Origin of the sequence: Nocardia mangyaensis (genome assembly GCF_001886715.1) — a bacterium.
GTDB lineage: Bacteria > Actinomycetota > Actinomycetes > Mycobacteriales > Mycobacteriaceae > Nocardia > Nocardia mangyaensis.
Genome location: NZ_CP018082.1, coordinates 2128390 through 2355810, shown reverse-complemented (window position 1 = coordinate 2355810; position 227421 = coordinate 2128390). Strand labels below are relative to the sequence as shown.

The 227421-nt window shown below is 68.6% G+C and carries 214 protein-coding genes, 1 tRNA gene, 3 rRNA genes and 3 pseudogenes (2 of these 221 cut by a window edge); 79 read left to right on the top strand and 142 right to left on the bottom strand.

Features of this window, described 5'->3' with window-relative positions:
• Nucleotides 1-763 carry the final stretch of a heavy metal translocating P-type ATPase gene (locus tag BOX37_RS10655; RefSeq protein ID WP_071927502.1) on the top strand. 1217 nt of this gene lie to the left of the window's left edge, so 763 of the gene's 1980 nt are visible here — the last part of the coding sequence; its start codon lies off the left edge, out of view; it ends in the stop codon at nucleotides 761-763.
• Here BOX37_RS10655 and BOX37_RS10650 read toward each other — a convergent pair.
• Together BOX37_RS10650 and BOX37_RS10645 are read right to left on the bottom strand one after the other, a co-directional pair.
• Nucleotides 753-1223: an RDD family protein gene (locus BOX37_RS10650; protein ID WP_071927501.1), complete on the bottom strand. Its 471-nt coding sequence runs from the start codon at nucleotides 1221-1223 to the stop codon at nucleotides 753-755. The genes BOX37_RS10655 and BOX37_RS10650 overlap by 11 nt on opposite strands.
• Before the next feature lie 80 nt (nucleotides 1224-1303).
• Nucleotides 1304-2461 carry a TerD family protein gene (locus BOX37_RS10645; protein ID WP_071927500.1) on the bottom strand — a complete coding sequence of 386 codons (1158 nt, stop codon included), beginning with the start codon at nucleotides 2459-2461 and terminating at the stop codon, nucleotides 1304-1306.
• Between the two features lie 160 nt (nucleotides 2462-2621).
• Here BOX37_RS10645 and BOX37_RS10640 point away from each other — a divergent pair, with 160 nt between their 5' ends.
• Nucleotides 2622-4175: an acyl-CoA carboxylase subunit beta gene (locus tag BOX37_RS10640; protein WP_071927499.1), complete on the top strand. Its 1554-nt coding sequence runs from the start codon at nucleotides 2622-2624 to the stop codon at nucleotides 4173-4175.
• Between the two features lie 101 nt (nucleotides 4176-4276).
• Here BOX37_RS10640 and BOX37_RS10635 read toward each other — a convergent pair whose 3' ends face one another.
• Nucleotides 4277-9745: an ATP-binding protein gene (locus BOX37_RS10635; protein WP_071927498.1), complete on the bottom strand. Its 5469-nt coding sequence runs from the start codon at nucleotides 9743-9745 to the stop codon at nucleotides 4277-4279.
• 252 nt (nucleotides 9746-9997) lie between these two features.
• Here BOX37_RS10635 and BOX37_RS10630 point away from each other — a divergent pair, with 252 nt between their 5' ends.
• Complete coding sequence (locus tag BOX37_RS10630) at nucleotides 9998-11224, top strand: cation:proton antiporter (protein ID WP_071927497.1); 1227 nt, start codon at nucleotides 9998-10000, stop codon at nucleotides 11222-11224.
• Here the strand turns inward: BOX37_RS10630 and BOX37_RS10625 are convergent.
• The 7 genes and pseudogenes from BOX37_RS10625 to BOX37_RS10595 form a co-directional block, all read right to left on the bottom strand.
• Nucleotides 11221-12315 carry a winged helix DNA-binding domain-containing protein gene (locus BOX37_RS10625; protein ID WP_084759535.1) on the bottom strand — a complete coding sequence of 365 codons (1095 nt, stop codon included), beginning with the start codon at nucleotides 12313-12315 and terminating at the stop codon, nucleotides 11221-11223. The genes BOX37_RS10630 and BOX37_RS10625 overlap by 4 nt on opposite strands.
• A complete protein-coding gene (locus BOX37_RS10620) occupies nucleotides 12315-13286 on the bottom strand; it encodes a glycine betaine ABC transporter substrate-binding protein (RefSeq protein ID WP_071927496.1) in 972 nt (323 codons plus the stop codon). The genes BOX37_RS10625 and BOX37_RS10620 overlap by 1 nt, the downstream gene beginning before the upstream one ends.
• Complete coding sequence (locus BOX37_RS10615) at nucleotides 13283-14020, bottom strand: ABC transporter permease (protein ID WP_071927495.1); 738 nt, start codon at nucleotides 14018-14020, stop codon at nucleotides 13283-13285. The genes BOX37_RS10620 and BOX37_RS10615 overlap by 4 nt, the downstream gene beginning before the upstream one ends.
• The gene (locus tag BOX37_RS10610; RefSeq protein WP_071927494.1) at nucleotides 14017-15321 is read right to left on the bottom strand and encodes an ABC transporter ATP-binding protein; all 1305 of its coding nucleotides are present in this window, start codon (nucleotides 15319-15321) and stop codon (nucleotides 14017-14019) included. The genes BOX37_RS10615 and BOX37_RS10610 overlap by 4 nt, the downstream gene beginning before the upstream one ends.
• Nucleotides 15318-15961: pseudogene (locus BOX37_RS10605) on the bottom strand (ABC transporter permease). The gene BOX37_RS10610 and the pseudogene BOX37_RS10605 overlap by 4 nt, the downstream one beginning before the upstream one ends.
• Nucleotides 15962-16110: 149 nt before the next feature.
• Nucleotides 16111-17793, bottom strand: coding sequence for an alpha/beta hydrolase (locus BOX37_RS10600; protein WP_240505298.1), 1683 nt, complete (start codon nucleotides 17791-17793; stop codon nucleotides 16111-16113).
• Nucleotides 17794-18139: 346 nt separating this feature from the next.
• A complete protein-coding gene (locus BOX37_RS10595; RefSeq protein WP_071927492.1) occupies nucleotides 18140-18565 on the bottom strand; it encodes a DUF779 domain-containing protein in 426 nt (141 codons plus the stop codon).
• Between the two features lie 167 nt (nucleotides 18566-18732).
• Between BOX37_RS10595 and BOX37_RS10590 the strand changes: the two genes are divergently transcribed.
• The 3 genes from BOX37_RS10590 to BOX37_RS10580 all read left to right on the top strand — a co-directional run bounded on the left by BOX37_RS10590 (nucleotide 18733) and on the right by BOX37_RS10580 (nucleotide 23195).
• Nucleotides 18733-19785, top strand: a complete 1053-nt coding sequence (locus BOX37_RS10590) for an MsnO8 family LLM class oxidoreductase (RefSeq protein ID WP_071927491.1) — start codon at nucleotides 18733-18735, stop codon at nucleotides 19783-19785.
• A gap of 309 nt (nucleotides 19786-20094) precedes the next feature.
• A complete protein-coding gene (locus BOX37_RS10585; protein ID WP_302872690.1) occupies nucleotides 20095-21135 on the top strand; it encodes an ATP-grasp domain-containing protein in 1041 nt (346 codons plus the stop codon).
• 38 nt (nucleotides 21136-21173) lie between these two features.
• Nucleotides 21174-23195, top strand: a complete 2022-nt coding sequence (locus BOX37_RS10580; protein WP_071927490.1) for a hypothetical protein — start codon at nucleotides 21174-21176, stop codon at nucleotides 23193-23195.
• Here the strand turns inward: BOX37_RS10580 and BOX37_RS10575 are convergent.
• Both BOX37_RS10575 and BOX37_RS10570 read right to left on the bottom strand, forming a co-directional pair.
• Entirely contained in the window at nucleotides 23177-23446 is a 270-nt protein-coding gene (locus BOX37_RS10575) for an AAA family ATPase (protein WP_206045799.1), read from the bottom strand. The genes BOX37_RS10580 and BOX37_RS10575 overlap by 19 nt on opposite strands.
• 173 nt (nucleotides 23447-23619) lie before the next feature.
• Nucleotides 23620-25827: an MMPL family transporter gene (locus tag BOX37_RS10570; protein ID WP_156910360.1), complete on the bottom strand. Its 2208-nt coding sequence runs from the start codon at nucleotides 25825-25827 to the stop codon at nucleotides 23620-23622.
• A 273-nt stretch (nucleotides 25828-26100) separates the two neighbouring features.
• Here BOX37_RS10570 and BOX37_RS10565 point away from each other — a divergent pair, with 273 nt between their 5' ends.
• Both BOX37_RS10565 and BOX37_RS10560 read left to right on the top strand, forming a co-directional pair.
• Nucleotides 26101-26904, top strand: a complete 804-nt coding sequence (locus BOX37_RS10565) for a metalloregulator ArsR/SmtB family transcription factor (RefSeq protein ID WP_071927489.1) — start codon at nucleotides 26101-26103, stop codon at nucleotides 26902-26904.
• Between the two features lie 11 nt (nucleotides 26905-26915).
• Nucleotides 26916-27515, top strand: coding sequence for a dihydrofolate reductase family protein (locus tag BOX37_RS10560; protein WP_071927488.1), 600 nt, complete (start codon nucleotides 26916-26918; stop codon nucleotides 27513-27515).
• Here BOX37_RS10560 and BOX37_RS10555 read toward each other — a convergent pair.
• A complete protein-coding gene (locus tag BOX37_RS10555; RefSeq protein WP_084759533.1) occupies nucleotides 27497-28492 on the bottom strand; it encodes an alpha/beta fold hydrolase in 996 nt (331 codons plus the stop codon). The genes BOX37_RS10560 and BOX37_RS10555 overlap by 19 nt on opposite strands.
• Nucleotides 28493-28547: 55 nt before the next feature.
• Between BOX37_RS10555 and BOX37_RS10550 the strand changes: the two genes are divergently transcribed.
• Nucleotides 28548-29396, top strand: coding sequence for an SDR family NAD(P)-dependent oxidoreductase (locus BOX37_RS10550; protein ID WP_071927486.1), 849 nt, complete (start codon nucleotides 28548-28550; stop codon nucleotides 29394-29396).
• A 129-nt stretch (nucleotides 29397-29525) separates the two neighbouring features.
• On the opposite strand, the gene BOX37_RS10545 is transcribed toward BOX37_RS10550, so the two are convergent.
• Genes BOX37_RS10545 through BOX37_RS10535 form a run of 3 tightly spaced genes read right to left on the bottom strand, consistent with a single transcriptional unit; the run spans nucleotide 29526 to nucleotide 32493 of the window.
• Nucleotides 29526-30269, bottom strand: a complete 744-nt coding sequence (locus BOX37_RS10545) for an SDR family NAD(P)-dependent oxidoreductase (RefSeq protein WP_071927485.1) — start codon at nucleotides 30267-30269, stop codon at nucleotides 29526-29528.
• Nucleotides 30266-31288 (bottom strand): phosphotransferase family protein, encoded by a 1023-nt coding sequence (locus BOX37_RS10540; protein ID WP_071927484.1) that lies wholly within the window; start codon nucleotides 31286-31288, stop codon nucleotides 30266-30268. Before BOX37_RS10540 ends, BOX37_RS10545 begins: the two co-directional genes overlap by 4 nt.
• Nucleotides 31285-32493, bottom strand: coding sequence for an acyl-CoA dehydrogenase family protein (locus BOX37_RS10535; protein WP_071931371.1), 1209 nt, complete (start codon nucleotides 32491-32493; stop codon nucleotides 31285-31287). The genes BOX37_RS10540 and BOX37_RS10535 overlap by 4 nt, the downstream gene beginning before the upstream one ends.
• 131 nt (nucleotides 32494-32624) lie before the next feature.
• Here BOX37_RS10535 and BOX37_RS10530 point away from each other — a divergent pair, with 131 nt between their 5' ends.
• Nucleotides 32625-33581: a TetR-type transcription factor C-terminal domain-containing protein gene (locus BOX37_RS10530; RefSeq protein ID WP_071927483.1), complete on the top strand. Its 957-nt coding sequence runs from the start codon at nucleotides 32625-32627 to the stop codon at nucleotides 33579-33581.
• A 56-nt stretch (nucleotides 33582-33637) separates the two neighbouring features.
• Here the strand turns inward: BOX37_RS10530 and BOX37_RS10525 are convergent, their stop codons facing one another.
• Nucleotides 33638-34780, bottom strand: a complete 1143-nt coding sequence (locus tag BOX37_RS10525; protein ID WP_071927482.1) for a N(5)-(carboxyethyl)ornithine synthase — start codon at nucleotides 34778-34780, stop codon at nucleotides 33638-33640.
• A 38-nt stretch (nucleotides 34781-34818) separates the two neighbouring features.
• A complete protein-coding gene (locus tag BOX37_RS10520) occupies nucleotides 34819-35547 on the bottom strand; it encodes a PaaX domain-containing protein, C- domain protein (RefSeq protein WP_240505297.1) in 729 nt (242 codons plus the stop codon).
• A 100-nt stretch (nucleotides 35548-35647) separates the two neighbouring features.
• Between BOX37_RS10520 and BOX37_RS10515 the strand changes: the two genes are divergently transcribed.
• A complete protein-coding gene (locus tag BOX37_RS10515; protein WP_071927480.1) occupies nucleotides 35648-36487 on the top strand; it encodes an SDR family oxidoreductase in 840 nt (279 codons plus the stop codon).
• A gap of 13 nt (nucleotides 36488-36500) precedes the next feature.
• On the opposite strand, the gene BOX37_RS10510 is transcribed toward BOX37_RS10515, so the two are convergent.
• Together BOX37_RS10510 and BOX37_RS10505 are read right to left on the bottom strand one after the other, a co-directional pair.
• Nucleotides 36501-37934 carry a sugar porter family MFS transporter gene (locus tag BOX37_RS10510; protein WP_084759531.1) on the bottom strand — a complete coding sequence of 478 codons (1434 nt, stop codon included), beginning with the start codon at nucleotides 37932-37934 and terminating at the stop codon, nucleotides 36501-36503.
• 173 nt (nucleotides 37935-38107) lie between these two features.
• Nucleotides 38108-38398 carry a hypothetical protein gene (locus tag BOX37_RS10505; protein WP_156910359.1) on the bottom strand — a complete coding sequence of 97 codons (291 nt, stop codon included), beginning with the start codon at nucleotides 38396-38398 and terminating at the stop codon, nucleotides 38108-38110.
• A 735-nt stretch (nucleotides 38399-39133) separates the two neighbouring features.
• Here BOX37_RS10505 and BOX37_RS10500 point away from each other — a divergent pair.
• Nucleotides 39134-39850: a GNAT family N-acetyltransferase gene (locus tag BOX37_RS10500; RefSeq protein WP_071927478.1), complete on the top strand. Its 717-nt coding sequence runs from the start codon at nucleotides 39134-39136 to the stop codon at nucleotides 39848-39850.
• 7 nt (nucleotides 39851-39857) lie between these two features.
• On the opposite strand, the gene BOX37_RS10495 is transcribed toward BOX37_RS10500, so the two are convergent.
• Nucleotides 39858-40706, bottom strand: a complete 849-nt coding sequence (locus BOX37_RS10495) for an alpha/beta fold hydrolase (protein WP_071927477.1) — start codon at nucleotides 40704-40706, stop codon at nucleotides 39858-39860.
• 73 nt (nucleotides 40707-40779) lie between these two features.
• On the bottom strand, nucleotides 40780-42036 hold the full coding sequence (locus tag BOX37_RS10490; protein WP_071927476.1) for an aspartate kinase: 1257 nt from the start codon (nucleotides 42034-42036) through the stop codon (nucleotides 40780-40782).
• A 209-nt stretch (nucleotides 42037-42245) separates the two neighbouring features.
• Between BOX37_RS10490 and BOX37_RS10485 the strand changes: the two genes are divergently transcribed.
• Nucleotides 42246-43382 carry an ACT domain-containing protein gene (locus tag BOX37_RS10485; protein ID WP_071927475.1) on the top strand — a complete coding sequence of 379 codons (1137 nt, stop codon included), beginning with the start codon at nucleotides 42246-42248 and terminating at the stop codon, nucleotides 43380-43382.
• Between the two features lie 5 nt (nucleotides 43383-43387).
• Here the strand turns inward: BOX37_RS10485 and BOX37_RS10480 are convergent, their stop codons facing one another.
• Nucleotides 43388-43663 carry a YggT family protein gene (locus BOX37_RS10480; protein WP_071927474.1) on the bottom strand — a complete coding sequence of 92 codons (276 nt, stop codon included), beginning with the start codon at nucleotides 43661-43663 and terminating at the stop codon, nucleotides 43388-43390.
• A 261-nt stretch (nucleotides 43664-43924) separates the two neighbouring features.
• On the opposite strand from BOX37_RS10480, the gene BOX37_RS35220 reads away from it, so the two are divergent.
• Nucleotides 43925-44359, top strand: coding sequence for a cupin domain-containing protein (locus BOX37_RS35220; protein ID WP_240505401.1), 435 nt, complete (start codon nucleotides 43925-43927; stop codon nucleotides 44357-44359).
• Here the strand turns inward: BOX37_RS35220 and BOX37_RS10470 are convergent.
• Entirely contained in the window at nucleotides 44356-45243 is an 888-nt protein-coding gene (locus tag BOX37_RS10470) for an alpha/beta fold hydrolase (RefSeq protein WP_071927472.1), read from the bottom strand. The genes BOX37_RS35220 and BOX37_RS10470 overlap by 4 nt on opposite strands.
• Nucleotides 45244-45302: 59 nt before the next feature.
• Here BOX37_RS10470 and BOX37_RS10465 point away from each other — a divergent pair, with 59 nt between their 5' ends.
• Nucleotides 45303-45941, top strand: a complete 639-nt coding sequence (locus BOX37_RS10465; protein WP_240505296.1) for a TetR/AcrR family transcriptional regulator — start codon at nucleotides 45303-45305, stop codon at nucleotides 45939-45941.
• A gap of 52 nt (nucleotides 45942-45993) precedes the next feature.
• Here BOX37_RS10465 and der read toward each other — a convergent pair whose 3' ends face one another.
• From der to steA, 11 genes are all read right to left on the bottom strand, one after another.
• Nucleotides 45994-47409 carry a ribosome biogenesis GTPase Der gene (gene der, locus BOX37_RS10460; RefSeq protein ID WP_071927471.1) on the bottom strand — a complete coding sequence of 472 codons (1416 nt, stop codon included), beginning with the start codon at nucleotides 47407-47409 and terminating at the stop codon, nucleotides 45994-45996.
• Complete coding sequence (gene cmk / locus BOX37_RS10455; protein WP_084760767.1) at nucleotides 47406-48080, bottom strand: (d)CMP kinase; 675 nt, start codon at nucleotides 48078-48080, stop codon at nucleotides 47406-47408. The genes der and cmk overlap by 4 nt, the downstream gene beginning before the upstream one ends.
• A gap of 68 nt (nucleotides 48081-48148) precedes the next feature.
• Entirely contained in the window at nucleotides 48149-49513 is a 1365-nt protein-coding gene (locus tag BOX37_RS33255; protein ID WP_084759530.1) for a pseudouridine synthase, read from the bottom strand.
• Between the two features lie 8 nt (nucleotides 49514-49521).
• Nucleotides 49522-50178, bottom strand: a complete 657-nt coding sequence (gene scpB / locus BOX37_RS10445) for an SMC-Scp complex subunit ScpB (protein WP_071927470.1) — start codon at nucleotides 50176-50178, stop codon at nucleotides 49522-49524.
• The gene (locus tag BOX37_RS10440) at nucleotides 50175-50984 is read right to left on the bottom strand and encodes a segregation and condensation protein A (protein WP_240505400.1); all 810 of its coding nucleotides are present in this window, start codon (nucleotides 50982-50984) and stop codon (nucleotides 50175-50177) included. Before BOX37_RS10440 ends, scpB begins: the two co-directional genes overlap by 4 nt.
• Nucleotides 50985-51172: 188 nt before the next feature.
• Nucleotides 51173-52006, bottom strand: coding sequence for a ParA family protein (locus BOX37_RS10435; protein ID WP_156910723.1), 834 nt, complete (start codon nucleotides 52004-52006; stop codon nucleotides 51173-51175).
• Nucleotides 52007-52256: 250 nt separating this feature from the next.
• Complete coding sequence (xerD, locus tag BOX37_RS10430; RefSeq protein WP_071927467.1) at nucleotides 52257-53201, bottom strand: site-specific tyrosine recombinase XerD; 945 nt, start codon at nucleotides 53199-53201, stop codon at nucleotides 52257-52259.
• 12 nt (nucleotides 53202-53213) lie between these two features.
• Nucleotides 53214-53900, bottom strand: a complete 687-nt coding sequence (locus BOX37_RS10425; RefSeq protein WP_071927466.1) for an NUDIX domain-containing protein — start codon at nucleotides 53898-53900, stop codon at nucleotides 53214-53216.
• A gap of 15 nt (nucleotides 53901-53915) precedes the next feature.
• Complete coding sequence (locus tag BOX37_RS10420; protein WP_071927465.1) at nucleotides 53916-55637, bottom strand: CTP synthase; 1722 nt, start codon at nucleotides 55635-55637, stop codon at nucleotides 53916-53918.
• A 194-nt stretch (nucleotides 55638-55831) separates the two neighbouring features.
• Complete coding sequence (locus BOX37_RS10415; protein ID WP_156910358.1) at nucleotides 55832-56773, bottom strand: copper transporter; 942 nt, start codon at nucleotides 56771-56773, stop codon at nucleotides 55832-55834.
• A complete protein-coding gene (steA, locus tag BOX37_RS10410; RefSeq protein WP_071927463.1) occupies nucleotides 56770-57969 on the bottom strand; it encodes a putative cytokinetic ring protein SteA in 1200 nt (399 codons plus the stop codon). Before steA ends, BOX37_RS10415 begins: the two co-directional genes overlap by 4 nt.
• Nucleotides 57970-58146: 177 nt before the next feature.
• On the opposite strand from steA, the gene BOX37_RS10405 reads away from it, so the two are divergent.
• On the top strand, nucleotides 58147-58959 hold the full coding sequence (locus BOX37_RS10405) for a CPBP family intramembrane glutamic endopeptidase (RefSeq protein WP_071927462.1): 813 nt from the start codon (nucleotides 58147-58149) through the stop codon (nucleotides 58957-58959).
• A gap of 48 nt (nucleotides 58960-59007) precedes the next feature.
• A complete protein-coding gene (locus tag BOX37_RS10400) occupies nucleotides 59008-59427 on the top strand; it encodes an SRPBCC family protein (protein WP_071927461.1) in 420 nt (139 codons plus the stop codon).
• A gap of 214 nt (nucleotides 59428-59641) precedes the next feature.
• Here BOX37_RS10400 and recN read toward each other — a convergent pair whose 3' ends face one another.
• Genes recN through BOX37_RS10375 form a run of 5 tightly spaced genes read right to left on the bottom strand, consistent with a single transcriptional unit; the run spans nucleotide 59642 to nucleotide 64389 of the window.
• Nucleotides 59642-61411: a DNA repair protein RecN gene (gene recN / locus BOX37_RS10395; protein ID WP_071927460.1), complete on the bottom strand. Its 1770-nt coding sequence runs from the start codon at nucleotides 61409-61411 to the stop codon at nucleotides 59642-59644.
• Nucleotides 61412-61442: 31 nt separating this feature from the next.
• Nucleotides 61443-62408 carry an NAD kinase gene (locus tag BOX37_RS10390; protein WP_071931366.1) on the bottom strand — a complete coding sequence of 322 codons (966 nt, stop codon included), beginning with the start codon at nucleotides 62406-62408 and terminating at the stop codon, nucleotides 61443-61445.
• Nucleotides 62372-63193: a TlyA family RNA methyltransferase gene (locus BOX37_RS10385; RefSeq protein WP_071927459.1), complete on the bottom strand. Its 822-nt coding sequence runs from the start codon at nucleotides 63191-63193 to the stop codon at nucleotides 62372-62374. The genes BOX37_RS10390 and BOX37_RS10385 overlap by 37 nt, the downstream gene beginning before the upstream one ends.
• Nucleotide 63194: 1 nt before the next feature.
• Nucleotides 63195-63482 carry a hypothetical protein gene (locus tag BOX37_RS10380; RefSeq protein ID WP_240505295.1) on the bottom strand — a complete coding sequence of 96 codons (288 nt, stop codon included), beginning with the start codon at nucleotides 63480-63482 and terminating at the stop codon, nucleotides 63195-63197.
• A gap of 13 nt (nucleotides 63483-63495) precedes the next feature.
• On the bottom strand, nucleotides 63496-64389 hold the full coding sequence (locus BOX37_RS10375) for an HAD-IIA family hydrolase (protein WP_071927457.1): 894 nt from the start codon (nucleotides 64387-64389) through the stop codon (nucleotides 63496-63498).
• 304 nt (nucleotides 64390-64693) lie between these two features.
• Here BOX37_RS10375 and BOX37_RS10370 point away from each other — a divergent pair, with 304 nt between their 5' ends.
• The gene (locus BOX37_RS10370) at nucleotides 64694-65110 is read left to right on the top strand and encodes a DoxX family protein (protein ID WP_071927456.1); all 417 of its coding nucleotides are present in this window, start codon (nucleotides 64694-64696) and stop codon (nucleotides 65108-65110) included.
• A gap of 82 nt (nucleotides 65111-65192) precedes the next feature.
• Here the strand turns inward: BOX37_RS10370 and BOX37_RS10365 are convergent, their stop codons facing one another.
• From BOX37_RS10365 to BOX37_RS10330, 9 genes are all read right to left on the bottom strand, one after another.
• On the bottom strand, nucleotides 65193-66338 hold the full coding sequence (locus tag BOX37_RS10365) for a hypothetical protein (protein ID WP_420811620.1): 1146 nt from the start codon (nucleotides 66336-66338) through the stop codon (nucleotides 65193-65195).
• Between the two features lie 50 nt (nucleotides 66339-66388).
• Nucleotides 66389-68023, bottom strand: coding sequence for a hypothetical protein (locus BOX37_RS33870; RefSeq protein WP_156910357.1), 1635 nt, complete (start codon nucleotides 68021-68023; stop codon nucleotides 66389-66391).
• A gap of 101 nt (nucleotides 68024-68124) precedes the next feature.
• Nucleotides 68125-68241: ribosomal RNA gene (rrf, locus tag BOX37_RS10360) — 5S ribosomal RNA — on the bottom strand.
• Nucleotides 68242-68361: 120 nt separating this feature from the next.
• Nucleotides 68362-71496, bottom strand: a 23S ribosomal RNA gene (locus BOX37_RS10355).
• Nucleotides 71497-71830: 334 nt separating this feature from the next.
• A 16S ribosomal RNA gene (locus BOX37_RS10350) occupies nucleotides 71831-73347 on the bottom strand.
• Together the 16S, 23S and 5S rRNA genes form the textbook arrangement of a ribosomal RNA operon.
• A 547-nt stretch (nucleotides 73348-73894) precedes the next feature.
• Entirely contained in the window at nucleotides 73895-75181 is a 1287-nt protein-coding gene (gene tyrS, locus BOX37_RS10345; protein ID WP_071931364.1) for a tyrosine--tRNA ligase, read from the bottom strand.
• A gap of 138 nt (nucleotides 75182-75319) precedes the next feature.
• Nucleotides 75320-75952, bottom strand: a complete 633-nt coding sequence (locus BOX37_RS10340; protein WP_071927455.1) for a DNA-3-methyladenine glycosylase — start codon at nucleotides 75950-75952, stop codon at nucleotides 75320-75322.
• A 108-nt stretch (nucleotides 75953-76060) separates the two neighbouring features.
• A complete protein-coding gene (locus tag BOX37_RS10335) occupies nucleotides 76061-76432 on the bottom strand; it encodes a TetR/AcrR family transcriptional regulator (RefSeq protein ID WP_206045798.1) in 372 nt (123 codons plus the stop codon).
• Between the two features lie 216 nt (nucleotides 76433-76648).
• Complete coding sequence (locus BOX37_RS10330) at nucleotides 76649-77851, bottom strand: MFS transporter (RefSeq protein WP_071927453.1); 1203 nt, start codon at nucleotides 77849-77851, stop codon at nucleotides 76649-76651.
• A gap of 396 nt (nucleotides 77852-78247) precedes the next feature.
• On the opposite strand from BOX37_RS10330, the pseudogene BOX37_RS35215 reads away from it, so the two are divergent.
• From BOX37_RS35215 to BOX37_RS10310, 4 genes and pseudogenes are all read left to right on the top strand, one after another.
• Nucleotides 78248-78442 (top strand): annotated as a pseudogene (locus BOX37_RS35215) (multicopper oxidase domain-containing protein); the annotation flags it as partial.
• 73 nt (nucleotides 78443-78515) lie between these two features.
• Nucleotides 78516-79250, top strand: a complete 735-nt coding sequence (locus BOX37_RS10320) for an ABC transporter ATP-binding protein (RefSeq protein ID WP_071927452.1) — start codon at nucleotides 78516-78518, stop codon at nucleotides 79248-79250.
• The gene (locus BOX37_RS10315) at nucleotides 79247-80011 is read left to right on the top strand and encodes an ABC transporter permease (protein ID WP_071927451.1); all 765 of its coding nucleotides are present in this window, start codon (nucleotides 79247-79249) and stop codon (nucleotides 80009-80011) included. The genes BOX37_RS10320 and BOX37_RS10315 overlap by 4 nt, the downstream gene beginning before the upstream one ends.
• Nucleotides 80012-80053: 42 nt before the next feature.
• Entirely contained in the window at nucleotides 80054-80686 is a 633-nt protein-coding gene (locus BOX37_RS10310; RefSeq protein WP_071927450.1) for a TetR/AcrR family transcriptional regulator, read from the top strand.
• On the opposite strand, the gene BOX37_RS10305 is transcribed toward BOX37_RS10310, so the two are convergent.
• From BOX37_RS10305 to BOX37_RS33865, 3 genes are read right to left on the bottom strand one after another with little or no spacing between them, the layout of a single operon-like run.
• Nucleotides 80687-80911, bottom strand: a complete 225-nt coding sequence (locus BOX37_RS10305) for a Trm112 family protein (RefSeq protein WP_071931363.1) — start codon at nucleotides 80909-80911, stop codon at nucleotides 80687-80689.
• A gap of 10 nt (nucleotides 80912-80921) precedes the next feature.
• The gene (locus BOX37_RS10300; protein WP_071927449.1) at nucleotides 80922-81392 is read right to left on the bottom strand and encodes a GtrA family protein; all 471 of its coding nucleotides are present in this window, start codon (nucleotides 81390-81392) and stop codon (nucleotides 80922-80924) included.
• Nucleotides 81389-81610: a hypothetical protein gene (locus tag BOX37_RS33865; protein WP_156910356.1), complete on the bottom strand. Its 222-nt coding sequence runs from the start codon at nucleotides 81608-81610 to the stop codon at nucleotides 81389-81391. Before BOX37_RS33865 ends, BOX37_RS10300 begins: the two co-directional genes overlap by 4 nt.
• A gap of 218 nt (nucleotides 81611-81828) precedes the next feature.
• On the opposite strand from BOX37_RS33865, the gene BOX37_RS10295 reads away from it, so the two are divergent.
• Together BOX37_RS10295 and rffA are read left to right on the top strand one after the other, a co-directional pair.
• On the top strand, nucleotides 81829-82854 hold the full coding sequence (locus BOX37_RS10295; RefSeq protein WP_084760765.1) for a glycosyltransferase: 1026 nt from the start codon (nucleotides 81829-81831) through the stop codon (nucleotides 82852-82854).
• Nucleotides 82851-83987, top strand: coding sequence for a dTDP-4-amino-4,6-dideoxygalactose transaminase (gene rffA / locus BOX37_RS10290; RefSeq protein WP_071927448.1), 1137 nt, complete (start codon nucleotides 82851-82853; stop codon nucleotides 83985-83987). The genes BOX37_RS10295 and rffA overlap by 4 nt, the downstream gene beginning before the upstream one ends.
• Before the next feature lie 67 nt (nucleotides 83988-84054).
• Here rffA and BOX37_RS10285 read toward each other — a convergent pair whose 3' ends face one another.
• Nucleotides 84055-87072, bottom strand: a complete 3018-nt coding sequence (locus BOX37_RS10285) for an AMP-binding protein (RefSeq protein ID WP_071927447.1) — start codon at nucleotides 87070-87072, stop codon at nucleotides 84055-84057.
• A 118-nt stretch (nucleotides 87073-87190) separates the two neighbouring features.
• Between BOX37_RS10285 and idi the strand changes: the two genes are divergently transcribed.
• The gene (gene idi, locus BOX37_RS10280; protein WP_071927446.1) at nucleotides 87191-87751 is read left to right on the top strand and encodes an isopentenyl-diphosphate Delta-isomerase; all 561 of its coding nucleotides are present in this window, start codon (nucleotides 87191-87193) and stop codon (nucleotides 87749-87751) included.
• 197 nt (nucleotides 87752-87948) lie between these two features.
• Complete coding sequence (locus BOX37_RS10275) at nucleotides 87949-88302, top strand: hypothetical protein (protein WP_071927445.1); 354 nt, start codon at nucleotides 87949-87951, stop codon at nucleotides 88300-88302.
• A gap of 4 nt (nucleotides 88303-88306) precedes the next feature.
• Here BOX37_RS10275 and BOX37_RS10270 read toward each other — a convergent pair whose 3' ends face one another.
• The 3 genes from BOX37_RS10270 to BOX37_RS10260 all read right to left on the bottom strand — a co-directional run bounded on the left by BOX37_RS10270 (nucleotide 88307) and on the right by BOX37_RS10260 (nucleotide 91332).
• Nucleotides 88307-89035 (bottom strand): aspartate/glutamate racemase family protein, encoded by a 729-nt coding sequence (locus BOX37_RS10270; protein WP_071927444.1) that lies wholly within the window; start codon nucleotides 89033-89035, stop codon nucleotides 88307-88309.
• A complete protein-coding gene (locus tag BOX37_RS10265) occupies nucleotides 89035-90525 on the bottom strand; it encodes an NCS1 family nucleobase:cation symporter-1 (RefSeq protein ID WP_071927443.1) in 1491 nt (496 codons plus the stop codon). Before BOX37_RS10265 ends, BOX37_RS10270 begins: the two co-directional genes overlap by 1 nt.
• 84 nt (nucleotides 90526-90609) lie before the next feature.
• Nucleotides 90610-91332, bottom strand: coding sequence for a GntR family transcriptional regulator (locus BOX37_RS10260; protein WP_071931362.1), 723 nt, complete (start codon nucleotides 91330-91332; stop codon nucleotides 90610-90612).
• Between the two features lie 106 nt (nucleotides 91333-91438).
• On the opposite strand from BOX37_RS10260, the gene BOX37_RS10255 reads away from it, so the two are divergent.
• Nucleotides 91439-92608, top strand: coding sequence for a serine hydrolase domain-containing protein (locus BOX37_RS10255; RefSeq protein WP_084759526.1), 1170 nt, complete (start codon nucleotides 91439-91441; stop codon nucleotides 92606-92608).
• Nucleotides 92609-92753: 145 nt separating this feature from the next.
• On the top strand, nucleotides 92754-93983 hold the full coding sequence (gene ilvA / locus BOX37_RS10250) for a threonine ammonia-lyase (protein ID WP_071927441.1): 1230 nt from the start codon (nucleotides 92754-92756) through the stop codon (nucleotides 93981-93983).
• A 26-nt stretch (nucleotides 93984-94009) separates the two neighbouring features.
• On the opposite strand, the gene BOX37_RS10245 is transcribed toward ilvA, so the two are convergent.
• The 3 genes from BOX37_RS10245 to BOX37_RS10235 all read right to left on the bottom strand — a co-directional run bounded on the left by BOX37_RS10245 (nucleotide 94010) and on the right by BOX37_RS10235 (nucleotide 97451).
• Nucleotides 94010-94333 carry a DMT family transporter gene (locus BOX37_RS10245; RefSeq protein WP_071927440.1) on the bottom strand — a complete coding sequence of 108 codons (324 nt, stop codon included), beginning with the start codon at nucleotides 94331-94333 and terminating at the stop codon, nucleotides 94010-94012.
• 234 nt (nucleotides 94334-94567) lie between these two features.
• On the bottom strand, nucleotides 94568-95986 hold the full coding sequence (gene argH / locus BOX37_RS10240) for an argininosuccinate lyase (RefSeq protein ID WP_071927439.1): 1419 nt from the start codon (nucleotides 95984-95986) through the stop codon (nucleotides 94568-94570).
• Nucleotides 95987-96254: 268 nt separating this feature from the next.
• On the bottom strand, nucleotides 96255-97451 hold the full coding sequence (locus tag BOX37_RS10235; protein ID WP_071927438.1) for an argininosuccinate synthase: 1197 nt from the start codon (nucleotides 97449-97451) through the stop codon (nucleotides 96255-96257).
• Nucleotides 97452-97781: 330 nt separating this feature from the next.
• On the opposite strand from BOX37_RS10235, the gene BOX37_RS34630 reads away from it, so the two are divergent.
• The 3 genes from BOX37_RS34630 (at nucleotide 97782) to BOX37_RS33860 (ending at nucleotide 98332) form a co-directional block, all read left to right on the top strand.
• A complete protein-coding gene (locus tag BOX37_RS34630) occupies nucleotides 97782-97922 on the top strand; it encodes a hypothetical protein (protein ID WP_167659921.1) in 141 nt (46 codons plus the stop codon).
• A gap of 36 nt (nucleotides 97923-97958) precedes the next feature.
• Complete coding sequence (locus tag BOX37_RS35765; RefSeq protein ID WP_276207247.1) at nucleotides 97959-98093, top strand: hypothetical protein; 135 nt, start codon at nucleotides 97959-97961, stop codon at nucleotides 98091-98093.
• Between the two features lie 83 nt (nucleotides 98094-98176).
• Nucleotides 98177-98332 (top strand): hypothetical protein, encoded by a 156-nt coding sequence (locus BOX37_RS33860; RefSeq protein WP_156910355.1) that lies wholly within the window; start codon nucleotides 98177-98179, stop codon nucleotides 98330-98332.
• A gap of 19 nt (nucleotides 98333-98351) precedes the next feature.
• Here the strand turns inward: BOX37_RS33860 and BOX37_RS10230 are convergent, their stop codons facing one another.
• A complete protein-coding gene (locus BOX37_RS10230) occupies nucleotides 98352-99026 on the bottom strand; it encodes a TetR/AcrR family transcriptional regulator (protein ID WP_167659920.1) in 675 nt (224 codons plus the stop codon).
• A 211-nt stretch (nucleotides 99027-99237) separates the two neighbouring features.
• Between BOX37_RS10230 and BOX37_RS10225 the strand changes: the two genes are divergently transcribed.
• The 11 genes from BOX37_RS10225 (at nucleotide 99238) to BOX37_RS10175 (ending at nucleotide 109789) form a co-directional block, all read left to right on the top strand.
• Nucleotides 99238-100044, top strand: coding sequence for an MlaE family ABC transporter permease (locus BOX37_RS10225; protein WP_071931360.1), 807 nt, complete (start codon nucleotides 99238-99240; stop codon nucleotides 100042-100044).
• Nucleotide 100045: 1 nt separating this feature from the next.
• On the top strand, nucleotides 100046-100906 hold the full coding sequence (locus BOX37_RS10220) for an ABC transporter permease (RefSeq protein WP_071927437.1): 861 nt from the start codon (nucleotides 100046-100048) through the stop codon (nucleotides 100904-100906).
• Nucleotides 100907-100915: 9 nt separating this feature from the next.
• Nucleotides 100916-102346, top strand: a complete 1431-nt coding sequence (locus BOX37_RS10215; protein ID WP_071931359.1) for an MCE family protein — start codon at nucleotides 100916-100918, stop codon at nucleotides 102344-102346.
• A gap of 1 nt (nucleotide 102347) precedes the next feature.
• On the top strand, nucleotides 102348-103370 hold the full coding sequence (locus tag BOX37_RS10210) for an MCE family protein (RefSeq protein WP_071927436.1): 1023 nt from the start codon (nucleotides 102348-102350) through the stop codon (nucleotides 103368-103370).
• Nucleotides 103367-104398, top strand: coding sequence for an MCE family protein (locus BOX37_RS10205; protein ID WP_071931358.1), 1032 nt, complete (start codon nucleotides 103367-103369; stop codon nucleotides 104396-104398). The genes BOX37_RS10210 and BOX37_RS10205 overlap by 4 nt, the downstream gene beginning before the upstream one ends.
• Entirely contained in the window at nucleotides 104395-105471 is a 1077-nt protein-coding gene (locus BOX37_RS10200; protein WP_071931357.1) for an MCE family protein, read from the top strand. Before BOX37_RS10205 ends, BOX37_RS10200 begins: the two co-directional genes overlap by 4 nt.
• On the top strand, nucleotides 105468-106547 hold the full coding sequence (locus BOX37_RS10195; protein WP_071927435.1) for an MCE family protein: 1080 nt from the start codon (nucleotides 105468-105470) through the stop codon (nucleotides 106545-106547). Before BOX37_RS10200 ends, BOX37_RS10195 begins: the two co-directional genes overlap by 4 nt.
• The gene (locus BOX37_RS10190) at nucleotides 106544-107740 is read left to right on the top strand and encodes an MCE family protein (RefSeq protein WP_084759523.1); all 1197 of its coding nucleotides are present in this window, start codon (nucleotides 106544-106546) and stop codon (nucleotides 107738-107740) included. Before BOX37_RS10195 ends, BOX37_RS10190 begins: the two co-directional genes overlap by 4 nt.
• Before the next feature lie 19 nt (nucleotides 107741-107759).
• The gene (locus BOX37_RS10185) at nucleotides 107760-108308 is read left to right on the top strand and encodes a hypothetical protein (protein WP_071927434.1); all 549 of its coding nucleotides are present in this window, start codon (nucleotides 107760-107762) and stop codon (nucleotides 108306-108308) included.
• A gap of 15 nt (nucleotides 108309-108323) precedes the next feature.
• The gene (locus tag BOX37_RS10180; RefSeq protein ID WP_071927433.1) at nucleotides 108324-108671 is read left to right on the top strand and encodes a hypothetical protein; all 348 of its coding nucleotides are present in this window, start codon (nucleotides 108324-108326) and stop codon (nucleotides 108669-108671) included.
• Between the two features lie 101 nt (nucleotides 108672-108772).
• Entirely contained in the window at nucleotides 108773-109789 is a 1017-nt protein-coding gene (locus BOX37_RS10175; protein ID WP_084759522.1) for a DUF6670 family protein, read from the top strand.
• Between the two features lie 6 nt (nucleotides 109790-109795).
• Here the strand turns inward: BOX37_RS10175 and BOX37_RS10170 are convergent, their stop codons facing one another.
• From BOX37_RS10170 to BOX37_RS10130, 9 genes are all read right to left on the bottom strand, one after another.
• The gene (locus tag BOX37_RS10170) at nucleotides 109796-110407 is read right to left on the bottom strand and encodes a TetR/AcrR family transcriptional regulator (RefSeq protein WP_071927432.1); all 612 of its coding nucleotides are present in this window, start codon (nucleotides 110405-110407) and stop codon (nucleotides 109796-109798) included.
• 148 nt (nucleotides 110408-110555) lie between these two features.
• Entirely contained in the window at nucleotides 110556-111059 is a 504-nt protein-coding gene (locus BOX37_RS10165; RefSeq protein ID WP_071927431.1) for an arginine repressor, read from the bottom strand.
• Between the two features lie 114 nt (nucleotides 111060-111173).
• On the bottom strand, nucleotides 111174-112106 hold the full coding sequence (argF, locus tag BOX37_RS10160; RefSeq protein ID WP_071927430.1) for an ornithine carbamoyltransferase: 933 nt from the start codon (nucleotides 112104-112106) through the stop codon (nucleotides 111174-111176).
• A complete protein-coding gene (locus tag BOX37_RS10155; RefSeq protein ID WP_071927429.1) occupies nucleotides 112103-113305 on the bottom strand; it encodes an acetylornithine transaminase in 1203 nt (400 codons plus the stop codon). The genes argF and BOX37_RS10155 overlap by 4 nt, the downstream gene beginning before the upstream one ends.
• Complete coding sequence (gene argB / locus BOX37_RS10150) at nucleotides 113302-114216, bottom strand: acetylglutamate kinase (protein WP_071927428.1); 915 nt, start codon at nucleotides 114214-114216, stop codon at nucleotides 113302-113304. The genes BOX37_RS10155 and argB overlap by 4 nt, the downstream gene beginning before the upstream one ends.
• A complete protein-coding gene (gene argJ, locus BOX37_RS10145; protein ID WP_071927427.1) occupies nucleotides 114213-115439 on the bottom strand; it encodes a bifunctional glutamate N-acetyltransferase/amino-acid acetyltransferase ArgJ in 1227 nt (408 codons plus the stop codon). The genes argB and argJ overlap by 4 nt, the downstream gene beginning before the upstream one ends.
• Nucleotides 115436-116503 (bottom strand): N-acetyl-gamma-glutamyl-phosphate reductase, encoded by a 1068-nt coding sequence (argC, locus tag BOX37_RS10140; protein ID WP_071927426.1) that lies wholly within the window; start codon nucleotides 116501-116503, stop codon nucleotides 115436-115438. The genes argJ and argC overlap by 4 nt, the downstream gene beginning before the upstream one ends.
• 103 nt (nucleotides 116504-116606) lie before the next feature.
• Nucleotides 116607-116801 (bottom strand): hypothetical protein, encoded by a 195-nt coding sequence (locus BOX37_RS10135; protein ID WP_167659875.1) that lies wholly within the window; start codon nucleotides 116799-116801, stop codon nucleotides 116607-116609.
• Between the two features lie 25 nt (nucleotides 116802-116826).
• Nucleotides 116827-117216 carry a hypothetical protein gene (locus tag BOX37_RS10130; RefSeq protein WP_156910353.1) on the bottom strand — a complete coding sequence of 130 codons (390 nt, stop codon included), beginning with the start codon at nucleotides 117214-117216 and terminating at the stop codon, nucleotides 116827-116829.
• Between the two features lie 203 nt (nucleotides 117217-117419).
• Between BOX37_RS10130 and BOX37_RS10125 the strand changes: the two genes are divergently transcribed.
• Nucleotides 117420-118031 (top strand): hypothetical protein, encoded by a 612-nt coding sequence (locus BOX37_RS10125; protein ID WP_071927423.1) that lies wholly within the window; start codon nucleotides 117420-117422, stop codon nucleotides 118029-118031.
• Between the two features lie 272 nt (nucleotides 118032-118303).
• Here the strand turns inward: BOX37_RS10125 and BOX37_RS10120 are convergent, their stop codons facing one another.
• Entirely contained in the window at nucleotides 118304-119557 is a 1254-nt protein-coding gene (locus BOX37_RS10120; protein ID WP_071927421.1) for a cation:proton antiporter, read from the bottom strand.
• 118 nt (nucleotides 119558-119675) lie between these two features.
• Nucleotides 119676-120167, bottom strand: a complete 492-nt coding sequence (locus tag BOX37_RS10115; RefSeq protein WP_071927419.1) for a pyridoxamine 5'-phosphate oxidase family protein — start codon at nucleotides 120165-120167, stop codon at nucleotides 119676-119678.
• 62 nt (nucleotides 120168-120229) lie between these two features.
• Between BOX37_RS10115 and BOX37_RS10110 the strand changes: the two genes are divergently transcribed.
• A complete protein-coding gene (locus BOX37_RS10110) occupies nucleotides 120230-121198 on the top strand; it encodes a helix-turn-helix transcriptional regulator (protein WP_071931354.1) in 969 nt (322 codons plus the stop codon).
• Nucleotides 121199-121268: 70 nt separating this feature from the next.
• Here BOX37_RS10110 and BOX37_RS10105 read toward each other — a convergent pair whose 3' ends face one another.
• A complete protein-coding gene (locus BOX37_RS10105) occupies nucleotides 121269-122366 on the bottom strand; it encodes an FAD-dependent monooxygenase (RefSeq protein ID WP_071927418.1) in 1098 nt (365 codons plus the stop codon).
• 157 nt (nucleotides 122367-122523) lie between these two features.
• Here BOX37_RS10105 and BOX37_RS10100 point away from each other — a divergent pair, with 157 nt between their 5' ends.
• Nucleotides 122524-123087 carry a TetR/AcrR family transcriptional regulator gene (locus tag BOX37_RS10100; protein ID WP_071927417.1) on the top strand — a complete coding sequence of 188 codons (564 nt, stop codon included), beginning with the start codon at nucleotides 122524-122526 and terminating at the stop codon, nucleotides 123085-123087.
• A gap of 69 nt (nucleotides 123088-123156) precedes the next feature.
• Here the strand turns inward: BOX37_RS10100 and BOX37_RS10095 are convergent, their stop codons facing one another.
• From BOX37_RS10095 to BOX37_RS10080, 4 genes are read right to left on the bottom strand one after another with little or no spacing between them, the layout of a single operon-like run.
• Complete coding sequence (locus BOX37_RS10095; protein ID WP_071927416.1) at nucleotides 123157-124605, bottom strand: GntP family permease; 1449 nt, start codon at nucleotides 124603-124605, stop codon at nucleotides 123157-123159.
• A gap of 11 nt (nucleotides 124606-124616) precedes the next feature.
• Nucleotides 124617-125258, bottom strand: a complete 642-nt coding sequence (locus tag BOX37_RS10090) for a bifunctional 4-hydroxy-2-oxoglutarate aldolase/2-dehydro-3-deoxy-phosphogluconate aldolase (RefSeq protein WP_071927415.1) — start codon at nucleotides 125256-125258, stop codon at nucleotides 124617-124619.
• Nucleotides 125255-126868 (bottom strand): N-acyl-D-amino-acid deacylase family protein, encoded by a 1614-nt coding sequence (locus tag BOX37_RS10085; RefSeq protein ID WP_071931353.1) that lies wholly within the window; start codon nucleotides 126866-126868, stop codon nucleotides 125255-125257. Before BOX37_RS10085 ends, BOX37_RS10090 begins: the two co-directional genes overlap by 4 nt.
• A 9-nt stretch (nucleotides 126869-126877) precedes the next feature.
• The gene (locus BOX37_RS10080; protein WP_476703562.1) at nucleotides 126878-128146 is read right to left on the bottom strand and encodes a type III PLP-dependent enzyme domain-containing protein; all 1269 of its coding nucleotides are present in this window, start codon (nucleotides 128144-128146) and stop codon (nucleotides 126878-126880) included.
• Nucleotides 128147-128303: 157 nt separating this feature from the next.
• Here BOX37_RS10080 and BOX37_RS10075 point away from each other — a divergent pair, with 157 nt between their 5' ends.
• The 4 genes from BOX37_RS10075 (at nucleotide 128304) to BOX37_RS34625 (ending at nucleotide 130791) form a co-directional block, all read left to right on the top strand.
• Nucleotides 128304-129347, top strand: a complete 1044-nt coding sequence (locus BOX37_RS10075; protein ID WP_240505293.1) for a sugar kinase — start codon at nucleotides 128304-128306, stop codon at nucleotides 129345-129347.
• Nucleotides 129344-130114: an IclR family transcriptional regulator gene (locus BOX37_RS10070; protein WP_071927413.1), complete on the top strand. Its 771-nt coding sequence runs from the start codon at nucleotides 129344-129346 to the stop codon at nucleotides 130112-130114. The genes BOX37_RS10075 and BOX37_RS10070 overlap by 4 nt, the downstream gene beginning before the upstream one ends.
• Nucleotides 130115-130117: 3 nt before the next feature.
• Complete coding sequence (locus BOX37_RS10065) at nucleotides 130118-130525, top strand: RidA family protein (protein ID WP_071927412.1); 408 nt, start codon at nucleotides 130118-130120, stop codon at nucleotides 130523-130525.
• Between the two features lie 98 nt (nucleotides 130526-130623).
• Nucleotides 130624-130791, top strand: a complete 168-nt coding sequence (locus tag BOX37_RS34625) for a hypothetical protein (protein ID WP_167659919.1) — start codon at nucleotides 130624-130626, stop codon at nucleotides 130789-130791.
• A gap of 4 nt (nucleotides 130792-130795) precedes the next feature.
• Here BOX37_RS34625 and ppc read toward each other — a convergent pair whose 3' ends face one another.
• Both ppc and BOX37_RS10055 read right to left on the bottom strand, forming a co-directional pair.
• Nucleotides 130796-133567 (bottom strand): phosphoenolpyruvate carboxylase, encoded by a 2772-nt coding sequence (gene ppc, locus BOX37_RS10060; protein WP_071927411.1) that lies wholly within the window; start codon nucleotides 133565-133567, stop codon nucleotides 130796-130798.
• Between the two features lie 100 nt (nucleotides 133568-133667).
• Complete coding sequence (locus tag BOX37_RS10055; protein ID WP_071927410.1) at nucleotides 133668-134225, bottom strand: sugar O-acetyltransferase; 558 nt, start codon at nucleotides 134223-134225, stop codon at nucleotides 133668-133670.
• Nucleotides 134226-134294: 69 nt separating this feature from the next.
• Between BOX37_RS10055 and BOX37_RS10050 the strand changes: the two genes are divergently transcribed.
• Both BOX37_RS10050 and BOX37_RS10045 read left to right on the top strand, forming a co-directional pair.
• Nucleotides 134295-134933 carry a TetR/AcrR family transcriptional regulator gene (locus BOX37_RS10050; protein WP_071927409.1) on the top strand — a complete coding sequence of 213 codons (639 nt, stop codon included), beginning with the start codon at nucleotides 134295-134297 and terminating at the stop codon, nucleotides 134931-134933.
• 79 nt (nucleotides 134934-135012) lie between these two features.
• A complete protein-coding gene (locus tag BOX37_RS10045) occupies nucleotides 135013-136398 on the top strand; it encodes a lipase family protein (RefSeq protein ID WP_071927408.1) in 1386 nt (461 codons plus the stop codon).
• Between the two features lie 80 nt (nucleotides 136399-136478).
• On the opposite strand, the gene BOX37_RS10040 is transcribed toward BOX37_RS10045, so the two are convergent.
• The 12 genes from BOX37_RS10040 to BOX37_RS09985 all read right to left on the bottom strand — a co-directional run bounded on the left by BOX37_RS10040 (nucleotide 136479) and on the right by BOX37_RS09985 (nucleotide 151385).
• Complete coding sequence (locus BOX37_RS10040) at nucleotides 136479-137045, bottom strand: GTP-binding protein (RefSeq protein WP_071931351.1); 567 nt, start codon at nucleotides 137043-137045, stop codon at nucleotides 136479-136481.
• Between the two features lie 16 nt (nucleotides 137046-137061).
• Nucleotides 137062-137496 carry a DUF742 domain-containing protein gene (locus tag BOX37_RS10035; protein ID WP_071927407.1) on the bottom strand — a complete coding sequence of 145 codons (435 nt, stop codon included), beginning with the start codon at nucleotides 137494-137496 and terminating at the stop codon, nucleotides 137062-137064.
• Nucleotides 137493-137921, bottom strand: coding sequence for a roadblock/LC7 domain-containing protein (locus tag BOX37_RS10030; RefSeq protein WP_071927406.1), 429 nt, complete (start codon nucleotides 137919-137921; stop codon nucleotides 137493-137495). Before BOX37_RS10030 ends, BOX37_RS10035 begins: the two co-directional genes overlap by 4 nt.
• A 29-nt stretch (nucleotides 137922-137950) precedes the next feature.
• Nucleotides 137951-140527, bottom strand: coding sequence for a sensor histidine kinase (locus BOX37_RS10025; protein ID WP_240505292.1), 2577 nt, complete (start codon nucleotides 140525-140527; stop codon nucleotides 137951-137953).
• Between the two features lie 355 nt (nucleotides 140528-140882).
• On the bottom strand, nucleotides 140883-141905 hold the full coding sequence (locus tag BOX37_RS10020; RefSeq protein WP_071927404.1) for a hypothetical protein: 1023 nt from the start codon (nucleotides 141903-141905) through the stop codon (nucleotides 140883-140885).
• Nucleotides 141906-141951: 46 nt separating this feature from the next.
• Nucleotides 141952-142458, bottom strand: coding sequence for a hypothetical protein (locus BOX37_RS10015; RefSeq protein WP_071927403.1), 507 nt, complete (start codon nucleotides 142456-142458; stop codon nucleotides 141952-141954).
• 55 nt (nucleotides 142459-142513) lie between these two features.
• Nucleotides 142514-143281 (bottom strand): alpha/beta hydrolase, encoded by a 768-nt coding sequence (locus BOX37_RS10010; protein WP_240505291.1) that lies wholly within the window; start codon nucleotides 143279-143281, stop codon nucleotides 142514-142516.
• A complete protein-coding gene (locus BOX37_RS10005; RefSeq protein WP_240505399.1) occupies nucleotides 143278-144702 on the bottom strand; it encodes a TerD family protein in 1425 nt (474 codons plus the stop codon). The genes BOX37_RS10010 and BOX37_RS10005 overlap by 4 nt, the downstream gene beginning before the upstream one ends.
• A gap of 133 nt (nucleotides 144703-144835) precedes the next feature.
• Nucleotides 144836-147337 carry a phenylalanine--tRNA ligase subunit beta gene (pheT, locus tag BOX37_RS10000; protein ID WP_071927402.1) on the bottom strand — a complete coding sequence of 834 codons (2502 nt, stop codon included), beginning with the start codon at nucleotides 147335-147337 and terminating at the stop codon, nucleotides 144836-144838.
• 37 nt (nucleotides 147338-147374) lie between these two features.
• Nucleotides 147375-148436: a phenylalanine--tRNA ligase subunit alpha gene (pheS, locus tag BOX37_RS09995; RefSeq protein ID WP_071931348.1), complete on the bottom strand. Its 1062-nt coding sequence runs from the start codon at nucleotides 148434-148436 to the stop codon at nucleotides 147375-147377.
• A gap of 510 nt (nucleotides 148437-148946) precedes the next feature.
• Nucleotides 148947-149522, bottom strand: coding sequence for a Uma2 family endonuclease (locus tag BOX37_RS09990; protein WP_071927401.1), 576 nt, complete (start codon nucleotides 149520-149522; stop codon nucleotides 148947-148949).
• A 429-nt stretch (nucleotides 149523-149951) separates the two neighbouring features.
• Nucleotides 149952-151385, bottom strand: coding sequence for an MFS transporter (locus BOX37_RS09985; RefSeq protein ID WP_071927400.1), 1434 nt, complete (start codon nucleotides 151383-151385; stop codon nucleotides 149952-149954).
• A 121-nt stretch (nucleotides 151386-151506) separates the two neighbouring features.
• Here BOX37_RS09985 and BOX37_RS09980 point away from each other — a divergent pair, with 121 nt between their 5' ends.
• Nucleotides 151507-152085, top strand: coding sequence for a TetR/AcrR family transcriptional regulator (locus tag BOX37_RS09980; RefSeq protein ID WP_071927399.1), 579 nt, complete (start codon nucleotides 151507-151509; stop codon nucleotides 152083-152085).
• Between the two features lie 10 nt (nucleotides 152086-152095).
• Here the strand turns inward: BOX37_RS09980 and BOX37_RS09975 are convergent, their stop codons facing one another.
• The 4 genes from BOX37_RS09975 to infC form a co-directional block, all read right to left on the bottom strand.
• On the bottom strand, nucleotides 152096-152893 hold the full coding sequence (locus BOX37_RS09975) for a TrmH family RNA methyltransferase (protein ID WP_071931347.1): 798 nt from the start codon (nucleotides 152891-152893) through the stop codon (nucleotides 152096-152098).
• A gap of 32 nt (nucleotides 152894-152925) precedes the next feature.
• On the bottom strand, nucleotides 152926-153312 hold the full coding sequence (rplT, locus tag BOX37_RS09970; RefSeq protein WP_067498536.1) for a 50S ribosomal protein L20: 387 nt from the start codon (nucleotides 153310-153312) through the stop codon (nucleotides 152926-152928).
• 111 nt (nucleotides 153313-153423) lie between these two features.
• Nucleotides 153424-153621, bottom strand: coding sequence for a 50S ribosomal protein L35 (rpmI, locus tag BOX37_RS09965; protein ID WP_071927398.1), 198 nt, complete (start codon nucleotides 153619-153621; stop codon nucleotides 153424-153426).
• Nucleotides 153622-153652: 31 nt separating this feature from the next.
• Nucleotides 153653-154351: a translation initiation factor IF-3 gene (infC, locus tag BOX37_RS09960; RefSeq protein WP_071931346.1), complete on the bottom strand. Its 699-nt coding sequence runs from the start codon at nucleotides 154349-154351 to the stop codon at nucleotides 153653-153655.
• 358 nt (nucleotides 154352-154709) lie between these two features.
• Here infC and BOX37_RS09955 point away from each other — a divergent pair, with 358 nt between their 5' ends.
• Complete coding sequence (locus BOX37_RS09955) at nucleotides 154710-155051, top strand: DUF1844 domain-containing protein (RefSeq protein ID WP_071927397.1); 342 nt, start codon at nucleotides 154710-154712, stop codon at nucleotides 155049-155051.
• Between the two features lie 495 nt (nucleotides 155052-155546).
• On the opposite strand, the gene uvrA is transcribed toward BOX37_RS09955, so the two are convergent.
• A complete protein-coding gene (uvrA, locus tag BOX37_RS09950) occupies nucleotides 155547-158549 on the bottom strand; it encodes an excinuclease ABC subunit UvrA (protein WP_071927396.1) in 3003 nt (1000 codons plus the stop codon).
• A gap of 481 nt (nucleotides 158550-159030) precedes the next feature.
• Here uvrA and BOX37_RS09945 point away from each other — a divergent pair, with 481 nt between their 5' ends.
• Nucleotides 159031-159669: a response regulator transcription factor gene (locus BOX37_RS09945; protein ID WP_071927395.1), complete on the top strand. Its 639-nt coding sequence runs from the start codon at nucleotides 159031-159033 to the stop codon at nucleotides 159667-159669.
• 84 nt (nucleotides 159670-159753) lie between these two features.
• On the opposite strand, the gene BOX37_RS09940 is transcribed toward BOX37_RS09945, so the two are convergent.
• Nucleotides 159754-160533, bottom strand: a complete 780-nt coding sequence (locus tag BOX37_RS09940) for a sigma 54 modulation/S30EA ribosomal C-terminal domain-containing protein (protein WP_071927394.1) — start codon at nucleotides 160531-160533, stop codon at nucleotides 159754-159756.
• A 143-nt stretch (nucleotides 160534-160676) separates the two neighbouring features.
• Here BOX37_RS09940 and BOX37_RS09935 point away from each other — a divergent pair, with 143 nt between their 5' ends.
• Nucleotides 160677-162503 (top strand): sensor histidine kinase, encoded by a 1827-nt coding sequence (locus tag BOX37_RS09935; protein WP_071927393.1) that lies wholly within the window; start codon nucleotides 160677-160679, stop codon nucleotides 162501-162503.
• Between the two features lie 3 nt (nucleotides 162504-162506).
• On the opposite strand, the gene BOX37_RS09930 is transcribed toward BOX37_RS09935, so the two are convergent.
• Nucleotides 162507-163652, bottom strand: coding sequence for a beta-ketoacyl synthase N-terminal-like domain-containing protein (locus tag BOX37_RS09930; RefSeq protein ID WP_071927392.1), 1146 nt, complete (start codon nucleotides 163650-163652; stop codon nucleotides 162507-162509).
• Nucleotides 163653-163784: 132 nt separating this feature from the next.
• On the opposite strand from BOX37_RS09930, the gene BOX37_RS09925 reads away from it, so the two are divergent.
• From BOX37_RS09925 to BOX37_RS09915, 3 genes are read left to right on the top strand one after another with little or no spacing between them, the layout of a single operon-like run.
• Complete coding sequence (locus BOX37_RS09925) at nucleotides 163785-165122, top strand: diguanylate cyclase domain-containing protein (protein ID WP_071927391.1); 1338 nt, start codon at nucleotides 163785-163787, stop codon at nucleotides 165120-165122.
• Nucleotides 165123-165135: 13 nt separating this feature from the next.
• Nucleotides 165136-165483 (top strand): antibiotic biosynthesis monooxygenase family protein, encoded by a 348-nt coding sequence (locus BOX37_RS09920; RefSeq protein ID WP_071927390.1) that lies wholly within the window; start codon nucleotides 165136-165138, stop codon nucleotides 165481-165483.
• Nucleotides 165484-165527: 44 nt separating this feature from the next.
• A complete protein-coding gene (locus BOX37_RS09915) occupies nucleotides 165528-167831 on the top strand; it encodes a HelD family protein (RefSeq protein WP_071927389.1) in 2304 nt (767 codons plus the stop codon).
• A gap of 63 nt (nucleotides 167832-167894) precedes the next feature.
• Here the strand turns inward: BOX37_RS09915 and BOX37_RS09910 are convergent, their stop codons facing one another.
• Nucleotides 167895-168347, bottom strand: coding sequence for a universal stress protein (locus BOX37_RS09910; RefSeq protein WP_071927388.1), 453 nt, complete (start codon nucleotides 168345-168347; stop codon nucleotides 167895-167897).
• A gap of 287 nt (nucleotides 168348-168634) precedes the next feature.
• On the bottom strand, nucleotides 168635-169459 hold the full coding sequence (locus BOX37_RS09905; RefSeq protein WP_071927387.1) for an AraC family transcriptional regulator: 825 nt from the start codon (nucleotides 169457-169459) through the stop codon (nucleotides 168635-168637).
• Between the two features lie 70 nt (nucleotides 169460-169529).
• On the opposite strand from BOX37_RS09905, the gene BOX37_RS09900 reads away from it, so the two are divergent.
• Nucleotides 169530-169994 carry a VOC family protein gene (locus tag BOX37_RS09900; protein WP_071927386.1) on the top strand — a complete coding sequence of 155 codons (465 nt, stop codon included), beginning with the start codon at nucleotides 169530-169532 and terminating at the stop codon, nucleotides 169992-169994.
• A gap of 144 nt (nucleotides 169995-170138) precedes the next feature.
• On the opposite strand, the gene uvrB is transcribed toward BOX37_RS09900, so the two are convergent.
• Nucleotides 170139-172322, bottom strand: a complete 2184-nt coding sequence (gene uvrB / locus BOX37_RS09895) for an excinuclease ABC subunit UvrB (RefSeq protein ID WP_071927385.1) — start codon at nucleotides 172320-172322, stop codon at nucleotides 170139-170141.
• Between the two features lie 87 nt (nucleotides 172323-172409).
• Here uvrB and BOX37_RS09890 point away from each other — a divergent pair, with 87 nt between their 5' ends.
• A complete protein-coding gene (locus BOX37_RS09890) occupies nucleotides 172410-172934 on the top strand; it encodes a ribonuclease FAU-1 family protein (RefSeq protein ID WP_071927384.1) in 525 nt (174 codons plus the stop codon).
• Between the two features lie 65 nt (nucleotides 172935-172999).
• Here the strand turns inward: BOX37_RS09890 and BOX37_RS09885 are convergent, their stop codons facing one another.
• Nucleotides 173000-173431: a hypothetical protein gene (locus BOX37_RS09885; protein ID WP_071927383.1), complete on the bottom strand. Its 432-nt coding sequence runs from the start codon at nucleotides 173429-173431 to the stop codon at nucleotides 173000-173002.
• 120 nt (nucleotides 173432-173551) lie between these two features.
• Nucleotides 173552-174757, bottom strand: a complete 1206-nt coding sequence (coaE, locus tag BOX37_RS09880) for a dephospho-CoA kinase (protein ID WP_071927382.1) — start codon at nucleotides 174755-174757, stop codon at nucleotides 173552-173554.
• Between the two features lie 149 nt (nucleotides 174758-174906).
• Here coaE and BOX37_RS09875 point away from each other — a divergent pair, with 149 nt between their 5' ends.
• Entirely contained in the window at nucleotides 174907-175119 is a 213-nt protein-coding gene (locus BOX37_RS09875) for a hypothetical protein (protein WP_071931345.1), read from the top strand.
• Between the two features lie 154 nt (nucleotides 175120-175273).
• On the opposite strand, the gene rpsA is transcribed toward BOX37_RS09875, so the two are convergent.
• Nucleotides 175274-176746: a 30S ribosomal protein S1 gene (rpsA, locus tag BOX37_RS09870; protein WP_071927381.1), complete on the bottom strand. Its 1473-nt coding sequence runs from the start codon at nucleotides 176744-176746 to the stop codon at nucleotides 175274-175276.
• Nucleotides 176747-177031: 285 nt separating this feature from the next.
• On the opposite strand from rpsA, the gene BOX37_RS09865 reads away from it, so the two are divergent.
• On the top strand, nucleotides 177032-177886 hold the full coding sequence (locus BOX37_RS09865) for a class I SAM-dependent methyltransferase (RefSeq protein WP_071927380.1): 855 nt from the start codon (nucleotides 177032-177034) through the stop codon (nucleotides 177884-177886).
• Here BOX37_RS09865 and BOX37_RS09860 read toward each other — a convergent pair.
• Both BOX37_RS09860 and BOX37_RS34620 read right to left on the bottom strand, forming a co-directional pair.
• Nucleotides 177883-178464 carry a hypothetical protein gene (locus tag BOX37_RS09860; protein ID WP_240505290.1) on the bottom strand — a complete coding sequence of 194 codons (582 nt, stop codon included), beginning with the start codon at nucleotides 178462-178464 and terminating at the stop codon, nucleotides 177883-177885. The two genes, BOX37_RS09865 and BOX37_RS09860, sit on opposite strands and share 4 nt — an antisense overlap.
• Before the next feature lie 61 nt (nucleotides 178465-178525).
• Nucleotides 178526-178804: a hypothetical protein gene (locus BOX37_RS34620; protein ID WP_167659918.1), complete on the bottom strand. Its 279-nt coding sequence runs from the start codon at nucleotides 178802-178804 to the stop codon at nucleotides 178526-178528.
• Between BOX37_RS34620 and BOX37_RS09855 the strand changes: the two genes are divergently transcribed.
• Nucleotides 178787-179722: a helix-turn-helix transcriptional regulator gene (locus tag BOX37_RS09855; RefSeq protein WP_167659917.1), complete on the top strand. Its 936-nt coding sequence runs from the start codon at nucleotides 178787-178789 to the stop codon at nucleotides 179720-179722. The genes BOX37_RS34620 and BOX37_RS09855 overlap by 18 nt on opposite strands.
• 19 nt (nucleotides 179723-179741) lie before the next feature.
• Here the strand turns inward: BOX37_RS09855 and BOX37_RS33850 are convergent, their stop codons facing one another.
• The 3 genes from BOX37_RS33850 to BOX37_RS09845 all read right to left on the bottom strand — a co-directional run bounded on the left by BOX37_RS33850 (nucleotide 179742) and on the right by BOX37_RS09845 (nucleotide 182264).
• A complete protein-coding gene (locus tag BOX37_RS33850; RefSeq protein ID WP_156910351.1) occupies nucleotides 179742-179912 on the bottom strand; it encodes a type II toxin-antitoxin system antitoxin in 171 nt (56 codons plus the stop codon).
• A 10-nt stretch (nucleotides 179913-179922) separates the two neighbouring features.
• Nucleotides 179923-180810 carry an SPFH domain-containing protein gene (locus tag BOX37_RS09850; RefSeq protein ID WP_071927378.1) on the bottom strand — a complete coding sequence of 296 codons (888 nt, stop codon included), beginning with the start codon at nucleotides 180808-180810 and terminating at the stop codon, nucleotides 179923-179925.
• 92 nt (nucleotides 180811-180902) lie between these two features.
• Complete coding sequence (locus tag BOX37_RS09845; RefSeq protein WP_071927377.1) at nucleotides 180903-182264, bottom strand: FAD-binding oxidoreductase; 1362 nt, start codon at nucleotides 182262-182264, stop codon at nucleotides 180903-180905.
• Between the two features lie 71 nt (nucleotides 182265-182335).
• Between BOX37_RS09845 and BOX37_RS09840 the strand changes: the two genes are divergently transcribed.
• Nucleotides 182336-183250, top strand: coding sequence for a LysR family transcriptional regulator (locus BOX37_RS09840; protein WP_071927376.1), 915 nt, complete (start codon nucleotides 182336-182338; stop codon nucleotides 183248-183250).
• Nucleotides 183251-183308: 58 nt separating this feature from the next.
• On the opposite strand, the gene BOX37_RS09835 is transcribed toward BOX37_RS09840, so the two are convergent.
• Together BOX37_RS09835 and BOX37_RS09830 are read right to left on the bottom strand one after the other, a co-directional pair.
• Complete coding sequence (locus tag BOX37_RS09835; RefSeq protein WP_071927375.1) at nucleotides 183309-183770, bottom strand: ABA4-like family protein; 462 nt, start codon at nucleotides 183768-183770, stop codon at nucleotides 183309-183311.
• Nucleotides 183767-184717, bottom strand: coding sequence for a hypothetical protein (locus BOX37_RS09830; RefSeq protein ID WP_071927374.1), 951 nt, complete (start codon nucleotides 184715-184717; stop codon nucleotides 183767-183769). The genes BOX37_RS09835 and BOX37_RS09830 overlap by 4 nt, the downstream gene beginning before the upstream one ends.
• 68 nt (nucleotides 184718-184785) lie before the next feature.
• On the opposite strand from BOX37_RS09830, the gene BOX37_RS09825 reads away from it, so the two are divergent.
• Complete coding sequence (locus BOX37_RS09825) at nucleotides 184786-185481, top strand: MerR family transcriptional regulator (RefSeq protein ID WP_206045796.1); 696 nt, start codon at nucleotides 184786-184788, stop codon at nucleotides 185479-185481.
• A gap of 23 nt (nucleotides 185482-185504) precedes the next feature.
• On the opposite strand, the gene BOX37_RS09820 is transcribed toward BOX37_RS09825, so the two are convergent.
• From BOX37_RS09820 to BOX37_RS09805, 4 genes are all read right to left on the bottom strand, one after another.
• On the bottom strand, nucleotides 185505-186284 hold the full coding sequence (locus BOX37_RS09820; RefSeq protein ID WP_071927373.1) for an amino acid ABC transporter ATP-binding protein: 780 nt from the start codon (nucleotides 186282-186284) through the stop codon (nucleotides 185505-185507).
• Nucleotides 186281-187219, bottom strand: coding sequence for an amino acid ABC transporter permease (locus tag BOX37_RS09815; protein ID WP_071927372.1), 939 nt, complete (start codon nucleotides 187217-187219; stop codon nucleotides 186281-186283). The genes BOX37_RS09820 and BOX37_RS09815 overlap by 4 nt, the downstream gene beginning before the upstream one ends.
• A gap of 1 nt (nucleotide 187220) precedes the next feature.
• A complete protein-coding gene (locus BOX37_RS09810) occupies nucleotides 187221-188126 on the bottom strand; it encodes an ABC transporter substrate-binding protein (protein ID WP_071927371.1) in 906 nt (301 codons plus the stop codon).
• A 126-nt stretch (nucleotides 188127-188252) separates the two neighbouring features.
• Nucleotides 188253-189332 carry an isocitrate/isopropylmalate dehydrogenase family protein gene (locus BOX37_RS09805; protein WP_276207245.1) on the bottom strand — a complete coding sequence of 360 codons (1080 nt, stop codon included), beginning with the start codon at nucleotides 189330-189332 and terminating at the stop codon, nucleotides 188253-188255.
• A gap of 217 nt (nucleotides 189333-189549) precedes the next feature.
• Between BOX37_RS09805 and trxA the strand changes: the two genes are divergently transcribed.
• Nucleotides 189550-189924, top strand: coding sequence for a thioredoxin (trxA, locus tag BOX37_RS09800; RefSeq protein ID WP_071927369.1), 375 nt, complete (start codon nucleotides 189550-189552; stop codon nucleotides 189922-189924).
• A gap of 67 nt (nucleotides 189925-189991) precedes the next feature.
• Here the strand turns inward: trxA and BOX37_RS09795 are convergent, their stop codons facing one another.
• The 13 genes and pseudogenes from BOX37_RS09795 to BOX37_RS09745 form a co-directional block, all read right to left on the bottom strand.
• Nucleotides 189992-190414 (bottom strand): 2-keto-3-deoxygluconate kinase, encoded by a 423-nt coding sequence (locus BOX37_RS09795; RefSeq protein ID WP_071927368.1) that lies wholly within the window; start codon nucleotides 190412-190414, stop codon nucleotides 189992-189994.
• Nucleotides 190415-190505: 91 nt separating this feature from the next.
• The gene (locus BOX37_RS35760) at nucleotides 190506-190637 is read right to left on the bottom strand and encodes a hypothetical protein (RefSeq protein ID WP_276207244.1); all 132 of its coding nucleotides are present in this window, start codon (nucleotides 190635-190637) and stop codon (nucleotides 190506-190508) included.
• 176 nt (nucleotides 190638-190813) lie between these two features.
• A complete protein-coding gene (locus BOX37_RS09790) occupies nucleotides 190814-191584 on the bottom strand; it encodes an acyl-[acyl-carrier-protein] thioesterase (RefSeq protein WP_071927367.1) in 771 nt (256 codons plus the stop codon).
• 84 nt (nucleotides 191585-191668) lie between these two features.
• Nucleotides 191669-193003, bottom strand: coding sequence for a glycosyltransferase (locus BOX37_RS09785; RefSeq protein ID WP_071927366.1), 1335 nt, complete (start codon nucleotides 193001-193003; stop codon nucleotides 191669-191671).
• Nucleotides 193004-193149: 146 nt separating this feature from the next.
• Nucleotides 193150-195912: a DNA polymerase I gene (gene polA, locus BOX37_RS09780; RefSeq protein ID WP_071927365.1), complete on the bottom strand. Its 2763-nt coding sequence runs from the start codon at nucleotides 195910-195912 to the stop codon at nucleotides 193150-193152.
• 179 nt (nucleotides 195913-196091) lie between these two features.
• The gene (locus BOX37_RS09775; protein ID WP_071927364.1) at nucleotides 196092-196358 is read right to left on the bottom strand and encodes an acyl-CoA-binding protein; all 267 of its coding nucleotides are present in this window, start codon (nucleotides 196356-196358) and stop codon (nucleotides 196092-196094) included.
• Nucleotides 196359-196458: 100 nt separating this feature from the next.
• Nucleotides 196459-197154, bottom strand: coding sequence for an ABC transporter ATP-binding protein (locus BOX37_RS35210; RefSeq protein ID WP_240505398.1), 696 nt, complete (start codon nucleotides 197152-197154; stop codon nucleotides 196459-196461).
• Between the two features lie 144 nt (nucleotides 197155-197298).
• Nucleotides 197299-198252 (bottom strand): annotated as a pseudogene (locus BOX37_RS35205) (ABC transporter ATP-binding protein); the annotation flags it as partial.
• Nucleotides 198249-199667: a branched-chain amino acid ABC transporter permease gene (locus tag BOX37_RS09765; RefSeq protein ID WP_071927363.1), complete on the bottom strand. Its 1419-nt coding sequence runs from the start codon at nucleotides 199665-199667 to the stop codon at nucleotides 198249-198251. The pseudogene BOX37_RS35205 and the gene BOX37_RS09765, both read right to left, overlap by 4 nt.
• Nucleotides 199664-200701: a branched-chain amino acid ABC transporter permease gene (locus BOX37_RS09760; protein WP_071927362.1), complete on the bottom strand. Its 1038-nt coding sequence runs from the start codon at nucleotides 200699-200701 to the stop codon at nucleotides 199664-199666. The genes BOX37_RS09765 and BOX37_RS09760 overlap by 4 nt, the downstream gene beginning before the upstream one ends.
• A 65-nt stretch (nucleotides 200702-200766) precedes the next feature.
• The gene (locus BOX37_RS09755) at nucleotides 200767-201924 is read right to left on the bottom strand and encodes a branched-chain amino acid ABC transporter substrate-binding protein (protein WP_084759517.1); all 1158 of its coding nucleotides are present in this window, start codon (nucleotides 201922-201924) and stop codon (nucleotides 200767-200769) included.
• A 272-nt stretch (nucleotides 201925-202196) separates the two neighbouring features.
• Nucleotides 202197-202814, bottom strand: a complete 618-nt coding sequence (locus BOX37_RS09750; RefSeq protein ID WP_071927361.1) for an ANTAR domain-containing response regulator — start codon at nucleotides 202812-202814, stop codon at nucleotides 202197-202199.
• A gap of 205 nt (nucleotides 202815-203019) precedes the next feature.
• A tRNA-Leu gene (locus BOX37_RS09745) sits at nucleotides 203020-203106 on the bottom strand.
• Between the two features lie 110 nt (nucleotides 203107-203216).
• On the opposite strand from BOX37_RS09745, the gene BOX37_RS09740 reads away from it, so the two are divergent.
• From BOX37_RS09740 to BOX37_RS09730, 3 genes are all read left to right on the top strand, one after another.
• Nucleotides 203217-203726: a monooxygenase family protein gene (locus tag BOX37_RS09740; protein ID WP_071927360.1), complete on the top strand. Its 510-nt coding sequence runs from the start codon at nucleotides 203217-203219 to the stop codon at nucleotides 203724-203726.
• A gap of 185 nt (nucleotides 203727-203911) precedes the next feature.
• Entirely contained in the window at nucleotides 203912-204529 is a 618-nt protein-coding gene (locus tag BOX37_RS09735) for an arsenate reductase/protein-tyrosine-phosphatase family protein (RefSeq protein WP_071931340.1), read from the top strand.
• A gap of 131 nt (nucleotides 204530-204660) precedes the next feature.
• The gene (locus tag BOX37_RS09730; protein ID WP_084759516.1) at nucleotides 204661-205041 is read left to right on the top strand and encodes a hypothetical protein; all 381 of its coding nucleotides are present in this window, start codon (nucleotides 204661-204663) and stop codon (nucleotides 205039-205041) included.
• Nucleotides 205042-205050: 9 nt separating this feature from the next.
• Here the strand turns inward: BOX37_RS09730 and BOX37_RS09725 are convergent, their stop codons facing one another.
• The 10 genes from BOX37_RS09725 to BOX37_RS09680 form a co-directional block, all read right to left on the bottom strand.
• Nucleotides 205051-205920, bottom strand: a complete 870-nt coding sequence (locus BOX37_RS09725) for an acyl-CoA thioesterase (protein ID WP_084760761.1) — start codon at nucleotides 205918-205920, stop codon at nucleotides 205051-205053.
• Nucleotides 205921-205961: 41 nt separating this feature from the next.
• A complete protein-coding gene (gene pyk / locus BOX37_RS09720) occupies nucleotides 205962-207380 on the bottom strand; it encodes a pyruvate kinase (protein WP_156910349.1) in 1419 nt (472 codons plus the stop codon).
• A gap of 74 nt (nucleotides 207381-207454) precedes the next feature.
• The gene (locus tag BOX37_RS09715) at nucleotides 207455-207652 is read right to left on the bottom strand and encodes an ABC transporter permease (RefSeq protein ID WP_240505289.1); all 198 of its coding nucleotides are present in this window, start codon (nucleotides 207650-207652) and stop codon (nucleotides 207455-207457) included.
• Between the two features lie 63 nt (nucleotides 207653-207715).
• Nucleotides 207716-208252, bottom strand: coding sequence for a TM2 domain-containing protein (locus tag BOX37_RS09710; protein ID WP_071927356.1), 537 nt, complete (start codon nucleotides 208250-208252; stop codon nucleotides 207716-207718).
• A 224-nt stretch (nucleotides 208253-208476) separates the two neighbouring features.
• Nucleotides 208477-209565: a prolipoprotein diacylglyceryl transferase gene (gene lgt, locus BOX37_RS09705; protein ID WP_071931339.1), complete on the bottom strand. Its 1089-nt coding sequence runs from the start codon at nucleotides 209563-209565 to the stop codon at nucleotides 208477-208479.
• Nucleotides 209566-209676: 111 nt separating this feature from the next.
• Nucleotides 209677-210477, bottom strand: coding sequence for a tryptophan synthase subunit alpha (trpA, locus tag BOX37_RS09700; protein WP_071927355.1), 801 nt, complete (start codon nucleotides 210475-210477; stop codon nucleotides 209677-209679).
• A 64-nt stretch (nucleotides 210478-210541) separates the two neighbouring features.
• A complete protein-coding gene (trpB, locus tag BOX37_RS09695; protein ID WP_206045795.1) occupies nucleotides 210542-211801 on the bottom strand; it encodes a tryptophan synthase subunit beta in 1260 nt (419 codons plus the stop codon).
• On the bottom strand, nucleotides 211798-212619 hold the full coding sequence (gene trpC, locus BOX37_RS09690) for an indole-3-glycerol phosphate synthase TrpC (RefSeq protein WP_071927353.1): 822 nt from the start codon (nucleotides 212617-212619) through the stop codon (nucleotides 211798-211800). Before trpC ends, trpB begins: the two co-directional genes overlap by 4 nt.
• Before the next feature lie 124 nt (nucleotides 212620-212743).
• A complete protein-coding gene (locus tag BOX37_RS09685; protein WP_071927352.1) occupies nucleotides 212744-213433 on the bottom strand; it encodes a TIGR02234 family membrane protein in 690 nt (229 codons plus the stop codon).
• Entirely contained in the window at nucleotides 213430-214968 is a 1539-nt protein-coding gene (locus BOX37_RS09680) for an anthranilate synthase component I (RefSeq protein WP_071927351.1), read from the bottom strand. Before BOX37_RS09680 ends, BOX37_RS09685 begins: the two co-directional genes overlap by 4 nt.
• 137 nt (nucleotides 214969-215105) lie before the next feature.
• Between BOX37_RS09680 and BOX37_RS09675 the strand changes: the two genes are divergently transcribed.
• From BOX37_RS09675 to BOX37_RS09660, 4 genes are all read left to right on the top strand, one after another.
• Nucleotides 215106-215378 carry a hypothetical protein gene (locus tag BOX37_RS09675; RefSeq protein ID WP_071927350.1) on the top strand — a complete coding sequence of 91 codons (273 nt, stop codon included), beginning with the start codon at nucleotides 215106-215108 and terminating at the stop codon, nucleotides 215376-215378.
• Nucleotides 215379-215493: 115 nt separating this feature from the next.
• The gene (locus tag BOX37_RS09670) at nucleotides 215494-215964 is read left to right on the top strand and encodes a peroxiredoxin (RefSeq protein WP_071927349.1); all 471 of its coding nucleotides are present in this window, start codon (nucleotides 215494-215496) and stop codon (nucleotides 215962-215964) included.
• Nucleotides 215965-216033: 69 nt separating this feature from the next.
• Nucleotides 216034-216621 (top strand): permease, encoded by a 588-nt coding sequence (locus tag BOX37_RS09665; protein WP_071927348.1) that lies wholly within the window; start codon nucleotides 216034-216036, stop codon nucleotides 216619-216621.
• Between the two features lie 143 nt (nucleotides 216622-216764).
• Nucleotides 216765-217232 carry a MarR family winged helix-turn-helix transcriptional regulator gene (locus BOX37_RS09660; RefSeq protein WP_071927347.1) on the top strand — a complete coding sequence of 156 codons (468 nt, stop codon included), beginning with the start codon at nucleotides 216765-216767 and terminating at the stop codon, nucleotides 217230-217232.
• Here the strand turns inward: BOX37_RS09660 and hisI are convergent.
• Together hisI and BOX37_RS09650 are read right to left on the bottom strand one after the other, a co-directional pair.
• A complete protein-coding gene (hisI, locus tag BOX37_RS09655) occupies nucleotides 217229-217573 on the bottom strand; it encodes a phosphoribosyl-AMP cyclohydrolase (RefSeq protein ID WP_071927346.1) in 345 nt (114 codons plus the stop codon). The genes BOX37_RS09660 and hisI overlap by 4 nt on opposite strands.
• Nucleotides 217570-218859: a PucR family transcriptional regulator gene (locus BOX37_RS09650; RefSeq protein ID WP_071927345.1), complete on the bottom strand. Its 1290-nt coding sequence runs from the start codon at nucleotides 218857-218859 to the stop codon at nucleotides 217570-217572. The genes hisI and BOX37_RS09650 overlap by 4 nt, the downstream gene beginning before the upstream one ends.
• Nucleotides 218860-218992: 133 nt before the next feature.
• Between BOX37_RS09650 and BOX37_RS09645 the strand changes: the two genes are divergently transcribed.
• The 5 genes from BOX37_RS09645 to BOX37_RS09625 are packed head-to-tail and all read left to right on the top strand — an operon-like array spanning nucleotide 218993 to nucleotide 223643.
• Nucleotides 218993-219751 (top strand): ABC transporter ATP-binding protein, encoded by a 759-nt coding sequence (locus BOX37_RS09645; RefSeq protein WP_071927344.1) that lies wholly within the window; start codon nucleotides 218993-218995, stop codon nucleotides 219749-219751.
• On the top strand, nucleotides 219748-220473 hold the full coding sequence (locus BOX37_RS09640; protein WP_071927343.1) for an ABC transporter ATP-binding protein: 726 nt from the start codon (nucleotides 219748-219750) through the stop codon (nucleotides 220471-220473). Before BOX37_RS09645 ends, BOX37_RS09640 begins: the two co-directional genes overlap by 4 nt.
• On the top strand, nucleotides 220470-221348 hold the full coding sequence (locus tag BOX37_RS09635) for a branched-chain amino acid ABC transporter permease (RefSeq protein ID WP_071927342.1): 879 nt from the start codon (nucleotides 220470-220472) through the stop codon (nucleotides 221346-221348). The genes BOX37_RS09640 and BOX37_RS09635 overlap by 4 nt, the downstream gene beginning before the upstream one ends.
• On the top strand, nucleotides 221345-222391 hold the full coding sequence (locus tag BOX37_RS09630; protein ID WP_084759515.1) for a branched-chain amino acid ABC transporter permease: 1047 nt from the start codon (nucleotides 221345-221347) through the stop codon (nucleotides 222389-222391). Before BOX37_RS09635 ends, BOX37_RS09630 begins: the two co-directional genes overlap by 4 nt.
• The gene (locus BOX37_RS09625; RefSeq protein ID WP_071927341.1) at nucleotides 222381-223643 is read left to right on the top strand and encodes an ABC transporter substrate-binding protein; all 1263 of its coding nucleotides are present in this window, start codon (nucleotides 222381-222383) and stop codon (nucleotides 223641-223643) included. The genes BOX37_RS09630 and BOX37_RS09625 overlap by 11 nt, the downstream gene beginning before the upstream one ends.
• A 68-nt stretch (nucleotides 223644-223711) precedes the next feature.
• On the opposite strand, the gene hisF is transcribed toward BOX37_RS09625, so the two are convergent.
• Genes hisF through priA form a run of 3 tightly spaced genes read right to left on the bottom strand, consistent with a single transcriptional unit; the run spans nucleotide 223712 to nucleotide 226087 of the window.
• A complete protein-coding gene (gene hisF, locus BOX37_RS09620; RefSeq protein WP_071927340.1) occupies nucleotides 223712-224521 on the bottom strand; it encodes an imidazole glycerol phosphate synthase subunit HisF in 810 nt (269 codons plus the stop codon).
• A complete protein-coding gene (locus tag BOX37_RS09615; RefSeq protein ID WP_071927339.1) occupies nucleotides 224518-225348 on the bottom strand; it encodes an inositol monophosphatase family protein in 831 nt (276 codons plus the stop codon). Before BOX37_RS09615 ends, hisF begins: the two co-directional genes overlap by 4 nt.
• Nucleotides 225349-225355: 7 nt before the next feature.
• A complete protein-coding gene (gene priA, locus BOX37_RS09610; protein WP_071927338.1) occupies nucleotides 225356-226087 on the bottom strand; it encodes a bifunctional 1-(5-phosphoribosyl)-5-((5-phosphoribosylamino)methylideneamino)imidazole-4-carboxamide isomerase/phosphoribosylanthranilate isomerase PriA in 732 nt (243 codons plus the stop codon).
• Nucleotides 226088-226461: 374 nt separating this feature from the next.
• On the opposite strand from priA, the gene BOX37_RS09605 reads away from it, so the two are divergent.
• Nucleotides 226462-227421: the 5' portion of a DUF2786 domain-containing protein gene (locus BOX37_RS09605; protein ID WP_084759514.1), read on the top strand. The gene runs 294 nt beyond the window's last position; only the first 960 of its 1254 coding nucleotides appear in the window; its start codon is at nucleotides 226462-226464; the stop codon falls past the right edge of the window.

Here is a 227421-nt window from a genome sequence, read left to right as displayed (position 1 = left end):
CGGTCGGGGTGTGTCCGCGCTGGTCGACGGGCGGCACATCCGGGTCGGCTCCCCCGCCGCTGTCCTGCCCGCCGCCGACGAGAACGCGACCGCGATCGTCGAAACGCTGCGCGCCAGGGGGGCGACGGCGGTGGTCGTGCTCGGTGACGGAATCCCGATCGCGGTACTGGGGATCACCGACCAGGTCCGCCCGGAAGCGGCTACCGCCGTCACCGCGCTCACCGCCTCGTCCGGCGCACCGCCGGTCCTGCTCACCGGCGACGACCACACCACCGCGGTCCAGCTCGCCGCGCAGGTCGGGATCACCGAGGTCCGCGCGAATCTGCTGCCCGAGGCGAAGGTGTCGGCGATCCGGGACCTGGAAGCGGGCGGCGCGCGGGTGACCATGGTCGGCGACGGCATCAACGACGCACCCGCGCTCGCCACCGCGCACGTCGGAATCGCCATGGGCGGAGCGGGATCCGACCTCGCGCTGCAGACCGCCGACGCGATCGTGATCCGCGACGACCTGACTACCATCCCGGCGGTCATCGCCCTGTCTCGCCGGGCACGGCGGGTCGTGCTGGCGAATCTGGCCATCGCTGGCGCATTCATCGCCGTCCTGGTCACCTGGGACCTCGTCGGACACCTCCCGCTGCCGCTGGGGGTGGCCGGGCACGAAGGGTCCACCATCATCGTGGGACTGAACGGACTGCGCCTGCTGCGCTCGGCCGCATGGCGGCGAGCACAGCAGGCGCACGCTGAACCGAAAGTCAGTCCCTGACGACCTGGGTGCCGTCGGCGAACCGGTCGTGCCAACCCTGCTTGGTGGGGCTGGAGCTGATCGTCGCCGCGATCGAGATGGCGGCGATGAACCACAGCAGGCCACCGACCCAGGGGATCAGGTTGAGCAGCATGTAGGCGTTGCGCATGGCGGAGTCCTTGACGCTCGGCTTCGCCGCGCCCCCCGCACCGTTGACGTGCAGGCCGAGCAATTTCTTACCGGGCGTCGACCCGCTGGCGACCTCGAAGCCGAGGAAGTACAGGAACCCGAATCCGGCACCCGGCAGGATCGACACCCACTCCGGGAGGCTGGTCGACTTGTTCAGCAACCAGAACACGATCATGCCGATGAATCCGGCGATGATCCAGTCGATGAATCGAGCTCCGGCACGCCTGCCGAGCCCACCCGGCGACAGTCCGGGCGCGATACCGAGCTGAGGGTCGTAGCCACCTGTGGTCATCTGTTCCTCCTCGCATGGGACTGCTGACAATTGTGCCTGCTCATCGTGCCCCACAGGCTGATTGAGTTCGACTCGAGTCCTTACTCGGTGAGGTCGAGGAAACGTCGGACCTGTTCGGCCGCCTCGACGGGGTGACCGGCCTGGATCGGCGCGCCGATCGATTCGAGTTTCCAATCGCTGCCGTCGCGATACAACTTGGCCACGACCATGCCCGTGTTCGGGCCGCCGACCTGAAGGTTCGATCGAACCAGCTCGGTGTTGTTGGCGCCGTTGACCATTCGCCAGAATGCGTTGCGGACCAGCTCGAAGGTGTGTCCGGCGTAGGAGGTGACGACGAAGACGACGGTGGTGACCTGCGCCGGGAGCCTGGTCAGGTCGACGGTGATGACCTCGTCGTCGCCCTCACCGTCGCCGGTCAGGTTGTCGCCGAGATGCCGGACCGAGCCGTCCTTGGACGCCAGGCCGCCGAAGAACGCGGCGTCCACCAGGGTTTCGCCGGCGAACAGCAACGCCGAGGCGTCGAGATCGATGTCGACCTCGCGCAGTCCGTACTGACTCTGCACGCGCACCGGATCCCAGCCGAGGCCCATCTTCACGAAGGCCAGCGTGTCGTCGCCGTTGCGCAAGCTGATCTTCGGCGCGGCGGAGTTCGGGCGAGGTTCCCTTGGCTTGACCGGCTGGTCCGGCAACGGAATCGGGACCGCACGCGGTGCGGGAGCCGACGCGGGCGCGGGGCGCTCCATGGTCCCGCCGTGCGCGGCGACCAGCGCGTCGAACCCGCCCCGATAGCCCGCACCGACCGCACGCACCTGCCAGCCGCGCTCGACCAGATCCAGATCGACCGCGATGGCCGTCGACTCCGGACCGGCGCGATCGATCGTGTAGTCGTACAGCGGGTTTCCGTTGGCGTCGTCGACGCTCACCTCCCCCGGCGGGTGGTCCTCGAGGTGCGCGGACCGGTCGGCCAGGGCGACCACGATCCGGATGTGCGAGATCCCGGTGGGTACGTCCGGGAGTGCGACCACCAGCGAATCCGCCCGTCCACCCAGTCCCGGCGCGAGCCGCACCCCGGGGCCGACGGGATGGCCGCGGAAGACCACGCCGCTGCTGTCGAGCACCGAACCCTGTGCGGTCAGCAGCAGCGCGGACAGCTCGATCGCCGCGGAATGCCGCACCGAGACCACAATCTCCTCGACCGCGATGACGCCGGTCTGCCTGTGCGCAAGCGATACACCCATCTGTCCACTCTAGGCAGACAGCGGCCATCGGCAACAAGGCAACACAACACCATTCCCGCCTCGACTGTGACCTGTCCCTGGTCCCCCGCGCAATGGCCTGCCTGGCGTCGATACCGCTTAACGTCGTCGGCGGCACAATGGTTGGTCGGAAGGTTGCGGCGTGGTTACTACCCAGGCGAAGCTCGAGAAACTGGTCAAGACGCTGGCGGCCGCCGCGGAACCGGCAGGCGAGGCGGGGGTCGCGAAGCGGGCGAAGAAGGGAATTCCCAGCGTTCGGCAGCGAATGGACATGCTGCTCGACCCTGGAACCTTCATCGAGATCGGCGCACTGGCCCGCCAGCCCGAGCAGCCCGACGCGCTCTACGGCGACGGGCTGGTCACCGGGCGCGGACTGATCGGCGGCAGGCCCGTGGTGGTGATCGCGCACGATCAGACCGTCTACGGCGGCTCGGTGGGCGTCACCTCGGCCCGAAAGTTCATGCGGGCCTTGCAACTAGCGTTCGACAACGCCTGCCCGGTGGTGACGATCAACGATTCCGGTGGTGCGCGCATCCAGGACGCGGTGGGTTCGATCGCCTCCTTCGGTGACATCTCGCGGGTGCTGGAGAAGCTGTCGGGGTATGTGCCGCAGGTGTCGATCATCCTCGGCAAATGCGCCGCGGGGTCGGTGTACGGGCCGATCAACACCGATGTGCTGATCGGTACCAAGGATTCCTACATGTTCGTCACCGGGCCGGAGGTGATCAAAGCCGTCAACGGCGAGGACATCAGCGCCGAGGATCTCGGGGGCGCGCAGGTGCAGGCCGAGCGCGGCACCCTGCATCACGTGGCCGAGACCGAGCAGGACGCCTATGTGTGGGCTCGCGACTACCTCAGCTTCATGCCGACGAGCTGTGTGGAACAGCCACCGATCGTCAATCCCGGGCTCGAGCCGGAGATCACTGCCTCCGACCGCGAACTCGACTCGATCATTCCCGATTCCGACCGCGCCGGATACGACATGCACGAGATCCTGCTGCGGATCTTCGACGACGGGGAGTTCCACGAGATCCGTGCCGCGTTCGCCCCCAACCTGATCACCGGATTCGCCAGGGTCGACGGCTATCCGGTCGGTGTGATCGCCAATCAGCCACTGGTGCTGGGGGGGTCGATCGACGCGGCCTGCTCGGACAAGTCGACCTACTTCATCCGGCTCTGCGACGCGTTCAACATCCCGCTGGTCTTCGTCGCCGACACCCCCGGTGTGCTGCCCGGCCTCGAGCAGGAGGCCAACGGCGTGATCATTCGTGGCGGCCGGGTGCCACGCGCCATCATCGAGGCGACCGTGCCGATCATCAATCTGGTGGTGCGCAAGTCCTATGGCGGCGCCTACGGCATGATGGCGGCCCGCCAGGTCGGCGCGGACGTCAGTTTCGCCTGGCCGACGGCCCGGATCGCGGTGATCGGCGCGGAGAGCGCGGTCGACCTGATCGGCAAGCGGCAGTTGGCCGCGGTGGCGCAAGAACATCGGGCGGCGGCGCGGGAGTTCATGATCAACCAGTACAACGAGACCGTCGCCACCCCGTGGATCGCAGCCGAACGCGGCTACATCGACGCCGTCATCGAACCGTCGCGCACCCGCCTGGAGATCCGGCACGCGCTGCGCCTGCTGCGCGACAAGGCGCCGGTCACCACGGAGTTCAATCCGCGCAAGCATGCGATCTATCCGATGTGATCGGCGTGGCGACCGGTGACGGCGCCACGCCACGCTGAGACGGCGGCGGGCCGGGTCCGAGGTCCGATGACCCCGAGCCCGGCCCGCTTGTCCGATCCCGGCTAGGCGGACTGACCGCCGAGGCGGGATTCGATCGCCTCGATGATGCGCGGACGCAGGTCGGCGACACTGACGATGGCGTCGACCGAGCCCACCTCCACCGCACGCTGGATATTGTGCACCCGGTCGAACTCGGCGGCGACGTCGCCGAGCTTCTCCGCCCGGACCGAGGAACGCAGTTCCTCCAGCTCGGCGGCCAGGGTGGCGCGGTCGGTGCCGACGGCGCTCGCGGCGCGGGACTCCAGCTCACGCACCCGCGGGTCGGCCGCGGTACGGGAGTTGACCTCGCCGGCGAACACGACCGCGGCGGCGGGCGCGCCACCGAGGACCGAGGCGAACGAACCCTCCAGGGCGAGGACCGTCATGTTCGGGTTCAGTGCCTTGGAGAACACCACGAACGCGCCGCCGTGGTAGCGCGAGATCACGCAGAACACGATCGGGCCGTCGAAATTGACGATGGCCCGGCCGATCTCGGCGCCGTACTCGAGCTGCAGCTTGCGCATCGACTCCGGGGAACCGTCGAAGCCCGACAGATTCGCCAGCACGACCAGCGGCCGGTTGCCGCTGGCCGCGTTGATCGCCCGCGCGGCCTTCTTCGACGAACGCGGGAACAGGGTGCCCGCGGTGTAGGTGTCGGGCCCGTCGGTGCCGAGGAAGCCGCGACGCGCCACATTGCGCGACTCGATACCCAGCAGGCACACCGGGATTCCGCCCAGATGCGCGTCCTGCACCACAGCGGTCTCCGCGTCGGCCATCCCGGCCCAGCGTTCCAGGACGGGGTGGTCCTGGTCGGCCAGCGCCCGCATGACCGTGCGGATGTCGAAGGGCTTCTTGCGATCCGGATTCGCCGCGGCGGAGAAGATCTCACCGACGGTGGCGAAGGTGCTGTCGGCCAGCACATGCGGGAAGTCGGAGATGTCGCGGTCGACGGGGTCGGCGGATTCGGCCCGGCGCGGCCCCTGCTCGCCGGGAGCGACGTAGGTGTGCTCGTAGTGGGCCATCAGCACGTCGCGCGCGGCGCTCAGGTTCGGCGCCCAGTACTGCGCCTGACCGTTGGGCCCCATCACCCGGTCGTAGCCGCCGATGCCGAAGTTGTCCTCGGCCGACACGCCGCCGGAGAAGTCCAGCGACTGCTTGCCGGTGAGCACCATCGCCGAGTCCGGGGTCATCACCAGCACGCCCTTGGTGTGCATGAGCATGGTGGCTTCGGCGTTCCAGTACGGCTGCGCGCCGACGTTGATACCGGCGACCACGATGTTGATCTCACCGCCGTCCTGGGTGAACTCGACGATGCGCTTGAGCGCGGCCGCGACCCAGTCCATGTTCTCGGTCCCCGACGACATCGAGATCCTGGCGCCCGACGACAGCGCGTACCACTCGAGCGGAACCTCGAGCCGGTCCGCCAGATCCAGGGCGGCGATGACGCGACGGCATTCCGGTTCCGAGAGCGCGCCGAGGGACTTGGTCGGATCACCGAGCAGCAGCACCCGGGTGACGCCCTCGGGATGCAGCGGGGTCACCGTGGTGACCACACCCGCGACGATCGCCGCCTTGTTGCGGCCCTTCGGCCGGTCGACGGGGACCAACGTGTGCTCGTCGTCGAGGTCGTATTCGACGAAATCACCCAACAGCGAGGTCAATTCGTAGGGGTAGACGGTGTTGCGGGCCGCGGCGCGCAACACTTTCTGCCGGTACTCGTCGAGTGGCTCGACCGCCTCGTCGGTCCGTTCACCGACCGTCACCTCGGTTTCGCCGTTGGGCCGGAACGAGATGCGTACCCCGACCTTGTTCAATTCGCCGGTCTCGGGGTCGCGCTGGCGAGCGATGAGCAGGATCTCCTCCAGCCCCGCGCCCGCTGCGGCCGGCAGCACGTGTCCGCCGATGGTCTCGAGCTCGGCGCGGGTGACGTCCATCGGCGGCCAGATGTACATCACGATGCGGTTGGTGTTGAGTCGCTTGGCCGACGGCAGCCGCGACTGGGCACGGCGGATCGAGTCGACGCAGGTCGCGATGGCGCTCTCGGCGGTGGGCAGGGCGACCAGCCGACCATCGTGATCACGCAACGCCGCCAGGTCGCGCACCTGGGCGAAGGCGATGAGGCGATCGTCGGAGGGGTTCTCCTTGGCCACCGCGCGGAACAGGTAGACCTCCTCGTCCGACGACGACAGCCGGGTGAGGTCGAATTTGCGCAGCCGCTCCATCTGCATCCGCTGCGCGATGTAGGGATGCAGGCCGCGGATCAGCCGTTCCTCGGCCATCCCGGTCACCGACGGACGGAACGTGAAGTGATGGTGCATGACCGAGCCGCCGCTGCCCGCGACGGTGGCGGTGAGGCGGTGCACCTGGTTGGGCAGTGGGTGTGCGCCGAGCACATCCTGCAGGGCCGCCGCCATGGCGTCGAAGTCCTCGGGCTGATCCTCCCAGCTGAGGTAGATGTCGGCGCCGATGGACACCGCGCCACCGGCCAGTTCGGCCAGCCCGTCCAGGGCGGTGCCGAGCGCGTCGAAGCCCACCGCGGTCGAGACCAAGGTCGAACCATTGCGTTCGGCGACGACGAACGGGGCGCCACCGATCTGCTCGGTGCGTACGCCGGTGAGCCCCTTGTTGCCGTAGTAGCGCCGGGTCAACACCTCGAGCATGGCGGTGTGGTCGGGCTTGTCACGCTCGAGCCGCTGACCGAGCAACCGGACCAGCGGTTCGGTGCTGCGCACCATCTCGGCGATACGCTCGCCGCGATCGGCGGCCTGCGGGTTGGCGTCCAAGTAGCTCAGGTGCTTGCGCACGGTGGTGTACACGCGGGCCCGGTTGCGACGCAGCAGCGGCTGGCCGTACCAGGCGTAGACCAGACCACGCGACAGATCGGCGATCACCGGGTACCGCACCTGGGTGGCCGCCACCAACCGCTCCAGGGCCAGGCCGACGGGTTCGCGCAACACCTGATCCGGCATCGGCTCGGCGAGCCATTCGCGCAGCAGCGTGGTGACGACCGCGACGGTGTCGGCGGGACGCTGCTGGGCGAGGAAGATCCGGAAGACCGCGGCTTCGAGGTCGGGCGTGCGATCCAGTTCGGTGATCCCGTAGTGCCCCAGCGCCGCGGCGAGCTTGGCCTGGTAGGACTCGGGCAACCCGGCCCGCTCGACATCGAGGCTCTGCAGATAGGTGTGGAAGTACTCGCGCGCGCTGTGCACGTGACCCTGCCCGCCGTCGTCCTCGGCGGGCCGATTGTGGCTCAGTTCGGCGAGATCGGCGAAGACCTGCACCAATTCCAGTTCCTCGCCCAACGGCCGCACGTTGTCGGCGACGGACTCCTTGCGCGCGGCCATGTAGGTGTCGAGCACACGACGGTTGTCGTGCGGGTCGACATCGAAGCCGAGCAGCAGACTCCGCAGGTCCTGCAGGCTGCGCGCCATCCGTTCCTCGGCGCGGCGCGGGGCGGGCTCGGTGGGCAGATCGAGTTCGACGGTGCCGGTGCTCGCGGTCTCGACGGCGTCGTCGTCGGCGAGCGGCTCCAACCGCAGCAGCGGCGCGCCCGTCTCCACCTGGGTGCCGACCGACACGCCGCATTCCTTCAGCCGGGCCCGGAACGGCGCCCGCAGCACCGTCTCCATCTTCATGCTCTCCAGCACGAGCACCGGTGCGCCCGCCTCGACCTCGGCGCCGACCTCGAGTGGAGTGCCGACGACCAGCGCGGGGGCGGGGGAACGGACGACACCGCCCTCGTCGCGGCTGATCCGGTGGGTCACGCCGTCGACGTCGACAATGTGGGTGGGGCCGTGAGTGTCAGTGATCAGGCGGTAGCGGGCGCCGTTGACGACGATCTGGCCGGTGTGGCGATCGAACCGTTCCAGATCGACATCGGCGGTGCGCAGATCGCCACCGGCCTCGATGCCGACGCGGAACCGATGCGCGCCGATCCTGGCCACCCGCACCCGGTAGCTCGCTCCGCGCAGCTTCAGATCCAGCGGGCGGCCGCTCTGGTGCTGCACCTGCGGACGGCCACCGGAGGCGGTGGACAGCAGCCGGTGCTGTTCGGCGCGTTCGTCTTCCTGGTAGGCGTCGATCGCAGCGGCGGCCAGCGCGATGGTGGAGTGCCGGTGGGTCACCAGACGGCCCTCGCCGCGAACCCGGTCGATCCAGCCGGTGTCGGCGCTGGCGTCGATGATCTCGGGCTGATCGAGCAGATCGAGCACGAAGCTCTTGTTGGTGGCGCCGCCCGCGATGACGACCCGGGTCTGGGCCATGGCGCGGCGCAGTCGGCCCAGCGCCTCGTCACGGTCGCGGCCGTAGGCGATGATCTTGGCGATCATCGAGTCGAAGTCGGCGGGGATGGTGTCGCCTTCGCTGACACCGGTGTCGACCCGGATGCCGGGGCCGGCGGGCAGGTCGAGGCGCACGATGCGGCCGGGCGAGGGCGCGAAATCGCGATCGGGGTCCTCGGCGTTGAGGCGGGCTTCGATGGCGTGGCCGCGCTCGGCGGGCGGCTGTCCCTCGAGCTTGCCCCCGGAGGCCACGTGCAGCTGGGCGTGGACGAGGTCGAAACCGGTGGTGCACTCGGTGATCGGGTGCTCGACCTGCAGGCGGGTGTTGACCTCGAGGAAGGCGAACAGCTGATCGCCGGGGTGGTAGAGGAACTCGACGGTCGCCGCGCCGCGGTAGCCGACCGCGATCGCCAGGCGCTCGGCCGAGGCCTTGAGGTCGGCGGTCTGCTCGGCGCTGAGCACCGGCGAGGCGGATTCCTCGATGACCTTCTGGTTGCGGCGCTGCACCGAGCAGTCGCGCACGCCCAGCGCCCACGCGGTGCCCTGACCGTCGGCGATCACCTGGACCTCGACGTGGCGGGCACCGGTGACCAGGCGCTCCAGGAAGACGACACCGCTGCCGAAGGCACGGGCGGCTTCCTGCCGGGTGCGCTCGTAGGCGTCGACGAGTTCGGCTTCGTTGGTGATCACGCGGATACCGCGGCCACCGCCGCCGGCGGTCGCCTTCAGCATCAGCGGGTAGCCGATCCGGGTGGCGGCCTCGATGGCGTCCTCGACGGTGTCGACCGGGCCGCGGCTCCACGGGGCGACCGGGACGCCGACTTCCTCGGCGATCAGCTTGGCGCCGATCTTGTCGCCCAGCTTGCGCATGGCGTCGGGGCTCGGGCCGATGAAGGTGACGCCGATGTGGTCGCACAGTTCCGCGAACGCGGGATCCTCCGCGACGAATCCCCAACCGACCCAGGCGGCGTCGGCTTTGGTCGCCACCAGCGCCTGCTCGAGCGCCTTGAGGTCGAGGTACGGGCGGGCCGAGGCCGGACCGAGGTCGTAGGCGATGTCGGCTTCGCGCACGAAGGTGGCGGTGCGGTCGACGTCGGTGTGCAAGGCGACGGTCTCGATCCGTAGCCCGGTCGCCGCCGCCAGATCACGGACGGCATGGATGAGGCGCATGGCGGCCTCTCCCCGATTCACGATGGCGATGCGGCTGAACACTTCGCCGACTCCTTCCTCTGCAAATGGACCTGGCCCGGCCGGGCAAGGGCGCGACTGCGCTTCACTGCGAGTCTGCACCCCTCTGCCCCGTATGTGTACAGCGTGCGGGGGTTACCCGCACGTATCGCGAGAAACGTTATCGCTGACGTCGCGATCGTGATGCGATCGCACCGGCGCGCGAGGTGAGCGGCCGATGACGGCGACGTCGTGTGTCGCCGGGGCGCAGAGGTCTCGTTCTGGCAGTCTGACCAGGTGATCGAACCGATTCTCGCGGTATCGACGGCACTGGTGGTCTGGGCGATGCTCGCCGGGTGGTTCGAGCGGCATCGGATCACGGCGCCGATGGTGGTGGTCGCCGCCGGGATCGTGATCGGGGCGTTGGGGCCCGACACGGTCGGGGAGGCGCTCAACGCCTCGACTGCCCTGCACGCCGCCGAGATCATTCTGGCGATCCTGCTGTTCATCGATTCCTCGGAGGTCCGGGGCAGGTTGCTCGGCAGCCATCCCGGCGCCGCGCTGCGGGTGCTGCTGGTCGCGACGCCGTTGAGCATCGCCGCGGCCATGCTGCTCGGCGCGTGGGTGTTCCCCAAGGCAGGCTGGGCGCTGCTGCTGGTGCTCGCGTGCGTGGTCGTGCCCACCGACTTCTCCCCCGCCGCCGCGACCCTGCGCGATGATCGGGTGCCGGCCAAGGTGCGCGACGTCCTCAATATCGAGGCCGGTTACAAGGACGGCCTCTTGGCGCCGGTGCTGTTCTTCGGCATCGCTCTCGCCGCCGGAACCGCGCCCTCGGGCAGCGCGCTCGGCGCGCTGGGTGCCGTGAGCTGGGCGGTCGGCGTGGCGATCGTCGTCGGGGCGACCATCGGGTGGCTGCTCGGCCGGGGTGTCAACGCGGCCGAACGCCGCGGGCTGATGACCACGCAATCGGGGCGGGTGATCGTCGTCGTGGCCCCGGTGCTGGCCTTCGCCGCCTCCTACGGGCTGGGCGGCAACGAATTCGTCGCGCCGTTCCTGTGCGGTGTGGTGTTCCATCACCTGCGCCGGCGGTCCGCGCATTTCGTCGACGGTCACCGGTTGATCGACGATGTCGGTTTCCTGCTGACCGCCCAGATGTGGTTCGTCTTCGGCGCCGCCGCCTTCCTCGCGCTCACCGGCGATGTGAGCTGGCAGCTGATCGTGTTCTGTCTGGCCGTGCTCACGGTGGTGCGGATGGCCCCGATCGCGCTCTCACTGCTCGGATCCGAGTTCACCAAGACCGAAGTACTGCTCATCGGCTGGCTGGGTCCGCGCGGCACCCCATCGATCGTGTTCGGTTTGCTGGCCTTCAACCTGCTGCCCACCGACGATGGCGACGACGTCCTGAGCGTGATGGTCCTGACGGTGCTCGGCAGCATTGTCTTGCACGGCGCCGGATCGCCCCTGGCCGCCCACCTGCTCGACCGGCGGCGCGCCCGACGGCAGGTGAAGGGCGCCGGGCCCTAGTCCGACTCGGCGACGCCAGTCGTTCGGGGTGCGTTGCTCGACTGGCTCGGTGACGCTTTCGGGGGCGAGCGGCGTTCGGGATCGCCGTCACGGCGACACGTCGACGACCCGCACGCGCGCACTGTCGCCGTCGGATCGGAGAGGAACAGCGCCAGTCGCTGGCCCTCCTCGGCGACCTCGACACGCTCGACGCGGGCGAGCGGACGCCGCGGGGTCACCACGACGGTGCCGTCCTCGACAACCCAGGTGGCGGCGACCCGGCCGTCGACGAGCACGAAACGCGCGCCCGCCACCGACAGCCCGCGGTCGGCGTCGTCGATGATCCGTCCTCGATGGTGGTAGCCGAGGACCGCGTTGTCGAAGGCGGGCAGGAACCGCACGGGCGCAGGGGTTTCGGGGTCCGGCAGCGGGGCGCCGGGGAGGTCGAGCAGTTCGCGGCCGCGTTCGTCGCGGAAGGCGACCAGCTCCGGGTTCATCGCGGCCACCGCGGCGGGCAGTCCGGCGACACCGCTCCACGCGCGGACATCGGCCGTGGCGGCCGGGCCGTAGGCGGCGAGATAGCGACGAATCATCGCCTGCCCCACCGGGTCGGCGGCATCCTCGGGCAACGGATCGATCTCGCGACCGAGCAGCACCGACACCGCCACATTGCGCACTCCGCCCTTGGCTCGCCACACCCCTCGGGGCGGCAGCTGCGCCACCGGGATGAGCGAGGTCAGCATTTCGCCCAGGGCGCGCGGATCGGTCTCGGGCCACCGATCGACGAGCGCTCGGGCCAGTTCGGTCAACGACCGGGGTTCGCCGTCGGCAACCACCGCCCGGCCCGCCGCGGCCAGCTCGTCGAGATCGATGCCGTCGAGTTGACGGCGATAGGCCCCGACTATGCGCTGGCGCAGCATCGCGTCGTGCCGGGCCCGCCAGGCCAGCACGTCCTCGGCGGTGAGCAGATGCACGGTGCGGCGCACGAGATGGGTCCGCAGCACCCGCCCCTCGACCAGCGGGTCCGACAGCTGCGCGGGCGCGAACTCGCGCAGCCGGGTCCAGAGCCCGGCGAAGGGTTCCTGCGGCTCCTGCGCTTGCAGACCGCCCATTATTCGATCAGGTTCTCGCTCTCCAACCAGTCGTAGGCGACATCGGCGGGGTCCTCACCGTCGATGTCGACGCGACCGTTGAGTTCCTGCATCAGTTCGTCGGTCAGGCGTTCGGAGATGGTGCCGAGCAGCTCGCGCAGTTCGGGATGGGCCTCGATGATCTCGCCGCGGACGACGGCGGTGCCGCTGTAGGGCAGGAAGTACTTCCGGTCGTCGTCGAGGACGGCGAGATTCAGGTTCTTGACCCGGCCGTCGGTGGTGTAGACCATGCCGAAGTTGCACGGTTCGCTCCTGGCCGTCGCGGTGTAGACGACACCGGCGTCCATCCGGGTGACATTGTCCGAAGGCACGCCGTTGGGGGTGTTGTACCCGATGCCGTACTTCTCCAGCATCGGCAGGAACCCGTCGGAGCGGCTGAAGAATTCGTCGTCGACGCAGAAGGTGCGCTCGGACACCGGCAGCGCCGCCGCGTCCGACAGCGAGCCCACGCCCAGTCGTTCGGCGGTGGGCCTCGACGCGGCGAAGGCGTAGGTGTCGTTGAAGTTGGCCGGTGCGAGCCATTCGAGGTCGTGGTCGCGCTTCTCGATGTCGTGCACGCGCTGCCACAGTTCCTGCGGGTCGGCGATCGTCTCGGTCTGGTTGTGGTAGTTGACCCAGCCGGTGCCGGTGTACTCCCACAGCACGTCGGCGTCGCCGTTGAGCTGGGCCTGGCGCGAGGAGGCCGAGCCCGGCGCACCGGTCAGATCGGTGACCTCCGCGCCCGCCGCGGCCAGGTAGGTCGCCGTGATCTTGCCCAGCAGAACACCTTCGGTGAAGCTCTTCGAGGTGACCACCAGCGTGGCGCCGTCGAGCGGTCGTTCACCGCCGGGCAGGTTCGCGTCGTGGAAGGTCCCCGAGGAGCTCACCAATCCGCAGCCGGCGACCAGCCCGATCGTCGCGAAGGCCAGTGCGATCAGCCGTGCTCGTCTCATGAGACACCTCGGGGGGTCGCGGCCAGTTCGACGAGTCGGCCGAGCCAATCGATGATCAACGCCAGCAGCCCCACGAGGATGGCACCGGAGATGAGCAGCTTGGGCAGGAACAGGGTCACACCGGTGGTGATCAGGGTGCCGAGGCTGGTCGCGCCGATGAAGGTGCTCAACGTCGCGGTGCCGACCAGGATGACCAGCGCGGTGCGCACGCCGTTGAGGATCACCGGCACCGCGAGCGGCAACTCGACCTGCACCAGCGTCCGGGCTCCCGAGAATCCGATGCCGCGCGCGGCCTCGATCGTGCGCTGGTCCACCTGACGCAACCCGACGATCGTGTTCTGCAGGATCGGCAGGATCGCATACACGACCAGACCGACGATCGCCGTGCGGAACCCGGTGCCCAGCCAGAAGGTGAACAGCACGAGCAGCCCGACCGCGGGCGCGGCCTGCCCGATGTTGGCCACATTCACCGCGATCGGCTCGAACCGCGTCAACGCGGGCCGGGTCAGCGCGATCCCGAGTGGGATCGCCACCGCCACCACGATCAGCGTGGCGACCACGGTCAGCCGGATGTGTTCGCCGATGGTGGTCTGCAGGTTGGCCCAGCCGAGCGAGGCCTGTTCGGTGGGAGTGAACGTCGTCGACCGGTACCAGAGCAGGTAGCCGACGCCGATCACCACGATGACGAGCGGCTCGAACCACACGTCGATCGGGACCCGACGCAGCCGGCTCATGACGGTTCGGCCGTTCCGGACTCCGCCGCGCCTGGCTCGACCTTCGCGGGGAGGTCGTCGGCGGCGACAACCGGAGTCGGCGTCGGATCAGAGCCGTCGACGTAGGTCGCGTAGGACGACTCGACGGCCTGCGCCTCGGCCAGCTTGGTCTGGATCACGTCGGTGACCGACCCGATGCTCAACGAGCCGAGGACCGCGCCGCGCCCGTCGGTGACGAGGGTGGCGCCCTGGCTGGCGGCGAGCATGGCGTCGAGGGCGTCGTTGAGCGTGGAGGACTGGGCCACGACGGGCAGGCGCCGATCGAGGTAGTCCGAGACCTCCGGCTTGCTGGCCACCTCCGACAGCGACGGCCACGACCGCGGCCTGCCCGCGGCGTCGACGACCACGACCCAGGTGTGCCCGGCCGCCCTCGCTCGCGCGATGACCTTCTGCGCGGGCTCGCCGATCCGGGCGGTGGTCACCGGGTCGTGCTCGACATCGCGCACGCGCGAGACCGTCAGATACGCCAGCTTGGCGCCGGAGCCGACGAACTCCTCGACGAACGGCGTCGCCGGATCGGTGAGGATCTCCTCCGGGCGCGCGTACTGCTCGACGTGGCCGCCCTCGGACAGAATGAGCACCTTGTCGCCGAGTTTGGTGGCCTCCTCGAAGTCGTGGGTGACGATGACGATGGTCTTGCCGAGTTCGTGCTGAATCGCGATCAGGCTGTCCTGCAAGCGAACCCGGGTGATCGGGTCGACCGCGCCGAACGGCTCGTCCATCAGCAGCACCGGCGGGTCGGCGGCGAGCGCGCGGGCCACGCCCACGCGCTGCTGCTGGCCGCCGGACATGTCCTTGGGCAGCCGGTCGGCGAAGACGGCCGGGTCGAGACCGACCAGATCGAGCAGGTATTCGGTGCGCTCGGCGATTCTCTTCTTGTCCCAGCCCAGCACCCGGGGGATGGCGCCGATGTTCTTGGCGACCGACCAGTGCGGGAACAGCCCGCCGGACTGGATCACATAGCCGATCGACTGCCGCAGCTTGTCGGGGTCTTCGCGGGTGACGTCGCGGCCACCGATCAAGATCCGCCCCTCGGTCGGTTCGATCAGCCGGTTGATCATCTTCAGCGTGGTGGTCTTACCGCAGCCGGACGGGCCGACGAACGCGACGATGTGGCCCGCGTCGATCTCGAGGTCGAGCCGTTCCACGGCGGGCTCGTCCTGGCCCTTGTACCGCTTGACGACCCCGTCGAGTGTGATGGTCGCACCGGTCACGTTGCGCTCCGGGGAGACCGGGGCGGGCTGGTTGGTCACATCGGTCATTGCAGTCCTTTGGCGATCGTGAGACGTCCCAGCGCGACGAGGAGCGCGTCGAACACCAACGCGATCGCGACGATGAGCAGGGTGCCGGTCAGCGCCATCTCGAGTGCGTTGGCGCCGCCGAGGCGAGACAGGCCGTTGAAGATGAGCGAACCGAGGCCGGGGCCGAGCACGTAGGCGACGATGGCGGCGACGCCGACGATCATCTGGGTGGAGACCCTGATCCCGGTGAGGTCACCGGCCAGGCGATCGGGAATTCGACGGTCAGCAGGATTCGCCAGCGCGACAGGCCGATGCCGCGGGCGGATTCGATCACCGAGGCGGGCACCGACCGCAGCCCGACGATGGCGTTACCGATCACCGGGAGGGCGGCGAAGAACGCCAGCATGATGAACGACGGGGTGACACCGAGGCCGAAGGGCACCAGCAACAGCGCCAGCAGGGCCAGCGAGGGAATGGTCAGCGCGACCCGGCTCGCGGTGAGCGTGAGCGCCGATCCCAGCGGCAGTCGATAGACCGCGATCGCGACGAGGATGGCGACGAGGGTGCCGACCAGGACCGTCTGGAACGCCAGCGAGGCGTGCTGATAGGTGAGGAAGGTCAACACCTCGCCCCGCCCCCGGACATAGCTCCACAGATTCACGAGATTCCCGTCGTCAGGTCTGGCAAGGGGAGAAACGCGTCGTCGAAGGGTAATCGATACACCGTGTCCGGCCTGGGACCTCGGGAGCAGCAGGTGTGGCGGTGGCGGTCAATTCCCAGGCCGCGTGGCGGTGGGTGTCCCTTCCTCGATCACTGCTCGCCGCGCAGGATGGCGCGCAGCCGTTCGGTGTCGGCGGGGGTCCAGTCGGGTGGGGCCAGAATCGCCGCCCAGGCGTCGGCGATGGCGGCGCGGAAGGTGTGGCCGTGCCCGTCGGGGACGTCGATCGAGACGGCCATGTCCGCGGAGACCTGGAGGAAGGTGACGACGGGAATCCAGCGGGTGCTGGGCAAGACGTCCGGGCCGCGTTCCTCGCGCAGCCAGTCCGGTTTCTGGAACAGCAGCTGCGGTGTCCACCAGGTGATCGGGTCGGAGGCGTGCTGGAGATAGACCACCCGTGCCGGTGGCCACGGGGCGTCGGGACGGGTCAGGTCGGGTGCGCCGGCGACGAAGCGCGCGGTGTACCCGTCCCGGTAGATCGGCAGCCACTCCGGGGAGCCGGGGTCGCGGCGCCGAGTGGCATCGCGCCACACCGGGTTCGTGGCGGTGGGGCCGACGAACAGCGCGCCATCGGTGCGCGCGGCCATGTCCTGCACGCTCGCGAAGGCGGCCTCGCCACCGAAGGAGCCGAGGCTCTCCCCGAACACCACCAGCTTCGGCCGCTGCTCCGGTGGCAGGGCGTCCCACACGGCGTGTACCGCCTCGAACAGCGCCTGACCGGCCTGGCGGGCGCGTTCCTGGTCGACGACGAACGACAGCCAGCTCGGCAGGAACGAGTACTGCATGCTGACCAGGGCACTGTCCCCGTTGGCCAGGTATTCCACGGCGGTGGCGGTGGATTCGTTGATCCATCCGGTGCCGGTGGTGGTCGCCACACCGAGCACGGCCCGGTCGAATCCACCCGCGCGCCGCAGTTCGGCGACCGCGAGATCGGCTTCGGCCCTGATGTTCTCGGCGGATTCGAGCCCGGTGTAGACGCGGATCGGCGTGCGCGCCGGGCGTCCGCTGAACGCGCTCAGCTCTTGCGCGGAAGGACCGTTGGAGACGAAGATCCGCCCCTGCCGACCGAGCGAGTCCCACGTCACCAGCGAGCCGGGACCACCCGAGCGTTCCGGTATCGCGGGTTCGGGAGTGTCCGCCGAGGTTTCCTGGTTGACAGTCTTGAACGTCGCGTTGAGCACCGACATCGCCGCACCCGCAACCACCCCGTTGAGCAGGGCGATCACCACGACCATCACGACGACACCGCCCAGCAGCGTGCTGACCCGAGCGGGCAGGACCCGACCGAGCAGCGCGCCGACCCACCGCGACACCGCCCGGCACACGCGGGCGATCACGAGCAGCACCAGGAAAACGAGCACGCCGATCGTCGCCATGATCGGGTAGGCCGACCACGACAGCCCGGCCACACCCATCAGGGTGCGCAGCTCGCTCTGCCACCCGGCGTACCAGATCAGCACGGCGACCGTGCCGAGCACGGCGACGGCCGCCAGGCCCCAGCGCAGCCAGCGGTTCACCGGCGCGAAGTCGCGTTGCCATGCCCAGCGGATCAGCGCGGCGACCGCGACCCCGAGTCCGTAGCCGACCAGTGCGGTCGCACCGGAGACGACACCTTGGAACAGCGGGCCGCGCGGCAGCAGCGACGGTGTCAGCGACAACCACACCAGAACCAGTGCGCCGAGCAGACCGGTGAAACTGAATCCGCGATCCCGGCTCGACGACGACATCGCCACGCGCGCCGATCCCGTCTTCCCTGGTCCGGATTCTCCAGGCATGGAAATCATCTGCGTCCCTTGGTGTTCCGACCGACGACCCACCGGATGCGTCCGCACCCAGGTGCTGCACGTTCGCCCGAATCCGGCCAACTCCGCAGGTCAGGCGAACCAGGGTTCGTGAACTATACGGCCGTGGCCCGCGACGGAACCGGATTCGCCGCAGGCACGCCCTCAATTGTGATCGGAGAGCAGACAACGACCCCGCCGGTGCGCGATCCTGGGGCGATGACCACCGTATGGGCCGTCATCACCGCGGCGACCTTCTGCTGGCTCGGGATGGTGCTGGCGATCTCGTTCCGCGAAGCGCCACTCGTGCTGGTCCACAGCGTGGCGTGAGGCTGCCCGGCTAGGAGGCCTCCTCCACGAGTTCGCCCTCGGCCCGGTGGATGCGCAGCGCGAATCGGAATCCGCAGGCGGTCTCCAAGGACGCGGTCCGCGGTTCGTCACCGGGACGGCTGCGCACATCGACGCTGACATCGATGTCGTCGAGCCCCACATGGAACCGGTCAGCCATCCAGAACTCGGTGTGCCAGGCGGTCTGCCCGGCGAGCACGTCGCCGGTCTCGGGACGAAACTCGCTGCGGCGCAAACAGATCGGGGTGTGACCGTCGGCGTCGGCGGGCAGATACAGCACGACCTGTCCGTGCATGGCGTTGAGCAGTTGCAGGACATGGCGGGCATCGTCGCTGGTGGCGACCGCACGGTGGCGATGATCCAGTTTGCGGCCGTTGAGATGTCGTTCGCGCTGTCCGGACCCGGCGTGGTGAAGCATGGTGCACTCCTGGCAGGTTCTCGACGTTTGGTCGGGTTCGCAGGACACTATGGTGGCGCAAGGTTGGTTCAGGGTTGGTGCTCGTGAAATCTTGCGAAGATCGCAACAATTCACCGCGGCCGGTCAGCACGTGGAATCCACCCGCGCCCGAGGCGTTGACAAGGGGTATGACCGCCACACTCGACACTGTCCGCTTCTCGATCCTGGACCGCTCCCGGGTGCGGCGCGGGCAGGACCATGCCGACGCGTTGCGCGAGACGGTCGAGTTCGCGACGCTCGCGCAGCGCTGGGGGTTCCACCGGTTCTGGGTCGCCGAGCATCACAGCGTGCCCGGCGTCGCCGGAACCGCGCCGACCGTGCTGGCGGCGGCGGTCGCGGCGGCCACCGACCGGATCCGGGTGGGGACCGGCGGGGTGATGTTGCCCAATCATCAGCCGCTCGTCGTCGCCGAGCAGTTCGGTGTCCTCGGCGCGCTGTTTCCCGGGCGCATCGACCTGGGTGTGGGCCGGTCGGTCGGTTTCACCGACGGAGTACGCCGGGCCCTGTCGCACGGGCACGACGACGCCGAGGATTTCGACACCAACCTGGCCGAACTGCTCGACTACCTCGATGCCGGCCGGGCCGGGGTGCGCGCCAAGTCAGCCGAGGGCCTCGATCTACCCACCTTCGTGCTGGCCACCGGTTCGGGTGCGCAGCGGGCGGCGCGGTTCGGCTTACCGCTGGTCATCGCACCGATCGCGGGGCACGAGGCCATGGTGGCGGCGATCGACCGCTACCGCGCCGAGTTCCAGCCGTCGGCACGGTCACCGCGCCCCTGGGTGATCGTGTCCGCGACGGTCATGATCGCCGACTCGGTCGAGCAGGCGCGTCGCCTGCTACTCCCCGAGGCATGGTCGAGCGCCTATTCGCGCACGCACGGCGAGTTCCCACCGCTCGTCTCGTCCGCCGAGGTCGAGGCCATCACTATGACAAACCGCCAGCGCGTGTTCTTCGAGCAGGCGCTCGGTGACCAGATCCACGGCACCGAGCCGGAGGTCGCGGCAGCATTGGAACGGTTGACCCAGCAGACCGGCGCCGACGAGATCCTCGTGCACACCAGCACTTTCGACCGGACCGCCCGGCTCGACTCGCACCGCCGCCTCGCCCGCCTCGTCGGCCTGGAACCCGTCCCCTCGGGTTCGCCGAGCCGACCGGCGAACCACCCGGTCACAGCACTGTAATGGTTGACGATGGCCGACCCGGGTACTTCTCGGTAATGGCAGCCTGTGGTGATCTGTTCCGGATCACCGACATCTGGGTTGTAAGTCGAGAAGGGATGAGGTTTGCCGATTTCAGCCGACGAATCGAAAAGTCGAAACCCCGACAAAGGATATGTTGCCCTACTCGGGTGGAGTTTGAATGCCGTCGAAGCTGTGGACCGTTTCGATCGGCGGTACATAGTGGTCGCCCCGGAATGGGCGAGCGACTATTGCACAGCACACGACATTCCCTACATTCCATGGAATTTCGAGCGACTCAACGACCGTTCGATGGAGATCGCGGAGACGTTGAAGGAGAAGGGCGTCGACGTCGCGATACCGATCTTCGAGGAGACGGTGGAATGGGCGGGCGCGATCAACTCCGTCCTGCTCGACAATCCACGCCTGCTCGGGCAATCCATGCTGCTGCGCGACAAGTCGCTGATGAAGCGACGTGCGCAACTCGGCGGCATCCGGGTGGGCATCTTCGAAGAAGCCCACGAACGAGACGACGTGATCCGCTTTCTGAAGCGGGTCAACCAGACCCTGTTGAAACTCGACGGTGATCCGAACGATCCGATCCACGTCAAGGCGTTCGACAAGGCAGGCTGCCTCGGCCACCGGGTCATCCGAACCCCCGACGAGATCGACACGATCCCCGACGAGGAATTCCCGGTGCTGATGGAATCGCACCTGGACGGGTGGGAGTTCGCCGTCGAGGCATGGGTGCACAACGGCCGCATCTGCTTCCTGAACATCTCGGAGTACGTGACGCTGGGCTACTCGGTCTTCGTGCCCGCGACACCGGAATTGGAGAAGTACCGGCCCGAGATCACCCGCCAGGTCGAGAAACTGATCAAGACCTTCGACATCGAATTCGGCTTCATCCACCCCGAGTACTTCGTCACCAGCGACGGTGAGATGTACTTCGGTGAGGTCGCCTACCGGCCGCCGGGGTTCAAGGTGTTCGAGCTGCTCGAACGGACCTATGGGTTCAATGCGTACCACGCCCTGGTCCTGGCCTTCGATCCGAAGACGACCGACGCGGAGATCGACGCGTTCTTCCCCAAGGAAGTGGTGGACGCCACCGGCCACGCGGGCTGCTTCGGGGTGTATCCGCGCCGGCGCGTGGTCAGTCAACTGTCGGTGCCGCCGGAGACCGAAGATCACGACTACTTCGACTCACACGAACTGACCGCGCCGATGGCCGAAAAGGTCACCAAACGCACCGCGTTCGGCAACCACTGGGGTCTGCTCTACTTCTTCGGCGAGGACCCCTACACTCTGCGGGATCTGCTGAAGCGGCAAGAAGAGCTCGACTTCTACATTTGATCAGCAGTGACAGCGATGGTGCACGAGAGGATCGGCGATTGAGCCCAGACAGCGGTGCGGCGACGACTCTCGACAGGCGGGTCGCCACGCTGGATCACGCCGCGCGGTCCCTCTCGGCGGCCAGTGATTTCGGGAAACAGGTCAAACTGCCCAGAGTGCTGGAGGCGCTGCGGCGGGTACTGCAGCTCCCGGGCGGTTGCGCCGCGGTGGGCGCCCGCGCGGCCGGCCTCGAAGCGGCGGGCCTGTTCCTCGGAACGGACTGGGCGCGACCGCACATTCTCATCCCGTCGCTGAGCACCGGCTCGCTGCGCAGCGCCAATGCCGACACCGTGGTACTGGAGGCGGTGAGCGATCTGCGCCTGCTCGCGGTGGCCAAGGGCGATCTCGAGCATCCGATGATCTCCGCCGAGCAGGCCAATGATCATCTGTCGCAGGTGCTCGCGGTCAATCTGTCCCTGCTGTTCACCGCGCCCACCGAGGCCGAACGCGTCCAGCAGGGCCGGATGGCGGAGGTTTCGCGCGCGCTGCTGAACTACCTCGTCACCGAGATCGGGTACGAGAAGGTCCTCGAGAACCTGGTCGACGAGATCTGGCGCATCCTGCGCCAGCGGCCCATCCAGGTCGATTCGGTGAAACGGATGATCACCCAGATCGCGGTCGCCCGTGCGAATCCGGACGTCGATCTGGGCGCCAGCGGGCTCGGGGCCGACCGGCTGATCAGCAGTCTCTACGGCACCACCGAGGGATGCCGGGAGGACCCCGGGGTCGAGATCTACCGCACGCGCGTGGAGTCGATGGACGACAGCGCCTTGCAGTACGAGGCGACCGGATTCGCGCGCTCCATGCACGACACCGGCTTGGTTTCGCCGTATCACGCTGTCCTGCTGCGCTTTCTGCTCGGAAAAGGCGAGTATCTCCTCGGTGAGGCGATGGGCCTGTCCAGCACCGGTCGCGACAGCCTGCTCTGCTATCACGAACTGGTGCGCAGCCTGATCGAGCAGGCCGTGCACGTCGAAACAGCCCAGTGCATCTACGGACTCACCCTGATGCTCGAACGCGGCATTCTCTATCAGCCGCCCGTCGCTCCCGCGCTGTGGCGCCAACTCGCGCTGCGCCTTTCGCCGCACTCCCAGCAGCGCCTGACCCAGGTCTTCGGGCCCGCGCCGAACGCGCGGGCATGGTTGTTGTCAGGGGTGCTGTCGGTTCTCGGACTGCCGCTCGGGATCGGGCAGGGCGACAATCCCACCTGCCAATCGGCGCGAGCACTGTCGATGTGGGCCTACAACGACCCGGACTACCTGCTGCAAACGGTGGTCTGGGCCGCGCGTGACGACGAGATCGTCATGCATTTCGAGGGCCGGCCGATTTCCTCGCGCGAGAGCGACGCGGGCGTCTCGACCGCGCTGCAACACGATCTGGATCCGGTGTCGCTGCTGGTGGTACCGCACCTGGACCGGATCTACGCGGAGATGGGGCGCCAGTGCGTCGGCCGCGACGGCGATCCACACCGCTGGATCAATCCGGAGTTCCACGGCTGGTGGTCCGGGCGCGGCTTCCGGATCAATGTCGACGTGGCCACCGGTCAGCTCACCGACCTCGAGGATTTCCAGCGCCACTTCTACGCCAGCTATCACCCCTTCTACAACGGCAACCAGCCGGTGATCCACCCCCAACCGGCCGGAATCGCGATCACCGACAGCGCGGCCCGCTTCGTCGGCTGGCACGCGATCACGGTGCTGCGCGTCAACCTCGACCCCGAATCGAAGATGCGGGTCTACTTCTACAACCCCAACAACGACAGCGGCCAGGACTGGGGCGACGGCGTTGTCGTCGGCACGGCCGGCCACGGCGAACGGTTCGGCGAAGCATCCCTGCCGTTCGAGCAGTTCGCCTCCCGCCTCTACATCTTCCACTTCGACCCCCTGGAGCCCGGCGAATCGGCAGCCGTCGACCGGACGGAACTGGACCGTGTGTTCGGCTACATCCGTCGCAGCTGGGGCGCCGACCGCCTGCCCGCGGAACCGGTTGCCGACGAACAGGTTCAGACCGACGGGCACTGACCGCGTGACGCCACGATCACCCCACCGCGGCCTCGGTCCAGGGTCAGCCGGTGGCGCAGTTGCCGCACCGCTTCCTCGGACGGGTCCGGGGTCATGTCGTCGCGGCCGTTGATCACCATGCGCCGGAACAGGTCACCGCGCACATGCACCGACCGGGGCAACCGCTCCGCCAGTAGTTGCGCGATGGTCGACTTCCCCGCCGCCTGAATGCCCGTGATGAGGATGATCGCCTGGTGCAGAGGTGAATTCACCCGGTGTTTCTCCGTGATCGTTCGCGTCCGTGTCAGGTGAGCCGCCATCGGGTCGCACCGTGCGGTTCGGCCGTCGCTACGCCAACCACGGTATGCGGCGTGACGAAGAGGAAGAAGGCGACGGTACAGGCCGGATACCAGTACAGACCGCCTCGAAACCCGAAACTGATCGCTCATCGCAGGGCACCTACTTTCTCGAGGCGGGGTGGTGGGTCCGGGTGGTCGTCGGTGAGAACGGGTTCGCCGAGGCCGATTCGGCGGTGGAGGGACTTCATCCAGGCGGGGGCCCACCAGCAGTCGTCGCCGAGCAGTTTCATGGCGGCGGGGACCAGGAGCATGCGCAGGACGGTGGCGTCGATGATCAGGGCGGCGATCATGCCGTAGGCGACGTATTGCATGAGTACCAGGTCGGAGAAGGCGAAGGCGCCGGTGACGACCAGCAGGATCAGGGCCGCGGCGGTGATGATGCGGCCGGTGTGCGCGGTGCCGACGCGCACCGCCTCGGTGGTGGTCGCGCCCCGCGCTCTGGCTTCGACCATGCGGGAGAGCAGGAAGACCTCGTAGTCGGTGGACAGGCCGTAGATGATCGCGATGATCATCACCAGCATGTTCGCCTGGATGGGTTGCGGCGTGAAGTTCAGTAATCCGGCACCGTGCCCGTCGATGAAGATCCAGGTCAGGATGCCCAGGGTCGAGCCGAGGCCGAGCGCGCTCATGAGGGCGGCCTTGATCGGCAGGATCAGCGAGCCGAAGGTCAGGAACATCAGCAGCGTGGTGACCAGCAGGACCAGGGCGATCATCAGCGGCATGCGGTTCAGCAGGGCGTCGAGGGAGTCCTTCTGGATGGCGGGCACGCCGCCGACGAGCATGCGCACCCCGTCGGGCGGGTCGAGCGACCGCAGGTGCTCGATCGTCGCGTCGGCGGCATCGGAGTCCAGCAACGTGGTCTTGGCGCGATAGACGGTCGGATCCACGCTGGAACGCGACGGCAACTCGAACGGCGCGGCCAACCCGGGCGCGGTATTGGCCTGCTTCCAGGCCGTGCCGACGGCAACGCTGTCGGCACCGACGAAGAGCAGTTCGATCGGATCGGACCTGCGGTCGGGGAAGGCGGCGTCGATCTGTTCCTGAGCGAGGCGAGTGTCATTGTCCGGCGGCAGATATCGCTCACTGAATCCGCCGAACGCGAGATGGCGCGCGGGCAGGATCAACAGCAGCAGCACGATGCACAGGGCACCGCCGACCTTCACCGGATGCTTCATCACCCACTGGGTGGACCGACCCCAGAAGCCGTCCTCCACCTCCCGCGCCGTCTTGGTCTTCCGCAGCCGCGCGCTCCCCCACATGTCGACCCGCGGCCCGAGGACCGCCAGCATCGCCGGCAGCAGGGTGATCGCGGTGAGCGCGGCCAGTGAGACGGTCGCGATGGCACCGTAGGCGATCGATTTCAGGAAGCCCTGCGGGAACAGCAGCATGCCGCCCGCGCTGGCGATGATCATCGTCGCGGAGAACACCACGGTGCGTCCCGCCGTCATCATGGTGCGCCGCACCGCCACCTGAGTGGAGTGCCCCGCGGCGAGTTCCTCGCGGAATCGGCTGACGATGAACAGCCCGTAGTCGATCGCCAGACCGGCGCCGATCATCGAGACAACCGGCGCCACAAAGGAATTGACCTCGGTGACAGAGGTGAACGTGCGCACGATCCCGCTGGCGCCGATCATCGTCAGCCCGCCGACGATCAGCGGCAGCGCCGCGGCCACCACACCGCCGAAGATGAAGAACAGCAAGAGCGCGACCACCGGAAAGGCCAGCAACTCCATCCGTCGGATATCGTCGGCCAGGGTGTCGTTGAGAGTGCCCGCGATCGGCTGCAGACCACCCACCTGGACATCGATGCCGGGAATGGCGAAGGCGTCCTGCGCCTTGCGGTTGCTGCGCAGCATCTCGGTGTCGTTGTCGCCGACGAGGGCGACAGCGGCGACGGCGCGGGTGCGATCCGGCGTCGCGAACAGCGGACCGCTGGCCCGGCCCGTCTCGGTGGGCCAGTAGGCGCCGTTGACCCCGGCGATCACCCCGGGATGGTCGCGGGGCAGACTGTTGAGATTCTCGACGATCCGGCGACCGAATTCCGGGTCGTCGACGGTCTTTCCGGGCGGCGCGGTGTAGAGGACGACGACATCGAGATCGTGATTGCGGCCGAAGGCCGCGTCCGCCAGCCGCGCCGCCAGCGCCGACTCCGACCCTGGATCGTCCATCCCACCCGAGCTGAGTTCGTTCTGCAGACCGAGTCCGTACCCGCCCAGCGCCAGGAGCGCGGCCACGACGACGCCGAGCACGCCGAACCGGAACCGGTGGACGAGCTCTCCCCAGCGCGCGAACACTAGAACGCCGTCCGGCCGGGCCCGGCCACGCAGGGCGGCGCACCACGCACTCCGACCAGCCGATTCTCTGAGCGTGCCGCGCCGATCTCCAAGAGGCCGCGTCCTTTCCATGGTCCACACCGCTGTGACTCCCACCGAAAGTACCGCCGCGCCACAAGTTCCCACGTCGAGCGGCCTTTCGTCCCCCCAGATGGCCCATGCCTGGTACCCGATCGGGATGCCGTGCAACATATTCCTTGACAGGAATATTCTTCATGGAGAATACTTCGGGTCATGGAGGAGATCGCGGCAGCACTCGGAGACGGCGCGCGATGGCGCATCGTCGAGTTGCTCGCCGAGCGGCCACGGTCGGTCGGCGAGCTGGCGGAGCTGACCGGCCTGCGACAACCGCAGACCACCAAGCATCTGCAGACACTGACCAGGGCCGGGTTGGTCACGGTGTTCCCACTGGGGCAACGGCGCGTCTACGCGGTCGAACAGGCCCCGATCGCCGGGCTGGCACGGCGGCTGCGGGAGCTGGCCGAGACCATCGCGACCCACGAGGACGAACGCGACGTGGTCGAACGGTACCGGGCCGCCATCGAGATCGAATCCCTTGCAGCGGAACGTGATCGATGGGCCGATGGGCGCACGTTCTCCTTCCGGCGCGTACTGGCCGCGCCGCGGGACGTCATCTGGCAGCAGTGGGTGGACCCGGATCGACTCGCCGTGTGGTGGGTCCCGCCGTCGATGACCATCACCGACTGCCGCCTCGAGCCCGAGCCGGGTGGCCGGGCGGTCCTCGACTACCGCGATGCCGAGGGGCGACGCTATCGCTCCGAGGGCGTGGTCACCGCCGCGAAAGCACCCGGGCGCCTCGTATTCGACCTGTCGGTCCTGGACGCGGCGGGCGCGGTCTCGTTCACCGGCCGCTACGACCTGACCCTCACCGAGGACCGGGACCAAACCCTGCTGCACCTCGCGCTGACCATCACCGAGACCACCGTGGCCGCCGTGCCCTTCATCGCCGGCATCGACACCGGGTGGCGTCAAGTGCTCGACAACCTCGCCGACGCTGTCGGCACGATCGAAGAATAGGACACCCGACCATGACAGCTTCGAGCCCCCGCAAGGTCACCGCCAATATCGTGCTCACTCTCGACGGCCGCTACCACGGTCCCGGTGGGTCCACCGATATGGCCGCGATCGTCCCCTACGCCACCACCGAGGTCGCGCGCGACCATCTCACCCACATCTGGGCGGAGGCGACGACGGCCCTACTCGGCCGCGTCAATGCCGAAGGGTTCCTCGGCTTCTGGCCGACGGTCGCCGCGGACGACAGCGCCGATCCGCGCGACCGCGGCTACGCGAAGTGGCTCATCGATGCCGAGAAGGTGGTCCTGTCGGCCACGCTGACCGAGGCGCCGTGGGCGCGGACCCGCGTGGTGAACGCCCCGGCCGCCGACGTGGTGACCGAACTGAAGACCACCGGCACCGGCGACATCCTCGTCAACACCAGCCCGACCATCACCAAGGCACTGCTCGCCGCGGACCTGCTCGACCGGCTGTATCTGCTGATCACCCCCGAGATCGCCGGAGGCGGGCAGCGGCTGTTCGAGGACGGTCTGCCCAGCTCGCACTGGATCCTCACCCATCAGCAGGTCGGCGAGCTGGGCGAGATCGCCCTGGTCTACGACCGCGCGCGCTGAGTTCCGGCGATCGAGGGCGCGAGCTCGCCGAGGGCCGCCAGCAGGAAGGCATCGACGACCTCGGTGCGTTCGAGGTGCACCAGGTGGCCCGCGCCCGGGACCTGCTCCACCGCACGCAGATCGGTGACGTTGGCGCGCAGGGTGGCGAGGGGATCGCGGCCGCTGAAGCCTTCCATGTCGGGGTCGTTCTCGCCGTAGAGGAAGTAGGTCGGCACTCCCACGGTGGCGTCGGCGAACTCGGCGGTGAGTTCCCAGTTCCGGTCGAGATTGCGGTACCAGTTCAGGCCGCCGGTGAAGCCGGTGCGTTCGAAATCCGCGACCAGGGTGTCGAATTCGTCGGCACCGAGCCAGGTCCACGGCAGGGCCGGGGCCTGTGGGAGCACCTCGAGGTAGCCCAGGCCCGGCGGGTTCTGCCAGGTGTCGAGGTAGTGGTAGTCGCCCGAGAGCGAGTAGTAGACCCGCGCCAGGAAGTCGCGGGGATTCGCGGCCAGCTCGGCATCGGCCACGCCCGGCTCCTGGAAGTAGGACAGGTGCAGGAAATGTCGCTGTGCCGCTTTGGTCCAGAACGCCGAGGGCGCGCGGGACGGGCGCGGTGAGAACGGATTGTTCAGCACCACAACGGCTTCCACGCGTTCGGGTGCACGCAACGACAGTTCCCACACCAGCTGGGCGCCGAAGTCGAGACCGACGAAGACGGCCTTCTCGGCGCCGATGTCGTCGAGCAGGGCCAGCAGATCGCCGATCACGGCCTCGTTGGTGTAGGCCGCGACATCCTCGGGCGCGTCGGTCTTCCCGTACCCGCGCAGGTCGGGCGCGATCGCCCGGAACCCGGCTCCGGCCACCGCCGCCAACTGCCGGTGCCAGATGAACGAGGTGTGCGGGAAGCCGTGACAGAAGACGACCGGGTACCCCTGCCCCTGCTCGGCGACGTGCATGCGAATGCCGTCCGTGGCCAGGAATCGATGGGTCAGTTCCACTGCCGCCTCCAAGAATCTAGAACGTGTTCTTATTTCAAGGTAGTGTCCTGAGGTCATGAGCGGAACACCCAAGATTCTCAGCGGCCGGGTCGCGGTCGTCACCGGCGCCAGCCGCGGTATCGGCAAGGGCATCGCCCAGGAACTGGGTGCGGCCGGGGCGACGGTGTACGTCACCGGGCGCACCACCACGCCCGGCAGACTCCCTGGCACGGTGCACGACACCGCCGCCGAGATCAGCGAGTTGGGCGGGCACGGCGTGGCAGTGGTCTGCGATCATCGCGACGACGCGGCGGTCGAGAAGCTGTTCGACCGGGTACGCGACGAGCAGGGCCGCCTCGATGTGCTGGTGAACAACGTCTACAACTCCCCCGCCGCCGCCCGCTGGCTCGGGCGCAAGTTCTGGGAGGTGCCGGCCAAGGCGTGGGACGAGACCTTCGATGTGGGCGTCCGCTCGCACTATGTGGCCAGTGTCCTGGCCGCGCCGCTGCTGATCGAGTCGGCGGGACTGATCGTCAACGTGTCCTCCCCCGGCTCCCAGCGGTACCTGCACAATGCCGTCTACGGCGTCGGCAAGACCGCGCTGGACCGGCTCACCGCGGACTTCGCGCACGACCTCGACGGCACCGGCACGACGGCGGTCTCCATCTGGCCGGGCATCGTCGACACCGAACTGCTGCAACTGGTTCCGGCCGACGCGCAAGGCCGTCGCCAGGTCACCCTGCCCGGTGAGGGCACCTTCGACCTCGCCGCCGCCGAGACCCCGCGCTTCCCCGGCCGCGCCGTGGTGGCGTTGGCGGCGGACCCGGATCGGCTGGCGCGTACCGGGAAAGCGTGGAAGGTCGCCGATCTGGCCGAGGCCTACGGCTTCACCGATGTCGACGGCCGGGTGCCGCGCGCCGACTGACATGGCACCGGCGACTCGGCCAGATCCGCACGTGCGCAGCCAGTTCCACCAAGTGGGCGGGTCCGCTTCAGGGGCCGGTCGCGATGGGCAGGGCGTCGGCGACCAACGGGATGGAAGAAGCGCCGGCCATCACGCCCGATAGGCGTCCGCGCCCGCGCGCGACATCACGATGTTCGGAACCACCGCGCGCGCGGACAGCCGGAGCAACGAATCCACCATCTCGACCACATCGTTCACCGCGATCATGCGATCGGGCGGAATCCGGTCGTGGATCCAGGCGCTCATCTCGGTGTCGACATAGCCGGGCGCGATCGATGTCGCGGTGACGCCGTGCGCCGACTCTTCCGCGTTGAGCGTGTCCAGCAGCGAGATCAAGGCCGCCTTGGCGGCACCGTAGACCGAGAGTCCGGCTTCGGCGTACACCCCGGCGATGGAAGCAAGGGCGATCACCTTCGCCCCGCGCTCGGGTTCGGCGGCGGCCCCGCCGCGCAGCAGGGGCAGCGCGCCCTGGATCAGCTGCACCGGGGCGCGCACGTTCACCGCGAAGGTCTTGTCGAAGCGCCGCATCGAGGACTCCGCGAACGTGCCCGCGGTACCGACACCGGCGTTGAGGACCAGCGCCGACATCGATGCGAAGCGGTCGGCATGCGCGCCGAGCACCCGGCCGACACCGTCCTCGTCCGCCATGTCCGCGGCGACCGTGACCACCTCGGGTGCACCGGCGGCGCGCAGGTCGACCGCCACCGCGTCGAGGCGAGCCGCGTCGCGGGCGGTGATGGTGAGCGAATATCCCCGCTGGGCGAGTCGGTTCGCGATGCCGAGGCCGATCCCACGGGACGCACCGCTGATCAACGCGGTCCTGGATGCGGTCATGTCCGATCTCCCTTCAACGCGCGCAAGCCCGCTGCCATGAACTCCGGCGTCGCCTCGGCCGCGCGTTCGGCGGCCGCGCCCGCATCGGAACCCTGCCTGGCCCGGTGCGTGATGCCCTCACCGATGATGCCGAGTTTGAAATTGGCCAGCGCGAGATAGAAGCCCCAGTCACCGAGGTCGCGACCGGCTGCGGTGGCGTAGGTCTGTGCGAGGGCGTCGGCGGTCGGCATCCGATCACTGGTCCAGGCGGCACGCGAACCGAGCACCAGGTCGAACACCGGGGACCGGTAGACGCACATGAGCGCGACGTCGGTGAGCGGGTCGCCGAGGGTGGACAGTTCCCAGTCGACCACCGCACGCACCCGGCTCGGGTCGGCGGTGTCGAGAATCGTGTTGTCGATGCGGAAGTCACCGTGCACGATCGAGGCCGCCGATTCCCTCGGCACCGCCTCGGTCAACGCCGCGTGCAGGGTGGCCACATCGGGCAGGTCACGGGTCTTCACCCGATCCCATTGCGACGCCCACAGTTTCACCTGCCGGGCGACGAAGCCGTGCGGACGCCCGAACTCCGCCAGCCCGACCGCCGCCGGGTCGACCGCGTGCAGACGGGCGAGCACCCGGACCAGCTCGTCGACGGTGGCGCCCACCTGGTCGTCATTCAAGGCGGCGAGGTCGTCCTGGTCACGGATCACCGTCCCGTCGACGAACTCGACGACGGTCATCGGCGCGCCGAGGGTCGATCCCGTCGCGTCGAAGGCGATCGTCTTCGCCACCGGCACACCGGATTCTCCCAGTGCGGCGGTGACGGTGAACTCGCGCGCCATGTCGTGCGCCGACGGGGTGAGGCCGGCGACGGGCGGGCGCCGCACCACCCAGCGCGAGCCGTCGTCGGCGGCGACATAGGTGAGATTGGACCGGCCGCCGCTGATCAGCTCGACCCGCAGGTCGCCGTGCACCTCGACACCCTGCTCGCGCAGGAACCGTGCCAGCGCGTCGATGTCCATGCCGGGCAGACTCATTCGGCGTCTCGCTGCGCTCGCTTGGCCGCGCTCACCGCGCGCTTGGCGATGGCCCACCGGTGCACCTCGGAGGGCCCGTCGTAGATCCGGAACGGACGTACCTCCCGCGCCAGCCGGGCCAACGGCAGATCGGCGGCCACGCCGAGCCCGCCGCACATCTGGGTACTGCGGTCGACGATGCGGAAGATCGCCTCGGCGGCATAGGTTTTCGCGATCGAGGTGGCGTTCGAGGCGGGTTCGCCCCGATCGAGTTCCCAGCAGGCGCGGGTCAGCAGCGCGCGGGTGGCCGCGATATCGATCTCGTTGTCGGCGATCATCTGCTGCACCATGCCCAGATCGCCCAGCCGCGAACCGAATCCGCGCCGCTGCGCGACGTGCGTCACCGCGACATCGTGGCCCCGGCGGGCGGCGCCGAGCCAGCGCATCACATGGGTCATCCGGGCGGGGCCCAGGCGCACCTGGGCGTAGTCGAAGCCGCGGTCGACTTCGCCGAGCACCGCCGACTCCGGGACGAGCAGATCCTCGAAGAACACCTCGCAGTGGCCGCCGATCATCGACTTGTCCGTGGTGTCGATGTGGCGGCCGACGCGCAGGCCGGGACTGTCGGCGGGCGCGAGGAACATGGTGGCGCCGCCACGCTCGCCGGGCTCACCGGAGGTGCGGGCCATGATGATGAAGAATCCCGCGCCGTCGGCGCCGGTGATGAACCATTTGTGGCCACTGATCCGCCAACCGCCCTCGGCGCACACGGCGCGGGTGGTCAACGCGGAGGGGTCCGAGCCGGCTCCGGGTGCCGGTTCGGTCATGGCGAAGGCCGAGCGCACCTCGCCGCGGGCGAGCGGTTCGAGGAACCGCTGCTTCTGCTCCGGGTCGGCGATGTGGGCGAGCATGTGCACATTGCCCTCGTCCGGGGCGGCGATGTTCAGCGCCGTGGGGCCGAACAGGGAGTAGCCCGCCTCCTCGAAGACCGGGGCGCGATCGGACATGCCGAGTCCGTGGCCACCGTATTCCACCGGCGCGTGCGGCGCGAACACACCGGCGTCACGGGCGGCCGCCTGGAGTTCGACGCGCAGCTTCTCGCCACCGGCGGCGGTGATGTTCCCGTCGTGCTGGTCCTCGACGGGAAGCACCTGTTCGCGAATGAACGCGCGAGTGCGCTCGGCCAGCTCCCGCACCTCGGCGGGGTGGGACAGATCGATCGCCACGGTGGACACTCCTCGCTCGCAGATGCCGAACGATCGCTCGGCCATGAACTGCCTCGACAGTGACATGGCTGGACAATCGCTGTCAACCGCACCATTCCGCTGGCTCAAAACGTTCAGCTATTCTGAACATCATGGATGTGTCGGAACAGCGACAGCTGGGGTCGCGGGTGCGGGAAGCGCGGACGGCGGCGGGTCTGTCGCTGCGGGAGACGGCCCGACGGATCGGCGTCAGCCCCGCCACGCTCAGCGCCGTGGAGAACGGCCGGACCGGGGCGTCCGTCGCCCGCCTCAAGACCCTGGCCGCCGAACTCGGCACCACGGCGCCCTGGCTGATCGGCGAGCCGGACCTCACCCGGGAACTCGCGCCCAGCCCGCACGCGACCACCTCCCACGCCACCGAGCCCGGCGCGATCACCACCGGCTCCACCGCCCCCAGGGCAACCGCCCCTGGCGCGACCGCGTCCCGCGAGACAGCCTCTGGTCATGGGGCCGACCCATCACCGACGTGGCGGGAATTTCCCACGCTCGACATCGACCCCGTCCTCGCCGCCGCCATCGCCTCGTTCGTCGAGACCGGCTATCACGGCGCCACCATGCGTTCCGTCGCCCAGCGCGCGGGCATGAGCGTGCCGGGCGTCTACCACCACTACCGCGACAAGCAGGAACTGCTGGTCCGAGCGCTCGACCTGACCATGGACGAACTGCACCAGCGCGTGCGCGCGGCCCGCCGCGACGCCGCGACCGGCCGCGACCGGGTGATCCGCACGGTCGAAGCGCTCGCACTGTTCCACACCCACCGCCGCGAACTCGCCTTCATCGGAGCGAGTGAGATGCGCAGCCTCGAACCCTCGAACCGACGCCGGATCACTCACTCGCGCAACGAGATCCAGTACCTGCTCGACGCCGACATCGATGCCGCCCTCACCGAGGCGCGGCTACCGACCGACCACGCCCGCGCGGCGGGCCGCGCGATCGCGACGATGTGTACCGCACTGCCGCAGTGGTTCCGGCTCGACGGCCCCGCCTCCCCCGAGCAGATCGCCACCGAGTACGCCGACTTCGCCCTCGGCCTGCTGGGCATTCGCTGACACCGCGGGCGCGGCGCCCGATCCCGACGCCGCGCCCGATCCAGCGCGTGGACTGCCTAGGCGACCGCGTACGGGTATTCGGCAACGCGCCCCTGGAAGGACAGGATGCGCGGATTCTGGATCCGCCCCGCGCGGATCTCGATGGCGCGACGAATCGTCTCGTCACCGTCCCAGGCCTCAGGACCACTCAGCACGATCGGCAGGTACTCCAGCAGCGCCTCGGAGTTCTCCCAGGTGGCGGAGTTCCACAGATACGACGGGCTGTGGTCGACGCCGTAGTAGTGCAGGTCGTCGCCGACGGTGAACATCGGGTCGGTGAACGAGGTCGGCCGCGACCATTCGAAGCCCATCCCCTCGTCGCAGGACACGTCGACGAAAAGCGTTCCGCGCGTGAACAAGCCGAGGTCGTCGTTGGTGACGAAGGTCAACGGCTCCTCGGTGTCCTGGAACATGCAGTTCACGATCACGTCGTAGGTGGCCAGCACCTCGGCCAGCGGTCCCGGTTCGGGGGCCTTCAGCGCCAGGGTGCGGCCGGGATCGGCCGGATCGCGCTGAAAGTGCTGCATCCGGACCGAGGCGAACGGCGAGGCGACCGCCGAGACGCTGCGCTGGGTCAGCACGGTCACGTCGCTGATCCCGAGCGCCGACAGCGCGCGCACCGCGCCCCGCGCGGTGGCGCCGAAACTGATCACCGCGGCGCGCATGCGTCGACCGTAATCCCCGGTGACACCGCGTAATTGGAGCGCTTGCAGCACCGAGCAGTATCCGGCGAGTTCGTTGTTCTTGTGGAAGACGTGCACACTGAAGGCGCCGGAGCTGGTCCAGTGATTCATCGCCTCCCAGGCGATCAGGGTGAGCTCGCGGTCGACGGCGAGCTGGGTGATCCGCGCATCCTGCACGCAGTGCGGCCAGCCCCACACGATCGTGCCGGGGCGCATCTGTTCGAGGTCTTCGGCCATCGGCTTGGCCAGCAGCAGCACATCGCATTCGGCGAACAGTTCTTCGCGGGTGCGATGCCCGGCGACCAGCGGGGCCAGAATCTCGTCGGTGTAGCCGAAGCGTTCGCCGTAGCCGTGTTCGAGGAAGATCCGCCCACGCAGTCCGGGGTCGATGCGGTCCAGATGGGCCGGGTGGACGGCCAACCGGTATTCGTTTTCCTTGCGGGAGGTCGCGACGACGCCGACGGTCAGGTCTTTCACAGTTGCTTCACTGACCCAGCCTACCGGCTGACCGGCGACTATCCGACCTGCGGCCCGAGGCCCTGGAACCAGGTGAGGTAGGCGGTGGTCGTGGTGCGCAGGAGGTCGGTGGGCCAGCCGGCGGGCCGGAGTTCGGCGGGCAGGACCGGGTCGGTGGTGAGGTGGTCGAGTCCGGCGCAGACCGCCGTGAACTTGGCGGTGGGGTCGGGATTGTCGATGGCGTCGAGCAGGGTGCGGGCGCGGGCGGCCCACTCGTCGAGCGGCCAGAGGCGGCGGGTGAGCGCCACGGCGTCGTCGACGGGGTGGGTGCGCAACCGGTAGGTGTCGTCGAGACCGCTCGGCCAGCCGCGTTCGAGATTGGCCGGGCGCATCCAGACGCCCTCGCGGAGTTCGGCCAGACGCAGCGAGAGCAGCGTGGTGCGCAGGGCCGCGCGATCGGCCGCGGGCCGGCCGGTGGCGGTGACGAGCACCTGCTCCCAGTCACCGTTCCATGCCACAGTGGGTGGGGCGGCGAGTTCGGTGCGCCGCGCACGCAGGCTGGGCGTGAGGGTATAGGCACGGCGTTCGCGCAGCAGATCACCGGCGGCGACCATGCGGGAGACCGCCACCCGGACCGTGGCCTCGGGGTAGCCGACGGCGGTGGTGGCCGCGCAGATCTCGCGCGCGGTCATGGTCGGGGAATCGGCCGCGATGAGGATGCGGATCAGCGCCGAGCGGGCCGACACCGGACGGATGTCCGCGTCGAGGCCGGTCACAGCGGATTTCACGGGTCGAGTCTACATATTTCACTATTGCCACGCTCGTCGAATATCTGTAACGTCAGCGGCACCCGCCGCTCCGGCGCCATCGATGACAAGGAGCTCCTCCATGACCTCTTCCCACCCGCTCGCCGGGCGCACGATGATCATGTCCGGTGGCAGCCGAGGCATCGGGCTGGCCATCGCCGTCGCCGCCGCGAAGCAGGGCGCCAACATCGTGCTGCTGGCCAAAACCGACGTGCCGGACCCCCGCCTGCCGGGCACCATCCACACCGCGGCCGCCGAGATCGAGGCCGCCGGCGGCCAAGCGCTGGCCGTGGTGGGCGACGTGCGCGACGAGGCCTCGGTGGCCGACGCGGTCGCCCAGGCGGTCGAGCGCTTCGGCGGGATCGACTACTGCGTCAACAACGCCTCGGCCATCGCGCTGGCCTCCACCGAGGAACTGCCGATCAAGCGCTTCGACTTGATGCAGCAGATCCAGCTGCGCGGCACCTACCTGCTCTCCAGCGCCTGCCTGCCGCACCTGCGCAAGAGCGAGAACGCGCACATCCTGAGCCTGTCGCCGCCGCTGAACCTCGATCCCAAGTGGCTCGGCTCGCACCCGGCCTACATGCTCGCCAAGTACGGTATGTCACTGTTGACGCTGGGCTGGGCCGCCGAGTACGCCGAGCACGGCGTCGCTGCGAACTGCCTGTGGCCGCAGACCTTGATCGCCACCGCCGCGGTGCAGAACCTGCTCGGCGGCGACGACGCCATCGCCAAGGCGCGCACACCGGAGATCGTGGCCGACGCGGCCGTGGCGATCCTGACCAAGGACGCCCGCACCACCACCGGCAACACCTTCCTCGATGTCGACGTGCTCGCGGCCGAGGGCATCACCGATCTGTCCGGCTACGGCGGCTCGGGCGAACTCGAGTACGACATCTTCGTCGACCCGCCGCAGAACTGAGCCGGCCGCTGGATCAGCTCTCCGCCGCCGCGGTGATCTGATCCAGCGTCACCCCCTTGGTCTCGGGCACCCGCCGGAAGCAGAAGTACAGCGAGAACGCCGAGACCACGGCGAAGAAGAAGAACATCGTCGAGGCGCCCCACAATTCGCCCAGCGGCGGGAACACCAGCGAGACGACGAAATTGCCCATCCAGATGAGGAAGGTGCAGATGCTCATCGCGGTGGCCCTGATCGGCGCGGGGAAGATCTCCGAGAGCAGCAGCCAGGTCGGCACGCCGACGCCGACCTGGAACGAGCACACGTAGACGATCATCGACGCCAGCAGGATGTAGCCGGTGGTGGCGTTCTGGGTCAGCCGCTCGACCAACCCCATCCCGATCAGCGCGACGACCATGACCGACAGGCCGACGAACATCAGCGGCCGCCGGCCGATGCGATCGATCAGCGTCATCCCGATGATCACCCCGACCACCGCGCCGATGCCGATGCCGATCGACGAGGTGACCGCCGCGCTGTCGCCCATTCCCGCCGATTTCAAGGTCGACGGCGCGTAATAGATGACGGTGTTGACACCGACGAATTGCTGGATCAACGCCAATCCGACTCCGGTCCAGAACAGCGCGCGGACTTTCGGCTTCCGGAGCTGGTCACGCAACTTGGCCTTGACCGCCTCATCGGCCGCTTCGCTGTGCTCGATATCGGTGATCGTCGGCTCGACGTGCTCGGGGTAATAGGACTGTTCGAGCACCTTCCGCGCCTCGTCGTCACGGCCCTTCTTCAGGTACCACCGCGGCGAATCCGGCATGAAATACATGCCGATCACCAGGGCCGCCGCCGGAATCGCCGCCATCGCCAGCATCAGCCGCCAGTTCCCGGTCGGCGAGAGCGCGGCATTGACGATGTAGGCGAGCAGCTGGCCGCTGGCGATCATCAGGCTGTTCATCGACACCAGCCGCCCGCGATAGGTGGGCGGAGCGATCTCGGAGACGTACATCGGGACCACCAGCGAGGCGGTGCCGACCGCGACACCGAGCAGCAATCGGGTGATGATCATGATCCCCACGTCGGGGGACAGCGCCTGCGCGAGCGCGCCGACGAAGAACAACACGCCAGCGAACAGCAGGGTCGCGCGCCTGCCCCACCGGTCGGCCATCCAGCCGCCGCCGATCGAGCCGACCGCGGCGCCGATGAGCAGCGAACTGGTGAGAATGCCGACCTGGGTCTGGCTCAGCCCGAAATCGGGCGTGAGATAGACCAGGACGCCGGAAATGACGCCGGTGTCGTAGCCGAACAGCGCGCCGCCGAGGGCGGCGATGATGACGACGGTGAGCACGAATTTCTTGATCCTGGCCCGGATCGCCATCCGCTCGGGGGAATTGTCATCCGGTGGCGGTTCGGTCACCGGGGATGCCAGAACCCGTTCCGCCGCACCCGTGGAATCGGTCATGTCCGCACCTCCGCCAGCTGGAGTAGGTCGAATACCTGCACCGAAGGAGCCCGGAAGCTCGTCGAAAGACCGAAATCCGTTCGACAGACATTACCGGAACTCGCGCGGACGAAAGGCGACGAAAGAATAAAGCCGCCGCGCAGTGCGCGGCGGCTTTGCCGAAAGGCAATCGGCTATCTGCGGTGCAACGATCGCACGGTGACCGCGCCCCAGAGCAAGAGCCGCAGGGCCGCGGCCACATAGATCAGGTAGGCGACCAGAACGAGCACCGGACCATAATTACCAGCCCAGTCCCCCAGTCGCAACAGCGCCGCGACACCGAGGCCGACCAGGACCAGACCGAGGACCAGACCTGGCATCGCCAGTGGGGCGATGGACGAGTCGGCGGCCGAGTTCGCGGTGACGCGGCGATCACGGTCGGTAACTGACAGGTTGCTGTTCGGTTCGAAGTAGATGCTGCTCATATCCATGAGGTCCCTTCTGGACGACCGTCCCGACACGGCCGATGGCGATCCCCGCTGGAACTTTCGGTGCTCGTCACGCCGGAGCGGACGATCGGGGCATTCGTGACGGAAGGTCCGCGCCGACCTGCCCGATGATCACGAACGGTTAACGTTCAGCAATTACGAGCGTGCCAGCCGCGGTAGCCGAAAGACAGCTGATGTGATCTGCATCACATCGAACACCTGTGCGACACGAACCGATAACGCGCGCCACCCTTCCGGAGAATCCCCGTCGGAACTGGCGAAACCCCAGCGCAACTGGACATTTGATCAAATACCCGACAAGCATGTCATTTATCGAACCGTTACGCCCTTGACGTGGGAGAACACACCTGGAAGACGATCGCGACACCCTCGCGACCCACACCGGCGACCGACACGAGGCCGTGACGACCGGAAACGGCCGGCGGCACCACACACCACGAAGTCGGGGCACGCGCAGTCGACGGCGAGCTGACGGTCTGGAAGGAACTCACCGTAGCGGCGAAGCGGTAGGCCGATTCACCCGGATCGGCGAAATTTCGACCCCGACATCCTGAGCGTTCGAGCGGGTGAACGCGTCACATTCGGCTATCTTGCATCCAGTTCTTTTCGATGCTGCTGGATCGTTCGTGTCGCTTCGCCGCAATCACGTGCCGCGTGAGATCCACGCCTCGTGATTCGGTGACCCTCTCAGACGAAGGGACGCCGGTCATCATGCCCGCACCCGTTATCCTCGACGGCCGCATCGTACGGCTGGAACCCCTTGCGCCCCATCATGTTCCCGGCCTGGTCGCGGCGGCTGCCGCGCTCGGCAGCCCGGCCGGGTTCACCATCGTCCCGCACGGCGACCAGGAGGCGCGCACCTATGTCTTCCAGGCCGAGGCCGCTCAGCTCGCCGGCACCGCGCTGGCCTTCGCGATCATCACTGTCGCCGACGACTGCGTGGTCGGCGCGACCCGCTTCACCCGGCTCGACTACTGGCAGGGGCCGCTGAGCTGGCCATTGTCGGCCGAGCCGGTCACCGCGCTGCCCGGCGGGTCGATCCCTGACGCCGTGGAGATCGGCAACACCTGGCTCACCCCTGCGGTGCGCGGTGGACAGGTGAACCTCGAAGCCAAACTCCTGCTGCTCAGCCACGCCTTCGACAGCTGGGGCGTGCGCCGGGTGAGCCTGCGCGCCGATGCCCGCAACCAGCGCTCCCGCGCGGCGATCGAACGGCTCGGCGCGGTGAGTGACGGTGTGCGCCGGGCACATTCACGCGGCCTCGACGGCGCGGTGCGCGATACCGCGTTCTATTCGATCCTGCACGACGAGTGGCCGGGGGTACGCCTGCGAATCCTCGAGCAGCTGGCCGCCCGCGCGCTGCGGCGGGCACCGTTGATCCCGGCGACCCCCGCGTCGTTGCGGGCGTTGGCCTGCCAGCTCGGCTGAGGCGGGCTCACCGGCGCACGGACTCGATCCGGTCGACGATCAGCTCGGCGAGTTCGTCCGGACGCTCCTCCGGCAGCCAGTGCGAGGCGCCGTCGAGCACGGCGAGACGGTAGTCGCCACTGGCGTACTGTTCGGCGAGTTCGGCGCCACGCCGCGACAGCGCGCCGTCGCCGGTGCTCCACACGTGGGTCACCGGCACCGCGACCCGCGCCGTCACCGCGCGCGGTGAACCCAGCGCCATGGCGCGATACCAGTTCAGCGCACCGGTGAGCGCACCCGACTCGATGACCTCGGTGCGCACCCGGGTGATCGCGTCCTCGGACATGCCGGTCTTGGTCAGCACCCGGTGCAACACGGCGGGCCGGGTGCTCAACAGACGCTCGGGCAGCACCGGGAGCTGGAACAACACCATGTAGTAGGAGCGAAGGAGCTGATCGCTGCTGACCAGCGACCGGAGGAACGCGCCGGGGTGCGGCACCGACACGCTCACCAGCGTGCGGACCAGCTCCGGCCGCGCGGCGGCCAGCGACCAGGCCACCGCGGCGCCCCAGTCGTGACCGACCAGATGCACCGGCCCCCGCCCGAGCTCGCCGATCAACGCGGCGATGTCGGCGACGAGTTCGCTCGTCCGATAGGCCAGCCTGCCGCGCGGGCGCGCACCCGGGGAGTACCCGCGCTGGTTCGGCGCGAGGGTGCGATACCCGCGCGCGTTGAGCAAGGCGGTGAGCTCACGCAGCGAGGTCGCGGTCTGCGGGAAGCCGTGCAGCGCGACGACCACCGGGCCGTCGATCGGGCCGGTGTCGACCACGTCGAAGTCGAGTCCGTTCCGGGAGAACGAGGTCAGCCGTGTGGTCAAGGAATCCTCCGGTCGCTCGTGATCAATTGACTGATCGGTAAATTACTCTCCATTCAGGTCTGCCGTCAACGAGTCACCTGCCCGTACCGCCGTGCACGACCGCGACCTCGGCACCACCGAGGTCGAAGGCGCGGTGCAGGATTCGGACCGCTTCGTCCAGATCGGTGTCGCTGACCAGCACCGAGATCCTGATCTCGGAGGTGGCGATCAGGTCGAGATTGATCCCCGCCGCGGCCAGCGCCTCGCAGAAGGCAGCGGTGACGCCGGGCTGGTTGCGCATGCCCGCGCCGATCAACGACACCTTGCCCACGCGGTCGTCATAGCGGACATCGGCGAATCCGATGTCGGCGCGCCGCGAGCGCAGCAGCGCCACCGCGCGGGCACCGTCGGCGGCGGGCAGGGTGAAGGTGATGTCGGTGCGTCCGGTGCCGGTGTTCTGCACGACCATGTCGATGCCGATCTCGGCATCGGCGACCGCACGGAACACCTGTGCCGCGTACCCGGGCTCGTCGGGCAGGCCGACCACGGTCACCTTGGCCTCGTTGCGGTCGTGCGCGACGCCGGTCAGCACAGCCTGGTCGGCGGGGATGTCGGCCATCGAACCGAAGACGGTGGTACCGGCGGTGTCGGTGTAGGACGAGCGCACGCGCACGGGTACGTGATAGCGGCGCGCGTATTCCACGCAGCGCAGCATCAGCACCTTCGAGCCGCACGCCGCCATCTCCAGCATCTCCTCGTAAGAGATCTCGTCGAGCTTCTGCGCATCGGCGACGATGCGCGGGTCGGCGGTGAACACGCCGTCGACATCGGTGTAGATCTCACAGACATCGGCCCCCAGGGCCGCGGCCAACGCGACAGCGGTGGTGTCGGAGCCGCCGCGACCGAGGGTGGTGACATCGCGGCTGTCCTGGCTGACGCCCTGGAACCCGGCGACCAGCACGATCTCCCCGTCGTCGAGGGCGCGGCGCACCCGGCCGGGGTCGACTTCGATGATCTTGGCGTTGCCGTGCGCGCCGGTGGTGATCACGCCGGCCTGGGAGCCGGTCAGCGATCGGGCCTCGGCGCCGAGTGCGTGAATCGCCATGGCCACCAGCGCGTTGGAGATGCGTTCGCCCGCGGTGAGCAGCATGTCCATTTCGCGCGGCGGCGGGGCGGGTGCCACCTCGCCCGCCAGCTCGAGCAGTTCGTCGGTGGTGTCGCCCATGGCAGAGCAGACCACCACCACGTCGTGCCCCTGCTTCTTCGTCTCCACGATCCGCTCGGCGACCCGGCGGATCCGCTCTGCGGTGGCTACTGACGAACCGCCGAATTTCTGTACAACCAGGGCCATTCCGTCGTCCTCTCCCCTGCTCGCCCACGCGTGATCCGCGCGTGACCCCTCCGAGTATCTCGAGTATCCCGGCATTTCTGGCACGACTGTTCAGTTTCGTGGTGAAAACGACTGCCGCCGAGCCGAATCGGCCGTGATACTGGCTGGAGCGGGGGGCGCGAGTCGCGTGGTTCCCGGTTCGGCGGCTCTCGGCGGATAGGCGAATTCCCATGACCAGCAATCTCGTTCGTTCAGGCCTCGGCACGACGGTGCACGGCACGAATCCACTCGCGGCCACGGTCACGCGAATCGTCCGTGACAATGCGGCCGACCTGCGCGAACGGGCTGGGACGGCGCTGGTACTCGGCGAGATGACCTCGGCGGAGCTGGTGGTCGACACGACCGAGACCACCGAGTCGGCGCCCACCCTGCTGGCCGCACTGCGGGCGGGCCGGTCGGTGATCACCGCGAACACGGCGCTGATCGCCGAACACGGGCCGCGGTTGGCCGCGACCGCCGCGGAATTCGGTGGCGATCTGTTCTTCGAAGCGGCGGTGGCGGGCGGGGTTCCGGTGGTGCGCCCACTGACCCAGTCGCTGTCCGGTGATCGGGTGCGCCAGGTACTCGGGGTGTTCCCGGTCGGCACGCCCCACGAGGCAGGTGCCCAGGCGGCGATTCTGGCGACGCTGGCCTTCCACACCAGAGTGGAGGTCGGTGACGTGTACGTCGAGGAGTCCGGCCCGGTGACGCCGTACGACCTGGCGGCCACCGACGCGCTGTCCTTGCGGTTGCGCCCGCTCACCGTCTGCACCAGGGTCAGTGGCCAGCTCACGCCCGAAGAGGGTGGCAAGGAACGAATCTCGGTGCGTGTGCATCCCGCGCTGCTCCCCGTCGCGCATCCCCTCGCACAGGTCGGCGAGCCGACCAGCGCGGTGACCGTCGAGGCCGAGGGTGCGGGGCAGTTGATGTTCTCCGGCCGTGACGCGACCACGGCCACCGCTTCCGCCCTGCTCGGCGACCTGGTCACCGCCGCCCGCAATCGTGTCCACGGCGGCCGCGCCCCGCGTGCCTCCTACTACGCCGAACTCCCCGTCGCCCCCCTCGGCGACACCCCCACCCGCTATTACCTCAATCTGCGGGTCACCGACCACGCGGGCGCCCTCGCCCAGGTCGCCGCGGTGTTCGCCGACCACGGCGTCAGCATCGCTCGCGTCCGCCAGGAACACCACGGCCTCGACGCCCACCTGATCGTGCTCACCCACCGCGCTCGCGAATCGGCCCTCACCGACACCGTGGACGCCCTCACCGACACCGCGTGTGTCCGCGCGGTGACGACGCGCTGGCGGGTCGAGGGCACCGACGAGTAGCGCCGCTACAGGCTGAACGCCACCGAACGCAGGATCAGTACCGCGATGAAGACCACGGTGAAAGCCAGGTCGAGCGCTGATCCGCCGAGCCGGACCGGCGGGAGGAATCGTCGCACCGGTGCGATCACCGGTTCCGTCGCGGCGTGGACCACCGACCGGGCCTTGCCCGCCCACTGCGGCGTCTTGCCCAGAATATCGGCCCAATCCAGCACCAACCGGGCGATCAGCAACAGCAGGAAGACCGTCAACACGTAGCCGACCACGGTACCGATGAGGCTCATCGCTGCATTATCTAGCATGGACCGATGATCGTCACGACGTTCGAGGTCTGGCAGTCCGCGGGCGAACAGCTCCTGACCGACGGTGAGCACGTCGTTCTCGTCGACAGTGATCGGGAAGCGCTCCTGGCAGCCGACGGATTGCCCGCCACCGCAACGGTTCTCGTGCTCACACCGGCAGTGGACAGCTCCGGCGCCGTGCACCGGCGCGACCGCACCGAGGTCCGCTGGGCTCGGCGCGGCCCCACCGGGCACCACACCGAGCTGTTGCGTCGACCTCCGACCGCGGAAACCCTCGAACTGCGACCCCACCCCGAGGGCGGCTGGTTCCGCGAAACCTGGCGCAGCGCGCACACTTTCACACCCGATGGCTATCCGGGCACGCGGGCCGCGGCGACCGGCATTCTGTTCCTGCTCCCTGCGCGAGAACAGTCGATCTGGCACGCGGTGCGCTCCGACGAGCTCTGGCTGTGGCACCGTGGCGGCCCCCTCGAACTCACCCTCGGTGGCGACGGCGATGCCCCCGGCACCGCCGAGCGCGTGGTCCTCGGCCCGGATCTCGACGACGGCCAGCACGTCCAGTACCTCGTCCCCGCCGGAGCCTGGCAGGCCGCCCGGCCCTGCGGCGGCGAGGAAGTGCTGGTCAGCTGCGTGGTCGCCCCCGGCTTCGACTTCGCCGACTTCCGGGCCGTTCCCTAATCGCCGCGGCGGGCGTCGGTCGGTTCGTAGCGGCGGGTGAAGTCGAGGATGCGGGCCGTGACCTCGTTCGGGATCTGATGGAAGATGCCGTGCCCGGCCCCGGCGAAGATCTCGGTATCGCAGGTGGCCAGGTTGTCGCGCAGGCGCTGGGAGGCGAGCTTCGGGTCGATCGGTATCGACTCCGAGCCGAACAGACCGAGCGTCGGCGTGGTGATCGTCGCGAGCCGCTCATCGGTGAACATCCGCGGGTAACCGATCGCCGGGACATACGCCAGGGCTGCCTTCACCCCGGCGAATTCCGCGTCGGTGAGGGTGACGCCGGGGTTGAGCCAGGCGTTCATCTTGCGCAGGTTCTTGTCGGTCGGGCGGGCACCGGTCTTGAGCATCGTCCACAGCACGGACCATTTGATCTTCGTCAGCGTCCCGGTCGGCTCGACCACCGTCAGGCTGGCCAGCCGGCGCTGTTCGGTGGTGGCGATCGCCAGTGCCTGCCACCCGCCCTGTGAGTACCCGACCAGGTGCACCCGGTCGACGCCGAGACCGTCGAGAACCTCTCCGAACCAGGCACCGAAGCGCGTTTCGTCGATCGGCGCGGACTGCACGCTCAGACCAGGGGTCCCGATCATCTCCGGGGCGTAGACGACGCGATCACGCGCCAGGTCCTCGATGACGTGATTCCAGGCGAGACTGTTGCCGCCGAGGGAGTGCATCAGCACCATCGGCAGGCCCTCACCAGCACCGAAGCGACGAACGTGTGTGCTGCCGAACGAGGTGGCGACATCGACCGTGGTCGACGGAATCGGCAGCCCCTTCTCCAGCTCCCGATAGGTACGCAGGTACTCCACCCGCGCCTTGTCGTTCTTGAATCGCCCGATCTTGGCCATGACCACCCCTGTTCCTCGTTGGTGATATTACCGTACCACAACAGTGATATGGGCGTACCATGAAGATCCTTGCGGGAAGGCCGGGAGAGAAGGAGGACACCGTGCCGCGTTTGGCCGATCACGAGGAACGGCGCAGAGCAATCACCGGAGCCGCGCGCCGGGTCATCGCTCGAGGCGGGCTGGAGGCCGCGACATTTCAGTCGGTCGCCGCGGAGGCCGGGGTGTCGGTGCGGTCGGTGCAGTACTACTTCGGCACCAAGCGGGAGTTCCTGCTCGCCACGCACCGCGCCGTCGTCGAATCTTCGGGAGCGCGGCTCACGGAGGCACTCGCCACACTCGGGACCGCGCCGACCCCCCGCGACATCGTCCGCGCGATCCTGCTCGCGCTACTCCCCCTCGACCCGCAGAGTCGCCGAGATGCCGTCATCCTCGGGATCTTTCACGCGGCAGCGCTCACCGGGCCCGACGTCGAATCCGGCGACACCCACGGCGCCCCGAACTACATCGTCGGCGTGGTGGCCGAACAACTGCGCGCCCTGCGCGGCGCCGCCGCCGCCGAGTTGACCGTCCTCGCCGACGCCGAGATCATCCTGCTCACCCTCGGCGGCCTCGCCCAGGGCATGCTGACCAACGACGACTACGCCGCGCGCGCACCCGATCTCGTCGACCACCTGCTCGACCGCGTGCTCGACGCCTGAAAGACGAAGGGCCCCGGCGATGTTCGCCAGGGCCCCACGCACAGCACTCGACCTACTTCTTGCGGTCCTTCTTCTCCCGTACGCGCACCGAGATGCGCACCGGCGAGCCGTCGAAACCGAACTCCTCACGCAGGCGGCGTTCGATGAACCGGCGGTAGCCGGCCTCGAGGAAGCCGGTGGTGAACAGCACGAAGGTCGGCGGGCGGGTACCTGCCTGAGTGGCGAACATGACGCGCGGCTGGCGCCCGCCACGCATCGGCGGCGGGGTGGCCGCGATGACTTCCTTGAGCCAGGTGTTGAGTCGGCCGGTGGAGATGCGCTTGTCCCAGGACTCGAGCGCGGTCTCCATCTGCGGCACCAGCTTCGCCACGGCGCGACCGGTGTGGGCGGAGATGTTGACCCGCTGCGCCCACGGCACCCGCACCAGATCGCGATCGATCTCACGCTCGAGCATGTAGCGGCGATCCTCGTCGACCAGATCCCACTTGTTGAACGCCAGCACCAGCGCGCGACCGGAGTCGGCGACCAGGCTGATCACCCGCAAGTCCTGTTCGGTGATCGGCACCGAGGCATCGATCAGCATGATCGCGACCTCGGAAGCCTCCAGCGCGGACTTCGTCCGCAGCGAGGCATAGAACTCGGTGCCGGTCGCATTGGACACCTTGCGCCGCAGACCGGCGGTGTCGACGAACTTCCAGGTCTTGCCACCCAGTTCGACCAGTGAATCGACCGGGTCGACGGTGGTGCCCGCGACGTCGTGAACCACCGACCGCTCGTCACCGGCGAGCTTGTTGAGCAGACTGGACTTGCCGACATTCGGCTTACCGACCAACGCCACCCGCCGCGGACCGGCGCCGCCGGTGCCTTCGCGCGGAGTCTCGGGCAAGGAGGCGAGCACGTCGTCGAGCAGGTCACCGGTGCCACGGCCGTGGGCGGCCGAGACCATCCGCGGTTCCCCGAGACCAAGCGACCACAGGCTCGACGCCTCGTGTTCGACCTTCTGATCGTCGACCTTGTTGGCCACCAGGATCACCGGGATCTTGGAGCGGCGCAGCTTGCGCACCGCGGCCTCGTCGGTCGCGGTGGCGCCGACGGTGGCGTCGACGACCAGCAAGATCGCGTCGGCGGTCGCCATCGCCACCTCGGCCTGCCGGGCCACATGCTGCTGCAGGCCCTTGGCGTCGGGCTCCCAGCCGCCGGTGTCCTGCACCAGGAAGCGGCGCCCGGACCAGTTGGCCTCGTACGAGATGCGGTCACGGGTGACGCCGGGAACGTCCTCGACGACGGCTTCGCGCCGCCCGAGAATGCGGTTGACCAGGGTCGACTTACCCACGTTGGGGCGCCCGACCACGGCCAGTGTCGGCATGACGAGGTGCTCCTCGCCGTCGAGCTCACCGTCGAGGTCGGTGAGCTCCCACTCGGACTCGTCGGTCCAGATGCCGTCGCCTGCGAGTACCTCTTCGGTCATCGCGACCCTCCTGTCGTGGCCGAGAGCTGCTGGGCCACCACGCGATACAGCTCGTCGATGGTCTGGTCCAGCGTCAGTTCGCTGGTGTCGACGAGCACCGCGTCGTCGGCGGGGCGCAGCGGCGACACCGTGCGGGTGGAGTCGAGGGTGTCGCGACGCTGCACGTCGGCCAGAACGGCCTGGTAGTCGTCGCCGCGGCCCTCGCGGATGTTCTGGGCGTTGCGTCGCTGCGCACGCGCCTGAGCCGACGCGGTGAGATAGATCTTGGCGTCGGCGTCGGTGAGCACGACGGTGCCGATGTCGCGGCCTTCGACCACGATCCGTCCGGACACCGCGGCGATCTCGCGCTGCAGCGCGACGAGCTGCTCGCGCACCGGCCCCACCGCGGAGACGGCCGAGACCGCCTTGGTGACGGCATCGCCACGGATCTCCGCGGACACGTCGTCACCGTCGAGCTCGACCACCTCGTGGCTGGGATCGGTGCCGATCGACAGCGGCAGTGCCGCAACCGTGTCGGCGATCGCCGCCGGATCGGTCAGGTCGACGCCCGCGCGCAGCACCCGCAGGGTCGCGACCCGGTACATGGCGCCGGTGTCGAGGTAGCGGGCGCCCAGGCGGGCCGCCAGCCGACGCGACACACTGGACTTGCCGGTGCCGGACGGGCCGTCCATGGCCACGACGAGCGCACTGTCACCGGTCAACCGGTCGCCGGACAACGCCACCGAGAAATCCACTCCGTTCACAGCTGCACCGCCTCGTAGAGTTTGCCGATCTCGTCACGGCCGAGCACGCGCAGCGTGCCGGGACGCTGATCACCCAGCGCCACCGGGCCGAGGTGGGTACGCACCAACCGGATCACCGGGTGGCCGACCTCGTCGAGGAGCCTACGCACGATGTGCTTGCGGCCCTCGTGCAACACGAGCTTGACCAGCGAGCGGCCCTCGTAGGCCTCGAGCATGGTGAACTTGTCGACCTTGGCGGGGCCGTCCTCGAGCTCGACTCCCTCGCGGAACCGCTTGGCGACGAGCCGGTAGTTCACCTCACCGTGCACGGTGGCCAGGTAGGTCTTGGGCACCTCGAAGGAAGGGTGCATCAGCCGATGCGCCATCTCACCGTCATTGGTGAGCAGCAGCAGACCCTCGGTGTCGGCATCGAGACGACCCACGTGGAACAGGCGCTGACCGGCGGCGATGCGCTCGGCGACGATATCGCCGACACAGGGTCGACCGAGATCGTCGGACATGGTGGACTGCCAACCCTTGGGCTTGTTCAGCACCAGGTGCACGAGTTCGTCGCGGACGACGACACGAGTGCCGTCGACGCGCACGACCGCGTTCTCCGGATCCACGCGCAGACCCTGCTCGCGCACGATCTTGCCGTCGACCTCGACGCGACCGGCCGCGATCATGTCCTCGGCCGCGCGGCGCGAGGCCACTCCGGCCTTGGCGAGGACCTTCTGCAGCCGTTCGCCTTCGCCCCAGGGCAGCTTCTTCGGGCCCTCGGTGGCGTCGGCGTGCTGGTGCCGCGCGGGCTTGGCGTTGTTCAGGATGGTCGGCGCGACCACCTTGCGTTGCGGCTTGGCGGTCTTCTTGCGAGCCGCGGGCGCCTGCGTGGTGGCCGGCCGGGCCGTCGCACCCGCGCGCGGTGCGCCACCGCGCTGCCCCGCACCGGCACCGCGCGGGTAACCACCGCGCTCGGCATCGTCACGCGGGTAACCACCGCCGGAACCGTCCCGTCGGCCGGTCGGTGCGCCCTCGCGCTGGTAGCCACCCGCGGAGCCACGGCGCGCGGGCGCACCGTCACGCTGACCACCGGCGGAACCGCCGCGCGGCTGGTAGCCACCGGCAGAACCACCGCGGCGGCCCGCCGACTCGCCATCACGCTGATATCCGCCGGTAGAGGTACCGCGACGGCCGGTGTCATCACTGCGCTGGAAGCCACCCGCGCTGGTGCCGCGGCGGCCGGAGGCCTCACCACGGGAACCCGCCTGACCGGTGCGCGCACTGCCGCCGCGGGGAGCCGCGGTTCGGTTCGCGCCACTACGGGGCTGGTCGCTGCGTTTTCTTCGGTCCGGTGTGCCATCTCGGCGAGCGGAATTATTCATCTGTCCTGTCAATCGTCGGTGCCGAGGTCCATGTCGGACTCGGCGGGTTTCTTACCCCTGGTGAACCGGGGATCGGTGTCCAGGCTCTCGCTGATCTCGTCGATCAGGTCGACGCCGGGAAGCAGCGGCGCCAGCGGAGGCAGGTCGCCGAGTGAGGCGAGCCCGATCCGTTCGAGGAACAACTCGGTGGTGCGGTACAACGTGCCATTGGTTTCCGGGTCCTGACCCGCTTCCGCGATCAAGCCCCTGGCCAACAGCGTGCGCATCACTCCGTCGACGTTCACCCCGCGGACCGCGCTGACCCTGGTGCGGGTCACCGGCTGGCGGTAGGCCACCACCGCCAAGGTTTCCAAGGCGGCCCGGGTCAGTTTCGTCCGGGCCCCGTCGAGCAGCACACGCTCGACATAGGGCGCGTACTCCTGTCGAGTATAGAAGCGCCACCCGTCACCGACGAAACGCAGGTCGATGCCGCTACCACGCGCGGACAGTTCGGCCGACATCGCCCGCAGGGTGTCCTCCACCCGCTCGCCGCTGTCGTCCAGGGCCGCCGCCAGCTGCTCTACCGGCGCCGGAGCATCGACGACGAGCAACATCGCCTCGAGCGCGGAGCGCAGTTCCGGGTCGTCGAGCGGCTCCGGAGTGAACTCCGACACTGCCTCGGTCATCCGTAGTCCTCCTCGAAGGTCAGGGCCGCCGCTTCGGCGTCGGGATCGAGTTCACCGAGCCAGCTCACCGCCAGGGGGCCGAGCGGGTCGGGCTGGTCGAAGGCGATCGTCTTTCCGCGGTACAGCTCCAGCAACGCCAGGAACCTGGCGACGATTTCCACCGGGACTGTGCAGTCGACCACCAGTTCGGCGAAGGTGGTCCACCCGCCGGGTCCGCGTTCCTTGAGCAGGGCCAGCACCAGCTCGGCCTGTTCGGCGACCGAGATGGTGTGCATGTGCAGGTGTCCGAGGCCGACCTGGGCGACCGGGCGCGGCCGGAACGCGGCCGCCGCGATCTCGGCGAAGGCGCCGATGTCGACGCCGAGAGTCACCTCGGGCAGCAGCCCTTCGAACTGCTCCTCGAGCGCCACCGAGCGTGGATACCGGCGCAGCGCGGCGGCTTCCAGTTCAGCGAACAACTCGGCGACCTGCTTGAACGCGCGGTATTGCAGCAGGCGCGCGAACAGCAGGTCGCGGGCGTCGAGCAGTTCCAGGTCATCGATGTCGGTCATCTCGCCCGCGGGCAGCAGCCGGGCCGCCTTCAGATCGAGCAAGGTCGCGGCGACGACCAGGAACTCGGTGGTCTGGTCGAGGATCTTGTCCGCGCGCAGCTTGGTGTTCTCGGCCAGCTCGGCGGTCAATGCCTTGGTGTAGGCGATGAATTCGTCGGTGACCTGATGCAACGCGACTTCGGTGACATCGAGTTTGCGCGAGCTGATCAACGTCAGCAGCAGATCGAACGGCCCCTCGAAGTTCGTGAGCCGCAGGTGGAAAACAGTGTCTTTGGCGGCTGGCGCCGCGGGTTCTCGGCCCTGAGGCCTCGATTCTTCCCTCCCGCCGGGCACTCCTTCGTCGCACCCTCTGGTCGGTCCAGAATCAAGGCGGCCGAGAACCGGAGATTCGGTGGCGGAGTCAGGGTCTTCGGATACTGCTTGCACCGCAGGTGTAGCTCCGATCACCGGCCCGACCGGTGGATGACTTCCCGCGCCATCGCCCGATACGATTCCGCGCCCCCGGATTTCGGCGCCCAGGTGGTGATGGGTTCCCCGGCGACGCTGGCGTCGGGGAAACGCACGGTGCGCGAGATGGCGGTGTCATAGACCAGGTCACCGAACACCTCGACCACGCGCGACATCACCTGACGCGAATGCAGCAGCCGGGCATCGAACATGGTGACCACGATGCCGTAGAGGCTCAGCCGCGGGTTGAGGCGGTCCCGCACCTTCTCGACGGTGTCGTTGAGCAGCGCCAGGCCGCGCAGCGAGAAGTACTCGCACTCCATCGGGATGATCACGCCGTCGGAGCAGGCCAGCGCGTTGACGGTGAGCAAGCCCAGCGAGGGCTGGCAGTCGATGAGGATGTAGTCGTAGCGGTCACGCACGCCGGACAGGGCCCGGCCCAGCGACTGCTCGCGGCCCACCTCGTTGACCAGCTGGATCTCCGCGGCCGAGAGGTCGATGTTGCTGGGTAGCAGGTCCATGCCCTCGACCTTGGTGGTCTGCAGCACGTCGTCGACCGTCGCCTTCCCGCCGATCAGCAGGTTGTGCACGGTCAGATCGAGGTCGTGGTGCGCCAGTCCGAGACCGGCCGAGAGCGCGCCCTGCGGGTCCAGGTCGACGAGCAGCACCTTGCGGCCGTACTCGGCCAGCGCCGCACCGAGATTGATGGTCGAGGTGGTCTTGCCGACCCCGCCCTTCTGATTGCACATCGCCACGACGAGTGCGTCGCCGTGCCGCTGGACCTGTGGTGGCTCGGGTACCAGTCGCAGCGGGCGCCCGGTCGGGCCCATCTCGACGGCCTCGGCGACCTGGTCCGGTCCACCGTCCCACGGTGTTTCCGCTGTCGTCACGATCCGCTGCTCCTTATACGTTTTCCTGCCGGTAACCCCTGTCGAGGGTAGCGAGGCCGATTCTGTGACCGGCTCGCTTTCGTACGGTCCAGCTCTGGGTAGACGCTACCGCTCCGACCGGTGAGGTACGGCATGGCAACGCCGGGCGTGTTCGCACGATACCCGCTGCGTCCAGCCCGGCGGTGGGGGTTCAGCGGGCGCGTGGGTGCGCGGTGGCCCACACCTCGCGCAGCGTGCTCACCGTCACGAGGGTGTAGATCTGGGTCGTGGTCACCGAAGCGTGCCCCAGGAGTTCTTGCACCACCCGCACGTCGGCGCCGCCGTCGAGCAGGTGCGTGGCGAAGGAGTGCCGCAGTGTGTGCGGTGACACCGCCGCCCCGATCCCGGCCTTCTCGGCCGCGGTCTGCAGGACCTGCCAGGCGCTCTGCCGCGACAGCCTGCCGCCCCGGTGGTTGAGGAAAAGCGCTCCGCCGGAACCCTTTCCGCTCACGGCCAGAGTGGGACGCCCGCGCACCAGATAGGCGTCGACGGCCGCCAGCGCGGGCCGTCCGATCGGGACGAGTCGCTGTTTGCCACCCTTGCCGTGCAGCACCACGCACCGCTGCTCGGCGTCGATGTCGTCGACGTCGAGACCGACCATCTCCGAGATCCGCGCACCGGTCGAGTACAGCAGTTCGAGCAGGGCGCGGTCGCGTAACCCGCGCGGTCCGCCGTCGGTGCCCGCCGGATCACCGTCTCCCCCACCGCCGGCCGCTTCGAGCAGGCGTGACACCTGGTCGTACGGCAGCGCTTTGGGCAGTCTGCGACCGGGCGCGGGCGGTTTCACCGCATGCGCCACATCGGTCTCGGTGATGCCTTCGGCCGCCGCGAACTTGTGCAGTCCGCGCACCGCGATCAGCGCTCTGGCCACCGAACCCGCCGCCAGGGGCGGATGATCGGCGCTGCCGGAGCGCAGTGCCATGGTGAACTCGGCGACATCGCCCTGAGTCACCTCGGTCAGGCTCGCGCGGCCGCGGCCGGTGAGAAAGCTCAGGTAGCGGGCCAGATCTCGGCGATAGGCGCCGAGGGTGTTGCGCGCGGCTCCGCGCTCGACCGCGAGATGGTCGAGATAGGCGTCGATCTCGGGCGCCAGCACGCCGGGCGCCTGTCAGCCCTCGCCTGCGGCAACATCGCCACGCTCGGTCGCTTCGTCGGTCGACCGCGCCTCGGCAGACTTCCGCCGCAGGAACGCGGTGGGTTGCCCCGGCCACGGCGCGTCGGCGGGCCGCATCGGCACCTGTCCGGCCGTCGCCGCCGCGTACGCGAGCACCCCGGCCACCGCGGTCGCGTTCACGATCTGCCCGGCCAGCGCGGCGCGCACGGCCTGCTGGACCGGCATCCTGACCAGTTCCAGATCGGCTTCCTCGTGCTCGGGATCGGGCCGGTCGGTCGCGCTGAGCCCGGTCGCGAAGAACACCCGCAGCGCCTCGTCGGTGAATCCCGGCGAGAGCGCCACATCCACCAGCACCGACCACTGCTCGGCGGCCAGCCCCGTCTCCTCGGCCAGCTCCCGCTTGGCCGCGGTGAGCGGGTCCTCGCCGTCGATGTCGAGCAGCCCGGCGGGCAGCTCGAGCAGTCGCGTACCGATCGGGTGCCGGTACTGGCGGATCAGCACGACGTTGCCGTCGTCGTCGAGCGCGAGCACCGCGACCGCACCGTGGTGCTCGATGACCTCGCGCTCGGCGACCCGCCCGTCCGGCATCGCGACCTGATCCTGGCGCAGGGCCAGGATCGCGCCGCTGTAGAGCACCCGGCTGGAGACCGTCTGGAAGTCGTGACTACCGGGCTCGCTCACTGTCCCTCTTGTTCCTCAGTGATCCGCGGTCTGTTCCGCGAGCTCTTCGGAGGGGAAGTCTACGGGAAGGCGTTCGGCCAGTTTGTACTTCAGCGCCGCGGCGATCAGGGCCGCGAACAGCGGATGCGGCCTGGTCGGACGGCTCTTGAGCTCCGGATGCGCCTGGGTGGCGACCAAGAACGGATGCACCGAGGCGGGGTACTCGACGAACTCCACCAGGTGCCCGTCCGGCGAGATACCCGAGAACCGCAGCCCGCTCTTGGCGATGGCGTCGCGGTAGGCGTTGTTCACCTCGAAGCGATGCCGGTGCCGCTCGGAGACGTGCTCGGAACCGTAAGCCTGCGCGACGACCGACCCCTTCTCCAGCGTGGCCGGGTACGCGCCCAGGCGCATGGTGCCGCCCAGATCGGCCGCACCGGCGACGACGTCTTCCTGATCGGCCATGGTCGAGATGACCGGGTTCTTCGTCTCCGGCTCGAACTCCGCGGAGTTGGCGTCGGCGATACCCACCGAGCGCGCGGCCTCGATGACCACGCACTGCAGCCCGAGGCAGAGGCCGAGCAACGGGATCCTCCGGTGGCGCGCGTAGCCGATCGCGCCCAGCTTGCCCTCGATGCCACGGATACCGAAGCCACCGGGGATCAGGACAGCGTCGACGTCGCGCAGCGCCGCCTGCGCGCCCGCGTCGGTCTCGCACTCGTCGGAGGGCACCCAGCGGATCTTCACCTTGGCGCGGTGGGCGAAACCACCCGCGCGCAGCGCCTCGGTGACCGAGAGGTAGGCGTCGGGCAGGTCGACGTACTTGCCGACCAGCGCGACCTCGACGGTCTCGCGCGGAGCGTGCACGCGGTCGAGCAGATCGCCCCACACGGTCCAGTCCACGTCACGGAACGGCAGGCCGAGCTTGCGCACCACGTAGGCGTCGAGGCCCTCGCTGTGCAGCACCTTCGGGATGTCGTAGATCGACGGCGCGTCGGGGGTGGAGATGCAGGCCTCCACGTCGACGTCGCACATCAGCGCGATCTTGTTCTTCAGACCCTGCGGCACCTCGCGGTCACAGCGCAGGATCAGCGCGTCGGGCTGGATACCGATGTTGCGCAGCGCGGCCACCGAGTGCTGCGTCGGCTTGGTCTTGAGCTCCCCCGAGGGCGCCAGGTACGGCACCAGCGACACGTGCAGGAAGAACACGTTGTCGCGACCCACGTCGTGGCGGATCTGACGCGCCGCCTCGAGGAACGGCTGCGACTCGATGTCACCCACGGTGCCACCGATCTCGGTGATCACCACGTCCGGCACATGACCCTCGAGATCGGGACCCTGCATCGCCAGGATGCGGTTCTTGATCTCGTCGGTGATGTGCGGGATCACCTGCACCGTGTCGCCCAGGTACTCACCGCGACGCTCCTTGGCGATCACCGTCGAGTAGATCTGACCGGTCGTCACGTTGGCGTCCTTGGACAGATCGCGATCGAGGAAGCGCTCGTAGTGACCGACGTCGAGGTCGGTCTCCGCGCCGTCCTCGGTGACGAACACCTCGCCGTGCTGGAACGGGTTCATGGTGCCCGGATCGACGTTCAGATACGGGTCGAGCTTCTGCATCGTCACCCGCATGCCACGCGCGGTCAGCAACTGACCGAGACTGGAGGCGGTGAGACCCTTACCCAAAGAGGAGGCGACGCCACCGCTCACGAAGATGTGCTTGGTGGCATGTCGAGCCTGATTCCGTTGTTGACCCACGGACCACCACTGTACCGCCTCCCCGCGACTTCAAGCGCCACCGAGGTGCGTAAACAGTCGCGTCGGCCGCTGGCGGTCGATCAGAACGGGGGTTGGCCCGTACCCGACAAGTTGCCGATGTCCTCGCGAGATCAGTCGTTTCGTTGGGACGCGAGGCGCGCGCTCTCGCCGGTGAGAAGTGGTGCTGTTCTCAATCATCGTGGCATGGCTACGAGTGTGAGCGAGGTGGCTGTGGGACCTGTGCCATAGCGGCCCGATCCCCCCGCGAGTTGTTCGGTGAGGGCGAGAACGGTTGTCACCCGGCCGATTTCGCGATCGATGTTGTCGACCGTGCTGACCGTGGCCGCCAGCGGGGCCTGGGCGCGGACCTCTCCGATGGAGCCTTCGCCTTCGGCGGCACCCACGCGCCCGGCCAGCACGGCACCCGCGGCGCGGTCGCGCACGGCGCCGGTGAAGCGAGCGATGGTCGCGCCCTGTCCGGTGTCGGAGGCGAGGCCGTTACCGGTGACGACGACCGCGAGTTGCGCCGGTCGCACCGGAATGTCGCCGTAAGCGAGGAAACCGCCGCCGCGCAGGGTCTCGAGCACGAGGGCGAGTTCCTGCGGGGTGCTGCGCGGTTGGCCGGTCGCCGGATCGAGCAGCAGGGTCAGGCCGAGCAGGTCGCCCGCCATGCTGCCCTGGTCGACCGCGCCGGTGCGCAGTTGCGCGCCCGCGGGAACGATGTTGGTCAGCGCCGAACGCATCCGGTCGCCCTCCCCCGCGTCGACGAAGCCGTCGGCCAGGCTGATCCGGCCGGTCACCGCGGCGCCCGCGGTCTCGAGCGCCCGGCTCACCCCGTCGACATCGGCGGGATCGGCGTCGGGGGTGGTGAACACGACGACGCTGCGGTCGGCCAGTGTGCCGCCCAGGATCCGGCCCGCCGAGCCGGCGATGAACTGGTCGGCGGCGTCGAGCTGACCGGACAGGCGCTCGTTCTGCGCGGTGAGCGTGTCGACCTGTTCGCGCAGATCACTCTTGTCCGAGCGCAGGCCGGACAGCATGTCCGCGGCCAGTGTCTGCGAGCCGAGCACCACCCCGACGGCCAGCGCCAGGAAGATCGCCGCGATCGAGATGGCATGTTGACGCAGTGAGATCACAGCAGACCCCGCACCCACAGTACGAAGCGGTTCCAGTAGTCGATCGCCCAGTCCAGCACCTCGGGACCATTGTGCGAAGCCAGGATCACCACGACGACCGCGATCAGCGCGGCCAGCACCACCAGCGCCAGGGCCGCACCCGAGGACCGGTGCCGGTACAGCGTCGACACCGCGTTCGCGTCGACCAGTTTGGCCCCGACCTTGAGCCGGGTCAGGAAGGTCGCCGGGTTGCTGTCGCGGCGGCCGCGATCGAAGAAGTCCTCCAGCGAGGCCGGTGCGCCGGCGAGCACGATCAGCGAGGCGCCGTGATGATCGGCCAGCATGAGCGCCAGATCGGCGGGCGAACCCGAGGACGGGAAGGTGGTGGCGCCGATGCCGAGGTCCTGGATGCGTTCGAGACCCTTGGCGTGGCCGTCGGTGTCGGCGGGCAGGATCATCTCCGCGCCGGATCGCAATGTCTCGGTGCTGATCTCGTCCGGATCGCCGACGATCAGGTCTGGCGTGTACTTGAGCTTGCGCAGGGAGTCCGCGCCGCGACCCACCCCGATCAGGATCGGCGCGTACTCCTTGATGAACGGCTTGAGCCGCTGCAGTTCCTGGAGATGCCCCGACCCGTCGGCGACGACGACCACGTGCCGGTTGCGCAGTTCCAGCTCGATCTCGGGCACGCCGATACCGTCGATCAGCAGCGCGCTCTCGGTGCGCACGAACTCGGTGGTGTTGCCCGCGAACGCGTCGAGGTGATCGGCGAGCCCGTTGCGCGCCTCGATCATCCGGTCGGCGATGGTGGACTCGTCGAACTCGATGCCCTCGACCAGGACCTCGGGCTCCTTCTTGGTCAGCTTGTCCGCGTAGACGACGCCCTCGTCGATGCGGATCTTGCTGCCGTCCTTGATCTTGCCGAACGCGTCGGAGGACACGGTGTCCATCAACACGATCCCATTGGCCACCAGCACTTCCGGGCCCAGATTGGGATAGCGTCCCGAGATCGACGGCGAGGTGTTGATCACCGCGATGACACCGGCCTCGACCAGCCGGTCGGCGGTGTGGCGATCCAGATCGGTCTCGTCGAGCACGACGATGTCCCCCGGCCCGACCCGCCCCAGCAGGCGCCGGGTGTTGCGATCCACCCGGGCGATCCCGGCGACACCGGGCAGCGTTTCCGTGTTCCTCGTCAACAACCCCGGCATCCTCATGGGGCCGATGATCTCGCCAAACCCTCAACCTTTGATGGAGGCGCGCCGAATCGCCGATCACATTCGTCACAGTGATCTATCACCGATGAGAACCGTTCAGCACTACCTCGCGATCGGACACTCAGGTGGCATATACGGGCGAGCCGACTCGTCGCTGAGCTCGATTATGTTGGGGTGATGAAGATTTCGCGGGATCACGGACTGCTGATCGGCCTGGGCTGCGGTGCGGTGTACACCGCCGCGATCGTCGCGCTGGTCGTCACCGGGAACACCGCGCTGCGCTACAGCGCCGACCACCACGACACTCGGTCGCTGCTGACCGTGTGCCTGCCCGCGGCAGCGGGGATCGCGCTCGCTTGGGCGATCCGTCCGGGCAGACAGCCCGCCGACCCGTTCGCCGCCGTTCCCCGCGCCCGGATCACCCGCCAGGCCTGGTTCCTGGCCGCGCTGGCCGTCGCCTTCGCCGTCGCGGTGCATCTGCTGCCGGGGGACGGCTGGTTCGTGCTGTTGAAGCTGGCACTGCTCGCGATTCCGCTCATCGCCGGATGGGCAACGTTGCGGGAGTGGGCGCGCGTCGACACCCGCGGCCACTGGCTGCGTCCGTTGCCCGCCGTGCTCGCCTTCGTCGCGATGTCCACCGTGCTGCAACCGTCGTCGGGCGGATCCGCAATCGACCCGATCACCATCGTCGTCGTCTTCGTGCTCAACGCCGTCATCGAGGAGGTCTTCTACCGCTTCTGGCTGCAGTCCCGCCTCGAATCCCGGTATGGCATGTGGCCCGCCATCGCACTGAGCTCCCTGCTGTGGGCCGCCTGGCACACCGCCATCCAGGGCGGCCTCGGCTTCCCACTCGACTTCGCCGCGGTTGTCGCCAACCAGGGCGTCACCGGACTGTTCCTCGGCTATCTGTGGGCCCGCCACCGCAATCCCTGGCTGGTCATCGTCGTCCACGGCCTGATCAACGCCCCACTGACGATGTTTCTGGGCTGATTACCCGTATGCTGCGGGTCACAGACATTTCGGACAGGAGACACATTCATGCCCCGCAGCACCGTCGAGACGGTTTTCGACGCCCCTCGTGACATCGTCTACCGGCTCTTCACCGAGCGCGAGAGCGTCAGCCCCCACCTGCCGATCAACATCAAGCTGATCAAGCAGGGCGATCCGGCCACCGGCGTCGGCGCCCAGCACCTGCTCGGCCTCGGGAAGGTGGGCGTGACCGAGGAGATCATCGCCCTGGTCCCCGGCGAGCGGATGGAATACAAGATCGTCAAGGGTGCGCCGGTCAAGCGGCACGTCGGCACCATCACCTTCGCCGACACCAGCGAGGGTGGCACCCGCGTGGTGTACACGATGGAATCCGAGCCTTCGCTGCCGCTGCCCGCGCCGGTGCTCGAATTCGGCTTGCGTCAGCTCACCAACCAGCTCCTCGGTGGGGTTCGCAAAGCCCTGCGCTGAATTCCGGTCCCGAGGCGTTGCTCGCGGCTGTCCCGCCCTCAGGGGTGGGGGGCTGGGACCGGTCGCGAACCGGCCGCTACGCGGCCGCCGCTCCTCGAGGTCGCGGGGGCGGGGCTGGGTTTGTTGGGGATGGGGGCGCTGGCTGTTTACCGCTCGGCGTCGCCTTCTCGCCGATCGGCGTCGGCTGCCGGTGGATGGGCGATGTTGCCGTGGTTCAGGCCGGTGTTCGTTCGGCGCGGGCGGTTTCCAGGAGTTCTTCGGCGTGGGCGCGGCCGGTCTCGGTGTCGTCGAGGCCGGCGAGCATGCGGGCCAGTTCGACCACTCGTTCTTCGTCGGTGAGGGTGCGGACTCCGCTGTCCACCTTGCCTTTTCCGTCGTCGGACTTGTTCACGACCAGGTGGGTGTCGGCGAAGGCGGCGACCTGGGGCAGGTGGGTGACGACGATGACCTGGTGGGTGCGGGCCAAGCGGGCGAGGCGTTTACCGATCTCGACTGCCGCGCGGCCGCCGACGCCCGCGTCGACCTCGTCGAAGACCATGGTCGCGCCGTGGTCCGAGCCGGCCAGCACCACTTCCAGCGCCAGCATCACCCGGGAGAGCTCACCACCGGAGGCGCTTTTGCTCAGCGGCAGCGACTGCGCGCCAGAATGCGCCGAGAGGCGGAACTCCACCTCGTCGACGCCGGTCGACCCCGCGTGCAGCTCCACGCCGTCGACCGCGAGCGGGGCGGAATCCTGCGCGCTCGCCGGAATCGGGCGCACCTGCACCTCGAGCCGAGCCTTGCCCATGGCCAGCCCGCCGAGCTCGGTGCTCACCGCCGTGGCCAGCTTGCCCGCGACTTTCGCGCGAGCGGCGCTGAGCTTGCGCGCGGCCTCGCGCACCTTGCCCGCGGCGATCTCGACCTCACCGGCCAGCTTCGCCAGCGCGTCCTCGGACACGTCGAGAGAGTCGAGTCGCGCCCGCGACTCATCGGCCCAGGCGATGACACCGTCGATATCGGGCGCGTACTTGCGAGTGAGCGACTTCAGCTCGGCCTGACGGTTCAGCATCGTGTCCAGCGCGCTGGGGTCCGACGGCAGTTCGGACAGGTAACCGCTGAGTTCGGTGGTCACATCGACCACCACCGCGATCGCCTCGCCGAGGCGCGGCGCGAGCGCGGCCAGTGCCGGGTCGTCGGCCGCGTCGAGCCGCGCCCGTGCCCCGCCGAGCAGATCGAGTACACCGCCACCGTCGACGGCCGCGTCACCCGGTCCCGACAGCGCGTCGTGCGCACCGACGGCCGCCTCTCGCAGTGAATCGAGATCGCTGAGCCGACGGATCTCGGCGACGAGGCGTGTGTCCTCGCCGGGTTCCGGCGCGATACCGTCGATTTCGGCGAGCGAATGCTTGAGCCTGTCCGCTTCGAGCGCCAGTTCCCTGCTGCGCGCCGTGCGTTCGAGCAACTCGGCGCGCGCGTCGAGCCAGGAACGGCGATGCACCTGATACTTGCGCAGCAGCGCGGCGACACTGTCACCGGCGAACTGGTCCAGAGCCGACAGCTGCTGTTCGGGACGTTGCAGTCGCAGCTGATCGTTCTGGCCGTGCACGGTGAGCAGCCGGGCGGTGAACTCACCGAGCACCGCCGCGGGAACCCCGCGTCCACCCAGGTGGGCACGCGAACGCCCATCGCTGTTGACGGTGCGGACCGCGATCACACTACCGTCCTCATCGGCCTCCGCCCCCGCGGACTCGAGCACCTCACCGACCGCCGTGCGAGCCGCCTCGTTGACGTCGTCGACGACGAACCGACCTTCCACCACGGCCTTGGCCGCCCCGAGCCGCACCCGGCCCGCATCGGCGCGAGCGCCGCTGAGCAGGTGCAGGCTGGTGACCACCATGGTCTTGCCCGCACCAGTCTCGCCGGTGAGCACGGTCAGTCCCGCGTGGAACTGCGCCGTGGCGGTCGAGATGACGCCGAGTCCGTCAATTCTGATCTCTGTCAGCATCGGTGTCCTTCCGGCACGAACAGCGGCCCGCTCATGCTGTGTCATCCGTTCGAGGTCTGCCCCGCCAGCCGGTGACCGGCAGCTGGAACTTGCGCACCATCCGATCGGCGAAGGGCGCGGAATCCAACCGCACCCAGCGCACCGGCCGGTCACCGCGCACCACCTCAGCCCGCCCGCCGTGCGGCAATGCCAGGGTGCGCCTGCCGTCGAGGAACACGATCGCGTCGTGCCCGAGCGCCACCGTCTCCACCGCGATCCGCGATTCCGGACTGGTCACCAACGGCCGGGCGAACAGGGCATGGGCATTGCTCGGGATCACCAGCATCGCCTCCAGTTCAGGCCAGACCACGGGTCCACCCGCCGAGAAGGCGTACGCGGTCGATCCGGTGGGCGTGGAGATGAGAATGCCGTCGCAACCGAAGGACGACACCGGCCGCCCGTCCACCTCGAGCACCACTTCCAGCACGCCCATCCGCTGGGCGTTCTCGAGGCTGGCCTCGTTCAGCGCCCAGCCGCGATCGACGATCACATCGTCGACCCGGACGGTGACGTCGATGGTCATCCGGTTCTCCACCTGATAGTCCCGGTCGACCACCTGGGCCAGCGCCTCGTCGAGATGCTCGGCCTCGGCCTCGGTGAGAAACCCGATGCGCCCCAGGTTGATTCCGAGCACCGGCACGCCCGAAGGCCGCCCGAGTTCGGCTGCTCGCAGGAAGGTGCCGTCCCCGCCGAGTGCGAGCACCATCTCGCAACCCTGCGCCGCGGACGGGCTGTGCGGGACCACCCGCACCGGGAACCCGGCCGGTTCGCCATCGAACCGAGTGCTGTCGGCCTCGTCGGCCAGCACCCGCAGGCAGATGCCCGCCTCGGCGAAGATCTTCGCCACCCGGTGCGCGGTCTCGATGATCTCCGCACGACCAGGATGGGCGACGAGCAGGATCTCCCTGCCCTCGTGCGCACTCACTGCGGACCCTCCTCGACCGCGCGGGTGACCAATTCCGCGACTTGCTCGGCGTCGTAGTCGAACGGGCCGACCTTGCGCAGCCACAGGAAGTACTCCACGTTGCCCGACGGACCCGGCAGCGGACTGGCGACCACGCCCAGGGTCCGCAGCCCCAGCGCGCCCGCCGCGGCGGCGACCTCACGCACCACCTCGGCACGCAGGGCCGGCTCGCGCACCACACCGCCGGCGCCGACCCGTTCCTTGCCGACCTCGAACTGCGGCTTCACCATCGGCAGCAGCTCGGCCCCGGCAGCCGTGCACGCGGCCAGTGCGGGCAGCACCAGCCCCAGCGAGATGAACGAGAGATCACCGACAACCAATTCCACTGTGCCGTCGATGGTTTCCGGGGTGATGCCGCGCACGTTGGTGCGATCGAACACGCGCACCCGGTCGTCGTTCTGCAGTCGCCAGATCAGCTGGCCGTACCCGACATCGACCGCGACGACCTCGCGCGCGCCTCTGTCGAGCAGCACATCGGTGAACCCGCCGGTCGAGGCACCGGCATCGAGGCACCGCTTCCCCTCGACCGTCAGCCCCTGCGGCTCGAACGCCTCGAGCGCGCCGAGCAGCTTGTGCGCGCCGCGCGAAGCCCACGACACCTCGTCGGGCTCCTCCCGCACGATCAGCGGAGTCCCCGTCTCCACGGCCGTCGCCGCCTTCACCGCGACGGTTCCGGCAATCAGGACGCGGCCCGCGCCGATCAGTTCGACCGCGTGTTCTCGCGATCGGGCCAATCCGCGCCGGACCAGTTCGGCGTCCACTCGCGCTCGCCTGGCCACCTCAGATCTTGTCCACTGTCGCCAGCGCGTCGACGAGTACGTCGTGCGCCTGTTCGAGGATGCGCGCGCGGCGGGTGATGTCGGCGCCGGTCTCGGTGTTCTCCGCCGGACTCGACCCGGCCGTCGGGGGGCCGAGCTCGGCGAGCAGTCCGGCCACCTCGGCTCTGATCCGGTTCGGGTCGGCCGGTTCCTGGCGCGCCGCGGCGCCGGGCAGGTGACTGCCGGGCACGGGCATCGCGGGCCGGGGTGGCTGTGACCCGCCGGTCGGCGGTGAACTCGGAGTACTCATCGTGCCGTCAACGCTATCGGATTTCCGAATCGGCCGCGCGCACCCGTACCGCCCGGCCGGGGTACTGCCGCAACAGCTCCGCGACCGCCGAGGGTGCCACCGGTCCGGACACGACATCAGCGTTGAGCGCGTCCAGCGAGGTGGCGATGTAGGTGGGCACCTGCGCGTCCGGTGCGGTGATCACCTCGTCGAGGGTGCTGACTCCTGTGAGCACGAGCAGCGAGTCGAGACCGAGCCCGTTGGCGCCCTCGACATCGGTGTCGAGCCGATCCCCGACCACCAGGGCGTTGCGGGTGCGCGCCCGCTCGATCGCGTCCTCCATCAGCGGCGCGTACGGCTTGCCCGCCACCAGCGGCTCACGATCGGAGGCCGTGCGCAGCGCGGCGACCATCGACCCGTTGCCCGGCGCGAGCCCTCGCTCGTTCGGCAGGGTGCGGTCGGTATTGGCCGCGATCCACAGCGCACCGGCCCGCAGCGCGTAGGCCGCCTCGGCGAGATCGGGCCACGCCGTCGTCGGCGAATGCCCCTGCACGACCGCCGCGGGCGGCGTGTCGCCGAACCGACGGATCGGCGACAGTCCCACCGCCTCGACCTCGGCGACGAGATCCTCGGTCCCCACGACGAGCACCCGGTCACGGGGTGTCAACCGCAGCGCCAACATCCTGGCGGCGGCCTGCGCACTGGTGACCACGTCCGCGGCGGTGGCCGGATATCCCAGCTCGGCCAGATGCCCGGCCACCGCGCCGGGCCCCCGCGCCGCGTTGTTGGTCACGTACACCAGTCGCTGCGCCGAATCACCTTCGGGCGCCAATGCTTTCGGCCCACCGTCGATCACCGCGGGACCGCGGTACAGCGTCCCGTCCAGATCGAGCAGCAAAGCCTCGTATCGATCGCGTAGCCGGTTCACACACCCTCACTCCGTCGTCACTGCCGAGCCGGTCACTTCCGCGACCCTAGGCGAGGCCACCGACAGTCTCGAACCTGACCACCGCCGGATCGCCTCGCACCCTTCATGATCGAGCATCCCGGGCGTGCCGCGAGACAGTGCCGCCGGTTCCGAGCCCGCCGACCTGCGCGTCGACCGGACACGCCGACGGGAATGTGACCCAGAACACCACCCTTCGGGAATTAACCGGACCACAGTCCGGTTGGAGCCTGGTGAATCGCCGCTTCCGATGCGGTCGTCCTCATTCGAACGAAAGGGTCCTCTCGTGGACATCGTCTTTCTCGTCGGCCGCATCCTGCTCGCGGCGATCTTCGCGTTCTCCGCGCTCGGTCACTTCACCCAGGCCGACGGTATGGCCCAATACGCCGCGGCCAAGGGAGTTCCGGCCGCGAAGGCGGGTGTGCTCGCCAGCGGCGTGATCGCGGTGCTCGCCGCGCTCTCGCTCGTCCTCGGTGTCTGGATCGACCTCGGCGCGCTGCTGCTGGTCGTGTTCCTGGTACCCGTGAGTGTGCTCATGCACGCGTTCTGGAAAGAGACCGACCCGCAGGTCAAGCAGACCGAGCTGATCAGCTTCAACAAGAACCTCGCCATCATCGGCGGCGCGCTGATCCTGTTCTACCTGGTGAACACCACCCAGCAGGTCGCACTCGGCCTCACCGGACCACTGTTCGGCGCCTTCTGAGCGGACAACGCGGAACGGCCGCCGGTCGGGACTCCCACTACGGTTCCCGACCGGCGGCCGTCCTGCTGTCTCGTCGAAGCCGCTATTGCGCGTCGCCGGTGAGTTCGGTGGCGCGGTCCTCGGCGTCGGTTTCGCCGTCGAGGTCGGCGGCCGCGGCATTGAGAAACCACTGCAGGCCCTCGTCGGTACGGCCCGCCGCCACCAAGGCGTCGGCGTAGGCGTAGAACAGGCGCGCGGCGGCCGAGCCGGTGCGCGCCGGGTCCAGATCCGAGGTCTGCAGCGTCACCACGGCCTGGTCGAACTGGCCCAAGTCCATCCGGGCGCCCGCGACGACGATCCGCAGTTCGGTGGCCTCGTCACCGGAGAGCCGCTGCGCTTCTTCGCTGCGACCGAGCTCGATGGCTCGTTCCGGCCTGCCGAGCCCGCGCTCGCAGTCCGCCATCACCGCGAGCAGGCCGGATCCGCCCGACATGCGCCGCGCGGTCCGCAGCTCCGAGAGCGCCTCGGCCCATTCCTCGGCGTGATAGGCCACCACTCCGGCGGTCTCACGGACCACCGCGATGCGGCCTGCGCGCTGCCGAGCCGCCCTGGCGTGGGCGAGGGCGAGACGCGGGTCGTCGTCGAGCAGTTCGACGGCCATCACCATGTGCCGTGCGACCGTCTCGGCATTGTTCTTGTCCAGGCTCAGCAGATCGCGGCGCACGGCCGGGTCCAGATCGGAGGCCTGCACGTCCTCGGGCAGATCGGGCTCCTCCGGCCGGTCCGCACGACGTTCACTCGTCCGCCCACCGGTCGCCCGAGCGCCCTCACCGCCACGACGACGCTCGTCACCACGGTCGAAGCCGCCCGATCGCGAACCGCTGGAGTCCTCGTCCCGATCCGAGCCACCGCGCGAGCGGAAGCCACGATCGGAACCACCGCTGGAGCGGTCGTCACGATCGGAACCACCCTGGGCGCGGTCATCACGATCGGAGCCACCGTAAGCGCGGTCGACACGACCAGCAACGCCATCGGAACGGTCGTCGCGATCAGCGGCATCGAAACGGTCGTCGCCACCAACGGCTCCGTCGGAACGGTCGTCACGGCCCGCGCCACCAACAGCTTCGTCGAAGCGGTCGTCACGGCCCGCGCCACCAGCGGGGCCGTCGTCGCGGTCGGTGCCATCGGAGGAGACATCGTCGCGGCGCGAGCCACGGGAGCGCTCGTCGTCCTCGTCGGACCGCGCCAGTGCCTTCGTCGAGACCGTGCCGTCGTCGGCCACCGGCGCCGAATCATCTGCTACCAGGTCGGCTGCCGACGCACGTCCGGCCGAGGACTGCTCAGTGGACGCTGCGACATCGGCCGATACCGACGAACTGGTCTCCGTCGACTCGACAGCGGCGGACTCGTCGGCCGAAGGCTCGACAGTCGAAGCATCCGCCGCGGAGACGACGCCGAGCACATCGCTGTCGCGTTCCCGACGCTTCTCACGGTAGGTGCCCTCCAGTGGCTTACCGTCCTCGCCGACGAACCTGCGGCCGCCACCGGAGTCGCCGCCACGCTTGAATCCACCACGCCCGCGATCGTCGTCACGCCGGAATCCGCGATCCTTGTCATCCCGCCGCTGATAGCCACCGCGATCGGAACTCTCCGCGCCGCGGAACCCGCCACGATCCGAACCGCCACGCGAACGATCATCGCCTTCGGTACGGCGGAACCCGCCACGATCCGAGCCACCACGCGAGCGATCATCGCCCTCATTGCGCCGGAACCCACCGCGATCAGAACCACCGCGCGAGCGATCATCGCCCTCGCTACGGCGGAACCCACCACGATCCGAGCTTCCCCGCGAACGATCGTCTTTGTCATCACGCCGGAATCCACCACGATCACCGGAACCACCACGGCCCGCATCGTCGCGCCGCTGGTAACCACCACGATCACCACCGTCGCTACGACGGAATTCACCACGATCACCACCACGGCCGGACCCACCGCGCGAGCGGTCGTCACCCTCGGTACGGCGGAACCCACCGCGATCCGAGCTACCGCGCGAGCGATCATCACCTTCGGTACGGCGGAACCCGCCACGATCCGAGCCACCGCGCGAGCGATCATCGCCCTCGCTACGGCGGAACCCTCCCCGGTCGGAGCCACCGCGGTCGGAGCTTCCCCGCGAACGATCGTCTTTGTCATCACGCCGGAATCCACCACGATCGCCGGAACCACCACGACTCGCATCGTCGCGACGCTGGTAACCACCACGATCACCACCGTCGTTGCGACGGAATCCGCCCCGGTCACCGCCACGATCCGAACCGCCACGCGAACGGTCGTCACCCTCGTCACGGCGGAACCCACCGCGATCCGAGCCACCGCGGGGACGGTCGTCATCATTGCGTCGATGCCCGCCACGGTCACCGCCACGGTCGAAACCACCGGCGGGACGGCCACGATCACCGGAGCCGCCGCGGCCCGCATCGTCGCGCCGCTGGTAACCACCACGGTCGCCGCCGTCATTGCTACGGGATCCACCGCGATCGTTGTCGTCGCGCCGCTGATAGCCACCGCGGCCGGCATCGTCACGACGCTGGTAACCACCGCGATCCGAACTCCCGCGATCGGAACTGCCGCGCGAACGGTCGCCGCCGCGGTCGGAACCGCCGGTGGAGTCCTCTCGGCGGCGGTCGCCACTGTCGTTGCGGCGGAATCCGCCACGGTCACTGTCACCGCCACGGCTCGCGCCGCGGCTGTTGTCGTCGCGTCCGCCCTGGGTGCGGTCGGTCGGTTCGCCGCGTCGGCCGAAACCGCGGGCGTCTCCGTCCCGGCGGAAAGGCTTCCGTTCGTCGTTGTGTTCCGACACGGCGATCCCTTTCTAGATTCCCCGGCCTCCGGGGAGTGTTGGCATGGCCCCGCCTGCAAGAATTCAACCACGGACGGAGGACGGGGCATCGTCCGCCCGGCGTGCCGGATGCGTTCCGGCCTCACAAACGACGATAGGGGACCCAAAATTGGGTCCCCTATCGTGAAGAATGTTCCGGCGGTGTCCTACTCTCCCACACCCTGTCGAGTGCAGTACCATCGGCGCAGGTGGCCTTAGCTTCCGGGTTCGGAATGGGACCGGGCGTTTCCCCACCGCTATAACCGCCGTAACACTATGAAACTAACCACAGAGAGCCACAAACCCCAACCCCCCAAAAGGAAGCCGAAACCCATGTCTCAAAGATCTGTGTGTTGTTTCAGAAACCGCACAGTGGACGCGTAACACCTTCGATAATAAGCCCTCGGCCTATTAGTACCAGTCACCTACACCAGTTACCTGGCTTCCAGTTCCGGCCTATCAACCCCATGGTCTGTAGGGGGCCTTAACCACTCAAGGTGGAGAGAAACCTCATCTTGGAACAGGCTTCCCGCTTAGATGCTTTCAGCGGTTATCCCTTCCGAACGTAGCCAACCAGCAGTGCTCCTGGCGGAACAACTGGCACACCAGAGGTTCGTCCGTCCCGGTCCTCTCGTACTAGGGACAGCCTTCCTCAAGTTTCTAACGCGCGCGGCGGATAGAGACCGAACTGTCTCACGACGTTCTAAACCCAGCTCGCGTGCCGCTTTAATGGGCGAACAGCCCAACCCTTGGGACCTACTCCAGCCCCAGGATGCGACGAGCCGACATCGAGGTGCCAAACCATCCCGTCGATATGGACTCTTGGGGAAGATCAGCCTGTTATCCCCGGGGTACCTTTTATCCGTTGAGCGACACCGCTTCCACTTGCCGGTGCCGGATCACTAGTCCCGACTTTCGTCCCTGCTCGACCTGTCAGTCTCACAGTCAAGCTCCCTTGTGCACTTGCACTCAACACCTGATTGCCAACCAGGCTGAGGGAACCTTTGGGCGCCTCCGTTACATTTTAGGAGGCAACCGCCCCAGTTAAACTACCCACCAGGCACTGTCCCTGAACCAGATCATGGTCCGAGGTTAGAAGTCCAATACGATCAGAGTGGTATTTCAACGACGACTCCACAAACACTAGCGTGCCCGCTTCACAGTCTCCCACCTATCCTACACAAACCGTACCGAACACCAATACCAAGCTATAGTGAAGGTCCCGGGGTCTTTTCGTCCTGCCGCGCGTAACGAGCATCTTTACTCGTAATGCAATTTCGCCGAGTCTGTGGTTGAGACAGCAGAGAAGTCGTTACGCCATTCGTGCAGGTCGGAACTTACCCGACAAGGAATTTCGCTACCTTAGGATGGTTATAGTTACCACCGCCGTTTACCGGGGCTTAAATTCTCAGCTTCGCCACAAGTGGCTAACCGGTCCTCTTAACCTTCCGGCACCGGGCAGGCGTCAGTCCGTATACATCGTCTTACGACTTCGCACGGACCTGTGTTTTTAGTAAACAGTCGCTTCTCTCTGGTCTCTGCGACCCCACCCAGCTCAGACCGTAAAGATCATCACCAGATGTGGTCCCCCTTCTCCCGAAGTTACGGGGGCATTTTGCCGAGTTCCTTAACCACAGTTCTCTCGATCGCCTTAGTATTCTCTACCTGACCACCTGTGTCGGTTTGGGGTACGGGCCATGTACCAGCTCGCTAGAGGCTTTTCTCGGCAGCATAGGATCACTGAATTCCCCTCAACGGGTACGCATCACGTCTCAGGACACATGTGTGACGGATTTGCCTATCACACTCCCTACACGCTTACACCAGGTATTCCATCACCTGGCCCAGCTACCTTCCTGCGTCACCCCATCGCTTACCTACTACAGTCAGGGTCATATGCAGCCATCATCCCCCTCACCCGAAGGCTCGGTAAGACAACATTTGGATACTTAGCACAACTGATTCAGCATTGGGCGCGGATACACGGGTACGGGAATATCAACCCGTTGTCCATCGACTACGCCTGTCGGCCTCGCCTTAGGTCCCGACTCACCCTGGGCGGATTAACCTGGCCCAGGAACCCTTGGTCATTCGGCGGACGAGTTTCTCACTCGTCTTTCGCTACTCATGCCTGCATTCTCACTCCCATGGCCTCCACAGCTAGTTCACACTGCTGCTTCCACGGCCACAGGACGCTCCCCTACCCATCCACACACCTGGCCCCAACCACTACAGCTGGGACGGGCTATTGCGTGAATGCCGCGGCTTCGGCGGTGTACTTGAGCCCCGCTACATTGTCGGCGCAGGATCACTTGACCAGTGAGCTATTACGCACTCTTTCAAGGGTGGCTGCTTCTAAGCCAACCTCCTGGTTGTCTAAGCGACCCCACATCCTTTTCCACTTAGTACACGCTTAGGGGCCTTAGCCGGCGATCTGGGCTGTTTCCCTCTCGACTACGAAGCTTATCCCCCGCAGTCTCACTGCCACGCTCTCACACACCGGCATTCGGAGTTTGGCTGACTTCGGTAAGCTTGTAGGCCCCCTAGGCCATCCAGTAGCTCTACCTCCGGCGTGAAACACGTGACGCTGCACCTAAATGCATTTCGGGGAGAACCAGCTATCACGGAGTTTGATTGGCCTTTCACCCCTACCCACAGCTCATCCCCTCAGTTTTCAACCTAAGTGGGTTCGGGCCTCCACGACGTCTTACCGTCGCTTCACCCTGGCCATGGGTAGATCACTCCGCTTCGGGTCCATAATGTGCGACTATTGGGCGCCCTATTCGGACTCGCTTTCGCTACGGCTACCCCACACGGGTTAACCTCGCCACACACCGATGACTCGCAGGCTCATTCTTCAAAAGGCACGCCATCACCCCACACACTCGAAAGTACGAAGGCTTTGACGGATTGTAAGCGCACGGTTTCAGGTACTATTTCACTCCCCTCCCGGGGTACTTTTCACCTTTCCCTCACGGTACTAGTCCGCTATCGGTCACCAGGGAGTATTCAGGCTTACCGGGTGGTCCCGGCAGATTCACAGCAGATTTCACGGGCCCGCTGCTACTCGGGAGACATCCACAACAGCCAAGAAGTTTTCGTTTACCGGACTATCACCGTCTATGGCAGGCCGTTCCAGACCACTTCAACTAACCACTTGGTTTCTTACTGTTGCTCAACTCGGCAGAGTTGAGAAGAATGATCCCACTACCCCAGCTAGACAACGACTGCCGTCTATCACATCTAACTGGTTTAGCCTCATCCGCTTTCGCTCGCCACTACTCACGGAATCACTGTTGTTTTCTCTTCCTGTGGGTACTGAGATGTTTCACTTCCCCACGTTCCCTCCACACCACCTATATATTCAGTGGCGGGTAACACGACATCACTCGTGCTGGGTTTCCCCATTCGGAAATCCTCGGATCTCAGCTCGGTTGACAGCTCCCCGAGGCTTATCGCAGCCTCCTACGTCCTTCATCGGCTCCTGGTGCCAAGGCATCCACCGTACGCTCTTAAACACTTACTAACAAAGATGCTCGCGTCCACTGTGCAGTTCTCAAACAACACACCCGAAGGAAGACAATTTCCCAGACCTACTCGACAACCAAAACTGCCAGCGGTTTCTCGGAGACCCCATTCGGATCGTTTGTTTTGCCTTGAAAGACACTCGCGTGTTCTTTCAGGACCCAATAGTGTGTCGGTATACCCATCGCGGATGATCACTGAGGACCACCCGTATGCGATGAAAACTGTCAGCGTTCCACCCATGAGCTCCAGCCGGAAGACGATTGCTTCCGAAACTGTCTCTGCCAGAGGCGATCTCGACTATTCGAGACACCACCTGGAGAAGTGCTCCTTAGAAAGGAGGTGATCCAGCCGCACCTTCCGGTACGGCTACCTTGTTACGACTTCGTCCCAATCGCCGATCCCACCTTCGACGGCTCCCTCCACAAGGGTTAGGCCACCGGCTTCGGGTGTTACCGACTTTCATGACGTGACGGGCGGTGTGTACAAGGCCCGGGAACGTATTCACCGCAGCGTTGCTGATCTGCGATTACTAGCGACTCCAACTTCACGGGGTCGAGTTGCAGACCCCGATCCGAACTGAGACCGGCTTTAAGGGATTCGCTCCACCTCACGGTATCGCAGCCCTCTGTACCGGCCATTGTAGCATGTGTGAAGCCCTGGACATAAGGGGCATGATGACTTGACGTCGTCCCCACCTTCCTCCGAGTTGACCCCGGCAGTCTCTCACGAGTCCCCGCCATTACGCGCTGGCAACATAAGATAAGGGTTGCGCTCGTTGCGGGACTTAACCCAACATCTCACGACACGAGCTGACGACAGCCATGCACCACCTGTACACCGACCACAAGGGGGCCTACATCTCTGCAGGTTTCCGGTGTATGTCAAACCCAGGTAAGGTTCTTCGCGTTGCATCGAATTAATCCACATGCTCCGCCGCTTGTGCGGGCCCCCGTCAATTTCTTTGAGTTTTAGCCTTGCGGCCGTACTCCCCAGGCGGGGTACTTAATGCGTTAGCTACGGCACGGAGTCCGTGGAAGGAGCCCCACACCTAGTACCCACCGTTTACGGCGTGGACTACCAGGGTATCTAATCCTGTTCGCTACCCACGCTTTCGCTTCTCAGCGTCAGTTACTTCCCAGAGACCCGCCTTCGCCACCGGTGTTCCTCCTGATATCTGCGCATTTCACCGCTACACCAGGAATTCCAGTCTCCCCTGAAGTACTCTAGTCCGCCCGTATCGCCTGCAAGCTTAAGGTTGAGCCCCAAGTTTTCACAAACGACGCGACGAACCGCCTACAAGCTCTTTACGCCCAGTAATTCCGGACAACGCTCGGACCCTACGTATTACCGCGGCTGCTGGCACGTAGTTGGCCGGTCCTTATTCTACAGGTACAGTCACTTTCGCTTCGTCCCTGTCAAAAGCGGTTTACAACCCGAAGGCCGTCATCCCGCACGCGGCGTCGCTGCATCAGGCTTTCGCCCATTGTGCAATATTCCCCACTGCTGCCTCCCGTAGGAGTCTGGGCCGTGTCTCAGTCCCAGTGTGGCCGGTCACCCTCTCAGGTCGGCTACCCGTCGTCGCCTTGGTAGGCCATTACCCCACCAACAAGCTGATAGGCCGCGGGCCCATCTCGCACCGATAAATCTTTCCACCACAGAACATGCATCCCATGGTCATATCCGGTATTAGACCCAGTTTCCCAGGCTTATCCCGAAGTGCAAGGCAGATCACCCACGTGTTACTCACCCGTTCGCCGCTCGTGTACCCCGAAGGGCCTTACCGCTCGACTTGCATGTGTTAAGCACGCCGCTAGCGTTCGTCCTGAGCCAGAATCAAACTCTCCGTTGAAGACTCTCAACCACACCCCGAAAGGTGTAATCAGAAATATCTAACCAGAGTCCGAAAACCTAGCAAAGTCAAACACCAGCAAATAAGATTCGCTGTTGTTTTCAATGTCCAACCTCCCACGACCGGGGGGTACGCGAAGGCTGGAACCAATAATCATTATTGGCACTGACATTCATCGACACACTATTGAGTTCTCAAAGAACACACGCACCAGCAGAGCACCGGATCTGGTCCGGATCTTCCACTGGGCAACTGTTCCAGCCTAACCCTGCTTCCGGATCATGTCAAACATGTCGTCGGTCACAGATCAGACACTGCCAGGCGCTCCCCGTCCTACCGCGTTTCCCTTGCCACGCAAGTCCCTCAGGACCAGCGTCTCGGCTCCGGGTTGGTGTCCGTGTCGCTCTGACTTCCAATAAGTTACGCGCCGGATAACGCCGCGTCAAATCGCCTGGATGGCAGGGGATCTGCGCAGGTCAGCGCGTCGACCCCGACCGCTCGCGACGGCCTGAATCACACGGATGTGACTCAGGCCTCCGCGACGATCTCAGGCTATCCGGCGTACGCCCGCCATGTTCTTCTTTCCGCGCCGCAGCACCAGCCACTGTCCGTGCAGGTAGTCGGCATCGGATGGGGTCCACTCGATGTCGCTGACGCGCTCGTTGTTCACCGAGGCACCGCCCTCGTTGACCGCGCGGCGGGCCGCCCCCCTGCTCTCGCACAAGCCCGAGGCGACGAGCAGGTCGACGATCGTGTTCGGTTCGCCGGGCACCACCTCGGCCACCTTGCCGTCGATCGCGGTCTCGCGCAGCGCGGCACCGAGCGTGGACTCGGGGAGTTCGCGCAGGTCGCCACGACCGAACAGGGCCTGGCTGGCCAGTTCCACCGCACGGGTCTCGGCTTCGCCGTGCACCAGCGTGGTCATCTCGGCGGCCAGACGCTTCTGTGCTTCGCGGGCGAACGCGCGTTCGGCGGTTGCCTGCTCGAGCGCGTCGAGTTCCTCCCTGGACAGGAAGGTGAACCAGCGCAGGTACCGCACGACGTCGGCGTCGGCGGTGTTCACGAAGTACTGGTACCAGGCGTAGGGACTGGTCAGTTCGGGGTCGAGCCAGAGGCTGCCGCCGCCGGTGGACTTGCCGAACTTCTTGCCGTCGGCCGAGGTCACCAGCGGGACGGTGAGCGCGTGCACGTGGGCGCCGTCGACGCGGCGGTTCAGTTCGACGCCGGCGATGATGTTGCCCCACTGGTCGGACCCGCCGACCTGCAGTGTGCAGCCGTGCTTGCGGCGCAGCTGCAGGTAGTCGTTGGCTTGCAGCAGCATGTAGCTGAACTCGGTGTAGGAGATGCCCTCGCCCTCGAGGCGCCGCTTGACGGTGTCGCGGGCCAGCATGACGTTGACCGAGAAGTGCTTGCCGACATCACGCAGGAAGTCGACGGTCGACAGCGACCCGGTCCAGTCCATGTTGTTCACGATCAGCGCGCCCGTCGGCGAATCGTCGAGATCGACGAACCGCTCGAGCTGGCCGCGGATGCGCTGGGCCCACTCGGCGACGGTGTCGGTCGAGTTCATGGTGCGTTCGCCCACCTCACGTGGATCGCCGATGAGGCCGGTCGCGCCGCCGGCGAGCACGATCGGGCGATGGCCCGCGCGCTGGAACCGCTTGAGCGCCAGCAGCGGGACCAGGTGACCGGCGTGCAGGCTGGCCGCGGTGGGGTCGAACCCGGCATAGAGAGTCAGGGGCGCCGCGGCGGCGGCCGCGCGCAACTGGTCCAGGTCGGTGGACTGCGCGATCAGGCCGCGCCAGGTCAGTTCGTCGAAGATGTCACCGCTCACGTCGGACCATCTTTCCGTACCGACCGAGCCGCGTGCATCGCAGGTCGCGGCGCCGGGCGCACCAGTCAGGAATTCGCCCCACGGCACGCGGCGATGGGCGGTCGGTCCGGAAGAAGGGTGACAACCATCGGCGATTCATCAACCGAGTGGCTGATCGATCGACGGCGCACGGGGGCTACGGCGATAGGCCGAGACGGCGGGTGAGTCCGGGAGCCAGAACCGCCACGGCACCTCGGCGGCGAGGCGCACGCCGACCCGGGGTCCCGCCGAGATCTCCGCCCGAGGTAGCGGTGGGCCGAGTTCGAGGCGGACCTCCGCGAACGGGTCGAACAGCTCGGTGCCGTAGTCGGACAGCGAAATGCCGAGCGCACTGCCGACATTGCCTGGGCCACGAGCGAGATCGGCATCGACGCGCGCGGCGGGCCGACGTTCCCGGGCGAGGTCGACGCCCGCCACCACCTCCCCCGCGCGCACCAGGACCGCGGTGGCGACACCGTCGAACCCAGCGGTCACGTTCACACACAGGTGAATGCCGTACGAGCGGTAGACATACAGTCGCCCCGACGGCCCGAACATCACCGCATTGCGCGGCGTCGGTCCCGGCCACGAATGTGCGGCCGGATCGGGCCACGGGCCGGTGCGATCACTGCCGTATGCCTCGACCTCCACGATGCGCAAGGCCACCGGGCCCGATGACAGCGTCGCGCCGAGCAACCGCCGCGCGGCGGCAACCGGGTCGACGGCGAGTTCCTGTGCGGACACGACCGCCATTGTCCGGGATGCTGGCGCGACCTCGGAGCCGGGATGGTGCCCCAATGGTTCGGCGATCCAGCGACCAGGCGACCTCACGAATCGACGCTTTGGCGCTTCGGCGCATCCCTACTCCGGCAGCAGGACCCGCAGCATGTCGTTGAATTCGTCTGGCCCTGGTGGGTTTTCGGTGAGCATGGCTTGCAGGAGCAGGCCGTCGATTGCGCCGACGAAGACGCGGACGCGGACGGGGTCGGCGGTGTAGCGGCGGGCGAAGTCGGCGAGCGCGGCCAGCCAGCGGTCGGTGGCGGGGCGCAGGCCGGTGTCCCTGGCGGCGAGGAGGAACAGTTCGAACTCGGCGAGCAGCCGCCCGGGATCGCGGACGACCGAGGCGAGCAATTCGGCGAGATCACGGCGGCCGTCGTTGTCGGCGGCATCGACGACCTGGCGAATCGCCGCGGCGTCGGCGTCCATGGAGCTGGTGAGCGCGGCGGTGAGCAATTCGTGGATGCTGCTGAAGTGGTAGGCGGCCGAGGTGTAGGGCTGTCCGGCTTCCTTGGCGACGGCCCGGTGACTGACGCCCGCGACGCCGTCGCGGGCGACGACGTGCAGGGTGGCCTCGATGAGCTCTTGTTTGCGTTGCCTGCCCTTGCGGAGTCGTCCGTCGGTAGTTGCCTCGTCCAGCGGATTCCTCCTCGTTCGACCGAATCGGACCGACTATAGCGAGGGCGTGGCCTCGGAATCGGCGACCGCGTTGCCGAGCACCGGGAGGCCGATCGCGGCGATCGCCACGACGCACAGGCCCGCGCCGAGCGCGACGTAGCTGCCCGCGCCGGCGCCGATCAGGTCGACGACGAGTCCGGTGGCGGCCGCGCCCGCGGCGACACCGACGTTCAGGCCGGTGATCGCCCAGGTCATGCCCTCGGTCAATGCGCTTGCCGGGACGCATTTCTCGACCAGGGTCATGATCACGATCATCGTCGGCGCGAAGAACACACCGGCGAGGAACACGGCGATGGCCAGCCCCGCGATGGTGGAGACCAGCACCAGTGGCACCGTGGTGATCGCGGTACCGGTGACGCCGAGCAGCAGCAGTCGCGGCAGCGGAATCCGGAGTTCGAGCGTGCCGAACACGAGCCCGGCGACGGCGGAACCGAACGCGTAGACCGACACCACGAGGCCCGCGGCGGCGGGACTGCCCTGCCGCTCGGCGAACGCGACACTGACCACATCGATGGTGCCGACGATGGTGCCGCCTGCGACGAGTGCGAGCACCAGCACGATCATCGACGGCGACCCCACCCTGGCGTCACTGATATTCGCGGCGCGGACCGCGGGTTCGGTTCCCCGCTGCGCCGTGACCAGCACACCACCGATTACCAGCAGCACCGCCGCGACCAGCGGTCCGGCCTGCGGGAACAGAATCGTGCACAGGGCGACAGAGAGGGCGGGGCCGAAGACGAAGGTCATCTCGTCGACGACTGATTCGAACGAGAAGGCAGTGTGCAGCCGGGGCGAGCCGGCGAGGATCTCGGTCCAGCGGGACCGGATCAGCGCGGACATGCTCGGGATGCAGCCCGACGGTATCGCGAGGCCGAACAGCAGCCAGGCGGGTGCGCCGTATCCGGCGGCCAGCAGCAGAGCACCGAGTGCTGCGACGCTGATCCCGGTGGCGGGCAACAGAATACGGCTCTGGCCCCGGCGGTCGACCAACCGCGAGATCCGTGGTCCGAGCAGGGCCATGGAGAGGGTGAAACAGGCCGACACCGCGCCGGCGAGCAGGTAGTCGCCACGCAGCTGCGACAGCATGGCGATCAGGCCGATGCCGACCATCGGCATCGCCACCCGGGCGACGATACCGGCGGCGGTGAAGGCGACTGCGCCTGGGGCGGCGAACAACTCTCGATACGGGTTGGCCACGAAAAGACCCTTCCTCAGATGAGCGAACCGAACATAAACTTGAACGCCTGTTTCATTTGTTTATTCCGATGCGCCCCGGCCCTGGAGCCGGGCCTGCCGAGGGTGCGGATGGGGGTCGAATTGGGGCGCTTCCCGATGTGGGCCGGCGGCCGGAATCTCTACCGTCGGTACATGGCACACCCCGCTCGACTCCGCCACCTGCTACTCGGCACCGCAGCGCTCACCCTCCTTCGTGCTCGCGATCGGGGGCGGCACGGCCTGGCTCTGGGCCACGGCCGACGCGTCCCGGCGAACGCGCCGAGATCGTGGTCAGGATGCGTCCGGGTGAGCGCACGATCCTGCGCGGCGAGCGCCTCGACGCCGAACTGCCGACGACCCTGGTCACACCCTCGACTCCCCAAGGACACGATCTTCCTGGCGCCGGGCACCACCGCGACGCTGGCGATGCGCTTCGACGGACCGGCCGATCCGACGGCTCCGCACATGTATCAATGCCACCTGCTCTGGCACGAGGACCGGGGAATGATGGGCCAGTTCGTGGTTGTCGAGCCAGGTCAGCAAGCCGCGACACCACCGCGACACGCGCACTGACCTTGTCACGGCGGCGGCGCCGCGATAAATTCATCACGTAGTGAATTCAACACTCGATGAATTGAGGCGGCCCATGTCGCACACCGCTCCCGAACCACCCGCCGTCGAGGTCGCCGACCTGACCGTGCGCCGCGGGAAACGTCGCGTTCTGCACGATCTGACCCTGGCGATCCCGCGCGGCTCGATCACCGGACTGCTCGGCCCGTCGGGCTGCGGCAAGACCACGCTGATGCGCAGCATCGTCGGCACCCAGGTGGTGGAATCGGGCACGGTCACCGTGCTCGGCGACGTGGCGGGCAGTGCCGGGCTGCGCCACCGCGTCGGTTACGTCACCCAGGCACCGAGCATCTACGCCGACATCACCGTGCGCGACAACGTCGCCTATCACGCCGCGCTGTACGGCCGGGCTCGCGACGACATCGCATCCGCCATCGCCGCGGTGGGTTTGACCGACCACGCGGGTCAACTCGGCGATCAGCTCTCCGGCGGGCAGAAGACCAGGGCCTCGCTGGCCTGCGCGCTGGTCGGCCGGCCCGAGGTGCTCGTCCTCGACGAACCGACGGTCGGGCTCGATCCGGTGCTGCGGGTCGAGTTGTGGCGGCAATTCCACGAACTGGCCGCGGCGGGAACGACGCTGCTCGTATCCAGCCATGTGATGGACGAGGCCGAGCACTGCGACCGCCTGCTGCTGATGCGCGAGGGCGCCCTGTTGGCCCAGCTCAGCCCCGCCGAGCTGCGCGAGCGCACCGGCGAGCAGAACCTCGAGACCGCCTTCCTCAGCCTGATCACCGATGGAGAGCTCCGATGAGCGTCACCTTGCGCCCCTATACCGCCACCACGGGCCGTATCCTGCGCCAGCTGCGCAACGACCATCGCACCGTCGCCATGATCCTGGTGGTGCCCGCGGTGCTGATGGCGTTGCTGTACTTCATCTATCAGGACGCCCCGCCCGCACCGCACAGCCCGCTGACGATGTTCGACCGGGTCGGCATCACCATGCTGGGCATCCTGCCGTTCATCGTGATGTTCCTGATCACCGCCATCGCGATGCAGCGCGAACGCACCTCGGGCACCCTCGAGCGGTTGCTCACCACGCCGTTGAGCAAGCTCGATCTGCTCGCCGGGTACGGCAGCGCGTTCTCCCTCGCCGCCGCGGCCCAGGCGGCGGTGGCCTGTCTGGTCGCCTTCGGCCTGCTCGGGTTGACGGCCGCGGGCAACCCGGGCTGGGTGATGCTGATCGCCATGGTCGACGCGATGTGCGGGGTGGCGCTGGGCCTGTTGGCGAGCGCGTTCGCGCGCACCGAGTTCCAGGCGGTGCAGTTCATGCCGGTGATCGTGGCACCACAGATCTTCCTGTGCGGGCTGCTCGTGCCGCGCGACCAGCTGCCGAACTGGTTGGAGGCGATCAGCAATGTGCTGCCGCTGAGCTACGCGGTCGACGCGCTGCAGCAGGTCTCGGTGCACGCGCAGCCGACGGCCGCGATGTGGCGTGATCTCGCCGTCGTGGCCGGGTTCGCGGTCGTGGCGCTGTGCCTTGGCGCGGCCACCCTGAACCGGCGCACGCCATGATGGGATGAACCCACGCAGGTCGATCGAGGAGGAAACACCAGCATGAGCGGCGACGAATCCGGCCCTGGCACGGCGCGGTCGCGGCATACCGGGCGCAGGCCGGGCAACGCCGACACCAGGACGGCGATTCTGGACGCCGCACGGGCGCGCTTCGCCGGTGCTGGATTCGACAAGACCTCGATCCGCGCGGTGGCCGCCGATGCCGAGGTCGATCCCGCGCTCGTGCACCACTATTTCGGCACCAAGCAGCAGCTGTTCGCGGCGGCGGTCGAGTTCCCCGTCGACCCCGAACTCTTCCTGCGGGCGATCGACGCGGCGCCGCTGGACCAGCTCGGTGTGGCGCTGGTGCGCGGGGCGGTCACGGTGTGGGACTCACCGGCCGGGCCCGGCGTGGTGGCGACCGTGCGCCGCATGCTGGCGGGTGAGCCGAACCTGGTGCGCTCGTTCCTGCTCCAGGTGGTGCTGGAACGGGTGCGCACCCGGATCGCCACCGACGAGGACGACGGCCGCTGGCGGGTCTCGCTGGTGGCCACCCAGATGATGGGAATCCTCATCGCCCGCAAGGTCCTCGAGCTGGAGCCGCTCGCGTCGATGCCGCTGCCGGCGGTGGTCGCCGCGGTCGGGCCGACGGTGCAGCGCTATCTCACCGGCGACATCGACCAGTCCGTCGACTGATCAGGACTGGGCGGTGAGGAACTCGTGTTCGGCGTCGGTGACCTCGCGGGCCTCGTCGATCAGCAGCACGGGGATGCCGTTGTCCACCGGGTAGGCGCGGCGCAGGCGCGGGTTGTAGAGAATGCTCGCGCCGGATTCGGTGCGGACCAGCTGCAGCGGGCCCTTGTCCTGCGGGCAGGCCAGCAGGCTCAGCAGGGTTGCGTCCAGGGTGGATTCGTGCGCCATGGCGATCAACCTACCCCGCCGTCGCGACGGCACCGGTAGCCGGTCGCCTGCGGAAGGAGATGTAGCGGTGCCCGAAGAAGCTCAGCACCGCGACCACGCCCATCACCACCATCGACGCCGGGGCGGCGGGGAAGCCGAGCCCGGTCACGGCCAGTTCCACCAGCACCACATTGAGGACGAGCCCGCCCGCGTTCACCCCGCAGAAGGCGAGGAAATCGCGCAGTACCCGCCCGCGCACGCGGAACACCAGCGTGCGGTGCCCGACGAAGGCCACCACCATGCTCACCGCGTAGGCCGCGACCACCGCCAGACCGGGTCGGCCGTCGCCGAGGATCGCCAGCCACAACAGGGTGAGCGCCATTCCGAGCGCGGTGTTGAATCCGCCGACGATCGCGAAGGCCAGTTCCTGGCGTTTCACGATCCGCAGCAGGGGGCCCGGTGTCTCCAGCACACCGTCACGAGGCGCCGCGCTCGCCGTCATCGCGCGCCCAGCACAGCGGGACCCTCGGCGAACAGCAACCAACGGGTGAACGGGATCGACACCCCGGATCGTGCCGCACCGCGCAGGCGCGAGCCGTAGGCCAGGCAGATCCGGGAGACACCGAGGCCGAGGCCGACCCCGGAGGCCGGAGGCGCTGCCGCAGTGCTCGAGGCCCCTCTATCCCACGCCCGACGGGCCGGAGTTGTGGTTTCCACCATGAGCACCACACCCTACCGGTAGCGGCGTCGGCGGCGACACCGTCGAGCATCGCCGGTCACTTAGCAGATCTGGGGGCGTCGCAGTGTTAAAGTCTCGCAACACTGCTGGCGCTAGTGACACACACCGAAAGCCGACGATGCCGATTCCTTCAGCGCGTGCGTCCCGTCCGAGCGTTGTGCTGCACGCGGGGGCGCCCGAACGCCACCGCGCGCGACTGGTGCATTCGGTCTCGGTGGTCGTTCCGGTGTACCGGGGCGAGGAGACGATCGCCGCGCTGGTCGCCGAGCTCGATCGGCTGACCGGCCCGAGCACTTCGACCGCGGGCTCCCGGTTCGCGGTCGAGGAGATCATCCTCGTCCACGACAACGGGCCGGACCGCTCCGATGTGGTGCTCCAGGAACTCGCGAACACCTACCCGCAGGTGCGCGCGGTCTGGTTGAGCCGCAACTACGGTCAGGACGCGGCGACGATCGCGGGCATGGCCGCCGCGCGCGGCGACTGGATCGTCACGATGGACGAGGACGGCCAGCACGATCCGGGCTTCATCGCCGACTTCCTCGACGCCGCGCTGGCCTCGCGCGCGGACCTGGTCTATTCCAAGCCCGCCAACACCCGACCGCACGGTCTGCTCCGTAACCTCACCTCGCGCGGCGCGAAAGTGGTGCTGGCCACGGTGTTCGCGTTCCCCGATTCGACGCGGTTCGAGAGTTTCCGGTTGATTCGGGGGGATATCGGACGTCAGCTCGCCGAGGTCGCCGCCAACGGCGTGTACCTGGATGTGGCGCTCACCTGGGTGGTCGGCAGTACGGTCGCGGTGCCGGTGACGCTGCGCGCGGAGGGCCGCGAGGAGTCCGGCTACAACTATCGCCGTCTGTTCTCGCTGTTCTGGAAGATGGTGCTGTGCAGCGGCACCCGGGGTCTGCGCCTGGTGAGCATGCTCGGGATCACCCTCGCGCTGGCCGGGGTGATCATGGCGGCGGTGGTCATCGCGTCGGCGCTGACGCACGACAATGCCAATCCGGAGGGCTGGGCGTCGATCATCGTCGTCCTGCTGCTGTGCTCGGGCGCGACGCTGTTCTCGCTCGGACTGATCGCGGAGTATCTCGGGGTGGCGCTACACGTCCTGGTCGGCAAACCGCTGTACCTGACCGTCGACACGCCGACCCCGCGGCCGGACGTCACGGCGGCACTGGCCGCGCAGCACCGCGTCGACGTCGGCGCCGAGATGAGCCACCGGCCGTGACCGACCGGATCATCTTCAGCCGGCCGTTCCGTGCCACGGCCGAACGCGACAATCTGCTCACCGTCCTCGATTCCGATCACAGTCACGGTGACGGCCAGTTCACCAGGTCGGCGACCGCCAGGATCAAGGCCATCACCGGCGCCGACCACGCGCTCCTGACCACCTCGTGCACGCACGCGCTGGAACTCGGCGCGCTGCTGCTCGAACTCGGTCCCGACGACGAGGTGATCGTCCCGAGTTTCGCGTTCACCTCCGCGGCGACGGCGATGGCGCTGCGCGGGGCGACGTGCGTGTTCGTCGACATCGACGACACCACCGGCAACATCGACCCGGCCGCCGCCGCGGCGGCGGTCACCGCACGCACCAAGGCGATCGTGGTCATGCACTACGGCGGTGTCGCCGCCGACATGGGATCCCTGCTGAACCTGGCGGCCACGTACGGCCTGGCGATCATCGAGGACAACGCACACGGCCTCGGCGGTACCTGGCGCGGGCGCAAGCTCGGCACGATCGGCACCCTGGGCACCCAGAGCTTCCACGACACCAAGAATGTGCACTGCGGCGAGGGCGGAGCGCTGCTGCTCGCCGACGAGATCTTGATGCACCGCGCGGAGATCATGCGGGAGAAGGGCACCGACCGCGCCCACTTCCTGCGCGGCCAGGTCGACAAGTACTCCTGGCAGGACATCGGCTCGAGCTATCTGCCCAGCGAACTCAACACGGCCGTGCTCGACGCGCAGCTGGCCGAGTTCGACACCATCCAGGCCAACCGGCATCGCGTGTGGAACACCTACGCGAGCGCGCTGTCGGCGTGGGCGGCCCGCAACGATGTGCGGCCGATGACGATCCCCGCCGACAGCGGGCACACCGCGCACCTGTTCTACCTGCGCATGCCCACCGAGGACCGTCGCGACGGCCTCATCGAGCATCTGGCCGGACGCGGGATCGTCGCGCCGTTCCACTACATTCCGCTGGATTCGAGCCCGGCCGGGCTCAAGTACGGCCGCACCCCTGTGCCGTGCACGCGCTCCGCGAACTTCTCGGCCACTATCGTGCGGTTGCCGCTGTGGCCGATGCTGAGCGCGGTCCAGCTGACACGAATCGTCGACGCGGTCACCGAATATCGCGTGTAGCGGCATCGCCGATCAGCGCACACACTGACCAGCCGCGGCGAACCCCGGCGGCGGCTGATCAGTGTGTTCAGTTCCCGCCGAACAGCTCCGCGGCCACGACGTCGGTGAGCACCTCATAGGTGTCGGTCTCCCGGTTGTAGAGCCAGGTGTTGGGACCGGCCTTCGGGAAACCCGCGGCCTGCACCGCGGTGGCCGAGGGCCGGAAGCTCGAGCTGCGCGGGATCACGTCGACGACGGAGACCAGGTCCGGTCGCTGGTCGGGTTCGAGTGCCCGCATGGCCTCGGTGACGTCACCCGGTTCGAGCCGCGAACCCGCGCGCACACTCAGCGCGGCGGCGGCGAGCGTGCCCGACGGGGTCTTCAGCGCGAACGCGACCTCCACGTCGACGGGGGTGATGTCGTTGAGGACGTCCACGATCGGCTGGGTGAACACCGGGCCGCGCGCGGTCAGGATCACCGTGTCGCGGCGGTCGACGAGCCAGTAGTCGCCGTCGCTGTCGCGGCGGAACAGGTTCTCCGTCGGCCACCAGGCATCACCGGCTTGGAACACCCCGCGCAGGCCGCCGTCGGAGATGTCGGCGATGTCGACGGCCTTGCCGAGCAGCAGACCGGGTTCGTTGTCGGCGCAGCGCCGCGCGAAACCGTCGTCACCGACCAGGATCTGCTCGCTGACCGGGTCGTAGGCGACCAGTTCGACGCGGGCTGTGCCGGGAACCGGCCTGCCCTTCGCGCCGATCTTGGCACCGGTCACATTCGCCAGCACCACGTCGCCGTCGATCGAGGCGTAGAACTCGAGAACCCTGGCCGGGGTGAACTGCTCGACGGTGCGCCGCCACAACCCGGCGGGCATACCCGAACCGATGAACAGCCGGATCGGATGGTTGTGCCCGGCCGGGAAGACCTCGGCATCGAGCAGATCGCGCAGCATGGTCCAGGTGTAGGTGACCACGGTGACGCCGTAGCGGTGCACCTCTTCGGCGAAGCGGCCCGGCTCCATGTCCATCGACCGCGCCAGCGCGATCCGGCTGCCACCGGCCACCGCACCACCGAGGCTCACCAGCAGTCCCGACGAATGATGCAGCGGCGCAAGGCAGTACACCGTGTCCCGCCGATCGAGGTCGGCCGCGCTGGCGGTGCCGAACGCCGAGAGCGCCCACCGGTGGTTGGTGATGTACTTGGCCTCGAGCCGGTCGCCGGTGCCGATGACGAGGATGAACGCGAGCTCGCGGGCGAGACCGGGGTTGGACCGGTACCACGCGGGCACCCGCACCTTCGCCGGGTCGACCTGCTCGAGGTCGATCACCCGCTCGCCGGTCTGTACCGGCAGGGCGCGACTGTCCCCACCACCGAGCACCAGCGCCCGGCAGCCCGTCGCCGCGGCCACGCGCAGGTTCTCCGGGTCGGTGATCAACGTCTGCACGCCGGTGAGCTGAATGGCCCGTTCCAGCTCGGCGCCGGGAGCGAGCAGCACCGCGACCGCACCGAGGCGCGAGAGCGCGGCGACCGCGGCCAGGGCACTGGGCCGGGTCTCCATGACGACGCCGACGCGGGTGGCGGGCCGGATACCGACCGAGATGAGTCCGCGCACGACATTGTCGATGCGCACCTCCACCGCGGCGTGAGTGTGCACGCGGTCATCGAACAGGAACAAGTCCTTGTTCGGTGCGCGCCGGGCGTGTTCGCTGAGCAGCTTGCCCAGCGAAATCCGGGTGTGCGACTGGATCATGCCGAGCCGGGTCAGGCGCGGCAGTGCGCGCGCCGCCTCACCCGCCATCTCGAATGATCCGCGAATCGTGTTGCCGGCGATGCCTTCCAGTGCCTTGCCGACGCCGGCGCCCGCCTCGGCCAGTGAGGCCGCGGTGTGCATCATTCGGGTGGCCGCGGTGCGCGGCGCGTTGCCCTCGACGTGTTCCTGCATGGGCACGATCTGCTCGGGCAGCGAGCCGTTGCCGTCCATCCAGGCGACCCAGTCGCGCACCATCGGCCAGGTGTGGTTGGTGGCAGTCGAACCGGCGACGAGCCCGAAATGCCCTGCCACCAGACTGGCTTCGTACACCTCGGCGTGGGGCGCGGCCCGCACGATGCCGCGCACAGCCGCGGGCTGACCGATGTCGTCGACCTCGCCGACGAACGCCAGAATCGGGCACTTGAGCTCGGCGAGTGAGACCGGATGATCGCGAATCACGAACCCGCCCAGCATCATCCGGTTGTGCGCCACGAACTGCTTGAGCAGATCGGCCACGGCCGGGCCCGAATAGCCCACCCAGCCATCGCTATTGAGGAAGCGACGCTGACGTTCCTTGGGCAGCAACGCTTCCCGGTCGTGCAGCTGGAGCAAGAAGTCGATCCGTGACTTCGCGGTCTTCACCGGATCGAGCATCTGGAAACCGATGCGCACCATCGACTCGGTGATCGGCAGCCGGTGCATCACATGGTCGGCCAGGAAGTCGGCGACCTCGGAGACCACGCCGTAGGGCAACCCGAACGGCATGCCCGCGACGATGTCGACCGGGCTGCCGAAGGTGACGATGGAGGCGACACCCTTGCCGTAGCGGTAGGCGGTGCTCTGGTAGGCGAACATGCCGCCCTGCGAGTAGCCCATCAGGTGCACCTGCGCGCCGGTGGCCTCGCAGACGGTGTCGATGGCGGAGTTGACCGCGAGCACGTGGTCGGCCAGGTCGCGTTCCCAGCCGCCCTCCTCGGTCGCGGGCGAACCGAAATCGATGACCCAGCAGTCGATTCCGCTGGCGTGCAGGATTCCGACCGCGCCGCCGGCGGCGTTCACATCCCAGATGTCGGCGTTGACCATCAACGGCGGCACGAGCAGTGCCACCGGCCGGCCGGCCGAGGAGTCGTCGGGGAAATAGTGACGCAACCGGTACATGCGTCGGCGCTCGACGACCTCGAAGGGTGAGGACTCGACATCGTGCGCCAGCCCGCCGAAGCGAACCACTTCCAGTCCGTTCTGCGCCGTGGCCAGCAGCCGCTGCACCGAACTGACCACACCTTTTGGACTGATATCCACCGTTCCCACCTGGCCTACCCTACTGAAAGTGACACACCTCACACACCCCGATGTGCTCATATGAGCTAACCACACCGGACCTCCATTATGTGTCGGCTGTGACACGCCGCATGTTCCGGCGATTCGGCTCACACCACCGGCGCGTCGAGGCGGGAACCGGCGCCGATAGGGTGGCCGGGTGACCGAACCGCTGGCCGACCCGTCGACCGATCGTGAAGCCCTGCTCGTCGAGCTCGTCGACGAGTCGGGCCGTGCGACCGGGGCCTGCTCGGTAGCCGAGGCCCACCGAGCGCCCGGCATCCTGCATCGAGCCTTCTCGGTGCTGCTGTTCGACCTCCGCGGCCACGTCCTGATCCAGCAGCGCGCCGCAGCGAAGACGCGATTTCCGTTGCAGTGGGCCAACACCTGTTGCGGCCATCCGCTGCCGGGGCAGCCGGTGACCGAGGCGGCCGCGATCCGGCTGCGCGAGGAGTTCGGCCTGGCCGCCGAACTCACCGAGGTCGGCGCATTCCGCTATCGCGCCGGTGACGCCTCGACCGGCCGGGTCGAACACGAGTACGACCATGTCCTGATCGGCACCCTCGGCGAGCACCCGCCGCAGCCCGATCCTGCCGAGATCGCCCATTGGACTCTGCTCTCCCCCGCGAACCTGCGCGCCGATCTGACCGAGAGCCCCGGCAAGTACACGCCGTGGCTCGCCCAGGTCCTCGATCTCGCCGAACAGGCCACCCCGAGCTGACCTCTTCGCCTCCACGCCATTTTTTCCACCTCCGACGTCCTGACCAGTCAACAGCCCACAATAAGTTTGATGCGCATATCTACATGTTCCAATGCATCCTGTTTCCTTGGCCAACTCACAGGCTCGCCACAGTCGCCGAACAGGCCACGCGAGGAATCTGGACATCGAACGTTCCACTGACGGCGAGTGAGGTAGCGATGGTCGAGGTCGAGATCGATGACGACACGGTGACGGTCCACGTACTCGGTGGGCATCGACTGCTCGCGCTGCGCCAGCAAGTCGTGATCGACCGCGCCGCCATCACCGAGATCGCCACCGCCGAGGTGGACCTGCGCCCGCCGTGGGTGCGCGCGCCGGGCACGTTCATCCCCGGTGTGATCGCCGCCGGGGTGTATCGCGGTAAAGGACGGAAAGAGTTCTGGGACACCACCTTCGGCGGCAGTGCGGTGCGGATCGACCTGGACGGCCCAGATTTCACCCGCCTGGTCGTCGATGTCGACGACCTCGACGCCGTGCTGGGCGCGTTGACCGCCGATTCGGTCGGCGCGTGAGCCCTCAGGACCTGAGCGGCCCCGGCAGGCCGAGGTAGGTCTTCGGCGGCGGTGTCGCGAACTCCCCTGTCCCCGATTTGCGCAGGCCGAGGGTGAGCAGGGACTGCACGGTCAGCGTGGCCGCCGCGACACCGTCGATCACCGGCACCCCGATCTCGTCACGGATGTCCGCGCACAGGTCCGCCATCCCGGCGCAGCCAAGGACCACCGCATCGGACCCGTCAGCCTGGACCGCCTCGCGACAGGCCTCGGTCACGATCTTGCGGGCCCGCGGGTCGGTGTGCAGGTCGAGGACCTGCAGTTCGCACGCGTGGATACCGCGGCAGAAGCGTCGCATCCCATAGCGCTGCGCCAGATCGGCCGCGCGACCGATGGTCCGGCCGAGCGTCGTGACGACGCTGAACCCGCGCCCGAGATGACTCGCGGTGTGCATCGCCGCCTCGGCGATGCCGATCACCGGACCCGCTGCCAGCTCACGCGCCGCGTCCAGCCCTGGATCGCCGAAGCAGGCGATGACGTAGCCGTCCACGCCCTCGGCCTCACCGCGCCCGATGGCCGCGAGCAGGCCGGGCACGCTCATCGCCTCGTCGTAGTGACTTTCGATCGAGGCCGGTCCAGTCTCGGCGGTGACCGCGTCGAGCAGTGTGCCCGGACCGACCACGGCCCGCGCACACTGTTCGATCGTCTCGGTCATCGCCCGGGTGGTGTTCGGGTTGACGACCCGGATGCGCATCAGGCGGTGACCTCCGCGTTCCCAGCGGCGGCCCTGCGGTCCGCGGTCAGCAGGTAGTAGACGACGAAGCCGACGCCACAGCCGATGAACCAGCTGTACTGGGCGGTGGTGCGCATGCCGGGCAGGCTGTTGGCCAGCACCGGGAACACCGCGATCGCCGCGGCGACGGCGGTCGCGATGATCGCGGTCACGTGGTAGCCCCTGGTGTAGTAGTAGGTGCCGGTCTTCGACATCGTGAACAGGTCGTCGACCTCGACCTTCTGCTTGCGCACCAGGTAGTAGTCGCAGATCAGCACACCGAACAGCGGTCCGATGAACGCGCCGAGCACTTCGAGGGTGTAGTGGATGACCTCGGGATTGTTGTAGAGGTTCCACGGGGTGATGAGCACCGAGCCGACCGCGGCGATCATGCCACCGGCGCGCCAGCTGATTCGCTGTGGGCTCACGTTCGAGAAATCGAACGCGGGCGAGACGAAATTGGCGACGATGTTGATGCCGATGGTGGCGATGGTGAAGGTGAGCGCGCCGAGCACGATGGCGAACGTCGAATCGATCCGGGCGACGGTCTCGACCGGATCGGTGATGAGTTCGCCGTACACCGGCAGCGTCAGCGATGCGGTGACGACGACCAGCACCGAGAACACCAGGAAGTTCAGCGGCAGTCCGAGGAAATTGCCTTTCTTCACGGCCGCGAAACTCTTGCCGTAGCGGGAGAAATCACCGAAATTGAGCATCGGTCCCGAGAAATACGACACGACCAGCGCGATCGCGCCCATCATCACCGGAACCGAGGACCAGCCGGTGTACTCCACCGCACCCAGGCTCAGGTCGATCGCCCCCCAGCCCGCTTTCGCGATCAGATAACCGCACAGCAGGAACATGACGACATAGACGGCGGGGCCGCAGAAATCGATGAATTTGCGGATGGATTCCATGCCGCGCCAGAACACACACGCCTGCAGCACCCACAGCAGCAGGAAACTGGCCCAGCCGAGCAGCGACAATCCGGCGAAGCCGTAGTCGGCGGTGACGGCATACGGTGCCAGTCCGGGGAACAGCTTGATGAGCACGATGTCGAGGGCCGCCGAGGCCAGGAAGGTCTGGATGCCGTACCAGGCCACCGCGATCAGACCGCGGATGATGGCGGGCACATTGGCGCCCAGGACTCCGAACGCGCTACGACAGATCACCGGATAGGGCACCCCGGTCACCTGACTCGGCTTGGCCACCAGATTGCAGAAGAAATAGACGATGGTGATGCCGACCAGCAGTGCGACGAGCACCTGCCAGCTGGCCAGCCCCAAGGCGAAAAGGCTGCCCGCGGTGACATATCCACCCACACTGTGGACGTCCGACATCCAGAAGGCGAAGAAATTGTAGGACGTCCATGACTGCTTGCGCAGTGGGGCCAGGTCCTCGTTCGTCAGGCGCGGATCATAGAGCGGGTCACCGGCGGGAGCATCCGCAGACGGTGTGAGGGTATCGGTCATTGTGCATCCCATCCGAGGGGGTGAATCAGCTGCACCGACCGTAGATATCCGCTATTGCCCGACCGTTTCTCGACGATTTCCCAGCTATTGCACGACCGATATATTCTCCGGCGCGAGCAGCCCGGTATCGGTCGGCAAGGTGGCGACCACGGATTCCAGTCTGCGGTGATGTTCCTCGGCCACCAGCAGCAGGCGTTCGACATCACGGTCGAGAAAGGCCGCCAGCATCAGCACGTGATCGGTGTGCAGGTGTTCGCGATGGCGCCGGTCGATGTGCACCATCGACCGCACCGGTTCGGTGACGTTCCAGGCCGACTCGAGCATCTGCAGCAGCCGGAACATCCGCGACGGGCGGGTCAGCGCGACGTGGAAGTGGCGTGACTGGCGCTGGTAGGTCTCCGGATCGTCGTCGAGGATCGCGCGTTCGAGCAATTCGTTGATCGCGAGCAGTTCTGCGCGGTCCGCGTCGTCGGCGTTGGCGACCGCCGCGGCGAGCGACGCCGATTCCAAGGTGTCGCGCACGATGTACATCTCGCGCAGTTCGGCGGCGGTGAGCTGGGCGACCGCATAGCCGTGCTGCGGGCGGTGGGTGACGAGGCCCTCCCCGATCAGCGTCTTGAGCGCCTCGCGTACGGGGATGTGGCTGACCCCGAACAGCTCGGCGACCTCACGCAGTGGGATCACGGTGCACGGGGGAACGGCGCCGTCGAGGATCACCCGGCGCAATTCGCCGAGGATCACCTGGGGACGGCCTGGCTCGTCGACCACGAGCCTCGCGAGGAGCGCCGAACGTCGTCTCGGGGGCATGCGCACATGCTATGGACGCCGTATTGCGGGCGTACTGCCCGATGTGACGGTCAGGAAACGATCACCGTACCGACCGGTCCCTTGTGCGCGATGGCATGCTGCAACGATGGGAGTTTCGACAACGCAGTCGGTGGATCGCCGTTTCGTTCGCTTGGTCGCCGTCTTCGACAGCCTGTTCCGCAAGCCCTCGCACGGCGGTGGCGCACTGAGTGTGTACTTGCACGGCGAACCCGTGGTCGACGTGTGGGCGGGCTACGCGCGCCCCGGCGTGCCGTGGACCGCGGAGACCGTCGCCCTGGGCTTCTCCACCGGAAAAGGCGTGGCGTCCACCGTGATCCACCAACTCGTCGAGCGCGGGGAACTCGACTACGACACGGCCGTGGCCGAGTACTGGCCGGAGTTCGCCGCGGCGGGCAAGGCGCACATCACGGTGGGCGACGTGCTCACCCACCGCGCCGGTCTGCATCGGTTGCGCGGTCTGCTGCCCGGTCCGGCCGAGAGTTTCCTCGACGACGCGGCGGTGACCGAGGCGCTGGCCGCGGCGTCGCCCGACCCTCGGCACCGCACGACCAGCGGCTATCACGGGATCAGCTATGGGCACCTGGCCGCCGAGTTGGTGCGGCGGGTGAGCGGTCGCGAGTTCGTCGATGTCGTGCGCACCGAACTCGCCGAGCCGCTCGACGCCGAGGAACTCTGGTTCCGGGTGCCGCCCGAGCATCGTCACCGCATCGCGACCACCTTTCCGCGCCTGCGAGCCGCGGGCATGGACTGGGACAGGGGCTCGGATCTGCTGACCCGCACCCGATTCGCGGCCGCGGCCGAGACCACACCGCGCGGCTTCGCCGAACTCATCGTCGACCCGCGCGTGCACGATTCGGTGATGCCGGGTGTGAACGGGGTGTTCTCCGCGCGCGCGTTGGGCCGGCTCTACGCGGCCCTGGCCAACAAGGGCGAACTCGAGGGCACCCGTGTTCTCGACCCCGACTCGATTCGGCGCGCCGCCACCCGTCAGGTCTTCACCCCCGATTACGTTCTCGCCTTCCGCATTCCGTGGGCTCTGGGCTTCCACGGCGTCCCCATGAAGCCCTCCAAGGCCGACCCGATCTCGGCCTTCGGGCATTTCGGCCTCGGCGGCTCGGGTGCCTTCGCCGATCCGGAGACCGGTCTGTCACTCGCCTTCGTCACCAACCGCCTCGGCGGCAAGCTCACGCCCCTCGGTGATGCCCGCCTCACCCGCCTCGGCACGATCGCGCACAACATCGCCAAGAACGCCTAGTCGACTGGGCATGTGATCACCAGGATCTGGTGTGAGCATTCGCCGAGAAGCGGGCGCCACCAGGGCCTGATGATCACCCGTCCAGAACGCTTTCGGGGTGGGTCGCGTCGCTGTCGGGGCCGTTTCGGGGTGGGCATGCGGCACGATGTGGCGTATGGAGACGGTCGGGATCGAGCGGATCGAGGCGGCTGAGCGGCTGTTGGCGCCGGTGATCCGGCGGACGCCGACCGTGGGGTCGCGGGTGTTGTCGGAGCGGGTCGGCACGCAGGTGCTGCTCAAGTGTGAGAATCTGCAGCGGACCGGGTCGTTCAAGCCGCGGGGTGCCTACAACCGGATCGCCCATCTGCCTGTCGACGAACGGGCGCGCGGGGTGGTCGCGGCGTCCGCGGGCAATCACGCGCAGGGTGTCGCGTGGTCGGCCGCCGAACTGGGGATCACCTCGACGGTGTTCATGCCGATCGGCGCGTCGCTGCCGAAGTTGACGGCGACGCGCGCGTACGGGGCCGAGGTGCATCAGGTCGGCGATACGATCGACGAATCCTTGGTCGCCGCACAGGAATTCGCTCAGCGCACCGGGGCGACCCTGATCCATCCGTTCGATCATCCCGATATCGTCGCCGGTCAGGCGACGGTCGCGCTGGAGATCCTGGAGCAGGTGCCCGATGTCGGCACGGTCGTGGTGCCGACCGGTGGGGGCGGTCTGCTCGCCGGGGTGGCGGTGGCGCTGCATGCCCTGGCGCCGCGGGTGCGGGTGATCGGGGTGCAGGCGGCCGAGGCGGCGGCGTGGCCGGATTCGCTCGCGGCGGGCACCCCGATTCGGGCCGCGCGGATGGCGACGATGGCCGATGGCATCGCGGTCGGGCTGCCCGGCGCGGTGCCGTTCGCGCACGTGGCCGAGTTGGTGACCGAGATCGTCACTGTCGATGAGGACGCGCTGTCGAAGGCCCTGCTCCTGTGTCTGGAACGCGCCAAGCTCATCGTCGAGCCCGCGGGCGCGGCCGGCGTCGCCGCGCTGCTCACCACCGCCCTGCGCGACCGCGAGCTCCCCGGCCCGATCGTGGCCATCCTGTCCGGCGGAAATATCGATCCACTGCTGCTCACCCGCGTGATCGGCCACGGGCTCAGCGCGGCAGGCCGCTACTTGGCGATGCGGGTCACCATCGCCGACCGCCCCGGCGCCCTGTCGGCACTGCTCGGCGTACTCGGCCGCGCGGGTGCCAGCGTGGTCGACATCGTCCACTCCCGCACCGGCATGTGGCTGGCCGTCGACGAGGTCGAGGTCTCCCTCACCGCCGAAACCCGCGGCCCCACCCACCGCGACGAGGTCCTCGACGCGCTCCGTGACGCCGGCTTCCGCGTCCGCGCGGAACTCTGACCAACCGTCCAGCACCGTGGCCGATCTCAGTGTGCGCCGCCGAGTTCCAGGGCGAGGACGCCCAGGATCACCAGGCCGATTCCGCCGACCTGGATGAGGGTGAGCCGCTCCCCCAGGAACAAGACGCCGATGGTCGCGATCGCCGCCACGCCGACGGCGGACCAGATGCCGTAGGCGACGCCGATCGCCATTCCGCGCTTCAAGGCCTGGGACAAGAAGAAGAACGCCGCGCCGTAACCGAGGACTACGACGATCGAGGGCACCAGCTTGGTGAAGCCTTCCGACAGCTTCAGCGAGACGGTCGCCGTCACCTCGGTGGCGATGGCCAGTGCCAGGAAGAGCAGGGTCATCCGCGCAGACTATCCGGGCCACGAACTCGCCGCCGCACGCGGCACAACCGGCCATCGGACCAGCGGCGCAACACCTTCGGCGGCGAGGCCACCGCCCACGACCGCGATGAGCTCGCCGACCTCAGGAGCCGGGACCAACGAGGCGGTGCGCGGTGGTCCTGCCGTACGCGATCCGCCGGGTTCCGGCCTACCGGGGCCCGTGCCGAACAGAGTCGGCCCAGTCGGCGCGCGGAGTCAGTTCAGCCAGGTGCGGGCGTCGGTGGCGGCGGTGCGGACCTCGTTCAGTTGTTCGGCGACGCGGACACCGGCGGTGCCGCCGCGGGCGTCGCGGGAGGCGATGGAGCCCTCGACGGTGAGGACTTCGCGGACACCAGCCGTCAGGGCCGGGTCGATGGCGGCGAATTCCTCGTCGGTCAGGTCGGCCAGGCCGACGCCGCGGGACTCGGCGGCGCGGACGCAGGCACCGGCGGCTTCGTGGGCGACGCGGAACGGAACGCCTTGGCGGACCATCCATTCGGCGATGTCGGTGGCGAGAGTGAAACCGGCGGGGGCGAGTTCGGCCATCCGGTCGGTGTGGAAGGTGAGGGTGGCGACCAGGCCCGCGATGGCGGGGAGCAGCAGTTCGAGCTGGGCGACCGAGTCGAACAGGGGTTCCTTGTCCTCCTGCAGATCCCGGTTGTAGGCCAGCGGCTGCGCCTTGAGCGTGGCCAGCAGGCCGGTCAGGTTACCGATGAGGCGACCGGCCTTGCCACGGGTGAGTTCGGAGACGTCGGGGTTCTTCTTCTGCGGCATGATCGACGAGCCGGTCGACCAAGCGTCGGCCAGGGTGAGGTAGCCGAATTCCGGTGTGCTCCAGAGGATGATCTCCTCGGCCATCCGGCTCAGGTCGACACCGATCATGGCCAGCACGAAGGCGGCCTCGGCGGCGAAGTCCCGCGACGAGGTCGCGTCGATCGAATTGGCCGCGGACGCGGTGAAGTCCAGCTCGGCGGCGATCTGCTCGGGATCGAGACCCAGCGAGGAACCGGCCAGCGCGCCGGAACCGTACGGCGAGATGGCGGCGCGCTTGTCGAAGTCGCGCAGGCGTTCCAGGTCACGCAGCAGCGGCTGCGCGTGCGCGAGCAGGTGGTGCGCGAGCAGCACCGGCTGGGCGGCCTGCAGATGAGTCTTGCCCGGCATCACGGCGTCCGGGTGCGCGGCGGCCTGGGCCACGAGCGCGTCGACCACATCGAGCACACCCGCCGCGACGCGACGCACACCGTCACGCAGCCACATCCGGAACAGTGTGGCCACCTGGTCGTTGCGCGAACGTCCCGCCCGCAGCCGTCCACCGAGCTCGGTACCGACCCGCTCGATCAGGCCGCGCTCGAGCGCACCGTGCACGTCCTCGTCGGACTCGGCGGGACCGAAAGCGCCCGAGGCGACATCCGCGGCGAGGGCATCGAGGCCGGCCAGCATGGCGGTGAGATCTTCGGCGGACAGCAGGTCGGCCTTGTGCAGCACACGGGCATGCGCCTTGGAGGCGCGGATGTCGTAGGGAGCCAGCGCCCAGTCGAAGTGGGTCGACTTGCTCAGCGCCGCCATCGCCTCGGCGGGCCCGGACGCGAATCGCCCGCCCCAGAGGGCACCTTCGTTGGTTCCACTGCGGGTCATCGTGTGCCCTCTCCTGAGTTTCGTACGCAATGGCGGTCACGGCGCAGACGAACCGAGCCTAGGTCGCCGCCTGATCGAGCCTAGGTCGCCGCCTGATCTAGCAAGAACATGGGTAACTCACCGGGGACGCCCGCAACAGCACCACCGCAGTGGGCGAGCCCGGTGAACGACTCAGTGATCTCCCCACGACCGGCAGAAGTCGCGGGGAGGCGGGTCAGCAGAAGTCGCGGGGAGGCGGGTCAGCAGAAGTCGCGGGGAGGCGGGTCGGTCAGCTGAGGTCGCGGCGGGCGGCGACCTTGGAGGACAGGCCGTGGATCTGGACGAAGCCCTTGGCCAGGGACTGGTCGAAGGTGTCTCCCTCGTCGTAGGTGGCCAGGTTGAAGTCGTAGAGCGACTGCTCGGAGCGGCGGCCGTTGACGACGGCCGAACCGCCGTGCAGCACCATCCGGATGTCGCCGGTGACCTTCTGCTGGGTGTCCTGCACGAAGGCGTCCAGGGCGCGCTTGAGCGGGGAGTACCACAGGCCGTCGTAGGCCAGCTCGGCCCAGCGCTGCTCGACCTGACGCTTGTAGCGGCCCAGCTCGCGCTCGACGGTGACGTTCTCCAGCGCCTGGTGCGCGGTGATCAGCGCGATGGCGCCGGGCGCCTCGTAGATCTCGCGGCTCTTGATGCCGACGAGCCGGTCCTCGACCATGTCGAGGCGGCCGACACCCTGGCGACCGGCGCGGGTGTTCATCTCCTCGATGGCCTGCAGCACGGTGACGGGCTTGCCGTCGATGGCGACCGGCACACCCTTGTCGAAGGTGACGATGACCTCGTCGGGCGCCTCGAAGTTCACCGTCGGGTCGGCGGTGTAGTCGTAGACGTCCTTGGTCGGCGCGTTCCACAGGTCCTCGAGGAACCCGGTCTCGACCGCGCGGCCCCACACGTTCTGGTCGATGGAGAACGGCGACTTCTTGGTGACGTTGATCGGCAGGTTGTTCTGCTCGGCGAAGGCGATGGCCTTCTCGCGGGTCCAGGCGTAGTCGCGGACCGGCGCGATGACCTCGAGATCGGGCGCGAGCGCGCCGATGCCGACCTCGAAGCGGACCTGGTCGTTGCCCTTGCCGGTGCACCCGTGCGAGACGGTGGTGGCGTTGTGGAACTTGGCGGCCTCGACCAGGTGCTTGACGATCAGCGGGCGGCTGATGGCCGACACGAGCGGGTACTGGCCCATGTACATGGCGTTGGCCTGGATGGTGGGCAGGCAGTACTCGTCGGCGAACTCGTCGCGCGCGTCGACCACGATGGCCTCCACGGCGCCGCAGTCCAGCGCGCGCTGTCGGATCGCGCTCATGTCCTCGCCGCCCTGGCCGAGGTCGATGGCCACGGCCACCACCTCGGAACCGGTCTCCTTCGCGATCCAGCTGATGGCGACGGAGGTGTCAAGCCCACCGGAGTAGGCGAGTACGACGCGATCGGACATGTCTGTTGTGCTCCTCGAAGTGTGTCTACGTCATCTGCACGGGCTGCTCTGAGCAGTATGGATGCTCCGGCCGCCGGTTCGGCTCGCGCCGCTGCTGCAAATGATTATGCACGATGATGCAATCTCATTCATAGCGGGGGTGGTCCGGCCTGTTCAGTTGCTCCAGCGACCCCAGCCACCAGCTGTGACCGGCCGAATGGCGCACTGGCCGCACCGGCGTGCGAAATCGCCATCCACCTGCGAAAACAAGAAGGAACACCTTGGCGGCGCACGGCATGTGTGAGACGCTGGTCACAGCATCTACCCACCGGTCGGGGTGAAGGAGCCACCATGCAGCAACTCCGTGATTTCGCCCAGGACAACTATGACCTGATCGGCACCGTCGTCGTCGGATTGGGAAATCTCAGTCTCGGCATCGCCAAGCTGGCCATCGACCTCGGGACGCCTATCCTGCAGAACTTCTTCGCCTGACCGTCGGGTCCGCTTCAGCACAGGGAGAACCACCTCATGATCGATTCGGTCCTGCAGTTCCTGTCCGATCACTACGAGTCCGGCGCCACCCTCGGCCTGCACATCGGCCAGGTCCTGTTCGAGCACGGCGCGCCGCTGACGCTCGCCATCCTGAATTTCCTCGCCTCTTGAGCCACCGAGGCCCACCGCGTGGGCCGCGCGTGTGGCACCCTGGGAGAGCACTATTCGGCTCGCCACACGTGAGGACGAACAAGATGCTCCAGCAGATCGCGCAGGAATTCTCCCTCCTCGGCAACAGCGTCCTCGATGTCGGGCGCGCCCTCGTCGCACTGGTCCAGAACATCATCGATGTCGCGACTCCCGACTACCCCGGTGGTGGTGGCGGCGGGGGCCAGTACCCGTTCAACTGAGCCGATCACCGCGGGTGGATCAGCCGGAAGGCCGCGGCAGCGTGCGCAGGAGCGCGCACACCGCCGGCCGCAGTCGGGTCGGCGGGAATCGTCGCGGGTCCGACAACACCATCCGGCCGAGCACCTCGGCGCATCCCATCGTCATGTGACCGATCAGTTCGACATCGACCTCGACCGGACCACCGCGCAGCCGTAGTCCGTCATCGAGCAAGGCGATGGCGCGGCCGACCATCTCGTCCCTGGCCGCGCCGAGCAGTTCCCGATAACTCGCCGGCGCGCCGTCGCCGGGCAGCAGGATCAACCGCCAGCGCGGCGGATCGGCGGCGACCGAGTCGAGGAACGCCATCATCGCGGCCACGAACTCCGCATCCGGATCGGTGCCGCCCAGATTCGCCGGCATCGCCGCGAGCACCTGCGCCATGCCGGCCGCGTGCTCGCGATGCAGCAGCGCCGCGACCAGTTCGGGCGCCGTCGGAAACATCGCGTAGAGGACCGGCTTGGCGACCCCGGCCTCTTGGGCGACAGCCTGCATGGTCAGCCGGGCCAGACCGTCCCTGGCCACCACCCCCAGTGCGGCGTCGAGCAGCTGCGTGCGCCGTTGCGCGGGCGGCAACCGGGGCGCGTTCGCTCGTCGCCGACGCCGCCCACCCGTCGAGATCTGCCACACGCCGCTCGACTTCCGCTGCACACTCACCCGGCGATCATGCCCGAAATCGAAGACAGCCGGGATGCTTCTTGCTACTGTCTCAGCCAGTTCGCTACCACCGCGTAGAAATTGTTTCCTACGCTTGCGTAGCTCGCTGGTCAGTTCTGGTCGCGCAGGTCGGCGGCCATCGAGAACCGAGGTGATCGTCATCGTCGCGTCGCGCGAAAAAGCCGCTGCACCAGCGGATCGTGAGCTCGTCATCGGGTTCGGGCTCCGCTGGTGGCGCGAGCATCCGCAGCGGTCGATCGAGACCGCGGGCAGGCAGGTCACCATGGCATGGCGGGCCACGGCAGAGCTGGTCCTCGCCGTGGTCCACCGGCGCTTTCCCCTGAAGGAGTTCCTGCGGCAGTGCTCCTTCATGGCAGGTGTCTCAGCCACTCCTACTCTGCTGGTCGCCATTCCGGTCGCGGTCGTGGTGTCCATCCAGGTCGGATCGCTGGTCGGCCAGGTCGGCGCGACCACCTTCATCGGCGCGGTCAACGGTCTCGGCATCATCCGGCAGGGCGCGCCGCTGGTCACCTCGTTGATGATCGCGGGCGCGGTCGGCTCGTCGATCTGCGCGGATCTGGGCTCACGCACCATCCGCGAGGAGATCGACGCGATGCGGGTGATGGGTGTCGACCCGGTGCGCAGGCTGGTCGCGCCGCGGCTGCTCGCGGCGGTGCTGGTGAGCATGCTGCTGTGCGGCTTCGTGGTGTTCATCGGCTTCGCCACCGGCTACGCGTTCAACGTCTTCATCCAGGACGGCACTCCCGGGTCTTACATCAGCACGTTCGCCTCGTTCGCCGTCGCGGGCGATCTGCTGGTGGCGATCGTGAAGGCGGCGGTGTTCGGCGCGCTCACCGCGATCATCGCCTGCGACGCGGGCCTGCACACCAAGGGCGGGCCCGGTGGGGTGGCGAACGCGGTGAACTCGGCGGTGGTCAGCTCGGCGATCGTGTTGTTCGCCGCCAACATCGCGCTCACCCAGATCTACAACACCGTGTTCCCGTCGAAGGTGCTCTGAGATGGCGGGCTACCTGCCGCCGGTGCTGCGGCCAGTGCGGGCGGTGCGGGCGGCGACCCGACCGGTGACGGAGGCGAACATCCGTCTGGGACACCAGGGGATGGTATTCCTCGAGGCACTGCTGGCGATCCCGTTCGTCCTCCGGCACTACCGCAAGGAAGTCGTCCGGCTGATCGTCGATGTCACCTGGGGCAACGGCGCACTGGTCGTGGGCGGCGGCACGGTCGGGGTGGTGCTGATCCTGTGCGGGTTCGGTGGCGTCACCGTCGGGATGGAATCGCACACCGCGCTGGATCTGCTCACGATGAGCCCGCTCACCGGCGCGATCTCCGGGTTCGCCACCACCCGCGAGCTCGCCCCGCTGCTGGCGACGATCGCGTTCGCCGCCCAGGCCGGCTGCCGGTTCACCGCCCAGATCGGTTCGATGCGGATCGCCGAGGAGATCGACGCACTCGAGTCGATGGCGATCCGGCCGCTGCCCTATCTGATCACCACTCGGATGCTGGCCGCAGCGGTGGCGATCCTGCCGCTGTACGCCATCGGCATGGCGACGGCCTACCTCACCACCAAGCTGACGGTGTTCTTCCTCGGCGGCACCGGGATCGGCACCTACGACCACTACTTCCACCAGTTCCTCGACCCGGGCGACATCGTCTACTCGGTGCTCAAGGCGGTGGCGTTCGTGCTGGTCGCCACCTTCATCCAGTGCCACTACGGCTATGTCGCCGCAGGCGGTCCCGAGGGTGTCGGCGTCGCGGCGGGGCACGCCATCAAGATGACGATCATCGTCGTCGTCTTCCTGAATCTGCTTCTCACCCTGGCGATCTGGGGCATCGACCCCGGCATCCGGATCTCGGGATAGGTGGTCGAGATGTATCCGGACCCCAGTGGACGCGGCTGGTCGCGGCGGCGGCTCGGCCTGGCCGGGGTGGCCATGGCGGTGAGCCTGTCGAGCGTGGTCGCCCTGCTCGGCCTGCGCTACGCCGGCTACTTCGACGATGCCGTCGCGGTGACCGCGCGGATGACCAGCACCGGTGACGGTCTGCCCGCCCGCGCCGATGTGCGCTTCCGCGGAATGCTCGTCGGTGCGGTGTCGGGGGTGGAGATCGCGGAGAAGGGGCTGCGCCAGCGCGTCGAGCTGGCATTGGAACCGGCTGCCGCCGAGGCGATCCCGTCCTCGGTCACCGCCCGCGTGGTACCCGCCAACATCTTCGGAGTCTCCTCGATCGAGCTGGTCGACAACGGCGCGGCCCCGGCGCTGCGGGCCGGGGCGGTGATCGAGCAGGACACCAGCAGCGCGACCGTCGCGCTGCAGACCACGCTCACCACGTTGCGCGATGTCCTCGATCGCATCCAGCCCGCCAAGCTGGCCCGGGTCCTGGCGACCCTGGCCGACGCGCTCGACGGGGACGCCCGCCTGCCCGGTTCCACCATCGAACGCCTCGACGAGTGGATCACCGAGGTCCGCGCGCTGCCCGGAATCGGCGAGCTGCTGGGCGATCTGGGCGCTGCCGCGGCGGCGGTGAATCAGTCCGCGCCCGAACTCGTCGACGCCCTCGGCCGGTCGGTGCAGACCGCCCGCACGATCACCGATCGGCGCGCCCAGCTCATCGACCTGCTCACTACCGCGGGCACCGCCACCGCGGCGACTCAGGAGTTGTTCGCCCGCAATCCGGACGCGGGCAAGGAACTGGTGGTCGGCCTCGACGAGACGTTCGGCGCGCTGGCCGCCGACCCCTCGGCGCTCACCGACACGATCAGGGGATTGAACACCTCGCTGAACCGTCTGGCGTCGGTGTTCAACTGGGGCCCGAGCAGGCAGATGCGCTGGAACGTGACGGTGTCGTTCACCCCGTTCCGCCAGTACACCGCGGCCGACTGTCCGCGCTACGGTCCACAGGCCGGGCCACGGTGTGACGGCCCCTCGGTGCCCGATGTTGCTGCGCCGCAGCAGTATCCGACGCAACTCATCCCCGGCTGGCTCTCGACGGCCGGTCCGGCACCGCTGCCGACGCCGCCCGGCCTGTCCGAGCTCTCGCTGCCCACGATTCCCGGCCTCATCCTGCCCACGATTCCCGGTCTGAGCCTGCCCACCATCCCCGGCCTCGTCATTCCCGGCGTCACCGCGCCGGCGAGTTCGGAGCCGGCAGTGCAGGACTCGCCCGCTCGGCCGATCTCGCTCGCCGGTTCCGATGCCGTCGCCGCCATCGTGGGCGGGCGCCCCAACACCACCCAGCTGCTGCTGCTCGGCCCGGTTCTCGCGGGGTCGACCGTGACCGTCACCCCGCCAGGAGGCCACTGAGATGCGCACGCGCACCACCTATCTCGGACTCGCCGTCTTCGTGACACTCTCGCTGATCGCGACCTACACGATCTGGTCGACCCTGCAGCGTGCGGTTCCCGGCGACACCCACCGCTACAGCGCGACCTTCACCGATGTGCTCGGCCTGCGCACCGGTGACGACGTGCGCATCGCCGGGGTGCGCGTGGGCCGGGTCGACGCGATCGAGCTGGTGGATCGTCGCCATGCCAGGGTGAGCCTGGCCGTGCAGTCCCGCCAGCGCCTGAGCACCACGACCAGGGCGCTCATCCGCTACCAGAACCTCATCGGTCAGCGGTACGTCGCGCTGGACGCGGGCGAGACACCCGGTGAGCCGCTGCCCGCCGACGGCGCGATTCCCCTGGAGCGCACCGAGTCCTCGTTCGACGTCTCGACCATGCTGTCCGGTTTCGAACCCCTGTTCGGCCTGCTGCAACCCGACGAGGTGAACTCGCTGTCCGAGACGCTCGTCCAAGCACTGCAGGGCGACGGCGTCTCGCTGTCGGCGCTGATCACCCAGGCCGCCGCGCTGGCGACCACCTTCGGCGAACGCGACGAGGTCCTCGGCGCGGTGATCGGCAACCTCAGCGACGTGATCGCGAGCCTCGCCCATCGCAGCGGCGAGCTGGAAACCCTGATCACGCAGTCGCGTGCCCTGGTCGCCGGCCTGTACGAACAGGGCACGCAGCTGGGCGACGCGGTCACCGGGATCGCCGTGTCGACGACGAAACTCACCGCGCTGATCGAGCAGGTGGCGCCCGGAATGGCGCGGGCGCAGGAACAGGCCGGCACCGGGGTGGAACTGCTGCTGGCCAACGGATCGCGGTTGGATCGTTCGGCCGTCGAACTCCCGCTGGTGCTGGCCGGCCTGGCCCGGATCAGCGGCAACGGAACCTATGTCAACGCCTACGTCTGCAGCCTGGACGTCTCGCTGTGGGGTGTGGCGCTCCCACCCGGTCTGTTCTCGCAGATCGGCGGCGACTCGCACTCGGAGGTGTGCCGATGATCAGGGACCTGATCGGCCGCGGGGTCGCCGCGGCAGGCGGGTCGACCGCGAACCGGAACCTGTGGCTCGGACTCGCCGCCGGTGCGGCGGTGGTCGCACTGGTCCTCGGCTCCGGGGTGCTCTCGCGCGCCGATCTCGGCACGGCCACCGTGCACGCCGAATTCGCCCAGGCCGCCGGGCTGCGCGCGGGCAACAGTGTCGACATCGCCGGAATCGAAGTCGGCACCGTGAAATCGGTGCGGCTGGAACGTGATCGGGTGGTGGTGGCGATGAGCGTGGACACCGAGGTCGAGCTCGGCCGGGACGCGAAGGCCGCGATCAAGATGTCGACCATTCTCGGCAAGATGCACATCGAACTCGATCCCGGGACCGGCACCGATCTCGATGGCGAACGGATCCCGTTGGCAGCCACCAGCGTTCCCTACAACCTGGCCAAGGTGGTGAACGATCCGAAGTACCGCAACTCCTTCGAACATCTCGAGCGGCTCGACCCGAACGCGTTGCGCGCGAGCCTGGACGCGGTGAGCGCGCAGATGGGCGATTCCCCGCAGCTCACCGCCCAGGCGCTCGACAGCGTCGGCGTGCTGGCCCGGGTCATCGCCACCCGCCGCGACGAGGTGGACCAGTTGCTCGGCAGCATGGACCAGGTCTCGAGCCTGATCGCCGACAACCAGAACAGCGTGCTGTTGCTGCTGACCAGGGGACAGGCCATCGGCGACGCGGTGGCCAAGCGCCGCGAACTGCTGCGTGAACTGCTCGACAATGTGGCCGCGGCCTCGAAGATCCTGCGGGACATGGGCGTCGACAACGGCGGCAGGCTCGGTCCGCTCATCCACAGTCTCAACACCATGTCCGAGGGCCTGGAGAAGAACCGGGACAATCTCGACGCGCTGTATCAGGTGATGCCGGTGACGGTGCGCCAGTTCAACAACGGCTTCGGACAGGGGCCGTACGGGGAGGTCTACATGCCGTGGTTGTTCCCGGACAACTGGTTGTGCCTGGCGCACGCGATCGCGGGATGCCGATGATGCGCAGAACTTTTCAGGTCCTCGCCCTGGTGATCCTGGCGGTGATCGGCGCTGGCTGCTCGTCGGTCCCGCTGTCGTTGCGCCCGGATTCGCTGCGGATCAGCGCGGATTTCGACAGTGCCGCCGGTCTTTTCGTCGGCAACGAGGTGTCGGTGCTCGGTGTGCCGGTGGGCCGGGTCGACGCGATCGAGCAACGTGGCTCGTTCGTGGAGGTGCGGATGACGATCGAGGGCGGCACCGAACTGCCCGCCGACGCCATGGCCGCGCTCGTCTCACCCCAGCTCATCACCAACCGGCACGTCGAACTCACCCCGGCCTACACCGGCGAGGGCCCGACCCTGACCGACGGCACGCACATTCCCCTGGCCCGCACCAGGACGCCGGTCGAACTCGACCGGATCCTGCGCAATTTCGAGCAGCTCGGCGCGGCGCTGAAAGGCGACGACACCGATGGTCCGATGGCCAGCCGGGTGTTGTTTCCGATGCTCGACGGCAACGGCGACCGGATCCGCGAGACCCTCGACGCGCTCGCCGGTGCCTTCGAGGTGACCCTGGCCAATCGCGACCAGATCACCAACACGGTGATCGAGCTGAACGAACTCACCGCCGTGGTCGCCGGCAATGACCAGACCGTGCGCGATTTCAGCGCCCGGCTCACCGAACTGGTCACCCTGCTCGCCGAACAGGCACCCGGGCTGGCCGCGGTGCTGGCGCAGGTGAACGACTTCATCGCCAACACCTCGACCGTCCTCGACGAGAACCGGGCGCCGCTCACCGACGCGGTGCGGCGGCTGGTCGGTATCACCGGGCAGATGCGGGACAACGCCCGCGGGCTCACCGAGATCGTCGATGTCGCGCCGCTGCTGTTCGAGAACCTCACCCGCTCGGTCAGCCCCGAGCATCAGGCGCTGCGCCTGCATCTGCTCACCGACAAGTCGTTGCTGGACAACGAGATCCTGTCGCTGCTGTGCGAACGCGTCGCGCTGCGGGCCGACGGGTGCCGCACCGGCAAGCTGATGGATTTCGGCCCCGACTTCGGGCTGACCGCCGCGCTGCTGGGACTCACCGCATGAGCCGCGCCGCCCGCCTGGTCCTGTCGGTGGTCACCGTGTTCGGCGTGGCCTCCTGCGCGGTGACCGTCGACAACGTGCCACTGCCGCGCCCGGGCGTCGACGGGCCGTCCTATCGCCTGCACGCGGTGTTCGACAACGCGCTCAATCTGCCGGAACGGGCCAGGGTCAAGATCGGCGGCACCGACATCGGCGTGGTGACCGGCATCGACACCACGGATTTCCTGGCCGAGGTCGAACTCGAGGTGCGCCGCGACATCGCGCTGCCGCGCGGCACCCGTGCCGAACTGCGCCAGGCCACCCCGCTGGGCGACATCCACGTCGCGGTCACCCTGCCCGAGCATCGGCCGGGCACGCCGCTGCTGTCCGACGGCGACATCATCGACCGCGAACACACCTCGGCCGGCGCCTCGGTGGAGGAGTTGATGATGGCGATGTCGATGCTGCTCGACGGCGGTGCGATGAACCAGGTCGCCCGCATCACCTCGGAATTGAACGCGATCGTCGGTGGTCGCGGACCGCAGCTGTCGCATCTGCTGACCGAACTGACCGCCGTGCTGAGCGCGCTGAATCAGCGCACCGACCAGATCGATTCGGTGCTGCACGGCCTCGACGGACTCACCTCGACGCTGCGTGCCCGCAAGGCAGAACTGGGGCAGGTCGCCGACACCTTCCCCGAGTTGATCTCGGTGATCGCGGAGAACAACCGCGCCATCACCGATCTCACCACGCAGGTCGCCACAGTGACCGCCGCGCTGGGTGATTTCACCTCCACCACCGGCCCGGAATTCCTCAGCCTGTTCGACAGCGTGCAGGCCCTGATGACGGGGTTCACCCAGATGGGCGACGATCTCGCGGGCACACTCGACACGTTCAACGCGCTCTCCCCCGCCGTGCAGGCCAGCACGCGGGGGTCGAGCCTGGCGGTCGCGGCGACGATCTCCTACCTCGATATCGGCGCACTCACCGATCCGGCCGGTAGCCGGATGCCCGATGGCACTGACGCGACGGCCTTCGTGGGCAGTCTGGCGCAGGTGCTCGCCCGGGTGCTCGGGCGGTTGCAGGGAGGTCCGCGATGATCGATCGTCTGGCTGGGATCGTCGTCCGCCTCGCCCGCTGGGCGCATCGGTTCCGCACCGTGTTCGCCATGGTCGGGATGGTCGGACTGCTGCTGGTCGGCTCCGGATACATCGCCGTCGATGTCGTCGGGGTGCGGCCGCTGAGCACGACCTACACCGTGCAGGTACGGCTGGACAGCTCCGGCGGACTGCTGCCGCACAGCAATGTCACCGTGCGCGGCGTGCGTGTGGGTACGGTGCGCTCCCTCGGTCTCGACGACGAGGGTATTCGCGCCGAGGCCGAAATCGACAGTGCGGCCAGGATTCCGGTCGCCTCGCTGGTGGCGGTGGGGCGGCTGTCGGCAGCGGGTGAACAATATCTGGACTTCCGGCCCGAAACCGGTGACGGGCCCTATCTCGTCGACGGCGCGGTGGTGTCGGCGGATCAGGTGAGCACCCCGGTCACCATCGACTCGTTCCTGTCGAACACCGGCGCGCTGGTCGCCGGGATGAATCCGGAGCGGCTCACGGTGATCGTCGACGAACTCGATCGCGCCCTGGGTGGCGGGCCCGATGTGCTGCGGTCGGTGATCAGCGGGCTCAGTCAGGCGATGGCCGGGCTGACCGGGCTGCTCCCGCAGACCAGCGAGCTCCTGCGCAATCTGCGGGTCATCGCCGAGACGACCAGCCACGCCCAACCCGACCTCGCCACCCTCGTGCGTGGTTCGGGCACGCTGTTCGACCAGATGACCGCCGCCGACCAGGAGGTGCGCGAACTGCTCGAACTGGGTCCGGGCCGGCTCGCCACGCTGGGCGGGGTCCTCACCGAGACCACCGATCCGCTGACCGATCTGGTCACCAATTTCGTCGCCATCACCCGCGCCGCTCGGCTGCGCACACCCGCGATGACGGCACTGTTCCCCGCCCTCCGAACCGGCGTGGTGGCGATCGGAGTTCCGGCCCACGGCAACGCTTTCCACACCATGGCCGAGGCGTGGCCGCGACCCACCTGCGAGTACGAGACCATTCCGGTCTCCCCCGCCGAGGTCTCCGACGGACGCAGCCGTCTCTACAACTACTGCGTCACCAGCCATCCCGAACTCCAGATCCGTGGTTCGGCGAACGCGCCGCGCCCGGCGGGACCTGACAACGGATCGGGTCCGCCGCCAGGTGTCACCGGCGACGAACTCTCGATTCCCCTGCCCGCCGAATAGATTCCGTGAGGACCTGACGATGACCACCGAGCCCGAGCCCACCGACGAGACCGCGCCCGCACCGGATCGCCGACTCTCGTTCGGCCGCACCGCGATCGCGCTCGGTGCCGCGATCACCCTCGCCGCCGTCGCCACCGCGACCTGGTTCGCCGTGGACAACCACGACCTGCGCGCCCGCGAGCAGGCCCGCGCCGCCGCCCATCAGGCCGCCTGCGCCTATGCCCCGGTCCTGGCCCGGTACGACGCCACCGATCTCGACACCTATTTCGCCGCCGTCCTCGCCGGTGCCACCGATGACTGGAAGACCGAATTCGACGCCACCAGCGGGGATCTGCGCGAGGTGCTCACCCAGGGACAGGTGGTCTCCACCGTGGGCACCGTCTGGTGCGCCATCGAATCCGCCGACGAGACGACCGCCGAGGCCGTCGCCGTCATCAACCAGACCATCACCAGTCTCGGCACCGGGGGCGAACCGGCGCCCGGCCAGCTCTCGGTGTCGTTGTCGCTGCGCAAGGACGCCGACCGCTGGCTGGTCAGCAAGATCAGCTCCCCCATGCTCGCCTCCTAGTCGACAGGACATTCGGTGACCGATCGAACCACCCTTCCCCGCACTGATTCCGGCCTGCTCCGTGACGCGTTGCGCACGCCCGCCGCGCGTCGCGCCCGTCGCCGGGCCGAGCGCCTGGCGAGTGTGTTCGCCGGGCGGCTGCGCCTGGCCGTCGTGGCCGGGCTCGCGTTGACGATCGCGGCCGTCACCGGGCTCGTCGGCGCGGTGTTCGCCCTGGCCGCGCTGGTCCGTGGGCTCGAACAGGTGCTGCCGACCTGGGCGGCCTATGCCGCGACCGCCGCGCTCCTGTTGACCTGCGCGGCGATCGCGGTCGGAGCATGCGCGTGGACGCTGCTGCGGGCCACCGGCCCGGCCGGCCGCTGAGCCGACGGTTTCGCATTAATTGACCATATGGTAATTTCCGTATTGGTCAATTGAGTACGTGGCACAACGGTGTGCCACCAGCGAAAGGTGTAGGTTCCGCCATGTCGATGACGACCTCACTGCTCCACGGCGTCCAGCGCGCCGCCTCGGGCACCCATGCGCTCTCGGGCACCCCGTTCGACCCCGCGACGCCGTTTCACCCGCCGCGCGGGCGGTACAGCACCGTCCATTACGGACTCATGTTCCCCGACCTGCCCGCGCCGTTGAACTTCCTCGACTTCATCACCGTCATCGGGCAGCCGAAAATCGGGATCTGGCGCAACGACCACCTCATCGAGACCTCGGCCGCCGACACCGCCTGCCTGCTGGCGGGCGCCGGAGTCCAGTTCCCGCACCAGTTCCGCGGCTACCGGGTCTCGCGCCAGCTCGAACTCGCCGAGGACGGCAGCGCGCTGCGCTTCGGCGACGAGTTCCGGTTCGAGGGCAGCTATCCGAATTACGCCGTCACCTATCGGAATCCGGAGTTCACGGTCGATCTCGAGGTGCGTGCCACCGACAAGGTGGCGCACTTCGCGAAGCTGCGCGGCGGGCTCTACGACCACTGGTCACTGCTGTGCGACTACACGGGCACCGTCGCGCACCAGGGCACCCGTTACGAGCTCGCGGGCCTGAGCACCCTCGAATACGCCCGCGCCGTCGCGGTCGACCTGCGGTTCGCGTTCTTCACCTATCAGATCATCAATCTCGACGCCGACACCCAGGTGCTGATGGTGGAATTGCTCGGACCGCTGGGGGTGCCCGTGCAGCGCGCGGTCTACCTGCGGTCGCGCCACGACCACGGCGGTGTCTTCGAAGACGGCTTCCGTTTCGATGTCACCCGACTGGAACCCTCGGCTCGACGGACCCCCAACGGTCGCGAGATGCGTCTGGGCACCGAATTCTCCTGGGCCGTCGACGACAACGACGGCAACGAGCTGATCCACATCGATGCCGTGGTCAACGACGACTACGTCTACGGCATGGCCGGCGGATATGTGGGCAGCTACCGCTACACCGGATCGTTTCGCGGGCGGCCGATCACCGGCACCGGGTACGTCGAATACGTCGGCACCCGCTGACCTCGATCACTCGGCGGCGGACACTTTGCCGAACAGCGCCGACATCAGCCGGCCGCTGCGCGCGACCATCGCCTCGGCGGTCTCCTCCGGATGGCGCGCCCACCAGGCGACCAGCGCCGACACGATGCCCATCCACACCTCGGTCAGCGCGGACAGATCCACCGGATCGGTGACACCGCGCGCACCGAGCACCGTGCTCGCGCCCCGCGCGGCCTGCCCGGCGATCCGCTTACGCGCGGCACGGGCGGCCTCGGCGGCCACCCCATCGGCCGGATGCGAGGTGTCGGACAGGATGTTCCAGTGATACGGCCGGTCGGCGAGCGCACCGAAGATCGCCGCCAGCGTGCGCTCGGCCATCTGCATGTCGGGCGGACCGTCGAGCACCGGCTCGATGGCCCCGCACACCGCCTCGGCGGCCCGCTCGACACACGCCACATACAACCCATCCTTGGTCCGGAAGTAGTTGTACACCAGCGGTTTCGACACCCCGGCCAGCTCGGCCACCCGCCCCACCGACAGCCCCGCGTACCCCACATGCCCGATGTGCTCACCCGCCACATCGAGGATCTGGCGCTCCCGCTCCGCGCGCGGCACCCCTTTGGTCCCGGCAGTGCTCACCGCATCATCCGTTCCTCGACCAACAATTGACGAATAGTCTCGATTCGGTAATTTACCAAATGGTCATGCGGCGCGGGCGCGGATAGCCCCGCCGAACCGCCAGGATCGCGTCGGCCTGCCAGATCCATTCCTGGCAGGCCGCGAGACCTCAGGCGAGGCCCTCGATCTTGGCCGCCAGTTCGGCGCCGGTGAGGGGTTCGCGGGCGATGACGGCGATGGTGTCATCGCCGGCGATGGTGCCGACGATGTAGGGCAGGGCGGCACGGTCGAGGGCGCTGGCCAGGAAGTGGGCAGCGCCGGGTGGGGTGCGCAGAACCGCGAGGTTGCCGCTGGCGTCGGTGGAGACGAGCAGGTCGCCGAGGAGTTTGGAGAGGCGGCCGGTGCCGCCGGTGACGCCGCGGACGGGGCTGCCGTCCTCGGGGACGATGTAGACGCCCGCGCCACCGTCGGCGGCGCGCAACTTCACCGCGCCGAGTTCGTCGAGGTCACGCGAGAGGGTGGCCTGGGTGGTCTCGATGCCCTCGGCCGAAAGGAGCGCGGCGAGCTCGGTCTGACTGCGGACCGAGTGCGCCGACAGCAACTCCACGATCCGGGACTGACGGCCTGCGCGGGTGCGGGCGATGGCGGGCGCGCTCTTGTCCGGCGCGCTCATGCCTGCGCCTCGCCGGCGCTCGGCTCCGGCACGGGCGCGTAGGCGGCTGTGCTGTCGGGCCGCTCGCTCGGCTCGCTCATCGCCCGACCTCCACGCGGGCCCCGGTTCGCGGTCTCACGCGGCGGCTTTCGCGAGCAGCCAGACCAGCAGCGCCTTCTGGGCGTGCAGTCTGTTCTCGGCCTCGTCCCAGACCACGCTGTGCGGGCCGTCGAGCACCTCGTCGGTGATCTCCTCGCCGCGGTGCGCCGGCAAGCAGTGCAGCACAATGGCTTCCGGATCGGCGTGGCCGAGCAGCGCGGTGTCGAGCTGGAAGGGGCGGAACGGGCCGACGCGGTCGAGGCCGTCGTCCTCCTGGCCCATGGAGGTCCAGGTGTCGGTGACGAGCACATCGGCGCCGCGCGCGCCGACGACCGGGTCACCGGTGACCGACACCGTCGCACCGGTTTCCGCGGCGCGCTTGGCGGCGGCGTCGAGGATCCAGGGCAGCGGCTCGAATCCGGCGGGCGCGGCCACGGTCACGTTCATCCCGGCCGTCACACCACCGAGCAGCAGCGAGTGCGCCATGTTGTTGGCGCCGTCGCCGAAGTAGGTGAGGTTCAGGCCGTTCAGCGCGCCCTTGCGCTCGGCGATGGTCTGCAGGTCGGCGAGCACCTGACACGGGTGGAACTCGTTGGACAGCGCGTTCACCACGGGAACCGTTGCGGTGGAAGACATCTCGTCGAGGCGGGACTGTTCGAAGGTCCGCCAGACGATGGCGTCGACATAGCGCGAGAGCACACTGCCGGTGTCGCCGAGGGTCTCCTCCCGGCCCAGCTGGGTGTCACGGCCGTCGACGACAACCGCGTGCCCGCCGAGCTGGGCGATGCCGAGTTCGAAGGAGAACCGGGTGCGGGTCGAGTTCTTCTCGAAGATCACCCCGACCCCGCGCGGCCCGTCCAGCGGCCGGTGGGCGAACGGGCTCTTCTTCAATTCCGCGGCGAGGGCGAGGATTTCGGCCTGTTCGGCCTGGGTCACATCGTCGTCGCGGAGAAAGTGGCGCAGGCTCACTTGGTCGCTCCCTTGGCATCGGCGGCGGCCTTGTCGAGGATCTCGGGCAGGTCGGCGAGGAAATTGTCGGCCTGGGTCTCGGTGAGGACCAGGGGCGGCGCCAGCCGGATCACGTCGGGCTTGGCGGGGTTGAGCAGGTATCCGGCCTCGCGCGCCCGTGCGTCGACGTGGGCGGAGATGTTGTCGCGCAACACGATACCGATGAGCAGACCGGCGCCGCGCACGTGATCGATCTCGGGATGCTCGAGCAGGGCGATGCCGTCGCTGAGCTTCTTGCCGACCCGTTCCACATGGGTGAGCAGGTCTTCGGAGTCGATCGTGCGCAGCACCGCCAGCGCCGCGGCGGCGCAGACGGGATTGCCGCCGAAGGTGGTGCCGTGCAGGCCGGGGGTGAGCAGTTCGGCCGCGCGTCCCTGCGCGAGCACGGCGCCGATCGGCAGGCCACCACCGAGGCCCTTGGCCAAGGTGATCGCGTCGGGCACGATGCCCGCCGCCTGGTGCGCGAAAAACGTGCCGGTGCGGCCGATTCCGGTCTGCACCTCGTCGAGGATGAGCAGTGCGCCCGCCCGCGAGGTGATCTCACGGGCCTTGGCCAGGTAGTCGAACGGCGGGACGACCACGCCGCTCTCACCCATCATCGGTTCGAGGAACACGGCGGCGGTGTCGGAGTCGACGACGGCTTCCAGTGCGGCGGCGTCACCGTAGGGCACATGCACGACGCCGGGCGGCATCGGCTCGAAGGGCTCGCGCTTGGCGGCCTGGCCGGTGAGCGCCAGCGCGCCCATGGTGCGGCCGTGGAAGGCCTCCTCGGCGGCGACGATCTTGCCGCGCCCGGTGAGCCGGGCGATCTTGAAGGCGGCCTCGTTGGCCTCGGTGCCGGAGTTGCAGAAGAACGCCTTGCCCTCGCCGTCACCGAAGTGGGCGAGCAGCTTCTCGGCCAGCTCGATCACCGGTTCGCTGGCGTAGAGGTTCGACACGTGGCCGAGGGTGCCCAGCTGCTGGGTGACCGCCTCCAGGATGGCGGGGTGGGCGTGGCCGAGACTGTTGACCGCGATGCCGCCGAGGAAATCGAGGTAGCGCTTGCCGTCGGCGTCGTAGACGACGGCACCGGCTCCGCGCACCAGCGCGACCTTCGGGGTGCCGTAGTTGTCCATCATCGCGGCCGACCACCGCTGCTGCAGTTTCGCTACTTCGCTCATGATTGTGTTCCATCCGGTGACCCGGCGGGGGTCACCATGGTTCCGATTCCTTCTCCGGTGAACAGCTCCAACAGGACCGAGTGCGGGACGCGCCCGTCGATCACGTGGGCGCTGGGCACCCCGCCCCGCACCGCGCGCAGGCAGGCTTCCATCTTGGGCACCATGCCCGCATCCAGGCGCGGCAGCAACTCCGCGAGGGCGACCGCGTCGATCTCGCTGGTCAGCGAGGAACGGTCGGGCCAGTCGGTGTAGAGGCCCTCGACGTCGGTGAGGGCGACGAGTTTCTCCGCGCCGATGCCCTCGGCCAGCGCGGCCGCCGCGGTGTCGGCGTTGATGTTGTGCACCACGCCGTCGGCGTCAGGGGCGATGGTGGAGACCACCGGGATGCGGCCGGCGTCGATCAGGTCGAGCACGGCGCCGGGGTTGACCTCGGTGACGTCGCCGACCAGGCCGATGTCGGTGGCCGCGCCGTCGACCGTGACGGTGCGGCGGGTGGCGGTGAACAGGTGCGCGTCCTCGCCGGAGATGCCGACCGCGTAGGGACCGTGGGCATTGATCAGGCCGACGAGTTCCCGTCCGACCTGGCCGAACAGCACCATCCGGACCACGTCCATCACCTCGGGGGTGGTGACGCGGAAGCCGCCGCGGAACTCGCCTGCCATGCCGAGCCGTTTCAGCATGGCGGTGATCTGCGGGCCACCGCCGTGCACGACCACCGGGTGCACGCCGACGGTGCGCAGGAAGGCCATGTCGGCGGCGAAGGCGGCCTTGAGTTCGTCGTCGATCATGGCGTTGCCGCCGTACTTCACGACGACGACCTTGTCGCGGAACTTCTGCAGCCAGGGCAGCGCGTCGGCCAGGACATGCGCCTTGTCCAGGGCCGAAAGGCTGTGCACCACACTGCGGCTCATGAGCTGTACGCCGAGTTCTCTTCGACGTAGGCGTGCGAGAGGTCGGTGGTGCGCACCATGGCGGTGCCCTCGCCGACATTCAGTTCGATCAGCACGTCGATGTCCTCGCCGGACAGATCGACCTCGCGCGCGCCCGGCGCGCCGACGCTGTCGACGCAGACCGGATTGCCGTTGAACGACACCGCGATCCGGTTCGGGTCCAGCGTCACCGGGGCGATACCGACAGCGGCCAACACCCGGCCCCAGTTCGGATCGGAGCCGAACAGCGCGGTCTTGACCAGGCTGTCGCGAGCCACCGCGCGGGCGGCGGTGAGTGCCTCGTCCTCGGTGACGGCGCCGGTGACGGTGATCTGGACCCGCTTGGTGACGCCCTCGGCGTCGGCCATCAGCTGGGCGGCCAGGTCGTCGCAGACGGTGAACACCGCGGCGTCGAGGTCCTCCTGCGACGGGGTGACCCCGCTGGCGCCGTTGGCCAGCAGCAGCACGGTGTCGTTGGTGGAGCAGGAGCCATCCACATCGAGCCGGTCGAAAGTGTATTTCGTGGCCTTGCGCAGCGCCTGGTCGAGCTGCTCGGGCGTGGCGACCGCGTCGGTGGTGAGCACGACGAGCATGGTGGCCAGCGACGGCGCGAGCATGCCCGCGCCCTTGGCCATGCCGCCCACGTTCCACTTGTCCTCGTGGTGGAAGGCCGATTCCTTGGGCACGGTGTCGGTGGTCATGATGGCGTGGGCAGCGTCGGAACCGCCCGACATGCCGCCGCCCATCTCGTGCACGATCTCGGTGATCGCGGGGATCAGCTTGTCCATCGGCAGCCGATCACCGATCAGGCCGGTGGAGCAGACCGCGATCTCGCCCGCGCCGGTCTCGGTACCCCAATTGCTCAGTGCCGCGGCGAGTTCCTCGGCGGTCTTGTGGGTGTCCTGGAAGCCACCGTGGCCGGTGCAGGCGTTGGCGCCGCCGGAGTTCAGGATCACCGCGCGCACGTGGCCGGACTTCAGCACCTGCTGTGACCACAGCACCGGTGCGGCCTTCACCTTGTTGCTGGTGAACACACCCGCGGCGGCGTATTCGGGGCCCTCGTTGAGGACCAGGGCCAGATCGGGCTTGCCGCTGGCCTTGAGACCGGCCGCGATGCCCGCCGCGCGGAAGCCGAGCGGGGCGGTGACGCCCTGGGTGTGGATCAGTTTGCCATGGTCCGGCGTCTGCGGATCAGGGGTCGTCACGGTGCCACTCCTACGGTGGAAAGTCCTGCGGTCTCGTCGAATCCGACGGCCAGATTCATCGATTGCACCGCGGCGCCCGCGGTGCCTTTGGTCAGGTTGTCGATCGCGCCGATCACCACGAGCAGGCCCGCGTCGGCGTCGATGGCGACCTGGAGGGTGACGGCGTTGGAGCCGAGGACCGAACCGGTCTGCGGCAGTACGCCTTCGGGGAGCAGGTGCACGAAAGGCTCGTCGGCGTAGGCCTTCTCGTAGACGGCACGGGCTTCGGCGAGGTCGACCTTGACCGGGGCGGTGCAGGTCGCCAGGATGCCGCGCGGCATCGGGGCCAGCACGGGGGTGAACGACACCGAGACCTCGACGCCACCGGCCGCGGTCAGGTTCTGCGCGATTTCGGGGGTGTGCCGGTGCGCGCCCGCGATGCCGTAGGCACGCACGCTGCCCATCACCTCGGAGCCGAGCAGGGCGACATCGAGCTTGCGGCCCGCGCCCGAGGCGCCGCTCACGGCGACCACGTGCACGTTCGGCTCGACGATTCCCGCCGCGATCGCCGGTGCCAGCGCCAGGCTGGACACGGTCGGGTAGCAGCCGGGCACCGCGATGCGCCGGGCACCGGTGAGCCGCTCGCGCGCGCCGGGGAGTTCGGGCAGGCCGTAGGGCCAGCTGCCCGCATGGGCGCTGCCGTAGTACTTCTCCCAGACGGTCGGGTCGGTGAGCCGGAAGTCGGCACCGCAGTCGATGACCACCGTCGACTCGGGCAGCGCCTGGGCGATGGCGGCGGACTGGCCGTGCGGCAGGCCGAGGAAGACGATGTCGTGCCCGGCCAGGGTCTCGGGAGTGGTGGCCTCGAGGAGGCGGTCGGCCAGCGGCAGCAGATGCGGCTGCAGCGCACCGAGGGCGGTGCCCGCGTTGGCACCGGCGGTCAGCGCCCCGATCTCGAGGCGCCCGCGTCGGTATTCGGGGTGGGCCAGGAGCAGGCGCAACACCTCGCCACCGGCATAACCACTCGCACCGGCAACCGCCACCCGCAACGCGGGTCCCGAAGACTTCTCGGACGAATCAACCATGTGATGATTATGCACGACTATGCAAGCTCATTCATGAGCAGCCCCGAAACAGGCCCTGCTTTCCAGGAAACCGCAGCTCAACGCGCTCAATCACACATCTCGGTCACTCCGCCTGCGCGGACCCATCGTCAACGATGTCGATCTCGGGCTGTGCTGGGGCCGTACCGGCGCTCTCGGGATCGAAGTACATGTCCGTAGCCCACCGCGAACGCGGAGCCGACGACGACAGCAGATGCGTGTAGGTGTTCAAGGTAATCAACGGGTCCTCATGCCCCAGCGCATCGGCCAGCTCCTTCACCGACACACTCCCGGCCAACTGCTGGCTAGCAGTACACGTGCCGCAACGCGTGCACCCCGTCCAACTGCCGCCGCTGCGCCAAGCCCGCCGCCTCGAACGCCTTCGCCCACGGACCCTCCGAAAAGCGGCTCGCGTACCACGGCTCCTCGTCTGTGCGAACAATCGACAACCGCACCGTCGTCGCACCCCTGTCCAGCGTGTTCCACGGCAGCGTCACCGAAACGGGCGAGCACTTTGCCACATGCTCGTCAATGCGCCGCAACTGCCACTTCGACAACGGCACCTGCCGCGTCCTACTTCCCTTCGGCAACGCGAACACCGTGCCACCAGTCGGGCACTTGGTCTGCCGGGTCACCGACAGCATCATCGATCGCCGATCAACATCGTCCGGCGAAGGCCCCTGCGAGTGCGACATCTACCCGGCTCCGCGAATGGCTCTGCCTCGAACAACAACTCACCGACGACGCCGCAGCCCGCGGCCGGGCCCGTGAAGTCGAGCGCCACCAGCGCCCCGCCAACCGACTACGCGCGCTCCTAGAAGAACTCAGAGAACCGGAAGACGCACCCGCTGACGAGTGATCGTCATGTCGGCGCTGGCCGACGCGCTACGGTTCCACCGTGATCGATGAGGCAGGTCTCCGGTTGGGAACACAGGCCGTGCGGCGGCTGGCGCAGCTGGGCTGCTGCCAGATCGAGCAAGGGCTGACTGAGGCGGAGTTCGACCGCATCGAGCACGAATACCAATTCGAGTTCGCCGACGACCACCGAGCATTCCTTGCGGCCGGACTGCCAGTACACGAACCACGGGAAGAGGAACCGGGCACCAGCTACGCGTGGGAAAGACCTTGGCCAGACTGGCGCAACGGCGATCCCGACGAACTCCGTCGGCAGCTCAACTGGCCGATCGATTTCCTGCTGCAGGACGTTCAACACGGACACTGGCCACCGGCCTGGGGCGAGCAGCCGGACAGCAACCAGGGAGCCGTCGACAAGGCACGGGTGCAACTGGCCGATGTGCCCACCATGGTCCCGGTCTATGCGCACAGATTTCTGCCCGCAGGTCGCGCCACCTTCGGTCACCCGGTCCTGTCGATGCGAGGTCGGGACATCATCTACTACGGCGCCGACCTGCTCGACTACATCAACCAGGAGTTCGAGGAACCCCGGCCCGAGCACCCCGAAGACTGGCCGCCCCAAGCCACCGTGCCGTTCTGGCGCGACTACCTCTGAAGCGCAGGCCGTGATGTCGTATGACTCGCCACCCGGGACGAGGCAGCTGTCCGCGCCGTGGGTCGCCACAACGACACGCCCGGGATGCAACCAGCACGGGCCCTTTTTCGAGCTCCCGAACGAGCCCGACCAGGCCAAGAGTGTCCAGATAAACAACGTAGAGCCGGTCACGGGACTGCGGGACACCGAAGACAATGCTGTCCAGGCGCAGTTCCACGTACCGGTAGCCGAGGTTGTCGAACTGCCGCAACCACCACCTGTAGGTTGTTCCGTCACCGACCTTTGTGCGGTGGTTCATGAGCAGGTCGGGCTTCTGTGGCGGTCGTCGGCTCCGTGGGCGCGATCAGGCGGGCGATCAGGGGAAACACCAGAACGGTGGTCGCACCGGCGGCGACGAGGGTCGAGCCGACATCGGAGCTCATCAGGCCCGCACCGGTGGCGACCTGGGTCACCGCGACGATGACCGGCAGGCCGGTGGCGCAGTACAGCGCCAGCTGGGCGCGTTCGCGGGGATGCTCGAGGTTGCTTCCGTGCGGCACGAACCGCTCGCTCAGCCACACCGGCAGCCCGCGGGCCAGGGCGATCGCCGCGACGAAGCCGAGCCACAGGACCGGATCGCCCGCGACCGCCGACACGTCGATGCTCATCCCGGAGACCACGAAGAAGACCGGGATCAGCAGCCCGAACCCGATCGCCTCCAGCGAACTGTCCACGTCCGGATGACCGGCGGCGATGAGTCTGCGCAAGATCATGCCCGCGGCGAACGCGCCGAGCACGACGTCGAGATCGAACTCCGCCGCCAGCACCATGAGCACGAGCAGCAGCAGGATCACCCCGCGCACCGGCAGCTGCGCGGTGCTGCCGCCGAGGCGTTCCAGTGCCCCGCCGAGGTCCGGGATCCGGGTGAACAGCCGCTCGGGCACCGCGCCGATCAACAGTGCCGCCAGCACGAACAGCACCACGACCACGATCGCGGACACCACGTCTCGGGTGGTGAGCAGCACCGACATGGCCACGATCGGTCCCAGCTCGCCCACCGCGCCGTGTGCCAGCACCGCCCGGCCCAGCGGCTGGTCGAGGACGCCGACCTGCTTGATGATCGGCAGCAGGGTGCCGAGCGCGGTCGAGGTCATCGCGATGGCGACCGCGATCTTCGTCCCCGCCGATGTCTCCCAGGCGAGCACGGTCACCAAGGCCAGCGCCAGGACCAGGCAGATGAACCACACCGTCCAGGCGGCACGACCCGATCGGCCGCGCAGCAGCCGGGGATCGAGTTCGTATCCGGCCAGCAGGAACAGCATGCCGAGCCCGAGCTCACTGATCAGGTCGACGCCGCCCTCGGAGCCCGCCAGCCCCAGCGCGAACGGCCCGAGCACCGTCCCCGCGACCAGCAGCAACACCACATCCGGCACATACCCGCGCAGCGATCGCGACACGATCGGCGCCGCCACCGCGACGAGCGCGATCCAGAACAGCGACACGATCGGCGACGGTCCATCGACCTCACCCGAAGCGAGCAGCTCCATGGCGCCCATGGTCACACAATCCGCACCCCCGACCGCGCCGCCGCGCTGGACGCGTGATCACCACGCTGTGGTGGCGCCTCTCGGGCGATGCCGCCACCAGGGCGTGGTGCTCGACTGATCAGGTCTTGCGGATGACGGTTTCGCCCGCGCCGGGTTTCCAGACGGTGATGTCGAGGTGGTCTTCGGCGGCCTCGACGGTGGAGGCGCCGGTGAGGTCGGCGAGGTAGAAGTGGTCGAATTTCATGCCGCGGATGTCGAAGCCCTTGTCATCGAAGAGTTTCTGGGCGAAGCGGGCGTGGAGGGCTTCGTCGGGTTCGTCGATGACGGTGCCGAAGAGTTTGGCGTCGCCGTCGGTGACCATGGTGTCGACGGTGGCGGTGTGCAGGCAGAAGCGGGGGTCGCGGGCGAGGTCGTCGAACTTCCTGGTGTTCGGCATGCCGGCCAGGACCAGCATGTCCTCGAAGATCGTCGGTTCGATCGGACTGATGCGCGGGGAACCGTCGGCGCGCACGGTGCCGAGCATGCACAGGTTGCCGGTGGCCTGGTGCCTGCGCAGGAACAGCGCGCAGATCCGCGGGGCTTCCTCGGTGAACTGACTCCAAGTGGTCATGCTTCGACGGTACGACGCAAACTTGTCACCTCGTGTCAGGTTTCGCGGCTAGTCTCGAGATCATGCGAGCGAGCAGGCTGGTGCAGCTGCTGCTCCTGCTGCAAGCCCACGGCGGGACGACCGCGACGGTGCTGGCGCGGGAGCTGGAGGTGTCGGTGCGCACGGTGTACCGCGATGTGGAAGCGCTCTCGGCGGCGGGAGTGCCGGTCTACAGCGAGCCGGGGCGCGGCGGTGGGGTGCGCTTGGTCGACGGCTACCGGACCCGGCTCACCGGCCTGACCATCGAGGAAGCCGACGCCGTGCTGCTGGCCGGGCTGCCCGGCGCGGCCGCCGATCTCGGCCTCGGCACCGTGCTGGCGACGGCGCAGTTGAAGATGCTCGCCGCGCTGCCGCCGGAACTGCGCGGCCGTGCCACCCGGATCGCCGAGCGCGTGCACATCGACATGCCCGGCTGGTTCCACCACCCCGACGCCACCCCCACCCTGGCCACGCTCGCCGACGCGGTCTGGCACGACCACCGCCTCGCGATCCGTTACCGCCGCCGCGACCGCACCGTCGACCGGGTCATCGATCCGCTCGGCCTGGTCATGAAGGCAGGCACCTGGTATCTCGTGGCCCGCGAGGGTACCGATATCCGCTCCTACCGGGCGAGCCGCATCGATACCGCCGATGCCACCGGCGAATCCTTCACCCGCCCTGCCGAATTCGACCTCGCCGCGCACTGGGCGAGCGCCGCCGACGACTTCGCCCGGTCGATGTTGCGGGTGCGCGCCCGCTGCCGGATCTCCCCCGAGCACTTCGCGCTGCTGCGCCTGAGCATCGACCCGGCGGCGGTCGGCGAGACGCTCGCCTCGGCGGGCCCACCCGACGAGTCCGGCCGGGTGGAGGTCACCGTGCCCTCGGAGTCCTACGAGGTCCTCACCCACGCCCTGCTGAGCCTGGGCGACCACATCGAAGTCCTCGACCCGCCCGAACTCCGTGCGCGGATGGCCACGGTCGCCGCGGCGATGCACGCGCGCTACCACCCCTGATCCGTTGCTCCACCGGCCGCGCGGGTGCGCCCACCTCAGCACGGGCCGCACCGATCCGGAGGTGGTGAGCTCAGCAGGTCCAGTCGAGAATCGGCGCCAAGGAGCGAAACGGGGCCGAGGGCGGGGTCAGCCGCAAGGCGGTGTCGCGGAGGGCGACCAGGGGGCGAGCGGAGAGCTGGCCGATGGCGCCGATCCGGGCGGAGCGGCGGGCGATCATCTGGGTGCGGGGGCGGCGTTCGCGGTCGTAGCGGGCCAGGCCGTCGGGGTCGTTCGCCAGCCGGGCCAGGACGACCGCGTCTTCGAGAGCCTGGCAGGCGCCCTGGCCGAGATTCGGGGTCATGGCGTGGGCGGCATCGCCGAGCAGCGCGACCCGGCCGGCGGTGAAGGTCGGCAGGGCGGGGAGGTCGTAGACGTCGTTGTGCAGCACCGTGTTCGTGTCGGCGGCGGCGAGTAGGGCCGGGATCGGGTCGTGCCAGCCGGCGAAGCGGGCGCGGACCTCGGCCAGCGTGCCGGGGGCGTGTTCGGGTGCGTTGTAGACGGCGAAGCAGTAGATACGACCGTCGGTGAGCGGGACCATCCCGAAACGTGCTCCGCGACCCCAGGTCTCACCGTATTCGGTCAATGGCCGGTCGATCTCGACCACCGCGCGCCACACGGTGTACCCGGCATAGCGTGCGGACACCTCCCCACAGACCGCGCGCCGGACCACACTGCGGATGCCGTCGGCGCCCACGATCAGATCAGCGGTCGCGGTGTCCGCGGCATGGGTCACGGTGCCGTCGCAATCCACCGATTCCACCGCGACGCCGGTGCGCACGACACTGTCGGGCACCTCCGCGCGCAGGATGTCGAGCAGCGCGGCGCGGTGGATCATCACGGGCGCACCGAAGCGCCGGCGCATCGTGGCCGCGTCGGTGCGCGAGAGCCAGCGGCCGCGCGCGTCGCGAATCCCGGCCGACTGCTCCTCTATCGCACTGTCCCGCACCGCGGTGCCTACACCAAGCGCATCGAGTGCACGCAAGGCATTGGGCCACAACCCGATTCCCGAACCCACCTCGGCGATCTCCGACGCCTGCTCATACACCTGCACCGACCAGCCCCGCGCCCGCAGCGCCACCGCCGCGGCCATTCCGCCGATACCGCCCCCGACAACCACCGCTGTGGACATCGACACTCCCTCCCTCGACGCGAACCGGTCCCGGCATTTCCCGCCGCTCGGTTCGAGCGGGTCGGTCGGCGGCCGGCAAGTCATCAGAAACCTACTACATTCGTAGTGACTGCCACTACAAATGTAGTCATCGTCACTACGGGCGTAGTATCACCGTGTGATCTCCCACCGCGACCGGGTTCTCGACGCCGCCATCGAGGTGCTCGGCACCCGTGGTTCGCGCGCGCTGACCCATCGCGCGGTGGACGAGGCGGCAGGCCTGCCCACGGGATCGACCTCGAACTATTTCCGCACCCGTGACGCACTGCTGTGCGGGCTCGCCGACCGCCTCGAACAGCGTGATCACGCCGACTGGGCGGCACTGAACCGAGCGCCCGCCCCGGCCACCGTCGATCACCTCGTCGACGGGCTGGCACTGTTCCTGACCCACACCACCACGACCGACCGCGTCCGCACCCGGGCCCGCCTCGCCCTGTTCGGCGAGGCGCCGACGGTACCGGCGTTGCACGACGCACTGCACCGCGCACACCATCGCCTCCGCGACTGGGCCGTCGAGATGGCGGCCCAGGTCGGCATCTCGCCCGCCGACACCGCGATCCTCGTCGACTACCTCGACGGTGCCGTCGTGCACCGCCTCGGCGGATTCGAGCGGGCGGCCGATCCCCGCCCGGCCCTCGCCCGCTTGGTGCACGCACTGCACAGGACCGGCGATTCCCGCTGACCACCACGCCCACAACCCACCGAGCCGGGCCGATCCCTGAGGGGACGACCCGGCTCGGCGCGTTCGGCGCTAGAGGATCGAGAACAGCAACGCCGCCACCGCGAAGCTCACCACCGACAGGATGGTTTCGAGCACCGTCCAGGTCTGCAGGGTCTGCTTCACGGTCATGTTGAAGTACTTGGCGATGATCCAGAAGCCGCCGTCGTTGACGTGGCTGAGGATGATCGAGCCCGCGGCGATGGCCATGGCGATCAGGGCGATCGCCATCTGGGAGTAGCCCTGGTCGGCGACCAGCGGCGCGACGATGCCGCCGGTGGTGACGATGGCGACCGTGGCCGAGCCCTGGGCGATGCGCAGGCCGCAGCTGATCAGGTAGGCGAGCACGATCACCGGCAGGCCGGCCGCGGACATGGTGTCGGCGAGGGCGGTGCCGATGCCGGTGGCGGAGATGACCTTGCCGAAGAAGGCCCCCGCCCCGACCACCAGCAGCACCATGCCGACCGGCTTGAGCGATTCGGCCGTGATGGTGCTCAGTTCCTGCACGGTCGACCCGCGCCGGATGCCGAGGACGTAGAACGCCACGAGCACCGTGATGAGCAGGGCGACCGCGGGTGTACCGAAGAAGGTGAGCACCTGCAGAACGGCCGAATCCTGGTCGAGTAGTTGGTAACCGAAGGTGGCGCCGAGAATCAGGACCAGCGGAATCGCGATGATCGCGCCGATCAGCGCCACCGACGGCGGCGACTTGGTGAGCACGGCCGTGCCGCCGGAACCGTCGGACCCGGTGATGGGCTCGGATTCGGTGGCGGCGTTGGGCTCGAGCGGCACGAACTCCTTCGGCACGTCGACCTGCACACGCTTGCCGATATAGGCGCCCCACATGATGCCCGCGGCGATGAATCCCGGAATGCCGCAGACGAATCCCATGATGATCAACCACCCCAGGCTCACTCCGAGCAGACCGCCGAGGGCGACCGGACCGGGATGCGGCGGCAGGAACGCGTGCGTCATGGACAGTCCGGCTAGCATCGGCATGGCGTAGAGCACCAGCGAGCGACCGCCCCGCTTGGCCGCGACGTAGACCAGCGGCGCGAGGACGAAGATGCCGATGTCGAAGAACACCGGGATGCCGAAGATGAGTCCGAGCAGGCCCATCGCGACCGGCGCGCCCTTCTCGCCGAACACCCGCAGCAGCTTGTCGGTGAGCACGTCGGCGCCGCCGGAGCGTTCGAGGATCGCGCCGAGCACGGTGCCCAGCCCGATGATCACCGCGATGTGGCCGAGGATTGCGCCGAAGCCCGTTTCCAGGAGTGACTCACCGGCTTTCAGTGGCGTACCGACGATCTCGGCGACCGGTAGCCCGGCGGCCAGGGCCAGCACCAGACCGGTCAGCAGCAGCGCGACGAACGGCTCCAGTTTGACCTTGATGATGGCGATGAGGAGTACGGCGATCGCGAGACCGCACAGCACCAGCAACCCGGGGGTGGTGGTGCGCAACCAGTCGACAGTGGCGCCCATGGGGATACCTCTCAATCAAGCGAATGGACGAAGCGTGCGGCGTGGGAGCCGATGCGGGACCAGCGCGCGCTCGCGACGTCGGCGGGGGCGACCACGTCGGTGCCCGCGGTGACGGCGATCGCGCCCGCGTGGAGGAACTCACGCGCGTTGTGGGTGTTGACGCCACCGGACGGGATCAGGAACAGGTGCGGGAACGGCCCCAGCAGATCTCTCAGATAGGCCGGGCCGAGCGCGCGGGCCGGGAAGATCTTCACCGCCGCCGCGCCCATCTCGGCCGCCGCCAATACCTCCGAGGGCGTGAAGGCGCCCATGATCACCGGAATCGAATGCTCGACGGCCACTTCGGCGACCTCGGGCCGGAGCGCGGGCGTCACCAGGAACTGGGCGCCGACCCCGATCGCGGCCTCGGCCTGCGCACGCGTGGTCACGGTGCCGACGCCGATCACCGCATCGGTGACCGCGGTCGCCTTGCTGATCGCGTCGAGCACGCCCAGCGTGGTGAAGGTCAGTTCGACGGCGCGCAGACCGGCACCGGCGAGCGCTTCGGCGAGGGCCACCGGGTCGGGGATCTCCGGGGCGCGGACCACGGTGATCGCGCGGTCGGCGCGGATCACCTCCATGGCGCGCGAGGACGAGCTGAGCAGCGGGTTCATCGGGTCTCCTGTCGCGTGGCGTCCATCCGCAGGGCACGTCCGGCGAGCGCACCGGTCGCGGCGCCGTCCGCCACGGCGAATTCGCCGTTGACCAGCACATGCTGGATGCCGCGCGCCTGCTGTTGGGGATGTTCGAAGGTGGCCGTGTCGTGGATCGTCGCCGGGTCGAAGACGACCAGGTCGGCGGCGTAGCCGGTGCGGACGAGTCCGCGGTCGGCCAGCCGCAACCTGGCGGCGGGCCGACCGGTGAGGTGGTGCACGCACTCCTCGAGACCGAGCACCCCGAGTTCGCGCACGTAGCGGGACAGATAGCGCGGGAACGTGCCCCAGGCACGCGGGTGCGGGCGAGCGCCGACGAGCAGGCCGTCGCTGCCGCCCATGTGACCGGGGTCGACCATGATCGCGCGCACGTTCTCCTCGTGGCCGACGTGCTGCAGGATGGTGGTGGCCAGCTGGTCGCGGCGCAGCAGGTCGAAGAACACCTCGGCGGGCGCCGCACCGCGATCGGCGGCGATCTCGGCGACCGTGCGGCCCACGTACTCGGCGAGTGCGTCGTCGCCGACGCCGCTGATCTGGATGGTCTCCCATTCGACGGTGACGCCGTGGCAGCCGTCCGAGCCGTTGACGTCGACATCGGCGGTGATCCTGGCGCGCTCGGCCGGGTCGTCGAGTCGGGCCAGCGCGGCATCGGGACCACCGGACATGGCCCAGCTCGGCAGCAGCGCCGACAGCGTCGTCGAGCCGGGCAGGTAGGGATAGGTGTCGAGGGTGATGTCACAGCCGTCGGCGCGGGCCCGCGCGAGCAGGGCGAGGAATTCCGGTGCGCGCCCGCGGTTCACGCCGAAGTTCATGGTGGCGTGGGTGAGATGCAGTGCGCAGCCGGTGGATTCGGCCAGGCCGATCATCTCCGCGTAGGCCTCGAGCGCGCCCGCCCCGTAGGAGCGGGTGTGTGGGGCGTAGAAGCCACCGTAGGCGGCGACGACCGAACAGAGCGCAGCCAATTCGCCGGTGTCGGCGTACATTCCGGGCGTGTAGGTGAGCCCGCTCGACATGCCGACCGCGCCCTCGTCGAGACTCTGTGTCAGCAGCGCGCACATCCGGTCGATCTCGGCGGTGGTGGCCGCGCGTTGCTCACTGCCGACGACGAGCAGGCGCAGGGTGCCCTGCGGGACCAGGTAGGCGGCATTGGGCGTGATGCCCTCGTCGAGCCGGTCCAGGTACTGGGCCACGGTGCGCCAGGAGAAATCGAAGTCGGCCGGGTTGCCGTTCCAGCCCGCGATCTGCCTGCGCACCACCGCGAGTGCGGCGTCGTCGATCGGCGCGTAGGACAGGCCGTCCTGGCCGATCACCTCGGTGGTCACGCCCTGGGTGATCTTCGGGAGATGGCCGGGGTCGGTGAGCAGGGCGAGGTCGGAATGCGCGTGCATGTCGATGAACCCGGGCGCGAGCACCGACCCCGGTGCCACCGGAAGCACTCTCGCCTCGGAACCGATCGATCCCGGCGGGCCGGTCTCGGCGATGCGGCCGTCGCGGAGCAGCACATCACCGCGAGTGCGCGGGCCGCCAGTGCCGTCGACGATGGCGATGTCTCGAAAAAGCAAGTCCGTCATGGTCATCCGTCAGAAGTAGGTGCGGATCAGGTCGACCACGCGGGGGCGGGCGGCATCGACGCTGTCGAGCACCGGGATGAGCCGCCACTTGTCGAAGGCGGTGCACGGGTGTGACAGACCCAGCCGCACGATGCTGCCGACGGGCAGGTCGGTGGCCTCGGCGCCGGGCAGTCGCAGGAAGGCGTGCTGGTCGTTGAGCGCGGTGATCGACGCCGCTGCTGGGAGGGCGCGGTCGGCCCCGACGACCAGCTGGGGCACCGGCAGGCCCTCGTCGAAGGGGAAGTCGCGTTTGCCACCGTCGAGCAGGGCCAGTTCGGGCTCGGGCCGTGAGACCACCCGCGCCCAGCCGTGCATGGCGGCGCGCAGACCCGGTTCCACCGCGGGGGCGGCCAGCGGGGAGATGCCGGCGTAGAAGCCGTCGTCGTGGACGAGATAGGCGCCGCTGCGCAGGACGACCGTGGTGGTGTCGTCGGCCAGTGCGGCCAGTTCGGCGACGACCAGCTCGGGGTAGGCGCTGCCGCCTGCGGTGACGACGGCAGCGCCCGGACAGGTGAGTTCGCCGTGCAGGGCGGCGAGTTCGCCCAGGTAGTCGCGCACGGCGGCGAGGCCGGCGATACCGCGATCGTGGGCCAGCGCGCCTTCGTAGCCGGCGACACCGGCCAGCTCGAGCCGCTCGCTCGCCCGCAGGGCGGCCGCCACCGCGCGGCCTTCGGCCCGGGTGCGCGCGCCGGTGCGCCCGTGCGGGCCGCCGAGCTCGACCAGCACCCGCACTCGCGGGCTCGGTGGCGCATCGCGCAGGATCTTGTCCATCAGCTCGACGGTGGCGACGCTGTCGGCCCAGCAGAAGAACTCGAATCCGGCATCGCGCGCGGATTCCGTGGCGACCCAGGCCAGGCCGACGGGATCGACGAGGGTGTTGGCCAGCATGATCCGCCCCACCCCGAACGACCGGGCGAGTTGGGCCTGCCACGCCGTGGCGAGGGTGATCGCCCACGATCCGGCGTCGAGCTGTTCGCGCCACAGCTGCGGAGCCATCGTGGTCTTACCGTGCGGGGCGAGCGCGACACCCGCAGCCGCGGTCCACCCGGCCATCAGTGCGCGGTTCGCGTCGAGCCTGCCGCGATCGAGGGTGAGCAGCGGGGTCGGCCACTGGGCGAGTTCCGGTGCGCTCGCCAGGTATTCGCGGACGGTGTGGCCCCATGCCGCGGGCGGCACGCTCTTGTGGCACGGCCCGAGTGTCTCGTCGGCGAGCGCGTCCACGACGCCGTTGTCGATGATCACAGCATCCCCTTTCCTCGATCCGGCCGGGAGTACCGGGCCGATCGGTCATATCCGACACGCATTGCATAATGTGCAACGCTGGTTGCATTCAGTGTTTTCGCTCGTTATTGTGCATCGCAGAGGCAGTGACCGCAAGCACGAAAGGGCGAAGAAGGTGACGCAGGCAACATCGACGCAGCCCAGGGCGGTCACCGTCGGCGAAGGGCTGGCCGTACTCGTCGCCCGGCCGGGACCACTCGAGCAGTCCGCGCACTTCGAACGCGGAGCGGGTGGCGCGGAGGCCAATGTGGCGATGGTGCTCACCCAGCTCGGCGTCTCGGCGGCCTGGCTGTCGCGGGTGGGCGACGACGGATTCGGGCGCTATCTGGTGGCCGAGCTGGCGGCGCACGGTGTCGACGTCGGGGCGGTGACCGTTGATCCGGCGCGGCCGACCGGCGTCTACGTCAAGGAGCGCGGCAGCGGTTCCGGCGCACCGCACGATCTTCCGGCGCACAGCAGTCGGATGCTCTACTACCGCGCGGGGTCGGCGGCGAGCGCCCTGTCCCCCGCCGACCTCGCGTCCGCCGTGGCCACCGAGTTACTCGACCGCGCTGATCTGGTGCACTTCACCGGTATCACCCCGGCGCTGTCGGCGTCGGCGAGCGAGCTGACCCGCACCCTGCTCGCGATGCCCCGCCACGGTCGCCTGATCAGCTTCGACCTGAATTATCGTCCGGCCCTGTGGGGTTCGCGCCTCGGCGCGGCGGCCGACGAACTCGCCGCCCAGGTGCGCGGCGCCGATGTGGCGCTGCTCGGCGCCGACGAGGCCGAGGAGCTCTTCGGCACCGGCGACCCCGCGACCCTGCGGGCGCTGTTCCCCGAACCGGCCCAGCTGATCGTCAAGAACGACAAGCACACCGTGACCGGATTCGACGGCCAGACCGCGATCGAGGTACCCGCCCTGACCCTCGAGCTCACCGAACGCATCGGCGCCGGTGACGCTTTCGCGGGCGGCTACCTCTCGGCCCTGCTGTACGGCGCCGACCCGCGCACCCGCCTGTGCTACGGCCACCTGTGCGCGGCCGCCGCGCTCACCGCCACCGGCGATGCCGCGAAACTGCCTCCGGTACAAGATGTTCAGCGCCTGGCGGCGCTGCCGGAGCGGGTGTGGGCCGGATTGCGCTATCCGGGCGCGCTGGATGGGACGATCGGGCGATGAGTCAAAGCGTGTCGCGCGCCCTGTCCATTCTTCTCGCCCTCGGCGAGGACTCGCAGTCCCTCGACGACCTGGCCGGGCGGCTCGGGGTCCACAAGTCGACGGTGCTGCGACTGTTGCAGACCATGCAGTCCGAACGATTCGTCGTGCGCGACAACGCCCACCGGTACTCACTGGGCACGCGGATGTTCGAATTGGCCAGTCGCGCACTGGAGAATCGCGACGTGCGCACGGTCGCGCGTGCGCACCTGAGCGCGCTGGGTGCGGCCACCGGCCAGACGGTGCACCTGGCCGCCTACGAATCCGGCGACGCGGTCTACATCGACAAGGTCGATGCCGAGCAGGCGGTGCGCATGTACTCCCGGATCGGCCGGCCGGCGCCGCTGCACTGCACCGCGGTCGGCAAGGTGCTCGTCGCGGCCCTGCCCCGCGCGGAATGGCCCGCCGTCGCCGCGCGCCTGGACTTCCATCCGTTCACCACCCGCACTCTGCGCACCCCCGAGCAATATCTGGCCGAGCTCGACCTCGTCGCCGCGCAGGGATTCGCCGAGGACCACGAGGAACACGAGAGCTTCGTCAACTGCATCGGTGTCCCCGTGCGCGACGGGATCGGCGCCGTCGTGGCCGCCGTGTCGATCTCGGTGCCCGACGTACTGCTCGACCACGATCAGGTACTCGCGCTGTTGCCGCAGGTCAGGGCGACCGCCGAGGCTATCTCCACCGAACTCGGCTGGGACCCCCGCCGAGCCGTCACCGCGAGGAAAGGCTGAACCATGACCGACAAGATCGCCGTGCGCACCGACGAGGCGCCCGCGCCCGCCCACACCTTCTCCCAGGGCGTGCGCAAGGGCCCGTTCGTCCAGGTCTCCGGGCAGGGCCCGGTCGACCCGGAGACCAACGAGTACCTGCATCCCGGCGATGTCGCCGCCCAGACCACCCGCACCCTGATGAACGTGCGCGCGATCGTCGAGGCGTCCGGGGCGAGCTTCGACGATGTCGTGATGCTGCGGGTGTACCTCACCAAGCGCGAAGACTTCACGATCATGAACGGCGCCTATGGCGAGTTCGTCACCAAGCACACCACCAACGGCGTGCTGCCCGCCCGCACCACCGTCTTCACCGGCCTGCCGCGCGAGGAGATGCTGGTGGAGATCGACGCGCTCGCCGTCGTCACCGACTGAGCGGCCCGATTTCGGGGGTGCCGGGCGGCGTACCGTGTTCTGATGAAGCGGCCTTCGCACGGAGGCTGTCGTCACCCGTTCTACCCAAGGATCTGCCTGTGTTCGCCAAGATCGCCCGGCCCTTCGCCGTCGCCGCCGTTGCCCTGTCCGTCACCGCCCTCGGCGCCGGTACCGCCTCGGCGGCCACCGCGCAGCCGGTCGTCGGCTCGGTCGCCGTGTGCGCCCACATCCCGATCGGCCCGATCAGCATCAGCGTCTGCCTGTAGGCGGCTAACCCGAGTTGCGCAGGGCGGTGGCCAGGCCGTTCATGGTGAGCAGGATGCCACGCTTCACCAGTTCGGAATCGTCACCGCCGCGCAGCCTGCGCAGCAGGTCCACCTGGAGCTGATTCAGCGGCTCCAGGTAGGGGAAGCGGTTGTGGATCGACTCCGCCAGCGACGGGTTGTCGCTGAGCAGGCCGGCGTGCCCGGTGACCGCCAGGTACATGCGGATGGTGCGGGCGTGTTCGTCGCCGATCATGCCGAAGATCTGCGCGCGCAGGGCTTCGTCGGTGACCAGGTCGGCGTAGCGGGCGGCGATGTCGAGATCGCTCTTGGCCATCACCTGCGCCAGGTTGGACAGCACCGTCCGGAAGAACGGCCAGCGCTGGTAGAGATCGGTGAGGCGGGCCAGGCGTTCGGGGTCATCGCCCACCCATTCCTCGAGCGCGGTGCCGGTGCCGTACCAGCCGGGCAGCATCACCCGGGCCTGACTCCACGCCATCACCCACGGGATGGCGCGCAGATCCGAGACCGAATTCGTGGGTTTGCGCGAGGCGGGGCGGCTACCGATGTTGAGATCGCCGACCTCGGCGACCGGCGTGGACTGGCGGAAATACTCGACGAAGCCGGGAGTCTCGTGCACCAGGCGCGCGTAGGCGGCGCGAGCGCGGGCGGCCAGATCGTCGAGCAGTTCGTAGGCCGGTTCGGCGTCCTCGCCCAGACCCTCCACGTCCAGCAGGGTCGATTCGAGGGTGCCGGCGATCAGTGACTCCAGATTGCGTTGTGCCGCACCGCGTTCGGAGTACTTGGCGGCGATCACCTCACCCTGCTCGGTGAGCCGCAGCGAACCGCGCACCGCACCGGCGGGCTGGGCGAGGATGGCGTCGTAACTGCGTCCGCCGCCACGACCGACGGTGCCGCCGCGACCGTGGAACAGCCGCAGCCGGATGCCCGACTTGCCTGCCACCTCCACCAGGTCCAGTTCCGCGCGGTAGAGCGCCCAGTTCGCGGCCAGATACCCGCCGTCCTTGTTGGAATCGGAGTAGCCGAGCATCACCTCCTGCCGCATCCCCGCGGTCGCGACGAGTTCGCGGTACACCGGCACCTCGAGCACCGCGGCCAGGGTCGACGCGCCCGCGCCGAGGTCCTCGATGGTCTCGAACAGCGGCACGATCCCGACGGGGCAGCTCGGCTGGTTGTCGGCCGAACCCGGGTCGAGGATGCCCGCCTCTTTCAGCAGCAGCGCGGCCTCGAGCATGTCGCTGACCGAGGTGCACATGCTGATGATGTAGTTCGGGATCGCGGCGGCGCCGAAGGTGTCGATCACCTCCTTGGCGGCGCACAGCACCCCCAGCTCCTTGACGGTGAGCTCGCTCAGCTGGGCGTTCGGGCCCAGAAGTGGTCGGCGCGTCCGCAATTCGGCGGCGAGCAACTCGACGCGCTCGGCCTCGGACAGGCTCGGATAGTCCGCGTGCACGCCCGACCAGGCCAGCAGTTCGGTGACGACCTGCTCGTGCACCTCCGAGTTCTGCCGCATGTCCAGACCCTGCAGGTGGAAACCGAAGGTCTCGATGGCGTGGCGCAGGGCGGCGAGGCGGTCGTCGGCGAGCAGGGCGTCGCCGCTGGCGCGCATCGACACATCGATCGCGTCGAGGTCGTCGAGCACTGCCTGCGGGGTGGGGTACGGCGCGGCCCCGGCGTCGAGACCGTGCTCGGGCAGCTCGCCCAGCGACCGCTGCGCGGTGGCGCTCAGGCGCGCCCGGATCGCGTGCAGCGCGCGGCGATAGGGTTCGTCGGCGAAGAACGCCGGATCGGGATACCCCGCCTCGGCGAGCGCGGCCACCGCGGGCGTCACCTGGACCAGGCGGGCCGACTGCGACAGCGTCTTCTCCAGTTCGACCAGCTCACGCAGATACCGGCCGAAGGCGTAGGCGGCGGCCTGCTCGGCCGCGGTGTGCACGACTTCGGCAGTGACAAAGGGATTTCCGTCGCGGTCGCCGCCGATCCAGGAGCCAGGGCGCAGGATCGGGCGCGCCAGCAGGTCGACCTCGGGCCAGCGGACACGCAGGGCGGCGCGAACCTGGGCGTTGATGGCCGGGATCACGTCGTAGAGGGTGAGGTCGTAGTAGCGCAGGCCCACCGAGATCTCGTCCTGGATCCGCAAGCGCGCCAACCGGATCAGCGCCGTGCGCCACAGGGTGAGCACTTCACGGCGAATCCGCAGTTCCGATTCGTCGTAGCCGGGCTCGCCGGGCGCGAGGCGGCGGCGCAGGCGCATCAGCTCGGTGATCTTGGCCTGCACGTCGAAGACGGTGCGCCTGCGGGTCTCGGTGGGGTGGGCGGTGATGACCGGGGAGACGAGCGCGTCGGTGAGCAGCTCTGCCACTGTCGCGCCGTCGATGGCCGCGGCGTCGAGCTTGTCGTAGGTGGCGGCCAGCGAGGAGTCCTGCGGCGGTTCCCCCGCCGCCACGTGCACGGCGCGGCGCCGGTCGCGCTGGAGGTCCTCGGCCAGGTTGGCCAGCAGCACGAAGTAGCTGAACGCCCGGATCAGCGGAATCGCGACCTCGGTGGGCGTGCCGTCGAGCATGTCGGCGACCGCGCTGCGCTCGACCTCCTCGCGGCGCACCCGGAATGCCTCGGTCCGCACCCGCTCGACCAGATCGAACACCTCGCGACCTTCGTGGTCGCGCAGGGTGTCGCCCAGGATGCCGCCGAGAAACCGGATGTCCTCGCGCAGCGGCCGGGTGGCTTCCTGTTCGGTCTCGATTCGCGATTCGCCCATGGACAGACAGTATTGCCGCAGGCGGGCGGGCGCGACCCGACGCCGCACCCGGCCCGCATGTCGCGACTCGGGAGTCGCCGTGCGGGAGCAGCCGGCACACCTAGAGCGGCCGGATCACCCGCGCCGGGTTGCCCGCCGCGAACACCCGGTCGGGCAGGTCGCGGGTGACCACGCTGCCCGCGCCGACCACCACGTCGTCACCGATGGTGACGCCGGGGCACACGATCACCCCGCCGCCGAACCACGCGTTGTTCCCGATCCGGATCGGCGCCGCCGATTCCCACCGCCGCCTGCGCTTGTCGTGGTCGTCCATCGGGTGCAGCGCGGTCAGCAGCTGGACGCGGGGGCCGATCGAGCAGTCGTCGCCGATCACGATCGGCGCGCAGTCGAGCAGGATGGCGTCGTAGTTGAGGAAGCTGTTGGACCCGATCTCGACGAGGTGGCCGTAGTCGCACTGGAACCGCGGCATGACCCACGAGCCCTCGCCGAACCTCCCCAGCAAATCCCGCAGCACCGCGGTGCGGCGCGCGGTCTCGTCGGGCCCGGTCCGGTTGAACTCGTCGCACAGCCGTTGCGCACGGTGCCGTTCGGCCACCAGTTCGGGATCACTGTCCTGATACAGCTCGCCCGCCAACATCCGTTGCTTGTGCTCGCCCATCCCGCCGAGTCTAGGGCGGCGCCGGACTGCCGGAGTCGCGCCGTGGGGCCGCGCAGTAGGGTCGATTCCGTGACGCCAGCCCGGACCCGACACCACTACACCGGAACCTCGGTCGCCGAGCGGCAGATCGAGCGCCGGGCGCTGTTCATCGAGGCGGGGCTGAGCGTGTTCGCCGAGAAGTCGTACGCGAACAGTTCGCTCAGCGACGTGTGCGCGACGGCGGGGTTGTCGCGGCGGCAGTTCTACGAGCTGTTCGCCGGGCGGGAGGAATTGCTCGTCGCGGTGTACGACACCGTGCAGGACCGGGCCAGGGACGCGGTCATCACGGCGATCACCACGGTGCAGACCACCGAGGTGCGGGTGATCATCGATGCCGCTGTTCGGGCGTACACCCAGGCCATCACCGCCGACATCCGGTGTGTCAAGGTCGCTTTCGTCGAGATCGTCGGCGTGAGCCCCGCGGTCGAGGAGCATCGCGCGCAGATCCGGGACCGGTGGGGCGAGGTGGTCGCCGCGGCGACCGCCGGACTGCCGGACGCCCGGACGCCACCCGGCGGCTGGCGGGTGGCCATGGCCGCGTTCATCGGCGCCGTCAACGGCGCGGTGCACCAGTGGAGTCTCGACGATCCGCGACCACCGGTCGACGTGCTCATCGACGTCTTCTCCACCCTGCTGAACGCGCTGACATCCGCGGACTCCACCCGCTGATTGCGATCTACGCCACACCCATGCCATAGTAGCCGTCATTGAGACGGAGCAGTCTCAATTCCTGTGAGGACTGTGCACGATGAAATCTCCTACCGTTCTGCGGTGGTTCGCCCTGGTCACCGGCGTGATCATGGCGACATCGGTCGCCGCGGCGGGATCGGTCGCCGCCGATCCCGCGGCCATCGCCCCGGCACCGGCGATCCCCCTGCCGCCCGAGCTCGATCCCGGCTTCTACCTGCCGCCCGCCGAGGTGGTCGCCGCGACCGCGCCCGGCGCGATCATCGCGACCCGGCAGGTGAACATCGCCGATTTCGGCATCCTGCCGGTGGACGTGGACGCCTGGCAGGTGTCCTATCGCTCGAACAACAGCCGTGACGAGGCGATCCCCGCGGTGGCCACGCTGATCAAGCCGCGCGGACAGGCGGTGGAACCGCGCAAGCTGCTCTCGGTACAACTGGCCGAGGACTCGACCGCCGGCTACTGCGCGCCGTCCTACGCGCTGCAACATCTGTCGGTCGCGGCGCTCGCCGGTCAGATCGTGGTGCCCGCCGAATTCCTGTTCGCCCAGGCGGCTCTGGCGCAGGGCTGGGCCGTCGTCGTGCCGGATCACCAGGGGCCGTACTCGGCCTATGCCGCCGGACCGCTGGCGGGCCGGATCACCCTCGACGGCATTCGCGCCGCCACCAGTTTCGCTCCGCTCGAGGCCGGGCCTGCCGCGCCGGTCGGGCTCTACGGCTACTCCGGTGGGTCGATCGCGACCGGGCACGCCGCCGAACTACACGCCTCCTACGCGCCCGAACTCACCATCGTCGGCGCGGCCGAAGGTGGAGTCGGCGCCGATCTCGGTGCGGCACTGCGGATGGCGAACAATCAGCTCACCTCGGGGCTGGTCTTCGCCGCCGTCCTCGGACTCACCCGCGAATACCCCGATTTCGCCGCCTATCTCGACCAGCGCCTCGATCCACTCGGCAAGGGCCTGGCCGCGATCAAGTCGCCGCTGTGCGTGCAGTACCAGTCGGCCCTGCTGCCGTTCCTCAACCTGACCGGCATGATCGGCTCCGACGGCGACCCGCTCGACGATCCGCCGGTCGCGGCGATGCTCGCCGACACCAAGATGGGCAAGTCCACCCCCGGTATGCCGATGTTCATCTGGCACTCCGCCTGGGACGAGATCCTGCCGCTGTCGGCCACGAACGAGCTCGTCGACACCTACTGCCGCACCCCCGGCACCTCGCTCACCTACACCCGCGACCACGCCAGCGAACACATCGTCGCCGAGGTCGTCGGCGGCCCCGCCGCCCTCATCTGGCTGCGCGACCGCCTCGACGGCATCCCCGCCACCCCCGGCTGCACCACCTCCGACGTGACCACCATGACCGCCACCCCCGGCGCCCTGGACTTCCTCGGCGAAACCCTCGCCGCCAAGTTCGCCACCTGGTTCGGCACTCCCCTCGGCACCGCCTGACCGACGAGATCACCACGCTCTGGTGGCGGTCGGCTTTCGCCGATGCCGCCACCAGAGCGTGGTGACCGTTCGTCCAACGGTCAGCTGACCTCGCGGTGGCGGGGGTGGGCTCGGTGCAGGAGGACCTGTTCGAGGAGGGCGACGAGGGTGTTCTTGACGGAGTCGCGGTCGCGGGCGTCGCAGTCGAGGACGGGGATCCAGTCGTCGAGGCCGAGGGCCTCGCGGACCTCGTCGAGGGCGAAGTGGGGGGCGGCGTCGAAGCGGTTGACCACGATGATGAAGGGGGTGTTGTGGTCTTCGAAGTAGTCCAGAACGGGGTAGCAGTCCTCGACGCGACTGGTGTCGACGACGATGACCGCGCCGAGGGCGCCGTCGACGAGGTCGTCCCAGAGGAACACGAAACGGTCCTGGCCGGGGGTGCCGAACAGATACAGGATCAGCGAGTCGTCGAGGGTGACACGGCCGAAGTCGAGGGCGACGGTGGTCGCGGTCTTGTCGGCGCGGTGGCCGGGGTCGTCGATGCCGATCGACACCTCGGTCATCGACGCCTCGGTGACCAGCGGCTCGATCTCGGAGATGGCGCCGATGAAGGTGGTCTTGCCGACGCCGAAGCCGCCGCTGACCACGATCTTCACCGAGGACGGCATCGCCGGTGTACGGAATTCAGAGTGCGCGAACAAGATCCCTGATCCTCTCGATGGCGGCGGTCGACAGTTCCGGTGCGTCACGGACGGTCACGTGCCCCGCCGCCACCAGATCGCTGACGATCACCTTGGCGATGCCGACCGGAACCCGCAGGGCGACACCGATTTCGGCGATGGAATGTGGACGCAGGCACAGCTGCACAACAGTGCGTTCCTCGAACCGCAGCGGCGCCGACAGGGCCGAGGGCGGCGCCTGAACGAGGGTTTCGATGCGCAGGCCGTCCAGGACCGGGACGGTGCGGCCCGCGGTGACGACGAACGGGCGCACGAATCGGTCGTCGACGTGGTCGGCGGTCCGTTCCGCGGTCGCGGGCGGCGGATCACGCCAGCCGGTCGGCGTCCGCACCGGGATCATGCGCGGATCGGGCAGGCGGGGCAGATCGGGATCCCTCATCTGCGCAACGACTCACGCAGTTCGCTGATCAGCAGCGGGTCGAGCAGCGATCCGGCGCGTTCGGCGAGCACCGCCATCTCGTAGCCGACCAGCCCGACATCGCAGCCGCCCTCGGCGATCACCCCGAGACAACTGCCGTCGCCGAGCGCCGAGACCAGCAGGAAGCCGCGCTTCATCTCGATCATGATCAGCTTCAGGCCGTCGAAATCGTAACTGCGCGAGGCACTGCGGGCCAGGCTCGACAATCCCGACACCATCGCGGCGAGCCGGTCGGCGCCCGCGCGATCCAGGCCGTCGGACATGGCGATGAGCAGCCCGTCGGAGGACACGGCGACGGTGTCGCGCACGCCGTCGGTATTGCGGACGAAATTGCCGAGCAGCCAGTTGAAAGTGTGCGGATCAGCGGTAGGTAGCTGGGTGGTCACCGGGGTCTCCTGAGGTCGGGTCCGCTCGGTCAGCGGATGTGCTCGGCGGGGGTGGACGACAATTCGGTCCCGAGCCCGCCACGTTCGTGGCCGGTGCGGAACGAAGCGAGCATGCTGCGCGTCTGGTCGGGGGTACGGTCCAGCGCGGGCGGGCGGTCCTGGTGCGGCCCCGGATCGCGGTGCGGACGATCCGAGCCCGGCGATGTGGCGCGCTTGGCCCGCTTCACCAGCCCGTTGCGAGTTCGTTCGACCACGGCAGGCTCGCCGACCTGCCGATGCGCGATCGCTGGACCGTTGTCGGCGGAGGCGTCATGCCCATCGATGTCGCCGCCCCGCGTCATGTCGTCGAGGTCCCGGCCGCTGATCTGTTCGGAAGTCGTCCGGGTGCTGTGGCCAGCGGCCGCGCCCGGCTCCGCGGATGTCCTGTCGTCGGCGTGACCGGCTGCTCCCACCGATGCTGTCGCGCTGCTGAAGAATTGGGCGTAGACCGAATCGGCCGGGTGCGCGGTGGCGCCGTTGAGGGTCGGCGGCTCGGCCACGACGGGACCCGTCGCGGTCTCGGACCGCGGCAGCGCTCTGCGCGCGACCGGCTCGCTCGCAGTGGTCGACACGAGCGAGTCGGCAGGAGTCGCCCGTGTCGCGGTGTCCGGTCGACCGGCTGGGTGGGATGAGGTGTCGTCGGCGAGGATGGCGGGCGGCAGGAGCAAACGGGCCACGATGCCGCTCACCGGGGAGGTGGTGAGTTCCACGCTGATGTCGAGGCGGCTGGCCAGGCGGCCGACCACATAGTGGCCCAGGTAGCGGGTGGAGGCGACGATGAAGTCCTGTTCGCCGCGCAGGCGGGCGTTCGCCTCGGCGAGGGCGTCGGCGGGCATGCCGACGCCGTGGTCGACGACAGCGAGCAGGTAGCCGCCCGCCATCCGGCGCCCGTACACCTCCACCTCGAGATCGGGTGGGGAGAAGGCGAGACCGTTCTCGATGAGTTCGGCCAGGATGTGGGCGAGTTCGCTGACCACCGCGCCGGTGACGGCGATCTCGTCGACCCGGCGCAGCGCCACCCGCCGATAGTCGTCGACCTCGGAGAGCCCGGCCCGGATGACATCGCTGAGCGCGATCGGCTCGGCCCAGCGGCGCGGGCTCGCCTCGCCGACGAGCACCAGCAGGCTCTCGGCGTTGCGGCGCATGCGGGTGGCGAGATGGTCGAGTTCGAACAGGTTCGACAGCGCCTTGGGATCGAGTTCCTCGCGCTCGAACTCGCTGATCAGACCCAGCTGCCTGCGCACGAGATTCTGATTGCGCCGCGCCAGGTTCGCCATCGACTCGGTGGTGTTGCGCCGCACCAGCGCCTGCTCGGAGGCCAGCTCGAACGCGGTGGTCTGGACTCGGTCCAAAGCCCCTGCCACCGCGGCGATCTCGACGCCGGCACCGGGCGGGGTGCGCACGGGCGCGGGCGGCTCGGGGGTGGTGTCGCAACCGCGCCAGGCCGCGATCACCTCGGGCAGCCGGGCGGAGGCCACGTCGTCGGCTTCGGCGGCCAGCCGGGCGAGCGGGCGCACGATGGCCCGGATACTGGCGAAGACCAGGGCGAACTCCGCCGCGATCGCGAGCAGGGCGGCGAGTGCGAAGGCCGCGAGCAGCACAGCGGCCTCGCGACGCAGCTCGTCGGCGCGGGCACGGATGTCGTCGCCGATCGTCTGCTGCACGGCGCGCTGATCGTCGATCACGGCGGTCATCTGTGCCCACCACTGCGCGGGGTCGACCTGCTGGGTCAGCGGGCCCGCAGTCGAGGCGATGGCGATGTTCTCCGATTCGGCGGCGCGCGCGGCGTTCTCGCCCGCGAGTACCAGTTCGAGGCGATCGCGCTGGGCGACGGTGGCATCGCGACCGAACTGGGTCAGCGCGGCGGTGCGAGCGGCACGGATGTCGAGGAATTGCACGTACTCCCCCGGCGCGAACTCCCCGGCGGCGAACACGCCGTTGAGGAAACCGCGTTCGCGCGCGTTGTACTCCTTGGCGTCGCCGAGGGCGTAGAGCGCCTGCAGGCCGTGCCGGACCTGCGGGTCACGCGCCTGGTCGAGGCCGAGGAACAGCCGGTTCATCGCGTCGATACCGTCGGTGTAGAACTGGAATGCCGCCGACCGGGTCACGTTGCGGGTGTCGATCTGGGAGCGCACACCGGGCAGGCCGGTCAGGTGGCCCAGCGCCGAGGACACCTCGCTCGCGCCGGGTGGATCGGCGGCCACCGTGGCGGACAGGTTCCGCAGGGCGAGGTCGGTGCCGGTGCGCTGATCGAGCACCGACTGCCCCAGGCGTGCGTCGCCGCCGAGCAGCCCATTGCTCAGCCCGCGTTCACGCTGCAGCTCCTGCACCAGGTCCTGGGCCGCCAGCGCCAGAACCACCGCGTCGACCGCCTGGCCGCTGCGCCGGTACTCACCGATCTGGCTCGACACCGTGAGCCCGAGCAGCGCGAGAACCAGCACCAGCGACACCGCGAGGATCCGGGCGAGCTGGCCGGAAATGGTGCGCGGCCGAATCAGCCCGGTACCGGCGGCCCGGTATGTGGTGGATCGGATTCGAGTCCGATCCGGCCGGGTACGTGCGCGCACCACCTGCTCCTTTGAAACACCGGCGGGTGAAATACCCGGCGGCCCAGCGAAAGTCAGGTGCCAACTTGCACGCCCCGGAAGACGCGGTCAAGACGGGGCGGCCTTGGAGCGGGTTTCGTGCACTGATCTCAACATGCCGGAAATCAAAGCGGGGTGAGGTGACCGAAAGCTCACCGTGCGCTCGGTGACGGCGTTACCTGCCCGTTTCGCCCCCGATACATGCCGGGAGCGACATTCGGTGACGGCGGGCACAAGTGGTACGGGTGAGCGAATTCCAGAATTGCGCGCAGCACGAAACATCGGCGCACCGCACGCAATTCCGCGGCGAATCACCGCAATTTGTTCCCGACCGGAATTACTCGCCGGCGAGAATGCCGAGCACCTGCTCGGAGAGGAAGAACGGCTCGAGCCGCTCGCGGATCAGCCCGGCCAGCACGCCATTGCGCTTGGCCGACTCGATGACGGCGGGTCCGTAGCGCAGGATCTCGGCGCTGACATCCTCGGCGCTGAGACCGAGTTCGGGCAGCATCGATGCCAGCGTGTGGTCGCTGTACTTGGTGTAGAAGACCTCGACGCACTCGCGCACCAGCAGGCCGAAGTACTCCTTCTCCCTGGTCGTCACCGCGATCTCGTAGCAGATCTGAACCAGTTCGTTGAGGTCCTTCTGGGTCAGGTATTCGCGCAGGCCGGCAACCGGCTCGTCGGCGTGCAGGTCCCAGAACTCCATGGCCGCCGAGTGCACCGGGGCGTCGCGCAGCATGTCGCGGATGGCGTTGTTGGTGCGCTTGAGTGCGAACAGCGCGCCCTTGCCCGCGAGGTCACCGACGAAGGTGCTGTCGGCGACCTTCTTGGCGCGAGTAGCCGCGGACTGCCCCAGCGACATGATCGAGGAGACGCCCGGAATCTTCTCGGCGCGTTCACGATTGGCCTGCATGAAGTCGCCGATCAACTTGTCGACGAAACGGGACGCGACGGTGGCCACCAGCGGGCTCTCGGTGAGCCGGTCCAGGATGCGCTCCTGGGCCTGGTGCATGCCGAAGATCTTCTCCAGCAGCGCCTCCACCGGTTCCCGGTCGACCACGTCGCCGAGGGTGTATTCGGTGTTGGCGGCGATGTGGTCGTAGATGGCGTCGGAGAAGATGCCGACGGTGTCGGCGATCACCGGGCTGCCGCCGATGCGGTCGAAGACGGTGGCGACGGTCTCCTCGCCCTGTTCCAGCGACACCACGTCGCCGAAGACGATGGTGTCGCCGACGGCGAGCACGGCGGCCACATCGCGGGCGATCACCTCGGCGAACCGGTCGCCGGTCACCTCGGCGAGCAAAAAGTCCACCTGCGCGTCGAGCAGTCGTTCGGCGATCTGGCGCGCCTGTGTCATGTGTCCACCCATCACGGTTCGTTGCTCGGGACGGGAGACCTTGCGGCTACTTGTCGTCGGCCCCGGAATCGTTGCCGTGCATCGATTTCCGAATCTGGTCCAGACGCTCGCGCGCGGCCTTCTCCCGCGCCTCCCACTGTTCGTCGGCGCTGCGACCCGCGGGGGTCTGCCGGTCGAGTTCACCCATTCCCTGCGCGGTGCCGAAACGCTGCTCGACCTTATCGCGAACGGTGTCGAATGTCGGCACTCCGGAAGTGGAATATCCGCCGGTAGCGGGCGGTGCGGGGGTCCCCGGCAGCCCAGGCGGTACCGGCGGTACCGGGATTGCGCCTCCGACCTGCTCCGATGCGACGGGCGCCACATTCGCATCCGCTATGTCGGTGTCCAGCATCACAGGGGGATCGATGTCGCCGTGCCCGATCTCGGCCTCGGCCAGTGCGGCGGCGACCGCGGCCAGACCCGGCCGCCCGGCGACCGCGGCGCGCAGCACCGACACCAGCTCGGCATCGGGCAGCGCGGCCAGCCGACCGAGGATCTCGCTCGTTTCGCTCATACCGCCAGGCTACGCAGAACAGCCCGCCCACGCCCGAGGCTCGAACACGACGGCCTCAGACGATCGATGAGGCAACCCAGTCACTGATCAGCCGAGCCCAGCGCGGGCCGAGCGTGTCGATGACGTCGTTGTGACCGGCGCCGGGGACGACGATCAACTGCTTGGGCTCGCGCGCCGCGGCGAAGAGGCGTTCGGCGTGGCGCAGCGGGAGCAGTTCGTCGCGCTCGCCGTGCATCATCAGCACCGGGACGCCCACGGTGGCGATCCGAGCCAGGCTCGGGTAGGCGTTCGGGATGAGCGGGGCGGGCAGGAACGGGTAGACCGAGCGGGCGGCGTCGCGCATGCCGCTGAACGTCGACATCAGGATCATGCCGGCGGGCGGGAACTCGGTGGCCAGTTCCAGCAGGACCCCGCCGCCGAGGGATTTACCCAGGTAGAGCACCCGGTCCGGGTCGACCCCGGGCTGGGCGAGCAGCGCGGCGCGCGCGGCGCGCGCGTCGAGATAGGTGCCCTGCTCCCCCGGCCTGCCCGCGCTGCGACCGAAGCCGCGATAGTCGAAGGCCAGGACATCGAAACCCGCCGCGACCAGCAGTGCGATGATCGAGACGCGGTCGCCGATGGTGCCCGCGTTGCCGTGCGCGTAGAGGATGTGCGCGCGCGGGCGCTCGGCGGGCACGAACCAACCGTGCACGTCCAGGCCGTCGGCGGTGCGCATGGTCAGCTCGCGGTAGTCGAGACCGAGCGCGGCCGGGGTCTGCGCGACGTGCTTGTCCGGGTGATAGACCAGCGCGTTCAGTACCCGGGTCGCGGGGTGGCGGATCACTTGCCGCGGCCCGCCTGGAAGCCGAAGTCCCAGTTGTAGAGTCGCGCGATCTCGATGATGCCGCCACCGGGCTGCCCGGCGGGTGGGCGGACGAAGGCGCCCTCGCGGCGCACCACCAGTTCACCGTTGACGTTGTCCAGCACGGCCAGCACCGCGTCGCGGGAGTTGTCGGTGCAGCCGTCGAGGGTCATCTCGATCGGCGCCGAGTTCACCGGGTACAAGGTGACGGTGGCGTGCACGCCGCGGAAATCGCTGGCGCCCTCGTAGATCGAGGCGAAGACCAAGATGCGGCGGAAGGACTGGGTGTAGTCGAGATTGATCGACAGGTTCTCGCCGGAGGCGCTCGCGCCGGTGCGGTCGTCCTGGTCGAGGTGGATGAAGGGCGGCTCGTAGAGCGCGCCGAAGCGGCGGTCCAGCGCGCGCACCGAGCCGATCTCACCGGTGGACAACTCGAAGAAGCAGCACAGGTCCAGGTCGATGTTCTTGCCACGCAACTTGCCGAACAGGCCGCCGCTGGACGCCATCGAGGTCCAGTTGAGGTTCACCCGCATGGCGCCGCCGGTGGCGCCGTGCTTGGTGAGCGAGACCGACGGGGAGTCCTTGGTGAGCGAGATCTTGGCCAGGTTCACCGGGGCGCCGGTCGGCTGCGGCATGGAAGGCGGTGGAGGCGGAGCGAATTGGGGCCGGCCTTGGGGCGGCGGGGCATACGGCTGACCGGGCGGCGGCGGAGGAGGCGCGTACGGCTGCGCGGGCGGCGGCGGGGGCGCGTACGGCTGCGCACGCGGCGGGGGCGCGTACGGCTGCGGAGGTGCGAACTGCGGCGGCTGGTTGGCGGGCGCGTGTGGTGGGGCGTAGGGCTGGGTCGGTGGTGGTGGTGGCGTGAACGGTGGCGCCGGGGGTGTGGGGGCGTCGTCGACGGAGATGCCGAAATCGGTGGCCAGACCGGCCAATCCGGTGTCGTACCCCTGACCCACCGCGCGGAACTTCCACGCGCCCTGCCTGCGGTAGAGCTCGCCGAGGACGAACGCGGTCTCGGTGGTGGCGCCGGTGCTGTCGAAGCGGGCCAGCTCGGCACCGGTGGCCGCGTCGACGATCCGGATGTAGAGGCCGTGGAACTGGCCGAAGGTGCCGCCGTCGGCGGAGGCGGCCAGCACGATCTTCTCGATCTCCGACTCGACCTGAGCCAGCTGCACCGAGAGCGCGTCGACCACGGTCGGGCCCTGCTGTTTGCCCTCGTAGCGCACCGTGCCCGAAGGGTGGGCGCCCTGGTTGTAGAACACGAAGTCGGCGTCGGAGCGCACCTTCGTCCCGGCTAGCAGCAGGGCGGACGCGTCGGCGTCGGGCACGCCCGGCCCCGACTGCCAACCCACTTCGACCCGGACCGCGGAGGCAGGCACCGCGACGTTGGCGCCTTTCATCATCGACACGTCGTCCAACCTAACCGATACCGTCGGCGCCGGGCCGGGCGCGGTCCGAACGCCGCCCAGGTGTTTTCGGCTCGCCGGATACGTCGAAGGGCGCCCGGTGCGGCACCCGGCGCCCTTCGACGATCGTTCAGCCGCGCAGTTCGGCGCCGACCGCGGCGGTGGCCGAGGCGACGGCGGCGTCGCGGGCGGCGCTGGCCTCGTCCTCGGTGAGGGTGCGGTCGGGCGCGCGGAAGCGCAGGGCGTAGGTGAGGGACTTGCGGCCCGCACCGGCCTGGGCACCCTCGTAGACGTCGAACAGGGCGATGTCCTCGAGCAGGTCGCCACCGCCGGTGCGCAGGGCCGATTCGACCTGCGCGGCCGGGACGGCCTTCTCGACGCTGATCGAGACGTCCTGCAGCACGGCCGGGAACGCCGAGACCGTCGGCGCGGGCCGGGACTCGATCAGCGGCAGCGCGTCGAGGTCGAGTTCGAGCGCGCAGGTGCGCGGCGGCAGACCGGCCCGCTCGAGCACGGCCGGGTGCAGCTCGCCCGCGTGCCCGACGACGACACCGTCGACGACCAGTTCGGCGCAGCGACCCGGATGCCACGGCAGGTAGGCGGCGGCGCGACGCTCGATGGTGACACCGGCCGCGTCGGCCACCGCATCGACCAGCGCGAAGGTGTCAGCGGCCTCCGCCGGGCGACCCGGCCCCCACGGCCCGCGCGGATCACGCTTGCCGCTGAGCACCGCCGCCACGTGCACCGGCTGCTCGGGCAGCGAGGCGTTCAGTTCGGCGATCTGCTCGTCGGTGGGACGACGGTCCACCGGCAGCGCCTCGACCGCGCGGGTCTGCGCGCCGGGTAGCACCACCTGGGCGATGCCGTAGATCGTGAGATCGCGGGCACCGCGGGAGATGTTGCGAGCGGCCACGTCGAGCAGGCCGGGCAGCAGCGTCGTGGCCAGCTCGGGGCGTTCGGCGTCGAGCGGATTGAGCACGCGGGTGGTGTCGCGGCGCGGATCGTCGGCGTCCAGACCCCAGACATCGAACACGTCACCGGCCAGGAAGACCGGTGCGGGCACCTCGACGGCACCGTCGAAGGCCAGCGCGCGGCTCACGGCCCTGCGCCGCTTCTGCTTCGCGGTCAGGCCACGACCGGCGGGGGCGGCGGGCAGCACCGACGGGATCTGCTCGAGCCCCTCCAGCCGCAGCACCTCTTCGACCAGGTCGGCGGGCTGGGTCAGGTCGGGACGCCAGCTCGGCGGGCGCACCAGCAGCTCGGTCTTGCCCGCGTCGTTGACCTCGATGTCGACACTCGCGCCGATCTGCGCGAGCCGGCGCACGGCGGTACCCGCCGGGTAGGTGACGCCGGCGACGCGGTCGGGCAGATCGATGTCCATGACGATCGGCGCGGCCGGCTCCACCGGCACCCGGATGTCGGTGAGCGCGGATTCGATGGTGCCGCCGGTGATCTCGGCGAGCAGGGAGGCGGCCCGATCGAGTGCGGCGATGTTGATCTCCGGGTCGACGACGCGCTCGTAGCGCTTGGCCGCCTCCGAGGACAGCTTGTGCCTGCGCGCGGTCCGGTAGACCCGCAGCGGGTTCCAGGTCGCGGCCTCGAGCACCACATCGGTGGTGCCCTCCCCGACCTCGGTGCTCGCGCCGCCCATCACACCGGCCAGCGAGATGACGCCGGAATCGTCGGCGATCACCACGTCCTCGGCGTCGAGGGTGCGCTCGGTGTCGTCGAGAGTGCGCAGCGTCTCGCCCTTGTTGGCCGTGCGCACGACCAGGCTGCCGTGCAGCTTGGCGGCGTCGAAGGCGTGCAGCGGCTGGCCGAGTTCGAGCATCACGTAGTTGGTGACGTCGACGGCCGGGGAGATCGGGCGCATGCCCGAGAGCATCAGCCGACGCTGCAGCCACAGCGGGCTCACCGCGTCGGGGTCGATCCCGGTGACGCGGCGCACGCCGAAGCGGGTGCACTCCGACTCGGACTCCACCCGCACCGGCCAGGCCTGCGCGTCGGCCTCGGGCACCGTTCGCACGGCCGGGTCGGCGTATTCGAGGTCGAAGCCGCAGGCCAGCTCGCGGGCCAGGCCGCGCACCGAGAAGCAGTAGCCACGGTCGGGGGTGATGTTGAGTTCGATGATCGTGTCGTCGGTGCCCAGCAGCACGTTGGCGTCGTCACCGGGCTGCGCGGAACCGGGCTCGAGCACCAGGATGCCGTCGTGATCCTTGCCGATGCCGAGTTCGGCGACCGAGCAGATCATGCCATGGGAGGTGTGTCCGTAGGTCTTGCGCGAGGAGATCGTGAACCCGCCGGGCAGCACACCGCCGGGCAGCACCACCACGACGAGGTCACCGACCGCGAAATTGCGGGCGCCGCAGACGATTTCCTGCAGCTCGGGGTTGCCGACATCGACCTTGCAGAAGCGGATCGGCTTCTTGAACTCGGTCAGCTCGGTGATCTCGGCGACGCGGCCGACGACCAGCGGCTTGTCGATGTCACCGCCGATCGGCGCCAGCTCGTCGACCTCCTCGACTTCCAAGCCGACGCGGACGAAGCCCGCGTCGAGCTCTTCGGCCGACACCGACCACTCGGGGGTGGTGCGCTGCAGGATCTCGGTCAGCCAGGACTGCGCTACTCGCACTTGACGTTTCGCTCTCTGTGTCGAAAGGGGTTGTCGCTCAGGACCGGATGCCGAAAGGTAGCGTGAACCGCACGTCACCCTCGACGATGTCGCGCATGTCCGGGATGCCGTTGCGGAACTGCAGGGTGCGCTCCATGCCCATGCCGAACGCGAACCCGGAGTACACCTCGGGGTCGATGCCGGAGGCGATCAGCACCTTCGGGTTCACCATGCCGCAGCCGCCCCACTCGACCCAGCCCGCGCCGCCCTTCTTGTCCGGGAACCACACGTCGACCTCGGCCGAGGGTTCGGTGAACGGGAAGTAGTTGGGGCGCATCCGGGTCCGGGTGTCGGGGCCGAACAGGGCGCGCGCGAAGGCGTCCAGGGTGCCGCGCAGGTGCGCCATGGTCAGACCCTTGTCGATCGCCAGACCCTCCACCTGGGAGAACACCGGAGTGTGGGTGGCGTCGAGTTCGTCGGTGCGGAAGGTGCGGCCCGGGCACACGACGTAGATCGGCAGCTCGCGTTCCAGCATGGAACGCACCTGCACCGGGGAGGTGTGCGTGCGCAGCACCTGGCGCGAACCCTCCGGGGCGATATGGAAGGTGTCCTGCATGGTGCGCGCCGGATGATCGGGCAGGAAGTTCAGCGCGTCGAAGTTGAAGTGCTCGGTCTCGACCTCGGGACCTTCGGCGACCTCCCAGCCCATCGCGACGAACACGTCGGCGATCTGCTCGGAGATGACGGTGATGGGGTGGCGAGCGCCGACGGCGGCGCGGCGCGCGGGCAGGGTGACGTCGATCTTCTCAGCCACCAGCACGGCCTGATCGCGCTGCTCGAGCAGTGCGGTACGGCGCGCCTCGAACGCCTCCGTCACCCGCTTGCGCGCGACGTTGACCCGCTTGCCCGCGTCGGCCTTCGCCGCCTTGGGTAGGCCGCCCAGCTCACGCTGTGCCAGCGCGATCGGCGACTTGCCGCCGATGAACTCGGTCTTGGCGACCGCCAGCGCGTCCAGATCAGCCGCCGCCGCGAACGCCTTCTCGGCCTCCGCCGCCGCGGCCGCGAGGGCCTCTTCGGACAGCTTGGCGTTCTGCTCGACTCCACTGTTGTCGTCGGCCACGATCTTCTCGACTCTCCCCTGGGGATCGGTTCGCGGGCGCGTCATTGCCAACCCGCATCGGTGCTGCACAAATCCTATGGGATCGGGTTCGCGCGATTCATTCGGATTACCAGCGATGCGCTCACCACCGCGCCAAGAGCTTGCCGAAGGTCCCCACCCCGACCAACAAGTCCAGGTCAGACGGGCCACCCCACCAATTCCTTCGCCCGCGGAAATTCATGGGAACCGAACGACCCCGCGCCCCGTCCAACCCAACAAACACATCAGCGCGTTCGACTCGAGAACAGGACAACTCGATGCCGGAACAGACCTGCGAATCCACCCCACCCCAACGCCGCCGCACCACCCCGGGCAGCGGCCTCGCCCTCTGCGGACTCGGCCTCCATCCCGCCCGCAGCCGGCCCATCCCTCACCTGGCGGGACTGTGCGCGCATCGGCCCGAACATCCGGATACGACAGCCGAAAGGCGACCCGACAGCCCGGACAGCGGCAGGTGAGCGACCCCGACCGCTATTCCCGGTCGTACCAGGGCAGACACGCGGTGTCGACGGACAACGACAGCGGTGCGGGGAGCGAGATCTGGTCACCGTAGTCGCCTTCGACCGGTTCCGGGTAGGTCCCGCCGACGGGATCCCGGTACAGGGCCCATCGCCCGACGCGAGGATCGATGACAAGGAGCAGCCGGATGCGCGCGGCCGCGTACCAGCCGTTCTTGCCGGTGATCTGCGTCGCCTTCTCCGACTTCGAGATCACCTCGACGGCGAGTTCTACGTCGGTCGGGTCCGCGAGCCAGTCGTCGTCGGTGTCCCAGGAATCGGGAAGGACGACCAGATCCGGCGTGCAGTAGTCATCGGAGTCGTCGGGCATGGCGATCGAGGTGACCTCATAGGCAGCCAATCCCGATGGCATCGAGGCTTCGAGCTGGTGCCGCAGTCGACGGATGGAGCCCGCGTGCTTGCCACGCGGGGTCGGTGACATCACGAGCGCCCCTCCCAGAATCTCGACCCGGAGACCGGTCGCGCGTTCGATCTGCTCGGCGACCTCACGGAGGTTGCCGGGGCGCGGATGCATCGCGGGAAGGGTCATGCGGTCGCTCCCTATCGTGCGGACTGCTGTGCTCAACGATAGCGCGGCTCTGGCTCGCGAGACCCCTACGTCATGGCTTTCGCCCGGTCTCCGGCTCGCCGGAAGTTCATGGGAACCGATCGACCCCGCGCCCCGTCCAACCCAACAAACACATCAGCGCGTTCGACTCGAGAACAGGACAACTCGATGCCGGAACAGACCTGCGAATCCACCCCACCCCAACGCCGCCGCACCACCCCGGGCAGCGGCCTCGCCCTCTGCGGACTCGGCCTCCACCCCGCCCGCAGCCGGCCTATCCCTCACCTGGCGGGACTGTGCGGACGCCCGGATACCAACCCTTCGCCGGGGCAGGGCCGACCGGGTGGGCTCGGATGAGAACGACGACGGCCCGCGCACCGAGTAGGGGTGGCGGGCCGTCTTCGGACTATGTCAGGTGGTGTGGCGGAGGTGGGTGGGGAGGAAGGCGGCGAAGGCGGCGGCGATCGCGACCAGACCCGCGCCGACCCAGACGGCGGGGATGAGGCCGTCGACATAGGCCTGGGGGTCGGTGTAGGAGCCACGGGAGGCGAAGACCGAGGCCAGGACGGCGATTCCCATGGCCACCCCCACTTCACGGACGGTGCTGTTGATGCCCGAGGCCATGCCCTGGTCGGCAGTGGAGGCGCTGGCCATGACGATGGTGGCGGACGGACCGAAGGTCAGGCCCATGCCGATACCGGCGAGGACGAAGGGGGCGACGAAGGAGCCGTAGGCGATGTCGGTACTGGTGATCAGGGCCATCCAGGCCAGGGCGATCGCAAGCAGGACCTGGCCGGCGGCGATGAGCACACGCGGGCCGACGCGATCGACGATCAGTCCGGCCAGTGGCGCGACGACCATCGGTACCAACGTCCACGGCAGGGTGCGAATGCCCGATTCCAGCGGCGTGTAGCCCTGCACCACCTGGAAGAACTGGGCCAGCAGGAAGATCGCGCCGAACACGCCCGCGGAGAAGGCGAACGAGACGAGGAAGCTCAGGCTCAGGGCGCGGGACCGAAACATGCGCAGGGGCAGCATCGGATCGATGACCCGACTCTCCCAGGCGACGAACCCGACCAGCAGACCCGCACCACCGATCAACGCCACGAGCACCTGCGGCGTGGTCCAGCCGTCCTCGCCGCCGTGGATGACACCCCACACCACCGCCAGCACGCCACCGGCGGACAGCAGCAGCCCGAGCAGATCGAGCCGACGTGCGACACCGCGCGATTCGGACAGCATGCGCACCGCGAACGGCAACGCGAGCAATCCGATCGGGACATTGAGCCAGAAGATCCACTGCCAGTTCAGCCCGTCGACGACCGCGCCGCCGACCACCGGACCGACCGCGACACCCAGCCCGGCGATACCGCCCCAGATGCCGATCGCGGCGCTGCGCATTCGCTCGGGCACCGCGGCGGCGAGCAGGGTCAGCGACAGTGGCATCACCGCCGCGCCGCCGGCGCCCTGCACCGCCCTGGCCGCGATGAGCATCCACGGTTCGGTGGCCAGCGCACAGGCCGCCGAGGCCACGACGAAGAGGCCGATGCCGAAGAGGAACACCCGGCGGCGACCGATCCGGTCCCCGAGCGCCGAGGCCGACAGCAGCAGCGCCGCGAAGGACAGCGTGTAGGCGTTGATGAACCACTGCAGGTCCGAGAGGGACGCGCCCAGTTCGGCTTTGATCACCGGCAACGCGTTCGTGACGACCAGGTTGTCCAAGGTCACCATGAACATCGGGATGCCGACGGCGGCGATGACCGCGCCGACCGGCTTGTTCTTCGCCCCGTCCGACGGTGCCGCTTCGACGATGGGGGGATCGCCGGGTTCGAGTGTCTGAGTCATGACCCGCCCTTGTTGCTATTCACTGATAACTAGCAATCAATGGTTATGCATCGACTGATAACATGTCAAGGGCAACGGGGCTTTCCGAGCTTTCCGAGCTTTCCGAGGAGGCAGACACCGCATGGGTGAGACGACCAGAACCCGGATGACCGCGGCCGAACGCAGCGCGCAGGTCCTCGAGGCCGCCGTCGAAGCCTTCGCCGAATCCGGCTATGCCGCAACGAAAACCGATGAGATCGCGCGCCGAGCAGGAGTATCGCAGCCCTATGTGATCCGGCTGTTCGGCACCAAGCTGCAACTGTTCCTCGCCTGCCTGCACGAGGTGTGCAGCCGCATCGAGACGGTATTCCGCAATGCCGAGATCGCCCCCGATTCCGACACCGCCGAGGCACTGCGCGCACTCGGCATCGGCTACGAGACCTTCCTGGCCGAACGCGAATTGCCACTGGTCCTGCTGCACGGTGCTGCCGCGAGCGCGGACCCGGCCATCGGCGAGCACATGCGGGAGCGATTCGGTCGCATCTACCGCCTGGTCGGCGAGCTCACCGGCGCCGATACCGAGCAATCGCGACGCTTCGTCGCCACCGGCATGCTCCTGACGATCATGACCGCCATGCAGGTCGCGGGCACCGACGCGATCTCCCTGCCCTGGGCCACCGAGATCCTCGACGACATCGCCGCGGCCACCGAACCATGCTGAGGCGGCGCGACTACCTCGCGTGCTGCACGCGGGCGCTCGCGTAGAGGCAGATCGCCGCCGCGGCAGCCAGATTCAAGCTCTCGGCGCGGCCGTGGATGGGGATCCGGATGCGGTGATCGGCACGAGCGGCCACCGCCGGGTCGAGACCGTGCGCCTCGTTGCCGAACAGCCAGGCAACTGGGCCGGTGAGAATGTCGTCGGCGGCATCGAGGTCGACCTCGCCGTTCGCGGCGGTGGCCAGGATCGTCACGCCCGCCGCGGAGATCGCGTCGAGGGTGGCGGTGATGTCGCGACCGCGCGCGATCGGCACGTGGAACAGGCTGCCTGCGCTGGCGCGCACGCACTTGCCGTTGTGCGGGTCGACGGTCTCGCCCGCCAGGACCACACCGTCGGCGCCGACCGCGTCGGCGACCCGGATCAGGGTGCCCGCGTTGCCGGGCTCGGCGATCTCGACGGGGACGGCGAGCATGCGGGGACCACGGTCGAGGATCTCGGCCAACTGGACGTCGACCAGCTCGCAGACCGCGACCAGACCGGGCGCGGTGACGGTCTCGCCGAGATGCTCGGCGGCACGGTCACTGACCAGCGTGGTGCGCACGCCGTCGGCGGCGGCACCCGCGATCAGCGCGGTCTCGCGTTCGGCGGCGCCGAGCGAATAGAACAGCTCATGGACGCGGCCGGTCTCCAGCGCGGCGGCCACCGCATTGGCGCCCTCGGCCAGGAACCGGCCGGACTTGCGACGATTGGCCGCGCGCTGAAGCTTGACAGCGGAAACGACCCGCGGATTGCGCTCGGAGAGCGCGTCCACGGGTCGTTCCGACAGATCGCTGTGCGTCAAGCTCAGGCAGCCGAGGCCGGGGCGTTGACGTCGGCGGGCAGCGCGGCCTTGGCGACGGCGACGAGACCGGCGAAGGCCTCGGCGTCGGAGACGGCGAGCTCGGCCAGGATCTTGCGGTCCACCTCGACACCGGCGGCCTTGAGGCCCTGGATGAAGCGGTTGTAGGTGATGTCGTTCAGACGCGCGGCGGCGTTGATACGAGCGATCCACAGCTTGCGGAAGTCACCCTTGCGCGCCTTGCGGTCGCGGTAGGCGTAGGTCAGCGAGTGGAGCTGCTGTTCCTTGGCCTTGCGGTACAGGCGCGAACGCTGGCCCCGGTAGCCCTTGGAGGCCTCGAGGATGGAACGGCGCTTCTTCTGAGCGTTGACGGCCCTTTTGACGCGTGCCACTGTGGTAGTCCTTGATCATCTAGGGGCGCGGCGGCGCCCGAATTCGGTAGTTGTCGGCGTCCGGTTCATCCCGGCCGCGGAATCGTCAGGATGCGACGGTCTTGCCGGAAATCAGGCGAGACCGAGCAGCCGCTTCACGCGGGGGGCGTCGACGGCAGCGACGGACTCCGTGCCTTCCAGACGACGAGTCCGGCGAGAGGACTTGTGCTCCAGGAGGTGGCGACGGTTCGCCTGCTCGCGAAGCAGCTTGCCCCGGCCGGTCACCTTGAATCGCTTCTTGGCGCCGCTGTGGGTCTTGTTCTTCGGCATGGATTCCTCTATCTAGTCGTTGAGATCGGTGTTACTGCGGGTCGGCCGGCGGAGCCTGCTCGACCGGCGCGGCCGGTGCGGCGGGCGCGGTCGGCTCGACCGTCGCAGCCGGTTCGGCGCTCGCGGGACCGGTCGGCTGCGAACGTGCTGCCGGGGCCGAGTCCTGCTGGGCCTTCACCCGCGTCTTCGCGCCCTTGTGGGGGGCGAGGACCATGGTCATGTTGCGGCCGTCCTGCTTGGCCGAGGTCTCGACGAAACCGAGGTCGGCGACGTCGGAGCCCAGACGCTGAAGCAGCCGGAAACCGAGCTCGGGCCGGGACTGCTCACGACCACGGAACATGATCGTGACCTTGACCTTGGATCCGGCCTCGAGGAAACGCACCACGTTGCGCTTCTTGGTCTCGTAGTCGTGATCGTCGATCTTCGGGCGGAGCTTCTGCTCCTTGATCACGGTCTGGACCTGGTTCTTCCGGGACTCGCGCGCCTTCTGCGCGGTCTCGTACTTGAACTTGCCGTAGTCCATGATCTTGCAGACCGGCGGACGGGCATCGGGTGCCACCTCGACGAGGTCGAGATCGGCTTCGAGCGCGACGCGTAGTGCATCTTCAACACGCACGATCCCAACCTGTTCGCCGCCGGGTCCGATGAGACGGACCTCGGGAACACGGATGCGATCGTTGATGCGGGTCTCAGTGCTGATGGGGCCTCCTAGGTCAAGCGGTGTCGTCATAACGACCGCACGCAATAACTGCAACCCCAGTTTCAACACGAAAGCCCCGGTGCGGTACTTCTCCGCCACGGGGCCCGATGTCGACCGATCGCCCACAGCCGATGCCCTCACGAGCTCGGTGTCGACCCCCGCGCGCCAGGCGCACGGGAAACCCATCACAACGAACGGGTGACCGGGACCGTTTGTCCAGTACGATTGCTCGCCGGGAAACGGTGGGAGTCGGGCTCCACTTATCTGCCCCAGGTCGAATCACACAACCAGGGGCGGTCGTCAGCAAAAAGTCTAGCATCGCATTCGGCTATTGCCGAATCGGCCCTGGCGCGATCGGGGCGCGAACGCCTCGCTTAGCCTGATCAGCATGACTGACGAGCTCGATCCCCCCGTGCGCGACCTGGCCGACATCCCCGCCGTCGAGGTGATCAGCCGGGCGGCCGTGATGCTGATGAGCTCAGCCGCGGAGAAGCTGGGACTGGCCGAGGACACCCCGAACTCCGGCGCGGGCGTCGACCTGGACGAGGCGCGCCGGGTGATCACGGCGTTGGCCGGGCTGGTCACCTCGTCGGTGGAGTACCTCGGCCCGCACGCCGGGCCGATCCGCGAGGGTCTGCAGGCGCTGCAGCGCGCCTTCCGCGAGGCTTCCTCGGTGCCGGACGCGCCAGGCCAGGGACCGGGCGAGAAGTACACCGGCCCGGTGCACTGACCCGATATCGGACGAACGCAAAGATCCGCCGACGCACACTGCGTCGGCGGATCTTTGCGTGTGGGGAGAGAGTCCGCCGCTCAGGCGGGCGGGTTGCCCGGGGTGACCGAGATGGCCGAGCCCGAGGTCAGCGCCTGGGCGAGGGCGGAGAAGATTTCGGCGAGGCCGGCGCTTCCGGTATCCATCAGAGAGTTCCTTTCGATTCCGCCGGACTCAGGCGGACGGCGGGGTGGGCGTGTAGGCCAGCGAGGACCCCCCGCTGATAAGGGCCAGAACCATCGCGATGAGGTCCGTGGGAATTTCGCCATCCATGGGGACGTTCCTTTCGTACTGCCCGGCATCGGCGAGTCACGCCGCCCACGGGCGCGAGAGGCCACCTGATGCCGGTCGACAACCGCTACTGACCGGTTTTCCGGACAGAGTGAGGCGAATGTTACATACGCCTGTTTCACTTCGTGGTGTTTTCGGAAAGTCCCGACCGGACCCTAGCCGGATTCAGCGCAGCGCGGCCGCCTTTCGGGCCAGGCGCTTGGCCGCCGCGGTCTCCGTCGGCACCTTCTTCGCCGCCGGTACCGCTGTGTCCCCCGCCTTCTTCGCCGCCGCTTTCTTCGCCGCCGCCTTCTTGGCCGGTTTCACCGGCGCCGGTGCCGCGAGCACCTCCTTGAGGAACTGCCCGGTGTAGCTGGCCGAGACCTGGGCCACGTCCTCCGGCGTGCCGGTCGCGACCACCGTGCCACCGCCGGAACCGCCCTCGGGTCCCATGTCGACGACCCAGTCCGAGGTCTTGATGACGTCGAGGTTGTGCTCGATGACGATCACCGTGTTGCCCTTGTCGACCAGACCGTTGATCACCTTGAGCAACTTGCGGATGTCCTCGAAGTGCAGGCCGGTGGTCGGCTCGTCGAGGATGTACACGGTCCGGCCCATCGAGCGCTTCTGCAGCTCGGCGGCCAGTTTCACGCGCTGGGCCTCACCACCGGACAGCGTCGGCGCACTCTGCCCGAGACGCACGTAACCCAGACCGACCTCGACAAGTGTCTTGAGGTAGCGGTGGATCGAGGTGATCGCCTCGAAGAAGTCGGCCGCCTCGTCGATCGGCATGTCGAGCACCTCGGCGATGGTCTTGCCCTTGTAGTGCACCTCGAGGGTTTCCCGGTTGTACCGGGCGCCGTGGCAGACCTCGCACGGGACGTAGACATCGGGCAGGAAGTTCATCTCGATCTTGAGCGTGCCGTCGCCCGAGCACGCTTCGCAGCGGCCGCCCTTGACGTTGAACGAGAACCGCCCGGGCTGGTAACCGCGCACCTTGGCCTCGGTGGTGGCGGCGAACAGGGTGCGGATCTTGTCGAAGACACCGGTGTAGGTGGCCGGGTTCGAGCGCGGGGTGCGCCCGATCGGTGACTGGTCGACCTGCACCAGTTTGTCGAGGTTGTCCAGGCCGTTGATCCTGGTGTGCCTGCCCGGCACCTGGCGGGCACCGTTGAGCTTGTTCGCCAGCACGGTGGCCAGGATGTCGTTGACCAGGGTCGACTTGCCCGACCCCGAGACACCGGTGACCGCGGTGAGCACGCCCAGCGGGAACGCCACGTCGATGCCCTGCAAATTGTGTTCGGTGGCGCCGACGACGGTGAGCTTGCGCTTCTTGTCGATCGGGCGGCGCACCATCGGCACCTCGATCTGCTCACGACCGGAAAGATAAGCGCCGGTGAGAGATTCGGGTTCGGTGAGCAGTTCGGTGTACGGACCGCTGTGTACCACGCGGCCGCCGTGCTCGCCGGCCAGCGGGCCGATGTCGACCACCCAGTCCGAGGCGCGGATGGTGTCCTCGTCGTGTTCGACGACGATCAGGGTGTTGCCCAGCTTCTTCAACCGCAGCAGCGTCTCGATCAGGCGGCGGTTGTCGCGCTGGTGCAGGCCGATCGAGGGCTCGTCGAGGACGTACAGCACGCCGACCAGACCGGAGCCGATCTGGGTGGCCAGGCGGATGCGCTGCGCCTCGCCACCGGACAGGGTCGCCGCCGCGCGCGAGAGCGTGAGGTACTCCAAGCCGACATCGAGCAGGAACCCGAGCCTGGCCTGGATCTCCTTGAGCACCTGACCGGCGATCGCGGCCTCACGCTCCCCCAGCGTCAAGGCGTTGAGGAAGTGCGCGCAGTCACCGATGGACAGGTCACTGACCTCGGCGATCGACTTGTCGGTACCGTCGGAGGCCAGGGTGACCGCCAGGATCTCCGGGCGCAGCCGGGAACCGTTGCACACCGGGCAGGCCACATCGCGCATGTAGCCGTCGTAGTGCTCCTTCATCTGCTCGGACTCGGTGTTGTCCATCCGCCGTTGCAGGAACGGCATCACGCCCTCGAAATCGGCGTAGTAGGAGCGTTTGCGGCCGTAGCGGTTGGTGTAGGACACGTGCACCTGATCGGAACTGCCCTCGAGCACCGCCTTGCGGGCCTTGGCGGGCAGATCGCGCCACGCGGTGTCCATCGAGAAGCCGATCGCCTCGGCCAGGCCGGACAGCAACCGGTTGAAGTACTCGGCGGTCTGCCCGCGCGACCACGGCGCGATCGCGCCCTCGGCCAGACTCAGCTCGGGATCGGGGACCACCAGCTCCGGGTCGACCTCCTTGCGGATACCGAGACCGGTGCAGTCGGGGCAGGCGCCGTAGGGCGAGTTGAACGAGAACGACCGGGGCTCGAGATCCTCGATGTCGAGCGGGTGACCGTTGGGGCAGGCAAGCCGCTCGGAGAAGCGCCGTTCGCGATCGTGAGCGTGCTCGTCGCGGTCGACGAAATCGAGCACGACGATGCCGTCGGCCAACCGCAACGCGGTCTCGATCGAGTCGGTGAGCCGCTGCTTGGACGCCGCCTTGACCGAGAGCCGGTCGACCACGACCTCGACGTCGTGCTTCTCCTGCTTCTTCAGCTTCGGCGGATCGGTGAGCGGATACACCACCCCGTCGACCCGCACGCGCGAATAGCCCTGGGTCTTGAGCTGGTCGAACAGGTCGACGAACTCACCCTTGCGGGTGCGCACCACCGGCGCGAGCACCTGGAACTTCAGGCCCTCGTCCATGGCGAGGACCTGGTCCACGATCTGCTGCGGGGTCTGCTTGGCGATCAGCTCGCCACACACCGGGCAGTGCGGTGTCCCCGCGCGGGCATACAGCAGGCGCAGGTAGTCGTAGACCTCGGTGATGGTGCCGACCGTGGACCGCGGATTGCGGTTGGTCGACTTCTGGTCGATCGACACCGCTGGCGAGAGGCCCTCGATGAAGTCGACATCGGGCTTGTCCATCTGCCCGAGGAACTGCCGCGCGTAGGCCGACAGCGACTCGACATAGCGACGCTGCCCCTCGGCGAAGATCGTGTCGAACGCCAGGCTCGACTTACCGGAACCGGACAGGCCGGTGAACACGATCAGGCTGTCGCGCGGCAAATCCAGGTCGACGCCCTTGAGGTTGTGTTCCCGAGCTCCGCGCACAGTGAGGCGTTCCGCCACCAGGTGAATCCCTTCTCATCGTCATCCGCCGACCGGACATGAACCCCCACGAACAATGCTAGGCGCGACCACCGACAGTGTTTGTTGGAGCGCTCGCGCGCTCGAGTTCGCGCCCCCGGCGGTCCCGCCGATCAGGCGCCGTTTCTTGCTCCTTCGTCGCCTACGAAACGGCACCTGATCGGCGGGACGGGCGCGAACCGCCGCTGCGCGGCGATCCCTCCTCGAGGTCGGGATGTGCGGGGTCGGGTTTGTTGGAGAGCTGGTGCGCTCAGGGTTCGCGTTACTGGGGGTCCGCCGATCGGGCGCCGTTTCTTGCTCCTTCGTCGCCTACGAAACGGCACCTGATCGGCGGAACGGGCGCGAACCTCCGCTGCGCGGCGGACCGGTCGTTGGGGGCGAGTTTGCGGTCTGCGTCCGGGATTTCGGGGTCAGCGATTATGTTTGTCCTCGGGGGGGCGATTGACACGATGAAGGAGCCGACGTGCTCGAGGTGTTTCTGGTCGACGACCACGAGATCGTGCGGCGCGGGTTGATCGATCTGCTGGAGGGTGATCCTGAACTCACTGTGATCGGGCAGGCGGGCAGCGTCGCCGAGGCGATGGTGCTCATTCGGGAGGCTCGGCCCGATGTGGCGGTGCTGGACGTGCGGCTGCCCGATGGCAACGGGATCGAGCTGTGTCGCAATCTGCTGGCCGAGTTCGACGACCTGCACTGCCTGATCCTGACCTCGTTCTCCGACGAGCACGCCATGCTGGACGCGATCCTGGCCGGTGCCAGCGGGTACGTGGTGAAGAACATCGACGGGATGCGGCTGGCGGACGCGATCAAACAGGTCGGTGCCGGGCACTCCCTGCTCGACACCAGGGCCGCCGACGCCCTGCGTGCCCGCCTACGGCGCAGCGCCGAACCTTCGGGGGCGCTGGCGGGGCTCACCGACCAGGAACGCCGGCTGCTCGAACTCCTCGGTGAGGGCCTGACCAACCGTCAGATCGCGGCGCGGATGTTCCTGGCCGAGAAGACGGTCAAGAACTACGTCTCCCGTCTCCTGGCCAAACTCGGCGTCGAACGCCGAACCCAGGCCGCGGTCCTGGCGACCAAGCTCCGTGAACCGGAGATCTGATCTGGGCTCCACACTCCCCGACCGCGAGGAGGGGACGCCGCGCAGCGGCGGTTCGGCGCGAACTCGAGCGCGCCAGCGCTCCGACTAGCAGGGGACGACGATGGTGAGGTCGCCGTCGTAGCGGCGGTAGAGGAGGTTGCCGCGGCCGGTGTGGGTGTCGGTGAAGAACAGATACGGCAGCCCGGCGGTGCACAGGACGTCGGCGGCCTCGTCTTCGGCGTAGACGGGCGCGGCGTCGGGGGCCACGCGGACCGGCATCGCGCTGGCGGTCAGCGGCAGCCCGGCCGACTCCCCCGCCGCGGCGGTGTGGTGCTGTCGGGCGAGGCGGACGCCGTGCGGGTCGGCCCAGGTGACGATCGCGTCCTCACCGGTGTCGGAGTCGGTGAACAGGTAGGCGTCGTAGTCCATCGCGTCGAGCACGGTGCTGGCTTCCAGCGGGGTGCCGGTCATCAGCGCGCAGTCCTTGCGGCGGATGATCGGGCGGGTCTCGGTGACCCGCGACAGCGGGCGCCGCGCGGGGTCGGGCCAGGCGGCGCGCGCCTCCTTCCCGGCGCGGCGGGCGAGCTGGCGGTCGAGCCGCTCGGCAGCGAAGGTGACGGCGAAGCCGCCGGGCCCGGTGACCTGCACCCGGGTGAGTGTGTCGTTGGTGCGGATGTTGGCCTGCACCAGGGTCGGCTCGTCGGAGCCCTGCGGCGCGGTGACGCGCACGCGGGCCGGACTGTCGAGGTGATGCCTGCGCATGACGCGGGTGATGGCGCGAACCGCGCGGGTGACGTCCTGCGGTGGAACCTCGCCACGGGTGGTCACCGCGAGCTCCGGGTCCGCGGCGGTCGTCCAGTGTTGGGTGCTCGACAACGAATTCATCTCATGCCCCACTTCTCGATCCCATTTCCCGGTGCCCTATGCCACCATCGCCAGCCCGTGCCGGTGAAGGGCCGAAAGTCCCCTGATTGCGGACTAGACTTTGCGTTCAGTGGGTTCGGGGAGCGCGGCGACGGGATACGGCGATGGCGAATGACGGTCGGAGTGACCGCTATTCGGTGGGCGCAACCGTGTCCCAACAGCATCTACGCGCCCTGCTCGGCGAAGTCGCGGACCGGGTGGAAGTGATGATCGGCTCCCGCGACCGGATGGACGGCCTGGTCGAGGCCATGCTCACCGTCACCGCGGGCCTGGATCTGGACGAGACCCTGCGCACCATCGTGCGCACGGCGATGAACCTGGTCGACGCCCGCTACGGCGCGCTCGCGGTGCGCGGTCACGATCAGCAGGTCGCGCAGTTCATCGACGAGGGCATGCCCGACCGGATCCGTGAACGGATCGGGCGATTACCCGCGGGCCATGGCGTACTGGGCGCGGTGTTCGCCGAGAAGGCGCCCTTGCGGCTCGACGATCTGGCCCGGCACCCGTCCTCGGTCGGCTTCCCCGAGGGACATCCGCCGATGCACTCGTTTCTCGGTGTGCCTGTGCGCATTCGCGACAAGGTGTTCGGCAGTCTGTATCTGACCGAGAAGTCCAACGGTCAGCCGTTCACCGAGGAGGACGAGGTCCTCGTCCTCGCGCTGGCCGCCGCGGCGGGGATCGCGGTCGACAATGCCCGCCTCTACGAACAGGCACGCACCCGTCAGGCGTGGATCGAGGCGACCCGCGACATCGCCACGGAGTTCCTGGCCGGGACCGAATCCGATCGGGTGCTCGCGCACGTGGTCGATCACGCGCGCAAGCTGACCGGATCGCATCAGGCCTTCCTCGCCTCGGTGCCCGTCCCCGACGAACTGCCCGGCGAGATCACCGAATTGGTGATCACCCAGTGGACCGGACCCGACGCGGGGCAGGACTGGCAGACGATCCCGATCGCGGGCACGGCACTGGGTGATGCCTTCAGCAGGCGCACGCCACTGCGGTTCGACGATGCCACCGCGGTGACCCTCGGCGTGGAATTCCCCGACACCGAATCCCCGTGCGCCGGACCGGCGCTGGTGCTGCCGCTGTGCACCCCGGATGCCACCCTCGGCGTGCTGGTGACGATCCGACCGCCCGGTTTCGCCCCATACTCCGATGAGATGCTCGAACTGACCGCCGCGTTCTGCGATCAGGCGGCGCTGGCGGTGCGCCTGGCCGACGCGCAGCGCCGGATGCGCGAACTCGACATCGTCGCCGACCGCGACCGCATCGCGCGCGACCTGCACGACCACGTGATCCAGCGCCTGTTCGCGATCGGTCTCACCGTGCAGGCGACCCTGCCCAAGGCGGTGGTTCCCGAAGTGCGGCAACGGCTTTCGACGACGATCATGGACCTCCAGGAAGTCGTCCAGGAGATCCGCACCTCCATCTTCGACCTGCACGCCAGCGGCTCCGGCCACAGCGCGGGACTGCAGCAGCGGCTGGAAGTGGCGATCCGGCGCCAGACCGCCGACATCGCCCTGCGCGCCACGATCCAGGTCTCGGGGCCGCTGTCGGTGCTCGATCCCCAGCTGGCAGATCACGCCGAGGCGGTGGTGCGCGAGGCGGTGAGCAACGCGGTGCGTCATTCCGGTGCGGACACGGTCGCGATCGTCATCGAGGTGGCCGACGATCTGACCATCACCGTGAGCGACAACGGGTGGGGTATCCCCAACCACGTCATCCGCAGCGGGTTGCGCAATCTCGAGCAGCGCGCCCAGGAGTCGGGCGGGCGTTTCGACATCGGACCGTCGAGCCGCCCCGACGCCGAGGGCAATCACCCGGAGATGCCGGGCACCCGGCTGCGGTGGGCGGTGCCGCTGCCGCAGGATCAGCCGATCACCGGTGGCTACGCCCTGGCCGGGGGGCCCGACCTCGGCGAGGGCGACTGAGGCTCAGGCCCTGGCGAGTACGACGGCGGCATTGTTGCCACCCATGCCCATCGACAGTTTCACCGTGGGGCCGTCGCTGATCGGCGTGGATCCGTCGAGCAGGCGCGGGTGAGCCGGCGCGACGATCGGCGCCGAGATCGCGAGGCCGCGGTCGTAGGACAGGGCGATGGTGGCGACCTCGACCGCCGCGGACGCGCCCTGACAGTGTCCGAGGAGCGGCTTGAGCACGGTGATCGCGGGACGGTCGTCGAACACCGTCGTCAGCACGTCGCGTTCGGCGGCGTCGCACTGGTGGGTGCCGGTGCCGTGCACGTTGAGGTAGGCGACATCGGCGGCGCCGATCCCGGCGGTGACCAGCGCGCGGCGCGCACAGTCGATGATGTGGGTGTGGGTGGGTTCGACGGAGACCACGTGGTAGGCGTCGTTGGTCATCGCACCGCCGAGGACCCTGGCGTAGGGCGACCCGACCGCGTCGGTGAGCAGCAGAGCCACCGACGCCTCGGCCATCGTGAAGCCGAGGGTGCCCTCCTGGAAGGGGCGGCAGGCGGTGAAGGGATCCACGTCGGCGACGGCGGCGCCCATCCGGACGAAGTGGTCGAGCATCTCCGGGGTGGCGGAGAGGTCGGTGCTCACGCACAGCACGTCGTCGACCATCCCCATGTCGCGCCACATCTTCGCGGTCAGCACGGCGACATTGCCCGAACTGCACGCCGCCGAGACGTTCATCGTGGGTCCGTGGAAGCCGAATTCCTGCTGCACCACCGAGATGGGTGTCGAGGGCAACAGGGGCAGATAGTCGCGGGGGCGGCGGGATCCGTGATCGAGGAGATAGAAGTCACGCCAGCCGGCCACATCCCCCAGAGTGATCGCGTGCACCAGACCGACGGTGCGGCCCGTCCGGCGCCAGCCGCGCTCGGTCGCGTCGGCGACGGCCTCGGCGGCCGCGGCGAACACGGCGCGCCCGAACAAGCCGGAACCGTGCGCCGGATCGCCGCCGTCGGAAACCCGGCCCACCCATGCGTGCCGATCGCGTTCGGGCCCGTAACCGGGGTACAGCCGGGCGGCGGGCTTTCCCGTCAGCAACCCCTGCCACAGGCGTTCGCGGCCCCAGCCGTAGCCGGATACGGCACCGATGCCCCCGATCGACATAGAATCGAAAGGGTGGGCCGTGTCGCCGGGAAGATCGTCCGCTGTCACATCCCTCCTCGCGGATCTCATCAGGGGTCACCACCATAGTCCTGTGCATCGTCGCCAGACCAGGCCGAGATCGGGGGTATCGCAGTGGGAGAACGCCATACCGACGCGGCGAGCGCCGAGCAGCTCGCGCAGCGGTACCGCTCGCTGGTCGAACACACTCCCGACGCGATCTGCGTGCACGAATCGGGCACGATCGTCTACGTCAACCCGGCTATGGTGCGCCTGCTCGGCGCCCGATCGGCCGATGACCTGCTCGGACTGTCCATCCAGACGTTCGTGCACCCCGATTCGATTCCGCCGATGCTCGCCCGGATCGCGCAGCTGACGGCCGAGGGCTCGGCCTCCCCACCCGCCGAGATGGACCTCGTGCGGGTGGACGGACGCACCGTGCCCGTGCAGACCGTGTCGGTGTTGACGGTGTGGCAGGGCGAGCTCGCCTACCAGGTGGTCGTGCACGATCTCACCGCGCAGCGCGCCGCGGAGGACTCGGCGCGACGGGCGGAATCGCACTTCACAACCGTGGTCTCGCAGCTGGAGGAAGGGGTGCTCGTCGTCGATCGGCGCGGGCGGCTGGAATCGATCAACCCGGCGGGCCGACGAATTCTCGGCATCGACGACGCGGACCCGGTGCTCGGGCGCCGCTTCGACGAACTCCCGGCGACGATGATCGACCGCGACGGTCACCCGCTGCCCGGCGACCAGCACCCGATGGCGCGCACGCTGGCCACCGGCGAGGTGGTCACCCGATTCGTCTTCGGTGTGGAGCGCGTCGACGGGCAGCTGGTGTGGCTCTCGTGCAATTGCCGGTTGCTCAATCCCGACAGCCCTGATTCCTCGGGGGTGTCCTCCTTCGCCGACATCACCGAGTACCGGGCCAGCAGACGCCAGCTCGAGTACCAGGCCACCCACGACGCGCTGACCGGGTTGGCCAACCGCTCGCTGATCCTGTCGCAGCTCTCCACCGCGCTCGCCGACGAAGGCGGCACGCTGGTCACCACCGTGCTGTTCATCGACCTCGACGGTTTCAAGGCGATCAACGACACCCTCGGCCACGCCATCGGCGACACGGTGCTGCAGATCGTGGCCCAGCGCCTGCAGCGCGCCCTGCGGGCCGAGGACCTGGTCGGGCGACTCGGCGGCGACGAGTTCCTGGTCCTGCTGGCCGGTCATCCGCAACGCGCCGACCTGCCCGCGCTGGTGGAACGGCTCCGCGTGACGATGTCGGAGCCGATCATCGCCCGCGGCCACCGGCTCGAGGTGAGCGCCTCGATCGGCATCACCGAACTCGGCCCGCACGAACGCCGCACTCCCGAGGCCGTGCTGCACGACGCCGACCTGGCCATGTACCGCGACAAGCCGGCCGGTCATCGTGAACTGGGTCTCGGTCAGAATCGACGCTCGAACAACACCCACGCCTCCTGACAGACTGATCGACGTGATCGTCGAACACGCGCTGCTGCCCGTTCGCCCCGGCCTCGCCGACGCTTTCGAAGCGGCCTTCGCCGAGGCGTATCCGATCATCGCCGCCATGCCCGGCTTCGGCGGGCTGTCGCTGTCGCGATGTCTGGAGCGGCCCGACAGCTATCTGCTGCTGGTGCGCTGGGAACGGCTCAGCGACCACACCGCGGGTTTCCGCGACGCACCGGAATACCAGCGCTGGCGGGCGCTGTTGCACCACTTCTACGAGCCGTTCCCGGTGGTCGAGCACTTCGCGCCGGTCCTCGGCGACGATGTCTTCCCCGCTTCGGCCGAGGTCGCGCCGAGCGCGCCCGCGGACAAGTAGAATCGACAACTCTGTTCTCAACGCGGTGACAAAGGAGTCCTGTTTTGCCCGACCGCCTCGCCGAAGACCGCGCCACCGCCGAGCCGGACCCGCGCAGCCGCGAGATCGAACAGGAGCAGCAGTACCTCTCGGTGCTCTACGCCCGGCTCGACGGCATGCGCGACTACGCGCAGAACCGGCTCAAGACCGTGCTGCTGGAATCCGGCGGTACGCCGCAGGCACGCAGTGAACGCGAGTCGTTCACCGCGCTCTACAGCGAGGACCTGGCCAAGTACGACGCCGCCGAGCACGGGCTGTGCTTCGGCCGCATCGACCTGGCATCCGCCGAGGAGCAGGCGCGCTACATCGGCCGCCTCGGCATCCTCGACGAGGACAACGACTACGAGCCGCTGTTACTGGACTGGCGCGCGCCACTTGCCCGGCCGTTCTACCTGGCCACCACCGCCAATCCCGAGGACGTGACGCGGCGGCGCCACATCCGTTCGCGCAATCGCGCGGTCACCGCGATCAACGACGAGTACCTGGACCTGACCACCGCCGAGCGCGACGGCGCGATCGGCACCGACGACGGGGTCGGTGGCGAGAGCGCGCTGCTGGCAGCGCTCAACGCCGCCCGCACCGGGCACATGAACGACATCGTCGAGACCATCCAGAGCGAGCAGGACGCGATCATCCGCTCCGAGCACAAGAGCGTGCTGGTGGTCCAGGGCGGGCCGGGTACCGGCAAAACCGCGGTCGCGCTGCACCGGGCGGCCTACCTGCTCTACACCTACCGGCAGCAGCTGGCCAAGAGCGGCGTGCTGATCATCGGCCCCAACGCCACCTTCCTCGACTACATCGGGCAGGTGCTGCCCTCGCTCGGTGAGACCGGTGTGCTGCTCTCGACCATCGGCGACCTGTATCCCGGGGTGAAGGCGGTCCGCGAGGACTCGCTGCGCGCCGGGGAGATCAAGGGCTCCCTGGACATGCTCGAGGTGCTCAAACAGGCGGTGCGTGACCGCCAGGAGGTGCCCGCCGAACCGGTGCGCCTTGCCTTCGACGGCTATCCGGTGACCCTGGACCGCAAGATCGCGACCAAGGCGCGCGGCCGGGCCCGTTCCTCGCGTCGCCCGCACAATCTGGCGCGGCCGATCTTCGCGTCCTCGGTGATCGACGCGCTCACCGATCAACTGGCCGCGACCATGGGCGCCGATCTGTCCGGCGGGACGAGCCTGCTCAGCTCGGCCGACCTCAGCGAGATCGGCGACGAGATGCGCGCCGACCCGCAGGTACAGGCCGCGATCAGCGCGCTGTGGCCGATCCTGTCCCCGCAGGACGTGCTGGCCGACCTGCTCGCCGACCCCGCCCGCCTCGACCGCGCGGCCAAGTCGTTGAGCCCGCAGGATCGCGCCGAGCTGGTGCGCTCCGACGACGGCACCTTCGCCGCGGCCGACGCCCCGTTGCTCGACGAGCTCGCCGAACTGCTCGGCGTCGATGACACCGAGGAGCGGGAACGTTCCCGCCGCCGCTGGCGCGCCCAGCTCGCCGAAGCGCAGGACGCGCTCGACATCCTCACCGGTTCGGCGCCCCAGGACATCGAGGACGAACTCGATCCCGAGATCCTGATGGCCTACGACCTGATCGACGCCTCCCAGCTGGCCCAGCGCCAGGAGTTCGGCAACCGCCAGACCACCGCCGAGCGCGCCGCGGGCGACCGCACCTGGACCTACGGCCACGTGATCGTCGACGAGGCGCAGGAGCTCTCGGAGATGGCGTGGCGCATGGTGATGCGGCGCATCCCCAATCGCTGGGTCACCGTGGTCGGCGACGTCGCCCAGACCGGCGACCCCGCGGGCGCCTCGTCCTGGCAGCGGGTGCTGGAACCCTATGTGGCACAACGCTGGAAACTCACCGAGCTCACCGTGAACTACCGCACCCCAGCCGAGATCATGGCGGTCGCCGCCGACGTCCTCGCCGCCATCGACCCCGGTGTCCGGGTACCGCGCTCGGTGCGCGAGACCGGCAATCCGCCGCGCGCCCACCGCGTTCGCCCCGACCGGGTCGCCGCCGAACTGGCCCGGCTCTTGGACGCCGAGCACGGCCCCGGGACCAGCGCGGTCCTCGCCCCCGCGACCCTTGTCCCGGACCTGTCCCCATTGGCCGGAGAATCAGTGCAGGTCCTGACCGTCCACGACGCGAAGGGCCTGGAATTCGACCGCGTCTACCTGGTCGATCCCCACACCATCCTCACCGAATCCCCCCGCGGCCTCAACGACCTCTACGTGGCCCTCACCCGAGCCACCCAAAGGCTCACGGTCGTCCACACCGCCGAGCTGCCCGAGGTGCTGGGCGCGCTGGATCCGGCCTGAGACAACACGGCGAAGGCCCCGGATCGCGGTCGATGATCGCGGTCCGGGGCCTTCGTCGTCGTCCTAGCGCACGGTGTGCACGATCAGGACGTCCGACCGCGACTTGCGGGCGACGTCCGAGGGCACCGAGCCGAGCAGGCGGCCGGTGAGGGTGTTGAGGCCCCGGTTACCGACGACGAGCAGATCGGCCTTGGTCTCCCTGACCAGGTCGAGCAGCGAATCGACCGGCTCGCCGACGATCGCCCGGTCGACGATGTTCTTGGCACCCGCGGCCACGGCTTTCTCCCGTGCCACGTGCAGGATCTCGTTGGTCGGGGCCGAGCCGCGAACCTGGTAGGCCTCGTCCTTGAGAACATCGGCCGCGGCGGCGACGTCGCGGTCATCGGTCGGGAAGTAGGCGCAGGCCAGCACGAGAGTCGCGTCCGCGTCGCCGGCGAGCGCCGCGGCCTTCTCCACTGCGACGTACGACGAGTCCGAGCCATCAGTACCGACGACAATGGTCCGGTAGGCGGTCATCTCTCCTCCAACTTGGTCGGTGCCAGCACCGAGCCACCCGGGAATCGAGCGTCAGCGCGGCAATTGGGTCGACCCTAACGCCAAAACAGGCCGATTTATCAGAAATCGCAACAGATCACACCGGGAGTGTTGGCGGGAATTGCCCCGCCGACCGTGGGCGGCACGACACCGACACAAGTCCACCTGGGGCGATCGGGCCGAGCGTCGATGACGACTGTGTCCTATCACAACACAATCAATGCCGCTGTGTGGCTGGGATTTTCGTCACAATTCCGGGTCGATGGCGGTCATCGCGACCGGCGAGCGTATTCGGTCGGCGACATCCCGATTTCGGCGACGAACTCGCGGCAGAAATGCGCCTGGTCGAAATAGCCGAGATCGGCGGCGAGTACGGCCAGATCCGGTGCGTCGCCGTGGGCGAGCCGGTCGGCGGCGTCCTGCAACCGAAACCGGCACAGCACCCATTTCGGCCCGGCGCCCACGTAGCGGCGGAACAGGCGCTGCAGGGTGCGGATGGGAATCGCGAACCGGTCGGTGACCTGATCGACCCTGGTCAGGTTCGCGTCCTCGGACATCGCGCGCACGATCGCGGCCACCAGCGCGTACCGCGGGTCGTGACCGCGGTCCCGTCCGGCGAAGAAGGACTCCACCAGCACCCGGCGGCGATCATCGGAGGGTTCGGCCAGGACGCGCTCGGCGAGCCCCGCGGCGGCGGGCAGCAGCTGGGTCAACGGGGCCGAATCGTCGCGCAGGGCGGCCACGTCGGCGCCGGTGAACGCACCGAATCCACCGGGGCTGAACCGGATGCCGAAGGTCTCCCCCTCGTCGCTGAGCTCGCGCACGTACTTCGTCGTGCACACGCCGTTGACGAATCCGCCGGTGCGCAGGGTGCTGCGCTCGAAGGTGAGATTCACGCAGGGAAACGACAGGACCTCGGCCCGATAGGCGGACCTGCCGCGCAGGTCCCAGCGCACGACCCAGTACCAATCGGCGAACTCGGCCAGCGCGGGCCCGACCGGCAGCCGGTTCAGGGTGCGGTGCCTGGCCTGCTCGCCCGGATGCAGAATGCCTTTCACGTCACCGGGATCCGGTGAGTCATCGGGCGCGACCACGGCCCTCCGATCCGCCGAACTGTCGCGTTCTTACAAGACCGGCCGACCCGGGCCGAGCAGGATCGAACACATGACCGATTCCGTAGCACCCGTTCCCGAGGGTTACCACTCCATCACCTGTTTCCTCGCCGTGCCCGACGGCAACGCCGCCATCGACTTCTACACCGCGGTCTTCGGCGCGAAGCTGCTCAGCCGCGCCGACCTGCCCGACGGGCAGCCCGCGCACGCCGAACTGCTCATCGGCGACTCCACCCTGCAGCTCGGAATGCCGATCCCCGACAACAACGTTCGAGCCCCCGAGAACTGGGTGCACACCTCGATCGTGCACTACTGCCCCGATGTCGACGCGGCGATCGCCCGCGCGATCGCCCATGGTGCCCGCAGCGCCGAGCAGCCACAGACCTTCGTCACCGGCGACCGCTACGGCGTGGTGATCGACCCGTTCGGCCACCGCTGGGCCGTGATGACCCGCGTCGAGGACGTCTCCCGCGACGAAGCCGACCGCCGCGTCGCCGAGTGGATGCGGACACAGTGATTTCGGCGGCTGGCGCCGCGGGGTTTTCGGCCCTGTGAGCCTCGCACCCGAGGGGCGATACTGCGCCTTCGGCGTTCCGTCTCGCCCCTCGGGTGCGAGGCGGCCGCAAACCCGTGGCGGTCGGGTTGTCAGTGTCATGGCCAATCAGCTCAGCCCGGCGGCGTCCATGCCGCGGAGTTCCTTCTTGAGGTCGGCGATCTCGTCGCGGAGGCGGCCTGCGAGCTCGAATTGCAGTTCGCGGGCCGCGTTCATCATCTGGGCGGTGAGTTCTTTGACCAGGTCGGCGAGTTCGGCGCGCGGCATGGACTTCACGTCGCGTTCGGCGTAGATGCCCGCGCTCACCGCGCGGCCGGGCTCACCCTGGGCGCGGCGGCCGCGGCTGACATTGCGGCCCGAGCCACCGACGGCGACTTCGTCGTCGGCCTCCAGATACACCTGGTCGAGGATGTCGGCGATCTTCTTGCGCAGTGGCTGCGGGTCGATGCCGTTGGCCTCGTTGTAGGCGACCTGCTTGGCACGGCGGCGATCGGTCTCGTCGATGGCGTGGCGCATCGAGTCGGTGATCTTGTCGGCGTACATGTGCACTTCGCCGGAGACGTTGCGCGCCGCGCGGCCGATGGTCTGGATGAGACTGGTGCTCGACCGCAGGAAGCCTTCCTTGTCGGCGTCGAGGATCGCCACCAACGATACCTCGGGCAGGTCGAGGCCCTCGCGCAGCAGGTTGATGCCTACGAGGACGTCGTAGTCGCCCAGGCGCAGCTGCCGCAGCAGTTCCACCCGGCGCAGCGTGTCGATCTCCGAATGCAGGTAGCGCACCCGCACCCCGAGGCCGAGCAGATAGTCGGTGAGGTCCTCGGCCATCTTCTTGGTCAGCGTGGTGACCAAGACGCGCTCGTCACGATCGGTGCGCCCGCGGATCTCGTGCACCAGATCGTCGATCTGGCCCTTGGTCGGCTTCACCACGACCTGCGGGTCGACCAGGCCGGTCGGCCGGATCACCTGCTCGACCACCTCACCGCCGACCTGACCCAGCTCGTATGGACCCGGCGTGGCCGACAGGTACACCGCCTGGCCGATCCGGTCGGCGAACTCCTCCCAGGTCAGCGGGCGGTTGTCCACCGCCGACGGCAGCCGGAAGCCGAACTCGACCAGATTGCGCTTACGCGACATGTCACCCTCGTACATACCGCCGATCTGCGGCACGGTGACGTGCGATTCGTCGATCACCAGCAGGAAGTCGTCGGGGAAGTAGTCGAGCAGGGTGGCCGGCGCCGAGCCGGCGGGGCGACCGTCGATGTGGCGCGAGTAGTTCTCGATACCGGAGCAGAATCCGACCTGGCGGATCATCTCCAGGTCGTACTCGGTGCGCATACGCAACCGCTGCGCCTCGAGCAGTTTGCCCTGGCGTTCCAGTTCGGCCAGGCGGGAGGCCAATTCGGCTTCGATGTCGGTGACCGCGCGTTCCATCCGCTCCGGGCCCGCCACGTAGTGGGTGGCCGGGAAGATGCGCAGCGAATCGACCTTGCGCACCACGTCACCGGTGAGCGGGTGCAGGTAGTAGAGCTCCTCGATCTCGTCGCCGAAGAACTCGATGCGGACCGCGAGTTCCTCGTAGGACGGGATGATCTCGACGGTGTCGCCGCGCACCCGGAACGACCCGCGGGTGAAGGCCATGTCGTTGCGGGTGTACTGCACGTCGACGAGCAGGCGCAGCAGCGCGTCGCGGTCGATCTGGGTGCCGACCTCGAGCTGCACCGAGCGATCCAGGTACGACTGCGGTGTGCCGAGGCCGTAGATACACGAGACCGACGCGACCACCACCACATCGCGACGCGAGAGCAGGCTCGACGTCGCCGAGTGCCGCAGGCGCTCGACATCGTCGTTGATCGAGCTGTCCTTCTCGATGTAGGTATCGGTCTGGGCGATGTAGGCCTCGGGCTGGTAGTAGTCGTAGTACGAGACGAAGTACTCGACCGCGTTGTGCGGGAGCATCTCGCGCAGCTCGTTGGCCAGCTGGGCGGCGAGGGTCTTGTTCGGCGCCATCACCAAGGTGGGCCGCTGCAGCTTCTCGATCAACCAGGCCGTGGTCGCCGATTTACCGGTACCGGTGGCACCGAGCAGGACCACGTCCTTCTCGCCCGCGGTGATCCGGCGCTCCAGCTCGGCGATCGCCGCGGGCTGATCACCGGCCGGTGAATGCTCGCTGACCACCTCGAACCGACCACCGGCGCGCGCGATGGTGCCGACCGGACGATGTTCGGAATGAGCCAGCGGGGTGCTGCCCCGCTCCTCGTACCCTTCGGCCGGGATCTCGGTTGCGAATGCCATGAACCCAGACTAGGCCGCCCCACCGACAGGTTCGCCACCTCGGCACGACCGGGCGATCACACCTCGGCGACGGTAGATTCTGCGGCTATGACCCAGGCATCCACCGTGCACGTGCACCCACCCAAAGTCGAGTTCTTCGACATCGCGGCGCGAACGAACACCGATCCGAAGGGATTCGTGCGGCCGGTGGAGGTCTACCGGGAGCAGCCGTGGGGGCTGTACATGGCCCGCCGGTCCGATCATCCGAACTTCCACTACCTGGAATCGTGGGTGCTGCCCGAGGTGTCGCTGCGGGTGACGAGGTTCCATCACAATCCCGGCGTCGACCGGTGGCAGGACATCTATGTCGACATCGGCGAATTCACCAGGCAATCCGCCACGCTGTGGCGCTCGATCGACCACTACCTCGACCTGCTGGTGCGCACAGGGCGTGACGTGCGCCTGGTCGACGTCGACGAACTGCTCCTCGCCCACGCCGACGGACTGATCGACGCCGCGCAGGCGCAGGGCGCCATCGAGCACGCCACCGCCGCGATCGACGGGATCGCCGCCAACGGCTACGCCATCGAGGCTTGGCTGGCGACCCTCGGCATGACGCTGACCTGGCGCTGAAACGACGTGACCGCCCGGCCCGCAATCGGGGACGGGCGGTCATCGGTGGTGTCGCGCGAGGCGGATCAGCCCGCCGAGAGGCTGGGGATCAGCCCGCCGAGACCGCCGCCGCAGGACGCACTGCCGGAGCTGCTGCCCTCGGCCACGGTGACCGTGATCGAGTCGCTGATCAGCAGCTGGCGCGCCTCGAGCTTGTGCTGGCCCGCGGTGGTCGGCTTCCAGTCGATACTCACCGTGCCCGACAGCAGTGAGGGCGAGACCGGGCTGCCCGGGATGTCCTTGCCGTTGTCGGTGAACTTCACCGAGGTCAGCCGGTCGACCTCGACGCTGGCGGTCAGCTTGTAGCTGCAGCCGACTTTGTGATCGGTGCCGGAGACAGTGAGGTTTCCGACCCAGGCCGAGGCCTGCGGGGCAGCCAGCACGAGACTGGCGGCGATGGCGCCGAATGCGGTGATGCCGAAGCCCGCACGGCCGAACTGACGGTGATGTGTTGTCATACGCGCTACAACTTCCCTGTGAATCGAGTCACCTTGTGGTGACCCGCCACAATGTACCCAGCGCGAAGCACCGCTCGGCCAATTTCCGAAACATTGATGTTTAACAGATTTGCATCAGGGTCATGCGCGGGCGCGGGCCCACTCGGTGACCCGCGGATGGACCGCGTCGAACCACGGTTCCTTCACCGCGTAGTAGGCCGCGCCGGCTGCCTCCTCGGCCTTGTCGGCGGCGGCCCGCTCGGCCTCGCGCTTGACCGCCAGGTACTCCGCGCGGGCGCCCTCCTCGGACCGCAACCAGTCGCGCAGGTCGAGTGCGAAGCGCTGGCCGGGCGAGCCCTGCACGCGCAGATGGATATTCGCCGGACGTGCCGGATCAGCGTTGCCGTGCAGGCGTTTTCCCCACAGCGCGAGGTCGGTGCCCGCGGGATCGGCCGCGGTCGGCTTCGGATTGTCGTGGGTGATCCCGGGCGCCACCGGAAATCCGGCCGCGGCCAACGGATCCGCGAGCGATTCGGCCGTCGCCAGATCGGCGACCGTCACCTGGATGTCGAGGACGTCCTTGGCGGGCAAGCCGCTCACCGCGGTCGACCCGACATGGTCGATGCGCACCGCCGCGGCACCACAGGCCAGGTGCAACCGGGCGATGATCCGGCGCGCCTGCACCGCCCACTCGTGCTCGTGCGGCACCAGCCGGTAATCGGCCCGCGCGCGGACGCCCTCGCGCGCGTTGCGCTCGAACGGGACGATCCGCTGCTCCCACAGCGCGCGCACCCGCTCCTCGACCTCGCCGGGGGCCCCATTGTTGTCCAACCAGACATCGGCGACCGCGCGGCGCTGCTCGTCGGTGGCCTGCGCGGCGATCCTGGCCTTGGCATCGGCCTCGGCGACACCGCGCTGCTCCACCAGCCGCCGTAGCCGCGTCTGCTCCTCGGCGCCGACCACCACGACGAGCTGCATCAGCGGGGCGAGCCCGTTCTCGACGAGCAGCGGAATGTCCTGCACCACGATCGCGTCCGGGGCGGCGGCGCCGATCAGCTCGGTCGTGCGGGCGCCGACCAGTGGATGGGTGATCGCGTTGAGCGTGCCGCGCGCCTCGTCGTCGGCGAAGGCCACCGCGGCCAGCGCGGGGCGATCCAGGCTGCCGTCCTCGGCGAGGATCTGCGTACCGAACGCCTCGACCAGCGCGGCCAGACCCGGTGTACCGGGCGCGACGACCTCACGGGCGATCACATCGGAGTCGATCAGCACCGCCCCCAGCTCGACGAGGCTGCGCGCCACTGTGGACTTTCCCGCTCCCATGCCTCCGGTGAGGCCGATCCGCAACATGGGCCCAGTCTCGCATCCCGCCCGGCACCACGGCGACATCTTTCCGACACGCCCAAGGGTGGACCACCACACAATCCGGCCTCGGGCGAGTCGCGTCGACTAATGTTCCCCCACGGCGAGAAGGCCAGCACGACTACCGAAGGATGAGCATGAGTACCAGAGATCACCGGACGGCTCGCCACCGCCTCGGGATGCCCGGTGGTGTGCACTGCACCGAATTCCCCGCCGTCGCAGCGACTCTCGCCGAATACCGTCGATCCTGGTTCACCGCCCTGCTGTCCCCGGCCCGGCACAGCTTCGCCGCGATGCGCAAGCGCACCGGCATGTCCTCGACCTACTGGGTCCCCGCCGCCGCGAACTGATCGCCCCACTCCCCCCGAACCCGATGTGCGCACCGGGCCGACAATCCTCGGCCCGGTAGCGCCCTGTCCGTGTGCGGCGGTGCCCACCACTCCCGAAAAAGGCCGAAGGCCCCGGTCCATAGGGACCGGGGCCTTCGGAACTTCGTTACCCGAATCAGGCGTTGCCGGAGAGCTTCTCCCGCAGAGCCGCGAGCTGGGCGTCGCTGGCGAGCGAGCCGCCGGTGGTCTCGGCCGGACCGGTCGAGGCCTGCGGAGCGCCACTCTCGGAGGAGTAGTTGCCCGCCGCGGGCCCGCCGTTGGCGGCCTCGGCCGCAGCGTCGGCCGCCATCTTCTCCATCTGCGCAGTGTGCATCTTGTGGCGACGCTCTGCCTCGGCGTAGCGGCCTTCCCACTCTTCGCGGACCTTGTCCGAACCCTCGAGCCATTCGTTGGTCTCGGGATCGAAGCCCTCGGGGAAGATGTAGTTGCCCGCATCGTCGTAGCTGTCGGCCATGCCGTACTTCGACGGGTCGAACTCGGCGTGGTAATCCTCGTTCGCCTGCTTCAGCGACAGCGAGATCCGGCGACGCTCCAGGTCGATGTCGATGACCTTGACCATCGCGTCGTCGCCGACGGCCACGACCTGGTCCGGGACCTCCACGTGGCGCTCGGCCAGCTCGGAGATGTGCACCAGGCCCTCGATGCCCTCTTCGACGCGCACGAAGGCACCGAAGGGAACCAGCTTGGTGACCTTGCCGGGCACGATCTGGCCGATGGCGTGGGTCCGGGCGAACTGACGCCACGGGTCTTCCTGGGTCGCCTTGAGCGAGAGGGAGACGCGCTCGCGGTCCAGATCGACGTCGAGAACCTCGACGGTGACCTCGTTGCCGACCTCGACGACCTCGGACGGGTGGTCGATGTGCTTCCATGACAGTTCGGAGACGTGCACCAGGCCGTCGACGCCACCCAGGTCCACGAAGGCACCGAAGTTGACGATCGAGGAGACCACACCCTTGCGGACCTGGCCCTTCTGCAGCTGGTGCAGGAATTCGGAACGAACCTCGGACTGGGTCTGCTCGAGCCAGGCGCGGCGCGACAGAACCACGTTGTTGCGGTTCTTGTCGAGCTCGATGATCTTGGCCTCGATCTCCTTGCCGACGTACGGCTGGAGGTCGCGGACACGACGCATCTCGACGAGCGAGGCGGGCAGGAAGCCACGGAGGCCGATGTCGAGGATCAGGCCGCCCTTGACGACCTCGATGACGGTGCCCTTGACAGCCTCGTCCTTCTCCTTGAGCTCCTCGATCGTGCCCCACGCGCGCTCGTACTGCGCCCGCTTCTTCGACAGGATCAGGCGGCCTTCCTTGTCCTCCTTGGTGAGAACCAGGGCCTCGACCTCATCGCCCACGGAAACGACCTCGTTGGGGTCGACATCGTGCTTGATGGAGAGCTCACGGGAGGGGATGACGCCTTCGGTCTTGTAACCGATGTCGAGCAGAACCTCGTCACGATCGACCTTGACAATGGTTCCCTCGACGATGTCGCCATCGTTGAAGTACTTGATCGTGGCGTCGATGGCGGCGAGGAAATCCTCGGCGGAGCCGATGTCATTGACGGCTACCTGCGGCGAGGTGACGGTGGTGGGCATATGTGGGTTTGCTCCGGACGGATTGTGGTCGGTTGCGGACATTGGAACTTTCGGTACGCTGCGAGATCACCGCGACGAGGCGACGAAGGATACCGGGAAAGTATCGCACGGACCGCCACACTTGCTGGTGATCGAACTCAGCACGGGCGACTCCGTCATCGGATACCGTACGCATTCAACCCCGGCGCACAGTGTTCCTCGAAAGACACTCGCGTGCCTCAGCGTACGCGAACCCCTCCGAGCCGGGCAAACCACCCCCCGCGCCACGCCGATACCCTGATCGGCGTGTCCGACGACGAACGCCACGCGCAGGCCAACGCGCTGCTGGGAACCTCAGCGACCACCCGAACCAAGATCGACTCGCGCGACAGCGAGCGCGCCAACCGGCGCTGGTGGGACGCCGACGCCGAGCAGTATCACCAGACCCACGCCGATTTCCTCGGCGTGGACTCCCCCGGCGGCGAGTTCGTGTGGTGTCCAGAGGGCTTACACGAGGGTGACATGGGCTTTCTCGGTGACGTGACCGGCAAGTCGGTGCTCGAGATCGGCTGCGGTTCGGCGCCGTGTTCGCGGTGGCTGGCCGGGCAGGGCGCGCGTCCGGTGGGCCTCGATGTCTCGATGGGCATGCTCGAGCGCGGTGTCGCCGCGATGGATCAGGCTGGACCTCGGGTCCCGCTGGTGCAGGCCGGCGCCGAGGCACTGCCGTTCGCCGACGCCTCGTTCGATCTGGCGTGTTCGGCCTTCGGTGGTGTTCCGTTCGTCGCCGATTCGGCGCTGGTGATGCGCGAGGTGGCGCGGGTGCTGCGGCCGGGCGGGCGCTGGGTGTTCTCGGTCAACCACCCGATGCGCTGGATCTTCCCCGACGATCCGGGCGAGAAGGGCCTCGTCGCGCAGATTCCCTATTTCGATCGCACCCCCTATGTAGAGGTCGACGGCGACGGCGTGCCCACCTACGCCGAGCACCATCGCACGATGGGCGACCGGGTGCGCGAGATCGTCGGCGCCGGTCTGATCCTGGTCGACATCGTCGAACCCGACTGGCCGGAGTGGCTGGACCGCGAGTGGGGCCAGTGGTCGCCGCTGCGCGGGCAGATCTTCCCCGGCACCGCGATCTTCATCAGCGAGAAGCCGGGCGCCTAGAACTCCGGCAGGGCCGCGAAGGACGGGTCGACGCGCACATTCGGCACCGTGTCGGCGATCCATCGACGCGTCCTGGTCAGGGCGTGGTCGGGGAACTCGCTGTCGAATTCGACGTCGTCGGACCGTAGATACGGCAGCCGCCCGTGCAGGCCGGGCGCGTACGGGTGCGGCGGGCACATCTGCTCGCGCCGGAACCGGCGGCCGATCGCGGTCTCCCGCTCGCCGGGTACCCCGGTCTCGGGGCAGATGATCTGGAACACCGCCGAGCACCGATCCTTGGGGACCACGATCGATGCGGCGAAGACCAGGTCCCCGCGTGGACCCGGCAGCAGTGTCTTCTCCACCCGCAGCAGGGCGGGCAGCTGGTCGACCCAGACCACGAAGGCCTCGATCAGGCAACCGGTCCTGGCATGGTGTTCGGCCAAGCGTTTGCGCAGCCGCTGCAGATCGTGCAGCCGCGCGGGCAGATCGGGCGCGCCGTTGACATAGGTCAACGCGACGACATCACGAGTGGCCGGATTCCCCCAGGTCGTGTTGTCCAACTGCTGCATTCCAGGAATGTCGAACGAGATGGGCACCGATTCAACTTACCGGCGTCGTCGAGTTCGGTTGCCCCAGAGCACGCCTGGGGCGCGTCGCTCAGGCGGAAACGTACTCCTCGACCAAGTCGACCAGCCAGCTTTGGTGACCGGTCACCATCGCCCGGCTGCGCGGGGTCGCCAGCACCGTGGCCAGCGCCGCACGAAAGCTCTCGGCGCCCGCGCGATCGTCGAATTCGAGATCGATGAGCACCCGCCCGGGCGTCTCGACGACCCGGCCGAGCGGGTGAGCCGCCTGTGCCGTGTCGATCTGTCCGCCAAGCGGCTCCGGGAGTCGATCCTGGCCGAGATTCGGACGGCGATGCCGTTCACCGGTCATGTCTTCGCGCTCACCGACCCGGTCACCGCGGTCGCGTCGGCGCCGCTGGCCGATCTGCCCGGCCTGGACTTCGAACGGTTGCCGGATTTGATCCGGGCCCGCTATCTCACCGTGCTCAATCGCTGGGACACCCTGCGCGGCACCGGCGCCCACTCGCTGCTCGGTGCCACCGACGGCGATCCCGAGCGTTCGCTGTTGTGGCGCACCACCCAGCGCGGGCTCGGCGTCACCGATTCGGCGATGCTCGCCTTCGCCGACCGCTACGGCCGCTGGGGCTTCCTCGAACTGCTCCGCTTCCACGAATCACCCTTCACCACAGGCGAACTCACCGCTCTGGGTGAGCTCACCGCCCCGATCACCGCGGCCCTGCGGCACACCGTCGCCGCCACTTTCATCGAATCCGCCACCCGCCTGCCCGATCTCGGCCCCGCGGTGGTCCTGCTCGACGACACCCTGCGCGTGCGCTCCCAGACCGCCGCCGCGGCGGCCTCGCTCCTGCGCCTGCTCCCGCCCGACGAGCCCATCCCCCCGGTGCCCGCCTCGGTCTACAACGCGGGCGCGGCCCTGCTCGCCGCCGAGGCGGGCACCCCGATCGGCCCGGCCTCGGCCCGAATCCACCTCGGCGGCCGGCGCTGGATCACGGTGAAAGCCGACCGGATCGGCCCACACGACATCGCGGTGGCCCTGGAACCGAGCACCGCCACCGAGCGCCTCGACCTGTTCGCCAGGGCCAACGGCCTCTCGGCCCGCGAATCCCAGGTCCTGACCCTGCTCGCCACCGGCCTGGACTCCCACGAACTGGCCGCCGAACTGTTCCTGTCCGAACACACCGTCAACGACCACGTGAAAGCCATCCTCGGCAAGTCCGGCACCCGCACCCGCCAACGCCTCCTCTCCCGCGTCCTCGGCGTCGACTGACAATTCGGCTGCCGGTCCGTCACTTCAACCGTGGTCGGCGGCCTGCCTGCTCCAGCGCCATGCGCAGCGCGTACTCGATCTGGGAGTTCACGCTGCGCAGGTCGTCGGCCGCCCACTTGGCGATGGCCTCGTGGACGGCCGGGTCGAGCCGGACCAGGACCTTTTTCGGCTCCTTCTTCGGCGCGGTCATCGGATGACCCTCAGGAGTAGAGGGATCCGGTGTTGACGACCGGCTGGACGGCGCGGTCACTGCACAGGACCACGAGCAGGTTCGAGACCATGGTGGCCTTGCGTTCCTCGTCCAGTTCCACGGTGCCCGCCGCGGTGAGCTGATCCAGGGCCAGGCCGACCATGCTGACGGCACCTTCCACGATATGGGTGCGGGCGGCGACGACCTGGGCGGCCTGCTGGCGCACCAGCATCGCCTGGGCGATCTCGGGAGCGTAGGCCAGGTGGGTGATCCGGGCCTCGATCACCTCGATGCCGGCGGTGAGGGTGCGTTCGCGCAGCTCGACGGTGAGTTCCTCGGCGACCTCGGCGCCGTCGCGCAGGCTGGTGCGCTCGTCGTCGTGGGCATCGTAGGGATGGGTGGTGGCGAGGTGGCGCACGGCGGCCTCGGACTGGGTCTCGACGTATTCCTCGTAGTCGTCGACGGCGAAGGCGGCCTTGAAGCTGTCGACCACCTTGTAGACCACGACGGCCGCGATCTCGACGGGGTTGCCATCGGCGTCGTTGACCTTGAGCTTCTGGGTCTCGAAGTTGCGCACCCGCAGCGAGATCGACTTGCGGTCCGACAGCGGCACCACCGAGAAGAACCCGGGCGCACTGACCGAGCCGATGTAGCGGCCGAAGAAGGTGACCACCTTGGCCTCGTTCGGGTTGACGATGATCAACCCGGTGGCGGCCAGCGCCAGCGCCACGACGACGGCCGTGGCGGCGATCGCCCCGACCAGCACCGCAGGGCCGCCGTCGTGCTGACTGAACGAGACGAATGCCAGCGCGGCAGCGGCACCGAACAACAGGGTGAGTGCCAGCCACCCCAACAAGACGACGAATCCGTTGACGCGGAACGCGGACCGTAGCTCCATGACATCCTCCCGATATCTGAGTGATATCACTACGATAGTGCACGCCCACTTGCGACACAAGCTCGGACAATTCGGACATCGACACTTCCTGCCTACTCCGCAGGGGCGATGGCGCGATTGAGGCGGAACATGCTGTGCGGGTCGTACTTCGACTTCAACGCGCGCAGCCGGGCGTAGGTCTCGGGCGCGTAGCCCGCCGCGGTCTGTGCCGCGTTGGCATCCGCGCCCGCACCGTAGACGAAGTTCAGGCTGTGTCCGATCGTCCACGGCGCCAGGGCTTCCCGGATGACTGTCAGACCGATGGGCGTGCGGTCGCCCGCCCCCGCGCCGGTGATCACGCGCACCACGTATTCGGCATCGCGATGGTCCACCGCGATGCCGTCGCCACGCCGCAGCGCGCCGCCGAGGTGACGGATGTCGATCACCGCGTCCACCGGCCCGCCGGGCGCGGTCTGCGCGCGCAGCGCCGACAGCGTCGCTGGGGTCAGGTCGGCGACCAGCGCGTTGGTGGCGGCGTAGGCGTGCGGGACGTCCGGATCGCTGTAGATGGTGTGTGATTCGGTGTAGGGCATGGCGCGCAGGTCGTCGCGGATCCGGTCGCCAATCGCCCGCAGGGGCGCGACCAGCCGCTCGCCCTCCTCGGCGGGGCCATCGAAGGCGATGCGGATCGAGGCGACATGCCTGCCGCGCAGTGGCTGCGGGACCGGCGCGATGTCGGGGAAAGTCAGGACGGCGATACCTGAGGTCAGGGCGTCGGGCAGGGTCGCGGTCCACTGGCGCCACGCATCGAGCGCTTCGTCGACCTGGTCGGTGTCGAACATCAGCTGGCCGCCATAGAGCTCGGTGACGGCGACGAGCTCGAGTTCCAGACCGGTCACGACACCGAAGTTGCCGCCGGTACCGAGGACCGCGCCGAACAACTCGTCGCCGGGGACGAGCGTACGCATCCGGCCGTCGGCGGTCACCAGATCGATCGAGCGCACGTGATCAGCGGCATAACCGAACTCGCGGGCGAGCAAGCCGAGGCCGCCGCCGAGTACATATCCGGTGACGCCCACCGCCAGCGAGGAGCCGTTGAGCGGAGCCAGCCCGTGTCGAGCCGCCACCTCGATCAGCGCACCGGCCCTGACCCCGGCGCCGATGCGCGCGGTGCGGGCCCGCGGGTCGACGGTGATCGTGTCCATCCGGCCGGTGGTGATGAGCACCCCGCCGTCGGCAGCCACCGAGAGGCCATGGCCGGTGGCCTGCACGGCGACCGGAAGTCCTTGCCGGGCAGCATATTCCACGGCCGCGCGGACATCGTCGGCATGCACGGCGCCGACGACGAGCGCGGGGCGGTGGGCGTAGGCGGTCTGAAACCCGGCGATCTCCTCGGCGTAGCCGGGATGATCGGGCGTGAACACCGGGCCGGTGAATCGGGCGGAATCGAGAGTGTGGTTCGCACTGCCTGTCATGTCTTCGACGGTGCCGCCCCGCCGTGAAGAAGTACAACAGATAGTTCTTCTGAAAACTATAATCAGCAGTTATGGAATTGCGGCAGCTACGGTACTTCGTGACAGTGGTCGACGAGGGCGGGTTCACCCGGGCCGCCGAGCGCCTGCACCTCACCCAGCCGGGCCTCAGCGCTCAGATCCGGCAGCTCGAACGCGAACTCGGCCAGCGCCTGCTCGACCGGGGCGCCCGCACGGTGACGCCCACCGAGGTCGGCGCCGCGGTACTCGCCCACGCCCGCGAGGCGCTGTCCGCCGCCGACCGGATCGGCGAGACGGTGCAGGAATTCACCGGCCTGCTGCGCGGGCACGTCCGGCTCGGCGTGATCTCCGGCGCCGCCACCGAGGAGTTCGATATCGCCGACGTACTCGGCGACTTCCACGACGATCACCCCCAGGTCGGGATCAGCCTCACCGAGGACACCGCCGAGAACATGCTGTCCGCCGTCGAACACGACGAGCTCGACATCGCGCTCATCGGAATGTCCGGCGCGCCGACGGGTCCCGGCATCGGGGTCGAGGTGGTGCTGGAAACTCCGGTCGTCGCCGCGGTGGCCATCGACGCGCCGGTCGATCCGGCCGAATCGGCGGGCACGATCACCCTGTCCGCACTCACCGATCGTCGCCTCATCTGCCTGCCGCATGGCACCGGACTACGCGGACTGTTCGAACGATCCTGCGCCGCTGCCGGCTTCACCCCGCAGGTGGCCTTCGAAGCCGCCGCTCCCCCGCTCCTGCTGCGCTTGGCCGCGCGCGGCCTCGGCACCGCAGTGGTGCCCGCCCTCGCCGCCGAGGAGGCTGCGAGGTTCGGGGTACGCGTCCTCGACATCGTCGACCCCCACATCCACGGCCGCCTCGCCCTGGTCTGGCGCGCCGATCGACCCGGCAGCCCGGCGGCGAAAGTTCTACTCGGCCAACTACGTATCGCCCTCGGCCGCCGCCCGCGGTGAGCGGCCTCACGCCACTGCCGGGGCGCCCCGGCATGTTCGACATGCCGCCGACTCCCGCCTATGCGGTCACCGAATCTGCCCGCGCCACCGGCGACCCCCCCGACGACACACGCCCGGCCACCGCACGCACCAGCAGATACACCGGGAACACGATGGGTGACAGCATGATCGTGCCGAGCAGGATCGGCCCCATCAGCAGCGGGTGGATATCGCGTTCGCGGCTGTCGAGGTAGACCCAGCGGCCCAGGAACAGGTCCCAGGCGATGATCTGGGCCCACAGCGCGGTGAGGATGGCCGGGTCGGCGGCGGCCTCGGTGATCACGGCCAGCGACGGAGAACTCACCATCGACCAGAACGTGCCGAGGACCGGGACGGTGACGATGGCCCAGATCACCAGCGCGGGGGCGACGATCCACGGCGAGGAGATGATCGTGCGCGTGTGCCGCCAGGTGGGCGCGAAGATCATCAGCGCCCAGAACGGGACGACGACGTAGAAGACCAGATCGAACAGCGTGCTCATACGGTGACTTCCTTTCGGACAGCGGTCGCGCTCGCGACCGAGATCATGACTCCGACAACGACTCCGGTGACAATCGCCGCCGCGACGGTCACGGTGGCGCGGTCGGGATGGAGCAGCGGCTGCCCCCGCAGCGCCTGCCAGGTGAGCAGGGCGAGTGTCGCGGCGTACCCGCCGGAGGCGGTCAGGATCAGACCGAGCCGGACACGCAGCGACCGCAGCAGCGGAACGCGCGGCGCGAGGACCACCAGCAGCGCGGCCAGCAGCGGCAGCGCCTGCAGGGCGTGCATGCCGAAGAAGTGCGGGATCCGCAAGTCACCGTCGGTGGTGCTCCACCCGGTCAGCGGCATCCCTGGCGTGCCGTCGGGTGCGCCGACGGTGTGCGCCCCGATGATGCCCTCGACCCCCGAATCCCGGCGCGTCATCAGCTGTCCCAGCGAGAGGCCGGCCAGCGTGATCGCGACGCCGAGCCGGATCGACCAGCTGATCGCGAGATCACCGATGCGGGTCACCGCGAGCTGGACGCCGATCACCAGGGTCGCCACGAACAACACGATGATGGTGACCCCCATCGTGATCCAGAGCGCGGTATCGAGCGGGGTGGTGGTGTTGAAGTGGCTGCGCAGGCCACGCACCACCTGCCCGACGATGATCACCTGCTCGATCGTCCCCGCGATCACGATCACCGTGGCCATCCACCAGACGAGCCGGGAGGCTTTGGGCCGCAAGGCGATCAGCCAGGCCAGCGCGAGGCTGTAGAGCACGAACGAGACGGCGAACTTCGCCGGTTTGAACCAGGCGGCCGATCCGGCGATGACCCGGTCGTCGACCAGCATGCCGACCACGGCGACGACGGCGAGCACGGCATTGGCCGCGGCGAAGTACAGCAGCGGGCGATGTAGTGGAGCGCGCCGGCGAGGGAGCGCGTCGAGGGCGGTCAGGACGGACATGTGAATCTCCCCTAGATAGATATCCCTACTATCCGTTATGGATAGTTAGACTATCTGCGACAGACTCGATGGGCAAGAGGAGCGACGACAACGGAGGCAGCGTGCGGATCTCGGAGTTGAGCGAACGCAGTGGCATCGCGGTGGCGACGATCAAGTACTACCTGCGCGAAGGACTACTGCCCGCGGGCGAGCGCACCAGCCCCAACCAGGCCAGCTACAGCGAGGACCACCTGCGCAGGCTGCGGCTGATCCGCGCGATGATCGAGGTGGGCGGGCTACCGGTGGCCGCCGTCGGTGAGGTGCTCGCCGCGGTCGACACCCCGGAGCTGTCGATGTTCAAGCTGCTCGGTGTGGCGCAGGCCAGCCTGTCCGCACCCACGTCCGTGACGCCGGAGGCCGAATGGGACCGCGCGTACGCGATCGTGCGCGCGGAGATGGACCGGCGCGGCTGGGACATGAGACCGAGCGGGCCCGCGATCGATACCCTCACCTCGGTGCTCGTGCGCCTGGCCCAGCTCGGCTACCCGGCCTGGGGCACCACCGCGCTGCCCAGCTACTTCGACGGCGCGCGCACGATCGCCGAGAGCGACGTGGCGGCGGCGCTGACAGCGGGCAGTCGCGAGGAGATCATCGACGCGGTCGTGGTGGTGACGGTGCTCGGTGACACCGCCGTCGCCGCCATCCGCCGTATCGCCCAGGCACAGGTCTCCCTGGAGCGCCTGGCGTCGGGCGCACCGGAACAACAGGTCTCCGACGGTGGGTAACTCGACAGGCCGGCGGCGGCGGATCAGAGCAGGCGGGACAGGAACGCTTTGGTGCGCTCCTCCTGCGGGTTGGCCAGCAGCTCACGCGGCGGGCCCGATTCGACGACCACCCCGCCGTCCATGAACACCAGCTCGTCGGCGACCTCGCGGGCGAAGCCCATCTCGTGGGTCACCACGAGCATGGTCATGCCCGAGTCGGCGAGCTCGCGCATGACCGTGAGCACCTCACCGACCAGCTCGGGGTCCAGCGCCGAGGTCGGCTCGTCGAACAGCATGAGCTTGGGATCCATGGCCAGCGCACGGGCGATGGCCACGCGCTGCTGCTGACCGCCCGAGAGCTGCGCGGGATAGGCATTGCGCTTGGGCGCGAGCCCCACCCGGTCGAGCAGCTCCTCGGCGCGGGCGATCGCCTCGGACTTGCGCAGGCCGCGGACCTGGGTGGGCGCCTCGATCACGTTCTCCAGCGCCGTGCGGTGCGGGAACAGATTGAAGTGCTGGAACACCATGCCGATGTCGCGCCGCTGGATCGCGGCATCGCGCGGATGCATCTCGTAGAGCTTGCCGTTCTTCTCCCGGTAGCCGACGAGATCGCCGTCCACGTAGAGCCGGCCCGCGTTCACCTGTTCGAGGTGGTTGATGCAGCGCAGGAACGTCGACTTGCCCGAGCCCGACGGCCCTACCAGGCACAGCACCTTGCCGCGCTGCACCTCGAGCGAGACGCCCTTGAGCACCTTCAGCGCGCCGAAGTTCTTGCACACGCGATCGGCCAGCACCATTGGCGGTGTGGTCACTGCTTCGGTCATTTCGCCTTCACCGCCGCCTGCGCCGTGGCCAGTTCCTGCAGCTGCTTGGCCGTCAGCTGCCGGGTGGCACCGCGCGAGTAATAGCGTTCCAAGTAGTACTGCCCGACCATGAGCACGCTGGTGATCGCCAGGTACCAGGTGGCACAGACCAGCAGCAGCGGGATCGGCTGGAAGTTCACGCCGTAGATGTCGCGCGCGCGGCCGAACAGGTCGGTACTGAGCGGAATGGCCGTGACCAGCGAAGTGGTCTTGAGCATGCCGATCAGCTCGTTGCCGGTCGGCGGGATGATCACCCGCATCGCTTGGGGCAACACCGTGCGGCGCATGGTCTGCGTCCACGACATGCCCAGCGCCACCGAGGCCTCACGTTGACCTTCACCGACGGAATTGATACCCGCGCGCACGATCTCGGCCATGTAGGCGGCCTCGTTGAGACCCAGGCCGATCACCGCGAACAGGAACGCCGCCTGCAGGTTCTGCACGTCGAGGTGGAAGAACTGCGGGCCGAACGGCACGCCGAGGTCGATCTGCTTGTAGATCGAGGGCACCAGGCCCCAGAACACCAGCTGGACGTACACCGGGGTACCGCGGAAGATCCACAGATACACCCACGCGGCGGTCCGCAGCACCGGGTTCGGCGACAGGCGCATCACCGCGAGCACCGTGCCAAGACCCACCGCGATCGCCATGGCGAGCACGGTGAGTTCCAGGGTGACGATCGCGCCCTGCGTGATCCGGCTGTCGAACAGGTACCTGCCATAGGTGTCCCACCGGTAGGCGGGGTTCGTGGCCGCACCGTAGGCGAACAATCCGACCAGGATCAGGATGATTGCCGCCGCGATCCAGCGGCCCGGCCTGCGCAGCGGGACCGCTTTGATCGGTTCGGGTTCGGCGCCCGGTCCGGGCACCGTCACCGTGCTGTCCTTCTCGATCACGTCAGCTCACTGCGCCGTTGATCACCGAGGTCTCGATCTGACCTTCCTGCACTCCCCAGTTCGTGGTGATCTCGCCGTACTTGCCGTTGTCGATCAGGTGCTGCACCGCCTTCTGCAGCGACACCGCCAGCGGCGAGCCCTTCTGCACGGCCCAGCCGTAGGGCGCGGAGTCGAACAGCGGGCCCGCGGCCTCGATCTTGCCTTCGCTCTGCTTGATCGCGTACGCGGTCACCGGGGAGTCGGCCGACATCGCGTCGACCTGACCTAGCACCAGCGCGTTGGTCGCGGCGCTCTGTTCGTCGAAGGCCTTCATATCGATGGCGGGCTTGCCCTCGGCGACACACTGGGCGCTCTTGGCGGGAATCTCATCGGTGTGCTCGACCGTAGTGGACTGTACGGCGACTTTCTTGCCGCACGCATTGTTGGGATCGATCGGTTTACCGGTTTGCTGGGCCCACTGGATGCCGGCGGAGAAATAGGTCGTGAAATCGACCTGCTGTTCGCGTTCGCGTGAATCGGTGATCGAGGACATACCCACGTCGTAGGTGCCGGCCTGCACCGCGGGAATGATCTTCTCGAACGAGGATTCGACATAGTCGACCGTCAGTCCGAGGGTGGTCGCGACCGCGTCGAACAGGTCGACGTCGAAGCCGACGATCTTGCCGCTGGCGTCCTTGTACTCGTTGGGCTGGTACGGCACGTTCACGCCGACCACGATCTTGCCTGCCTGCTTCACCTCGTCGGGAACGGAGGCGGCGAGCTCGTCGACCTTCTCCACCGACACCTTGGCCACCTCGGTGCCATCGCCCTCGGTGTTCTCGGCGCAGCCGGAAAGCACCAGGGCACCGCCGGCGACGAGACAGAGCGCGCGCACAGCGCCACGGCCGAGCACAGTTCGAACAGACAAAGGAGCCTCCACATTTCACGTCGACGCCGGCCACGTGTCAGCGCCTGTTTGGCAATGTATGCGAACCGGACACAGCGTGCAGAGACAGTAACCGAAGATTAATCAGCGAATGTGAAAGGGGTCCCTTCACCTCCGATGCACGCGCGCTCTGACCTGCTCGGTGAATTCGCTGGTGGACGCGAGCCCACCCAGATCCGCGGTCGCGATTCCGGCCGCGAAAGTCGCCGCGACCGCGCGCTCGATCCGGTCGGCGGCATCATGGACGGCACGGTCGCCGTCGCGAACGGCCAACCAGCGCAACAGCATCGCCGCCGAGAGTTGCAGGGCCGCCGGATTGGCCCTGTTGTGTCCGGCCAGACCCGGCGCGGCACCGTGCACGGCCTGGGCCATCGCCCTGGTGTCGGAGCAGTTGAGCGAAGGGGCCAGTCCGAGCGAGCCGCTGAGTTCGCCCGCGAGGTCGGAGAGGATGTCACCGAACAGATTCTCGGCGACGATCACGTCATAGGCGCCGGGCTCGCGGACCAGGTGCGCGGCCATCGCGTCGACGTGCTCGTCGTCGACGCGCACATCCGGGTACTGCGTGGCGATCTCGTAGCAGACATCACGGAACAGTCCGGTCGTCATCGGCAGCACGTTCGCCTTGTGCACCACGGTGACCCGCCGGCGGCGGCCCCTGGCCAGCCGCAGCGCCTGATGGGCGATCCGCTCGCATGCCTGACGGGTGATGACCGCGACCGCCATCGCCACGTCCTCGGTCGGCCGGAATTCCCCCGAGCCGGCGAACATGTTGCGATCGGCGTAGAAACCCTCACTGTTCTCGCGCACGATCACCAGGTCGATGTCGGGCGCCGCGGCACGGACTCCGGCGAACGCGACGGCGGGCCGGATATTGGCGTAGAGCCCGAGGCGCTTGCGGATGGCGCCACCGGGTGCCACCCGCATGTCGGTGGGATAGGAAGCGTTGTCGTGCGGGCCCAGGATCCAGGCGTCGAGGTCGGTGAGCGCGACCATGGTCTGCTCGGGCAGCGGATCGCCGTAGGCGGCGATCGCGTCGTGGCCCATCACCAGCGGCACCCAGTCCACCGGCGCCAGACCCGCCGCGGCGACCGCCTCGTCGACGACCGCGCGCGTCGCGGCGACCACCTCGGGGCCGATGCCGTCACCGTCGATCACACCGAGCCGCAGGCTCGCCTTCGCACCGTTCACGCCCACCATCCTCGCCCTGCCCCCGTCCCGCCGCGCGTGCGGGGCGTCCCGACACGCCGTGTCCCGCCCGCGAGCGGGGCGGCCGCCGAATTTTGGGCCGCTGAGGTGGGCTTTCACCACTCGATCAGGGAGGTTCGCTGAGCGCGGTTCGCCATCGGTGGAAGATAGAGGGACGCCACGGCGTTACAGCCGAGGACACCGACAAGGAGAGGACGTCATGGCCACCCAGACGCTGACCCAGCAGAACTTCGACGACATCATCACCGGAAACGACGTGGTTCTCGTCGATTTCTGGGCTTCCTGGTGCGGCCCGTGCCGCAGTTTCGCCCCTACCTTCGAGACCTCCTCGGACAAGCACCCCGATGTGGTGCACGGCAAGGTCGACACGGAGGCCGAGCAGGGGCTCGCCGCCGCCGCGAACATCCAGTCCATCCCGACCATCATGGCCTTCCGCGAGGGCGTGCTCGTGTTCGCCCAGCCGGGCGCGCTGCCGCCCGCCGCGCTCGAGGATCTGGTGACCCAGGTCAAGGGCCTCGACATGGACGAGGTCCGCAAGCAGCTCGCCGAGCAGCAGTCCTCGCCTGCCGAGTAGGTGACACCACACGTCAAGGGCCCGTTCACCTTTCGTGGTGAACGGGCCCTTGACGTCGTTGCGGGGTCTAGCGCGCGAGCAGGTTGACCCCGGCGATCATGGCGCGCACGGTCGATTCCGCGCCGTTGTCGGCCATCGCCGCGGCCCAGCCGCGTCGGCCGTTGAACTCGCACAGCACGAAGGTGGCGGTACCCGCCTCGGTGCGGCGCTGCCGGAATTGCAGGATCTCGAGGGGGTAGCCCTCGTCGTAAAGCGCGGAGGTCATGGCCGCGACGGGGCTGCCGGTGGCGATGACGGTGCGCAGGTGGTCGGTCAGCTCCAGGGTGACGGTGAAATCCGTTCCGGAACAAGACCATTCGCCGAGGGTGACCGGTCCGTCGAGGCGGGTGCACCGGTCGAGGAACTCGGCGGGGTCGATGTCGATGAGCTCGGCGCGCAGCCCGGCGGGGGCGGCGGCGAGCAGGGCATGGTCCAGTGTCAGCAGTGTCATTGCAGGTGAGGTCTTCCCGAAGATCGTCTTCGTTGGCAGGTGGGACCAGCAGAACAATGAAATCAGCCCGCAGCGAGGGGGCTGGTCCGAATCAGACCCCGCTACGGCGGGTTACTACGAGAAGAATCTGCCGGGTAGCCACCGGCGCGGTCAGCGCGGCAGCGGCCGCGCGGTCGCGGTCAGCGACAAGCAGCGCGGCGAAGCGGTCGGCGGGATTCGGCACGATAACGACAATAGGTCGATTGTCTCGAGATCGCAACCTGGTTGACACCCGACGTGTCTACTCGTGAGTACCATCACCGCAGCTCAGCATCGGTTACCTCGCTCACCGTCCGAGCTCGGCGGTCGGTGAGTCCGGCAGCCCCCGTGACCGCGGGCCGAACCAGCCGCGGCCTGAGCTCAGCCGGTCGCGCCGGGCAGGCGCTGGACTGCGGCGAGCGCGCGCGCCGAGCCGTCGACATCGAGTTGCAGGCGCAGGTCCCCGGGGCGCAGGGCGGTGCGCAGGGCGACCTTGTCCCCGATCATCACCGGGCCGACGTGTTCGACGATCGCGCGGTAGGGCAGTTCGTGGCGGTCGGGGTGAGCGGCGATGGCCTCTTCGACGGCTTCCCAGTAGACCGCGTTGTTGACGTGACCGAGGCGGTCCACGTCGGTGACCCGCAGCGGGAACGGCGCAGTCTCGACCTCGGTGTCGTCGAGTTCGGTGAGGGCGGCGCGCCAGCGCAGGCGGTGTTCGGTGGTGGTGGCCAGCATGGGGGCCATGAACGCGTCGCTCATCCGGGCGGGGCGGCCGGTGCTGGGGTCGATGTGGATCAGGAAAGCCGCGGCCTCGATGTGGCCGCCGCGTACCCCGCGCAACTGAATGCGCATGTCGCACCAGCGATTCGACAGAGCGTCGGCCCAGCGGCGGAGCTGGACGCGGTCACCGAACACGATCGGTTCGTAGACGTCGATGACGGTGCGGCGCACGATCCAGGCCTGATGGGTGTCACCGTCGGTGACGGCGTCGAGGTGATCGAACCCGATGTCCTGCAGATACCGGGCCACCGCGTCCAGGCGCAGCCGGTCCTGCCCGTCGGTGTCACCGAGCCGCACCGGCCAGGACGCGGCGAAGGCGCGGGTGATGTCCGGGCAGGCGGGCAGCGGGGTCGCGATGAGTGCGGTGGACATGGGCCTGATGCTGCCACATTTCCCTGGCGCATCCCGAGCCGCGAACGACGAGGTCGGCGACAGCTGACGCGGGTCGGGGATCTCTCAGCGCAGATCCAGCCGCGATTCGACGATGTCGGCGGCGCTGGATACCGCTTTGTCCGGTGCGATCATGGCCGTGGCGAACGCGGCGGCACGCTCGCGGGCCTGATCGGCGAGCAGGGCGGTGAGTTCGGCTGCGGCGTAATCCTCGGTCAGCGCCCGGATCCGCATCCCGGCGCCGACACCGAGGGCACGGACGCGGTCGCCCCAGAACGGTTGATCGGCGGTGACCGCGCAGATCAGGGTCGGCAAGCCGGCGCGCAGGGTGGCGCCGGTGGTGCCCGCGCCGCCGTGATGGATCGCGGCGACGCAGTGCGGCAGCACCGACGAGTGGTCGACCGGTCCGATGAAGAAGACCTCCGGATCGTCGGGGCCGGGGCCGCGCGACTCCCCCACCGCGATCAGGGCCCGGACGCCGGCCCGGCGACAGGCGCCGCGCAGAGTGTCCACCACGGCGTCAGGGTCGGTCAGCGGCATACTGCCGAACGAGATGAACACCGGTGATGCGCCCGCCGCCAGCCAGCCGGCCAGCGCGGGATCGTCGGCGGCGATCTCACCGAGCCCGGGTCTGCTCTCGCACGGCAGGTCGAGGAAGCCCACCACCGGTTTGCCGGCACCCCACTCCTCGACCAGGCCGGGAACCATCGCTGGGTCGTAGCCCTGGATCTGCGGGACGCCCGCGCGACGCAGGCGGCCGGGCAGCGGTGTGCGAGCGGCGGACAGGCCGATACGACGGCGGAAGGAGTTCTCGTTCCAGCCGGTGGCCAGCCAGGTGACGCCGTCGGCGAGCTGCCAGGAACGGCGCTTCCAGGTCGGCGACCAGTCCTCGGGCATGCCGGGGATCGCCCCGATCACGCCGTTCTCCGACATCGGGCCGTAGCGCAGCACCACCAAGGGAACGCCGAGCCGCTCGGCGACGGCGAATCCACGCTCCTGACACAGCGGCCCGACCACGAGCAGGTCGATCTCGGCCAGGGCACCCGCCTCCCGCGCTGCATCGACACCTCCGCCCACTGCCGCGTCCGCGGGCAGGAACAGCTCACACAGATCCGCGTCGAACGCCGCGAACCCCGCGCGTACGGTGTCGAATGCGAACTTCGCGCGCTGCAACGGATTCCGCCCCGACAGCGACTCCTTGGCCGCCGCCGACGTCCACGCCGTGTGTGTGTCCTTGCCGATCGCGACCACTTCGGCCACGCCGGTGTCCTCGGCCAGCCACACCAGATTCGGCGGCACCGCCACCATCACCCGATGCCCGCGGCGCTGCAGTTCCAGCGCCAGACAGACCCCCGGCTGAATATCTCCGCGACTGCCGTAGAACAGCATCGCAATACGCATGTCCACCCACCTGTCCAACCCCGACCCGGTTGTCCACCAGTGACAGCGATCGTCACACATCCCGGCGTGCGGCGCAGCGCCGCACGATCGGCTGAGGGCCCGGCCCCGCGTCGGGCACCCCGGTCAGCGGTGCGGCGGCCGAATCCTCAGTGAGCCGCCGAATCCCAGCTGCGGCCGGTTCCCACGGACACGTCGAGCGGGACCGAGAGCTCGATGGCCTCCGACATCTGGTCGCGGGCCAGTGCCTCCAGGACCTCGCGTTCGCCGTCGGCGACCTCGAAGACGAGTTCGTCGTGGATCTGCAGGAGCATGCGCGAGCGCAGGCCCGCCTCGCGAATCGCGTTCTGCACGTTGATCATCGCGACCTTGATGATGTCGGCGGCGGTGCCCTGGATGGGGGCGTTGAGGGCCATGCGTTCGGCGGACTCGCGGCGCTGGCGGTTGCTGGAGTCCAGGTCGGGCAGGTAGCGGCGGCGGCCGAACAGGGTTTGGGTGTAGCCGACCTTGCGGGCCTGGTCGACCACGTCGGCGAGGTAGTCGCGGATGCCGCCGAAGCGGTCGAAGTAGACCTCCATCTGCTCCTTGGCCTCGGCGGTGCTGATCTTGAGCTGGGCCGAGAGGCCGTAGGAGCTCAGGCCGTAGGCCAGGCCGTAGGACATGGCCTTGATCCGGCGGCGCAGTTCCGGGCTCACCTCCGACAGCGGGATGTCGAAGGCCTTGGACGCGACGAAGGTGTGCAGGTCCTCGCCGGAGTTGAACGCCTCGATCAGGCCCTCGTCCCCGGACAGGTGGGCCATGATCCGCATCTCGATCTGGCTGTAGTCCGCGGTCATCAGTTCGGCGAAGCCGGGGCCGACGACGAAGGTGTCGCGGATCTGGCGGCCGGTGTCGGTGCGGATCGGGATGTTCTGCAGGTTCGGTTCGGTCGAGGAGAGCCTGCCGGTGGCGGCGATGGTCTGGTTGAACGTGGTGTGCACGCGGCCGTCGTCGGACACCGACTTGAGCAGACCGTCGACGGTGACCTTGAGCCGGGTCGCGTCGCGGTGAGCGAGCAGGTGTTCGAGGAAGGCGTGGCCGGTCTTCTCGAACAGCGATTCCAGCGCGTCGGCATCGGTGGTGTAGCCGGTCTTGGTGCGCTTGGTCTTCGGCATGTCGAGCTCGTCGAACAGCACCACCTGCAGCTGCTTGGGCGAGCCCAGGTTGATCTGCTTGCCGATCACCTCGTAGGCGGAGTTCGCGGCCTCGGTGACCCGGTCGGCGAACTGGCGCTGCAACGACTCGAGCTGCGCCACGTCGACGGCGATGCCCGCCTCCTCCAGCTCGCCGAGCACGCCGAGCAGCGGCAGTTCCATCTCGTGCAGCAGCGCGGTCGACTCGATCTGGGCCAGTTCGGCGTCGAGGGCGTCGGCCAGGTCGGCGACCGCGCGGGCGCGCAGCATCTCCTCGCGGGCGATGTCGGCGGCGAGGGTGTCCTCGTCGTCGAGCAGCGAGAGCTGGCCGGAGTCGCCGGTCTCGGCGCGCAGTTCGCGCTTGAGGTAGCGCAACGACAGATCGTCGAGGTTGAAGCTGCGCTGGCCGGGGCGCACGAGATAGGCCGACAGGGCGGTGTCGCTGGTGAGCCCGGCCAGGGTGAAACCGCGCCCGCGTAGCGCGTGCCCGGCGGCCTTGGCCTCGTGCAGGGCCTTGGGCACGGCCGGGTCGGCCAGCCAGGCACTCAGCGCGGTCTCGTCCTCGGGGGTGAGCACGGCGAGATCGATGTAGCCGCCCTCGCCGTCGGCCGCGGCGATGGCCAGCGCTCGCGCGTCACCGTGCATCGGGGTGCCCGTACCGACGATCGAGAGACCATGGCGCACACCGGCTTTCGCGTGCTCGGCCAGCCAGTCGGCGACCGCACCCTGGTCGAGAGCGCCGCCACTGATCTCGAAGCCGGACTCGGCCTCCGGCTCGGGCGAACCGAGCGTCTCGAACAGCCGGTCGCGCAGGACGCGGAATTCCAGGTCGTCGAAGAGCTGGTGGATCTTGTCCCGGTCCCACGGCGCCTTGGCCAGCTGATCCGGCGCGTAGGGCAGCGGTACCTCGCGCACCATCTCGGTGAGCTGACGGTTGAGCACCACGCTGGACAGGTTGGCCCGCAGCGAGTCGCCCACCTTGCCCTTCACCTGATCGACCTTGTCGACCAGGGTGGCCAGATCGCCGTACTCGCGGATCCACTTGGCCGCGGTCTTCTCACCGACGCCCGGGATACCCGGCAGGTTGTCACTGGGGTCGCCGCGCAGCGCCGCGTAGTCCGGATACTGCGCGGGAGTCAGCCCGTATTTGGTCTCCACCTCGGCCGGGGTGAACCGGGTCAGATCCGAGACACCCTTGCGCGGGTACAGCACGGTGACATCGTCGTTGACCAACTGGATGGCATCGCGGTCACCGGTGACGATGAGCACGCGGTACCCCTGGGCCATGGCCTGGGTGGTGAGTGTCGCGATCACATCGTCGGCCTCGTAGCCGTCGATCGCCATCACCGGAATACCCATCGCGCCGAGCACATCCTTGGTGAGCTCGACCTGGCCACGGAACTCGTCCGGGGTCGCACTGCGATTGGCCTTGTACTCCGGATAGGCCTCGGTGCGGAACGTCTTGCGCGAGACATCGAACGCCGCCGCCACATGGCTCGGCTTCTCGTCGCGCAGCAGATTGATCAGCATCGAGGTGAACCCGTACACCGCGTTGGTGGTCTGCCCCGTGACCGTCTTGAAGTTCTCCGCCGGTAGCGCGAAGAACGCGCGATAGGCGATCGAATGCCCATCGAGCAGCAGCAGCGTAGGCCGCTCGCCCTCGCCGGGAGTGGTCGTTGTCGATGCCTCGGCAGTCGTCGGTGAACTCACCCGAGTGAGTCTAGGGACACCCCCCGACATCCCCGAACACCACCACGACTCCCCGCCACACCCCGGGCCCGAAGCGCGTCAGCTACCGCACCCCAGCCCTACACCAACACCGGAGGCCGCCATGACCGCACTCCCGGCCCCGCACCCGCGGCCCCGAGGAGCGGCGGCGAGGCGCCACCGGTCGCCCAGCACACGTCCCCTGGTCGACGTCAGCCGAGAGTGGCCTTCAGTTCCGAGACGAGGGCGATGTACTTCGCCTGCGCGTCTGCGGTCGGCGTGCCCTTCAGATCGTTCCAGGCGTTCCATTTGGCCTTACCGACCAGATCGGTCAGTCCCGGCTTCTTGGTGCTGTTGTCACCCTCGGACCCCTGCTTGAACAAGGCGTAGAGCTTCAGCAACTGCTCGTTGCTCGGCTTCTTGGTGAGCTGCTTGACTTCGACGCTCGCCTGGGCGAACGCCTGCTCGGTGTCGGACATCGGTGATCACTTCCTTCGCTACCGCTGGTTCGAACGCTCACATCCTCGCATCGCTCGGCCACGAGCGGGATCCCGAACCCGGCTCCGCACATCCCTGCACTCAATCCACGCCGAGATAGGCCGACATCACCGCGGGATCGGTGAGCAACGCCGATCCCGCGCCGGTCTTCGTGATCTCCCCGGTTTCCATGATGTAGGCCCGATCACTGCGCGTCAGCGCCTGCTGAGCGTTCTGCTCCACCAGCAACACCGTGGTTCCCCGACTGTTGATCTCGCTGATGATCCTGAAGATCTGCTGAATCACCATGGGCGCCAACCCCATCGACGGCTCGTCGAGCAGCAGCAGCTTGGGCCGGGCCATCAGCGCCCGCCCGATCGCCAGCATCTGCTGCTCACCGCCCGAGAGCGTGCCGCCGACCTGTTTGCGCCGCTCGGCCAGCCGCGGAAACAGCTCGAAGATCCAGTCCAACGTCTGCTGATACTCGGCCTTCTCCTCGAACGGCCGCCCGTAGCACCCCATGTCGAGGTTCTCCAGCACCGTCATGCCGGGGAACACCCCGCGCCCCTCCGGTGCCTGGATGAGACCGGCGACAACCCGGTCGTGCGCCTTCATCATGGTGATGTCGGTGCCCTCGAACAGGATCGTGCCCGAGGTCAGCGGCAGCAGACCCGACAGCGCGCGCATGGTCGTGGTCTTCCCGGCGCCGTTGGCGCCGAGCAGGGTGACCAGCTCGCCCGGCGAGACCGACAGCGAGATGCCGTGCAGCGCCTCGATCCGCCCGTAGTTCACGACCATGTCGCGCACCTCGAGCAACGGTGTCTCGGGCACCACGACCGCGGGCTCGTCCGGTTCCTTCGCCACGACTACCGTGGCGGGCGCCGACGGCGGTGTCGTGCCCTCCGCCGCGGCGACCTCGGCCTCCTCGCGCACCTCGTCGACGGTGTCCGTGTCGGGCACCCCGAGGTAGGCGGCGATGACCGCCGGGTCCTCGCGCACCTCGGTGGGCAGGCCGTCGGCGATCTTGCGGCCGAACTCGAGCACCACGATCCGGTCGGTCACACCCATCACCAGGCGCATGTCGTGCTCGATGAGCAGCACGGTGTAGCCGTCGTCGCGGATCTTGCGGATCAGATCCATCAGCGCCGACTTCTCGCTGGGGTTGAACCCGGCTGCCGGCTCGTCCAGGCACAGCAGTTTCGGCTCGGTCGCCAGCGCCCGCGCGATCTCGAGCCTGCGCTGATCGCCGTAGGACAGATTGCGGGCCTTGTCCACCGCGCGCGGGGCGATACCGACGAACTCGAGCAGCGCCATCCCGCGTTCGATCGCGTCGCGCTCCTCCCTGCGGTGCCGGGGCGTGCGGAAGATCGCGCCGGGCACCGAGGTCGAGTGCCTGGCGTCGGTGCCGACCACCACGTTCTCCAGCGCGGTCATCTCGTTGAACAACCGCACGTTCTGGAACGTGCGCGCGATGCCGAGCCGGGTGATCTCGTTGCGCTTGGTCTTGGCCAGCGGCTTGCCATCGAAGTGCACGCCGCCCGCGGCGGGTTTGTACACGCCGGTGATGGCGTTGAAGCAGGTGGTCTTGCCCGCGCCGTTGGGGCCGATGAGTCCGAGGATCTCGCCGCGGCGGATCTCGAAACTCACCCCGTCCAGCGCGGTCAGACCGCCGAAGCGCACCGTCAGGCCGTCGGTGCGCAGCAGCGGTTCACCGACGGCGGTCTCGATCGCGCGGTGCGGTGCGACCACATCGGCGACCGTCTCGGCATCCCCCAGTTCGGGCAGCACCGCGGTGAGGTCGACATCGCCGGCGCTCTCGGTCTCCGGCGGCGGCCGATAGCCGGCCGCCATGTCCTCGTTGTCGAACAGCGCGTCACCCGCGCCGGGCCCCGTCATCGCTTCGCTCCGATCAGTTCGGCCGGTTTGCGCACGGCCTGGTACACCTGCCTGCCATAGGCGAGCAGCTTCTGCCGCACCGAGAACAGACCCTGTGGCCGCAGAACCATCATCACCACCAGGGCGATACCGAAGTACAGATACTTCAGGTCACCGAGGGACTGCGCGCCGCCCTGGCGGAACAGCAGCACACTGCCGAACAGCAGCAATCCGGCGACCACCGCGAAGATGGCCGTCGCGATCACCCCTCGCCGCGCCCACACTCCCAGGGTGTTCCCGCGTCGTCGCCACAGCAGCCACAGCCCCAGCAGCAGCGCCAGGTCCAGTGCCAGCAGCAGATAGCCGGTCGACTCGTTGGACACCAGTTGCACCGACTGCAGGCGCATCGGCAGGTACGCGATGAGGAACGCGCCGACGATCACGCCGAGCTTGTTGCCCGAACCACCGAGTACGACCGCGCACAGGAACAGCATCGACAGGATGATGTCGAACTGCTTGGGGTTCACATAGGTCACCTGACCGGCGTACATGGCGCCGGAGAGACCACCGACCGAAGCACCGATGACGAAGGCCCACAACTTGAACTTGAAGGTCGGCACGCCCATGATCTCGGCGGCGTCCTCGTCCTCACGGATGGCCACCCACGCGCGCCCGACCCGGCTGCGTTCGAGGTTGCCGATGATCAGCAGCGCCCCGATCACCAGGAACATCCCGAGCCAGAACCACCAGGTGCCGTTATTGGCCCGCTCGAACGGATTCCAGCTGCTCGGATCACCCAGGTTGCCGGGCGAGAACACCCCGCCGGGCATCGATTCGGAGACCGCCACCTCGGGGTAGGCGATCTTGGACAGCCCGAGGCTGCCGTTGGTGAGATCGCCGAGGTTGTCGGCCATCAGTCGCACGATCTCGCCGAAGCCGAGGGTCACGATGGCCAGGTAGTCACCGCGCACGCGCAGCGTCGGCGTGCCGAGGATCAGGCCCGACAGCGCGGTCAGCGCCACCGCGATCGGCACACACGCCACCCACGCCCAGCTCGGCTCCAGCCAGTTGTCGGTCTGATTCCACGGACTGTTCGGGCTGGTGAGCAGGCCGACGGTGTAGGCGCCGACGGCGTAGAAGCCGACATAGCCGAGGTCGAGCAGGCCCGCCTGGCCGACCACGACGTTCAGGCCGATGGCGATCAGCGCGTACATCGAGAACAGCGCCATCACCCCGCCGAAGCTCACCCCCGGGGTGTCCAGCAGCGGCGGCGGGAACACCGGAATCAGCGCGAGCACGATGACGATCGGAATGCCGACCGCCCACTGGGCGGGCCGCGACAGGCCATCCCACCAGCCGCGAATCCCGTCGCCGACACCGGCCCGCTGCGACTCCGACTGCGGCTCCGGCGCGGCGGTTTTCGTGAGGTCGGTCATGCTCTCGCCCTCCCCAGACTCTCACCGAGGATGCCGGTGGGCCGGAACATCAGCACGGTCACCAGCAGCACGAACGCGACCACGTCACGCCATTCGAAGCCGAACAGGATCTGCCCGTACTGCTCGGCGACCCCGAGCAGCAACCCACCGAGCAGCGCGCCGCGCAGGTTGCCGATGCCGCCGAGTACCGCGGCGCTGAACGCCTTGATGCCGAGGATGAAGCCGCCGGAGAAGATGATGCCGGTGGGTACGCGCAGGGTGTAGAGCAGGGCGGCCGCGCCGGCGAGCAGGCCGCCGATGAGAAAGGTCAGCATGATGACCCGCTCCCGCGAGACACCCATCAGCGTCGCGGTGTCGGGGTCCTGGGCGACCGCGCGAATGGCCCGGCCGAACCGGGTGCGGTTGATCATCACCTCGGTGCAGATCGCCAGGAACACCGCGGCGACCACGATCACGATCGCCACATTGGTCACTTCGGCGCCGAGGAAGGTGAACTGCACCTTCGGCTCGACCAGCCGGATGCCGGTCTGGGCGTTGGTGCCGCCGAGGCCGGGCTTGATCTTGGGCAGGATGTAGTGCACGAATTCCTGGATCACGAACGACATGCCGATCGCGGTGATCAGGAAGGCCAGCGGCTTGGCACCGCGCTTACGCAGCGGCCGGTACGCCACCCGTTCGAGTCCCACCGCGGCCACACCGGAGACCGCCATGCCGAACAGCAGGGCGATCCCCAGATAGATCACCGTGAGGACGACGCCCTGGGAATACACGTTCCCGCTCGGGGCGAACCCGAGCAGCTCCAAGCCGACATAGCTGCCGAACATGCCGAGCATGAAGATTTCCGAATGGGCGAAGTTGATCAGCCTCAGCACGCCGTACACCAGGGTGTATCCGACGGCCACGAGCGCGTAGACCGATCCGTAGGTGAGGCCGTCCACGGTCAATCGCCAGAACTGGTCGATCACCCCGGAGACGTTGAAATCGATGGACCCGTCCGCCAACAGGGCCACACCGAGCGAAGCCGCTGATGTCATGGTTTCTCTCGCGTCAGGCGAACGGTGCGCGCGAAATCACCGCGCGCACCGTTCGACAGTGGTGACTACTTGACCTCGTACATCCAGATCTGGACGTTCGCGAGCTCACCGGTGTCACTCCACTTGTACTGACGGGCGATGCCCGCGCCGTCGTAGCCACGGACGAAATCGACCAGCTCGGGCCGGGTGACCTTGCCCGAGTCGATGCCCTTGAGCAGGATCGTGGTCAGGTCATAGCCCTCGACCGAGTAGACGCCGGGGGCCTGGCCGTTGAGCGCCTTGTAGTCGGTGGTGAAGGAATCCGGGGCCGGGGAGCACGGGCACGACAGCACCGTGTCCTTGGCGGACTCACCGGCCTGTCGCACGAACTCGGGGTCGTTGCTGCCGTCGGCGGAGACGAAGGCCGCGGTGATGCCGCCCGAGCGCACCTGCTGGACGAACGGCGCGGACTCGGCGTAGTAGCCGGCGTAGAAGATCGCGTCCGGCGCGGCCGCCGAGAGCTGTGAGACCGCCGCGGAGAAGTCCTTGTCACCTTCCTTGACGTTGACCCCGCAGGACGCGTCCACCGCGGTGCCGGCGGCCTGCGTGAACGCCTGCGCGAGGCCGACACCGTAATCGGTGTTGTCCTGGACCACGCAGATCTTCTGGAAGCCCTTGTCCTTGGTCAGGTAGTTGGCGATCGCCGGACCCTGGGAGTTGTCGTTGCCGAGGCCACGGAAGAACGTCTTCCAGCCGTTCTCGGTCAGCGCCGGGTTCGTGGCCGAGGCGGTCAGCGTCGGCATGCCGGCCTCGCTGAGGATCTGGCCGGTGGCCTTCGTCTCACCGGAGAACGTCGGGCCGATCAGCGCGACGATGCTGGGGTCGCTGACGATGCGCGGAATGACATTGGTGGCGACCTGGGGCTTGCCCTCGGTGTCGAATTCCTTGACCGTCACCTGGCAGTCGGGATTGGCCTTGTTGTGCTTGTCGAGTGCGAGCTTCACACCCATCACCACGTTGATGCCGAGCGCGGCGTTGCCACCGGTCAGCGGACCGGCCATCGCGATGCTGGTCGGCGCGCAGGTGGCTGTGCCGTCACCGGCCGGGTCGGCGGCGGCACCGGAGTCGGTCTGCTCGACCGAATTGCCCTCGGTATCGACCTGAACGACCGGCTGGATGGACAGTTCGGAGCCGCCACCCCCACCGCCGTCGGAGGACTTGTCGCTGCATCCGGACAGCACCAATGACGCGGCAGCTCCGATTACCAGAACTCCTCGCGTCGAACGACTGCGCCATGTCGAACTGAGCACGTCTCACCTCTATGTTCTGTGCTCCCCGGGGTCACCGAGGGGGCCGACCACGTTCAGCCCGGACAGAACATATCGCCGGTGTGTTAGATCCGCATCACATTCGCATCATGTCGGATGCTCGGTGTCCAGTCGTAGTTCACTTTATTGTTTCGCTTACGTAAAGTTCTTCCGCTTTCGACACGCGCACCGACACAACGCGTTCCGCGTCACTGTGGAGTGAGGTTCTCCAGGACGACTTCGGCGACCGCCTTCATGGTGGTGCGGCGATCCATCGCGGTGCGCTGAATCCATTTGAATGCCTGCGGCTCCGACAGCCCCTGGGTCTGCATGAGCACGCCCTTGGCGCGTTCGACCAGTTTGCGCGTCTCCAGCCGATCCGACAGATTCGCGACTTCGGTTTCCAGCGCGGTGATTTCGTGGAAACGGCTGGCCGCGAGTTCGATCGCGGGCACCAGATCGGATTTGGTGAACGGCTTGACCAGGTAGGCCATCGCACCCGCGTCGCGGGCTCGCTCGACCAGGTCGCGCTGACTGAACGCAGTCAGGATCACCACGGGCGCAACACGTTTCGTGGCGATCTCGGCCGCAGCGTCGATGCCGTCGCGACGAGGCATCTTCACGTCCATGATGACCAGATCGGGGCGCAACTCCTCGGCGAGCTCGACGGCCTGCTGGCCGTCGCCCGCTTCGCCGACGACGTCGTAGCCCTCTTCCTTGAGCATTTCCACGAGGTCCATCCGGATGAGAGCCTCGTCCTCGGCGACGACGACACGCTTGGCCACGGCCTCACGAGTGGCGTCAGCGCCCCCTGCATTCGTGCTCATAGGTTCGACCCCTCTGGATTCCGATGCCTGTCGATCACACCACGACTGGCGACGGTGACCGAGTGATGTAGAGAGTACCTTTCGCCTCCGCGCAGAATGTATTGAGCTGCTCCGAAGCCACGGGTGACCGCGGGTGTGGCGGTCGCTGGCGACCCCGCACCGGATACTCCCCCGCGGAGCGCGGCGAGATGCCGCGCTACCGCCGTGGTGCCGAGTGTGGGACTCGAACCCACACGTCCTTTCGGACAACGGTTTTTGAGACCGTCGCGTCTGCCAGTTCCGCCAACCCGGCGCACCGCGGCCACTATAGCGTCTCGGCGCGCCGGGAAGCGAACCGCCGTCGAACCACCGGGGCACGCGCACCGTAGTACCAGCAGAGTCACCCAGCGGAAGGGCGCGGACATGCGGGTACAGCGGACGACGGTCGACCTGGACGCCTATCCCGACCTGGTGATGATCCTGCTCGGCATGCGGGTGCGGACCCCGCGCGGCCTGCTGCGCCTGCTCGGGGTCGGCCCCAAGCTCTACCGCTCGCACACCGACCGCCCCGACGGCCTGCTCCACCACGAGGACGTGGTGTGGTCGATGCTGCCGCCGCACTGGGGCGCCAGGCAGTACTGGCGCGATCTGGACTCACTCGAGCGCTGGACCCGTTCGGCGCCGCACCGGCAGTGGTGGCAGCAATTCCTGCGCGATTCCGGCGGCACCGGTTTCTGGCACGAGGCGTACTTCCGGCGCGGCGGGATCGACGCGGTCTACGACGACATGACCGCGGCGACCGGACTGGCCGCGTTCGCACCGGTGGTGCCCGCGCGCGGGACGATGTTCTCCACCCGCGGCCGGGTGCACGGCACCACACCAGCCGTGCCGCCAGTTGTTTCCGAATCGAATTATTACGACCCGAACGAGTGATCACCGACACATATCGGTGCCGGGTTTCCATCACCTATCTCGCGGGTATCACGGTCACACGCAACGGATTTCCGTATCATGATTCATGTACGGAATTCAACCGAAAGGTGAATAACCAGCACCACGCCTGTGATGGTTACAATTTCGGCCTATTGCGCGACAATCGACCCGATTACGGTGTCGATATGCACGTGCTGTTCGTCTGTAACTCCAACGTCTGCCGGTCGGTGATCGCCGAACGGCTCGCCAGGGCGTTCGCAGCGGACAACCGTCTACCCGGGCTGACCGCCGAGAGTGCGGGAACACGTGCGCTGGTGGGTTTTCCGGCCGAGCCCCTTGCCGCGGAGACCATCGCCGGACTCGGTGGCCACACCGAGGGTTTCAAGGCACGCAAACTCCGGCCCGAGATGGTCGATCGCGCCGACCTGGTGCTGACGATGACCGAGGCACTGCGCGATCAGGTGGGCGAACTCGGCTTCGGCGCCGCGGCGCGCACGTTCACCCTGCCGGAGGCGCACCGGATCGCCAAGGTCACCGGCGCGAAGTCCATTGCCGCGCTGCACCGGGCCCGCAACGACCTGGCCTATGTGGGCCGGGAGAACATCGCCGACCCGATCGGGCTGTCGGCCGAAGCCTTCCTCGAGATCGGCGACCGGATCGCCGAACTGCTGTTCCCGCTGCTGGGCGCGCTGGCGCCATACAACCAGGCCGGCCATGGCACCGACGAGCGCCTCGGCCTGGTGATCGAACCGCGCCCGGCGCGCCCACTGTCGACCTTTCTGGCCGCTCAGCGGGGCCGCTGAGCGAGGCTCTGTTCCCCGGGCCGCCCAGGGATTAGACTTCGGCGCGGACGCGTTGTTGCCCTGCTGGTTCGACACACGACAGGACTGGAGACTTGCCGAAACGCATTTCGGATGTTTCGCTCCATGTGTTTGTGACGCCGGAAATCCTCCACCGCATCGTCGCCAGTATCCGAACCGTGGTCGACGATCACCTCCAGGACCGAGATGTCTTCGCCTGGCGGTTCACACTGCCCGTCGACACCGCCGATCCGATCCACGACGACCTCGAATCACAGTGGCGCGGTACGCATTCCGGATCGGATCCGGAAAGGGAGGCCACCTATGAGATCGCACTGAGCCTGGTCGGCGACCCGGACGAATTCACCGACGCCGATATCGCCGAGCTCGAGGACTGCCTGGTACTGGCCGTCTACGGCGCGGTCGCTCCGGAGCCGAGCCCCGGTGTGCCCTTCCGGCTACGCGCCGACCAGCGCACCGATTTCGCCCTCGAACTCGACCCCGAGCACCGCTGAGCGCGGCGCTCAGCGGGCCGGGAAGTGCCGGATGACGCCTTCCTGCACGGTGGTGGCGAGCAGCTCGCCGGTCCGCGAGTAGAACCGGCCGGTCGCCAGGCCCCGCGAGCCCGCCGCGACCGGTGACTCGGTGGCGTAGAGGGTCCAGTCGTCGAACCGGAACGGCCGGTGGAACCAGATCGAATGGTTCACCGTCGCCGCGAGAATTCGGTCCAGACCCCACGACAAACCGTGCGTGGTGATGATCGAATCGAGCACCGTGGTGTCAGAGGAGTAGCCCAGCGCGGCGACATGCAGCAGCGGATCGTCGGGCAGGGTGCCATCGGTGCGCATCCAGACCCGGTTGTGGTTGAGCTTCTCGCCGGTGCCCTTGAGGATCCAGGCCGGGTCGTTGGTGTAGCGCATGTCGATCGGATGCGGGGCCTTGATGAACATCTCGAGCTTGTCCTCGAAGCCCGCGAAGCTCTCCTCGACCCGGGGCAAGCTCTCGGGGTCGGGCACGTCCGGGCCCTCGTGGGAGTGCTCGAGACCCTTGCCCCAGTCCTGGAAGGCGGCCAGCATGACGAACAGTTCCTGCCCGTCCTGGCTGGCCGTGACCGTCCGGTTGGCCAGCGCGCGGCCGTCACGATGACGCTGCACGTGGTACTCGATCGGCTTCTTCACATCCCCGCCGCGCACGAAATGCGCGTTGATCGCGTGCAGCGGGCGACCCACCGCGGTGCGTCCGGCAGCGACGATCGCCTGCGACACCAGCTGCCCGCCGAAGGTGCGGCTCCACACCTTCTCGGGATGGTTGCCGAGGAAGACGTCCTCGCCGATCGGTTCGAGGTCGAGCAGGCCGAGCAGCACCCCCAGATCGGGAGACGGCACACCCTGCACGGAGTCGACCTCGACCGATCCGCCTACCGAACTACTCACGACTAGTGGTCCTCCTCGCCGATGCGATGCACATGGATCAGGTTGGTGGAACCGACGGTACCCGGCGGGGAGCCCGCGACGATCACCACGAGGTCACCCTTGCGATAACGGTCCATCGACAACAGTGCCTGATCCACCTGGTGGATCATCGCGTCGGTGCTCGCCACCATGGGCACGATGAAGGTCTCGGTGCCCCAGGTCAGCGTCAGCTGGCTGCGCACCTCCGGCAGCGGGGTGAACGCCAGCAGCGGCAGCGGAGTGTGCAGCCGAGCCAGCCGGCGCACGGTGTCACCGGACTGGGTGAACGCCACCAGCGCCTTGGCGTTGAGGCGCTCGCCGATGTCGCGGGCGGCGTAGGAGATCACGCCGCGCTTGGTACGCGGCACGTGGGTCAGGGGTGGCACCCGGGAGGTCTCCGATTCCACGGCGGTGACGATGCGCGCCATCGTGCGGACCGCGTCGATCGGCCAGGCGCCGACCGAGGTCTCCCCCGACAGCATCACCGCGTCGGCGCCGTCGAGCACCGCGTTGGCGACATCGGAGGCCTCCGCGCGGGTCGGGCGGGAGTTCTCGATCATCGACTCCAGCATCTGGGTCGCCACGATCACCGGCTTGGCGTTCTCGCGGGCCATCTGGATCGCGCGCTTCTGCACCAGCGGCACCTGCTCGAGCGGCAACTCCACGCCGAGGTCGCCACGGGCCACCATCACCGCGTCGAAGGCGAGCACGATCGCCTCGAGATTGTCGATCGCCTCGGGCTTCTCCAGCTTGGCGATCACCGGCACTCGGCGCCCGACCCGGTCCATGATCTCGTGGACGAGCTCGATGTCGGCGGGTGAGCGCACGAACGACAAGGCGATGAAGTCCACGCCCAGCTTCAGCGCGAACTCGAGGTCTTCGATGTCCTTGCCGGACAGGGCCGGCACCGACACGTTCATGCCGGGCAGCGACAGGCCCTTGTTGTTGCTGACCGGGCCGCCCTCGGTGACCCGGCAGACCACGTCGTTGCCGTCGATGTGCTCGACCGTGAGCCCGACCTTGCCGTCGTCGACGAGCAGGCGGTCACCGGCCTTGGCGTCGGCGGCGAGTTCCTTGTACGTCGTCGAGACGCGGCCGTGCGTGCCCTCGACCTCGTCGACGGTGATCCGCACCTGCTGGCCGTTGGCCCACTCGGTGCGGCCCTCGGCGAAACGGCCGAGGCGGATCTTGGGGCCCTGTAGGTCGGCCAGGATGCCGACCGCGCGGCCGGTCTCGTCGGAGGCCGCGCGGACCATCTTGTAGTTGTCGGCGTGGTCGGCGTGGTCGCCATGGCTGAAGTTCAGCCGGGCCACATCCATACCACTTTCGACGAGCTCACGAATACGGTCCTGGGAGGCAGTGGCCGGTCCGAGGGTGCACACAATCTTCGTCCGTCGCATCACAGGGACAAAGCGTAGTCCTCCCGCCTCGCCGCGTCCTTTCCCCGGTCGGGTTGACCGGTGAGTTAGCGAGGTGTTCACGAAATCGGTTGCCACCGAACCGCCACGTGCCGCGACAAACGGGTCTCGAGCCGGGACTGGCCGACGCCGAGGAACAGGCAGATGATCCAGTAGTGGATCGCGGCGACGCCGTAGCGGGCGAAGAAGTCGAAGGTCGGCGCGGCCGCGAGCCGGGCGGTGCGCAGCAGTTCGCTCACCATGATCGGAACGCTCACGCGGAAACGCGAACGGGTGCCCCGCCAGGCGGAGCACCCGTTCGGTGCGAGCGGAGACCGCGCTCATTCGCGCAGCGGGCGCCCCTGCGCGTCAGGCACCTTGCCGGTGAGCATCATGATGCCGTCGATCAGTGGCCAGATCGCACCGAGGCCACAGGTCAGCCACACGACAGCGATCTGGGCGATACCCAGGCCGGTGTAGCCGAGATAGAAGCGGCCGACGCCGAACCCGCCCAGGAAGATCTGGAGCAGGCCGGCCATCAGCTTCTGCTTGTCCGAGAACGGGACGCCGTACATGTCCCGGCCGTACGGTGCTTCCGGATCAGCCGGGTTGTAGCCCTGCGGCATGCCGTAGGGCGCGGCGCCGTAGGCGGGCTGGGGTTGACCGTACGGATCGGCGGGCTGACCGTACCCCGGCTGCGGCTGACCGTACTGCGGCTGCCCGTATCCCGGCTGCGGCTGGCCATAGCCCGGCTGCTGTGCGTAGGGATCCGACGGCTGACCGTAGGCGGGCTGACCGTACTGCGGCTGCGCCCCGGAATCGGGCTGCTTGCCGAGGTCAGGGCCGTATTGCGGATTGGGGTTGTAGGGGTCGGTCACTCATGTCCTCCATCATTCGTGCGGGTACCCGTCGTGGCCCCCGGCCGGTGGCGATCGGCCGAACGGCGGTGCGCCCGCGACGATCTCCGGACATTGTTGTCACAACGACGGGCCGGTGTCGCCTCGGGTGCCCCGCGAACGACCGGCGACACTGTCGACGAAATATCGCGGCGGGCGTCTGGAATGTTGCCGCACACCCGCCGTTTTCGCGAACCCTTCACGGTTCAGGACTTCTTCGTCCTCGATGTCGTCGACTCGGTGACCTCGTCGGCGACGGAGTCTTCAGCGTCCCCTGCCTGCGCGGTCTCGCCCTCGGACTTGTCCGTGCTCACGGTGGACTCGTCCGTGGTCGCGGCCTTGTCCGTGGTCGCGGAATCCGCTTCCGTGGCGGCATCGCCGGCCGCCCGCAGGGCCGAGATCTGCCACGGCCACGGCCGGGGCTCGGCACCGGGCTGCAGCTGCGCCGGGGCCTCCCTGCCCTTGGTCGCCAGCGCGAAATAGGCCATGGCGGCGAGGAAGACGATCGCGGAGGTGAACGAGTTGATTCGGATGCCGAGCACGTGGGTCGCCTCGTCGTTGCGCATCAGCTCGACGAAGAACCGGCCGAAGCTGTACCCGGCGACATAGAGGGCGAACAGACGCCCGTGCCCGATCCGGTAGCGCTTGTCCAGCTGCACCAGCAGCACGACGATCAGCACGTTCCAGATGAGTTCGTAGAGGAAGGTCGGGTGCACGACCTCTTGAACCTGGCCGGTCGAGACACCGTTCATCATGTCCCGCGCGCCGGTCTCGGGATCGAACCGGTTGTAGATCTCGAGACCCCACGGCAGATCGGTGGGGCGGCCGTAGAGCTCCTGGTTGAAGTAGTTGCCGAGGCGGCCGATCGCCTGGGCCAGCAGCACGGCGGGCGCGACGGCGTCACCGAGGGCGGGCAGCGGGATCTTGTACACCCGGCAGCCGATCCAGGCGCCGACGCCGCCGAAGAACACCGCCCCCCAGATGCCGAGGCCGCCCTGCCAGATGTAGAGGGCCTCCATCGGGTCCTTGCCCTCACCGAAATACTTCTGCCAGTCGGTGGCCACGTGATAGATCCGGCCACCGATCAGGCCGGCGGGCACCGCGAACATCGCGACATCGAGTACCGCGCCCGGCTGACCACCCCGCGCGCGCCACCGGCGCTCACCCCACCACAGGGCGACGATGATCCCGGCGATGATGAACAGCGCGTAGGACCGGAGCGGGACGGGTCCGAGATGCCAGACGCCCTGGGGCGGACTCGGAATGTAGGCCAGGACTGAGTTCACGGGCCCCAGGTTAGTGGAAGCGCACACGAGCACGTTGCCGCCACCCGAACAGCGGTCAGCGCACCGATGACGAACACCGGGCCCGGCCGCATCTGCGCTGCCGGGCCCGGTGCCGAACGACTAGATGCGGACGGTCGCCGAACGCACGCCCTCGGCCAGCTCGGTGGTCAGGGCTCGTACGGCGTCCAACCCCTCGGCGGCGGCCGTGACCAGCGCCGAGCCGACGATCACACCGTCGGCGTACCCCGCGATCTCGGCGGCCTGGGCACCCGAGCGCACGCCGAGCCCGACACCGATCGGGATGTCGGAGTGCGCGCGGATCCGGGCGCACAGGGCGGGCGCGGCCGAGGAGACCGCGTCCCGCGCGCCGGTCACGCCCATGGTGGAGGCCGCGTAGACGAAACCGCGCGACGCCTCCAGGGTCTTGACCAGTCGCTCCTCGGTCGAGGACGGCGCGACCAGGAAGATGCGGTCCAGATTGTGCGTGGACGAGGCGATGAACCAGTCGTCGGCCTCGTCGGGGATCAGGTTCGGCGTGATGATGCCCGCGCCGCCGGCCGCGGCGAGGTCGCGCGCGAAGGTGTCGACGCCGTACTTGAGCACCGGGTTCCAGTAACTCATCACCACGGCCTGTCCCCCGGCCTCGGTGATGGCCTCGACGACGCGGAACACATCGCGCACCCGCACCCCGCCGCGCAGCGCCTGCTCGGCGGCGGCCTGGATGGTCGGCCCGTCCATCACCGGATCGGAGTAGGCGACGCCGACTTCCACGATGTCGCAACCGGATTCGACCATGGCGCGAACCACGTCGAGGGATCCGGCGAGGTCGGGATAGCCCGCGGGCAGGTACCCGACGAGCGCGGCCCGGTTCTCCCGGCGCGCGGCGGCGAAGGTGTTGGCCAGACGGGACTGCTGGCTCACGACCGTTCCTCGCTTGCGCTCGTCGCGGTCGACGCCATGGGCGCTGTGCTGATGGTTCGCTCGCTCACGACTTGTTCTCCTCGGCGTCGTCGTCGAACAGACCGAACCAGCGGCCCGCGGTGTCCATGTCCTTGTCACCGCGACCGGACAGGTTGACCAGGATGATCGCGCCCTCGCCGAGTTCACGGCCCAGCTTCAGCGCGCCCGCCACGGCGTGCGCGGACTCGATGGCCGGGATGATGCCCTCGGTGCGCGAGAGCAGCAGCAGCGCGTCCATGGCCTCGGTGTCGGTGATCGGCCGGTACTCGGCGCGACCGGTGTCCTTGAGGTAGGCGTGCTCGGGGCCGACGCCCGGATAGTCCAGACCGGCCGAGATCGAGTGCGATTCGATCGTCTGCCCGTCCTCGTCCTGCAGCAGGTAGGAGTAGGCGCCCTGGAACGCTCCGGGGGTGCCGCCGGTGAAAGTGGCCGCGTGCCTGCCGGTTTCGACGCCGTCACCGGCCGCCTCGAAACCGACCAGGCGCACACCGGCGTCCGGGATGAAGGCGTGGAAGATGCCGATGGCGTTGGAGCCGCCGCCGACACAGGCCACGACCGCCTCGGGCAGCCTGCCCGCCCGCTGCTGGATCTGCTCGCGTGCCTCCAGCCCGATCACGCGCTGGAAATCACGCACCAGCAGCGGGAACGGGTGCGGGCCCGCCGCGGTGCCGAAGCAGTAGAAGGTGTCGTCGGCATGACTGACCCAGTCGCGCAGCGCCTCGTTGATGGCGTCCTTGAGGGTCTGCGAACCGGAGTCCACCGGGACGACCTCGGCGCCGAGCAGGCGCATCCGGGCGACATTGAGCGCCTGGCGGGCGGTGTCGACCGCGCCCATGTAGATCACGCAGTCCAGCCCGAGCAGCGCGCACGCGGTCGCGGTGGCGACACCGTGCTGACCGGCCCCGGTCTCGGCGATGACGCGGGTCTTGCCCATCCGCTTGGCCAGCAGGACCTGGCCGAGGACGTTGTTGATCTTGTGTGAACCGGTGTGGTTGAGGTCCTCGCGCTTGAGGAAGATCCGCGCGCCACCGGCGTGCTCGGCCAGGCGGGTGCATTCGAACACCGGCGACGGTCGGCCGGTGTAGTCGCGCTGCAGCCGGTCGAGCTCGTCGAGGAAGCCGCGGTCGGAACGGATCTTGTCGTACTCAGCGGTGACCTCCTCGATCACCGCCATCAACGCCTCGGGGACGTGCCGTCCGCCGTAGACACCGAAGTGCCCGCCCGCGTCGGGCTCGTAGTCGCTGTGCTGAGCGACGCCGGCACTGGCCGGGGGCAGAGCGGTCACCGAATGCTCCGGCGGGCCGGCTTCGGGCAGGACGGGTGGGTGCCCGCGGTCACCAGTTCGGAGACGGCCGAGCGTGGGTTGCCGCTGGTCACCAGCCCCTCGCCGACGAGCACCGCGTCGGCACCCGCGCCGGCGTAGGCCAGCAGGTCCGCGGTACCGCGGATACCGGACTCGGCCACCCGGATGACCTCCGAGGGCAGGCCGGGCGCGATCCGCGCGAACACGTCACGGTCGACTTCCAGGGTCTTGAGATTGCGGGCGTTGACGCCGATCACCGACGCACCGGCCTCGAGCGCGCGATCGGCCTCTTCCTCGGTGTGCACCTCCACCAGAGCGGTCATGCCGAGAGACTCGGTGCGGTCGATCAGCGAGGCGAGCACGTCCTGTTCGAGTGCGGCCACGATCAGCAGGATCACGTCGGCACCGTGGGCACGGGCCTCGTGGATCTGGTACGGGCCGAGGACGAAGTCCTTGCGCAGAACCGGGATGTTCACCGCGGCGCGCACCGCGTCGAGGTCGTCGAGGGAACCGCCGAAGCGGCGGCTCTCGGTGAGCACGCTGATGATGCGCGCGCCACCGTCTTCATAGGCCTTGGCCAGCACGGTGGGATCGGGGATGTCGGCCAGCGCGCCCTTGGAGGGGCTGGCTCGCTTCACCTCGGCGATGACACCGATCCCGTCCTCGTGCAGCGCGGCCCGCGCGTCCAGCGGTGCCTTCACGGCAGCCGCGGCAGCTTTGATCGCCTGAAAATCGAGGAGGGCTTCGCGGGCGGCAACATCCGCCCGAACCCCGTCGAGAATCGAGTCGAGTACCGTCATCTGGCTCGAATCCTTTCTGGGGAGACGAACTTCTCACCTGAGAGTCCCCTCAGGCGCTGTCTCACCGATGCTGGACAAGAATAAATGGCCGCCGCGCGTGTCACTGCGGCGGGGGTGCTGGGCGTCACGGCTTCCGCTCGCCCGGCGCGCGGTCGGTACTCGGCTCGTCGAGGTCCTCGGTCGGGTCGGTGCCCGCGTCGAGCGCGTCCCAGAGCACCCGGTCCGACAGCGGCGCCGCGGTTCCCGTCGCACCGTGCTGCTTGCTCACCTGTGCGCTGGCGTCGGCGCGACGGACCACCGGGTTGTCGTATTTGCTCGACAGCTCCGCGCCCTGGCCGGTCCGGCGGGTCAGCAGGACACCGGCGATCAAGGCGAGAGTGGCCGCCAGAATCGACAGAATCGCAGGCCCGAGGTGCGTGTCCGCGCCGCTGACCACCGCGCGCACCGGCAACTCGGCCAGGGTGCCCGCCCGCTCGGCCGTCCTCCCCTCGCCCACGGCCAGCGCGAACCCCGGCACCGCCGCGACCGCGGCGACCACCGCGATCACCACGCCGAGGATCTGCCGCAGCGCACCCTTGACCGCGAACACCGCGGCGATCGAGGCGAGCAGCACCAGTGCCAGCGGGGTCAGCGCGCCGAACCAGGTGCTGCCGTCGAGGTCGTCGGTCCGCGGCTCGGTGAGCCCGTCGGCGGAGTGCACCGTCACCCAGGTCATCCGTGACGACGCCCACAGTCCGGCCGCGGCGACCGCGAGCAGCGCGAGCGGGACGATCGGCTTGGCGGCCGGTGCCGGGGCGGGCTCAGGGCCGCTCATTGCGGGCCGCCGTCGTAGGTGCGCAGGGTCTTGGCCGCCGCGATCGCCTTGAGCACCGCCATGGCCTTGTTACGGGCCTCGGTGTCCTCGTAGACCGGATCGGAGTCGGCGACCACCCCCGCGCCCGCCTGCACGTAGGCGGTGCCGTCCTTGAGCAGCGCGGTGCGGATGGCGATGGCGGTATCGGCGTCACCCGCGAAGTCCAGATAGCCGACCACGCCGCCGTAGACCCCGCGCCGGGTCGGTTCGAGTTCCTCGATCAGCTCCATCGCCCGCACTTTGGGCGCGCCCGAGAGGGTGCCCGCGGGGAAGCAGGCCTGCACCGCGTCGAGCGCGATCTTGCCCTCGGCGAGCTGCCCGGACACCGTGGAGACCAGGTGCATCACGTGGCTGTAGCGCTCGATGTGGCGGTACTCGGTGACCCGCACGGTGCCGGGGCGACAGACCCGGCCCAGATCGTTGCGGCCCAGATCGACGAGCATCAGATGCTCGGCGTTCTCCTTGTCGTCGGCGAGCAGGTCCTTCTCGAGCAGGAGGTCGTCCTCCTCGGTCTTGCCGCGCCAGCGGGTTCCCGCGATCGGATGGGTGGTGGCCACCCCGTCCTGCACGGTGACCAGCGATTCGGGACTGGACCCGACGATGGAGAACGCGGTGCCGCCCGCACCGTCGGGGATGTGCATCAGATACATGTACGGGCTCGGGTTCGACGCGCGCAGCATCCGGTAGACCGCCAGCGGGGAGCCCGTGTAGTCCATCTCGAAGCGCTGCGAGAGCACCACCTGGAAGGCCTCGCCCGCTTCGATCTCCTTGATCAGGCGGCGCACGCCGACGCCGAACTCCTCGGTGGTGCGCCGGCGCAGGAACTCCGGCTCCGGCTGGTCGAACACCGACACGGTCGAGGGGGCGGGCGCGGCCAGCGCGGCGGTCATCGCGTCCAGGCGGGCCACGGCGTCGTCGTAGGCGGCGTCGACGTGCTCGTCGGTGCCGTTCCAGTTCACCGCGTTGGCGATGAGGGTGATCGCGCCCTCGTGGTGGTCGAAGGCGGCCAGGTCGGTGGCCAGCATGAGGACCAGCTCGGGCAGCCCGAGATCGTCGGCGGCGAGCTCGGGCAGACGTTCGATCCGGCGCACCGCGTCGTAGCCGAGATAGCCGACCAAACCGCCGGTCAGCGGGGGCAGACCGGGCAGGCGCTCGGTACGCAGCAGTTCGAGGGTCTCGTGCAGCGCGCGCAGTGGATCACCGCCGGACGGCGCGTCGGCGGGGACGGCGCCGAACCAGGTCGCCTCGCCGTCGACGACGGTCAGCGCCGACGGACTGCCCGCGCCGATGAACGACCAGCGCGACCACGAACGACCGTTCTCGGCGGACTCGAACAGGAAGGTACCCGGTCGGTCGTCGGCCAGTTTGCGATAGGCCGAGAGCGGAGTTTCGGAGTCCGCCAGCACCTTTCGGGTCACCGGGACCACCCGGTGCTCGGCGGCGAGCAGCCGGAACTGGTCGCGGGTCGTGGTGGTTGGTGTCGACGCGCCAGGCATGGGCCCATCATCCCAGGCGGGCCGTCACCGCCGTGCGCTGGCCCGACCCCATTCGATATCTCGGCGTGATCGGGATCACCTACACTCGCGCGCGTTCCATGTCGCACGCGGTAATTCCCTTTCCGAGAGGAGCCAGGTTGTACCCCTCGCACCAGGGCGCACAGGACGGCCGGTTGGCCGCCCCGTCGCAGCAGCACTACGGTCCCGGCCAGCAGTCCGCGGCGAACGCGCTCACGTCGTTCGTCACCTACGCCAAGGCCATGCAGGATCTCGACGAGAAGACCTTCCCGGTCGAATACGCCGGGCACCGCGATCGCATCCGCGAACTCGAGCCGATGCTGCGTGTGCACGGCATCCTCGACGTGATGGAGATCCGCAATCCCGAGATCGCGGCACTGCTGAAGAAGTAGTCCCGGCGACGGGTGCGGTCCGTCGGGGGCGGCGCCGGTCGACGGCGGGATCCCCGTTCACCCGAGGGTGAGCGGGGATCTTCCGTCCCCACCGGGCGGTCGCTAGGGTCGGGACATGCAGCCAGGCCAGACAGCTCCCCAGTTCGAACTCCCCGACCAGTCCGATCAGCTCCGCTCGCTCGACGGCCTGCTCGCCGCCGGTCCGCTCGTGCTGTTCTTCTACCCCGCCGCCAACACCCCGGTGTGCACGGCCGAGGCCTGCCACTTCCGCGATCTGAGCGCGGAGTTCGCCGCCATCGGCGCCTCGTGCGCCGGGATCAGCACCGACAGCACCGAGGTGCAGGCCGGTTTCGCGGCCAAGCAGCGGCTCGACTACCCGGTGCTGTCGGACCGGGACGGCAAGGTCGCCGAGAGCTTCGGCGTCAAGCGCGGGCTACTGGGCAAGCTGGCCCCGGTCAAGCGGCACACTTTCGTCATCGATACCGATCGCACGATCCTGAAGATCGTCACCGGCGAACTGCGCGCGGCCGTGCACGCCGACGAGGCGCTGGCGTTCCTGCGCGAGCGCGCGAGCACGCCCGAGTAGTCGGCGATCGCCGAAACGCCGGGCGGCGGATCGACGCCCGGGGCCGCCGCCGCACATACGCTGGAGCCCATGACAACCGGCGAGGCGCAGTCGAACGGTCAGAAGTCCACCGCCACCGTGTGGCGCAACCGGGCGATCATCACGGTCGCCACGGCCGTGGTGCTGGTGATCGCGTATCTCATCCTGTCCTCGTTCATTCCGCGCTGGTGGGCCCAGCGACTGGCCAACATGGTGCACGGCAGCTTCACCCAGGGCATCTGGTGGGGACTGGTGTTCGGCCTGGTGTTCACCCTGGTCCCCCTGCTGCTGGTGGTGCTCGCGGTCCGGGTGTGGAAACGCAAGGGTGGCAAGTTCATCGCGGGTGCGGCGGTGATCGTCGCGCTGTTGACCGCCGTGCCCAACCTGATGACACTCACGATCGTGCTCGGTGGCAACAACGCCGCACACGCCGGTCAGCGCATCCTCGACGTGGACGCGCCCGCCTTCCGCGGCGCCTGCCTCGTCGGCGCCATCCTCGCGGCCGTCGTCTTCGCGCTGGTCCTGGCTCTGCTGGGCAAACGTGGACTCAACCGGCGCAGCGCAGCCAAGGCCGCCGCCGCGCCCGCCCCCGCGCCGACCCCGCCGCCTGGCACCCCGCCGATGACCGGCGAACGGTAGCGCCCGCCCGCACCACCCGGTGTTGTGAGTGACCTCACGACCACCGCCAACTCCCGGACGCCGCAGCGACGTCGTGGCAAACTCGTTCCGGTGCGCGTCCCACCCCTTCCCCACCGCCGCCCGGCCGCGAGGCAGCTCCGGCGATGACTCAGTGGCTCGACCCCGTCGAACAGCGCGCGTGGCAGGCGATCGTCGCGCTCATGACCAGGATTCCCGGCGCGTTGGACACCCGTCTGCAACGGGAGTACGGACTCACCCATTTCGAGTTCCGGGTGTTGAGCCTGCTCTCGGAGGAGGCCGGACACCGGCTGCAGTTGAGTGATCTCGCCCACAAGGCAAACGCTTCGCTATCGCGACTGTCCCATGTGGTGTCGAAGCTCGAACGTCTCGGCTGGGCGCGCCGCGACACCACCGCGGGCAGGCGCGGAGTGCACGCGATCCTCACCGACGCCGGATTCGAGAAGGTGATCGAGGCCGCGCCCGGCTATGTCGCCACCGTCCGCAGACTCGTGCTCGACGGCCTCGACGACACCCAGACCGCGCAGCTGGCGGTGCTCGGGGAAGCCCTGTCGGATCGGTTGAACCAGATGCTCGCCGAGGACTGCGACTAGTCCGCCGGCAGTAGCACGTCGGTGTCGAAGCAGGTGTGCGTGCCGATGTGACAGGCAGCGCCCTCCTGGTCGACGATCAGCAGGATCGTGTCGCCGTCGCAGTCCAGGCGCACCTCGTGCACGTACTGGGTGTGCCCCGAGGTCTCGCCCTTGACCCAGTACTGCTGCCGGGAGCGGGAGTAGTAGGTGCCCTGCCGGGTCGCCAGCGTGCGGGCCAGCGCCTCGTCGTCCATCCAGGCCATCATCAGCACGTCACCGGTCGACTTCTCCTGCGCGACCGCGGCGATCAGGCCCGCGTCGTTGCGCTTGAGGCGGGCGGCGATGGCGGGGTCGAGGCTCATGCCTCGTTTATAACACCGGCCTGCAATTCGATCGCCACCAGCAGCTCGACGAGGTCGTTGACGCTGCGCACATTGCGGCCGGTGAGTTCCTGGATCCGCCCGAGCCGGTACTGGGCCGTACTGAGGTGGATGCGCAGGGTGTCGGCGGCCTCGCGCAGGTTCATGTCCGCGGCGGCGAAGGCCCGGATGGTCTCGGCCAACGATCCGCCGCGGGCTCGGTCGTCGGCGAGTGCGGTGCCGATCCGCGGGTCGACGAGCTGGCGGGTGGTGTCGTCGGCGCGCAGCAACAGATAGCGGAACGGGGTCATCTGCGGCAGCGCGAGCACCCCGCCGCCCTCGGGCAGCAGCGCGAGCGCGGCTCTGGCCTGCTGATGGGCCCGCGGGAGTTGAGCGATCTCGGTGACCGCGGCGCTCACCCCGATCGCCAGCGCGATCCCGTCCGAGCACAGGTCGGCACGCAGCACACGCAGTCGCTCGCACAGCTCGTCGGCCGAGCCGTCGCGCGCCAGCGCCGGGATCGCGACGATCTCCGTGCCACGCGCCACCGCCAGCGTGCGCAGCCCGTTCACGCCGACCCGCGCCAGCGCCGCCGACACCAGCTGAGCGGCCTCACCCGGGTCGGTGGCCTCGGCACCGCGGTCGAGCACCACCGCGGTCACCACCACCAAGGGCGCGGTGCGTTCGGCGCCGATCCCGTGCGCGGTGGCCACCGACAGGTGCGGGCCCCCCGCGGGTAGCGCACCATCGAGCAGCGCGTCCATCAGCGCCTGGCTGTCGCGACCGGATTCGGCGGCCATGTACTGCTGGAATTCGAGGTAGGCGTCGGTGGCCTGGGTGCTGATCAGATCGGTGTAGCGCGCGAGCGGACCGGCCAGCGACAGCACCGCCTCGCGCCCCGCCTCGGTGTCTCCCGCGTGGGCGAGCAGCGATTTCCAGATCGCGCGCTGGCCGAGGCGGAATGCCGCGATGTAATCGACCAGCGGCAGACCCGAGCGCGCCCGCCGCGCGGCGGCCTGCCTGGCGTAGGTGACATCGGCGGGGGTGACCCGCTTGTGTTCGAGCAGCGCACCGAGTCCGGTGCGGCTGAGCCGGGCGAGCTGGTCGTGCACGTCGGAGAGGAAGCCGGGATCGGCGGTGCCGTAGCCGGGCAGCTGGGCACGGATCTTGGCCATCACATCGTCGGCGATGCCCTCGGCGCGGTCATAGGCGCAGGCGACGATCCGCGAGCGCTCGGCCTGCACTGTCTCCGAGACCGGGTGAGCGAGTAGATGTGATCCAGGCGACATGTTCGTGGAGTGTGCATGTCCGATTTGGCGGTGTCAACCGGCTCGAACCCTGTCCACAGCGGACGAGGCCACACCCAGAAGTTGGTCCACAACGTTCGATGTGGCCGCTGACCTGCGATTCTAGTCTCGGCACATGCTCGAGATATCCAACCTGACGGTGCGCTTCGGCGGGATCACCGCGCTGCGGGAGGTGGGGTTCAGGGTCGGCGCCGGCGAGATGGTCGGCCTGATCGGGCCGAACGGCGCGGGCAAGACCACCTTGTTCAACTGCATGACCCGGCGCACCCGGCCGAGCTCGGGCACCCTGCGCTATCGCGAGGTGGACCTGGCGACCGTGCGCCCGGACGCGCTGGCCGCGCTCGGTATCGCCCGGACCTTCCAGAACCTCGGCCTGTTCCCCCGAATGTCGGTGCGCGACAACGTCCTCGTCGGCGCGCATCACCGGGCACGCGCCGGTTTCGTGGCGGCGGGCCTGCGCCTGCCGAAGGTCCGCCGCGAGGAACAGTCGCTGCGCGCCGAGGCCGACGAACTGCTCGCCCGGCTCGACCTGACCGCGGTCGCCGACCATCCGGCGGCCGGTCTGCCGTTCGGCACCCTCAAGCGGATCGAACTGGCCAGAGCGCTCGCGGTCCGGCCGCGGCTGCTGTTGCTCGACGAACCGGTCAACGGCCTCAGTCACGGCGAGGTCGACGAGTTCGCGCAGCGCCTGCGGGCCCTCCAGGCGGAACTGGAGCTGACCGTGGTCGTGGTCGAACACCACATGGGTTTCGTCATGGGCACCTGCGACCGGGTGGTCTGTCTGGAGTTCGGCCAGGTCATCGCCGAGGGGACACCCGAAGCGGTGCAACAGGATCCGGCGGTCATCCGGGCGTATCTGGGAGTCGCGGCATGAACGGATTCCTGACCATCACCGATCTGCACGCGGGGTACGGCGCGGCGAAAGTGCTGCACGGGGTGAGTTTCTCGGTCGAGCAGGGCGCGGTGTGCGCGATCCTCGGTCCGAACGGCGCGGGCAAGACGACACTGCTGCGCGCCCTGTGCGGGATGGTCAAGGTGCGCGGCACGCTGCGGCTGGCGGGCACCGAGGTGACCGGCCGCGCCCCCGAGACGATGGCCCGGCTCGGCGTCGCCCACGTCCCCGAGGGCCGCGGCACCTTCGCTCCGCTCACCGTCGAGGAGAACCTGCGCCTCGGCGCGTCGTCGCGCCGCGACCGGACCGGCACCGAGACCGATCTGCGCCGTGTCTACGACTACTTCCCGATCCTGCGCGAGAAGCGGCGCGAGGCGGCGGGCGGTTTGTCCGGCGGCCAGCAGCAGATGCTCGCCGTCGGCCGGGCCTTGATGCTGCGGCCCCGCGTGCTGCTGCTCGACGAGCCCTCGCTCGGGTTGTCGCCGCTGGTCACCCAGGAGCTGTTCGGGATCGTGCACACCATCAACCAGGAGGAACGCACCACGGTGATCGTCGTCGAGCAGAATGCCCACCTGGCGCTGGGTATCGCCCAGCAGGCCCATGTGCTGGAGTCCGGCCGGATCGTGTTGTCCGGCACGGCGGATCAGATCAAGGCCGACGAACAGGTCACCCGCTCCTATCTGGGAATCCGGGTGCGGCCGTGACCGAGTTCGCGCAGCAACTCGTCGAGGGACTCTCGGCGGGCGCCATCTACGCCGGTCTCGCCCTGGCCCTGGTGCTGATCTACCGGTTCACCGGCATCGTCAACTTCGCCCAGGGCGAGCTGGCCATGTTCTCGGCCTTCCTGGCCTGGCAGCTCAGTCAGGTGATGTCGTTCTGGGCGGCGCTGCCACTGACGCTCGCCCTCTCCTTCGCCGCGGGAATGCTCATCGAACGGGTGATCATCCGCCCGGTCGAGGGCGCGCCGGAGATCACCCTGGTGATCGTCACCGTCGGGTTGTTCTTCACCGTGCACGCCGTCGCGGGCTGGATCTGGTCCTACCAGGTCAAGCCGTTCCCGAATCCCTTCCCCGAAGGTGCGATTCGGGTGGGCGGGGTAAGCGTCGGATACGGCAGCCTCAGCATCCTCGCCGTGGTCGCGGTGGTGATGGCACTGCTATACGTGCTGTTCCGTTTCACCGGAATCGGGCTGGCGATGCGGGCGGTGGCCTGCAACCCGGCCTCGGCACGGCTGGTCGGCATCCGGGTCGGTACCGTCCTCGCCCTCGGTTGGGGGCTGGCCGCCCTGGTCGGCGCGGTCTCGGGAGTGCTGTCGGCGCCGCTGCTGTTCCTCGAACCCAACATGATGGGCGGCGTTCTCATCTACGCCTTCGCGGCGGCGACTCTGGGCGGCTTCGACTCCCCGGGCGGCGCGGTGGCGGGCGGGGTGATCGTCGGGGTCGCCGAAACCCTCACCGGCGCCTACGTCGACGCGATCGGCACCGAACTCAAGATCGGTGTGCCGCTGGTGATCATCCTGGGCGTGCTGCTGGTGCGTCCGCAAGGTCTGTTCGGGCACGCGGCGGTGGAGCGGGTATGAGTGAGTCGACGACAACCGAAGCCGCGACGACTCCGGTTGCCCCCGAGCCGGGTTCACCGCTGTCGCGCCTGCGCGCGAACCCGGTTCCGCCCGTGGCGATCACCGTACTGCTGGTCCTCGCGGTCGGCGCCCCGTTCCAGCTGGTGCCTTTTCACACCTTCCAGCTCGCGATGGCCATGATCTACGCGGTCGCCCTGCTCGGGCTGAACCTGCTGGTTGGTCACACCGGCCAGATCTCGCTGGGGCACGGCGCCTTCTTCGCCCTCGGCGCCTACACCACCGCGATCGCGATACAGCACTGGGACACCCCGTATCTCGCGACGATTCCGCTCGCCGCGGCGGTCACGTTCGTCCTCGGTTTCGCCCTCGGCATTCCGGCGCTGCGGTTGCGGGGCCTCTACCTGGCCCTGGTCACCCTGGCCATCGCCATCTTCCTGGTCCCGCTGCTCAAACGGTTCGACGGGCTCACCGGCGGATCGATGGGCCTCACCGTCACCAAACCCGCGCCCCCGGTATGGACCGGGCTGGCCGAGGACCAGTGGCTGTATTTCCTGGCGCTGGCCACCACCGTGGCGAGCTTCGTGCTGGTCGCCGGGATGCTGCGCTCCCGGGTCGGCCGCGCGCTGCACGCGGTGCGCGACAACGAGATCGCCGCCGAGGTGCTCGGCGTGAACCTGGCCCACTACAAGACTCTCGCCTTCGCCTGGAGCGCACTGCTGGCCGGGGTCGCGGGCTGTGTCTACACGTGGGTGATCGCGTTCGTCTCGCCGGACTCCTTCGCGGTGACGCTGTCGATCACCCTGCTCGCCGGGCTCGTCGTCGGCGGCCTCGGCACCCTGTGGGGACCGCTGCTGGGCGGGCTGTTCGTCATGTTCGTTCCCAGCCTCGCCCAGGACCTCAACCAGGCCGCCCCCGGCGTCATCTTCGGGCTGCTGATCATCGCGGTCATGTACCTCGCGCCTCGCGGGCTGGCCGGACTGGCCACGCAGTCGGCGCACTGGCTCGGACAACGTTTCCGGAAAGGGAAAACTCATGCGCACTAGGACGATCCGCTCCCTCGGGGTCGCGGCCGCGCTGCTCACCGCACTCAGCACGCTCACCGCGTGCGGCGGTCGCGGCGCCGAGACCGGCACCGTCGCCGAGGGTGAGTGCCGGGGGCAGCAGACCACCGGCATCACCGACTCCACCATCAAGCTCGGGGGGGTGTATCCGCTCTCGGGTCCGGCCTCGGCCTACGGTGCGGTTCCCAAGGGCATCCAGGCCTACTTCGACTACATCAACGCCGAGCAGGGCGGGATCGACGGGCGCACGGTCGAATACCTGGTGCGCGACGACGGCTACCAGCCGCCCAAGACGGTCGAGGAGACCCGGCGGCTGGTCGAGCAGGATCAGGTGTTCGCGGTCTTCCAGACCCTCGGCACGGCGACGTCCTCGGCGGTGCGCGACTATCTCGACCAGCGCGAGGTGCCGCAGATCTTCGTCGCGACCGGCGCCACCGAGATCGGCGCCGACACCGAGCATCCGTGGACCATCGGCTGGCAGCCCAGCTACCGCACCGAGGGCCTGGCCTACGCCCAGCACGTCAGGACCGAGCGACCGAACGCGACCGTGGCGGTGCTCTACCAGAACGACGACTTCGGCAAGGACCTGCTGACGGCGTTCCGCGAGGGCATCGCAGGCAGCGGCGTCACGGTCGTCGCCGAGCAGAGCTTCGAGATCACCGATCCCACCGTCGACGCCCAGGTCCGCAATCTGGCGAACTCGAAAGCCGATGTGCTGCTGAACTTCGCGACCCCCAAGTTCGCTTCCCAGGCACTCGCCGCCGACGCCCGCAACACCGACTGGAATCCGCTGCACGTGCTCACCCAGGTGTCCAACACCATGGCCACGCTGCGTCCGGTGGGCCTGCCGAACGTGCAGGGCACGGTGAGCGCGGCCTTCCTCAAAGACGCCGCCGATCCGCGCTGGGCCGATGACGAGGGCATGCGGACCTACAAGTCCAAGGTGGACCGGTACGCGCCGGGTGTCGATGTGGAGAACCAGCACACCATGGCCGGCTGGGCGATGGCCGAGAGCCTGCACAAGACCATGTCCTCGGCGAAGTGCCCGACCAGGGAGGGCCTGCGCGAGGCGATGCGCTCACTCGACGGCATCGCCGCGGGCCTGATGCTGCCCGGCATCTCGATGAAGACCGGTGAAGGCGACGGCTATCCGATCGAAGCCGTCGGCATCCAGACCTTCGTCGGCGAGCACTGGTCGCTCGCCGACGGCCTCATCGATACCTCCGGCAAGTAGCCCGGGTCCCCGACCGGTCCGTCCGGTGGCTGCGGCCGGGCGGGCCTGCCGAGCGGAGCTCGAGCCGGTCAGCGGACGGTGATGCCGTCCGCGCGCATCGCGTCCTTGACCTGGCCGATGGTCAGATCACCGAAGTGGAACACGCTCGCGGCCAGCACCGCGTCGGCACCCGCGTGCACGGCGGGCGGGAAGTGTCCGACCGCGCCCGCGCCGCCGCTGGCGATCACCGGGACGTGCACCGCGGCCCGCACGGCCGCGATCATCGGCAGGTCGAAGCCCGCCTTGGTGCCGTCGGCGTCCATCGAGTTCAGCAGGATCTCGCCGACGCCGAGCTCGGCACCGCGGATGGCCCATTCGACCGCGTCGATGCCGGTGCCGCGCTTGCCGCCGTGGGTGGTGACCTCCCAGCCGGACGGGGTGTCGGGCCGGCCGTCGGGCACGGTCCGCGCGTCCACCGAGAGGACGATGCACTGCGAGCCGAAGCGCTGCGACATCTCCGAGAGCACCTCGGGGCGGGCGATGGCGGCGGTGTTCACCGACACCTTGTCCGCACCGGCGCGCAGCAGCCGGTCGACGTCGTCGACCGTGCGCACGCCGCCGCCGACGGTGAGCGGGATGAAGATCTGTTCGGCGGTGCGGGTCACCACGTCGAGCATGGTGCCGCGGTCGCCGGTGGAGGCCGTGACGTCGAGGAAGGTCAGCTCGTCGGCGCCCTGGGCGTCGTAGGTGGCGGCCAGTTCCACCGGATCACCGGCGTCGCGCAGGTTCTGGAAGTTGACGCCCTTGACCACCCGCCCCGCGTCCACATCGAGGCACGGGATCACGCGGACCGCCAGGGTGCTCGTCGTACTCGCCCGTTCGTCGGTGCGCGGTGTCATGGTGTTGTGCCTCGTTCCTCGTCGCTGACCGTGCAAATCATGTCCAGGAGTTCGGCGTGCACACCGGGCGCGGCGGCCAGCACCGAGCCGGAGGTGATCGTCCACGGCGCGCCCGCCAGATCGGTGACCACACCTCCGGCGGCGCGCACCAGCGCGACCCCCGCCGCGTTGTCCCAGGGATGGTGGCCGAACACGACCGCGCCGCCGAGTACCCCGGAAGCGGTGTACGCCAGGTCGATACCGGTGGCGCCGTGCATGCGCACCCGCGAGGACAGACGGCTGAGCGCACCGAGCAGGTCGAAGCGGAACTGGCCGGGAATGCGGCCCGCCGAATCGAGGTTGAAGGCGCCGAAACCGATCATCGCCTCGGCGAGTTTGCCCGGTTCCAGCGGCGGCACGGCGACACCGTCGAGGTGGAGCGGACCGCCCGCGACCGCGGCGTAGCGGCGCCCGAGCGCGGGCAGCCAGGTCAGCCCGATCACCGGTTCGCCCTCGTGCACGAGCGCGAGCAGGATGCCCGACATGGGGTGGCCGGAGGAGTAGTTGAAGGTGCCGTCGATCGGATCGAGCACCCAGGCCGTGCCGGAGGTGAGCGCGGGGCCACCGAATTCCTCACCGTGCACTGCGATCCCGGTGCGCCGGCCCAGCTCGGTGGAGATGGTGCGTTCGAGTTCGAGGTCGAGTTCGGTGGCGAAGTCGTTGCGGCCCTTGGTCACCGCGCTCGGCGCGCCGACACCTTCGACGAACCGCGCGACGACGCCGTCCAGTACCTGGGTGGCGACGGTCAGCAGGTCGGTCAGTTCGGCGGTGTTCGGTGCGGTGGTCATCGGTGGGTCAGCGCACCGCGGCCAGGGCTTCGGGCAGGGTGAACCGGCCCGCGTAGAGCGCCTTGCCGATGATCGCGCCCTCGACCCCTTCCTCGGCCAAGCCCGCGATGGCGACGAGGTCGTCGAGCACCGAGATACCGCCGGAGGCGATCACCGGGGCCTCGGCGGCGTTGGCGACCTCGCTCAGCAACTCCAGGTTGGGGCCGGTCAGCGTGCCGTCCTTGGAGACGTCGGTGACGACATAGCGGGCGCAACCGTCGCGTTCGAGGCGTTCGAGCGCCTCCCACAGGTCGCCGCCGTCGGTCACCCAGCCGCGACCGCGCAGCCGCCAGTCCCCGTCGATCTGCTTGACGTCTAGCCCGACTGCGATCCGGTCGCCGTACTCGCCGAGCACCCGCGCACACCACTGCGGGTTCTCGATGGCCGCGGTCCCGATGTTGACCCGAGCGCACCCGGTGGCCAGCGCCGCCTTCAGCGAGTCGTCGTCGCGGATGCCACCGGACAGCTCGACCTTCACATCGAGTTCACCGACGACCTGCGCGATCAGCTCCCGATTGCTCCCCTTGCCGAACGCCGCGTCCAGATCCACCAGATGCACCCACTCGGCCCCCGCCTGCTGCCACGCCAACGCCGCATCCCGAGGCGACCCATAGCTCGTTTCGCTACCGGCCTCCCCCTGCACGAGGCGCACGGCCTCACCATTGGCGACATCGACGGCGGGCAACAGCACAAGACTCACCCGCTCAGACTAGTAGGTCCGCCCACCGCAGTACGCCACCGGTCGACACCGCTGAGGCTCGTGTCACTCGCCTCGCTCGGCGCGAAAGGGCACCTCGGACCGTTGGAGACGGTGGCGGCGGAGTTCGGGGACGCCGGGGCCGGCTTGGCCAGGCGGCCCGCCTTCTGCTCGAACCGGTCCGCCAGGTCCGCGGTCGGCATCGCCCGATAGCTCACCTGATTCACAGTGGGCCCGTCGGGCAACGCCCGCGCCCGTTCGCCACGGATTCCGTAGAGCAGAAGCCCCGGTGGGCTCACGCTGCGCTGCGCCGGGACAATGTTCGGGGCGCCCGGCCTGACTGCCGGCCCGGTGAGTCGATCGAGAGGAACCCGACCGTGGGCACACAGAATCGCCGCCGCCGTACGGGCCGCAAGGCCGTGCCGGGGCTGACGCTGGATGCCGACGCGCTCTCCGGCGACCCGGCGCGCATCGCCGAGGCGATCGCGACGGCCGCGCTGGCCTGGGCGCAGGGCGACATTGCCGGGGTCAGGCGCTTCCTCGACCGGATCACCGGGCAAGGTCCGGTCACCGAAGAACTGGCCACCGGTACGCACCGGGCGAGCGAGCGCCTGATCGCCCACGCCTTCGAGTTCGGCTGGCTACCGGCCGACGTGCACCAGGCGGCCCGGCGCCGCGTCGACGAGTTCGCCGTCGGCTACCTGACCGATCTGATGGCCGAGCATCGCGCCCCGTTCGCCGCCGAATCGGTCGACGAGACCTGGCAGCGGCAACTCGACGACCTCGACGCCACCGTCTGGTGGACCGCCGATCGCCCGCATCTCAACCAGTGGGCCGACCGCGCACTGCTCACCGGCCACGAGGCGCTGAGCGCCGTGATAGAGGCCCTCGCCCTCCTGGTCGGGCTGCCGAAACTCGAACGGATCCGCCCGCTCCCCGGCACCGCCCGCCCCCACACACCCCAGCACGGCGTGGACGAGAAGACCCTCGGTCGAATCCGCGGCCTGCTCGCGAAGGCCGAATCCACCGCCTTCCCGGAGGAGGCCGAAACCCTCTCGGCCAAGGCCCAGGAACTGATGACCAAGTACGCGATCCAGCGCGTCCTCCTCGAATACCCCACCGCCCCGGTCGATCTCCCTATCGCCCGCCGTATCTGGCTCGACACCCCCTACACCGACGCCAAAGCCCTGCTCGTCGATCTGATCACCCGGGCCAACCGCAGCCGCGCGATCTTCGTCGCCGACTGGGGTTTCGTCACGATCGTCGGCGACGACACCGACCTCGACGCCGTCGAACTCCTGACCACGTCCCTACTCGTCCAAGCCACCCGAGCCATG

What these genes read in the sequence shown, in the direction of transcription:
- BOX37_RS10650 (WP_071927501.1), bottom strand. Translation starts at nt 1,223, where the DNA reads ATGACCACAGGTGGCTACGACCCTCAGCTCGGTATCGCGCCCGGACTG.
- BOX37_RS10645 (WP_071927500.1), bottom strand. Translation starts at nt 2,461, where the DNA reads ATGGGTGTATCGCTTGCGCACAGGCAGACCGGCGTCATCGCGGTCGAG.
- BOX37_RS10625 (WP_084759535.1), bottom strand. Translation starts at nt 12,315, where the DNA reads ATGGGCGGTCTGCAAGCGCAGGAGCCGCAGGAACCCTTCGCCGGGCTC.
- BOX37_RS10620 (WP_071927496.1), bottom strand. Translation starts at nt 13,286, where the DNA reads ATGAGACGAGCACGGCTGATCGCACTGGCCTTCGCGACGATCGGGCTG.
- BOX37_RS10615 (WP_071927495.1), bottom strand. Translation starts at nt 14,020, where the DNA reads ATGAGCCGGCTGCGTCGGGTCCCGATCGACGTGTGGTTCGAGCCGCTC.
- BOX37_RS10610 (WP_071927494.1), bottom strand. Translation starts at nt 15,321, where the DNA reads ATGACCGATGTGACCAACCAGCCCGCCCCGGTCTCCCCGGAGCGCAAC.
- BOX37_RS10600 (WP_240505298.1), bottom strand. Translation starts at nt 17,793, where the DNA reads ATGCCTGGAGAATCCGGACCAGGGAAGACGGGATCGGCGCGCGTGGCG.
- BOX37_RS10595 (WP_071927492.1), bottom strand. Translation starts at nt 18,565, where the DNA reads ATGCTTCACCACGCCGGGTCCGGACAGCGCGAACGACATCTCAACGGC.
- BOX37_RS10590 (WP_071927491.1), top strand. Translation starts at nt 18,733, where the DNA reads ATGACCGCCACACTCGACACTGTCCGCTTCTCGATCCTGGACCGCTCC.
- BOX37_RS10585 (WP_302872690.1), top strand. Translation starts at nt 20,095, where the DNA reads ATGGAGATCGCGGAGACGTTGAAGGAGAAGGGCGTCGACGTCGCGATA.
- BOX37_RS10565 (WP_071927489.1), top strand. Translation starts at nt 26,101, where the DNA reads ATGGAGGAGATCGCGGCAGCACTCGGAGACGGCGCGCGATGGCGCATC.
- BOX37_RS10560 (WP_071927488.1), top strand. Translation starts at nt 26,916, where the DNA reads ATGACAGCTTCGAGCCCCCGCAAGGTCACCGCCAATATCGTGCTCACT.
- BOX37_RS10550 (WP_071927486.1), top strand. Translation starts at nt 28,548, where the DNA reads ATGAGCGGAACACCCAAGATTCTCAGCGGCCGGGTCGCGGTCGTCACC.
- BOX37_RS10545 (WP_071927485.1), bottom strand. Translation starts at nt 30,269, where the DNA reads ATGACCGCATCCAGGACCGCGTTGATCAGCGGTGCGTCCCGTGGGATC.
- BOX37_RS10540 (WP_071927484.1), bottom strand. Translation starts at nt 31,288, where the DNA reads ATGAGTCTGCCCGGCATGGACATCGACGCGCTGGCACGGTTCCTGCGC.
- BOX37_RS10530 (WP_071927483.1), top strand. Translation starts at nt 32,625, where the DNA reads ATGGATGTGTCGGAACAGCGACAGCTGGGGTCGCGGGTGCGGGAAGCG.
- BOX37_RS10515 (WP_071927480.1), top strand. Translation starts at nt 35,648, where the DNA reads ATGACCTCTTCCCACCCGCTCGCCGGGCGCACGATGATCATGTCCGGT.
- BOX37_RS10510 (WP_084759531.1), bottom strand. Translation starts at nt 37,934, where the DNA reads ATGACCGATTCCACGGGTGCGGCGGAACGGGTTCTGGCATCCCCGGTG.
- BOX37_RS10505 (WP_156910359.1), bottom strand. Translation starts at nt 38,398, where the DNA reads ATGAGCAGCATCTACTTCGAACCGAACAGCAACCTGTCAGTTACCGAC.
- BOX37_RS10500 (WP_071927478.1), top strand. Translation starts at nt 39,134, where the DNA reads ATGCCCGCACCCGTTATCCTCGACGGCCGCATCGTACGGCTGGAACCC.
- BOX37_RS10490 (WP_071927476.1), bottom strand. Translation starts at nt 42,036, where the DNA reads ATGGCCCTGGTTGTACAGAAATTCGGCGGTTCGTCAGTAGCCACCGCA.
- BOX37_RS10485 (WP_071927475.1), top strand. Translation starts at nt 42,246, where the DNA reads ATGACCAGCAATCTCGTTCGTTCAGGCCTCGGCACGACGGTGCACGGC.
- BOX37_RS10480 (WP_071927474.1), bottom strand. Translation starts at nt 43,663, where the DNA reads ATGAGCCTCATCGGTACCGTGGTCGGCTACGTGTTGACGGTCTTCCTG.
- BOX37_RS10470 (WP_071927472.1), bottom strand. Translation starts at nt 45,243, where the DNA reads ATGGCCAAGATCGGGCGATTCAAGAACGACAAGGCGCGGGTGGAGTAC.
- BOX37_RS10465 (WP_240505296.1), top strand. Translation starts at nt 45,303, where the DNA reads ATGAAGATCCTTGCGGGAAGGCCGGGAGAGAAGGAGGACACCGTGCCG.
- der (WP_071927471.1), bottom strand. Translation starts at nt 47,409, where the DNA reads ATGACCGAAGAGGTACTCGCAGGCGACGGCATCTGGACCGACGAGTCC.
- cmk (WP_084760767.1), bottom strand. Translation starts at nt 48,080, where the DNA reads ATGGACGGCCCGTCCGGCACCGGCAAGTCCAGTGTGTCGCGTCGGCTG.
- BOX37_RS33255 (WP_084759530.1), bottom strand. Translation starts at nt 49,513, where the DNA reads ATGAATAATTCCGCTCGCCGAGATGGCACACCGGACCGAAGAAAACGC.
- scpB (WP_071927470.1), bottom strand. Translation starts at nt 50,178, where the DNA reads ATGACCGAGGCAGTGTCGGAGTTCACTCCGGAGCCGCTCGACGACCCG.
- BOX37_RS10435 (WP_156910723.1), bottom strand. Translation starts at nt 52,006, where the DNA reads ATGGGCCCGACCGGGCGCCCGCTGCGACTGGTACCCGAGCCACCACAG.
- steA (WP_071927463.1), bottom strand. Translation starts at nt 57,969, where the DNA reads ATGAGGATGCCGGGGTTGTTGACGAGGAACACGGAAACGCTGCCCGGT.
- BOX37_RS10405 (WP_071927462.1), top strand. Translation starts at nt 58,147, where the DNA reads ATGAAGATTTCGCGGGATCACGGACTGCTGATCGGCCTGGGCTGCGGT.
- BOX37_RS10400 (WP_071927461.1), top strand. Translation starts at nt 59,008, where the DNA reads ATGCCCCGCAGCACCGTCGAGACGGTTTTCGACGCCCCTCGTGACATC.
- recN (WP_071927460.1), bottom strand. Translation starts at nt 61,411, where the DNA reads ATGCTGACAGAGATCAGAATTGACGGACTCGGCGTCATCTCGACCGCC.
- BOX37_RS10380 (WP_240505295.1), bottom strand. Translation starts at nt 63,482, where the DNA reads ATGAGTACTCCGAGTTCACCGCCGACCGGCGGGTCACAGCCACCCCGG.
- BOX37_RS10340 (WP_071927455.1), bottom strand. Translation starts at nt 75,952, where the DNA reads ATGGCGGTCGTGTCCGCACAGGAACTCGCCGTCGACCCGGTTGCCGCC.
- BOX37_RS10320 (WP_071927452.1), top strand. Translation starts at nt 78,516, where the DNA reads ATGTCGCACACCGCTCCCGAACCACCCGCCGTCGAGGTCGCCGACCTG.
- BOX37_RS10315 (WP_071927451.1), top strand. Translation starts at nt 79,247, where the DNA reads ATGAGCGTCACCTTGCGCCCCTATACCGCCACCACGGGCCGTATCCTG.
- BOX37_RS10310 (WP_071927450.1), top strand. Translation starts at nt 80,054, where the DNA reads ATGAGCGGCGACGAATCCGGCCCTGGCACGGCGCGGTCGCGGCATACC.
- BOX37_RS10305 (WP_071931363.1), bottom strand. Translation starts at nt 80,911, where the DNA reads ATGGCGCACGAATCCACCCTGGACGCAACCCTGCTGAGCCTGCTGGCC.
- BOX37_RS10300 (WP_071927449.1), bottom strand. Translation starts at nt 81,392, where the DNA reads ATGACGGCGAGCGCGGCGCCTCGTGACGGTGTGCTGGAGACACCGGGC.
- BOX37_RS33865 (WP_156910356.1), bottom strand. Translation starts at nt 81,610, where the DNA reads ATGGTGGAAACCACAACTCCGGCCCGTCGGGCGTGGGATAGAGGGGCC.
- BOX37_RS10285 (WP_071927447.1), bottom strand. Translation starts at nt 87,072, where the DNA reads ATGAGCACATCGGGGTGTGTGAGGTGTGTCACTTTCAGTAGGGTAGGC.
- BOX37_RS10275 (WP_071927445.1), top strand. Translation starts at nt 87,949, where the DNA reads ATGGTCGAGGTCGAGATCGATGACGACACGGTGACGGTCCACGTACTC.
- BOX37_RS10270 (WP_071927444.1), bottom strand. Translation starts at nt 89,035, where the DNA reads ATGCGCATCCGGGTCGTCAACCCGAACACCACCCGGGCGATGACCGAG.
- BOX37_RS10265 (WP_071927443.1), bottom strand. Translation starts at nt 90,525, where the DNA reads ATGACCGATACCCTCACACCGTCTGCGGATGCTCCCGCCGGTGACCCG.
- BOX37_RS10260 (WP_071931362.1), bottom strand. Translation starts at nt 91,332, where the DNA reads ATGCCCCCGAGACGACGTTCGGCGCTCCTCGCGAGGCTCGTGGTCGAC.
- BOX37_RS10255 (WP_084759526.1), top strand. Translation starts at nt 91,439, where the DNA reads ATGGGAGTTTCGACAACGCAGTCGGTGGATCGCCGTTTCGTTCGCTTG.
- ilvA (WP_071927441.1), top strand. Translation starts at nt 92,754, where the DNA reads ATGTGGCGTATGGAGACGGTCGGGATCGAGCGGATCGAGGCGGCTGAG.
- BOX37_RS10245 (WP_071927440.1), bottom strand. Translation starts at nt 94,333, where the DNA reads ATGACCCTGCTCTTCCTGGCACTGGCCATCGCCACCGAGGTGACGGCG.
- argH (WP_071927439.1), bottom strand. Translation starts at nt 95,986, where the DNA reads ATGACCCGCAGTGGAACCAACGAAGGTGCCCTCTGGGGCGGGCGATTC.
- BOX37_RS10235 (WP_071927438.1), bottom strand. Translation starts at nt 97,451, where the DNA reads ATGTCCGATCGCGTCGTACTCGCCTACTCCGGTGGGCTTGACACCTCC.
- BOX37_RS34630 (WP_167659921.1), top strand. Translation starts at nt 97,782, where the DNA reads ATGCAGCAACTCCGTGATTTCGCCCAGGACAACTATGACCTGATCGGC.
- BOX37_RS35765 (WP_276207247.1), top strand. Translation starts at nt 97,959, where the DNA reads ATGATCGATTCGGTCCTGCAGTTCCTGTCCGATCACTACGAGTCCGGC.
- BOX37_RS33860 (WP_156910355.1), top strand. Translation starts at nt 98,177, where the DNA reads ATGCTCCAGCAGATCGCGCAGGAATTCTCCCTCCTCGGCAACAGCGTC.
- BOX37_RS10220 (WP_071927437.1), top strand. Translation starts at nt 100,046, where the DNA reads ATGGCGGGCTACCTGCCGCCGGTGCTGCGGCCAGTGCGGGCGGTGCGG.
- BOX37_RS10215 (WP_071931359.1), top strand. Translation starts at nt 100,916, where the DNA reads ATGTATCCGGACCCCAGTGGACGCGGCTGGTCGCGGCGGCGGCTCGGC.
- BOX37_RS10210 (WP_071927436.1), top strand. Translation starts at nt 102,348, where the DNA reads ATGCGCACGCGCACCACCTATCTCGGACTCGCCGTCTTCGTGACACTC.
- BOX37_RS10205 (WP_071931358.1), top strand. Translation starts at nt 103,367, where the DNA reads ATGATCAGGGACCTGATCGGCCGCGGGGTCGCCGCGGCAGGCGGGTCG.
- BOX37_RS10200 (WP_071931357.1), top strand. Translation starts at nt 104,395, where the DNA reads ATGATGCGCAGAACTTTTCAGGTCCTCGCCCTGGTGATCCTGGCGGTG.
- BOX37_RS10195 (WP_071927435.1), top strand. Translation starts at nt 105,468, where the DNA reads ATGAGCCGCGCCGCCCGCCTGGTCCTGTCGGTGGTCACCGTGTTCGGC.
- BOX37_RS10190 (WP_084759523.1), top strand. Translation starts at nt 106,544, where the DNA reads ATGATCGATCGTCTGGCTGGGATCGTCGTCCGCCTCGCCCGCTGGGCG.
- BOX37_RS10185 (WP_071927434.1), top strand. Translation starts at nt 107,760, where the DNA reads ATGACCACCGAGCCCGAGCCCACCGACGAGACCGCGCCCGCACCGGAT.
- BOX37_RS10175 (WP_084759522.1), top strand. Translation starts at nt 108,773, where the DNA reads ATGTCGATGACGACCTCACTGCTCCACGGCGTCCAGCGCGCCGCCTCG.
- BOX37_RS10165 (WP_071927431.1), bottom strand. Translation starts at nt 111,059, where the DNA reads ATGAGCGCGCCGGACAAGAGCGCGCCCGCCATCGCCCGCACCCGCGCA.
- BOX37_RS10155 (WP_071927429.1), bottom strand. Translation starts at nt 113,305, where the DNA reads ATGAGCGAAGTAGCGAAACTGCAGCAGCGGTGGTCGGCCGCGATGATG.
- argB (WP_071927428.1), bottom strand. Translation starts at nt 114,216, where the DNA reads ATGAGCCGCAGTGTGGTGCACAGCCTTTCGGCCCTGGACAAGGCGCAT.
- argC (WP_071927426.1), bottom strand. Translation starts at nt 116,503, where the DNA reads ATGGTTGATTCGTCCGAGAAGTCTTCGGGACCCGCGTTGCGGGTGGCG.
- BOX37_RS10130 (WP_156910353.1), bottom strand. Translation starts at nt 117,216, where the DNA reads ATGTCGCACTCGCAGGGGCCTTCGCCGGACGATGTTGATCGGCGATCG.
- BOX37_RS10120 (WP_071927421.1), bottom strand. Translation starts at nt 119,557, where the DNA reads ATGGAGCTGCTCGCTTCGGGTGAGGTCGATGGACCGTCGCCGATCGTG.
- BOX37_RS10115 (WP_071927419.1), bottom strand. Translation starts at nt 120,167, where the DNA reads ATGACCACTTGGAGTCAGTTCACCGAGGAAGCCCCGCGGATCTGCGCG.
- BOX37_RS10110 (WP_071931354.1), top strand. Translation starts at nt 120,230, where the DNA reads ATGCGAGCGAGCAGGCTGGTGCAGCTGCTGCTCCTGCTGCAAGCCCAC.
- BOX37_RS10105 (WP_071927418.1), bottom strand. Translation starts at nt 122,366, where the DNA reads ATGTCCACAGCGGTGGTTGTCGGGGGCGGTATCGGCGGAATGGCCGCG.
- BOX37_RS10095 (WP_071927416.1), bottom strand. Translation starts at nt 124,605, where the DNA reads ATGGGCGCCACTGTCGACTGGTTGCGCACCACCACCCCCGGGTTGCTG.
- BOX37_RS10090 (WP_071927415.1), bottom strand. Translation starts at nt 125,258, where the DNA reads ATGAACCCGCTGCTCAGCTCGTCCTCGCGCGCCATGGAGGTGATCCGC.
- BOX37_RS10085 (WP_071931353.1), bottom strand. Translation starts at nt 126,868, where the DNA reads ATGACGGACTTGCTTTTTCGAGACATCGCCATCGTCGACGGCACTGGC.
- BOX37_RS10070 (WP_071927413.1), top strand. Translation starts at nt 129,344, where the DNA reads ATGAGTCAAAGCGTGTCGCGCGCCCTGTCCATTCTTCTCGCCCTCGGC.
- BOX37_RS10065 (WP_071927412.1), top strand. Translation starts at nt 130,118, where the DNA reads ATGACCGACAAGATCGCCGTGCGCACCGACGAGGCGCCCGCGCCCGCC.
- ppc (WP_071927411.1), bottom strand. Translation starts at nt 133,567, where the DNA reads ATGGGCGAATCGCGAATCGAGACCGAACAGGAAGCCACCCGGCCGCTG.
- BOX37_RS10055 (WP_071927410.1), bottom strand. Translation starts at nt 134,225, where the DNA reads ATGGGCGAGCACAAGCAACGGATGTTGGCGGGCGAGCTGTATCAGGAC.
- BOX37_RS10045 (WP_071927408.1), top strand. Translation starts at nt 135,013, where the DNA reads ATGAAATCTCCTACCGTTCTGCGGTGGTTCGCCCTGGTCACCGGCGTG.
- BOX37_RS10040 (WP_071931351.1), bottom strand. Translation starts at nt 137,045, where the DNA reads ATGCCGTCCTCGGTGAAGATCGTGGTCAGCGGCGGCTTCGGCGTCGGC.
- BOX37_RS10035 (WP_071927407.1), bottom strand. Translation starts at nt 137,496, where the DNA reads ATGAGGGATCCCGATCTGCCCCGCCTGCCCGATCCGCGCATGATCCCG.
- BOX37_RS10020 (WP_071927404.1), bottom strand. Translation starts at nt 141,905, where the DNA reads ATGACACAGGCGCGCCAGATCGCCGAACGACTGCTCGACGCGCAGGTG.
- BOX37_RS10015 (WP_071927403.1), bottom strand. Translation starts at nt 142,458, where the DNA reads ATGAGCGAAACGAGCGAGATCCTCGGTCGGCTGGCCGCGCTGCCCGAT.
- BOX37_RS10005 (WP_240505399.1), bottom strand. Translation starts at nt 144,702, where the DNA reads ATGATGAAAGGCGCCAACGTCGCGGTGCCTGCCTCCGCGGTCCGGGTC.
- BOX37_RS09990 (WP_071927401.1), bottom strand. Translation starts at nt 149,522, where the DNA reads ATGACCCTTCCCGCGATGCATCCGCGCCCCGGCAACCTCCGTGAGGTC.
- BOX37_RS09985 (WP_071927400.1), bottom strand. Translation starts at nt 151,385, where the DNA reads ATGACTCAGACACTCGAACCCGGCGATCCCCCCATCGTCGAAGCGGCA.
- BOX37_RS09980 (WP_071927399.1), top strand. Translation starts at nt 151,507, where the DNA reads ATGGGTGAGACGACCAGAACCCGGATGACCGCGGCCGAACGCAGCGCG.
- rpmI (WP_071927398.1), bottom strand. Translation starts at nt 153,621, where the DNA reads ATGCCGAAGAACAAGACCCACAGCGGCGCCAAGAAGCGATTCAAGGTG.
- infC (WP_071931346.1), bottom strand. Translation starts at nt 154,351, where the DNA reads ATGACGACACCGCTTGACCTAGGAGGCCCCATCAGCACTGAGACCCGC.
- BOX37_RS09955 (WP_071927397.1), top strand. Translation starts at nt 154,710, where the DNA reads ATGACTGACGAGCTCGATCCCCCCGTGCGCGACCTGGCCGACATCCCC.
- BOX37_RS09940 (WP_071927394.1), bottom strand. Translation starts at nt 160,533, where the DNA reads ATGAATTCGTTGTCGAGCACCCAACACTGGACGACCGCCGCGGACCCG.
- BOX37_RS09935 (WP_071927393.1), top strand. Translation starts at nt 160,677, where the DNA reads ATGGCGAATGACGGTCGGAGTGACCGCTATTCGGTGGGCGCAACCGTG.
- BOX37_RS09930 (WP_071927392.1), bottom strand. Translation starts at nt 163,652, where the DNA reads ATGTCGATCGGGGGCATCGGTGCCGTATCCGGCTACGGCTGGGGCCGC.
- BOX37_RS09910 (WP_071927388.1), bottom strand. Translation starts at nt 168,347, where the DNA reads ATGACCGCCTACCGGACCATTGTCGTCGGTACTGATGGCTCGGACTCG.
- BOX37_RS09900 (WP_071927386.1), top strand. Translation starts at nt 169,530, where the DNA reads ATGACCGATTCCGTAGCACCCGTTCCCGAGGGTTACCACTCCATCACC.
- uvrB (WP_071927385.1), bottom strand. Translation starts at nt 172,322, where the DNA reads ATGGCATTCGCAACCGAGATCCCGGCCGAAGGGTACGAGGAGCGGGGC.
- BOX37_RS09890 (WP_071927384.1), top strand. Translation starts at nt 172,410, where the DNA reads ATGACCCAGGCATCCACCGTGCACGTGCACCCACCCAAAGTCGAGTTC.
- BOX37_RS09885 (WP_071927383.1), bottom strand. Translation starts at nt 173,431, where the DNA reads ATGACAACACATCACCGTCAGTTCGGCCGTGCGGGCTTCGGCATCACC.
- coaE (WP_071927382.1), bottom strand. Translation starts at nt 174,757, where the DNA reads ATGTTGCGGATCGGCCTCACCGGAGGCATGGGAGCGGGAAAGTCCACA.
- BOX37_RS09875 (WP_071931345.1), top strand. Translation starts at nt 174,907, where the DNA reads ATGAGTACCAGAGATCACCGGACGGCTCGCCACCGCCTCGGGATGCCC.
- rpsA (WP_071927381.1), bottom strand. Translation starts at nt 176,746, where the DNA reads ATGCCCACCACCGTCACCTCGCCGCAGGTAGCCGTCAATGACATCGGC.
- BOX37_RS09855 (WP_167659917.1), top strand. Translation starts at nt 178,787, where the DNA reads ATGCCGTTCACCGGTCATGTCTTCGCGCTCACCGACCCGGTCACCGCG.
- BOX37_RS34620 (WP_167659918.1), bottom strand. Translation starts at nt 178,804, where the DNA reads ATGACCGGTGAACGGCATCGCCGTCCGAATCTCGGCCAGGATCGACTC.
- BOX37_RS33850 (WP_156910351.1), bottom strand. Translation starts at nt 179,912, where the DNA reads ATGACCGCGCCGAAGAAGGAGCCGAAAAAGGTCCTGGTCCGGCTCGAC.
- BOX37_RS09850 (WP_071927378.1), bottom strand. Translation starts at nt 180,810, where the DNA reads ATGGAGCTACGGTCCGCGTTCCGCGTCAACGGATTCGTCGTCTTGTTG.
- BOX37_RS09845 (WP_071927377.1), bottom strand. Translation starts at nt 182,264, where the DNA reads ATGACAGGCAGTGCGAACCACACTCTCGATTCCGCCCGATTCACCGGC.
- BOX37_RS09840 (WP_071927376.1), top strand. Translation starts at nt 182,336, where the DNA reads ATGGAATTGCGGCAGCTACGGTACTTCGTGACAGTGGTCGACGAGGGC.
- BOX37_RS09835 (WP_071927375.1), bottom strand. Translation starts at nt 183,770, where the DNA reads ATGAGCACGCTGTTCGATCTGGTCTTCTACGTCGTCGTCCCGTTCTGG.
- BOX37_RS09830 (WP_071927374.1), bottom strand. Translation starts at nt 184,717, where the DNA reads ATGTCCGTCCTGACCGCCCTCGACGCGCTCCCTCGCCGGCGCGCTCCA.
- BOX37_RS09825 (WP_206045796.1), top strand. Translation starts at nt 184,786, where the DNA reads ATGGGCAAGAGGAGCGACGACAACGGAGGCAGCGTGCGGATCTCGGAG.
- BOX37_RS09820 (WP_071927373.1), bottom strand. Translation starts at nt 186,284, where the DNA reads ATGACCGAAGCAGTGACCACACCGCCAATGGTGCTGGCCGATCGCGTG.
- trxA (WP_071927369.1), top strand. Translation starts at nt 189,550, where the DNA reads ATGGCCACCCAGACGCTGACCCAGCAGAACTTCGACGACATCATCACC.
- BOX37_RS09795 (WP_071927368.1), bottom strand. Translation starts at nt 190,414, where the DNA reads ATGACACTGCTGACACTGGACCATGCCCTGCTCGCCGCCGCCCCCGCC.
- BOX37_RS09790 (WP_071927367.1), bottom strand. Translation starts at nt 191,584, where the DNA reads ATGTCCACCGCACTCATCGCGACCCCGCTGCCCGCCTGCCCGGACATC.
- BOX37_RS09785 (WP_071927366.1), bottom strand. Translation starts at nt 193,003, where the DNA reads ATGCGTATTGCGATGCTGTTCTACGGCAGTCGCGGAGATATTCAGCCG.
- polA (WP_071927365.1), bottom strand. Translation starts at nt 195,912, where the DNA reads ATGTCGGGGGGTGTCCCTAGACTCACTCGGGTGAGTTCACCGACGACT.
- BOX37_RS09775 (WP_071927364.1), bottom strand. Translation starts at nt 196,358, where the DNA reads ATGTCCGACACCGAGCAGGCGTTCGCCCAGGCGAGCGTCGAAGTCAAG.
- BOX37_RS35210 (WP_240505398.1), bottom strand. Translation starts at nt 197,154, where the DNA reads ATGGTCGTGAACTACGGGCGGATCGAGGCGCTGCACGGCATCTCGCTG.
- BOX37_RS09765 (WP_071927363.1), bottom strand. Translation starts at nt 199,667, where the DNA reads ATGACCGACCTCACGAAAACCGCCGCGCCGGAGCCGCAGTCGGAGTCG.
- BOX37_RS09760 (WP_071927362.1), bottom strand. Translation starts at nt 200,701, where the DNA reads ATGACATCAGCGGCTTCGCTCGGTGTGGCCCTGTTGGCGGACGGGTCC.
- BOX37_RS09750 (WP_071927361.1), bottom strand. Translation starts at nt 202,814, where the DNA reads ATGAGCACGAATGCAGGGGGCGCTGACGCCACTCGTGAGGCCGTGGCC.
- BOX37_RS09740 (WP_071927360.1), top strand. Translation starts at nt 203,217, where the DNA reads ATGCGGGTACAGCGGACGACGGTCGACCTGGACGCCTATCCCGACCTG.
- BOX37_RS09735 (WP_071931340.1), top strand. Translation starts at nt 203,912, where the DNA reads ATGCACGTGCTGTTCGTCTGTAACTCCAACGTCTGCCGGTCGGTGATC.
- trpC (WP_071927353.1), bottom strand. Translation starts at nt 212,619, where the DNA reads ATGACGGTACTCGACTCGATTCTCGACGGGGTTCGGGCGGATGTTGCC.
- BOX37_RS09685 (WP_071927352.1), bottom strand. Translation starts at nt 213,433, where the DNA reads ATGAGCGGCCCTGAGCCCGCCCCGGCACCGGCCGCCAAGCCGATCGTC.
- BOX37_RS09680 (WP_071927351.1), bottom strand. Translation starts at nt 214,968, where the DNA reads ATGCCTGGCGCGTCGACACCAACCACCACGACCCGCGACCAGTTCCGG.
- BOX37_RS09670 (WP_071927349.1), top strand. Translation starts at nt 215,494, where the DNA reads ATGCAGCCAGGCCAGACAGCTCCCCAGTTCGAACTCCCCGACCAGTCC.
- BOX37_RS09665 (WP_071927348.1), top strand. Translation starts at nt 216,034, where the DNA reads ATGACAACCGGCGAGGCGCAGTCGAACGGTCAGAAGTCCACCGCCACC.
- BOX37_RS09660 (WP_071927347.1), top strand. Translation starts at nt 216,765, where the DNA reads ATGACTCAGTGGCTCGACCCCGTCGAACAGCGCGCGTGGCAGGCGATC.
- hisI (WP_071927346.1), bottom strand. Translation starts at nt 217,573, where the DNA reads ATGAGCCTCGACCCCGCCATCGCCGCCCGCCTCAAGCGCAACGACGCG.
- BOX37_RS09650 (WP_071927345.1), bottom strand. Translation starts at nt 218,859, where the DNA reads ATGTCGCCTGGATCACATCTACTCGCTCACCCGGTCTCGGAGACAGTG.
- BOX37_RS09645 (WP_071927344.1), top strand. Translation starts at nt 218,993, where the DNA reads ATGCTCGAGATATCCAACCTGACGGTGCGCTTCGGCGGGATCACCGCG.
- BOX37_RS09640 (WP_071927343.1), top strand. Translation starts at nt 219,748, where the DNA reads ATGAACGGATTCCTGACCATCACCGATCTGCACGCGGGGTACGGCGCG.
- BOX37_RS09630 (WP_084759515.1), top strand. Translation starts at nt 221,345, where the DNA reads ATGAGTGAGTCGACGACAACCGAAGCCGCGACGACTCCGGTTGCCCCC.
- BOX37_RS09625 (WP_071927341.1), top strand. Translation starts at nt 222,381, where the DNA reads ATGCGCACTAGGACGATCCGCTCCCTCGGGGTCGCGGCCGCGCTGCTC.
- hisF (WP_071927340.1), bottom strand. Translation starts at nt 224,521, where the DNA reads ATGACACCGCGCACCGACGAACGGGCGAGTACGACGAGCACCCTGGCG.
- BOX37_RS09615 (WP_071927339.1), bottom strand. Translation starts at nt 225,348, where the DNA reads ATGACCACCGCACCGAACACCGCCGAACTGACCGACCTGCTGACCGTC.